Raw genomic sequence first — 230,686 nt, forward strand, 5'->3', positions numbered from 1 at the left:
ACGATTTTCTCGCAATAGATAACTATCATAATAGTTATGAGAAGAAGAAAATGAATACTACACTTTCTATATTTGTAGGTGAAAATGACACTATAGCTAATCATACTTTGTACAAATGGTCGAATCTAACAAGTGAACATGTAGAATATAAATTCTTTCAAGGAAGTCACTTATTTATTACTGATGCTTACGACCAATTAAGCGAAGAAATAAAATTAGTTTTAAATTAAACCGCTTTTAATTTCCAAAGTTTATTCATACGTTAAAAATAAAAATGAGGTAGCAAAATAAAATTTGCTACCTCATTTTTTTAGAAATTATTTTTTGTATGATTAATCATTATATCTAATGTGTTTTCACTTGTTGGTTCCCACTGGAAATTTAATTTTTCCAGTATGAAATTAGTTTTATAATCTAAAATTTCGAAATGTACTTTATTAAATAATGTATTGTCTAAGATACCTGTGTGAAGTAAGAACGCATTGACTTCATCGCTCATTACTCCAAGGTCTATACATTCCATTAAGTGATCTAAAAAGGCATCCCAATAAACAGCTTCTATATAATGGTTATTCGCATTATATACTTCCATTAATTTCTGGAGTGATAAGCGCTTGTTGTTATAAATGTGATGGATTTCATTGCTTAATTGATCATTCAATATTAATTTATTACATGCTTGTGCAGCTTGGTCAACATGAGTGAATTCTAAGTCATCATCTTCGAGCCTTGGAAACTTCTGGAACATCTTAAATGATTTTATGACACTATAAAAAGCATTGTTTTCTTCATTTTTTTGAAAAATTCCTGTTCTAGAGTCACATTGTAAATTACCTAGTCTATAAATATTTGTCTCAATACCTTCTTCACGATAAGCAATAAGTAATTTTTCAGCTTCTATCTTACCATCAATATAGATATTATTTGGTTTTTGAGAAATATCTACATCATATTCAGAAAAAGTAATACTATTTTTATCCTCTACGCTACCTGAAGCTACGCTAATTGTAGACATATGGTGAATTTCTTTTTTCTTTTTGTCTTTCGCAAAAGATATTAAATTGTGGATTGATTTAACATTTGTGTTATAAGAAGATTCTTCTGTCGCAAAATGATTTACATTTGCTGCTGCATTTATAATAATATCTATATTATTTACTAAATAATCATAATTACTATTAGAAAAACCTAAATATTTTGATTCAATATCGCCCTCTACAAAATGAATACGGTTCAAATCTTCTGTTTTTAATTGAGAATTAAAGTAATAGGACCAATTGTTATTTAATTTGCTCTCACCGCTTATTTTTTTATTATTTCTCACTAACACATGAATAATTAAATCTTTACGTTCTAATAAATCTTTTAATATATGGATACCTAAGTAACCTGTAGCGCCTGTCAATAATATTTGTTTGTTAGATTTAACGACATCTTTATCAATGAATTTATAATTTTCGTTACTTTGCACTTTGTAATCATTGATTTCTGATATAAAATCACTATTTAAATGATGTTCATTCTTAACATTCGGAAATTTTAATGCATCTAATTTTGTCATTACATTCATTTCTTCACGTTCAATCAATGCTTTACTTATAGATTCCACTGTCTGTAATTCAAAGATATCTTTAATTGATATATTATATAATTTAGATATTAACGATGTTAACTTTATGGCTTTAAGTGAATCTCCGCCCATTTCGAAGAAATTATCATGGATACTAACTTGATTTACATGTAATACTGCTTCAAATGCTTTCGCCACAGCGCTTTCCATGTCGTTTGTCGGCGCTACATATACTTTACTTTCAACTTTGATTTTTGGTAAAGCTTTTTTATTCAGCTTTCCATTTGAAGTTACTGGTAGTTTATCAAGTTGTGTCATATATGCTGGTATCATATAATCTGGTAACTTTTGACCTAAAGATGTTTTTAGAGATCTAAAATCAAGTGTGTCATCTGATACTAAATACGCACAAATAGATAATTCATTTCCAACCATCGTTGTCGCAACAACCGCTACATCAATGATATGAGCCTGTTGTCTTAAAACACTTTCAATTTCGCCCAATTCAATACGATAACCACGTATTTTAACTTGTTCATCTATACGACCTATATAACTAATATTGCCGTCGGCATTCCATTTCGCTAAATCTCCCGTACGATATAATTTACCTTCCCCAAACGGGTTATCAATAAATTTCTCTTGTGTTAATTCAGGACGGTTTAAATAACCTGCTGTGACACCCACGCCCGCAATACAGAGTTCGCCAGGCACGCCGATACCCATTATATTATTATCTTCATTTAAAATATAAGCTTGAATATTTGAGATTGGTTTACCGATTGGAATTGAGTCATATGTCTTATGGTTTTCACAGTCAAAACTTGTTACGTCAACGGTTGTCTCAGTAGGACCATATAGATTTAGTAAGGCAGTATTGTTTTTATTCCCGATAAAATGATTAAAGTCATTAGCTTGTTCAGGTTTCAATGCTTCGCCACTAGCTAAAACATATTTTAATTTCGAAATGGACTGTGAGTTGTTCGTAGATTTAATAAAATTGACGAACATATTTAACATCGAAGGCACGAAGTGAACCATCGTTACCGCGTAATCTTCTAATAATGCAGTTATTTTTTCAGGGTTACCTTCTTCTCCAGATGGTAGTAAAACAATTTGACTACCGGCCATAGCCCAGCCAAATATTTCCCAAACTGAAACGTCGAAAGTATAAGGCGTTTTAAATAATATTGTATCGTCACCATCAACATTATATTTATTTATCACCCAGTTCAAACGGTTCATAACGCCTTCACTATGTGCCATAACGCCCTTCGGTTTTCCAGTTGTACCTGAAGTATAAATCACATACATTAAGTTAGACTTATCTGAAATTTGTTTTAAATTAGAAGTTGGAAATGTTTCTGATTTTGTCTCTTTAGTTAAATCAATTACTCTATTTTCATATTTTATAGATTCATCTAATACTCGATCTGTTAGTAAAACCTTCGGTTGACTATCTTCTAAAATATAATTAATGCGGTCAATTGGGTAATTAGGATCAATTGGAACATAAGCGCCACCTGCTTTTAAAATTCCATAAATACTAATAATCGTTTCAAGTTGTCGATCCATAATTAAACCAACTAGACTGTCAGCTTCCACGCCTTCATCTCTTAATTGATAAGCAAGCTGATTCGCACGGATATTTAACTCATTATAGCTTAAATGTTTGCCTTCATACGTAATCGCTGTTTGATGAGGCGTTTTTTTCACTTGCTTTTCAAAACGTTCAACAAACGTTTCCGTATTATTTAAACTCACCTCTGTATCATTAAAGTCATCAAAAATAACTGCATTTTCTTCTTCAGTTATCATCTCAATCTCACTCAGTTTTTGAGAGGAATCCTTTGTAATTTCAACTAAAACTTCCATAAAGTGTTTCAACATACGCTCTATCGTCGCTTCACTAAATAATTCACTTGCATATTCTAATGAAACTTTATATCCTTCATCTTCTTCAATTGTCATACTCAAATCAAATTTCGCATTTGTATGTGATGCTTCTTTAACTTCAACAGACCAATCATTAATTTCAAATGCTTGATTATCATTATTTTGTAACGTGAATAATACATCGAATAAAGGATTACGAGTTAAATCACGTCTTTCTACTACTTCTTCTACTAAATCTTCGAGTGGATATTCTTGATTATCAAAAGCTTTTATAGAAAGGTTCTTTACTTCTGACAATAATTGTTCAAACGTTTTATTTCGTTCTGGATAACCTCTCATTGCTAGTGTGTTAACAAACATACCTAATATACCTTCGGTATGTTTATGTGTTCTTCCGGAGACTGGACTACCAATAACTATATCTTCTTGTCTACTATATTTATGAAGTAATACCATAAATGATGCCGATAAAATCATGTAATCCGTACTACCAGTTTTTTGCGCAAGCTGACTAATCGCGTTCTTAGTTTCATTAGGCATGTGCATTGACGTTGTTCTACCTTTAAAACTTTGCTGTTTAAGTCTAGTATAATCATAAGGTAAATCTAAAACAGGTGCTTCCTCTTCAAATTGTGATAACCAAAATGCACGTTGTTGATTTAAATCACGTTCACACATCCACTCACTATAGTCTTTATAATGTATTTTCAATGCTTCTAATGTTTCGCTTTGATACAATCTCGAAAAATCTTTAATAATAATATTGATAGATAAACCATCAGAAATGATATGGTGCATATCAAATAATAAAAGATATTTTTGTTCGTCATACTTCACTACTTTTACTCTTAATAGAGGCGCCTGTGCTAAGTCAAATGGACTTACAAATTCACTTAAGAGATTATCATAATTAATATCCATTTTCTCTTCATAGTCTATATTAATAGATACACTATCTTTGATAATTTGAACAGGTTCTCCTTCAAACACTTCAAAATGTGTCCTTAAAATTTCATGATGGTTAATTAAACTCTGGAAAGCATAACGTACACGTTCAATATCTACGTCACCTTTAATTTCAAGTATTCCCGGCATATTGTAAGCCGTTTGCCCCTCCGTCATTTCATTTAAAACATATAATCTCTTCTGTTGTGAAGATACATAATAAGAGGGTTTATCTTCAGCTTGTGGAATATCTTGAATATTCTTATGGTCTTTACTATTTTTTATAAACTCAGCTAATTGAGCAACCGTTGGTTTCTCAAAGATAATTTTTAATGGTAATCTGATCCCAATACAATGTTCAATTTCATTGATTACACTAATGGCTTTAAGTGAGTGCCCTCCCATTTCGAAGAAATTATCATGGATACTAACTTGATTCACATGTAATACTGCTTCAAATGCTTTCGCCACAGCGCTTTCTATGTCGTTTGTCGGCGCTACATATACTTTACTTTCAACTTTGATTTTTGGTAAAGCTTTTTTATTCAGCTTTCCATTTGAAGTTACTGGCAGTTTATCAAGTTGTGTCATATATGCTGGTATCATATAATCTGGTAACTTTTGACCTAAAGATGTTTTTAGAGATCCAAAATCAAGTGCGTCATCTGATACTAAATACGCACAAATAGATAATTCATTTTCAACCATCGTTGTCGCAACAACCGCTACATCAATGATATGAGCCTGTTGTCTTAAAACACTTTCAATTTCGCCCAATTCAATACGATAACCACGTATTTTAACTTGTTCATCTATACGACCTATATAACTAATATTGCCGTCGGCATTCCATTTCGCTAAATCTCCCGTACGATATAATTTACCTTTCCCAAACGGATTATCAATAAATTTCTCTTGTGTTAATTCAGGACGGTTTAAATACCCTGCTGTGACACCCACGCCCGCAATACAGAGTTCGCCAGGCACGCCGATACCCATTATATTATTATCTTCATTTAGAATATAAGCTTGAATATTTGAGATTGGTTTACCGATTGGAATTGAGTCATATGTCTTATGGTTTTCACAGTCAAAACTTGTTACGTCAACGGTTGTCTCAGTAGGACCATATAGATTTAATAAGGCAGTATTGTTTTTATTCCCGATAAAATGATTAAAGTCATTAGCTTGTTCAGGTTTCAATGCTTCGCCACTAGCTAAAACATATTTTAATTTCGAAATGGACTGTGAGTTGTTCGTAGATTTAATAAAATTGACGAACATATTTAACATCGAAGGTACGAAGTGAACCATCGTTACTGCGTAATCTTCTAATAATGCAGTTATTTTTTCAGGATTACCTTCTTCTCCAGATGGTAGTAAAACAATTTGACTACCGGCCATAGCCCAGCCAAATATTTCCCAAACTGAAACGTCGAAAGTATAAGGTGTTTTAAATAATATTGTATCGTCACCATCAACATTATATTTATTTATCACCCAGTTCAAACGGTTCATAACGCCTTCACTATGTGCCATAACGCCCTTCGGTTTTCCAGTTGTACCTGAAGTATAAATCACATACATTAAGTTAGACTTATCTGAAATTTGTTTTAAATTAGAAGTTGGAAATGTTTCTGATTTTATCTCTTTAGTTAAATCAATTACTTTATTTTCATATTTTATAGATTCATCTAATACTCGATCTGTTAGTAAAACCTTCGGTTGACTATCTTCTAAAATATAATTAATACGGTCAATTGGATAATTAGGATCAATTGGAACATAAGCGCCACCTGCTTTTAAAATTCCATAAATACTAATAATCGTTTCAAGTTGTCGATCCATAATTAAACCAACTAGACTGTCAGCTTTCACACCTTCATCTCTTAATTGATAAGCAAGCTGATTCGCACGGATATTTAACTCATTATAGCTTAAACGTTTGCCTTCATACGTAATCGCTGTTTGATATGGCGTTTTTTTCACTTGCTTTTCAAAACGTTCAACAAACGTTTCCGTATTATTTAAACTAACCTCTGTATCATTAAAGTCGTTTAAGATGGTATCTTTTTCGTTTTCATCCAATAACTCTATATTTTTAATCTTTTTACTTGGATTTTCTATTATTTCTTCTATGACTTTTAATATTATCTTATGCAGGTCTATAATTTCTTTCTCATTCACAACAGCACTTTGATAATCATAATCTACAATTAAAGTATCTTCCCTATTCCTATTACTAATATTTACAGTTAATGGCGCGTTATTTGAGCCATTTTCTATCCATTCATCTGAATAACCATTTTTTATAATTTCATAATTGTGTTGAGTGTTTTGATAGGAAATCAAACAGTCTAATAGTCCTTTTTGCCCACCACTATCTTCTACTATATTTCTATACGGATATTTTCTATGTTTTAGTATATTGAAACTTTCATATTTTGTTTGGGTTAATAAATCAAATATAGAATAATCACTAGAGACATCAATTATAATTGGCAATGCCCTTGAAAACACGCCAGTAAGCCCTTTTTCTGCTTTTTTATTTCTATTATGCATTACTGACCCGACTGAAATTTTTTTCGATGCTGTTTTTTTATATTTTATAATAATCATAATGGAAGAGAATAAATTATTAATACTTATATTATTTTTTTCACAAAAGTCGTGTATTCTATGGGTTTCTATATCAGAGAAACTATAACTTTTTCTATTACTCAGACCATTATTTTCACTATTATTTTCGAATAATTCATTATCTTCTAAATTTTCAACCTTTTTTAACCAGAAATTTTTATCTTTTTCAAACCTTTTAGAATTTTTATATTCTAATTCTTCTTTGATGTAATTAAAATATGTAGACTCTATTTGCTTGTTATTAGTTCCATCAATTAAATATTTACATATTGTATTGATAGCTACTGTCACACTCCACGCATCTGAAATAACATGATGTTCCAGCAAAAGTATTCCGGTTTTCCCAGTAGGTAACCTCATTATTTTAAAGTCAAATAAGTCCTTATTTTCAAAAAATAGGTTTTTACGTGCCTGTTCATTAATCCATTCATCATACCCTACTTGATTATTCATAAAGTCAATAAAATCAAAATTTCTATCTTTGTGTTCAGTAATATATTGTTTATATTCACCTTTCACTTTTTTCATTTTAATTCTATAGCTCTCATGTGTTTTTATTAGATTATTTAATGCCTTTTCTATTTTTTCTATTTTAACTTCAGGTTTAATATAAATAATCCCCGGTATATTATTAATGCTATTATTTTCATAATATTCTTGTAACTGAATAATTTCGGTCTGTGCATCTGATAAAGTACTTGTTTCCATAATTAAACCCCCTTTTTTTATATCTTAAGATTAACATATTTTTTAAAAAAATAACCTTTTATAACTCTTATTATTATAATAATAAAAGTTATAAAAGGTTATAAATTGTAAATATTTTGTAATTTTTTTATTAAATCATAAATTATTATTAACTTATAGTAAATGAATGTAAAATTATTCCAAAACAGCTCTCCCACGATGATTTTATAAGTGTTTTTCTATATTTTTATACGTTACAAACTCAATTTTAGGTGTAACTATATTTTCACAACAAACAGCTAATTTATAATTTTCTATTACATCTAATAATAAAAAATGGTTTGTAATTATTTCGTTATTATATACCAACTCAATATTGTGTTTGATGTTAAAATCAAAAGATAATTGTTTAATATCAAAAGATAAGCCTTTTCCTATAAATTTGGTATAACTTTCTTTTAAACACCAAAAAGAAAAGAAATTCTCTTTATTATTGCTCATCATAGCGCGTTCATTAGCATGTGTAATATCACAAAACAGTTTCTTATCTATATCATCTATTTGCTCTATATCGACGCCTACTGGCGAATCAGAGATATAGCAAGCCGCCCATTCATTTGAATGAGATAAATTAAAATGTACGTTCTGTGATTTTAGTAAATATGGCTTGCCATACTCATTTTCCTCAAAAATGAGTCCTTCTAGAGAAAAACCATAATCTTTGATCAGCGCATAATATAATAACAATTCACTGATCAAAGTAAGCACCTTATCATTTGCAGCATGTAAGTTATGAATTCTATTCTGCTTGTCACATCTGATATGATTTAAAAACCGATTTTGTATAGCATCATAGTTTAAGTCACTTACATTTATTAAATATAACTTCATCTATTTGCTCCATTCTATATAGGTTCACGATATATCATTATAAAAAACTTTACTAATACATGGAAATTATTAAAAACATTATATTATTAGTGTTATGGTAACATATTAAAATATTTTTAATGTTAAAGTTTTTAATGATTTTTAAAAATCTAAGCCACTTATTATATTAGATATATTTGTTATTCAAGTCTAAATAGTCAAAACATTATGTATACCACCATTTATATTGTATAGTGCCTATAAAAGGTTCAGGAGATGGTTTAATGAAAGTTAACAAAATAATTTATATGCTATTAGCCTTCTTTCTAGGTGGATTAGGCGTCCATAAATTTTATTCAAACAAAAGAAAATTAGGGATATTATATTTTGTATTTTGTTGGACTGGTATTCCTGAAATCATTGGTATCGTAGAAGCGATTTTAACTGTTTTTAAAAAGTCGGATAGTAATGGAGATATAGCAGTATAAAGCAATTTGAAATTTAAGATACTGGATAATCTACTCATATAAAATAGCAGTGAAGGCCTCTATCATTATAGATTTCTTCACTGCTATTTTAGTATATTTTCTTATCTTCAGAAATTTTATATATTATCGTGCCGTATTATTTATCTATACGCTTTATTTTGATATTTTCGATAATATGAACGTTTCTCCTCTTTCATATATTTCTAAAAGTTTTTTAGTTAGCCTTATATGAGGAACGATCCAGAAAGAAAATACTGCCGAAAACGTACCTAAAATTGCGCCTACCAGTATATCTGCCGGATAATGTACACCAACCCAAATCCGTGAAATTCCTACAAGAAAAGCTAATACTAGCCAAAAATACCTTAAGTTTTTTTTGAAAAGCAGAAACATGATACATATAGCAAAATATTGTAGTGCATGATCACTTGGAAATGAATTATCTATTTCATGTCCAATAAGTTGATTAACATTTGATAATTCTGCAAATGGTTGGTTATTTGAATATACTTTCCCTATAATATCTCCTAATAACTCTGCGACTACAAAAGCAATGATTGCACTAATGACCATCATTCTATTTTGTTGTTTTCGAGTAAACCAATATATGATAATACTTAAAATTAAAAAATACTCCATGTATTTAGCTAAAAAAATCATTACTGGATTTAAAAACACCAGTTGTTTACTTAATTCGTTAAACACCCTAAATAGTTCAACATTTAATTCTGATAAATTGATTCAAATCATTCCTTAATTATTTAATTTTATTAAATATAGTTTATACTGACCTTCAACTATACCAAAATAAAATATTAAAACAATATCTATAAAATATTGTTGAAAATTACTTTAAAATATAAAGAAACGATTTTTGAATATATTCAAAAATATATAACAGACCTTTGGCTTGAGGCATTACAATATTTTAATTTTATAGCAATTTAAGCATTTATATTGTTAGGAATTCCGAGCGTTGTTTCTCACGCTTATCAATTACAATTTGTGATGTTTTCATACCTAACTCAAATAATTTTTCAATATTTTGAGTTACGAATTCATCGCTACCTACTATATAAAATAAAGCATTTTTATCCATTGCAATATTTTCTAATTGCTCATAATATGATGCTCTGCTATCCACAAATTGTGATGTGAATTTTTTATCTGGTACAGATTTAAATATATCTGTAAATAAGAATTCTTTAGATGAATCAACATTTATAGAATGTATTTTATTAACATTTTCAGCGTTCTCTAAATATTTAAGCACTATTGGTCTATATGTCGCTAAGCCAACACCCGAAGATAGTAAATACACATTTTTACTTTCTCTTTTTAGTGGAATATTTGAATGTGTTTTAAAAATCGCTACTTCTTGTCCAACTTCTAACTTATTTAAAATATTTTTAAATTCAGAACATTGTTTTCTTATTCTTGTAGTAATTCCAATTATATTCTCGTTAGGAACAGTAGAAATCGACATATGGCGAACTAAGCTTTTATTTGGTTTTTCGCCTTCATTAAAACCTTTTAATCCCATGTGCGTGTGAGAGCCCTCTTCCCAAGTAAAACCCTCTGGGCGATCAAGTAAATACGTTTTAATTTCAGACGTCTCATTAATAATCTTATTTATTTTAGTCCAATATATCTGCATTTATATATTCTCCTCATCATTTACAATTAAATCTATTTATATAATATACTTCAAATGATAATAATTATCAATTAAAGGATATTACTGTTTATTGAAAATCATTTTGCAGAAGTAATTTTCGCTATATTTAAAGCGTGAACAGAAAATAAATGTTTTCTGCTCACGCTTTTCCATTAATTAAGAGAATTTTTCAACCTCTTTTAATGTTTCTATACAATGATATTTTTCGTTACAGTTTGGACATTTTAATTTTCTAGTCTTCGATGTATGCGCAGCTAACATCCATTTTAATTTTTTAGGTTTGAATTTAAAATGGCAATTCGGGCACATGTATAATACTGAATTAAAGTATTTATTTGTTATTGTAATCGCACAAATAATAGCTAAAACAAAAGATATTACAAATGGTAAATAACTTTTTATAGCAAAACTTATTGATATACCTATTAACTGGACTAATGTCCCTAATCCACCCACCAAAAATAGTTTTCGATATAACTTACTAATATTTTCATTTTTATTCATAACATCTTCTATGTCTAATAATTTTTGTATCGGTGAGTTAGATGTTTCAGAAATCATACTTTTAACACGTTTCAAGTTATTAAGTCTTTGCTGATCTTCTTTTATGCGTTGTTCATCACCCTCTATCTTTTGATCTAATAATAAATATATTGACCTCAAATCTTCATCACTATTAATTAGTTTATTAATATCTTTTAAATTGAATTGCATATTTCTTAAAGTTATGACAATTTGTAATTTTTTTACTTCTTTTTCTGTATAAACTCTGTAGTTATTATCCTTAACATAGGATGGTTTGAGTATTCCTTTTTTATCATAATATTGAATGGTTCTAGTTGTGATAGAAAAAAGGGCAGCTAACTCTCCTGTTGAATATATAGACATATTTTTCACCTCCTACTTTATTTAATAAACTATTACCCTGAGTAACAGTCAATATAAATAAACACTCTCATTATGTTTTCTACCAAATTATTTATGAAAAGTCGAAATATTTATACCTCTATAGGGTATGTGTTATACTAAAATCATCTTATTACCAATTCTATAAATATAGGGGGTTTTATTATGGAACATAATGATCAACACCATAATCATGATGCTCATAGTCATCACGAACATGAGCATCATGACAGCCATAATGGTCATGCGCATCATCACGGCAATTTTAAAAATAAATTTTTTATTTCTTTAATTTTTGCAATACCTATTATTATTCTATCACCAATGATGGGTGTTACATTGCCATTCCAATTTTCATTTCCAGGTTCTGATTGGATTGTTTTAATCCTTGCTACAATTTTATTCTTTTACGGTGGCAAACCATTTTTAACAGGTGCTAAGGATGAGATTTCAACTAAAAAACCTGGCATGATGACGCTAGTTGCTTTAGGCATTTCAGTGGCTTATTTTTATAGTTTATATGCTTTTTACATGAATAATTTCACCGATTCCTCAACGCATACAATGGATTTTTTCTGGGAATTAGCGACTTTAATTTTAATTATGTTGTTAGGTCATTGGATTGAAATGAATGCTGTAGGTAAAGCAGGCAATGCATTGAAAAAAATGGCAGAACTGTTACCGAATACTGCAATTAAAGTGACAGAAGATGACCAACGTCATGAAGTTAAAATTGATAACATCAATATTGATGATATTGTTGAAGTTAAAGCTGGGGAAAGCATACCTACAGATGGCACAATCACTCAGGGCGAGACATCAATTGATGAATCATTAGTTACTGGTGAATCAAAAAAAGTTGCCAAAAAGTATAATGATGACGTTATTGGCGGCTCTATCAATGGTTCAGGCACAATACAAGTTAAAGTTACAGCCACTGGTGAAAATGGCTACCTATCTCAAGTTATGGGATTAGTTAATCAGGCGCAAAATGATAAGTCAAAAGCCGAGCTTCTCTCAGATCAAGTAGCAGGTTATTTATTTTATTTTGCAGTGAGCGTAGGGTTAATTTCATTTATTGTATGGATGCTTATTCAAAATGATATCGACTTCGCACTTGAAAGACTTGTTACTGTATTAGTTATTGCTTGTCCACACGCATTAGGACTGGCCATTCCATTAGTTACAGCACGCTCTACTTCTATAGGTGCACATAATGGCTTAATCATAAAAAACAGAGAATCTGTAGAAATTGCCCAACATATTGATTACGTTATGATGGATAAAACAGGAACACTTACTGAAGGTGATTTTACAGTAAATCACTATGAAAGTTTTACTGATGAATTCCATGAGGAGATAATATTGAGTCTATTTGCTTCATTAGAAAGTAGTTCTAATCATCCACTTGCTACTGGAATCGTTGATTTTACTAAAGGTAAAAATATCTCGTATGCTAATCCTAAAGAAGTTAATAATTTACCAGGCGTAGGATTAGAAGGCACAGTTGATAATAAAATACTCAAAATAACGAATGCTTCTTATCTCGATAATAACAATCTTAAGTATAATAAAGAACAATTCACTCATCTTGCTCAACAAGGTAATTCTATTAGTTATTTAATTCATAACCAACAAGTTATTGGCATGATTGCACAAGGCGATAAAATCAAAGAAAGCTCACAACAAATGATTTCAGACTTATTATCAAGAAACATTACACCAGTGATGCTTACTGGTGATAATAAAGAAGTTGCAGAAACAGTTGCTAAACAATTAGGAATTAACGATGTCCATGCACAATTAATGCCCGAAGATAAAGAAAGTATTATTAAAGCATATCAAAGCAGAGGTAGTAAAATTATGATGGTTGGCGATGGAATCAATGATGCTCCCAGTCTTATAAGAGCAGATATTGGAATGGCGATAGGCGCTGGAACAGATGTAGCAGTCGAATCAGGCGATGTCATACTTGTTAAAAGCAATCCATCCGATATTATCAATTTCTTTACACTTTCTAAAAACACTATGAGAAAAACAATTCAAAATTTATGGTGGGGTGCTGGATATAACGTTGTAGCCGTTCCTCTTGCAGCTGGTATATTAGCTTTTATAGGTTTAATATTATCGCCTGCTGTAGGTGCAATACTCATGTCCTTAAGTACAGTTATCGTAGCAATTAACGCTTTTACTTTAAAATTAAAATAAATGATAGGGGTTAAAATTATGATTAAAAAATTAAGCTTTATTATATTAGCATCAGGCCTCGTATTATCAGCTTGCTCAAATGGCAGTGGAGAGGAAAAAGATTCTAAAGATCAAAAACACGAGGAACATATGGAACATAAAAGTGAAAATAAAGTTCCAGAGGATATGGAGAGCACAGAAGAAAGTAAATTTAAAAAAGATGATGAAGTTACTATTACAGCAGGACACATGCCAGGTATGAAAAATGCGGAAGCTACTGTAAAAGGTGCTTATGAGACTTATGCTTATGTCGTAAGCTATACACCCACAAATGGGGATGAAAAGGTAAGTAATCATAAATGGGTTGTTAATGAAGAAGTTGCCGATGCCCCTGAAAATGGCTTTAAGAAAGGTGATACAGTTAAATTAGAAGCTGACCATATGCCAGGTATGAAGGGGGCAGAAGCAAAAATAGATGATGTAAATAAGACAACTGTTTATGTAGTTGATTATAGATCAACTGAAAATGACAAAATGGTTAAAAATCATAAATGGATGACAAGTAACGAACTAAAATCGAGATAAATTAAATTATCCTTTTAGACTTTTTAAAATCTAACCGCATTTAGCATTCCCATTACTTTCGATATTATAATACAGATGATATGACGTAATAAAAAGAGCAAACACTTTTCAATAAAAAAATAAACCTGGCACTATCATTAAAATTACTCAATGATATTGCCAGGTTTTTGTGTACTAAGCATTTTTAAGTTTAATCAATTACGATTGTTTCTTTTTCTCAGCGTCTCTTAATTCGATACGTCTAATTTTACCTGAGTTGGTCTTAGGTAAGTCTTCGACAAACTCGATGGCTCTTGGATATTTATATGGCGCAACGTCATGTTTGACGTAGTTTTGTAATTCTTTGATTGTGTCTTCATTACCAGTTACATCATCTTGTAAAATAATAAATGCTTTAACGATGTTCCCTCTAATTTCATGTGGGCTTGCAACAACAGCACATTCTTTTACGTAAGGATGTTTCGTAAGTGAATCTTCAACCTCGAATGGTCCTATTGTATAGCCAGAACTAATAATGATGTCATCTTTACGACCTTCAAACCAGAAATAACCATCTTCGTCTATTTTAGCTAAATCACCCGTCATAAAATAGTCACCATTTTGTGGTTCTGCTGTGCGTTCTGGGTCTTTATAATAACCTTTGAATAATGCAGGTAAGTCTAACGGCACTGCGATATTACCTACTTCGCCTACTTTAGAAAGTTCACCATCATCATTAATAACTGTTACATGACTACCAGGGATTGCTTTACCCATTGAACCGGGACGGCTCTCTGTATCTTTTAAAAATCCAATCAACAGTGTACTTTCTGTTTGGCCGTATCCATCTCTTACCATAAGATCAAAGTTTTCTTGGAATTTTTCAACGACTTCTCTATTTAATGGTTCGCCTGCAGACACTGCACTATGCAAATGTTCTAAATTATAATCTGTTAAATTAGACAGTTTTGCCATCAAGCGATACTCAGTCGGTGTACAACAAAGCGCATTAATTTTATTATCTTGTAATAACTGTAAATATTTTTCAGCATCAAATCTTCCATTATATACAAAGGCAGTTGCACCTGATCCCATAATTGATAACAATGGGCTCCATACCCATTTTTGCCACCCTGGTGCAGCAGTTGCCCAAACAATATCGTCTTCTTTAATACTCAACCAATGTTTTGGCGCCATCTGCATATGTGCATAGCCCCAACCGTGTGAATGGACAACAGCTTTAGGATTACCAGTTGTACCAGACGTATAAGATAATAAAGCAATATCTTCACGAGAAGTTTCAACAATCTCTAATTGATCCGTTGAATTTGCTTTTTCATCTTCAACTGACATCCATCCATCTTCTTGACCGCCAACAATAAATTTAGTTAAAGTGTCGTATTCTTTGACTGCTTTAAACTCATCAAGCGCATCTGAAATAACTACAATTCCTTTTACTTCACCATGTGTAATTCTGTATTGTAAATCTTTCGTACGTAACATTTCAGAACTAGGGATAATAATGATACCTAATTTTAAGGCAGCAAGATAAACCTCATATGTCTCAATACAACGTGGCATCATGACGAGCACTTTGTCACCTTTTTTAAAACCATATTTTAAAAACATATTACCAACTTTATTCGCATTTTTGATAAGGTTGGTATATGTAATTTCTCTATTTTCTCCTGTTTCATTTTCAAATATTACAGCTTTTTTAGATTGATCTACTGTAAATTTTTCGATTTCGCTCACTATGTTATAAGTTTCTGGAGCGATCAAATCTTGTTTATTCATTATTTACTCTCCTTTTATTTGAACATCTATAATCTGTACAATTGTACTTTAAATGTATAGATTACTGATTACTTATCCAAATACTTTCCAATAATTTAATGATAATTTTAAACTTATTACATGTAAATAGATACGATTATGACTTAAATGATTTATTTACTTATTTATTATAGCAAAAGTGACCCATAGATAGATATATTTTAAATTCAGAATAATTAAAATATTTTTGCAAAATCATTTTTTTATACACTTATTAATTCCACAAAAAGCTCTAGCAATCACTTTATAGAGTTCTGAAATTAATCTAAATAATTTATGTTAACTCCTGATTTTTCAACTTCATTTATATTTCCCTTCATATAAATAGAGTTTATTTTGACATTAGCTATAATAAAAGTGTAGTATTTCATACGTAGCATTATAAATGTGTAAATCACTACGAAAATTATACGCACCATTTCAAAATTATTAAAATAGATTGAGAAATGGTCCCTGTTCATCAATTATCGGATGTATTATTTATTTTTAAGCTCAATCACTAGATTGAAAATGAGCTTAGTGTTAAACTGTTTAGATGTGCAATTTTTATGAAAGAAGTGAGTCTATTGACTGAAACAGGAGCATTCCATGTAGAAAAAAGAATCCCCTTATTTATCGTATTATTATCAGGGGCCTTTATTACAATTTTAAACCAAACATTACTTGGTACAGCTTTACCCCCTATTATGAAAGACCTACAAGTATCTGAAAGTACGGTACAGTGGTTACAATCTATATTTATGTTAGTAAACGGTATAATGATACCTGTTACTGCATTTTTAATTCAACGTTATACATCGAGGCAGTTATTCTTAACCGCCATGAGCATTTTTGCATTAGGTACTTTAATCTGTGCTGTCGGACTAGATTTTTCAATGCTATTAATTGGACGTGTCTTACAAGCAGCAGGCGCAGGTATTATGATGCCATTAATGCAAACAATCTTATTCTTACTTTTCCCTGTAGAAAAACGTGGTACCGCAATGGGCTTATTCGGCTTAGTCATTGCATTCGCGCCAGCGATTGGACCTACGCTATCAGGTATTTTAGTAGAGCATCTCTCATGGAGAAGTGTCTTCTACGTCGTATTCCCAATTGCAGTTGTTATCATCGTTGCTTCAATTTTCCTATTGAAAAACGTTACAGAAACTTCAAACCCAAAACTAGATATCGCATCAGTAATTCTATCTACACTAGGTTTTGGTGGACTCTTATACAGTTTCAGTTCTGTTGGAGAAGCAGGATGGGGCAGTGTACAATTTATCTTACCACTTATCGTTGGTATCATTGCATTAGTTATATTTATTCGTCGCCAGTTAAACCTCAAAGAACCTATGCTTGAATTTAGAGTGTTTAGCTACAGCATTTATACGTTAGGTACAGCATTAAGCATGTTCGTATTTGGTGTATTAATCGCATCAAACATTATTTTACCATTATATATGCAAAATATGATTGGATTCTCTGCATTAGAATCTGGTTTAGTATTATTACCAGGCGCTGTTGTTATGGGAATAATGAACCCAATTACAGGTTATTTATTTGATAAATTTGGCGGTAAATGGCTCGCTCGTATTGGCTTGCTCGTATTAGTTGCTTCAACAATACCATTTACAATGCTCACAGCTGATACAACCTTTACTTATCTTGCCACGGCTAACGCAGTACGTATGGTATCACTAGCAATGGTTATGATGCCTATGACAACGCTAGCGATTAATCAATTACCGAATAGTCTCATTGCTCATGGTACTGCTATGAACAACACATTTAGACAAATGGCCGGTGCAATCGGTACAGCGTTATTCATTACGTTAATGTCTGTTTCAGCTATTCCTAGTGAAGGTCTAGAAGGTATGATTCATGGTGTGAATGTAACATTCATGGTCGCTACTGGTATATCAGTCATCGCATTATTATTATCAGCTAAACTTAAAGATGATAGTAAACCATCACGCAGAACAATTTAATTAGACAATCGATCAAAAAGCTTCATTATAATAGATAATAAAAAAACACTTTCGTTACATTCATATAAATAGAATGTTTTCGAAAGTGTTTTTTATATTTTAATATATTAACTTTGGTTGATAAAAATGCTTTATTAACTGTTCGATTTGTTAGCGTGCAGTGTTTTCATTGCAAATCTCGCTATTGGTTGAGCTATGAGTAGTTCAATCCAAAATGCAATAAAAAGTTACGAGGCCAATTATAAAAGAATATTTCAAAGATTAGTCTGTAGCAGAAAGTCTGTTAATTGCAATTTCACCCACTGCTTTCGCTGCAACTAATAATGCATCTTCATTCACTTCAAACTTAGGATGATGATTCATATATGGCGCTTCTATGTCTTCTGGTTTACAGCCAACGATGAAAAAGGCACCTGGTATTTCTTTTAAATAATACGCAAAATCTTCAGAACCTGAAACTGACGGTATTTCTACAAGATGTTCAAAATAATCACCCTTACTTGCTGTTAAAATATCTACCACTTGTTCTGTTTGTGCGGGATGATTGTATAGCACAGGATAACCAAATTGGTAATCTAAATCATACGTAACATCAAAACCGACCGCTACGCTTTTTGCGACTTTCTCAATCTCTTCATACATAAATTGCTCTAAGTCATCATTAAGATAACGTGCTGTTCCTTTGATTGTAACTTTGTCTTGTATAACATTGGCTCCACCAGGTGCATCAAACGCACCAACAGTAATCACACCCATTTCTGAAGGATCGATACGTCTAGACACTATTGTTTGGAGGGTGTTTACAAAGTTGGTACCTGCAATCAAAGCATCGTGTGTTTTATGAGGACTCGCAGCATGACCACCTAAACCATTAATCGTTAAAGTAAATGTAGAACTACCAGCGAAAGCATTGCCTTTATTATATCCAATCACGTCTGTACCAGCGACGGGTACTACATGAATACCATATATTTCATCTAAATCATTTAATGCACCTGATTGCATCACTTGTTGTGCACCACCTGGAGGCATTTCTTCAGCATGTTGATGAATAATTTTAACTGTACCTGAAAGTTCATCTTTTATTTCAATTAATGCGTCTGCTAATCCTAACAAATACGCGGTATGTGCATCATGGCCACACGCATGCATCACCCCTTCATTTGTTGACTTAAAGGGCACATCTATCTCTTCTTGTATTGGCAACGCATCAAAATCAGCGCGTAATCCTATTGTTTTACCAGGTTGTCCCCCTTTGATTTCTACAATAATTGCGTTACTACCTAGAACAGGTTGCGTAACTGTCACTTCTTTCGATTTGTAAAAATCTTTAATATATTGCGCCGTAGCATCCTCTTGGAATGACAACTCCGGATGTTGATGTAAATAACGACGATGCTGAATCATCTCAGATTCCTTCTCTTCCAACTTTTCAAATAATATCTCTTTTGTATTCATAACTGTTCACTTCTTTCGATTTGTTTATAAATAATTTAACCATTTTAAAATTTTAAATCTAAAAGAAGATTAATACAAAAATAAATTACTGTTTTATGGAATTTTACATTTTTAAATATTTAATGAAGTAATGTTAATCTCTCTTATTATGAAATTTTTATAGTATATCTACTTGTACTTCTGTCTCATTTTTATAAACGATATACATCATAATGCTAGCAATCACCACCATAATAAAGCCAAAATATGGTGTCATTGAAAGAGAAAAATGATTGAGCACATATCCTCCGATGACCGCTCCCAATGTGATGCCGATATTGAAGGCAGCAATGTTTAAACTAGAAGCAAAGTTAGTCGTTGCCTTATTTTTACGTTCTGCAAAAAGCACCACAATCAATTGCAGACCCGGAACGTTCATAAATGCGAACAACCCCATAATAAGTATGGCTATCGTACCTAAGAAATAATGTGTCACAGATAAGCCTAGAAGTAATAAAACAATAGCTTGAATTAAAAATATCCATATCAGTACTTTTGTTGGCTTATTGTTTGTTAATTTCCCACCAAGTGTATTGCCAATAGCAACCATTACACCATATATCACAAGTAGTAGTACCACCGCTTCGTCACTATAATTCAAAATATCTGTAAGTATACTAGTCAGGTATGTGTAGACTACAAAAGTGCCACCGTAACCGAGTGCAGTAATCAAATAAACCATCATTAATGACTTGTTTTTAAACACTTCTAATTGTTCCTTTATCGATGCCTGAGCATATTCTTTCAAATTACTTGGCACTGCAAATATATTAATGATTAAACTGATCAATCCAATCATAGCAATCGTAATAAACGACGCTTCCCAACCAAAGTGCTGACCAATCCACGTTCCTAATGGTACGCCTGTAATTGTAGCAACGGTTAAACCTGTAAACATCATTGCAATCGCGCTTGCACGCTTATCAGGCGTTACCAAATCACTTGCGATTGCTGTGGCTATAGACATAAACACTCCGTGCATTAATGCCGATAATACACGCATTGCTAGCAACATACTAAACGTGGTAGCAAAGGCAGCAAGTGTATTCGCAACAATGAAAATAAGCATAATCATTAATAGTAAATGCTTCCGTTTCATTTTATTTGTCAGTGGTGTTAGTACAGGTGCTCCTATTGTTACCCCCACAGCATACAAAGATACAGTTAATCCTGCTAATGAAATCGTAGTATCAAAATCATCTTTAATGAGTGGTAAGAGACCTACACTAATAAATTCAGTCATTCCAATTGCAAAGGCAGACATTGCTAACGCTAATATAGCGAATTTGTTTTTTCTCATAATGTTTTTTGACTCCTTCTTGTTTTATGTATGTGTTAATATAAACTACACATATCAAAAGCGGAAGTACGCACTTTAAAGTACTATAGGTACCTTTGAGTACCTATCAGGAGGTAATTAAATGAGCAAATCTTATAATATCGGCGTCGAAGCAACCATTGATGTCATCGGTGGAAAATGGAAACCTGTCATCTTATGTCATTTACAAAACAACGGGTTGATGCGTACATCTGCATTAAAACGTGCCATTCCAACGATTACTCAAAAAATGTTAACACAGCAATTACGCGAACTAGAAAAAGACGGTATTATCAACCGTATCGTATATGATCAAATCCCCCCTAAAGTTGAATACGAATTATCAAATTATGGTCAAACACTAGGAGATTTACTTTCTTCACTTTGTTATTGGGGAGAGTTCCATATTGAAAAAATGCATCAACAAGGGGAAACAGTATCATTAGCACAACAAGATTTTGTCGATATACCCAAACCGAGTTAATAACAAAAACGCCCTATTCTATAACTTTAGAATAGGGCGTTTTGTATACCAAATTGTTATGATTATTTCTGTTCTTAAATCTTGTTTTTTTGGATTCCTAAATCTTTAGGAACCATCGTTTCAAGTTGTAGTTCTTCATCTTCATAATACAGTTTCTTCAAATCAACATCGAAGAATTGTTTCATTCTTTGTTCGGTCATTACTTCAGTTGTTTCTCCAAAAACGATACCTTTTTCTTTTCCAGTAATAATCACATTATCTGAAAGATAAAACGCATGGTTTGGATAATGCGTATTAATAATGCATGATATCCCCTGTTCTTTTGACAGCTTACGTATCGTTTTTAAAATCGTAATTTGTTTTTGAATATCTAAATGAGATTCTGGTTCATCCAGTATTAATAATTCAGGGCCCGATACAAGTGTTCTTGCGATGAGTGCTAATTGTAATTCTCCGCCACTGACCTCGTTACATGACTGATTGGCCAAATGGCTAACACCCACTGTTTCCAGCGCTTCAATTGCAGCCGCTTCATCCTTTTTTGAAGGTTGTGCTAAAGTACTGATAAATGGCGCTCTTCCCATGATCACAAGTTCTAAGAGCGTGTAACCAAAAGTCATTTTTTGAGCTTGAGGCACATAACCAATCTTTTTCCACAATTCCTTTTTCTTCAGGTCATTTAACGGGACATCATCGATAAACGTTTCGCCATCCGTCCAATCTAGCAACCCAATAACACATTTTAACAATGTTGTTTTTCCAGCACCATTAGGCCCTAAAATCGATAAGACCTCGCCAGGAGCCAATTTAAAATTCACATCTTCTTTATATAAATAAGGTTTGTTTTTATAATGAAAGTTGCCTTCTTTTACTTCTAAGTGCATTACCACGAACCTCCCATACGGCGTAATAAGTATGCAAAAAATGGTGCGCCAATAATTGCAGTTAAGATAGATAATGGAATTTCAGTAGCTGTTAAACTTCTAGCCAAGTTATCAATGATTAACAAATATGTACTACCGATAGCAAGTGATACAGGTAACACATATTGATTATTGTTACCTACAAACATACGTGCAATATGTGGGATGATTAAACCAACCCATCCTACGATACCCGCTACCGCAACCGTAGCTGCTGTGATAATCGTTGCACCTGCAATGATTGCCCATTTTAAAGCTACAACAGGAATACCCATAGACTTAGCTTCATCTTCTGGTAATGTGAGTAAATTAAGTCTCCATCTTAGTGTATACAATATGAGCACGCCTATGATGATAATCGGTGCCGCAACATATAAATCTTTATAAGTTGCTGTTCCTAGACTTCCCATTAACCAATACGTGATTGCGGGTAATTTCTCTTCTGGATCAGCTACGAACTTCATTAATGAAATAAGTGCATTAAACAATGCTGATGTAATGACACCTGCGAGCACAAACATAAAGATTGGAGAATTTTTTTGATTTCCTGCTACAAAAAATGTGAACAGTATCGCCAATAGTCCAAATGCTAAAGCTAATATTTGTGCCCCAAAAGTGTTACCAAAAAACAATATACCTAGAGATGCTCCAAATCCAGCTCCTGCTGAAACACCCAGTATGTCTGGCGAAACTAAAGGGTTGCCAAACATGCCTTGAAAACTCGCACCAGAAATAGATAATCCACCCCCTATTAATAGGGCTAATAATATTCTTGGAAAACGAACATTCATCACTACCGTTTCTTGTACTGGTGCCCATGTTTCTTCTATAGGAATAATTTGTGATGTTAAAATTTTAATAATCGTAATAGGATCTATAAAAACTCTTCCTACTCCGAGTGAAATAATTGCTACCACAAGTGGTAAAACAATTAATAATAATATTTTTGATTTCTTCATTAGTTAACTCCTTAATACTTCGCAGCATCAGATGAAGGATGTAAAATAGACTCAACATCTTCGTCTGATAATTTATAGTCGTAAAAATCTTGGTAATATGATTTGATTTCATCTTTCATATCATAGTTGAATTTATCTGGGTGATTATGTTGTGCCATCCATTTAAGCATTAACGGTGCATCTCCGTTTGGTGGGAACCAACGATAGATACCTAAAGGCACCTTATAGACCGCTTTGTCTTTAACTGCTTTTACCTGACTCCAATCTTGACCAGACACTTTGTTTTTCAATAAATCATTAGGTTGGGTCTCAGTGAAGTTTGTAATATAGATTTTATCTGGATTCCATTTATAAATTTGCTCCATATTAACTTCTTTTTGACCATCGACACCATCATCGCCAACAACATCGATACCACCAGTTGCTTCTGTCCATTTTTCACTAAAGAAATTACCGCCACCAACAACAATAGAGTTGTCTGTATGTTGATGTAAGAATAGAACTTTGGGTTTGTCTGATTTTTTCGTGTCTTTTAGGCCATCATCAATCATTTTTTGAGATTTTTCTCCCTCTTTCATAAATTTCTCAGTTCTATCGCTCGTCTTGCCACCTTTAACATCTGAAGTAACTTTTAACCAGCTATTAAATGTAGCTAAAGGATCAGCGTCTTCAACCTTGATTGTTTCTAGTCCCATGGTTGGTATGCCACTCTCTGCAACTTTATCTAAGGTTTTCTCTTCAGTAGCATTTTCAAAGTAGACATCTGGGTTTATTTTAGATAGTTCTTCTATATTCACATCGCCATTTTTCACAAACTCTGTAGACGCTTTTTTTATATCAGGTGATATTTTAGAAAGTATAGAATTTTCTGCAGCGTTATACGCGTTAGGATGTATTCCTTTAATTTCTTTCGTAGAGTTCGTCCCTACAAACCAAGTAGAAAAATATGGCAAGATGCCTCCTACTACAATACTGTCTGGATCTTTTTTAATTTTCACTTCTCGATTTGTTTGATCTTTCACTATTTTTTCTTCTTTCGTTACTTCTTTATCTTCTGAATTCGTAGCTGTCGTATTTGAATTACATGCTGTAAGTAATGTAGCTGATAATACAATCCCAGCTAGGACACTATATTTTTTCTTCATTGATTATCTCCTGTTCTTAGCCATTGTCCTAAACCATGTAAAAATGGCTTAGCTTGATTAATAAATCCAAGTCCAATATGAAACATTGGGTCTAACGAAGTTACGATTAACTCGCCATTGAAATTGACATCATCAATATAAAAAATCGACCGTCCATCTGGTGTATTTAATAATGATTTCGCACCATTTGGTGGATCGAACGTGCCGTGATAATGCCACTTCATATCATCCACTTTTAAGTATTCATATAGACTATGCGTTTGATAATCAGGATTTAACGGTAGGTCACCGTTGGGTCGGACCCACCAACTGAAATTCACTTCAGAATCTTCCCAATGTACGTGAGGAAACCACTGATCCAATACTTCTCCAAAAATCACTAGCCGCTTACCTAGTTTTAAAAATTTTAAAAATAATTGTCTATGTTGTTTCAATAATTGAATATCTAAGCGACACGATAATAAAATCGTGTCATAGCAACTTAAGTCGTATGAACTTAATGTTCTAATATGTATTACGTCATTATATAAATACTTAAATTCCTGTTCTTCTAAAAATCTATTTTGGTATGGTGTCCCATTAACAATCAAAGCAATATTCAATGTTGATATTCCCCCCTAATGTTCGATGCTTCTGTGCGTATAGCATTCAACATCTGTAGCCCTACTTGATTTGAAGTGTTGTCTTCATGTGTATAGATACGGTACATATCAGTGCCTGCACCTGCATATATCGTGCCTTTATGTGTTCGATCTACATAAACAATAGGTTGTTGTTCTTGATCCGTAATTAATACTTTTGCTTGCTCTGGAACCGTTTCAAAATAACCTCTTGAAAAGAAACCACGCACACCTCGTCTATATTCCAAATCTTTTACTTTAATATTTTCAAAAAGCCCATTATCGGTTGCTTTCATTTCTAACGCTCGATCTTTTAATGGAATGGGAGACCTTTTCCAAGTCGATACACAATTCAACCAAGGTAAAGATTTCTCCACTAATGTGAAAATCACTCCACCTTGGTTGATATAGTCATTTAATATGTCGTCTTGTGCCAATAGATAAGGTTCATCGATATGGTTTGAAATAATCACGCCATCAAATGTATTTAAATTGGTGTTTGGTAAGTCATATACATTTAAAAACACGAGTCCTCTTTGACGATCTAATTCTGTAAGTCTCGAAAATTGGATGTCTATTGCTAAATATGCGATTTCATTCATTTTTCTACTTCCCTTGCTAAATTTTATATTTATGCGTATTTTATAATATATAAACCATTTTACCGATAATGATTCTCAATTTCAATTAAAACTTTGAAATTGAATTTAAATTTAAAAATTAATTATCATCAAAATGTTATTTCAAAAAACAAATTAATTATAAAAGGATGTTTTTAATGACTTATTTAATCGGTCACATCGACCCTGAGCATGCATTTGGCATTAACAAAGAAAGTGATATAGACAAAGAAATCATTGTAGAGTATATACCTCAATACGAATTTCATAAATTAGACATTTTTAAATTTGACGCAATTATCATTCCTAATTTTGTAGATCAAGAATATTTGTATCGTCATAAAGGTTTGATAAACGATTATTTGAACACTAAAAAAATCATTGTCTTTTTTGGACACTTATTTAAACCTTGTTTGCCGAAAACTGCTTTGTTTATGCCTGAGCACATTCATCATTTCAGTGATTATTCGCTAACTCCAAAGCATGACTCTTCTATATATGCCAATGTCAAAACTGACGATATGACATTTAATAAAGGGGTAGCTGGTTTCTTTGCAAGAGGCCATTACCAAACGCAACCTGAACATGAAATACACCTAACCTTTCAAAACGGACATGTTGTAACCTACGTAGATAGAATATCAACAGAAGGGACACTCTTTATGCACGCGGGCCGTTCACTTTTAGGATACAAAGCGCAAAATAAAACAACCGATTATATTTCTGGTCAATTTATAACTTGGTTAAAACAAGAAATAATATCATTACAAGGAGGAAAAATTAATGAATAAAATAGGTGTTATATACTCTGGAAATGAGTCACATTATCGTACATTTCATGAACCTAAGTTTCATCAATTTATAGACCAATTAATTTACCATCCAGGTTTTTTAGAAACAGACATTAGTCAGCTTGATATATTAATCGTGCCTTCACAGCTAAACCAGCCCTTATTATTAAAAAGTGTCGACAAAATTCATGATTTCGCACAATCTGGAGGCACTGTTGTCGCATTTGGACCACAACCCCACGACTGGTTACCAAATCAAAACTGGGAATTTAGACCTACTAATTTTTGGTGGTGGTTAGAAGAGAATGCTGATAGTGGTTTGCTTTTATCCGCACCGAATCATTCATTATTCGCACGTTACCTTACGCTAAATGATTGCACGTGGCATCAACATGGTGTGTTTTGGCCACCAGAAGATGCTGAAATATTAATTGCCTCAAAAAATGGCGGTGCTGTAATGTACGAACAAAAATCCAAGCAATATGGTCATTGGATTATTACAACGCTAGATCCGGATTATCATTTTGGCTCATATTTCATGCCAGCTACAGAAAAATTTCTTGAAGGCTTTTTTCCATACTTAGCTTATGAATAAATTTTTATAAATAAGAAATAAAACCATAATATTAATGACAATCACTTAGTTTATACAAAAATGATGGCTTCTACTTTATTTCACGTAGAAGCCATCATTTTTTTAGTTACAGTTGTTTTATATTTCCCAAGAAATAATGATGATAATGCTATGCATATTTATTCTAGAATGCTGCGGTCCATCCACCATCTGCTGTGACGATTGTCCCATTGATAAAACTCGAATCATCAGAAGCTAAAAATAATGCTACTTTAGCAATTTCCTCTGCTTGCCCTGTTTTAGGTATCGCACTTTGTGCAATTTTTGTACGTTCAGCTCCAAAATGGTTAATATTTTTCATTGAATCAGATATATTTGTTTCAATTGCTCCTGGCGCAATTCCATTACAACGTATACCTTTTTTAGCATACATAAATCCAGTGTTTTTGGTAAGTCCTACGAGTGCATGTTTAGAAGCACTATAAATAGCGCCCGCATGTGCACCATTTAATCCTCCTGTAGAAGTCGTATTGATTATAATACCTTTTCCTTTTTCCAAGAATATTGGTATCGCCTTGCGCATTGCTCTCATTGCACCTTTAGTATTAATATCAAATATTAAATCCCAACGTTCATCCAAAATATCTCCCACAGGTTCAAAACCATCCATAACACCCGCATTATTGACTAGTATATCTAAAGTACCATAGGATTCTATGGTTGTATCAATCATATTATCGATATCTTCTTGCTCAACTATGTTTACCTCAATGGCTTGAGCAACGCCATTATTTTCATTAATTTCTTTTGACACTGCTTCTGCTTTTTCTAAATTAAGATCAGCTACAATAACTTTAGCGCCTTCTTTAGCATATAATTCGGCAATTGCTTTACCCATGCCAGATGCTGCACCTGTGACAATCGCTACTTTATCTTTTAATTTCATAATATTCAGCCCCTTTATTCAAATGATTTCTTAATTTTATTGGTTTTTTAATCCAATAAGATAGAATTAAACTAATAACGACTATGATGATACGTATATGAATTGCATCAACTAGTGTAAATATACCATTTAAAAACCCTTTTAGCTCCAAAAATGAATCTGTTGCTTTCAATTGTCTTATAACAAATAGAACCAGTGACATGATGGTACGAATCTTCCGCCATAATTGATACAATTATATATTAGTTAGTTGAAAAAACAGCTAAACTTCATTTCAATAAATTTTAATTTTTCATATTACTCAGTACAATAGAAATATGAATCATTTAACACATTAAAGGAGAATACAATCATGAAACTAGATGAATTTCACATTGGCGAAACATTTACGACTAAGCCATATAAAATAAGCGAAGAAGCAATTACGGATTTTGCTAGTGAATTTGATCCACAATATATGCACCTAGATAAAGAAAAAGCACAACAAGGCAGATTTAATGGTGTCATCGCTTCCGGTATCCAGACACTAGCCATTTCTTTTAAACTATGGATTGAAACAGGCAAATACGGAGAAGATGTCATTGCAGGTACACATATGAATAATATTAAATTTATCAAACCAGTATTTCCGGATGATGAATTACATACTGTGATAAAAGTTATTGATAAAAAGGCTGGTAAAAGAGACCAAGGTTTACTTACGGTATTAATGACAACATTTAATCATGAAGATGTTAAAGTATTTGAAGGCGAACTCACGGCACTTATCAAACGTTAAAACGCTCTTGTTAATAAATTATTCTATTTCATCTCAATTGATACACAAGTACTTCGTTATGCTTGTAACATCATCAGTATAATTTAATACTACCGCCATCTACCATAACCGTTTGTCCCGTGATATATTGCGCGTCTTCACTCCCTAAAAATACTGCTACTGGACCAATATCTTTTTCAACATCTCCAAATTTTTGCAATGGAATGCCTTGGACCACCTTTTCATAATATTCAGGGTTATCTTTACGCCATTGATCAACGCCTTCAGAATAAGCGATTGGAGATATGATATTAGCATTAATGCCAAATTCGCCAAATTCATTAGCTATTACACGTGTAATACCACGTATCGCCTCTTTGGCTACAACATATGCACCTTGATGCTTATCCCCTTTTACAGCGGCGCCCGAACCAAAGTTTATAATATTACCTTTTGTTTCTTTCAAATAAGGTATAACCATTTGGCATAAATAAAATGTCGCATAAAATCCAGTATTCAATGATAAGTTCAAATCTTCTTCTGTAATATCTAAAAAAGACTTCATGCGAGATGCGTGTGCATTATTAACTAATATATCAATTTTTCCATAGTTTTCTAGCGTAGTATCTACACATGCTTGCAATGAATCTTTATCTGTTAAGTCTGTCTTAATAAATAACGTTTCATAACCCTGACTGTTTAGTGTTTCACTCAATAATCCCCCTTTTTCTTCAGCGATATCAGCGATAACCACTTTCGCATTTTCTTTAACATATGCCTTCACAATTCCAGAGCCAATACCTCCTGCGCCACCAGTCACAATTGCTACTTTACCATCTAATCTAGTCATTAAAATCACCTTTTCATTTTTTAATATTAGAATATTTTCGCTCTTTCTTTTGTACGTATAAAATCTTATTTATTCAATTGTTTGACATGACTATAAAGTTTTTTCTGAATGTTAAGTAATTCCGTCACTTCTTCATCATTTAATACTGAATAAATTTCATTTCTCATTTTTTGACCTTGTTTTTGAGCTTCTTCTAATAAATCCAGTCCTTTTGCAGTAATCGTAATTAAAATGGAACGTCTATCCTCTTCTTGATGTGCCCTTACTACGTAGCCTTCTTTAACGAGTCTGTTTGTTAAACCGGTAATTGCACCTGAAGTATAACCAAGCGACTGCGCAAGCGCGGATGGCTTCTGCGCACCATGCTCTTTAAGTTTAGATAAGGCAATAATTTGTGAAATATTAACATTCATATTAAATTGTTTCATAAAAAGTGTCATTGTCGCGTCATTAAATAACTCAGCATTATGAATCAGTTCGAAAAAGTTATTCTTTTCCATGATATGCCTCCTTAAATACGTTGATATAATAATAGTATATACAAAATTAGTTTAGCAGTAAAATACTTAATGCTAAACAGTTAACTTTTAATGTATTTACTGTTAAATTATATAATAATAGTGAATTGATCATGGGAGGAAGTTAAATTATGAAAAGATTAGACAATAAAGTTGTAATTATTACTGGCGCAGCACAAGGTATGGGGAAAATGCACGCTGAAAAAGTATTGCATGAAGGTGCAAAAGTTGTGATTACTGACATCAATGAAACACTCGGTCAAGAAGTTGCACAAGAACTTGGGGAAAATGCACTTTTTATTAAACATGATGTTTCTAATGAAGCAGATTGGCAAAATGTAGTAGATACAGTAATCAAAAAATGGGACAAAATAGACGTCTTAGTAAATAATGCTGGCATTACTTATAACACGCCTATAGAAGAACTCAGTTTAGAAAGTTATATGAAAATTGTAAACATCAATCAAGTGTCTGTATTTTTAGGTATGAAATCAGTTGCTTCAACTATGAAAGCGCAACAGCACGGTTCAATTATAAACATATCTTCTATGAATGGACTTGTTGGTGGTGCAATTGGCTACACAGATACGAAATTTGCAGTTCGCGGCATGACTAAGGCTGCTTCAAGAGATCTTTCACCCTATAATATACGTGTGAATTCAGTACATCCCGGTGTAATTCAGACACCTATGATTGAACAAGAAGGTGTTAAAGAAGCAGTCGAACAATTCGCGAAGACCATTCCAATGCGTCGTGTAGCTCTAACTGAAGAAGTATCTAATATGGTCATCTTTTTAGCTTCAGATGACGCCAGTTACTCTACAGGTTCTGAATTCGTCATCGATGGCGGTCTTACTGCGTTATAAACAACTTAAGCAAACCAAATATTTCAAACAACAAAACCCCCTTCGCAATACCATTTAAATGGTTGTGAAGGGGGTTTATAATAATTCATACTATCTATTGAAATCAAATTACTAATTATATTTTTTTAGGTTCTACGTAAGCGACAAAGTTTTCAGCATCTTCTTTATTTAAATCTGTTAAAGAAAATGTGCCAATGCTAAAGCGCATCGTTAATACATTACCGTCTAATTCGATATTTTCAATTTCGTCATATCTAATGTTTCTATAGTAAAACTGGCCGCCCATATCAACATTTAATATAAGACGTTCATTTGTTGCGACATAAGCCGCTTCGTATACTTTTATTTCTCCTTGAACAGGGTATTCCATATTTCCTAAAACGGAAGGCCCTTGTTTCTCAGTTGGAAATAAATCTTCTGGATTAATATTATCTAATATCATTCGATTACCTACCTTTTCAATTAGTCTGCAACTTCTAAGTCTACAGTATTAATATCAATACCTAAAGCATCTGCTACACCTTGACCGTAAGCTGGATCCGCTTTATAACAATGTCTAATATGACGGTGTTTTAGTGGGTCAGTAACTGGGCCCATTTCATTAGCCGTATTATTAAATAATATTTGTTGTTTATCAGGTGACATTCTACGGAACAATTCACCTGGTTGTTCAAAGTAATTATCATCATCTTCACGATAATCATATTCGAACGCTTGGCCTTGAATGTCTAAGCCTGGTTTTTTGTGTTGCGGTTGGTCTTCAAGCGCACCGTTACTATTTGGATAGTAGTGTGTTTTTGAACCTTGGTTATCATCTAAAATACGCATTTGTCCATCTCTACTAAATGGACAGATATTTTCTACACCTACACCTTTAGGTTGGTTAACAGGAATCTGCCAATGGTTTACACCTAAACGATATCTTTGTGTATCGCCATATGAGAATAGACGCCCTTGTAACATTTTATCTGGTGAAAAGTCTAGACCTGGAACGATGTTTGTTGGTGCAAATGCTGCTTGTTCAACATCTTGGAAATAGTTTTCAGGGTTTCTATTTAATTCAAACTCTCCTACTTCGATTAATGGGTATTCGTCTTTATACCAAACTTTTGTTAAATCAAATGGATTATCTTTATGATTGCGTGCTTGTTCTTCAGTCATTACTTGGATGTACATTTTCCATTTAGGGAAGTTACCTTCTTCAATGTTTCCAAATAAATCTCTTTGAGAAGACTCTCTGTCATTTGCTATAACTTGTGCTGCTTCTTCAGGTGAATAGTTTTCTATACCTTGTTGTGTTCTGTGGTGGAATTTAACCCAAACACGCTCACCTTTATCATTGTACATAGAGTATGTGTGAGAACCAAAGCCATGCATATTTCTGAAACCTTTAGGAATACCACGATCTGACATCACTATCGTAATTTGATGTAACGCTTCTGGTAATAATGTCCAGAAATCCCAGTTTGCTTGAGGGTCTCTCATGTTTGTTTTTGGATTACGTTTAACAACATGGTTTAAACTTGCGAATAATTTAGGGTCTCTGAAGAAGAATACTGGTGTATTGTTACCAACTAGATCCCAGTTACCTTCGTCTGTATAAAATTTCAATGCAAACCCACGAATATCACGTTCTGCATCAGCTGCACCACGTTCACCTGCTACTGTTGAAAAGCGAGCGAACATTTCTGTTTCTTTGCCAACTTCAGAAAAAATACTTGCACAAGTGTACTGTGTAATATCATTTGTTACTTTAAATGTACCAAACGCACCAGATCCTTTTGCATGCATACGACGTTCCGGAATAACTTCTCTATCGAAGTGTGCCATTTGTTCTAAGAAATATATATCTTGCATTAAAAGCGGACCTCTAGGGCCTGCCGTCATACTATTTTCTCTATCTCCTACTGGTGCACCAAATAATCCTGTTAGTTTTTTACTCATTATATTATCTCCTTTAATTTACCGCAGTTAAGTGATTCTTTTCTTTATAATTATTGATGACTGCATTTGCAATGCTTTCAATAAACAGTTGATTTGAGCCAGGCATTTCAGCTCTATAATAATTACAACCTAAATCATCGCAAACTTTTTTACATTCATAATCGTTATCATATAAGACTTCTAAGTGTTCACATGTAAAACCTAATGGAACGTATATAAAGTTTTGATAATCATATTGTTCATGTAATGTTTGAGTCAAATCTTGCACATCTGGTCCAATCCAAGGTTCCCCAGTGTTACCTTCAGATTGCCAACCGTTAAAAACATGGTTATGTCCAATTCGTGATTGGATTAACTGTGCTGTTTCTTCAAGTTGACTTGGATAAGGATCATTATGTTCCAATATTTTTTCTGGAAGACTATGCGCCGAAACGATAATTGCTGTTTTTTGATGCGCTTCCTCAGGTATTAAATTCAATTGTGTATTTACTGAATCAACCCAATACTGAATGAATTTCTCTTCTTTATAAAATTGATCCAATGTCGTTACTTTAATATTTTTCTCATTTGCATATTGAGATGCGCGCTGGTTATACATTTCTACTGAAAATGAAGAATAATGCGGCGTTAAAACTACGCTGACGATTTCGTCTATGCCTGCCGCACTAATGTCATCTATCGCATCTTCAATAAATGGATGTATATGTTTCAAACCTATATATAATTCATAGCTTATGTCACTCGTCATTGAGTTAAGTGTATGACATAATGTTTCAGCTTGTTTTTCAGTCGTTGTTGCTAAAGGTGATACGCCACCAATATATTCATATCTATCTTTCAAATCTATGTATGCTTCATGGCTTGGTTCGTGTCCATGTCTGATATGCGTATAGTAAGGTAAAATATCTTCTTCCTTATATGGCGTACCATAAGACATACATAATAATGCTACACGTTTCATGTTAAGTGCACCTCCACTAACTTGCTCTTCTTTACAATAATTATCTATTTGTAATTATTATAATCTATTATAACGTAAAAATGATTAAAGTCTATATTTAAATATTTAATATATCATTTGAATTGATAATACATACTTATAAGTGATAATGAATTATGCGTTTTCATTATTTTTTATTACTATTAAATAGTAAAATAACACTTCACTTTCTTGCAATAATCTATATTTTATATATTGGTAGTGTACATAATAAAGGCCTGCCTCACACCAAACAATTTAACACGAGTTGAACATCTGAAGACCGTGGCTATACCCTTGGCAAGCGAGTGTGAAATAGTATTTAATATGGCAAAAAAAGAGCTGCCAACAATTTGGCAACTCTTTTTAGTGATTATATTCAATTCACATCACGATTCATCATTATACAAAATCATTTTTATTATAGTCATTATATATCTTTTTCGTTAAATCCGACCGCACCTATGACACATAGTATAATAAAAATAAGCATAAGGCTGATTATCGGCCCACTTGTAAAATCATCTATAGGCAAACTTGGTATATGCTCAAATGGTGTGATATCTTTCATCCAATCTTTCACATTCAGTAAAGTACCTAAATAATTCACTAAAAAAGTATAAGCGAGATAAGCATAGACTAAAGTCGTTAACTTTATGCCCCATCCAATTACGACAGTTCCTATACCAACAAAACTCAGTATGGCTGGTATATAGACAATAGCCGATTGAATGACCATGTTAAAGTCGAGTGGTGTATCCATTGAATAGAATTGGCCAACATACAAACCGAGTCCTGCGACAAAAATCATCACTACCGCATTCACCACACTGATAATTAGAAAACTCAGTAAGTACTTGATACGCGAAAGCGGATTGGCTAATACAAGCATCGCGTACCCTCTATCTATCGCTTTCTTTATTTTAAATAAACCTAACAGCGTAGGCACCGTACTGATTATTGCCATCACCAACATTAATTGCGGTAAAAATTGTTTGACGTAATCTCCATTTGGATTTTCTAACATAGACAGTAATAATGGATTATCTTTAAAAAAGTCGTCTAAATTTCCAAAAATAGAGCCATATGATAATCCAAGTATAAATAATCCAATAGCAAAATATATAAAACTCATTTTTTGTAATCTGATTTGTAAACCTAGTGGAGACTTCATGTACCACTTCGCATGTTGGCTCCCTTTTTTCTGTGGTAATAATTTAGCATCGATATCACGCAAACCATTTAACACAAAGGCAAATATAGCAATGATAACTGTAAGGCCTAAAATGCACCACACCGGCCACCAATGATCTTCTGAAAATGCATACGTTCTAGACAACCAGCCCATCGGTGAAAACATAGATAGCGTCTCATTGGCTACATCTCCAAACGCTCTAATCAAATACATAATGAGCAATAAAGCGATACTCACACCAGTCGTCTCACTACTAGATGATACAAATTGGGCAACGAACATGGGCAACGCAGCAAACATCATACCAAATACACCTAAAGCTGAACTATATAAAAATGCACCTACTAAATCTATACCCTCAACGTTTAACGACGCTAGCCCTAAAGTGAGTAATATGATTAGGCTGACATTAAGTAATAAAGTCTGAATTAGATGCCCCATCAAAGGTGCTTGTTTACCAATTGGCAATGCAGTTAAAATGATTATTCTACCGTCTTCTTCATCGCCTCGTGTGTCTCGAGATACTATTAAAATATTCATAATTGCTACCATTATTGCTGTGAATAAAGTCATTTCATGCGTAAAAAGCACGCCAATATTTACATCATCAAAATCAGCCGGACCAAGCATCGCTTGCATCGCAGGATTTTTTGACATCTCGATGATAGGACTCATCTTAGATTGACTCGGGTACATCGACTCAAAAGCAGGTGGAATCATTAACGTTAAAGCAGTTAATAAAACCACCCATAAAATCATTTTTTTACTATTTCTTTTTACATAAAAATAAAATAACTTTGAGGTTTGGTAAAATGATTGCTTCATATCATTCACCTACTTCATCTGTGGTTTCATAATATCGTTTAAATATTGCTTCTAGTGTTGGTGGCGTAGATTCTAATTTTTTAATTTCAAAGCGGCTTAGATATTCAATGACAGCAGAAATTTTATCTGAATCAACTTCAAAATAATATGTGTTGTCTTCTTGCCTCACATTATGCACACCTGTCACTTGTGTTAACGCGCCTAATTGCTGTCCACTTTCTACGGTGAATTGCATGCGTGTAAGATGGCGCATCTCATCTAAAGTCCCAGAAGTTATCATCTTCCCTTTACGGATAATACCTACGCGATCGCACAATTTTTCTACTTCACTTAAAATATGACTTGAGAGTAATACACTTTTGTTATTATTTTTAATGTCTCTTATACATTCTTGAAAAACCTCTTCCATTAGAGGATCAAGACCAGAAGTAGGTTCATCTAAGATATATAATTTTGCATCAATACTAAACGCAGTAATTAACGCTACTTTCTGACGATTTCCTGTAGAATAAGCACTACATTTTTTAGTAGTATCTAATTCAAAGCGTTTAATTAATTCATTTTTTCTATCGTAATTTGCTTTAGGATGAAGACTAAGAAAGAAATCTATAATTTCTCCACCAGTTAAATTTGGCCAAAAATTGACATCGCCAGGCACAAAAGCAAGATCTTTATGCACGGCTACTGCATCTTTCAGCGCATTTTTGTCAAAAATTTCAATAGTACCTTGCGTTGGTTTCAACATACCTAATATTGCTTTGATTGTCGTTGATTTCCCAGCCCCGTTTGGTCCAATAAACCCATAAACTTCACCCTCATTGAGTTCTAAATCCACACCATCTAAAGCATAGAATTTACCAAAGCGTTTTGTTAAATTATGAATTTTAAGTAGGGTCATACACACCACCCTTTACATGATTTATAACAGTCCTTTAACTCTAAAATCAGTAACAATTAAAATGATATTGCCTTCTTTCATTTCTGCCTCACAATGATCTGCATCACTAGAAGGCACACCTAATATGCTAAGCTTTTCTCTTAATTCTTCAGCTTTCGAATCAAAATCTTCATCTATATCAACTTTATTGTAATCAACTGCTGTAACTTTTATATTTTCAGTGACCTCTGCAGTTCGATCTTTATCATCTGATAGCACGTATATATCTTGGCTACCAATACCTCGATCTTTTAAAGCCTTCACATCCGCTACTAAAGCCGCGTCATTTGTATAAGGTTTTACAACCGGTGCCATAAGAATCCTCCCTTTCCAATACTTCAACTTATTAATATATTAATTTTTTGTCTTAATCATTAAACTGTTATATCGATTTTCAGTTATATAAAAATAAGTATCCTCTAACATTAAATCGAACAATTCATCTCTGACCATGTCATCTGTCATTTCAAATTGCGTTTCAACCTTTTCTTGCGCTTCATCTTCAACAAAAATAACTTGATCTTTTCTTACATCTACTGTCTTACGTTTATAAATGAGTTCGAGATGCGCACGCCCTTGATGTATTGCTTCTAAGTTATCTATCTTATAGGCACTTTGTACAAATTCTTCAATTCGTCTTTCTCTGTGACGCTTATCTTTTGAAGCTTTAAAATCCTTTGTATACTTTAGCTTAACAAGTAAGTAAATGACTAATATGAAAAGTATCGTTACAAGAAATAGTAGCGTAGCCATACATACTCCCCCTTTATTCGTGTGAATTTTCAATTCAAGTTATCTTTTTCCAATATTATAGTTAATTTTCCCTTTGAAAACGCTTTTAAACACTTTTAAAATCTAAAAATTAACTTTTATTGTTGTAAAAAATTATTATTAAGATTTTATATTTATTTACTAATACGATCTGATAATATATCTAAAGTTTAACTTCTATAAAAAAGGCAAAATATATAGTATGTAAGAATTATGAAGGGTGATATATAATGCTTTTACAAGAAGAAATTAATAACTTGGAACAATTCGATGGTAAGTCACAAAATCAAAAAGTATTCTCAATTTATTTAGATACCAGTCCCGAACAAGGAACAAAGTGGAAAATTGAATTAAAAAATGCCTTGAAAGACTTATCAGACAAAACAAAAAGCAGTGACAATCACGAAGAAAAAAACCAAGCAAAAGATATTATCAATAAAGTAGAAACTGAAATACAAGGCGCTGAACCTAATTTAAAAAGAGGTCTTATTTTATTTATGACTGCCGACGAGTCATTAAGGTTCGAAAAACACGTTAACATTTCTATAAAAACAGAATTTAAATGGGACACAAAACCCAAATTAGATCAGCTCAAATCATTACAACAAAGCTATCCTTACACTGGTATTTTAGTTTTACAACAAGACAAAGCACGTGTGATTGAAACTGAAATTGGTACAATTGTAGACGAAGATTATTACACTCTAGATTTAGATACTAATGATTGGAGAGAACATTCCGGACCACAAGGCGATGATTTAACTCAAGGTGGCGCGCAAAGAGATGAATATAAAGAACGTGTGAAAGCTAATCAAGAGCGTTGGTTCAAAAGTTTAGTCGCTACTATTGAGAAAAATGCTAAGAAGAAAGGCTGGCACCAACTCTATTTAGCTGGTGAAAAAGAAGAAGTAGAAAAATTAAAAACGATGTTCAATCGTAACATTGACCAAGTCACACCAAGTAATATATTAAATTTAAATGCAACAGAAATTATAAACAAAGTAATGGAAGAATAAATTTCAAATCATGCTAGTCACAATATATCAAAACACCTGAATATGTACTGAATTTTAAAAGCTGTACTTTGCTTTAGCATATAATTTTAAAGGCTTGTTTCCTAATTTTTGTAGGAGACAAGCCTTTAAATTTTGTTTTGATTTGTTCATTGTTATTGCAAATTTATTAAATTAAAAATAGCAGTGATTTGAGCCGACTTCTAACTCGTTAATAAAGCACTAACCGAAGACTACAAGCTGAGACTGTGTCCGCGGAAAGCGTGCACAAAAGAACTGCTAACAAAGTAGAAGTCGTTGTCGACAACCTGATAAAGAGGTGTTTTTACACATGGCTAGTAATGTCACCTATCATTTTTAGTTGTAGTTGAAGTTGCATTACCCAATTTCAAAGCTTGAAGCATAATCCCTATAATGAGTATGCTACCTATTGTATCTGTAAAAAAGTGTGCACGTAGATATATTCTAGAAACGATAATCGAAATGATCAATAATACGCATATGAGCGTTAGCCATTGATTATTTTTCAACAATAATATGAGACTCACCAGTAGACAGACACTTAACACGTGCATACTTGGAAAACTATAGCCATCTATACTGATATCAGGTCTTGGTCGTTGAATAATATATTTAAAAAATGTACCTATCAACAAAACACTGAAACACCAAAATCCATACCACCAAAACTTAAATTGATTATAAAAAAATACGAGTGTTAAAATCATCAATATCATGATTAAACAGTGCAACGGCTCAAATATATTAGAAATTATTTCAAGATATACAACGACACTATTAGAGTTAATCGTTCCATGTAACCATTGATAAATAAAATTATCTAATGGATCAGTTAAATCTATATGTATACATATCATGAGTATCAATAAGCACAAACTTATTAAAATCATTTTCAAATAGTCTCTCACTTAGTTTAATTTCCTTTCATTATTAATTCTTCTAGCTACTGCTAATAGCGTTCCATAGGCAATGCTTATGCTCAATATAGATGATCCGCCATAGCTTAATAGCGGTAATGTTACCCCCGTTAAAGGAATGATGCCAGAGACTCCTGCTAAATTAATGAACACTTGCATAAATAAATAACTTACGACACCGACGCAAATTAATTTATAAAATTGATTTGTGGTTTTATTTGCATATATAAGTCCTTTAACTAATATAAAGCCATAAATCAGTAATATAAATAATACACCTAGTAAACCTAATTCCTCTGAAATAACCGTGAAAATAAAATCAGTATGCGGTTCTGGTAAATACCCTAATTTAGCAATACCATTACCTAGACCTTTGCCAGTAAATCCGCCATTTCCAATTGCTGTTAAAGCACTCGTAAGTTGATACCCATCATCTTTTTCGTATTTAAATGGGTCGATCATGACTTGAATACGTCTTAATCTGTAAAGGTTTTTAGCATCAAAAATCAATGTATAAATACTATAAAATACAATTGGAATCACTGCGATTGCCATGATTTGAATTTTTACCTTATTTTTTAAATCTGAATAAATCAGTATGCAAGCAATAATCGCTACTGTTAATAAAGTACCGCCCAAGTCCCCTTGCATTAAGACAAGTAATAAACTTATCCCGATGATGCCTAGTGGTGGAATGAGATGTTTCAACTGATAATCCCTTCGACTCGATACACGTTGGTTAATCACATAGGAAAGGTAAAAAATTGAGGTTAGCTTTAAAAATTCTGAAGATTGAATACTAAACAAACCTAAATTAATCCAGTTTTTGGAACCGTTGATTTCCTTACCAATTAACACAGTAATTAGCAATAGCAACAATGTACCTAACACCATCATTTTCTGTACATTGTTCTCTTTAAAAGCGTTAATGTTAACGAAACTACCAATAAATATAATAATAACTACACCCAATACCAAAAAGAGCAATTGTCTTTTCATAAAATAATTACTTTCGATAGGCACACCGCCTGTTAATGCGCCTTTAGATGCAGATACCATACTCGCACTGTAAACCATCATTACACCTATAATACCAAGTATGATAAAACAGAGAATCATACTAAAATCCAAACCTTCTAAACGCCTGCGCGCCAGTGTTAAAAATCGCTTCATGACTTCACCTCATTATGACTGATAGACTCCAGTAAAACATATTTTTAACATGTCCTCAATCATACTTTAGGCTCACCTAATACTTATTTGAACACATGTATTTTCATATTATTAAATATACTGTTTTAAATAATATACATTGTGCTACTTTTCATCTTGTGATAAACTCTATTAACGACTTAACATGTCTATAATAACCATTATATAAATGAATGATTTTTTTATAATAATTTCACTCAACAAAGGAGTTTTAACTTGAATAAAGACCGTTTTGATCAAATTGCTCAAAAGTACGATGGCCCGAGTAGAATATATCTTGCCGATACAATTGCAGCCGAAGTGAAAAAGGTGTTCGAAAACACTTCATATCAGTCACTATTAGATTATGGTGGCGGCACTGGTCTAGTAACATTAAATATAGAGCGTCATTTTGACGAAGTCACAATGATGGATGCTGCACCTCAAATGATCAAGGTGTTTGAAAGCAAAATTGCTGAACTAGGCAAAACACAGATTCACGCATATGTAGGTGATATTCTTTCAGATGAAACACAGATTAACGCTACCTATGATGTAGTTTTCCTTTCATTAGTACTACTTCACAGCGGTGATTACAAAGCATTATTAACAGCGTTACGTGCGAAATTAAATCCTGGTGGTCTGCTCGTTCTTGTTGATTTTAATAAGAATGAAAATGTATATCATCCAAAAGTCTATAATGGCTTTGAACAAACGGATATCCAGCAACTATTTACTGAATTAGGTTTAACACATGTCCAATCACACACATTTTATGAAGGTGAAAATATATTTATGAATAAAGATGCGAGTTTATTTATTGCAACTGGCCGTTCATAATTTGTTATACAAAAAAGAGAACTTCCAGCTATTGGAAGTTCTCTCAGAACGTAGACCATCTTTGTTGATTCATTTCTTTATTTAACACTTATTAGAAACGGAAGTTCTCTTTTTGTTAATTCAGTTATATCTTCGTTTTAGAAAATGGCAGTGATTTGGGCTGACTCCTGCGGGGAAAGCACTAGTCGAAGACTACAGGCTGAGGCTGTGCCCGCGGAAAGCATGTACAAAAACTGCCAATAAAGTCAGAGACTTTAAGAGCACTTCCAACTATTGGAAGTTCGTTTTTTTATGATTGCATCACTGCTTTTAAATTTTCTTTTTCAATATCTGACAAAAAGGCATATTCGATTGCTCTTAAGTTGATAAATTCAATCTGTTCGACTGAAATCAATTGATGTTTCATTAATAACGCATACTCTTCATTTAGTGAAGTTTGAGTGACCGTACGATTATCCGTGTTAATAATAAAAGGTATATCCTGCTCTAGCAAATAAGGTATGTTTAATTCTGTTAAATCTTTTATCGCTTTCGTTTGAACATTACTTTTCGGACACATTTCTAACATCACATTGTTTCGCTTTATTTCTTGTAACGCAGCTTCATTTTCATTAATGGCAACACCATGACCCACACGTTTTGCGCCTAATTTAATAGACTCCATAACATTATGCATACATCCACATTCACCGGCGTGTAAAGTGAGATTAAACCCTTTATCTAAACCGTATTGAATTGTGGTACGAATATCTTCCGGTGGAAATGCTGCTTCCGGACCTGCAAAATCAATCCCACGCACCACTTCACTATCTCTCTGCTCAAGATAATCGAAAAGCGCTTCATTCACTGTAGCTTCATGCTGTCTCATTGCACAAACCAATAAATTAATTTTGATATCCATCGTTTCTGTTGCAAGTTGGACGCCCGCTTCGACTGCTTTCAATACATCTGCTAACGACAAGTCGTGTTCAGTATGCAATAACGGTGCAAAGCGAATTTCTATATACTTTATATTATCTTTACTCGCTTGTTGCGCAACATCTAAGACAGCTCTTTTGAGACTATCTTTTGTCTGTAGCACTTTTAATATTTCATCAAAACACTGCAAATATTCATCTAGGCTTTCACAATTTTCACTTACGAGCAAACGGGGTTCTTTTAAAACTATATTTTGTTCAGAAGCAAGTTGCTTGATTAACGCTATACTTGTAGAACCATCGAGATGACAATGAAGTTCTACTTTAGATATATCTTGTATGGTTTTATTCATGTCCGAAACCTTCCTTACTTCCAATATGTCACTATAATTATATTTTACTGTAGACACAAAGAAAGATTTTATTAGAAATTAATTCATATACTATAACATGATTATTTTAACATGACCATAAAACCCTCTACATTAAAGACAGATGCTAATCAATTATAAATCGCTTATGCCCTTTAATTTATTATAGTTTTCCAAAATAACCCAAAATTGTTAATGTTATACCTAAGCCTATAAAGCATGTGAACAATATAACTACAATCACTTTGAACTCTAGCATAAAATAACTTCTATCTTGTCCTTTATTTACTAGGAAAACACCACAAAACACTACTAAGATCAATATAATAAGCAAACTATAAGCAATTATATTTAAGATTTCCATCCATATTCCCCTTTCGTGTTTTATCTTTATTTAATACTTAAATCAACACACCACAAGATTTAACTCATCTATCTAAATATATTGATACACTTTCAAATAGTTAACAATTTTATTTACAGATTGCTCGATACTATCTTTTTCTGTATCTATGACTATTTCTGGCGTTTCTGGTGTTTCATAAGGTGCACTAATACCTGTAAATCCAGCAATTTCTCCACTTCTAGCTTTCTGATACAATCCCTTAGGATCTCTCGCTTCACATTCCTCGAGACTGCATAATGTATGCACTTCTATAAATTCGTCCTTTTGTAATAAGCTACGTACCGTGTCACGATCCGCTTGATAAGGTGAAATAAATGCAGAAACAGTGATTAACCCTGCATCTACCATTAACTTTCCTACTTCGCCAATCCGTCTAATATTTTCTGTACGGTCTTCTGGACTAAACCCAAGATTATTGTTAAGTCCATGTCTGATATTATCTCCATCTAATCTATACGTATGTATCTGGCGTTGAAACAATGCTTTTTCTAACGCAACAGACACCGTCGATTTACCAGACCCTGATAATCCAGTAAACCAAATCAATACACTTTTGTGGTCGTTACGGCGTTGTCTTTCTTCTTTTTTAACTTCGGATTCATGCCATGTAATATGTTGAGATGTGTTCATTCACTTCACTCCTTTAAATTATTGCTCTTGCAAGCCTTTAATCAATACTTCTGCTACTTCTGGTCTTGAAAATGCCTTAGGTAGTGATTCTCCATTTTTAAGCTTTTCACGAACTTTTGTACCACTCAAATGTAAATGTGAGGAAGCGTCATGTGGACATGTTTTTGCAGTCGCCATATTTTCACAAGTTTTGCAGTAAAACGCATGTTCGAATTTCAAAATTTGTATTCCTAACTCTGCTTCATATTTAGAAATAAGCTCTTGTGCTTCATAAGTACCATAGTAGTTACCTACACCAGCATGATCGCGTCCAACAATAAAATGTGTACAGCCATAATTTTTTCTTACTGTCGCATGTAATATTGCCTCTCGTGGACCAGCATAGCGCATTGCCGCAGGATAAATGACTAAGCGTGCTTTATTTTCCGGGTAATAATTATTAAGAATGACTTCATAACTCTCCATGCGTACAGCAGCTGGAATATCGTCAGATTTTGTCTCTCCAACTAATGGATTCAATAATAGTCCATCAACAGATTCTAAAGCTGCTTTTTGTATGTACTCGTGTGCTCTATGTACTGGATTTCTTGTTTGGAATCCTACAACTGTCTTCCAATTCAAGTCATTAAATAATTGTCTCGTTTCAGCGGGATCTAAATGATAATCTACAAAATCGTCATGCTTTGGTCGATCTAGTAAATAGATTGGTCCAGCAAGATAGACATTCCCTTTTTCATATACTTTCTTCACACCAGGGTGGTCAATGTCTGTAGTACCATATACACGTTGTGCTTCTTTCTCTTTGTCGTACGTATATTTTTCCTCTAATTCAAGTACGCCATATAAATGCTCGTCTTCACCATATAATGCGACACGTGTTCCTATCTCTAGTTGCTTTGCTTTATCTTCAGTTACAGGTAAAGTGATGGGAATACTCCACACTAAGCCATTACTTAAATGTAAGTCTTCTACTACATTTGTATAGTCTGCTTCATTCATAAATCCTGTTAACGGACTGAACCCACCAATACCAATAAGCTCTAAATCTGACAAACTCCATGGATTCAGTGTAATAGTAGATAATGATTTCGACTCGGCCAATAATTCCTTTTTTAGTAAGTCACTCACTTCTCTGTTAATGAGTTTCCCACCATGTGCTTCAATCGTATTTGCAATTGATTCTGTTGTTAATGTCATACTTATACACTTCCTTTATGTTTTAATCTAGTTCATTCGTGTTTGCTTTATTTTTAGAAATTGAAAATGATAATTTTTTATTTTGATATAACGCATAAGTAATTAAAATAATCCAAATGACAATAAGCGATACTTTAATTGTTATGGATATTACTGGTGTTGGGTCAAAAACGCTGATTAAAGAACTACTATTAGTAAAGATAATCAAACCACTTACGCAAACCGCTAAGATATTCACCGGTAAAATTTTAACAAGCCAAGCTGCGAAAGGTGCTGCAATCAACCCTCCAATACTCAATGAAACCACTAAACCTAAATTAATCTGACTCCAACCTAAAAAGATAATAAAGCTAATTGATGCTGAGAGTGCCACGAAAAATTCACTCGCAGACACGGTACCAATTGCATATCTTGGCTCTAACTTTTTTTGAGCTAATAACAATGGTGTGTTGACTGGCCCCCAGCCCCCGCCACCAATTGAATCAAGGAAACCTGCAATTGCGCCTTGTGGAATCATAGCGTAACGCCCTATTTTACTTGCATCTTTTTGTACTTGGTTGTCTTTTTTAAATAAAAATTGGTATAAAATGTAAAAACCCATAGTTAATAAAAACACAGCAATAAAAGGCTTAATTAAATTACTATGTATATGACTTAAAAACGCCGCTCCAATAAATGCTGTAATTGCGCCTGGAATTGCTAATTTAATCATTGTCGGCTTGTGCACATTTTCAAACTTCCAGTGTGCTGTGCCAGAAGCAGCAGTTGTTGCAACTTCAGCAAAATGAATCGTTGCAGATGCGATTGCTGGCGCTATACCGAAAGTTAATAATATTGAGGAAGAAGATGCACCGAATCCCATACCAAGGGAACCATCTATCAATTGTGCGAGAAATCCTGCAAGTGCGAAGATAAATAACTTATACATGTGTCATACTCCTTCCGAATTGTGTTTAATTCAGTGAATCAAGCCATTTAACCACATCTCTTTGGTTATCTTTTTCCAAATAACGATCTGCTAAAATTGATTTCAAAAATCTTTGCTTTTCTAATGAAGATAACGAACTCCGTTTAACGCGTTGTCTACATTCATATAAGAAATCTACATACACTTCATAACGACTCGTAAACTGTTGTTGAAATTCAGCGAGAATTTGTGCTGTAAGCGCTGGGCTTGCACCGTTTGTAGAAATACTTAATGTCAACTTGCCACGTCGTAATATGCTTGGAAATACCACATCACCTGAGGTCGATGCTCCAGCCATATTTATCATTGCGTGACTTGGTTTATGTTGCAATACACATTGATTTGTAGATGCGCTATTTGTCGCTACAACAATGAAATCTGCCTGCTGGATATCGTTAATTTCAAATAATTTTTCACTCCATTTTATTGCTGAGTGTTGAACCATATCTTTCAAATTTTCAGTAATAGTGGGGCTAATCACATGAATGTCTTTGGCATAATTGACTAAAGTATTCACTCTTCGTTCTGCAACTTTACCCCCGCCAATTACAAAGACTTTCTTATTTGAAATATCAATCATGAGTGGAATCAATGGCATTATGTCACTCCTTACTATCTTGAGTACTTAAGACTGTTACTGGTTTACAGTTTCAAATGTTGCTTCTACACGTTCTTTTAATGCAATTTGTAAATGACTATGGTTGCCAAGTCGGTCACACAGTACAATGCCATGCTCTACTTGATAGTCATCTATAGTTGTTGCTATGTGACGTTCTAAAATACCTGTAAACCACAAATATGGAACTACAAATATTTGTGAATGTGCTTTATTGACTGCATCTTGAAGCGCTTCTTCAAATGAAGGCCCACACGCAGCCAAATAACACACTTCGATGTCTAAATGAATATTTTTATCTTGTAACTGCGCTTTGATTGTCGAGAGGTCTTTTTGTGTTTGAGGATTATAACTCCCCCTGCCCACGATCAATACTTTCGCATCCATATTAGGTGTCATATGTGTTTCTTCAATTCTTTGATGTAGTATTTCAGTTAACCGGCGTTGTACCCCTAATGGTTTTCCATAAGAAACTTTGACATGTGGGTACATTTGCTGATTTCGTTGAATTTCTGTCGGTATATCTTTGAAATAATGTCCTGCGCTTAGTAAAAGTACGGGTATCACAGAAATTTCAGTTGCTCCTTTATTAACTAATCGCTGAAAACCTTGTGACACATTAGGCAGTGTTAATTCTAAGAAGCATGTTTCTTGTAATGGCACATCGATTTGATTTTTAACTGATTCAATAAAGTTCACAGCTTCTGTAACAGCTTCATCTACCCTACTACCGTGACTGACATATAAGACGCCTCGCATACTAAGACCTCCCTCTATTGATATGTTAAATTCGCAAGTGACGCTTCTGATTGTCCCGCTTCAAACCAACTGATATGTTCTCTTAATTTGACCACTTCGCCTACGACAATCATTGCTGGGTTTTCAATATCTTTGGCAACTTCCACAATGTTCATCAAGTTACCAACCACTGTCTTTTGATTCTCTGATGTACCAAGCTGAACCAAAGCAACCGGTGTATCAATGGGACGTCCATGTTTAATCAATAGTTCACTAATTTCTGGTAATTTTTTGACACCCATATAAATGCACAGTGTTTCTGGACCGAGAGCAAGATGTTTCCAATACGAATCTTTATCTATATTCTTATTAATCACACCTGTAACAAAGGCAACAGATGAACTATAATCTCTATGTGTAACGGGGATACCTGCATATGCAGGTGCTGCGATACCTGATGTAATACCTGGCACAATTTCAAATGGAATTTGATGTTCTGCTAAAATTTCTGCTTCTTCTCCACCTCTTCCAAAAATAAAAGGATCTCCACCTTTTAATCTTGTAATGGTTTGACCTTTTTTCGCAAAATTCACTAACAACTTATTCGTATCTTCTTGTGATAAAGAATGACGATAAGGGTCTTTCCCACAATACATAAACTTCGCTTGCGGCGATGCATGACTTAATAACTTTTTGTTTACTAGTCGATCATATAAAATGATGTCTGCTTGTTGAATCGCTTTTAATCCCTTTACTGTGATTAAATCAGGATCGCCTGGACCCGCGCCTACTAAAAATACTTTGCCCATCTTGACACCACCTTCTCAATTTATTAGCTATGAAATACTTGACCGTCCTTAACCTCGGCTACGATGCCTGCACGTATGACGAAATCACCAAAATGTTCACCCTCGTTTCTTTCTTTCGCATATTGGATTAATATAGGTCTCAAGCTTTCTAAAATCTCAGCTTCTGCTATATTTTCTTTGAAAATTTTATTTAATCTATCGCCTGTAAAGCCGCCACCCAAGTACATGTTATATTTTCCTGGGCCCTTACCTATAAATGCAATTTCTGCTAATGCAGGTCTGGCACATCCGTTAGGGCAACCTGTCATTCGAATCGTAATTTCTTCGTCGTTTAATCCTGCTTCATCTAATAATTCTTCGATTTTTCCAATAAGTGATGGTAAATAACGTTCGGATTCAGCCATCGCTAAACCACAAGTCGGAAAAGCAACACACGCCATAGAGTTTCGTCTTAAGCCTGTATAATGTTCGCCATCTGTCAGACTATATTCTGAGATGATTTTTTCTATCTTTGGCTTTTCACTGTCAGAAACATGCGCAATAACTAAATTTTGGTTAGGGGTTAGTCTAAAATCACCTTTATGGATTTGAGCAATTTCTCTTAACGCTGTTTTTAATTTATAGTCATCCGTATCTTTGACTCGTCCATTTTGTATAAATAGCGTGAAGTGCCATTTACCGCTGCCTTCTGTCCAACCATAGCGATCTCCATTATGGTCAAAATGATATGGTCGTTCACTTTCTAATTGCCATCCAAGACGTGCGTTTAATTCATTTTTAACCCACTCTACGCCTTTGCGATCTACTGTATATTTAAAACGTGCGTTCGTACGGTCTTCACGATTACCATGGTCTCGTTGAATTGTTAATATTTTTTCACAAACGTCCACAACTTCTGCTTTAGGAAAATAGCCAATCAGCCGACCTACTTGAGGATAGGTAGCTGTATTGCCATGTTTCATTCCCATGCCACCACCAATCGTTACATTGAAACCGACGAGTTCGTCTTGTTCTATAATGGCAATCAAACCAACATCTTGTGAATAAACATCGATATCATTCGAAGGTGGCACTGCAATACCAATCTTAAATTTACGTGGAAGATATGTTTTACCGTACATTGGCTCAGGTTCTGCATCACTCGTATCTAATACTTTCTCACCATCTAACCAAATTTCGTGATAGGCTTGCGTCTTCGGTGACAAGTGTCGACTGATGTCATTCGCAATTTGATTAATTTCACCATGTACATGAGACTGATAAGGATTCGGATTACACATCACATTACGATTCACGTCACCACAGGCTGCTAAAGAATCTAGTAATGCCTGATTTATACTTTGCATAGAACTTTTTAAATTTTTCTTTAAAATGCCATGAAATTGAAATGCTTGTCTTGTCGTAAGTTTGATTGTTCCATTGGCATAAGTATTCGCAATATCGTCCATCGCAATCCACTGTTCAGCCGTTGAAGCACCGCCTGGCGCACGTACTCTGATCATGAAACTGTATGCCGGTTCTAATTTTTGCTTACGACGTTCATCTCTAATATCTCGGTCGTCCTGCATATAACTGCCATGAAACTTTAAAAGTTTTGTATCATCTTCTGTAATCGAACCAGTAATTCTATCTGCTAAACCTTCAACAATCGTGCCACGGAGATAATTACTATGCTCTTTGATACGTTCTAATTCATCGAGTTTGTCAGAAAAACTCACATTCGTTTCAGCCATACATCATCCCTACCTCTCTTTTAATAAACATCTCTTTGATAACGTTTTTCTTTTTTCATTTGTGTAAGATACGCTTCGGCATCTGTTTCAGACATGCCGCCTTCTTGTTCTAATACGTAGCGAATCGTTTCATGCACATCTTTAGCCATTTGTTTTTCATCACCACATATATATAATGCAGCGCCATTCATTATCCATTCGTAAAATGTTGCACTTTGTTCAGCAATACGATGTTGCACATAAATTTTTTCTTCTGAATCGCGTGAAAATGCTACATCTAATTTGCTTAATACATCATCTTTTAACCAAGTTTGCCATTCTGTTTGATATAAAAAATCTGTAGTAAAGTACTGTTCTCCGAAAAACAGCCATGTATTACCAGTTAATCCAAGTTCCTCTCGCTCTTGAAGATATGATCTAAATGGTGCAACTCCGGTACCTGGGCCAATCATTATTACAGGTATTTCTTCGTTAAATGGAAATTTAAAATTAGGATTCTTCTTCAAATAAATTGGTATACTATCTCCGGGTTGTAAGCGTTCGGCTAATTGTACGGAACAAACACCATCACGTTCACGTTCGTGAGCCTCATACCTTACTGCACCGACTGTAATATGCACTTCATCTGGATTTGCTTGAAAACTACTTGCGATAGAATACTCTCGCGGTGGTAACTTTCTTAACAATTGATGTAATGACTGTGAATTAAATTGACTCGGTGGAAAATCTGTTAATAAATCGATTAAATCTCGACCTTCTATGTAACTTTGTATCCATAACGTATCCTCTACTTGCTCGGTTAATGTCGTATTTTCAAATAACGTTGAGGCTTTTAGCACTAAGTTCTTTGTTAATTTAGTAATTTCAAAATGATCTCGTAATGCTTCTTCGAGCGTGAGCTTGTCACCATTCGAATTAATAGCAATTTCGTCTTGAGCATGCCAACCTAAAGTTTCAATAAGTAATGCCACAATATTCGGATTATTTTGTGGCACTACGACTAAGCAATCACCTGGTTCATATGTCTCACCATAGTCATCTAGTAAAAACTCAATATGCCTTACTTCCTTGTTAGATCCTCGGCCATTCAAATTAATGTTCTCCAATACTTCTGCTTCATATGGATTCGACTTGGAATAACGCTTTTCTTTTGTAGCCTGTGCTGTTTCTGCTAGTATTACTGATTCTTTGTGACTCGATGATTGGTTGAGTTGTTGAATATTTTCATTCATCCAGGCTTCAGCTTGCTCATCAAAATCTAAATCACAATCACGTCTTGCTACTAAACGTTCGCCGCCTAATTCTAAAAATCTAGCATCAAAGTCTTTCCCTGTTTGGCAAAAGAACTCATATGATTCATCTCCAAGAGCAAGTACTGAATAACGTACACCTTCTAATTTAGGCGCTTTTCTGCCATGTAAAAATTCATGAAATGTAAGTGCATTATCTGGTGGATCACCTTCACCATGCGTAGCTGAAATCACAAATAAATCTTCTACTTTTTTCAAGTCTTTAGGTTTAAACTCGTCCATTGCAGTCAATTTCACAGTGTAGTTATGTTCTACTAATCGATCTGCAAAAATTTCTGCCAAACTTTGCGCATTACCAGTTTCTGAGCCATAAAGTATTGTTATATTTCTATCAACATTGTCTTCTGACTCACTGTTTAATACATATTCTGCTACTTGCTGTGGGGCTTCAGCATCACTGACTAAAGTGTTTTGATATGCTGAAAGATAACCACTCAACCAAACTTTTTGTTCTGTGGTTAAAATGCTAACGACCTGATTGAGTTGGTCTGCTTGATGCTCATTAAATGGACTATTTGATACAGATAAATTCACCGCAAGTTCACCTCTTTTTTGTTTTTATGGGAGTGGGACAGAAATCTAATTTTTCTAATAAGATTTCGTTGTATGAGCCCAGACCGACAAGGATGACTAGAAAATGAAATACAAGGGCTGAAGCTCCTGCATAAGCATATTTTCAATTCAGTCAGCTATTGCCAATTTAATAATTGAGTTTGATATATATATTCATGTCCTAAGCTCATGTCTGAAAAACAGCTCTATATCTTACTCATAATATATTTATTGAATAAATAATGCTTTCATTCTATACATATCCGATGTGTATACTAAGGATTAATAGTAAAAAAAAGAATCTTAATCTAAATTATGGTTTTTCAGTAGTATGAAGACCACATTCTGTCTTGTTAGAATTACTCCATCTACCTTCCCTTGAGTCTCCGGAAGTTGAAACTGCTGATGTACAAGGTATGCAGCCAATACTCGGAAAATTAAAATCATGTAGTTCGTTATAATGTAAATCATGTTTTTTAATATAATGCCATACATCATCCCAGGTCCAATGAATAAGCGGGCACACTTTTACTGATTTAAATCTTTCATCTTTGTTTACATAATTTGTAAATTGACGACTTGGCGATTGTTCTCTACGCAATCCTGAAACCCAAGCTGTAGCACCTGATAGCACTTCTTCCAGTGGCTTAATTTTACGTATGTAACAACATTGATTAGGATCATTTTTCCAAAGTGCAGAATTGAATTGCTCTGACTGTTCATCTAGTGTTAATTCTGGCTTTTTAAGCTTGATATTCAGTTCTGGATAACGCGTTTTGACTCTATCGATTAAATCATAGGTTTGTTGAAAATGAAGATCTGTATCTAAAAATACGATTTCAGCATTTTTTCTAACACTATAAATCAAATCAATTAAAATCATGCCTTCCGCACCAAAGCTACATGCATAAACAATCGAATCACCATACGTTTCATATGCCCATGCGATAACCTGACGTGCACCTTTAGTTTCATCTGAAATATCTAAGTCACTAAAAGCGTCGGTTTTAAAGTGCTCATATGTTATTTTTTCCTCTGACATTAATGGGTTCATCCCCTTTTCTTTAATGTGCTGTGTTTAAAATTCATATCATTTTTAGTCTTTAGAATTATTCGAAAATAATTATGATACATACTTTACTCATTGTAATTTTTTATGTCAAGCGTACTTTTAAACTATAGTTTCTATTAAAAACAGTATAATTTCGTGAAATGTAAGCGCTTAACATAGCGTGTTCAAAATGTTTTTGATAATTATTTTTAAATAATAATTATAATAATGTAATTTTCATTAACAACGTTGTAAAACACGTTACATCAACATTTCTTATTTTTTAAAAATATTTTTCTTATTTTAATTTTTATAAGATCATAATTTATTTTTAATCAAATGACAAAAACGCCAATAACAATTAAATGTCATTGGCGCTAGTTCATAAAATAAATTCAATTTTATCTAATAATTATGCTGAAAAACTAAGTCTTGGAATAAATGTTTCGAAATGAATATTATCCATTGGCACGCCAATTGTTTGTAATTCAGAAATCATTGCTTTTAAGAATGAATCGCCACCACAAATATAAATTTCTGTTTCATTATCTACATATTGTTGTAGTTGTGCTACTTCAATAAAGCCGTCTTCATCACGGAAATGTGTGTCAAAACGTGCAAATGAAGCGCGATCAGAAATATCGTTTAATTTGTTTTCAAAAGCGACATTTTGCGCATTAGATGTTGATTGTAAGAATGTTGACTCTAAACCTGCGTCGACCGCTTCTTTATACATAGAGACAAGTGGCGTAACGCCCACACCTGAACCTAAGAATAATTGTTTATTTTCTTTATTCGCTAAAGCAAAACCACCTACTGGCGCAGATAAGCTTAACGTATCTCCAACTGACACTTCATCGTGTAGAATTGTTGATACTTCACCTTCATGCGCTTCAGTAACATCTTTTCTAACTCCAAATGTTAAGAAGTCTTTACCACCATCAACGATAGAGTAATGTCTCTTAGCTTGGTAAGGTAGTTTTTCACTCGTAATATCTACAGTAATATATTGACCAGGAACAAATTGACTTAAATCAATATCCTCTGATTGAATTGTAAATGCTTTAATAATCTCAGTTTCTTCAGTGATTTCAGTAACTTCAAATGGTTTGAAACCATCCCAAGCCATATTGCTGTAAACTTCTTTTTCTAAACCGATAAACGCATCAGCAATTTCTCCATAAGCTTTAATCCATGTTTGGATAATTGGATCTTCATCTTCAAGACCAGTCACTTCTTCAATCGCCCATATTAAATTTTCACCAACAATTGGGTAATGTTCGGGTTTAACTTGTAATGCACAGTGTTTGTATACAACAGGCATAATCGCTGGAACAATCGGTGACAAATCTTCGATGTTTTCAGCTGCTGCTAATACAGCCATTGCAAGTGCTGAAGATTGTAATCCTCTTTTTTGGTTAGTTTGATTAAATACATTTTTTAATTCTGGATGTTGTTCAAAGAGTCTCTTATAAAAAATTGATGTAATCGTTTGTCCTTTATCTTTTAGTAATGGCACTGTTTCTTTAATTGTTTGTATCTCTTCTTGAGTTAACATATTGGCCCTCCTAATATTTTGTATATATCCATTATTATACGAACTTCAATTACTTACAATAAATTGAAACTTATTTCACACAACATTCACATTCTATATTCATAAATTTGTAATTATTTTCCGTTTTTTAAAAATAAACAAATGCGCATAACATGAATTTAAAACTTATACTACTCAAAGACTTATATTTTAAACTAATAAATTCTCCTTTAAAATATGTTATTAATTGAATTTACTTTTTTTCAAGATTAGTATATGTAATGGATACAAAAGACAAGTAGGAGGCTTTACTTTGAAATTTTCAAAAATAGTAAATGCAATGATTTTGGATATGGAAGATAATGAACCATTTTTAGGCACGCTAATATTAAATGACGGTGTCATCTCTGACATTGTGCCACAAGAAGATATCGTAGAAGATGACAGTGCGCTAGACTTGGAACAACAATGGATTACACCTGGTTTTATAGATACGCACAGTCATCCGACAGGCTATGGTTCAACAAAATTAATGGTAGATTGTGCTGCTTCTGACATTCTAAACATCACAGACTTAATTAATAAATTTAATGACAATAAGCATAGCTTAACTAACAGCGGTTGGTTGATAGGTTACGGTTATAATGAAAAAGCTTTAACCGAACAACGTCATCCTAATCGCTTTGACTTAGACCAAATTTCTCAGGATACTGCAATTGCGATTATGCATTACTCTGGTCATATGGCTACTGTAAATACCAAGGCACTTGAAGTTATGGGTGTTAACCTAACAGACGATAATCCAGAAGGTGGTTATTACCAACGAGATTCAGAAGGCTATGTCAACGGTGTGCTTATTGAATTGCCAGCTACTGTTAAATTAAGAGCAGCACTACCTAAATCTACAGCAGATAGTTTCGCTTATAGTATGAATTTAGCAATTGATGATTATGTAAAAAATGGTATAACGAATACGTCTGATTTACTCATCGGCGGTAATGGCTACACAGACTATGAAGGCATATTAACATTTTTAAACGCACCTCAACGTATCCGCACACGCTGGGTGATTACGCATGAATTATTGGAAAAACATCCTGAATTTAAAGACGTCCATGCCGAAACACTTGATCGTACTTTTCAACAGCAAAGTGATCGTATGAGTCATTTAGGCGGCGTAAAATTCTTTAATGACGGATCTATTCAATTACAAACTGCTTCTATAAGAGGTACTTACTTAGATGGCGCAACACCACCTGAACCTTTAATGTCACAAGATGTGATGACAGAAAAATTCAAACATTTTCAGCAATTAGGCTTTAATATTATTACCCACGCAAATGGTGATTATGCAGCCCAAACTGTGATAGAAGCTTATAAGGATACAGCAGCGTATAAAACAAACGCTTTGCGCAATAGAGTTGAACATTTACAAACAGTAACGCGTTCAGATATTAAAGAAATGGCAGCGCATGATATTGGAGGTTCTTTCTTTATTAATCATGTGTATTATTTTGGTGACTTACACCGTGATGTCTTTTTAGGCAGCGATAAAGCGCAAAATTTAGACCCAGTTAAATGGGCAGAAGATGAAAACATGGTGTTTACTTTGCATACGGATGCGCCAGTGACACCAATTTCTCCTTTAGAATCTATTCAGATTGCTGTTGAAAGAAAAACTAAAAACGGTGAGATACTTGGTGCCCACCAACGTTTATCTCGCAGCTCCACATATAAAAAGATGACTGCAGATGCAGCGCGTTTAAATCATACAGAAGACTACGAAGGTACAATTAAAGTTGGACATGTTGCAGACTTTGTCATACTGAATCGTAATCCTCTCGAGGAAGATGTAACACTCGATAACAACTTAATTGAAGCAACGATTTGTAACGGTAAATTAGTCTATAAAAAATAGCAGCGCCCTATGGATGATGTGTATTGTTTGAAAGACTCCTTATGAGAATGGCATCCATCTCAATACCACAGTCTCAAACCATATCCACGGAAAGCGCGCACTACAATACGAAACATTGATATAAAAAAGGGCATGTTGAACTCAAAATTCAACATGTCCTTTTTTAGTGATGCTATATTTAACATTTATCAAAATGTTGACGAGTCGCATGAGGAACCAGCACGAGCCAAAGACTGCAAGCTGAGTCAGTGTCCTAGGCAAATCAGTCTAAAATTACAGTGTTTTATTCCTCACATATGAAGTAAGTTAATCATTATTATATTTCTCATTTAATTGATGGATTAATCTTTTAAATTCAGCTTCTGATTTAAATTCAAAAGTGATGTTTCCTTTTTTATTATGTGTAGAAATAGAAACGGTTGAACCATATTGTTCTTTAAGTTGTCTTTCTTGTTGTTGAATAAACTTAGGTTTTGAAGCTGCTTTCTGTGTTTTCGTCTTTGTATTTTTTTCATTATAATTCTCATTTACGTATTGCTCTAAATAACGAACACTCCAAGACTCCCGGGAGACTTGCTTGGCGATTTGACGCATTTTTTGTACATCTTTTACAATTAATAAGGTACGTCCATGCGCACCAGATAGTGTACCTTCTCTTATCATATTCGATACGTCTTTAGGTAATTGTAGTAAGCGTAGCATGTTCGCAATATAAGGTCTAGATTTACTTAAACGCTCTGCAACTTCTTGTTGGGTTAGCTTTAAATCATCCATTAATTGACGATAGCTTTCTGCTTCTTCAATGACATTGAGATCTTCGCGTTGTAAATTCTCAATAATGGCAAGTTCCATCATATCTTCATCAGTTAGTGCTTTAACAATTGCGGGCACTTCTGTTAACCCTGCTATTTTTGCCGCTCGGTAACGTCGTTCACCTACTACAATGTGATAACCCGTAATAGTCTTTCTTAATACGATAGGTTGTAAAATACCGTGAAGTTTAATCGATTTTGCTAAGTCATTTAAACGTTCCTCATCAAATGTTTTACGTGGTTGATAAGGGTTCGCTTTAATAGTCGTTACTTTAACTTGTTGAATTTGAGCATCTTCTTCTAATTGTAATCTATGATCTTTTGAATTTTCGATTATCATACACCTACTTTCCTCATCCAATATCTCTTTACGTATTTAATATATTCACAGTATATCATCACTCTCATGACAGTAAATATACATGGAAAATAATTTGTTTAATCTAAATTTTCAGATAAGTTGTTGACAAAAAGTATTTTGGTGTGTAATCTAAGGTATATCAAATACGAATTGCACATACGAAACACAGTAATAGGGAAAGTAAAACTTACACTGCTGACACAGAGAGTCTTTGTTCGCTGAAAGAAGACACGGAAAGAAAGTTTGAAAATGGCCTTTGAGTGTTGATACCAATATGAGGTGTCAACGGGATCGCCCGTTATAGCGATACAGTATTAACATTTTGTTAAATGGCGTACTGGATTAAATCCACGCGTCGTATATTTCGTTAATACTCATTTTATTCATATAAGATGAGTTTTTTAATTTCAACGAAGATACGATGTCACTATTCAGTCTCTGTTGCCTATTCAACAATTTGGCGTACTGGATAAGGTTACTTTAGTGATAGAGTAACAAACAAAGGTGGTACCGCGAGCTAAGCTTTCGTCCTTTATATCCGATTATTCGGGTGTAAAGGACGGAAGCTTTTTTTATTTTTAAAAGGAGGTTATCTATTATGAAAAATACTGAACTGGCACAAATTGCTTTGTCACAAGATCATACAGGCGCAGTTGCAAATCCAATATATTTATCAACAGCATACCAACACCCTCACTTAGGCGAATCAACTGGTTACGACTATACAAGAACGAAAAATCCAACTCGTTCAGCATTTGAGGAAGCTTTTGCAAAACTAGAACGAGGTACTGCTTCATTTGCAACTTCAAGTGGTATGTCAGCCATTCAACTTATTTGTAACTTATTCAAAACTGGTGACGAAATATTAGTATCTTTCGATTTATATGGTGGCACATTTAGACTTTTTGATTTTTACGAGCAACAGTATGGTATTCATTTCAAATATGTAGACTTCCTTAATTATGAAGAAGTAGAACAAAGTATTACTGAAAATACAAAAGCACTATTTATAGAACCAATTTCTAATCCACAAATGATAGATGTTGATATTGATCCGTACTATATCTTAAGTAAAAAATTCAATTTACTAACAATTATAGATAATACATTTTTAACACCTTATCTTTCAACGCCACTCGAGGATGGTGCAGACATCGTCTTACATTCTGCTACAAAATATATAGGTGGTCATAACGATGTACTTGCTGGTGTTGTTACAGTGAATGACGATGCGCTAGCAGAACAATTAGCACAGTTACACAATATGATTGGTGCTACACTATCACCTTTCGATAGTTATTTACTACAACGTGGTTTAAAAACACTACACATCAGAATGGATCGTTCAGAATATAACGCTAAACTACTCGCAGAACGATGTAGTAACTTAGACGCAATTGATAAAGTACTTTATAGCGGACGCACTGGCATGTTGAGCTTACGTTTAAACAAAGCTTATAAAGCTGATAAATTCTTAGAACATTTAAAAGTTTGTTTATTCGCCGAAAGTCTCGGCGGTACTGAAACATTCATAACATTTCCATATACCCAAACCCATGTAGATATGCCAGATGAGGAAAAAGACAAACGCGGCATTGATGAACATTTACTTAGACTATCTATCGGAATTGAAAATTATGAAGATATTGAGAAAGATATCATACAAGCATTACAAAAATCTAACCAAGGAGTGATTTCATGAGTTTATCAAAAGAGACAGAAGTAATATTCGATGCACATAGAGGTACTGATTATGATTCGGCGAACCCTCCTTTATATGATTCTTCTACGTTTCATCAAAAAGTGTTAGGTGGTAATGCAAAATACGACTACGCACGAAGTGGTAATCCTAATAGAGCATTATTAGAAGAAAAATTAGCCAAACTAGAAGGTGGTAGTCATGCATTTGCTTATGCTTCAGGTATCGCCGCAATTTCAGCAGTATTGCTTACGTTAAATGCTGGTGATCACGTTGTCCTACCTGATGATGTTTATGGTGGCACATTCAGACTAACTGAACAGATATTAACACGTTTTAACATTCAATTTTCAACAGTAGATACGACAAACTTAAATGAGATAGAAGATGCGATACAAGACAACACAAAACTAATTTATGTGGAAACACCATCTAATCCATTATTCAAAATTACAGATATTAAAGGTGTAGCGCACATCGCCAAGCAACATCAACTCTTACTCGCAGTGGATAACACATTTATGACACCACTTGGTCAATCACCATTAGCACTTGGTGCAGATATCGTTGTTCATAGTGCAACGAAGTTCTTAAGTGGTCATAGCGACATTATTGCCGGTGTAGCGATTACCAATAATCAAAACGTAGCAGATGCACTTTATTTATTACAAAATGGCACAGGCACAGCATTATCCGCCCACGATAGCTGGACTTTAGCCAAACATTTAAAAACGTTGCCAGTGAGATTCAATCAATCTGTGGAAAATGCGCAACAACTTTATGAATTCTTAGCTCAGCGCGATGAAATTGCTGAAGTATATTACCCGGGAAATGACGACTTACATTTATCACAAGCACGTCATGGCGGTGCAGTATTAGGATTTAGATTGAAAGACGAAACCAAAGCACAAGCATTTGTAGACGCATTATCATTACCACTCGTATCTGTAAGTTTAGGTGGCGTAGAAACAATCCTTTCGCACCCAGCTACAATGTCACACGCAGCAGTACCTAAAGAAGTACGCGAAGAACGTAACATTACATTTGGATTATTTAGATTAAGTGTTGGTTTAGAATCTGCAGATGAATTAATTTCAGATTTAAATTACGCAATTAAGGAGGCTTTCAATGAGTCAACTCATCGACAAACTGAAGAACAACATATTAGTAGCTGACGGCGCTATCGGCACAATTCTTTACTCTGAAGGCCTAGATACTTGTCCCGAAGCTTACAACTTAACACATCCTGAGAAAGTAGCACATATCCATCGTTCTTATATTGAAGCTGGCGCTGATATTATACAGACCAATACGTATGGCGCAAATTTTGAAAAGTTAAAAGACTTTGGCTTAGAACATAAAGTGAAAGAAATTCATCAATCTGCTGTAAAAATCGCAAAAGAAGCTGCAAAAGATGACACATTCATATTAGGTACTGTTGGAGGATTTAGAGGCGTTAAACAAGAAGATTTAGGTCTATCTGCGATTCAATATCACACAGAAATTCAAGTGGATACTTTAGTAGAATCTGGCGTAGATGGTTTACTCTTTGAAACTTATTACGACTTAGAAGAACTTACAAATATTATAAAAGCGACAAAACGTAAACACGATATACCGATTATTGCGCAACTCACTGCTTTGAATACAAATTATTTAAGAGATGGTACAAAGATTAATACCGCGTTACAACAAGTAGCAGCAAGTGGCGCTGATATTGTGGGGTTGAATTGTCATCATGGCCCCCACCATATGCAACAGTCATTCTCACATATTGAGTTACCAGAAGGCGCATACTTATCGTGCTATCCGAACGCAAGTTTGCTTGATATCGAAAATAGCCAATTCAAATACAGCGATAACGCCGAGTATTTTGGCAATGTAGCACAGAAACTTATTAACGAAGGTGTTCGCGTCATTGGTGGTTGTTGTGGTACAACACCTGAGCATATTCAATTCATTAAATCATCCATAGCTAATTTAAAACCCGTAACAGATAAAAATGTCATACCAATCACAAAATATACAAGTACTTCATCTAAAAAAACACAATCTCAGAGCCTAACATCAAAGGTAAAGCAACGACCGACGATTATAGTTGAATTAGATACACCGAAGCACTTAGACACAGACACATTTTTCAGAAATATCAAAAAACTTGATGATGCCCATATCGATGCGGTCACATTAGCAGACAATTCTTTAGCAACCGTAAGAATTAGTAATGTCGCTGCAGCAAGCATTATTAAACAACAATACGATATCGAACCATTAGTGCACATCACTTGTCGCGACCGCAACCTTATCGGATTGCAATCACACTTATTAGGGCTATCACTACTAGACATCAATGAAATATTAACTATTACAGGTGACCCCTCTAAGATAGGCAACTTACCAGGTGCCACGAACGTATACGATGTAAACTCCAAAGGTTTAACCGAAATTGCATTACGTTTCAACCAAGGTATCAACACAGATGGTGATGCGCTGAAGACAAAGACAAACTTCAACATCGCAGGTGCCTTTGATCCAAATGTAAGAAAATTAGACGGTGCAGTAAAACGCTTAGAGAAAAAATTAGAAAGCGGTACGCACTACTTTATTACACAACCAGTTTATAGCACTGAAAAAATTAAAGAAGTCTATGAAGCAACCAAACATTTAGATGTTCCCTTCTTTATCGGGGTTATGCCAGTGACAAGTTATAATAACGCAATATTTTTACACAACGAAGTGCCTGGCATTAAATTATCAGAAGAAGTGTTAGAACAATTTGAAGCCGTTAAAGATGATAAAACAAAAACAAAAGAATTAAGCTTGAAACTATCCAAAGAACTGATTGACACAGTACATGAATATTTTAATGGCTTGTATTTAATTACACCATTCCAAAAAGTAGATTACACATTAGAACTTGCAGCTTATTCAAAATCAATTACTTCAACTAAACAGGAGGCAATATTATGACTATTAAAACATCAAACTTAGGTTTTCCAAGATTAGGTAGAAAAAGAGAGTGGAAAAAAGCAATCGAAGGTTACTGGTCTAAAAAATTAGATTTAGATACATTACACCAGCAATTAACAGATTTGCATAAAGAAAATTTATTACTACAAAAAAATTACAATTTATCAAGTATTCCTGTCGGTGATTTTTCACTTTATGATCATATTCTTGATACGTCTTTACTCTTCAATATTATTCCTGAACGTTTCCAAGGTAGAGACATAGATGATGATTTATTATTCGATATTGCTAGAGGTAATAAAGAACATGTTGCAAGTGCCCTAATCAAATGGTTCAACACAAACTATCACTATATCGTTCCAGAATGGGATCATGCAGAACCGAAACTTAATCACAATGTATTATTAGAACGCTTTAACTATGCAAAATCTTTAAACGTAAATGCACATCCAGTCATTGTAGGTCCAATTACATTTGTTAAATTATCTAAAGGCGGCGACCAATCTTTCGAAGAAAAAGTAAACACACTACTACCTTTATATAAAGAAGTTCTACAATCATTAAAAGATGCTGGGGCTGAATATATTCAAATCGACGAACCTGCATTAGTGACAGATGATAGTGCAGATTATGAAAGTATTACACAAGCAGCATATGCGTATTTCGCTGATGCTGGTTTAGAAAATCATATCGTGATACAAACTTATTTCGAACGCGTTAATTTAAAGTTTTTAAACAGCCTACCAGTTAAAGGGCTCGGCCTAGATTTCGTTCATGACCATAACTTTAACCTTGAACAAATTAAAGCTGGCGATTTTGATAAAAACAAAACACTTTATGCAGGTATTATCGATGGCCGTAATGTTTGGGCTGCCGACATTGAAGCTAAAAAAGAACTCATCGACACTTTACAAAATTACACAAATGACCTTGTTATTCAACCATCAGCGTCGCTATTACACGTTCCTGTATCATTAGATGATGAAACACTTGAAGATTCAATTGCCGAGGGTTTAAGCTTCGCTACTGAAAAATTAGACGAATTAGATGCTTTGAGACGCCTATTTAATGACAATGATGCTGAAAAATATGATGAATTAAAAGCACGCTATAATCGTTTCCAAAACCAATCATTTAAAAATCTTGAATATGATTTTGATAGCGTGCGCACTTCAAGACAATCTGCTTTTAAAGTACGTAAACAAGCACAAGACAAACGTCTTAATTTACCAGATTTACCAACGACAACAATCGGTTCATTTCCACAATCTCAAGAAGTACGTAAATACCGTGCAGATTGGAAAAATGACCGCATCTCAGATGAAGATTACCAATCATTCTTAAAAAATGAGATTTCACGTTGGATTAAAATTCAAGAAGATATTGGTTTAGACGTCTTAGTCCATGGTGAATTTGAACGTAATGATATGGTTGAATTCTTTGGTGAAAAACTACAAGGTTTCTTAGTAACTAAATTCGGATGGGTACAATCATACGGATCACGTGCGGTGAAACCACCTATCATTTATGGCGATGTGAAATGGGCTGAACCACTTACAGTGAAAGAAACGCTATATGCACAAAGTTTAACAGACAAGCCTGTAAAAGGTATGCTCACTGGACCTGTCACAATTCTGAACTGGTCATTTGAACGCGTAGACTTACCGCGTGAAGAAGTACAAAATCAAATTGCACTCGCGATTAATGAAGAAGTATTGGCGCTTGAAAATGAAGGCATTCAAATTATTCAAGTAGACGAACCTGCTTTAAGAGAAGGTTTACCGCTTCGTTCAGAATATCACGAAGACTATTTAAACAAATCTGTACATTCGTTTAAACTTGCAACATCTTCCGTGGCTGATGAAACGCAAATTCATACGCATATGTGCTATTCGCAATTTGGACAAATCATACATGCAATCTACGACTTAGATGCAGACGTGATTTCTATTGAAACATCTCGTAGCCATGGTGACTTGATTAAAGACTTCGAAGATATTACTTACGATTTAGGTATTGGTTTAGGGGTATATGATATTCATAGTCCGCGTATTCCGACTGAATCAGAAGTTACAGAAGCAATCCATCGTGCCTTACAAGAAATTGACCGTTCGCTATTCTGGGTCAATCCAGATTGCGGCTTGAAGACACGTAAAGAAGATGAAGTAAAAGAAGCATTAAGTGTCTTAGTAAATGCCGTTGATAAGTTACGAAAATCAACAAACACAGCAATAGTATAACGATTAAAAATGGTGGTGATACACATGAGTTATCCATTATGGGAACAATTAGAGCAATTAAAATCATCAAAGTGGGTCGATTTGACTCACACATTTGATGAAACCATTCCATGTTTCAGTGAATTTGAACGCGCTAAAGTTTCTACCCTGTTTAACGTAGCAGACGATGGCTTTTATGTTCAAAATTGGAATATAGTAAGTCAGTACGGCACACATATCGATGCACCTATTCATTTTGTGGAAAACACACGCTATTTACATGAATTAGATTTAAAAGAACTCGCTCTACCACTTGTAGTTTTAGATTTTTCACAAGAAGTAGCAGCGCATGCAGATTTTATCTTAACTCGCACACATATCAAACAATGGGAAGCAACGCATGGAACAATAGAACCTGGTACATTTGTCGCTTTACGCAGTGATTGGTCGAAACGTTGGCCAGACATCGAACAGTTCGAGAATAAAGACAGCAATGGCGACCTTCATTTACCTGGTTGGGGCCTCGATGCTTTAAAATACTTACTCGAAGAACGACAAGTCAAAGCCATTGGTCACGAAACATTTGATACAGATGCTTCGATAGATGTAGCCAAAAATGGTGATATTGTTGGTGAACGTTACGTCCTAGCACAAGATACATTTCAAGTTGAATTGTTGACGAATTTAGATCAACTACCCACACGAGGCGCCATTATTTACACGATTAGCCCTAAACCTAAAGACGCGCCAGGATTTCCTGTACGCGCATTCGCTATTACACCCTAATGGCTAAATCTTTAAAATATCATTAGATATACACGAGCACCCCAAACTTAAAAGCCTAGCTATTATAATGTACAAAGATATTAAGAAATTGAGCCCTTCTGATATCTCAACATCTCCTTTTAAAACATATAAATTATACCCCCAAATCATTGCCTACCAAAAATGATTTGGGGGTATTTATATGTGCACCTTTAAAGTTCATCCGCTTAATGTGCATTTGTCACCACTTAGTTAGCAATACTGACCACTTAATTAAACTATATAGTATTTAATGCTCATATTTGTTTTACTTAACTTAACAGGAGGCGTTGCATATGAAGGTGAGAGTTAAATACAACAATGAATTATCAGAAGATGAAGTTATCATACAAGCTAACGAAAATGCAGAAAATTTGCCGGATATCGTGCAATACATCAAACAATTATCCAACCGAAAAACATTTACTGGGAAATATAATGATGAAATTCACTTTATAAAACAGCGAGATATTATATGTTTCAGGATGGAAAATAAAATACTAACTATATATACATCGAATCAACAATTTACGCTGAACGAAAGACTATATACCATCAAAAAACAATTAAGTTCAAACTTCCTACAAATATCTAAATCAGAAATCATCAATATCGATTATATCGACCATTTGAAACTCAATAAAAATGGAACTATAGAAATTCGTTTTTCAAATGATGACTTCACATATTCTTCCAGAAGATACTTATCTATAATAAAGGAGGCTTTAAAACTATGAAAAGGATAATACATGGGGCAACTATAGGCGTTTCCATAGGCACAATGATTTCGTTATTATTTTCTTTTATTTTTTCACATACGCAATTTATGCCCGTTTCTCCAATATCGACGATGGGACGATTTTACTATGAACACTTCACTGAGTTACAGATTATGCTGATATCCGTTCTAATTTGGGCATTCATCGGTGTCACATTTAGTTTTGGTGAACTAATATTTTCACATACCCGCCTCTCAATTTTTAAAAAGACGGTGATTCACTTTAGTGTCATGTTGATAGTCATGTTTCCTTTAGGCATATTAGCAGGTTGGTTTCCACTCCGAATCTCGGTCATCATCGTATTTATTCTCATATATACAATGATTTACTTTATTATTTGGTTTATTGAAAGTAGGAGAGCGCAAAGAGATGTAAATGAAATAAACCAAATCATTTCAGAGAATCAAAAACATTAATCCTATTTCAATTAATTAATAAAGTAATTCAATGATGTTATGATTTAAGGACATGATGTTTACGCAAACCTCATACAATAAAAAAACGAGGTGAATGATTTGCAACTTAATGAAAACAATACCCCTTTTAATAGAGAACAATTGGAACTTATAAATCAACTTCTGCCAACATTATCTTCAAGCCAGCAACAGTGGTTGGGTAGTTATTTGGTAAATCCTGAAGAACAAGATGATCATACGACGTCATCAGGAGCAACTGCTGATTCAATACCTGAATCAACAACGACGGCTGAACCTTTAGAAGTAAATATTCTATTTGGCACTGAAACAGGTAATGCTGAAGAAGTTGCCGAGCAATTTGAAGCAAAATTAAAGGAACACAATTTAAATGTTCATTTGTCGGAGATGGATGATTTTCCGCTAGATGAACTGACAAATATAGATTACTTGTTTATCATATGCTCTACACAAGGCGTGGGTGAGCCCCCAATCAATGCGATAGATTTCCATGAGTTTATGCACAGTGATAAAGCCCCACAATTAGATGGATTAAACTTCTCTGTACTCGCATTAGGAGATGAAAGCTACCCCGATTTTTGTCAGGCAGGAAGAGACTTTGATGAAATCTTTGGTAAACTTGGTGGCCATCGATTAGCTGAAAGGGTAGATTGTGATTTTGATTTTGAAGAAGTAGCAGAACAATGGATCGCAGATATGCTAGAGCTATTGACCAACGTTTCGCCAAACACAGATTCAAATGATGTGATAGACGACGAAGTCACAATTGAAGAACCTCATGGTCAGTATTCCAAATCAAACCCATTTCAAGCTGAAGTGATACAAAATAATGTACTGACTGAAGCCAATGCAACACGCGAAGTCAGACATCTTGAATTGTCTCTTGAGGGTTATAACGAATCATATGAGCCTGGAGATAGTTTAGTAGTGATCCCTGAAAATGATCCTGCCCTTGTTGAACACTTTATCGATACTTTAGGCTGGGACGCTGAAACACTTGTTTATGTTGATAAAGATGAACAGCAACTAACATTAAAAGATGCATTGACACATCACTTTGAAATTTCAAAAATAACACCTGCATTAATGAGCAGTGCCGCTGAATTATTCAGTAACCCAATGTTAAATGCAAATGTTCAAAATAGTGATTGGATTCAAGATTATATTTATGGTCGAGATGTCATCGATTTGATTAAAGACTTTTCACCCGTATCACTTCAACCAAAAATGTTACCGCAATTATTAAGAAAGTTACCACCTAGAGAATATTCAATCGCAAGCAGTAACAACGTTAATCCAAATCGTGTACAAATCACAGTACGTGTCGTGAAATATGAAGCACATCGCCGTGAACGTCTAGGCGTTTGTTCCGTTCAACTTGCTGAACGTATACAACCTGGTGATCATATACCTGTTTATCTTAAAAAGAATCCAAACTTCAAATTTCCTTATGAAGAAACAACACCTGTCATTATGATTGGTGCTGGCACAGGCATTGCACCTTACAGAGCCTATCTACAAGAACGTGCACATTTAGATCTTAAAGGCTCACAATGGCTTATTTTTGGCAACCAAAATTATGATACAGACTTCCTTTATCAGAGTGATCTAGAGGGCTGGCTGAGTGACGGTGTACTCAGTAAATTAGATTTAGCTTTTTCAAGAGATACTGAAACTAAAATTTATGTCCAACATCGTATTGAAGATAATAGTGCTGAATTTTATAAATGGATGACAGCGGGCGCTACGATTTATCTATGTGGAAATAAAGATGAGATGGCTTCAGGTGTCCATCAAGCATTAGTGAATGTACTGATTAAACATGGTAATTACAGTCAAGATAGTGCAGAAGACTATTTAAGAGATTTAATTAAAAATCAACGTTATCAACGAGACGTTTATTAGTATGTATCAAGTATAACTAAGCACAGAATAATGATTTGATTCATATCAAAACCCCTTAAGCATTTATCTTACGCTTAAGGGGTTATTTATTACATATTCAAACTGCGATTATCTTACATATTCAAAGATACCAGCAGCGCCCATGCCAACGCCAATACACATCGTAACCATGCCGTATTTCGTATCTGGCTGTTTCTTCATTTCAGAAAGTAATCTTCCTACTAACATCGCGCCTGTTGCGCCAAGCGGATGCCCTAGCGAAATTGCACCGCCGTTAACATTCGTTTTCTCAATATCTAAACCTGTTTCTCTAATAGAGGCTAACGTTTGAGATGCAAATGCTTCGTTTAACTCAACTAAATCAATATCTTTAACATCCAAGTTTGCTAATTTCAATGCTTCTGGAATTGCATAAGCTGGACCAATACCCATTAATTTAGGATCTACGCCCACGGCTTTAAAGCCAACGAAGCGTGCAATTGGTTTCACGCCTAATTCTTTCACTTTTTCACCAGACATGACCACGACAAATCCCGAGCCATCTGTCAAGGGGGCCGAGGAGCCTGCGGTCACTGTACCGTCAGCCTTAAACACTGTAGGTAATTTAGCTAAAGTTTCCTTATTTGTATCTGGTCTGATTAATTCATCGTCTTTAAATACTTCTTTCGAAACGACTGGACCATTTTGATCATAAGTGACTTTATTCACTTCAATCGGTATAATTTCGTCATCAAATTTACCTTCTTGTTGTGCTCTTGTAGCACGTTGATGACTCTGTACTGCATATGCATCCTGGTCTTCTCTAGATACATTATAAGTTTCTGCTACCATTTCTGCAGTCAGTCCCATTGGATAAGAAACACCTGAATCTTCGTCCTGTAGAATCGGATTGTTCGTTGGTTCATTACCACCCATTGGTACTGCACTCATTAATTCAATACCGCCTGCTACAAGGATGTCTGCTTGATTCGCGTTAATCTGGTTTGCTGCATGCGCAATCGTTTGAAGTCCTGATGAACAGTAACGGTTGACCGTTTGTCCTGGTACTTCGTTTGGCATGCCTGCAAGTAATGCAATCGTTCTTGCAATGTTCTGTCCTTGCAAACCTTCTGGGAACGAATTGCCGACGATAACGTCTTCTACCATGCTAGGGTCAAATGAACCTCCAACTCTTTCTAATACACCTTTTAATACTTTTGCTGCCACTTCATCTGGTCTTTCGTGAGCCATCGCTCCATTCTTTGCCTTACCAGCTGCTGAACGTCCATAAGCTACAATATATGCATCTCGCATTTAAGTTCACCCTTTCTTTTTACTCTCAATTATTAATTGCGTAGTGGTTTTCCTTTTTCTAACATGTGTGAAATTCTGTCATACGTTTTTTTATTTTGTAAAAGTTCTAAAAATCTTTCTTTTTCAAGCGTCTGTAAATATCTTTGATTCACGTATGTGTTACGAGGAATGTCACCGCCTGCTAAAACTTCTGCCACTTTTAACGTAATTTCATAATCGTAGTCACTGATAAAGTTACCCATACGTTGTGCATCTAACTGACCTTCAGCTAATGCCTTAAAGTCTTTGCCTAAAGCAATGTATTGTGATTTTGGTGTAGGTACGTAATTTGTTTCTGATTCGTAACGTGCTCTATTTAATGCAACTTCGACACGTCTTTCAGCATTCAAGATCACAGTATCTGTCTCTCTTAAATAACCATATTTCACTGCTTCATATGCATTTGTTGAGACTTTTGCAAAACCAACTTGCATTAATATTTTAGTAATTGAATCTTGTTTATCATTATTTTTATGATTTGTGCGCAATACTCTATCCGTTAATTCTGCGAGTCCACCACCAGCTGGTAGTAACCCTACGCCTGTCTCGACAAGACCAATATAAGATTCACTTGCAGCAACCACAAATGGTGAATGAAGTACAAGTTCACAACCGCCACCTAACGCTCTGCCTTGAACTGCAGTAACAACTGGTTTCAACGCATGTTTCAGTCTAGTGAAAATATAATGTAGTTTTCCGACCATGTCACCTACTTCAGAGACAACTTTATTTTCTTCGTGTGCTTTTTTCATTTGATACAAATTCGCACCGACACTAAAGTTGTTGCCGCCTGCATAGATGACCATGCTACTGTAGTCTTCATCTTCTAATTTGTTAATAGATTCTAATAAATCATCAAGGAATCCGCCAGTAATCACATTGTTTTTACTTTGTAATTTTAATAGTAATTGATCTTTATGCGCTACTGATAAGTTAGAATCTGCTCTTTCCCAAATCTCTTGGTCAATATACTCTGCTACTGGTGTAACACGTTCAATCGATTCACCTTCACTATAGAATGCTTCATTGCGTTGCTCTATCCAATCTGGAAGTGATCCTAATTCTTCTTTCATGCGTGACTTCACACGTTCAAAGCCCATTAAGTCCCACAATTGGAATGGCCCTTGTTTCCAGTTAAAGCCCCATACTAAGGCGCGATCAATATCTTTAAAATCTGTTGCCGCTTTAGGTACATTAATCGCTGAATAATAGAAGTTATTTCTCAATGTTTCCCATAAAAATACGCCGGCATCATCTTGTGCATTAAAGATAACGTCTAAGTTAGAAGCCAAGTCTTTACTAAACTTACCTAAAATCTCTAATTGTGGTGGTTGCGGTGGCACATAATCATTTTGTTCTGAATCAAAGACGAAACGTTTTTTATCTACTTTTTTATAAAACCCTTGTTTCGTTTTATTACCTAATGCACCTTTTGCTGCTAATTTTTCCGAAAGTTTTACATCGTGGAAAAATGGTTGTTCATCTGGTACGTTTTGCATGCCTTTAATTACTGTCATAGCAATATCAAGACCAACTAAATCTGATAAACCATACGTTCCCATTTTTGGTCGTCCAATACTACGCCCAGTCAAAGCATCCACTTCTGTAATAGAAAAGTCTTGGTTTTCTGCTCTGTACATAATGTCATTCATCGTTTGTGTACCAACGCGGTTTGCCACAAACCCTGGGACATCATTTGCAACGATGACACCTTTACCTAATACGTCTTCTGCAAATGCTTGTACGCATTCCACTACTGCTTCAGACGTTTTTTCATTTGGAATCACTTCGACTAACTTCATAATGCGTGGTGGATTAAAGAAATGCATTCCGAAAAATCGTGCTTTATCTTTTTCTTCAAATACATCTGCAATCGATTCAATTGGAATTCCTGATGTATTCGTTGCAAATATAGCGTCAGCTTTTGCTACTTTTTTTACTTTATCCCAAACTTGATGCTTAATATCTACTTCTTCTTTTACTGCTTCAATATAAATGTCCGCATCATCTTGCTCAACCAAATCTTCATTAAAGTTGCCATAAGATAAATTTGAGGCAAAGGCTAAATCAAATAGCTGTGGGCGCTTTGGATTTGTTATGATTTCATATGCTTTTTTGGAAATTTTATTAGGTTCATGCTCATCAATCACAATGTCTAATAATTTTACTTTTAAACCTGCGTTGACAAGGAGCGCAGCGATTTGACTACCCATCGTACCTGCACCTAACACAGTTGCTTTTCTAATCGTCATACTAAAACCTCCAAATTGTTTTTTCTATAGTTTCAATCGTTCATGCTTTATATTAAATAAATGCTGAGTCTCCTGTGATTGCTCTGCCAATTACGAGCGCATTGACTTCATGTGTACCTTCATATGTGTAAACCGCTTCAGCATCTGCAAAGAATCTTGCAATGTCATACTCTCCAGCTAAAATACCGTTACCACCATGTACGCCACGGCCCATTGCTACTGTTTCTCTTAATCTTAATGCATTCATCATCTTAGCTGTTGAAGTTGCCACTTCATCATATTCACCTTTCGCTTGCATGCGTGCAAGTTGCGCACATGTCGCCATTGCTTGCGCAAGATTGCCTTGCATCATGGCTAATTTCTCTTGAATTAATTGGAACTTACTAATTTCTTTACCAAACTGTTTACGTTGCGTTACGTAGTCTGTCGTAGCTTTTAATGCACCTGCCATCGCTCCTGTTGCCATATACGCCACGCCTGCACGAGTAGAATATAATACTTTCGCAATATCTTTAAAGCTATTAATATTTTGCAGCCTTTGTTCTTCTTTAACGACCACATTTTTCAAACGAATATTAGCATTCGGTATGATACGCAATGCGATTTTATTTTCAATAAGATCGATTTCCACGCCTTCTTGGTCTGGTTCGATAATAAACCCTTTAGGTTTTCCAGTATCCACGTCCACTGCATACAGTGGTATCACATCAGCGACATTCGCTCCACCGATCCATTTTTTCGTACCATTAATAATCCACTCATCGCCTTCTCTTTTAGCAGTTGTTTCTAAACCACCTGCGACATCAGAGCCATGTTCTGGTTCTGTTAAAGCAAAACACGTACGTAATTCGTGTGACTGTAATTTTGGTAAATAATAAGCTTGTTGCTCCTTACTACCACCAAACCAAAACGAATTATGACCTAAGCCTTGATGTACACCTAGCAGTGTCGCTAAAGATACATCAAATTTAGCTATTGTATATGACATGAAGAATTGGAACATCTGACTTGGCGTATGTTCACCTTCACGTCCTTCATATAATAATGGATTGTTGAAATAATCTAACTTTCCTAATTCATCAAAGTAGTCTTCGGGCTGTGTCGCGTTTATCCAATGCTCATTAATAGAGTCGCGGTACTTTTCTTCTAACATATCATTAAGCTGTTTTAATAATTTAACTTCTCCTTCAGTTAAATCTTTCGCAATACTTAAAATATCCTCTGGATATAATGCTTTGATTACTTCTTCTTTTGTTGGCATAATTAAAACCTCCACTTTAATGTTAACGCTTACAAAGATTGTCAAAAAATTTTATAGTTACTATTTTAAAATATTTATAAAAGCATAAGTTATTTAGGCTAATTCATCATCTTGTTGACGTGCTTTGTCAGCTTTACTATTCATCTTCTTCTGTAACTCTAACTTATCTGGTTTTGAAGTTGAGTTCAGCGGAATATTTGTTAATTTTAAATACATTCTCGGAATTTTATATCCAGCTATGTTTTCTCTCATGTGCGCGTCCAGTTTTTGTTCAAAGTCTGGATCATCTTCAGTCAATACCACTGCTGCTGAGACAGATTCTCCATATTTGGGACTTTCATAGCTCACTACCACACCTTGTGCTACTAAAGGATGTGTTGCTAAGACCGCTTCTACTTCTGAAGGCAACACATTTTCACCACCAGTGATAATCATTTCTTTACGTCTATCAACAATATAGATATCACCGTCTTCATCTATTTTTGCTAAATCTCCTGTTAAGAAATATCCATCTTTGAAGTTTTTCGCTGTTTCTTCAGGCTTCTTCCAATAACCCGGTGTGACATTATTACCTCTTACAGCTAATTCACCAATTTCTCCAGTTTGTATATCTTCAAATTCATCATTTAAAATACGGTAATCTACGAACATGACGGGTTGTCCAATACTACCAGGTTTTTCAGCACCATTTTCTGGCGTGTTAACCATTGTAAGTGGTGCTTCCGTTAAACCGTAACCATTAATGATAGATAAGCCCATGCTGTTAAATTTCTTTTGCACAGCTGGTAGCGGTGCTGACCCACCTTGAAGTAAGAATTCAATGTTATCGAAGTTTTTAAGGTCAAAATTCTCTGCAACTAACATTGCATAGTACATCGTTGGTATCTGTATTAAATAATCAGGCTTGTAATGTGCCATGAGATCATTCAATGCTTCACCATTGAAGTAACGTTGTATAATCAATGTGCCGCCTGCCATTAACAATGGTAACGTCAAATCATTAAAACCTAATACATGAAACATGGGTGTTGAAACAATGGTCTTATACGTAGAATTTATTTTATAAGTGAGTGCCGTGTTTATTGGATTACTGACGAAAGTTTCATACGTAAACATAACGCCCTTAGGTAATCCTGTGGTACCACTCGTGTACATTAACGCTGCTAAATCATCTTTTTCTACATTTACCGTTTTGAATGGACGGTGATTGTTAGGATTCACCATATCATCATATTGCTCGGAATCAACATCCATATGAATGAGTCCGTCTGCAATGCCTTCTAAACTTGATAAATGCTTTTGTGAATAAAAAATTAATTTCACATCAGAATCTTGGATCACACTTTCAATTTCCTGTGGTTTTAAACGCCAATTCATCGGTAAATATACTGCACCTATCTTGAATGTAGCGAATAGTAAATCTAGAATAGCTACATCGTTTGGTGAAAAAATACCAACGACGTCCCCACGTTCTATACCTTGATCTTGTAAATGGTTTGCTAAATTCTCTGCACGTTTATTTAAATCTTGATAAGTCCATTCAGTACCTTTAAATGGATCGATAACTGCTGGCTTTTCCTCATCAAATACTGCTCTCGTTTTAATCCAGTCGTAATTCATATTTTTCTCCCCCTTAATTTAAATACGATCTTCCGACTTAATTACCTGAGACAGACCTCCCCATGTGTTTTGATAAATATCACTCTGTATTACCTTAATCTCTTCAGAAATGATTGGTTGAAACTCCATATTTGCTAAAATATCTCGTTCTAAATCTAAGCCAGGTGCAATTTCAATTAATTTAATACCTTTGTCCGTTAGTTCAAATACTGCGCGTTCGGTAACAAAATAAACTTCCTGTGCTAATTTTTGTGCATTTTCAACATTAAAATCTATGTTGCCCACTTGTTTTACAAATTTAGGTGACTTACCTTGGGTTTCCACTTGAGCTTCACCATTAGCGAAATTTAGTTGACCCCCAACAACCATTGAAGCTGAAAAAACAATTTTTTTAACTGATTGGCTAATATCAATAAAACCGCCACAACCATTCATTTTGTCTCCAAACTTAGACACATTAACATTGCCATATTGGTCAACTTCAGCAAAGCTTAGAAATGCAACATCTATACCACCGTTATAGATAAAATCCCATGTTAACTCATGTCTGATACGTGCACTGAGATTATAGTTCATACCAAAGTAATTACCACTACTAATCAATCCACCAAAAACGCCTGTATCTATATTCGTTTGAACTAAATGATTGGCTTGCTCCTCTTCTAAAACATTCGACAATTCATTATTAATGCCAAAACCAATACTGATTACGTCTCCCTCAAGTAAAAATTGAGCTGCACGTCTCAAAATCACTTTACGGCTACCTAATGCTATATATGGCTCTCGCATCTCAGTAATCTGATAATGTCCTGAAAGTGCTGGGTCATATTGTGTTTGGACAACCTGTCTATGATATTTTGGGTTACTATTAACTACAACATAATCTACAAGTTTACCCGGAATAAATACATCACTCGGATTGAAACGCCCACTTTGGATGACTACTTTCACTTGCACAATCACTTTACCTTTATTCTTATGTGTAGCTGCTGCAACACTGTAACCCTCTCCAAGGTGTGCTTCATGCGTCATATAAATATTACCTTCTGTATCGGCATATGTACCTCGTAACAATGCGACATCAATTTCTGGAAAATCATAATTTAAATATGTTTCTCCGTTGATTTCAATTAAAGATACTAAATCCTCTGTCGTACGTGTATTTACTTTGCCACCAGAATATCTAGGATCGACATTAGTATTCAGCCCAATCTTAGTAATTGTCCCTGGTGAAGCAGGTGTTTGACTACGATAATGTGTCGTAATTACACCTTGAGGCACGTAATAGGCTTCAATATCATTATTGCGCATTGCATTGATTGTCTTAGGTGAACCAGTAATAATACTTGTGATTAATCGTTTGATCATACCCCTTGATACAAAAGAATCTAAATCATAACTGTCACCACGATAATCACTAATATCGTTTGCCAACATAAAGGTGAAGGCTTTAGGTGTTTGATGCTCATCATATTGATCGACTAATGTTTTGAGAATCTCAGCTGGTAAGTTAGCCGTTGATAATGCTGCTAGGGCTATCACATCACCTTCATTAATGATGTCTTTCAAATCTGAAAACGGAATAATTTTCATACTTGCGACTCCTATCTTTGTTTAATCCGGCTATTTTATCTATCATTTTCCCCTTGAATAATCTCTCCCCTTTATATAAATGTAAGCCCTTACATGTAATATACCATCATTATTGAAAATTATGCAAAAATTTTTTATTTTACATAGTAAATTAATAAACAAACGGGATAATGGCGGGCAGATATGAGTGAATTAAAAATCCCTTCAAAATCCACACTTTTTCAGCGGACACCTTGAAGGGAATATATCATTATAAGATTGTAGTACTTTTCAGGTCAGTATATATTAAAAATATTAGACATGATGGTTAGTTCAATAGAATTTCTATACTTTTTATCTTTATTTAACAATTAATACTGGGACAGAACTCCTTTTAGCAATCTTATGCGTAACATCTCCTAAAACGTGTTTAATATTCAAACTCACTCTATGATTACTCATAATTACTAAATCGTATTCACCTTTATCTGTATCGCCAGAAGTAATTTTGTCTAAGATTGTATCATTAACAGGTCCAAAATCAATATCTACTTTGTATTGAACCTTTTTTTCATCTAATTCATGTAAAAATGGAGCAAGATCGCTTTCTGTTTCTCTAATAATATCACTCTTATGTTCAATATAATTTTCTAAATTAGTTGCAAAATTAGCTTCTTCAACCACATGATAAACTGTAACAATTGAATCTGTATCAACCATTTTTGCTAAATGGTCAGGAATTGCACTAAAATCATTTTCAAAATCATAGGGTAATAATATATTTTTAAACATATACACTAACCTCCTAGTGGCAAGTATTTAGATACCTATTATTTATATAATACCCTCAAAAATATTTTTTAATTTAGCGACAACAGATGCCAACCAATTGGAGAGACAAATTCAAAGTAGTTGAAGTTAGAAACTTTATAATAACAGAGATGTGTCTAAAATCATTTTGCATTATGAAAGGATACAAGATTGTTTATCTCAAATATTCTAATTAATAAACTATAAAGGATTAAATTTAGTTGTTTAGCAATTTGGATTTTAGTATTTTTCTATTTTCTTCTAATGAGTATGGGTCATTATACCAATAGTTTTCAGCTTTAACGTGAAATACATGACCTTGTTTTACTGCCGGAATATTCTTCCAAACATTAGTTTTTTCAAATTCTGGAGAGGATTTTCCCTCACTCATTGTAATAATATAATCTCCAGCGTATTTAGGCATTGATTCTAATGATAAAGCTTTATACCCATCTTTTTTCACTACCTTTTCTAAAGGTTCTGGCATTTTTAAATTAAATGCCTGATACAAAATTTCTCCTCCTCTACCCCAATCTTTACCAAAAGCATAATATTCTTTATTAAAGTCATCAAAAATTGAAACTGTGGCATGAGTGCCAATGTGCTTTTTGATTTCATTAGCATCTTTAGCTGTCTGTTTCTTCCAATTATTCACCCATTGCTTTGCTTTTTCTTCTTTTCCTAATAATTTTCCTAATTGAAGCTGAGTATCTAAATAATTTCTTTTACCATATTCCATCGGGATTGTTTTTGTGATTTTTTGGAACTTCTTCAAGTTTTTGTCATCAGTATCTGCAACAATAAGATCTGGTTTTAGTTCAGCTATTTCTTCTACATTTTCAGCGTTTATTTTTTTAACCTTTTTGAATTTTTCATTTAATACATCACTTTGCTTTATGTCTTTGTTCACACCAACTACATGTCCGCCTAGTTGCTTTATACCTCCTGCGTATGTATCAGCTACAACAACTATACGTTGGGGATTTTTGGGTATACTTATCTTTTTACCAGAGTCTAAAGTATACTTTTTTTCATCTTTCGTCTTTTCATTATAATCATTATTGCTACATGCAGTCAGTAGCAATAATACTATTAAAAATGGTACTGTTAATTTTTTCATCTATGTTCCCCCATATATAATTGATATTGATATTCATTATCAATTATATAATTTTTTGTTACTTTAGCAACTACTATTTAAAAATAATTTAATTAATTTAAAAGAACAAAACATGTAATATAAGGGCGTCTTAATTCATAAAACGAAAATTTTCATAAGCTTATGAGTGTTACAAAAACGTATTAACTGAGGCAATAGAAAATAATAAAAATACCTCCGTATAAATTCATTTGGAAATGAACTTATACGGAGGTGTTTTATGAAAAGTGTAGCTTATTCTGTAAAGTAAGGTACTTTATTTATAATGGTACCTACATGAAACAACTAAACTTGCATCATCTCTTTCAAGTCCTTTCATAGTCCCTTTATCTCTACACGATATCATTTGATAACTCATTAATGGTTACAATCTTACCTTTTCCACGTTCTAAATTCTCAATAGCACTTGCAAGTCGTTTCGCATTGGCAGGATTCTGTTGAAGGTATAATGTTTCCATGATTGCCTCATAATCATCTTCTGACATCAAGACAGCATTATATTCTTTCGTTGTAATAGTGATCGTATCCCTATCCTCATTCACTTTATTAATCATATCTCGAAAATTATCTCGGACAAACTTATAGTTTTTTACTATCATAATCTCATTCCTCCTAAATCAACCATTCAAAAAATACAATTTTAATTTATTCTTTCTTGATGAAATTATATAATTTATACATGACAATGCCTATCATGGATTTATAAGTAATATCGGCTTCTCACCTGCTTCAAATGGTGCTTCAAATGGAACACCCAAGTTCTTAAATTAATTTCCTCTTTTTATCGAAATCAACAGTCATACCAATCATTGCGCCTATTGCAATGCTAGGTCCGATACCAAAAGGAAAACCTAATGTATAACACATTCCAATAGATATAATTGCCATATATGGAATCCAGCTAATAAATCTTTTTCATAACTATATCTCCTTTAAAATGACATAATTATTTCATTCGAATTCCTTTTCCTCATTTTACAATATTCAGCTGTTGTATATTTCTCTATTCGCCTTTTAATTTTTTAGATTTTTTCACCTTATCCAAAGAAGAAAAGCCTAAAATAAAAGCAATAAACCCTAGTATAAGTCCTAATACAATCATTCCGTTCAATTCTTTATCTTTAAAGATATTAATTAATTCCAAATTACCTAAACTACTCCAAACTCTATTATGACCCATATTCAAACCTGTTACATTTAAAATTATAGCAATGATAACGACACCTATAAATACGAAAAAGCCATCTTTCAGACCGCTCACAACTCTCTTTTTCACACTTAAAACTTCCTTTTCTTTTCTGAATATAAAACGATATTGGAGTATGAACGTTAACATCAGAACACTTAGCTATTACAAATCTTATCTAAATTATATATTCAACGTTTTTTATCACGATTATTCCAAAATAAAAAGAGAATAAAAAACAACAGATAAAAAGAAAACCAAGTGTCTAAGTGATTTTGATTCATTTGCTGATATGCAAAAACAGCTAATAAAATTGTCAAAATTGTTTGAATTAAAAATAAAAACCACTTCACAATATCACCTCTATACAGACAAAATTCAATGCAATGGTAATTGCTTTATATTTTGTTCTTCGTTGTGTCAATCTAACTCAATCCTTTTTATTCAAAAGCGTTTGTTTGGATATCATACTTGTTCAGAAATTGTTCTACTTCTTTTTGTTTCTTACCATTAACTTGCTTTTTATATTGAGCATTTATCTCTTTTATTTCGCCTACATTTTTTAATTTTGTTTGGTCCGTATTAGCATCGTCCGTTGTTGCATCTACTTTATCGTTGATTTGATTCATTAATTCATTTACTGAAGTTACATAATTACTTACTTTTAAACTTCCTTTTTCGTATTGCTTCGGTAGCTGGTTATTTTCTATAAACTGTTTAAAATTTTTATCATTTTTATTTGTAAGCTTAGTAAGTTTATTTAATTTATCCTGGTCTTTTTCATTTAATTCATCTTTATCTCTAATTTTCGAAGTATTTTCATCTAATGCATCAAATGTGTCTAAATACTTTTTGATACTTGAACCCATTTCATCTTCACTAATCTTTTCGTCACTTTTTTGACTTGAAAAGACCTTTTTGGGAATTTCTGTTGCTTTCGCTTCTTGATCAGAACTTTTGTTTTCGGATTCTCCATTGCTACAAGCAGCTAATAACAACGCTAATGTTATTAATGATATGTATTTTATAATTTTCATAATAGCCTCCTCTTTACTTTAGAATACCATTTTTATAAATATTATAAATACTTTTAATTAAAATTATATTCAATTGTTTTATTAAACCCAAAATTGTTTAAACGAATAAGGCATTTTTTTATAAAGAAGTATCATTAGTCTGACCGACTCTTGCAGGAGAATTACTAGTTGAAGACTACAAGCTGAGGCGGTACAAGTAGAAAATACACATAAAAAACCGCCAACAAAGTCGGAGAAAATGTCGATACGAGAAGACTTTATTTCAATAAAAATATTTTAATCTACTCATAATTAAATTCGAATGAATCAATTATGTTTCTTTAAATGTTGAACTTTGATATAGTCGGATATTGAATATAAAATATCAGAATTATATTAAAAAGAAGCGATTTTTATTTCTTTTAAATATTATTTCTATTCAAAAAAATATCGGCTTTAGCACTTCACATTTTAATGTGGGGTGTTTTTCTATGTTTTTAAATCAACGTTTAATAATAGATGTTGTGAAGACTATCTATTATATAAGCAAAAATTTTATAAGGAGCGTAATGTATGATTGTAAAGGATAGTATTACCAATCCATTTAATATAATTTGTAAAAATAAATATGAAGAAACAAATGCCTTCACATACAATAGATTAATCGATTATGGAAGTTCTTATTATTATTTGAAAAATACTTCATTTGATTACATTGCAACAAGTGTGATTAGTAGATGTGATGGTGAAGAAAATGAGGAATTCGAGTCCAGGTTCAAGCATTTTGGGGAAACCGAAAAATTTTGTATTGAAAAACTAGAAGTAACCTCTACATTTGAAAATAAAGGCGTCATGACCATCATGTTTTGTGACGTGATGCTGGCAATGTTAACTAGAGAATTATCACATCAACATCATATAGAGGTTAAATTTATAAATACATCAGATTTAATAAAAGATGGCAAAATAGTAAACGTGTATCATAGTGTGATACCTAATTATGAATTATCAACAACTAAACCTGATAGTACAAGAATATCTTTAGAAGGCCAACGTAATAAATCAAGTATTGAATTTTATCAAGATATTTATAACATATTTCCTTTAGAAACTAGAGAAGAAGATATAGAATATTATACAAATTTAAGAGCTGAAAAAATAAAAAACTTTAATGAAAAGTTAAAAGCTATTTAGATAGCTAACAATAACTATCCGTATGCTTTGTTATTAAAAGTAAATTTGATAATGAAACAATTAAGAGACTCCCTTTTTGAAAGGAAGTCTCTTTTAATATATATGCTTAGACTATTAGTCATTTTAGTGAGAATAACATTCAAAATTTTGTTGTTCTTCTATTGAAAAGTATTTGTGTATTGACATTTCGAATATTCTCGAATAGTATGTGTGTTATGAAAAATTTAGTTGAAACTTTTAAAGTATTAAGTAACTATGCCCGTGTTGATATCTTAGTTTGGCTGAAACATCCTAGTGAACATTTTGGACATATTTATACAGGTGAATATTTAAAAGAAAAAGGAGGCGTATGTGTAGGAGATATACAAGAAAAAGCCAATATGTCCCCCTCTACTGTCTCGCATTATTTAAAAATGATGCAGCAAGTAGGGCTATTAGAATCTGAAAGACATGGTCAATGGACTTATTATAGAAGAAACGAAGAAAGTATTAATGAATTAGCCAATCTAATAAAAGAAGATCTTTAAAGGTCTTTTTTTATTGATTATAATTCGATAATTCGCGAAATGAGGAAAAGAGGTAAATCATGAATAAATTTATATTTTATATCCTTGCTATAGTAGCAGGTATATTTTTGAGTATCGAAGGTGCCATGTATGCAGTATTAGGTGATTCTATTGGAGAATTAGAAAGTAGTTTATACAATTTTGCCATAGGAACAATCATATTAGGCATTGCATTATTGTTTTTAGGCAAAGGCAAACTATCTTACGCAATTAAAGCACCTAAATGGCAATTAACTGGCGGCATATTAGGTGTTATTTACTTAACTGTTTTAGTCTTCATCATTCCTATGATAGGTGTTGGCCTAGCAATGGGAAGCGTTGTGGTTGGCCAAATGATTATGAGTGCATTAATAGAACATTACGGCATACTAGGCAGTGAAAAACGACCATTAAGAATTGAAAAAGTAGTGGCAATTATACTAATGATAGTTGCATTAACACTTATTTATTAGGAGGAGTATAAAATGCAAGTAGCTTTAGTAGTCATAGCTTTAATAGCTGGTATCACTTTAAGTACACAATCATCAGTAAACGGGTCTTTTAGCAAAAAAGCAGGAACGTTAGAAAGTGCATTTTTAACATTTATAACAGGTGGTATGATTTTATTCATTATTACTTTGTTTTTTGGAGAAGGTAACTTCTTAGATTTCTTTAGTGCCCCTAAATGGCAATTGAGTGCCGTTTGGTTTGGTGTTGGTTATCTATTTTTAACAATTGTAGCAATTCCCAAAATAGGCGTTATAGCAACAAATATCTCTGCTGTTATCGGACAACTAACCATGGGTATGATCATCGACCATTTTGGTTTATTTGAAGGCATGGTCATTCACTTTGATGCAAAAAGAATTATCGCATTAATTTTAATGGTTATCGCACTAAGATTGATTTATAAAGCTGATATTAAAAATAGCTTACATGAAAAGTTAACTTAAACTATTTTTAATATGTTCAAAATCGCAATCAGCAATATCTATCACTTAATTACGACTTATTTATATTTTTCAAACTAAAAAACGCCCTTCAAAGATTTCACATTTTAAGTGTCACTTTGAAGGGCGTTTATCATGTAAATAGAACTGTAGAGCTCTATTTTATAATATCAATCAATTCTTTCTTAGCTGCGGATCTGGCTGGAATCCAACCGAATACGATGCCGATTAACATAGATACACCAACTGCTGTTAAAACGGAACCTAGACTGACAACACTCTTAATGTAGTCTGGCGTTAACGCATCGACGCCTGACGCTATTAAGATACCTATAATCAGACCGATGATGCCACCAATCACACAAAGCACGACACTTTCCACTAAGAATTGTATTTCGATATCTCGGGACTTCGCACCAAATGCGCGTCGAATCGCAATTTCCTCTGTACGTTCTGAAACAGAAATGTACATCACATTCATTACGCCAATTCCAGCAATAAACAATGAGATACCCGCGACAGCTGCCACAAAGTAAGTAATTGCATCAAAGACTTGATTGATGCCTTTCATCATTTCTTCAGTGTCATTGTAACTATAGCTACCGTCACTCATGCCAGAACCTTTTTTATTTAATTCATCTACGACCTTATTTGCTGTATCTTTTTTATCAGCTCCGTCTTCCAATGAAAGTTTTAATGACGGAAAATCTTGACTTAAACCACTCATATATTGCTCAAATGTTTTTGAAGGCATATTCACAGCTGATGGATTCATCGCGTCATTGGCAATACCCACGACTTCAAAACCTTGATCATCAATATATAATGTTTTACCAATGGCATCTTTATTAAAAACATCTTTGGCAATTTTATCATCAACGGTTACGACTTTCTTCCGTAATTCATTATCATCTTTATCAAAGCCTTGGCCCTTTTCAGGACTATCCATAGCTTCTTTTTTCACAATACTGATGTCGCCTTTTTTCTGCGCATTAGTCATTTTTGCAGAAAAACCTTGGTCATCCGTTTCTTTAATTTCAGCATCTGCTACGCCGTCAACTTGTTTTATAATACTCAAGTCTTGCTGGCTGAAAGGGTTCGTTTTCGCGCCTTCCATATCATTACTCATGAAATTAATATTTGCAGAATTTTTTCCAGCACCCGTATCTTCAAATTCTTCAGAAGCCGTTTTTTTAAAGCCGTTTCCTAAAGACATAATTGTAATAACAGCTGCAATACCAATAATAATACCAATCATCGTAAAAATATTACGTCGCTTATTTTTTAAAATAGATTTGAACGAAATGGCGATGATATTAGACAAATTCTTCATCCAACCACCTCTTCTCGTTGAACACGACCATCAAGAACATGAATAATACGATCTGCTTGATCTGCAACTTTACGATCATGCGTGACTAATATCATCGTCGTATTATGTTCTTTATTCAATTTTATAAATAATTCAATAATATCTTTAGACGTTTTCGAATCAAGTGCCCCCGTAGGCTCATCAGCAATAATAAACTTGGGTTGATTGATAATGGCACGTGCGATAGCAACACGTTGTTGTTGGCCCCCCGACAATTTGTTGGGCACTAAATTTTCTTTATCAAACAAACCTACATCATGTAATGTACGTGTTACACGTGATTTACGCGCTTGAGTGCCTAACCCTGCATAAACGAGCGGAATGCTGACATTTTCTAAAATTGTATTATTTTGAATTAATTTAAAGTTTTGAAAGACAAAGCCAACTGTTTTATTTCTGATATCTGCAAGTTGGTTATCTGAACTTTCTTGATAATTTTTACGATTAAAAAGGTAATCACCTTCATAACCACGATCAATAAATCCTAAAATGTTAATTAACGTACTTTTACCAGAACCTGAAGGACCCATAATCGCAATGAATTCACCTTCATTGATGTTGATATTAATGTCTTTCAAAATATGGTTTTGTTCATCCCCATTTTTGAAATATCGATTGATATCTACCAGTTCTATCATGATGACACCTCAACTTCATCTCCATCATTCATCGTTTTTTTAGGATTTTTAATGAGTTTATCCCCTTTTTCCAGACCTTCTTTTACGAAAATTTCACCGTTGATTTCGTCTGTTTTAATATCTCGTTTTTTAACTTTTCCTTCCTCATTTACCACAAAAACATTATTATCTTTTGTAAGGACTGATTTAGGCAATTTAATAGAATCTAATGGTACTTCCACTTCCATAGAATAACCCGCACGCACTGGGATATCTATATCGTCAATAACTACGGTATATTTGGATGATTCTGAATCATTTCCACCACTAGGATCACCTTCAACTGGGTTCGAGGCTTGCGGCGTAGCACCTCCATCCTCACTACCCGATACAGCCGAAGCACCACCAGCAGCCGATTCATTTAAATTTTCTTCATAACTCTTAGGTAATTCTGAAATTTTTTGGATTTTACCTTCACCCGTTTCACCCGTGCTTGTCACTTTCACATCTACTTTATTGCCTTCTTTGATTTTATTCAGGTCAAATTCAGAAACTGTCGTCTTAATCTGTGGTTCATTGGATACTAATTGAAGAATCTTTTCACCATCTGTTACATTATCTTCATTTTTAATATCCACTTTTCCATCAAAATCTGCATAGACACTGTCATTGACTTGTTTATCATGTGAATTCAGTTGTTGTTGTGCTTCACTTAATGCATTTTGATCTTGTGATAATCGCTTTTGCAAATCATTGTTGTTAGGACTTTGATTAATATTTTGATAATCTTTATTCACAGCATTTTGCGCTTCATCTACTTTATCTGCTAATTGTTCACGCTTACTATTATTAATATCGTAGTTAATTAACGGGTCTCCTTGTTTAACTGATTGACCATCATCAACTTGTGTACTGATATATGCCCCTAATTGACTGTTGTTGTTATATGTTTTAACTGAATTGGGTGATGCTTTTCCCTCTAAATTGAGTGGACTTTCTTTCTCCACTGTATATGTATCATAACCATCTTTCTCCGCCGAACTACTGTTGGTCTGTTTCAAAACCAATGCCACGACGACTAATCCAATTATCGCGACTATCCCTATAAGCCACATCCACTTTTTCTTCAATTGATAAACACTCCTTATATTTATTCACTTTACAAGACTACCATAGCCACACAATTAAAAATATATCTAATAACATATTTTTGAATGATTATTACTATTTGAATGTCATAAATACTTATTATTTACTCTATATATCTTTAAGTATTATAAATACTTATTATTTTTTTAATTTCTATAAAACTATTTTAATATTTTATGTGTAGTGTTATGCTTTGGTCATTATACATACAGGAGGAAAAATTCATATGGAAACATCAAAATTACCCTTAGTTTCACACTTTTCAGAACTACGTAATAAGCCTAAATGGGTTTTAAAATTAATTCTCGCAATTGTAGTCATGACATTATCAGCTGTTATTGGGTCGCTTGCAATTGACTATAACGAACTGTATAAAGATGCAGGTATGACAGGAGCGGAATTAGAACAAGCTAAAATGTTCGGACAAATCGGTGGTGCAATTGCTGGCATATTCGGTGCTATTGTTAGTATTGGTATTACATTTGTCATCTTTTTACTGATTTCCAAGATCATGAAATCTGATGCAAGTGGAAAATCAATTTTCTCTGCTACTTTAAGTTATACATTGATTACCGGAATTATTGCTTTAATCGTTATACTCATTCAGTGGATCGCTGGCTTATCACCAACAGATTATTCTATTACAAGTCTTAATATTTTTGATAAAGGAAATAACATATTAGGTGCATTTAATTTACAAACATTTATAGCTGCATATGTATTTGGCGTTATGCTATTCGCTACAAATCGTTTTTCAAAAAAATCAGCAATTATTTGGGCGATTGCATATCTTGTAGTGAATATAGGTTTTGTATTGTTAGGCGCATCTTTCTCATAAAAGAATTATGCGAAAGATTTAGGAGTTTGCTAAGCGCGCACAAAGAACAAGTAAAAATTGATTGTTTAATACATATACTTTCTAGATACCAGAGAAATTGTTATTAAGATGAAATTCTATATAAGAATACAATAAGGTTGGGACATATCACATGTGTCAGCCTTTTTTATATTGGCAGTGGCTGACTGAATTAGACTACTCATTTTAAAAATAACTTTGTTTTATCTGAATAAAAAGTTGTGTCTGTTATTTAGTTATTGTAAAGTTTAGTAATGTTAACAAATTATATAATAATAAATTATGAATATGATATTTATTTGGTTTTTTGCAAAAGTATCGTTACATTTAGAAAGAGTGATATGTTCAAATGAATTCAATATGGTTTGTATTAAAAGAACAACTAAAAAATTTATATTTAATAAGAAGATTAGCGGAATTTCAATTAAGAATTTCTAACAAAAAGAATTATCTAGGAATGGCGTGGGAGTTAATTAATCCTACTATGCAAATTGCAGTTTTTTGGTTTGTGTTTGGTTTAGCTCTAAGAAGCAATAAGGTTATGGAGGGCGTTCCATTTATATATTGGCTCATTGTTGGGATCAGTATGTGGTTTTTCGTAAATGAAGGTGTTCTAGAAGGTAGTAAGTCTATTACTTCTAAATTTAATCAAGTAGCTAAAATGAATTTCCCACTTTCTATTATTCCTAGTTATGTCGTTTTTAGTAAATTCTACGGTCATATTTTTCTACTAGTAATTATTATGGGTGTTTGTTTCATTGGAGGATACAAGCCCTCTATATATACTTTACAATTATTTATATATTTGTTTTATGCGTTAGTTTTAACCAACGCTATAGCACTATTAGCTTCAACATTAAGTATGTTAATTAGAGACATACATTTAATTCTACAAGCTTTAATGAGAATGATATTTTTCGTCTCTTCTATACTCTATTTACCAAATAATCAAATAGTTGGAACAGTCATGCAATTTAACCCGATATACTTTCTAGCTGGAGGATATAGGGCAGCTATATTACACCATGAATGGTATTTTATTACGCATTGGGAACTCGCAGTGTATAATATCTTACTTTGTCTTCTAATCTTTAGCTTAGGATCCATTTTGCATATGCGTTTTAGAGATAGATTTGCCGATTATATGTAATAAAAGGATTGAAAATTAATGTATTGATTCGAATTAGTGAAGTGAAAATTTAGAAATTAAATTTAAATAAAGTAAGTTGGTTAAATTATGAAAAACAAATATCTAAAAATAGTATCAACACTTGTCGTAGTTTCTTCAGCGGCATATTTAACGACGATGAATCCAGAGGCTCAAGTAGCAGAACAAGTTCAAAAATGGGGTCATGGTGAAAGTTGAGCTAGTGGTGCCAACACTGAAAGTAGTGCAAGTTTAAAAGCTGAAGCACCATGGTATAACCACGAAGGTTATACTACGTATGATCCCTCGTTTACACAAGATTATTATTTTTACGTGCATTAAAATATGACAATGCTTCAATCAACGGCTATAAAGTAGATCCCAAAGCTTATAAAAATTATGACCATACTAAAAACATTTATGATACATCAGTAGACTTTAACTATAATAATGAAATTATTCAAATTAGTTTTAATACAAAACCAGACACAGTATCTAAAGAAGCATTCAAAAAAGCACATGCACCTATCGACACGGACGATGAATCTAAACCAGATAGTAATGGTGTTACAATGATTCCTTATAATACAAATGATGGTTCATATAAAGCTTTCTTTGATATAAATGATAATTGCTCAATAGATTGAAATAACAACTATAATAAGTAGTAACCTTAAAAGTAAAGTGCGGATTTAAAAATTTGAGACATAACTCTTAAGGTAAAATAGTAAGCACATCACTCTACTGACTAAAATCAGGACGCAAAGTGATGTGCTTATTTTATATTATGCAATTTTCGATTTCAGATGTTCATGCTTATCTAGGAATATGATTCGAGTATGTAGTCTCTCATAAATATGATTCTTTCAGACGTCTGCACTTTTTAAAAAGCTATAAGTCCTTTTAAAGATTTGTGTATTAAACTTTCCAAATTCAAATAATATCTTAATAACGATTGTTTAGAAAAAAGTTCATCAACAATTATATAAAATTGTTTTTCTAATTTAAATGCTAAAGCGAAATCCTATTTATTATTTTCTGTCTTCCTTAAGTTTTTCATTATTTCACTCTTCAAGTGCTATTATTAATATTTAGTATTTAAAAAATCTTAATGAACTTTTCATTTAAATTATCCATAAAAATTTAATTTTACATTTTTTTGTTTATAAAAGTATATTATTACAAAAAAATTACATTTAAAACAAATTTCTTTTGTGGTAACGTAAAACTTATATCTTAGAAAGGAGCCAAATTTAATGACTTATAATAAATTAGATACCAATACTTTGAAATCAGTTAATGGCGGAGTAAAAGATTTTTTTGCAGATGCTTTCTATACTGCTTCAGGATGGGTAACCAAAGGTTTAGTAGCCCAAGGAAAAGCAACTGATGATACAGGAAAAGCAATGTACGGTAGAAAGTAACTGGAAATGAAGTATAAATTGGGTAATACTTATTAATTTAGGAGGAATTTATTATGACTTTTAGAAAACTTAGTGAAAATGAATTACATTCAACTAATGGTGGCGTATGGCCAATAGTAGCAGCGATAGGTTCAGCAGGTGTTGCTGTTTATAATTATCAAGACGAGATCAAAAAAGGATATAAAGATGCAATGAAAGAAACAGGCGGAGGAAAGAGATTATAATAATTAGTTGATACATAACTATTAGCACAAAACAATAAATACATATTGTTTTGTGCTTCCTTTATGCAAATTAAACTGTTTTCTTAATTTTTCTATTACCAACTTGAACAATATGAAAGTAATTGATATAGAAAAAAAGCAAGCGAAATCCTTATTATTATAAGAACTTCATCTGCTTTTAAAGTTAGTAAAACCTAATATTTTCCTTTTTTTATAGAGTCAAAGAATATGATTAATACCTTTAAAATAGTACATAACTTTATTGTGACTAGCTTGTAAATTAATTATCCTCATTTTAATAAAACAATGATAAAACGAGGATAATTAATCCGAAGATTACACAGACATAACCAATTTTTTCTTTGTTTAATAAATTAGGAATGAATGCAACAGTTACAGCTAACACACATAAGAAAGTAGAAAATTCTTTGTAGCTCATTAATAAAAATACAATACCTAAGGCCAATAAAACCCCTGATATAATTGAAAATAATTTGTATAAAGGCTTTTGATCCCTCATGTTTTCACCTCTAGTTTTATAAATATAAAATATTTTATATTTATAATATAACATATTAATCTTTATTATGCTAAAAATAATTCTCTAAAAAACATTACTATTATAGTTATTTTACAAAATATTGCGCGAGGGGATAAAATGAAATTTATTAATCAATATGATGAAAGTGATTGTGGTCCAGCTTGTTTAGCAATGCTAGCCCAACACTACGGAAAGAAACCGATGCTCTCAAGAATTAGAGAATGGTCAAAAACAGATAAAGAAGGTACATCACTATATGGTCTCATAAAGGCCGGAGGGCATTTAGGCATTGAATTAACAGGGGTCAGAGGAGAGAAAATAGAAGATATTGAAAATGACGATTTACCTGTAATCGCACATGTAGTAAATGAAGAAGGCTTTATGCATTTTATAATAATAGAAAAAAAGAAGAACAACAAATTACATATTTTGGATCCAGCAAGAGGAAAAAGAAAGTGCAATTTTTCTGAATTCGAAGAAAAATGGACAGGTATCCTATTGCTCGTAAAAAATAACCCTTCTTTTGAGCAATCCTATAGTATTCCTAAGAAGTCTCAATTATTTAGAAAAATATTAAAAAACAATAAGTTTGCTATCATGAATATTCTTATACTCTCAATAATTATAAATTTATTAGGAATTATTGGAGCTTTTTACTTTAAATACCTTATTGACACTATTATACCTTCGAGAATTTTAGGGAATTTACATATAATTTCTATAGCAGTCCTTTTTTTATATTTAATAAATTCATTTATTTCTTTAATTAGGTACCAAGCTTCTCTAAATTTAAGTTTGAAAATTGATATAAACTTTATGAAGGACTATTATTATCATGTTCTACATTTACCTGTTAAGTTTTATGAAACAAGAAAAAGTGGTGAAATTTTATCGAGATTTTCTGATCTGTCTCACATACGAGAAGCCCTTTCTTCAGTTACAATCACACTGATTGTAGATACATTAATGGTTGTAGTTGGAGGAACTATTTTATTTACTCAAAGTTCAACATTGTTCTACATTACTTTAGTTCTTGTACCATTATATTTAATAATAGGTTTATCATTCAGAAAAAGTTTAAAAAAATATAATAGACTCGTAATGGAACAAGATGCAACTTTAAGTGCATATCTTATTGAAAGCTTTTCTGGTTATCCTGTTATAAAAAGTTTTGGAGCAGAAAATGAAGTTTTTACAAAAGGTGTTCATTATTTTGAAAATTTAATAAAAAGACTTTATAAATTAAGTTTTTTTACAAACATTCAACTTACTATTAATGCCTTTATGAAAATGGTAGCAACCATAGTAATTCTATGGATCGGGTCTTCACTTATTATGAAAGATGAGTTGTCATTAGGTGCACTTTTAACATTTAATGCCCTAGTCATATACTACATTGATCCTATAGAACGTTTAATAAACCTACAGCCACAGATACAGTCAGCTCTTGTAGCCACTCAAAGATACTTAGACATTATGGATATCAAAACTGAAAATGAACAAAGAAATGATAACAAAACATCAGATTTGGCCACTAAGTTTAATAGTCAGTTAGAAATAAATAATCTTAATTTTCAATATACTTTCAAAGAAATGACTTTAAAAAATATAAATATGATAGTACCAAAAGGGCATAAAATAGCCATTATTGGTGAAAGTGGATCTGGTAAGTCAACTGTTGCTAAATTAATAGATAATTTTCACACGGATTATGAAGGAGTTATTAAAATAAATAATATTTCTATAAAATATATTCCTAAGACTTCATTAAGAAATATGATTAGTTATGTCACACAGCAAAATTTTATTTTCGGTGCTACAATCAAAGAAAATTTAAAAATTGGATTAAATAGAAATATTAGTGAGGAGGAAATATATAAAGTATGTAAAATAGTTTGCGCATACGATTTTATAAATGACCTCCCACTAAAATTAGACACTCAATTACACAATGGTGGATCTAATTTATCAGGTGGACAACTACAAAGAATAGCATTAGCAAGAGCTATTCTTAAAGACTCAGATATATTATTATTAGATGAAGCCACTAGTTCATTAGATGCCTCAACTGAAAAAAACATATTAAACAACATAGAAAATCATTGTATAAATAAAACTATTATATTAATTACACATAAATTGAATAACGTTAAAAATGCCGATAATATTTATTTACTTAAGCATGGTAAAATCATTGAACAAGGAAAGCATGAATCTTTAATAGATAATAAAGGTGAATATTACGAATTATGGTCAAATCAATTTTAAATTAATTACCATATGACTTTTCTTCACAAAATTTTTATAACATGTCTCACAATATTGATGCTTAAAACTCTAGATATCTTACAGTATAGTAAATATAAGTTCATCAATATCTGCTTAACATAATCCATGGTTATCAGAAGCCATAATTAAAAGGGACTCCTTATTCAATAGGGAGTTCCTTTAATTGTTGTTTCTTATTAGGAAACTTTGTTTATGTAAGTTGTCATATGGGAAATATACCCTCTATGGTTTTTCTAGTATCATTAAATACAAGAGGTGTTATGAATGATCCAAATAGCAAAGACAATTAAAAAAGAACGATTGAGACGCGGAATGACGCAGGAAGCATTAGCTGAATATCTTAATACGACGAAAACGACCATTTCAAAATGGGAAAATAGATCCCTTTATCCTGATATTACAATGCTCCCTAAATTAGCAAAAGTATTTAATATTTCAGTTGATGATTTACTCAATTATAGTACTACAATGACTGATGAAGAAATTAAAAAAATATCTATATCACTATCTAAAATGATTAATTACACAAGTTATCCTGAATATTTAGCTACTGTGAGAGAATATTATATTACGCATTGTAACGAATTTAAATTTCTAAATTCGTTATTAGGTATTTTATTAAACAATATTTTATATTGCGAAAACGAATTACAACTAAAGGAAACAGCCTCACTAACACATGAACTTATTAAGACTACAGAGGATAATTCAGACTCAATTCATTTGAAAAAACATGCACAAGGATACAAAACATTGCTATATATGTTTGAAGGTGATTACTCTTCTGTTATAGAAAACACACCAGATTTTGATTTGAAAATCGGAGAAAATGCGACATTAGCGATGGCTTATTTACAAAAAGATAATATTTCAAAAGCTAAAAATGTAATCCAAACGGATATGTATCAATCTTTAATGATTTTCATGCATGATTTTGCTTTGATGCTTTCACGTGACTTACATTCTGTTTCGATAGAATCATTAGAATCAAAGCTTTACCATTTAAATAAAGCTTTTAACGTGGATTACTTATACCCACATCTAAGTATTAATTGTTATTATCAATTTGCCTTATATTACGTCGAGAAGTCTGATAGTTGTGCTATTGATTATTTAAAAAATTACTGCAAATGCTTTGATTATTTAGTCAGTGATTTTGTATATCAAAAAGATGATTTCTTTAATGAAATTGATGAATGGTTAGATACACTACCCCTAGGAGAACGATTACCAGCTAATTACGAAAATACTTTGAGTGTTATGTATTCACGAGTTTCGGAAAACGAGAACTTTAATACTTTAGAAAATTTTAAATATATAAAGAAAGATTTGCTTAGAATTTATAACAAAAAGGATGAATCTAATTGATACAAAAGAAAAAGATAATGCTATTACTATTAACGTCATTAATTACTTTATCCGGTTGTGATTATTCAAAATCAGAAAATAAAGATGGGTTTTTCTATAATACATTTGCAGTACCCATGGATAACCTTTTACATTGGTTAGATTTCAATATTTGATAATAACTATGGTTTAGCAATTATTGCAATCGTATTGATTGTTAGACTCATCATGTTGCCATTTATGTTAGCACAATCTAAAAATGAGCATTTCATGCGCAAAAAAATGGATATAGTTAAACCAGAAATGACTAAAATACAAGAAAAAATTAAAAATGCCAACACTCAAGAAGACAAAATGGCTGCCAATCAAGAAATGATGGAAAAATATAAAGCTTATGGCATGAATCCTATGAAAACTATGCTTGGATGCCTACCTTTACTTATACAAATGCCCGTCTTATTTGGGCTATATGTTTCACTAAAATGGCCCTCAAGTGGTGGTTTAACCGAACATGCCGATTTTCTTTGATTTAATTTAACACAGCCTGATATTTGGATTACTATAATCGCTGGCATCCTATACATCATCCAACCATTAATAAATCTTGAAAATATGCCAAAAGAGCAATGTTCTATGGGTTATATGATGGCAATCATTTCTCCAATATTTATCATGTATATATCAATCACATCAGCTTCCGCCTTGGGATTGTATTGGACCATTAATGCTGCATTTTTAATCGTTCAAATGTTCTTTTCGAATAAGTATTATTCAAAATTAGCGAGAGAAGAAGCTGATCAGTTAGAGAAAAAAATTCAAAGTAATCATAGTCAAAAGAATGAAAGTAAGCAAACTTTGTTTGAAAATACGTAGTTTGTTAAACGATCGTTATTAAGACGATATTAGATTTTGAAACGATTAAGGCAGTAATTTGTGCCGACTCCTGCGGGAAAAGCACTAGCCGAAGAATACAGGCTGAGGCTGTGCCCGCGGAAAGCGTGCACAAAAAAAAGTGCCAACAAAGTCGGAGACTTTGTCGACACTTTGTCGACACTCTGAGACTTCCTTTTGAAAGGAAGTCTCTTTTATTACATATACTTAGAGTGTTATTTATTTTAGAGAGAAGAATATTAAAAAATTTGCCACTCTTCTCTTAAAATCCCCATCTGTATGGCATCATAGAATTCACCTTCAACTACGCGCCCTTTACGTATACGTGCCTCTTCTATCATTCCAGTTTTATTTGCTACTTTCATCATTCTAATATTGCCAGACCATGTTGAAATACCTATTCTATTAGCATCAGTTTCTTTAAATAGATAATTAATCCATTCTTTGAATACTTGAGAACCTAATCCCTTTTCCCATTTATTATTTTTATATATAACAATACCACATTCTAACCATCTGGATTTCTTATCTTTCCAATATGATGTGACAACACCTAAAAAATCATTTTCATATTTTATTGCTAAAGTTGATAATGTATTTTTATAAAGATATTTACTTTCTCTATATTTCTTTTCGAATTCAGTAAATGTAAAATACTCTTCTTCGATATATGGACCGTTCCATTCCTTAGCTTTTTGTAATGGATCTAAATATTTCCAATAATAATAATCGTTTAAATCATCTTCATTTAGTTCTTCTAGAAGTGTCTTCTTATTTGTGTTTTCCAACTTTAATCTACTCCTACATTGTTCAGAATTTATTGATAGTATATACTTTTTACTGAATTAATTATACATAATAAATTCTATCACTCCCAAAACTTAAAACGTTCGTTATTTACACAAATCCTCTTAACTTAATAGTAAGAGATTTTCTTGGATATTTAAGTCTATAAACTTGTCTTATAATCAAAATGTATCACAAGCAACAAAAACATGAGTTTTAGATGATGAGAGACACGTTTATTTGCATCAAGAATTAGACTTCATTTACGAGGAATAAGTGTCCATAAACGATTAAATGAGATGATGTCCAAATAGTTAAAATTGTCACATGTATCGTTGGGATAGAAACTTTACTTTTTCAAACATTTAAATTTTTATCTAGTGGTTCTTAGTTTATTTTACATTCCCTATCCTATCATGGTAAAATATATGTAACGAAAATAAGTATTCACTTATACACCAATCCCCTCACTACTCGCAATAGTGAGGGGATTTTTGTTGGTGTGGCTTAATGTCACCTATTTTTTATTGCGCTTACTTAGCCAATAAGTAAAATACGCTATGGCACAGCCACTGATGATTGGCGCTAGGATGTGAACGAAAATAAGCGTCACTTTATACACCTCCTCTCTACGTCAACTTGACGCCTGAGAGATAGGCGACACCACTATTATACCACCTGAGAATCTGCAAACATATTGGCTTTCGATTAGTTGAAATGCATTAATTTAGTAATTATTATCTTACTATAAAAGTGGCTTAAATCTTGAACCTGGTGAGTACAAACTCATATACATTTATTTTTGATATTAACCTCCTAGATAAAGAATTGATGCCTCTTACCAGTTCATCAAAAGCTTTAGTTCCTTTCCTAAACTAAATAATAATGTTTACTATAAAATCATTCACGTTGTTATATATGTTAGCGTGAATACCTATCCTATTGCATTTTGTACAAAACAGTTTAATCTATATAATTTTGCTTCTTCAAATAGTTTTTGTTCAACATCTACTTTTGATTCCTTACTTCCAACTTATTTACTTAAAACTTAATAACGATGAATTAAATGTCTATCGTTTGAAAATGTTCAACAATTGGAAAGGGATCATAATAGTTATGCAATAAATCTTTCCAATTCTCATATTCAGGAGATTTCCGAAAACCAATCGTATGATCTTCTAATGTCTCCCACTTAACTAATAATAAATATTTTCCTGTTTCTTCGAAGCATTTATTCAAAGTATGACTTATATAACCGTCCATTGAACGAATAATTTTTGAAGCTTCTTTAAAAGACTGTTCAAAATCGTTTTCCAAACCTTTTTTAACTTGCAACATAGCGCCTTCAAGTATCATAGTTACAACACTCCCTTAATCTTTATTTAAAAGCATTAGTATTTATTTCATTATCATTTAATACGTCAAATATATCTAAATACTTTTTATACTTATATACATTAATTGTAAAATACTAGACGAAACTACTTATAAAACAGGGTATAAAGAACATAAAATGACTTGAACAAAATAACTATATCTGAACGTTCATTCAAATAAATAACTAAGTAATGTTGGTTTCACCTTTTTCCTTATCCTTTATCATTTCTGAAGGAACCGCAAAAACAAACATCAAAATAAACAATATAAGAGCCATATATGGAATATCCTCTAGAAAATACCATTTCAAATTCCAATCAAACACCATATTAGCCGAAATAACAGCATATTTTAAAAATAGCAAAGCGACACAAACATAAGCTAACCCATCCAAAATTTTAGTTAAAATTTTCAATACTACACCTCTTTTTCAAAAATACTATAACATATTTATCATAAGTTTTTTAAAAATAATGATATATATATAATATTAAAATATTAATTATTCTAAAAGTTCTATCAACAACCCATAATGTATTAAATAAAATCAAAAAATAAAACAATCATAATCAAAATAAATATCAAATCCCAAATAATACGTTTAATATTCTTTTCTAAAAAGTCTGGTACAGCATCAATAAACAAGCTAAGTATAAATCCACATTTTAAAATATTGGCGATATATTCCAAAAAAGACCATTCAAATATAATTTTTAATATTAGAGTAATAAACAAAAGAAACATAGATGTTACCATAACGATTCTAGATGATTTTTCATATTTTTCGTATTCTTTATCTTTTTGTATAAACAATTTAATTCCTCCTAAAAGCTATGTTAAAAACATAAATTAATATTGTCAAAAAACAATTTCAAAAGCAAATTGATTTTTGTTCTCTTTTATATTAAATTGCAAATATATCTTCTAAAAACTCTAAAAATAGATGGATAAACTATACATTGCCACTGTCTATAGCACTTAATTACGTTAAGTAAAAGAAGAGTTACCAATACCTCCAACAACAATTGGACGTGTAACAATTGTTGTTGAAGGTATTGGTATTAGCGTATTCATAAATGTTACATTAATGAATGCTATAAATTACTTCAGATAACATAATGTTATCTGAAAATACATATATGATCTATTTTGGTTCTATTTTGTTAATAGCATTTCTAATACAATTATTAAAAGAAAGGGTGCAAAAATATGATATTAGGAGAACAAATAAAAAAACACAGAGTATTGCTAGGAATGACTCAAGAAGATTTATCTCAACATTTACATACTACAAGACAGACTGTCTCAAAGTGGGAAAAGGACACAGTTGAACCAGATATAAATATGCTATTAAAATTATCTGGGTTATTCAAAATTTCATTGGACACATTGATAATAGGCGAAACAGTAAAAAAGGTTGAAGAAAAGCCAAACGTGATGAATGTGTGGGCATTTTTATCTGAAAAATGGTGGTTAGTCATTATTATAGTAGTTATCATTTGTGGTTCTGTAGCTCAAGTATTCTCTTAATGTAAAGGAGCCTTACTTACAAATAAGTTGCTTTGTTTTAGGATCAGTAGGAATAAGTACCCGTAAACAATTAAATGAGATGATATCCAAATAGTTAAAATGTCACATGTCTCGTAGGGCTAGGAACTTTACTTTTAAAAACATTTAAATTTAATCTAGTGGTTCTTAGTCTATTAATTCATTTTGTATATATATACACCAACCCCCTCACTATTTGCGGTAGCGAGGGGGTTGGTGTCTCTTATTGCCATCTATTTTTTATAAAATTTATACATTATACTAAATCCAATGCTAGCTAAAATTAATCCTCCAAGTATCATGAAAAACACACCCATAGTACCCCTCCTTTTTACCATCAATTTCTATAAGCCATTAAATTTTCACTTACCCTTGTTTATCGATAGCATTTGTTGTTTTTTACAACGCAGAGCATTATACTTTTCTTCAGAATTCATATCTGAGTTTAAAATATCAAACGACTCCTCGTATATTTTCTTTGCTTCCTTTATAAATTCTTTATCTTCCTTTTTAGAAAAATTCGAATAGATTAACCTTATTTCTTCAAATATATCTTCACTTTTTTGTAAATATATTAACTTATCTTTGCTAGCTTCACATTCAATGATAGCGTCTCTTATTGCGTACCTTAAAGAAAGATATAGTACTACGCCTGAAGCAACTATGTATAAGAAAACCATGTAGACCTCCTTTCTTGTAAGCCTATTCTAAATATAAAGTTACTCAAAAAATTCTATATAACTATATGCATTACTCCAATGGTTTGGTTGCAATTCTACAAGTAATTTATATTTAACTTCATTATTATCGTTAGTAATCATTAATACTAACGTTTTTTACTTATTCATACTATGTCATTAATTTAAATAAAAAGTCAGCAACATAAGTCTCAGTAAATGCTGCAATAATAAATACAGGTAACGCTATACATACAAAGATCTTACAAAAGTTCAGCACTACATTTCTGAAAGATATATCAATTTTCTTTTCTTTTCTAAATATATTTGTGATTTTTCTTCTAATGCATTTATTTATCATATAAAGTCCTGAAAGAACTAAACAGTGACCACCAACTTCAAGTGTATAATGCGGGATATACGAAATAATTCCTATAAACCCTTTATATGTATCAAAATTCACTATAAATCCTAACATCAAACCAGGTATTATAGAAGTAGCGAGTATATGGATGCTATACAAATAAGGAATAGGAATAATGGATAAAATAACTGCTTTATACGTAACAGAAAAAGCGTTACTGACTATAAATCCCCAAACCTTTTCTAAACCTTCAGTTCCTGAGACTCTATCTGGAGATTTTTCCCCCGCTTGTTTAATCGTTTCAATAGATGGGCTAAAGAAATAAGCTAAAACGATAGTGATAACTAATATGACTGTGGCAAATATAAAAAAATTAAAAGCTCGTTTATAATACGATGAATCTGTTAAATTTAGCATATACATCCTTCCATACTTACAATTTATTGCGTTTTTAAATATATACTTTATTCAAAAACTTTCGTGTTAACATCAATTTTTTTAAAACCACTAACCTCTATTCTTTTTTGATATTTAAAATTATCTTTTTTTAATGGTTTTTAACTTTTAATATTATTTATTGAAATTTTTTAAAATCATCAGAATCAAGTTCATTATTTAATTCATCTAATTTTTCTTCAGAACTTGGCATAGATATTTCTTCTGTAGTGTCGTCTTTAACAAGTCTATTGTCTTCTAATTTATAATTTTCATAACCTTCATAACTGTATTTAACGTTTGGTTCTGAATATTTACCTGTTTTTGTAACCTTAATAGCTGTAACAAGTATTATGTTTGTAGGTTCTATTTCTGAAACAGGTGACACCTTTTCACTTTGTTTTTCTTCGTCTTCATTAGTAAATCCACTATATTCTGATGTGCCATACTGTACTTTGTAGTAATTATTTAAGTTCTCAGTAGTGTACTTAGTATATTTATCGCTATCATACGCTTTCTTAATTAACTTATTATTTCTTTCTAATGTTTCAGTAATGTTATCTAATTTGCTAATGTCCTTTAAATCTTTCACTTTCACTTTATAAGATTTAGACCCACTAAATGTATTTGATCCACTCTTATTTATATCATCAACTAAACTTTGAGGGATTTTAAGCTCTAGCTCATCACCATTATTTAAATCACCATTATTTGTCACCGTAAATTCATAATTAGAAAGCGGTAAGTCTTTCATTGCTTTAGGCGCATCCTTGCTGATTAAATTTAAGGATCCTGATCCATTTATTCCTGTAAAAGTGGGCTTTAAACCTTCAAATAAGTCTTTAGCCTTTAAATTTTTAGGTTCTTTTAACCCTTTCACTTTAAATTCTTTTGTGAACTCTTTAGCTTTCAACTTATATTCCTTTGAAATACCCTTTTCAATATTTAATTTTACTTTTACTTTATCTCCATTTTTCAAATCATTTTCATTATGTATATCAAAATCTACGTTATCCATAATCTGTGCTGCTTGTCTTGCTTGTTGTTGCTCTTCATAATTTAAGTCTTCTTCTTCAATCTCTTCTCCATTGTTGTCCTCAATCATCTCAATGACTTCTTTATTTTTGAAGTTAGCTTGTTTTAACGCACGTACAGTGAGTTGATTGATTACTTTTTCGTAAGAATCGTCTGTAATCTCGGCTGATCCAGACTTATTGTAACCACTAAAATCAACCTTTACGTCATCTTCAACATCCACCTTATGATTTTTCACTATCAAAGTTGCTATAAAAATGATAATGATAATCGAAACTACCAAAGCAATAATAATCCATTTAAATTTATTTAAATAGTTTTTAAACATTCCCATAATAAACCTCCAACATATTTTATATTAAGTTTATACTTTATCATCTAAATTATAAATTATTTTATTAATAAATTGTAAAGTAAATTGTTACTCATTATAAATACTCTTTTAATATATGCTTCACTATTTTTATAACAATTATTTTCATCACTGTTTTTATAAACATGTAAATCATTGTCCGTATATAGTTTTTTCAACTTCATTTCTTTCCAAAAAAGATGGATATAAAATTGTTTTAAACAATTTTTAAAATATAAATCTTACTATTCCAATAAAAATAGTATTTCATTGAAATATTAATTTTGTTAAGATTAATTAGTGTGAAAAATTAGGAGGTTACATATTGGAACTTTTAGCTATGGAGAATATTAATAAGAAAATCAAGCGAAAACATGTTTTGAAAGACATCACATTTTCACTTGAAGAAGGCCACATTATAGGCCTAGTCGGGGGCAATGGTGCAGGTAAAACCACACTCATGAAAGTAATTTTGGGGCTTTCCAGTTATCAATCAGGTCAATTTAAAAAACATCCAAGTTCGAACCATAATGACATAGGTGCATTGATTGAAAGTCCTGGTTTATATCCGTTTTTAACAGGTTATGACAACATGAAACTCATCGACGAAGACCCAGACAATAAGAATATAAACTTGATTATTAAAGAATTAAAAATGGAGAAATTTATACATACGAAAGTCAAAACTTATTCTTTAGGGATGAAACAAAAACTAGGTATCGCACTTGCCTTCTTAAATCATCCACAACTTGTGATTTTAGATGAGCCTATGAATGGTTTAGATCCAAAAGCTGTAAAAAATGTTAGAGAAGCAATCATCAGCTTAAGAGAACAAGGCGTTACTTTCCTTATATCAAGTCACATATTAAGTGAACTCGTTAAAGTTACAGATTCAATACTGATCATCGATGACGGAGAAATCATTAAAGAAACGACGATGGATGAATTAAATCAATCAGGTGAAAGTGACCTTGAAAATGTTCTCCTTAATATTATTGATCGCAAGGAGGAAGCGTAAATATGGTAACACTCGTCAAACAAGAACTATTTAAAATGTTCAAGAAAAAATCATCAATCATCATACCTATTCTCATTTTTATACTAATGATTGGTTTAGCTATATTAAGTAAAAGTTATCCTGATATCATGGGTTCAAAATCGTTGTTTAAACAAGGTTTTAGTTCCTTCTCATGGATCTTTTTCCTCATGATTATACAAGCCAGCACGATTATAGCGATGGAATTTCATTATGGAACAATTAAAAACTTATTATACAGAAATTATTCTAGAACAAGCATTGTTATCAGTAAGTTCATTGCTTTATTTATCTACTCTGTCATTATATTTGCGCTTAGCATGATTATTACTGTCATAATCAATTTAGCAATGTTCTCTGATGTAAATATCCTAAAACAAACGGGTGATAATCTTTCACTTTTACAAGAAATGTTGCTAACAGGCTTAGGTAACTATGTAGGTATGTGGTTATTATTAAGCTTAACGCTCCTCATCTCTTGTATCTTCAAAAGTCCTGGCGTTTCTATCGCAATCGGCATCATCTTTTATTTCGCTATTTCTATTGTTTCAGGCATATTATTCGCATTGATTGATCAATGGGAATGGCTAAAATGGTTACCGATTAATATGTTGAATTTAAGTTCTCAAATTATCGATAACGACATGATGAAACCTTTCACTAAATTGGAATTACATGAACTCTTTATCGGTAACATTGTTTATATTGTGATTTTCTTAGTACTCGTTATTTTTGTTTTCAAAAAGAAAAACGTTTAAGATTAACCCCAAAAATTCGTAACAAGTGATTTAACTAAACACGCGTTTATAATGTTAAGCGCGTGTTTTTAAATAGGAAAGTTAGAAAATGAATATGATGGAGAGAGCTTCTAATGTATTTATTTAAATATTTTATACTCATGCTAGCCATATTTTTTATACTAGAAAGCATAGTTTTATGGATTTTCAAAAGCGATTTCGCCATTATCAAAATAGTATTATTGTCATTTATATTTGCAGCTATAATGACCGTTTTCAATTACTTTACTAACGGATTTATAAAGAGGTGAAATTACGTTATAGAGAAAGTTCCATTGAAATATGGCAACAACTCAATTAAGTAGAAAAGTATCAAAATAAGTAGTTTTATAAAGGGGCACTTTAAATGATTACTTTATGTATCACAATAATCGCCACATGGCTGATTATAAGCATGTGTTATTTTGTTGTATTTTTAAACAAAAACAGCAATAAATAAACGATATTTTATGAGAAGAAAGGAATACATATATATGTTAACTAAAAACATTCAATATCCTTATACTAAATTAGCTTTTGATTTACTGGGCATTATTGCTTTTATAGGAGCAATAATCATTGTAATTTTGAATTTTTATTTAAATGCAGACGCTAATGGTAATTTCGAAATGGGCTTTACTGTCAGTGGTACGAGTTCAATTATCATGAGTGTATTAATTTTAATTACTTTTCTAAGTGCTTTGATGTCAGCTGTTCTAAAAAAATGGAATAAAAAATACTAAATATGTATAAAAACGAGGTATGAAGTATGAAGCATAGATTTTTAGACGCAATAAAAGATTTCATTTTCATTGTTATGTTCACTTTTATATTAGCGACTTTATTAAATTATATAAATCCTAATCTAAGTCTTAATAAATATTGGAATAAGTTAGGTCATCTGGATTGGGTTAATATATACGATAGTCAAAATTTAAATGGATTAATTGTTCTTGGCTTTATACTTGGCGTTATTTCATTTATTTACGATATGTTTTTCAATACTGAAAAAGAAACTGATTCTAACTAGCCAATTATTAAATTTTCACTATACGTTTGATTTAATTCTAACCTTATGTATTTTGATGCGCTTGCTTCTTAGTTATGTAATGAAATATTTAATAATAAAAGGATGATAATATGAAATTTTCATGGATTTTTTGGTGGATTGTCAGCGTACTCGAATTTTCAGCGTTTTTAATCCTATCATTTATGGTTTGGTTCAGAGAAGTCGATGCTACTGGTGCTATTCAAACAATTGAACTTAAATGGATTAACATAGCAATATTAGCTGTTTTTTTCTTGCTACCTTTCGTAATGCAACTCATATGGTTAATCATAAATTTAATTTATTCAAAAAACAAAAATGTAGTTCATTAACAATAACGAAGTCACTCCAAAATCAATAAAAACAAGATAAATCATATCGAAATTCGTTAAAAGATGTGTAACGTTTATTAAATTCAAAAAGAATTAGGAGAATACCCATATGAATATATTTATATTAATTACAATTGCTACCATAATTGGACTTGTAGTATTTGGAGGTCTAATTTGGTACCTATACATGAAAGCAAGATTTAAGACAGTTCCATCAAATGAAGCTTTAATCATTACAGGACCTAACATCGGCGATCCAAAATCTGAGTCCAATGTTTATCAAGATGATGAAGGACGTCACATGAGAGTAGTACGTGGTGGTGGTTATAGAATGAAAATGTTCCAATCATCAACGCGAGTTTCACTAAAATCATTTCAGTTAGAAATCAAAACACCTGTTGTTTGGACTAAAGCTGGTGTTGGCATCGAAGCTGAGGCGGTGGCTACAGTTAAAGTTGCCGATCAATTACAAGGTATTGTTAAATATGCTGAACAATTCTTAGGCAAGTCAAAAGATGAAGTATCTGATGAAATATCGCAAGTTTTGAATACAAATTTACGAGCTATCTTATCTAAAATGACAGTTGAAGAAATCAACTCAGACAGAGAAGCATTCAATAATAAAGTAACCGAGGTTGCTCAAGGGCAACTCAACAATATGGGCTTTAGTATTACTTCATTAGGACTATCTGACATTAGTGACAACGAAGGCTACTTAGAAAACTTAGGTAAACCTGAGATTGCTAAGATTAAGAAAAAGGCAGATATTGCTGAAAGTGATGCTTCACGAGAAACTGAAATGAAAATAGCAGAAAATACGGAATTAACCGAGAAGGAAAAGATTTCTCGCCAAATGAACGTAGCTGATTCTCGTAGAGAGAAAGATTTAAAAGAACAATCAATCTTGAGTGAAACAAATAAAGCTCAAGCGCAAGCCGAAGCTTCTGGTCAATTAGAGAAAGAATCTAGAGCTTTAGAAATTAAAGAAAAACAATTGCATGTTGAACGTACTGAGAAAGAAAACGAATTACACTTAATCCAAATGGAGCGTGAGAATGACGTTCATATTCAACGTCAAAAAGATGACGTACGCCGCCAACAATCCGAAACAGATGCAGCAATTATGATTAAACAATCCGAAGCATCTTACGAATCACGTATCAAGGAAGGTAAAGCTGAAGCTGAAGTTATTAGAGAACAAGAAAAAGCAAAAGCAGATGGCTTAAGAGAAAGAGCAAATGCGCTTGCGAAAAATAAAGACGTTATGTTAGCTGAATTGATGATTAAAACAATGCCTGAGTTTGCTAGAGCAATTGCTGAACCATTATCTAACGTTGAGAATATCCGTATTCTTGATGGGGGAAACGGTGATGGTGTTAATTCTTTATCAAACGGTATTATTGCTCAAATGGCTAACGCTGAAGAAGGTTTAAACCAAATGACTGGTTTTAATTTAACTAAGATGCTTGAGAACGTCTCAGATCAAAAGAAAACTTATGCTTTTGAACAAAATGAGATGTCTAAGAATAATGATCTAGAAAATGAAGAAGCTGCGCTTAAAAATGATATCGATCAAACACAAGATGTAAGTAGCAACGAAAAACAATAATTGAACTTATAAGTGCAAATGGAGGATTATTATGAAACTTTCTTGGATATTGTGGTCGGTAGCAACTTTATTTTGGCTTCTAGTGATATTGGGATTGTCACTATATTCTTGGTCCAACGGATTATCCGACGCTAATAACAAAGAAGTGTACTCATTTTTCTGGCTACTTATTGGATTATTAGTAATACCATTTATTGTACAATTCATATGGCTGTTAATTAATGTATCTTTAAAATTAGTTAAATAGAAAACCATTTAATACACACGATCAAAACACATACATATTTTGTATGTGTTTTTGTTTTTCATAAAAACATGATATATAAAAAGTAAATAACCTTTTACTTAACTATCTCTAAAATACAATGACTTTTAAGATACATATGCAGGTAATATTAGCACTTATTAAATGATCAGAATGTTTACTATAAAATCATTATTTTTAAATTCACAACTTTGATAGCTTAGTCAGAATACATAATCCCATGCCCCTGCCCTGTAGCAATCGCTTGCGTATAAACACGAGAAGCAAAATTACTTACCTCTTAATTCGACTTTTTCGAACTCTATTCTTTTATCAATAACATCTATTATTTTCATTTTATCCTGAGACGGGATATTAACTTTATATTCTCACTTCAAACGCTTTTCATGTTCATTCCATGCATAGCCGTTTATATCCATCTTTTCCCGCTTCAATCACACGTATAGCTCCAACTAACCACTGCCGGTTCACCTTACATAGACTGCTTTACGATCCCAATAGTTCCTACAGTCACAATATTATAGAAATGCTGAACAAATTCTTCTTTTGTAATTCTGTGCTCATCTTCAACCCAATGTTTTAATATTGAAATTCCTGCGCCTGACACATAACTCATAAAATAATCAAATGGCATATTACCAATTTTGTTGTCTTCCCCTTTATATGCACTTAAATGATTATAAATAAGTCTATATATTTTTTCTTGCAGCATAGACGCTTTACCAATCGCAAACATCGTTTGATAGAAATTTATATTGTCATCTATGTGCTCAACGAGATAAGACATAATACTTTCAACCACACTTGATGGTGCCTCTTCTGCACCCTTTTTGTGTTGATTTTCAATAAATGTTTGAAGGGCATCTATTTTTTCATTTTCCATACTTTCTAATAAATCATATTTATCTACATAATACGCATAAAATGTGCCACGGTTAATATCTGCTAAATCTGCAAGTTGTTGCACCGTGATAGCTTCAAAACGTACTTCTTTCAATAATTGTAAAAATGATGATTTTATCGCTTGCTGTGATTTTCTTACTCTACGATCTTGAGTCATTTACGTATCACACCTCCATTTGTTTCTCTTTAATAGACAATCCTACAAAGACTGTTGAGTTTCGTACACAAAGCACATCCCTGCTTGTTGTTTATCGATTATTTTAAGTTTAGGGTAAGCGTGTATTCAAAAACAAGTATTACCTTATACAAGAAAGGATATGATGATTTATGACTAAACAAATGTTAGGTAATCCAAAATTAACAGCTACACCTATGGAAGATATTACAGAAGGTACAAACCATATCGTAGTCGATAGCATCCAATATGGTAATCAAGAAATGATTATGGAAAAAGATATCATCGTTCCAATGTCAGACGGTGCAGAGCTATATGTTAATGTCATCCGTCCTAATAAATCAGGTCAATTTCCTGTAGTAATGTCCGCAGACACATACGGTAAAGATAACAAACCTAAAATTACGAACATGGGTGCATTATGGCCAACACTAGGTCCCATTCCAACTTCAAGTATAACGCCGGAAGAGTCCCCTGACCCTGGTTTCTGGGTACCAAATGATTACGTCGTGGTGAAAGTTGCATTACGTGGCAGTGCGAAATCTAAGGGTGCTTTATATCCTTGGGGTCTAGCAGAAGCAAAAGACTATGCCGAAGTAATCGAATGGGCTGGCCGACAATCATGGAGTAATGGCAATGTAGGTACAAATGGTGTTTCTTATTTAGCTGTTACACAATGGTGGGTCGCTTCATTAAATCCAACACATTTAAAAGCGATGATTCCTTGGGAGGGCTTAAACGATATGTATCGTGAAATAGCGTTCCATGGTGGTATGCCTGATACTGGTTTTTATAGATTTTGGTATGAAGGTATTATCGCAAGATGGCCAGACACAGATATTGAAGATTTAAAAACTGTACAGCAAGACCATCCATGGTTTGATGATTATTGGAAAGGAAAGCAAGCCAATTTATCAGCGATTCAAGTACCTATGTTTGTTTGTGCAAGTTGGTCTACACAAGGATTGCATAACAGAGGTACATTCGAAGGATTTAAACAAGCAAGTTCCAAAGACAAATGGCTTAAAATTCATGGACGTAAAGAATGGGAAACATATTATGCACGTGAATCACTTGAACAACAAAAAGACTTCTTTGATTACTATTTAAAAGGTATTAAAAATGATTGGCAAGATACACCAACTGTATCTTATGAAGTCAGAGATAAATTTTATCAAGGCCAAATCAAATCAGCATCCAACTACCCGCTTCCAAATACAGAAGCAACGCCTTTATATTTAGATGGACATAATATGACATTAAATACGTCAAAAGTTAAAGACGTTGCAAAAATTTCATATAATAGTGAAGTAGCAGACAACGACGAAGTAAGATTCAGCAAAATATTTGAAGAAGATACTGAACTTACAGGTAATATGAAATTAAAATTATGGGTATCTGCAGATAACGCAGATGATATGGATCTATTTGCTAGGATTAAAAAAGTGAATCGTCAAGGCGAAGAAGTTAACTTCCCAGACTTTAATCATATCGAACATGGTCAAGTCGCAACGGGTTGGCTACGTGTTTCTCATCGTGAACGAGATAATACCAAATCTACACCACTACAACCTTGGCATACACATGAAAGCGAACGTAAACTTAATGGCGATGAAATTGTGTCAGTAGAAATTGAAATATTGCCATCCGGTACATTGTTCAAAAAAGGCGAAAGTATTCAAGTTGTCATCAAAGCAAGTGAAGTCGTTAAAGGGAATAGCACACCTGGCCTTAAAACACGTTATGAACATACCGAAACAGTCAATCAAGGTACACACAACATTTATACAGGTGGCGACTATGATTCACATCTACTTGTACCAATAATACCAAATCACTAATATTTCATTTCAATGTTAGTAACGCTCATTTTTCTATGCTCTTGAGTCTATAAACTTACATTGATATCACTGGGTCATAAACACGTACTATTAAGCTTTTTATATGGAACTATATTTCAATTTACAAGTCCATAAAGTTTAGTCATATAGGCGACGGGAATATATTGAAAGAAACAGATTATATTTATGCCACTTGATCACGAGAAATTCTATAAAAATTGTGAGGCGTTATTTATGAAAGCTGTTACTTTTCAAGGTCAAAAACAAATGGAAGTTAAGCAAGTCAGCGACCCAAAGATTGAAGATTCAACAGACGCTATTATTAAAATAACGGCATCCGGCATCTGTGGTTCTGATTTACACTTATATCATCAAGGTGATTTAATGATGGACCCAGGATTTGTCATTGGTCATGAACCTATGGGTATCGTTGAAGAAGTTGGTAAAGACGTTAAAAAACTCAAAAAAGGTGATCGTGTAGTGATTCCTTTTAATATAGGCTGTGGTGATTGTTACTATTGCAATCACGAAATGGAATCGCAGTGTGATAATTCAAATCAAGAGCAAGCCAATTGGCAAATGGATAATGGTGGTTTGTTTGGTTTCGGCAGTATGCATGGTAACCATTGGGGCGGCCAAGCTGAGTATTTAAGAGTCCCTTACGCAGACTTTTCTTCTTTTATTGTTCCAGACAATGATATGAAAGATGAAGATGTTTTATTTTTATCTGATGTCGCACCTACTGCATATTGGAGTGTAGAGCATTCTGGCGTTAAATCAGGTGATACAGTTGTCATCTTAGGTTGTGGTCCAATTGGCCTTATGGCACAAAAATTCGCAAAACTTAAAGGTGCAAAACGTGTCATCGCTGTAGATAATATTGAGCACAGACTGCAACATGCCAAGGAATATAACCAAGTCGAAACCTATAATTTTGATAAAGAAAAAGAAATCGGTAAATTACTGCGTGATACTACACATGGTGGTGCGGATATTGTGATCGATTGCGTAGGCATGGATGGCCAAGTCAAAGCATCTGAACGTGACTTGAGTCCAGATTCTGCACAACGCGGCACAATCAGTCCCATTGATACTGCGGCAGAAGCTGTAAGTAAATTCGGTACAATTCAATTAACAGGTATCTACGCAACACCAGCCGATGATTTCCCACTAAATCTGATTTTTAACCGTAATGTCCAAGTTAAGACCGGTCAAGCACCTGTGATTCACCTTATGCCGAAATTATATGAGATGATTCGTGAAGGTACATTTGATCCAACTGACATTCTTACACATACGATGCCATTAGATAAAGCGGCAGAAGCTTATGAAATATTCGACCAGAAAAAAGATAATAATATTAAAGTGATTTTAAAACCTTAAACAAAATAAAAAATTAATACGACTATGAATGTCTCCTCAATTCAAATAGAATTGGGGAGATATTTTTATTTGTTACACAAAACAATAAATATAATACATAATTATTGTAAAAAGTTTAATATATTAATTTTGTGGAATATATACACCATAGCAGTAATTTTTCTCAATCTTCAATATAACTTTTTAAATTCATGTCTAATACACAAACGACTTAATATATTATTTTGTATAAACGCCCTTTTTTAACCTTTTTAACAATTTCCATTACAGTTTTAAATTTTCAATTCCAAAGCTAAGATATAAAATTCAAAGTTTAGGTGTGATAATTATGAAAATAGAACAATGTATAGAAGATTTTATAAAAAGTATTATTAAAAAAGACCCAGAGTTATTTTGTAGTTTATTATGCCCTAAAGATTTATCTCTTTTAAGAAAAAAACTATATATAAAAACAGGTCACCTTGGTGTAAATCGTTATATAAAAGATAAATACTTAAAAAAACTCACACGTTTAGTAACTACTTTTTACAAATACGAGTATTTTAAAGATGGCGATAAATATATAGTGAAATATTCTTTTGCTCAAAATAATTCTTATCTTAAGACAGAATTCAAAATTGTTGGTAATCAAACTACGCCATTATTTAATTTGAATATAAATAAAATGCAAGTGAAATTTTTCAACCACCCTTCTACTGTAGGTGATGTACATGCCACTTAATTCAGATTTACATTCCGAAACACAACGTCTACCACGCATTGGAGAAAAAGCCCCATTTTTTAAAGGTCAATCCACACAAGGGGAAATAACTTTAGATGATTATAAAAATGACTGGGTGCTTTTATTTGCTCATCCAGCTGATTTTACGCCAGTTTGTACTTCGGAGTTTGTAGCGTTACAAAATCAATATTCGGAATTTCAAGATTTAGGTGTGAAACTGGTTGGTTTAAGTGTAGATAGTCTTGCGTCACATGTGGCATGGTTAAACAGTATCGAAGAGTCTTTTGATGTGCAAATTGAGTTCCCACTTATTTCAGATTCCAACAAGGTAATATCAGAAACCTATGGTATGTTGGCGCCTGAATCGCATAATACCGAAAGCTCAAGAGCAGTATTTATTATCGATGACGATGCTGTGGTCCGTGCTATGATTTACTATCCAATGACTACCGGTCGTAATATCGATGAACTCTTACGTGTTACTAGAGCGATTAAGATTTCTGATGAAACAGGAGATAACACACCTGCTAATTGGAAAAAGGGAGATAATTTATTAGCTGCCCCACCAGAAACGCTTGAAGATGCTAAAAAACGAATGAAAGATTCCAATTATGACTGTAAAAATTGGTATTATTGTGAAAAAGATGCTGAACAAAGCTCTAAAAAATTTTATAACCCATTTTTATATAACAATTAGTCCTACTCCAAGAAAATGTGTTATTACTTCTAGCTCATGTTCAAGACGAAAATATAAAAATGGAGGCTAAGTTATGACCTTGAAAGCAATTATTTTAAATGCATCTCTAAAACATGGTGATGAACTATCCAATACAGAAGGGTTAGCGCAAGAAGTCACTGACATCTATCATAAAGAAAATGTAACGAGTGAGATGATTCGATTAAGTGATTATAATATTTCTTATGGCATTTCTGATGATATGGGCAACGGAGACGAATGGCCTCTCATTTTAGAAAAAATTAAAAATGCAGATATTTTAATTATTGGTACGCCTTTATGGCTAGGTGAAAAAAGTAGTATCGCAACGCTTGCCATTGAACGCCTTTATGGTAGCACAAGTTTAACCAACGAGCGTGGTCAATCCTTTTTTTATAATAAAGTGGGTGGTGCCATTGTTACTGGTAACGAAGATGGCGCAAAAAATGCAGCTGCCTCAATCCTATACGCCCTATCTCATATTGGCTTAACAGTACCTCCAAATGTTGACGCTTATTGGGTTGGCGAAGCTGGTCCAGGCCCTTCTTATTTAGACATCGAGCACGTAAATGAATTTACCAAAAAACACGTTGAAATGCTCGCCTATAATACAATGCACTTAGCCAAAATTTTCAAGGATTACCCTATTCCTAATGAAGGTAACCAATTATAAAATACAATGTCAAAAGCCAGTTGCATAGCAGCAACTGGCTTTTTCTCGTAGTGTTTAAGCTTTTATATTTTTTGGTATAATGATCTGCGCTAAAATCACACCAATAATCATTAACATGATACTAGCCATGAAAGACCAAGTCGCTGCCACGCTTGCACTATGTGTCACTTGTACCGCAGCAAATATTGTCGTATTCATTGCAATGCCAAACGCCCCACCAAGTGAAGAAGTCATTTTATACAGACCTGAAGCTAGGCCAATTTTTTCATCTGGAATCGTTAAAATAGCTACAGTTAAACCAGGTGTCGCACATAAACCGTTGCCAATAGCAAAAATAACAAAACCAAATGTTACAGATGCAATATACCAGTCAGATGGCAATACGGTTAAACTGGCGAAAATAATGCCTATTGCAGGAAATAATGGTCCTACAAGTAACATTGGTTTACCGCCATGACGCAGTGATATTTTTTCCCCTAAGCGAACCATTAACACTGCCATGATGACATACGGCACTGTCACTAAACCTGATTGAAACGGCGTTAAGCCCAATTCTGTCTGAGCATACATATTAAATACTGTTGTTACCCCTATACCTGTATTAAGTACAAAGTTAACCAAAGAAGACCCAACGAGCCCACGGTTACGGAATAATGCAAAATCAATAAATGGGGCGCGCTTTCGACGTTCAAAAAAGTAAAATACAATTATAGAAATAATAAATACACTACCACAAATAATTGAAAAAGGACTCGTCCAGCCTTGTTCAAAGCCTTGCGTTGCAAATAAGGTGATACTTCCTATTAAAACAGCAAAGATTAACATACCTATATAGTCGAATGGTCGATTATCGATAACTTCCTTAGCTTCTTCTTTCGTGCCAAGTAATAGCACAAATGCTAGGATAGCGATGATAATAGACAAGATGAAGTTAGACTGCCAATTGATATATGTAGCGATAAATCCACCAACCAATGAAGCAATACCTACGCCTCCAACAGTCCCGATCATTAAGTAACTAATCGCTTTACGTAAATCCTTGCCTTCAAATTGATCTTTCAGCACACCTACTGTTGCAGGTAAGAGTATGGCTGCTGATATACCTTGAATGATTCTTCCTATAATAAGTAGTGCCGTAATATCCGAAATAATGATTAATAACGAGGCGATAATACTTAAAATGATACCCAAATAGGTCATTTTGAGTCTTCCTATTTTGTCTGACACATCACCTGCGCCTACCATAAAGATACCAGTTGCGAAAGATGTAATACTCACTGACAAATTAATAATACCAGACGTTGTTTGATATGTTTGTTGCACTGGGGTAGATATATTTATAAACGATTGAGCAAACAGCCAATACGTTAATACACTTAATACAATAGCTAAAATTAATTTGTTGCCCGATTGTTGCTTCGTACTCATGATGTTCTATGCCTCCATCTTATATAATTCATATGTTTAAAAAAACATATGCACTAGATAGATAATATCACAGAATTAACTACTTAATGTTAAAAACTATTATATATTTTTATTATTTAAAATTTAATAATAAATTCAATGTTTGTACTACGCCATCAGCATTATTATTTATTGCTATTAAATTGGCCTCTGCTTTCAACTCTGGGTAAGCATTATCCATGGCCACTTTATATTTCGCTGCTTTAAATAAATCAATATCATTTAATCCATCGCCAAATGCAATAGTTTCTGAAGGGCTGATTTGCAGTAAACTTTGAATTCGGTTAATTGTCGTTCCCTTGTTAACTCCCAAATCTGCAATATCAATCCATTCTTCATCAGATGCGATGATATAAACCTCCGACTCATAGTGTTTAATTTGATTAGCAGTCTCTTTACACTTACCTGTTGCATCATGCACAGAAATTTTTAAAATATCTTCTTCAATTTCGTCATAATTATTAATATAAATTACATTTTGGAACGATCCATGTACCAATTTCTTCTCTGATTCTAGTGTGTCTTGTAAGACATACGCGCCTGATGCGGTGCATGCAAGTACCGTTTGCGTTGGATCAATATCTTTGATCACTTGTATAATTTCTTTAGCTTTCTTATTTTCAATCGTGGCATTATAAATAAAATCACCGTTAAATTTAATTCTTGTTGCGCTATCTCCTACGATAAACGTATTTTGTGCTAAATCCCCAATAATACTCTCGACACGCTCACACTGTTTCCCCGTACAAAATACAAACCGAATATTGTGTTTCTCGCAATTCTCTTTTAATAATTGGAACGATTCACTATTAAATTGACTATCATTATTTAAAAATGTGCCATCCATGTCCGCAACAACCAGTTTAATATCCATTATAAATTCCCCTTTAACCATAATTAAGATAATTGTATCGGTTTATAAATGAAAACGATAATATTTATATCGACTTGTTCATATTTTTCGTGGGTAGAATCTTTTTCGTCACATTAAAACTTTATTTTTTAGATATATATTCAAAATAAAGTATAAAGTTGAAATAATATGTGTTAATTTAAATATAAAGTGTTTTAAACAGTCATTTACTGGGATACTAAATTACATAGCATATTGTGGAGAGGTTTTAACATATGAATAAAAATAAATTAAGGTTTTACATACATATAGGGCTAATTATATACGCCATCGTTTACGGCATATTATTACTGTCGACTGACTGGATTTCTTCTGGTTGGTCACTAGCATTCGTATTAAGCTTTGCTGCTATCGGTATCTTAAGTGATATCGTCGCTCCAAAAAAGCGTAATAATTCGGAGAATAGTTAAAAGCGTCAAAGATATTATATAAAATGAAAATAGTAACTATTACTGTGCCCAAATTTATTACTGATAAAGACTATATAATACTTATATTTGTAAGTATTTCCTGGGTAATTTCTGTCTATAATTGCTTTGTCTTTTTAAAAACAAAAAAGAATGATGATGGATAACATAATAAATGTAGCTAAGGAGATTAAAAATATGATAGCAATACTTTCACTGGTTTATGGTATTGCCATAAGTTTGTGGTTTTTATTCATAGATCGTAACGAGTCAGAAGGATTAAAGAAGAAAATAACTGCTATGTTTTTAATGTTAAATAGTGTTTTATTAATTATATTTGCAGTCATAGGGCTTTTAAAAATTATTGAACTGTCAAATTTTGAAGGAACTTTAATATTATTAGGAATAGCAATGATTCAACTTTCTCTATTAGGTAAAAATAAAGTTAAACCGATTTATATTTACTTTGGTCTAGCTATGCTTATCATAAATGTATTTATTAGTTAAGAATTTTTGTATATTACATGAAATCAAAGGAGGAAGTCACACATGTTACCTAAAATGTTAGTCATTTTTTTATTACTTTTTTATCCTATTTTTGTTAAAGCTATGAATAAGAAAAAGAAAGATAACTATGAATCATTAAAATAAAAAAGTTAAAAGCGCCTAACAGAGAACAAACTGTTAAGCGCTTTTTATTGGGTATTGTTATGAAAATATGTTTTTTATCACAGTAATTATACCTCTAATTATTGAGAGTAATACATCTAAGATAATAGTCATAATGCTAAATTTATCTTCTTTATCAAATTTTCTTTTTTTGTCTTTATTAGTCATATAAATGCATACCCTCCGTCTTTAACCTTATTAAATTTAAAGTTGGTTATATATGCTGCAAACACCACTTCAAAACAAAAGAAACATATCATTTAGCATAAATATTTTTAAATACATAAAATGCAATTAAATATCTGTATAACTTTTTATTTCAAAATCAGATATATCATCATCATAATCTAAAACGTATTGAGATTTAATATTTTTTCCATTCTTATCTTGTTTTTCAACTTCAATCGTTACAGTATTACCATCCTTATTATATTTTGTAACTTTAGGATCAGAATATTCTGCCTCACTTCCTGATGTTACAACTTCTTCCATGTGGTCAGCTGTATCACTGTCACTTTTAATATAACTAGATATATACATATACTCTTCTTCTTCATAAGCTTCGTTTAAGGCATCTGTGTAATCTTCTATAAATGTTTGTACTTCTTCTTTAACTTCTGCATTTTCTTGTCGTTCTTTTATTTCGTTATCATCAAATACTAAATCTATATTAATTGGATCAGTAGTATCTTTCATTTTTGGTACTTTAACTACATTTGATTTGAATTTTTTATTATCTACCTCAGCTTGAGCATATACTTCTTGTTTTTTATCCGGTAAAAGTGGACCAAATAAATATTCATTTACCTCATCATAAGATGCTTTTTTCTCATCATTAACATAAACTTCAATAGTTGAAGTATCATCAACATCTTCGGCATCAATACTCACATCTAAATATTTTGCGTTAAAATCTTCAGTAACTTCATTATCATCAGACATATTGATAATGAGGTGGCCCTCAAACTTTTTATCATCGATATTTTTATCTGCTTTTAGCTTATAATTACCAATTGGTAGTGTAGCAAATACTTTTTCATTTTCTTCAGACAGTTTGATTTTATGCTTTTTATCATTATACTGATATGCAATAGTACCATCAGAATCAGGATAAATGGAAACCGTTTCTTTAGCTACTTCAAAATCATAATTATCAAAAATGCCATATTTTTTGCCATTTTTTTTAACATGTATTACTTCAGAATCATTAATGTCAATAGAAGTATATTCCGTATTATTTTTTTGCATCTCTTTAACATTACTTTCAATTTCGTTTGCAACTCTATCTGGGCTATCAGATTCTACAATATAATCATAAAAAGCTTTGGACTCTTCTTTACTTAAATTGCGATCATTAAACACTAAATTATTAGATAAATTTTTATGTTTTCCTTTTTTGATATCTTCAGAAATTGTCTTAGCTTCATTTACAGGCGATATAGTTGATTCAATTATTTTGTATAATGTAAATAACAGAATAAATATTATTACAATAATACTTATAATCATTATTAACTTTTTATTATTTTTTGGTGTTTTTGTTTCCTGTTTAATTTGTTCTCCACACTTTGTACAGTTCTTTTGATTTTCATTTAAAGGAGCTCCACATTTTTTACAATACTTCATATATTACCCTCCTACCAATGTTTGAATAAGATTTAAAGAGCCTGATATACTACTTTCAACGATTATTCGAGTTATTATAGCTAATATAATAAAATAAACAATAATACCATAAATTGTAGGTATACGAAGTTTATTATAATTACTATATTTACTAATCAAATAAATTGGCGAAACAACAAATAATAGTATTCCAATTACAATTAGGAATGCTGCAAAACTTGCCACTTTTATAAGGATAAATAAAAGTCCTAAAAGTATAAATATTACAGCGTATGTATTAAAAGCTATAAAATCTGAGAGTATTTTATGTACATCTTCTTTTATATTTAAAATCTTCATAATTCCAATAGTAATTCCAAACAGTATTAATAAAGCAATCAATGAATAGATTAGAATTTTAAATATAATACTACTTTTAGTTATCCCCAAATATGCTACTTCACCAGGTACTAGAAAAAGTGAAAATAACAATAGTATAATCAATCCTCCACCAACTAATGACATTAAGAGCTTATAAGAATAAACATATTTAGAAGCTATTTCGTTATCTAAACCAGTGAAAACATTCCCAAAAAATCTTTTACTTTCGCTTAAAGTGTCACTCGTATAATCATTCATACTTTTTTTGAAATTTTGAATTTTGTCATCATTATCATTTTGACTAGAATTTTTATTTGTAGGTTCAGTGAAATCATTTTGTAATTTTGTTCCACATTCTCCACAAAATAAGTCTTCATTTTGAGCAGTTGCACCACAATTAGGACAATTCATATCAAACACCCCTTATTTATGTATTTAAATTAAATTTTATCATATTTCTATATATAATTTCTGTTTATTTTTGAAAAATATTTTAATTTATGTACGAAATTAAATTAATCTAAAAATTTTAAAATAAAAATAATGATTATGAACTATTTAAAAAAATTATAGAAGTGTTTTTGAGGTTTTGTCTAAATAAAGTTTAAACATGTAAGGTAAAACTAAGTTAATTCGTCACTCTATATGTTTTTTACTTTTACTTATAGATTATCTATTTCTGCACAAAAATAACTCCGAATCTAATCATCTAGATCCGGAGTCTTTTCATTAAAAGTAATTTTTAAACTATAAGCTATCTATTTCTGCTGACCATTCATCTTAATGGCATAAAATAAATAATATACAATACCAATAATAAACCAAATCAATGTATAGAATTTAGCTTGTCCGCTTAATCCCCAAAACACTGCAAATACACAGATAAATATAAAAATCGGCATAACAGGGTAAAATGGTAATTTAAATGCTGGTTCTGGTAAATCTTTACCTTCTCTTTTGCGTAATGCATAAATTCCAATTGTCACAAACATGAATGCGACGAGCGCACCTGCTGAAATCAATTCCGCTAAAAATCCAAATGGAAATACAGATCCGATAATGACTGCCACAATTGTTAGTATGACTAAAGAACGATTAGGTTGATTCTTGGTATTTAACTTCCCTAACCAAGACGGAAGAATGCCATCACGGCCAAATGAATAAAGTAAACGTGAACCGGCAAGCATCATACCAATAAGTGCCGTAAACATACCTATAACTGAGACAGCCTGTACGATAACAGCAACTGTGCCGTGTCCACTCATACGTAATGCCCAACCTACTGGTTCTGCGTTATCTTTGTATGCTGAGTAATCAAACATACCTACTAATACGAGTGATACAGCAACAAATAATCCAACTGCAATAAGTAGTGATCCTAAGATACCTCGAGGCATTGTTTTCTGTGGGTTAATTGCTTCTCCAGAATTAGCTGCAATAGAATCAAAACCGATATAAGCAATGAAAATAACCGAACTTCCTGCGTAAATACCTTGCCAACCACCAAAGGCACCTGCTGCTGTTTCTTTATATTCAGGAATAAACGGTATGTAGTTTCCAAGATTAATAACTGATAAACCTACAATAAGAAATAAGAAAATCGCTAATATTTTTAACACAACAAGTATATTTTGTACGCGTGCTGTTTCTGATGCACCTCTCGCTAACAAGAGTGCTGTGATAATAATTACAATTGCTGCAATAATATCCATTATGCCACCGTTAGTTCCAAGTGAATTGGATAATGCGTTTGGCAATGATATATCGAAGGGGTCTAAAAGCCCTCTTAAATTGGCTGAAAAACCTGACGCTACAAAAGAAACTGCAATAATATACTCTGCAATGAGCGCCCATCCTACTATCCAACCAAAAAACTCTCCGAATAATATACTAATCCAAGTATAAGCCGAACCTGCAAATGGCATCACTGAAGCCATCTCTGCATATACAAAAGCAACGAGTGCCGCTACTATTGCTGATACTAAAAATGAAAGTGTTACAGCTGGTCCTGTATGATCTGCAGCAACAACACCTGGTAATGTAAAAATAGCAGTCGATACAATCGTTCCGACACCTAATGCTAAAAAGTCTCTCACACGAAGTGTACGTTCTAAATTTGAATCTTTATTTTGATAACGGGATAAATCTTCTTTCCGAAATACTCTTTTAATGATACTCATTTTGTCTAACTCCTTGTTGTTTTAAAAATAAACATGTTCTTAAGTATAATGATTTTCGAATACAATGTACATGTTGTTTTAAGAAGAAATTAAATAAATTGATAATGATATTTGTGGTAATTTGTATAATTGAGGAAATATTTGAAGATAAAGTGACAAGCTCAAACATATGATAAAAGCACAGCATTTCTAGTATATAATATGGATGTCGCCTATCTCTCAGGCGTCAATTTAGACGTTGAGAGGAGGTGAGCTGAATAATGGTAGCATTTTTTATAAATGTCTTAGCCACAATCATCAGTGGTTGCATCATTGCCATGTTTACGCAATGGCTTCGTAATCGTGGCGAAAAACAATAGGCGATAACGTAAGCCACACCATAAAAAGCCCTCACTATTATAGGCAATAGTGAGGGCTTGGTGAACTAAATGGTAACATTTTTTATACCTATATTATAATCACAGCAATCTTAAAAATCAATTAAAAATATGATTATTCATAAAATAGATACCTAGGTTACTTTAAAGTGCGTACTTACATTTTTACTTAATCATCGGTAATATAACTAATATAAACATTGTTTGAAAATATTTTGAAATCAAACACAGTAAAAGGAGAATAACTATGCAATATATTGATTTTCATAATGGTAATACTATGCCTCAACTTGGTTTAGGTGTTTTTAGAGTAGAAAATGATGACACTGCAAAAGATGCAGTGAAGCATGCAATTATCAACGGTTATCGCAGTATTGATGCCGCATTAGTTTACGGAAACGAAGAAATGGTCGGCCGTGGTATACAAGAAGGTATGGCTGCAGCCGGTATTCAAAGAAAAGATTTATTTATTACATCAAAACTTTGGTTTGATAACTTTGGCAAAGACAATGTAGAACAAGGATATCAAACTTCTATAGATAACTTAGGTCTAGACTACTTAGATCTTTACCTTATTCATTGGCCGGGTACAGATGAGTCTGTCATGATTGAAACTTGGAAAGGTATGGAAGCTCTATACGAATCAGGCAAAGTTAAAAATATTGGTGTAAGTAACTTCAATATGGAGCATTTAGAAGTGTTAAAATCACAAACTTCTATTAAACCTGTCATCAATCAAGTCGAATTTCATCCCTACTTCACACAACAAGAATTGAGAACTTACTTAGATACTGAATCTATATACATGGAGTCATGGTCTCCACTAATGAACGCGGAGATTTTAACAGATGAAACAATCAATGCGATTGCAGAAGAAATTGGAAAATCTCCAGCACAAGTTGTTATTAGATGGAATATTGAACATGGTGTCGTAACAATTCCAAAATCAATTACACCTCATAGAATAGAAGAAAACATTAATATCTTTGATTTCTCATTATCAACTAATCAAATGGAACGTATTGATGCATTAAACGAAAATAAGAGAATTGGACCTAATCCATTAGAATTAAATGGTTAACAAAAATACAAATATATGATGTTGTAACAGAACGTAAACAAACCCAATGTGTAAAGAACTCAAAAAGTTGTACTTTGGGTTACTATATAACTTTAAATGTTTGTTCATTGTTTTAAAATGCCAGTGATTTGGACCGCCTCCTGTGAGGAAAGCATCAGCCGAAGACTACAGGCTAAGGCTGTGCCCTCGGAAAGCGTGCACAAAAAGTACCAACTAACAATTACACAGTAGCAGTCTGATAGGAGCGATAATACGAAATCAAATTTCAACTTTTGATTTCGTATTCCCGTTCCTTTTTTATGTTCTCATTGGTATTTCTAATCATTTTTAATATTCTAGACGTACTTTAGACAGCCTAACATACTAAAAAGGCTACTGATATAGTTCTAATTACCCCCTATCAATAGCCTTCATATGCTCATTTTATTATTCAATTGTATGAATTTAATCACTATTTCATGCGATCCAGTATCTCTTCTTGAATTACTTGCAACGCTTCATTATAATCTGTATTTGTATTTTCTTTTGCATTTACAACTAATAAATCTATAAGTTCAATGTCACTCTTTTCACGAACTTCATTTTCAAATTGGTGTAAATGCTCTTCTGAAGTTTCCGTGTTTTGCTTTTCTATTTGATAATATTGATCGGCTCCCAATCCGCCTTCCTCAATCATCACAGAAATACCACTAGAACGTGTTTCATTCAATCTTTTGACTTTGATACGTTTATTTTCACGAATAACCATTTGAATCCCTCCTACATTATGCGCATTTTACAAACCCTTAATGCATATAAACTATTTACATATTGCTACTGATGGATTGAAAACAAATCGTCTTGGTGTCTTTATTTTTATGTATTAAAAACTATATTTACAAATCAAAATATCTAAAAAACTGGACCGCTTCATTTCAAGTTTGATTCGAGTGTAATACCTATCGTGTAAATATACAATATTTTTGCTCACTTATCTATACCCTTAATTCAAGGTTAATATATATTTCAGATAGATTTTATTACAAGTTTAATGAAATCTATGAGCATTGCAATGTCTTTTAACAAAATGTCCACAAAATTAATATTTAAAACGCTTTTATCGTACAAAACTTAGTTGTATAATTGACAATGATTATTATTTACAATTAAGAAAGAGTGATGACTATGCTAAATATCGAGACAGCCACTTTGGAAAAACGTTATAAAATTAAAGCTCTACATATTAAAAACCAACATATGTTACAACGTTTAAATGCGCTAGGCTTAAATAACGGAACGAACGTGAAAATTAAGCAAAAATGTTTATTCAAAGGGCCTTGTATTTTAGAAGTTAATGACCAATGTTTAAGTATACGTGGTTGTGATGCATGTCAGATTTTTTTAGAGGAAGCACATGAATAATAGCTATTGTATCCTAGGAAATCCTAATGTAGGTAAGACCTCATTATTTAATGCATTAACTGGCACTTACGAATATGTAGGCAACTGGAGCGGCGTTACCGTTGAGAAGAAGGTCGGCCGTCTAAAAGAGAACGCTGGAAGCCTTATAGATTTACCTGGTATATACGAACTGTCACCTATTTCTAAAGATGAAACTGTAGTGACCGACTACTTATTAAACAATGACTTCTCAGGTATGATCAATATCATAGATGCAAGCCAACTCAAACGAAATTTACAATTAACAGTTCAATTAATGGAATTAGGGGCACCCATTATTATCGGCTTAAATATGATAGATGTAGCCACAAAACGTGGTATTCGTATTAATCAGACTGCTCTAATGAAGAAATTAAAACTACCCTTATTACCTATCCTAGCGAGAAGTGGTAAAGGTACGACTCATTTATTACATGCGCTTAAAGACCATTCATTATCAAAATCTAGACCTTTACGAATAAATTATGGCGAAAAATTTGAAGATACAATATCTTGTATTGAAAAATATTTATCTGAACACACTTCTTTCGATAAACAGCTTTTCAGATTTATCGCTATACAATTCCTTTAGACAATCCTAAAATTCATGAATTACTCGATGAAGTCGTGTTAGAAAAAATCATCCCTTTACGTGAAACATTATCTGATTTACTAGACTGTTCTATTCGTGAATTAGTACAACGTAAACGTAGCGACTACATAGCTCAATTATTAGACGGGGTGATTGAATATCCTGATGAAGAACAACAATATCTTTCTAATCGTATAGATAAATTGCTAACACATAGAATATTAGGTATCCCTATCTTTTTAGGTATCATGTGGCTCATATTCCACATTACATTTACATGGGTAGGTACACCATTATCTGATCAGCTTGATGAATTTCTTGGTGGCACATTTACCGATACCGTTAAGTCAGTCATGGATAACCTTGGTGTTGTAGCTTTCTTACAAGATTTAATTACTGACGGAGTGATTGCAGGTGTTGGGGGTGTATTAGTATTCGTCCCTCAGATTATCGTACTCTTCTTCTTTATTTCTTTACTAGAAGATTCAGGTTACATGGCACGTATAGCTATATTGATGGATAGAATTATGGAAACCTTTGGCTTAAGTGGTAAATCCTTTATTCCTATGATTATTGGTTTCGGGTGTAACGTGCCTAGTATTATGGCTGCACGTAGTATTGAAAGTGAGAAAGAACGTCTTACAACAATTTTAATTGCACCGTTTATGTCATGTTCTGCAAGACTACCTGTGTATGCATTATTTGTTGGTGTTTTCTTCGAGCAAAATCAAGCGCTCATTGTGTTAAGTCTTTATGTGCTTGGCATTGTCATCGCATTATTAACAAGTGTCTTACTGACTAAAACTGTGCTGAAAAATGATGATTCAGTATTTATCGTGGAATTACCGACATATCGTTTACCTTCTATCAAAACACTTTGGAGAAGTACTTGGGAAAAAGCAAAAGGATTTGTTAAAAAAGCAGGAACTTTCATCTTTGCAGGTTCAGTAGTTATTTGGCTTTTAAATTATACAGGACCAGGTGGTTTCAACGTAGATGTAAACGACAGCTTTTTACATTTTATAGGAAGTTTCTTTGCAGTTTTAGTTGCACCTTTAGGATTCGGAACTTGGCAAGCAGGCGCAACGCTTGTTCCAGGGTTCTTAGCTAAAGAAGTCATAGTTAGTTCGATGGCTATTATTTACGCTTCAGATGAAGCCGGATTAGTAAATATCGTTCAAGATCAATTTACGCCATTATCAGCCTATGCCTTTATGATATTTATCCTATTGTACATACCTTGTTTATCGACTGTAGCAACCATTCGTAAGGAAACCTATGCCTTAAAATGGACAATATTCGCAGTAGCCTATCCTTTAATTGCTGCCTATATACTGACATTCATCTTCTACCAAGTTAGCCAATTTTTTATTTGAGGACGTGATTTTATGTCGATTATCATTAACATCGTTATCTTTTTAGCAATTTTTGGCTACACTATATTTACATTAACTAAATTTATGAAAAAATCTAAAGAAGGAAAATGCAGCTCTTGCGGTTCTAAAGAAGGTTGTAATACAAAAGAATAACAGTGAACTAAATAGATCTTATCAATTCAATCACTAAAATAGATAAAATGAGAGGCTGAGACACATATTTTGTCTCAGCCTCTCATTTAAATTTTACGCTTTAGCATTCAAAATGTTCTTACATATCTATTTACTTATTTTCTCTATTTGTAGATGGATAAGTCTGTCGTCCTGAAAGCTTGTTCTTTCTAATACCTTAATGCTCATATTACAGCTTCACTATGTCTTCTCATTTCGTACACGCTTATTAATAATAGTTTTTTTAGCTGGAATCGGTACAATATAACTTGAAAAAGGCAATTTACTTATTAAATAAATGGATATTACAGAAAGACATAATATAACGATATAAGAAATAACAAATGTAGATGGATTATTAACAATATCTGCATAAGGGTACTGTCTATATATCATAATTAATAAAACATGAATCAAGTATATCCCCATAGAATAATTTCCTATAACTGTTAAAGATTTCATTAAATACTTATAATTTTTAACATGATTATAAAATATAATTAATAGCGCAAGAAAGAATGGTATATAAATGATGTTAGCTATACTGCTTGAACCATATAAATTTGTAATATCAATGCTGATTATTAAATCAACAAATAATATCATCCCTATTATTTTGAAATAAATTTTATATTCTAATATTGTTCTATTAATTTCTTTATAAAACTTCGCATAACAAATGCCAAGGAAAAAGAAAGAAAGCCAATTCAATATAAATGCTTTACTATTAACAAAAGCGTTTAATAAGTCACTTTGGAATGTGATTTCACCTCTACCATAATTCAACCAAATTACATTTATTATTGTCGCAATGATATATGCTACTATTAATGGTAACCCCTTTTTAAGTTTGTGTACGAATGGAAATAGTAAATAAAATTGAATTACTACTAAAATGAAATATAAATGTATTTCAGCTGTACCAAGTATATAGTATTTTATTAAAGGCGTCCCTGGAGGATAATATGTATTAGTAAAAAGATACCTCAATACTATATATAAAGTTGTCCATAGTATATAAGGTATAAAGATTTTAGTGAATCTTGATTTGATAAAGTATAATAAACTAAATTTTCTATTCAAAGTCGAACTTGTAAGCAAAAATGCACTGATTACGGCGAAAATTGGTGTTCCTAATCTCGCTATTTGATTAAAATATGACAAAATAGGATCTGTTATGACGCCATTTGAATTATACAATTGAGCTGTTAAATGTATACATAGAACTAACATCGTGGCTATAGCTCTTATAACAGGTATTTCTTCATAATATTTCATAAACTAATATCTCCTATGGTTTTAATAAAAAGTTTTTAAATAAATTAAATAAAAAAACAATTATTCTATATTATCATAAATCAACCGTTAAAGCACATTGCTTCTGTATGAAACAATAATAAAAATAGATTGATAGTATTTTGACATAAAAAAACATCCCTAAAAGTTGAATTTTTATGTCCAACTTTTGGGATGCACCTCAATTTTTAAAAATTGAGGCTGTTTTTCATTTGTGAATGTTATAGCGGTCTAATTATTTTGTGCATTTTATCTGTATAATAATGACTTAGTCCTACAGATAGTCACCGTTTTCATTGTGTTTCCAAATTAGCACTTTATTTTCACCAGCTTGTAAATTTTCAATCGGTCCTAATAGAGTAGTATCCGTTCTCATATTTTCTACTAAATCAGTATTAATACTGATTGGCTTTTCATTTGGACTTTCAAAGTCTGCATCTGCTAGTCTTACTTTAGGTAAAGTATCACTTGATTGGGTTTCTCCTTTAATTTCAAAAAATGATGCTGGTAATGAAATGTTAAGATATAAACCTTCTGATTCTTCTTCTAAAGATAACGCAGGATTGAAGTTCTCATCTATTAAATTATTTTCTTCTTTTTCAAAGTGTTTGGCTTTATTGAAATAAGCATTATTGTTAATAAAAACAGGTTGTTTTATTTTATGATAAGCTTGGTGATCTCCTTCTTCTTGAGAGACCAAATACTTATATTCTTCTAAAGATGTTGTATAACCATTATACAGTTCAGTTCCAATATTATTTACAGCATTTTTCCCTATAAATATATTATTGTAGAATCTATCGTCTCCTCCATAAACTGGAGCAAATCCAGCGACTAATGTACTATGTGGCACATGGTAAGGCGTTGATCTATCTAGCATCAATCTATGAACCATTTCACCGTTAATAATATTATTAACATAAGCGCCACCTTGAGCATGATTATCTAAAGCGTAATCAGCAGTTAGTATATTATTATCGACGAGATAAGGTCCGCTTGTCACTTCTACAAAAAGATCCCTTGTATTTTCATTGAATATATTTTTACTAATTCTTGTTCCTTGAGTTTGCCAATCAAACCACATACCTAAAGAGCAGTTATGAACGTAATTATTATAAACTTGTGTATCTAAAGCCGCATGTAGTTTAATACCAGCAATTTCATATCCAAAAAACGCTCTTCTATTACCAATATTAAAGATATGGTTATTATATATTTCACTAAAAGCGCACCCTAAATGACCCACAATAGCATTTTGTCCACAATCGCTAATTTTATTATTTCTAATAATGTGTGATCCTATCGTTTCTTTATTCCAATCAGCATTAACAGCACTAAAAACTGTTTCTATTTGGTATTGATAACCAGGTTTATCTTTTCTAATTGAACTAAAGTTTTGTCCGGTAGATATCTCTTTACCAATTGAAACACCACTACACATCGAATCATGTATATAATTATTTTCTACGATCCATTTTTTACTCCAATTCGTATCAATCAAACCAGTCTGTTTAGCTGTAGGTGGAGACCATTGTGTTGCCGCATGCGCTAATTCAAAATTACGAATTGTTATATAATTAGTATGTGTTTGACTTGGCGAAAATACGTGTTCTCTGACATTGATTTCTATTAATTCTTCATTTGGATTATAGTTTTGAAAATTAGCGTAAATCGTAGTACTATTTTCATCTACTTCCGCATACCATAAAAATGTCGATAAATCAGCGTAATCAAAATCAACTTCTTTTTCAGTCCAATGATCAAATACTTTTTCGACGCTTTGTGGATTTTTCAATCTATCAAAAGCATTTACTTCAAATAGTGCATGACCATTTAAATATACTTGCCCTAAAGTCTGATCATTATCAACCTCAAGCCAATCACCAAATAATTTCACTGAAAAAGGATTAAATGTTTTGAATAATTGATTAGGAACTTCTACTTTCCATATATTTCCTTCTACAAGATGCCAATCATTTATTTCTTCAGAGCCTTTTACAGTCACTTTTTCATTTTTTGCACTTTCAAATGTAATTCTGCGAGACTCGCTTAATCCTGAATTTATGTCGTTTATTTCTTCTCTATATATGCCTTCATGAACGATTACAGTGTCCCCAGGTAACGCAAGCGAAGCTGCTTTATTAATTGTTAATAACGGCTCATCCTCAGACCCCTTAGCAAAATCTGATCCTGTTTTAGCTACATATAATTTTTTTGACATAATATAACCTCCGCTTATTTATATATTTGTTTATTTCTCAGTTCTCCCACTTCATTATTTCTTATTTGGTCCTTAACCTTACCTATGAATTTTTCATAATTTAAAAAGAACGTAACAATCATTATCATTATAACCATTAAAAACGGAAAGTATATTTGCATCGATTTTATGGCAAATATAGTACTTTCAGATTGTATTGAAGCTCCTGCGACATAACCACCGATGGACAATGACCACCCTACAATAGCTGACTGTAGACCTGATCCAATTTTCATTCCAGCACTAGCCAAACTAAACACTGACCCTTGTACTGGTACCCCTGTTTTCCAATATATAATATCGCCAATATCTGCAACAATACCACTGAGTGCAGCAGTAAATGGTACGATTCCTATACCATGTATAACTAAACCTATAACTAACATAGTTAAGTTTTCCGAAAACAAACTCATAATGATATAAGAAATTATTGATATTACTAAACCAATAATGATACTTTTCTTAATTCCAACCTTTTCTGAAAATTTAGCTGCAAGTAGTAAACCTAAAATTGTTGGGATTAAAGTAGCAAAACTTAAAAGCGCCATAACATTTTCATCGTTAAAAATATACGTAGCATAATATATTCTCATGCTATTATCTGTTTGACGTAAATACCATAGTAAATATAAAACAATAGTAATAAGAAAGTATTTTTCTGTCATTAATGTTTTTATAATTAATGTAAAAGGTATGCGGTTTTTTTGTTTTTTGACACCTTTTTTATCAATGTGGTCATATTTCTTAGTTGCAACGTTTCTTTCTTTTACAAAATATCCTGCAATCATTAACGGTATAGCACATAATGCGCCATAAATAATAGATGTAACAGTCCAACCTTGCTGATTACCACCAAATCCATTAACTAAAAATGTGGTAAATGTCGTAATACACAAAACACTTAAGTTAGCAAAAATAAAACGGATACTTCCCAATGAAACACGGTCAGTTTCATTTTTAGTCATAAATGAAATAAGAGAAGAATATGCAACATTATTGGCAGTATAAAACACTACTGATATCAAAAAGTATATTGAAAAGATATAAATAATCTTTTCAGTATCACCAAAAGATTGTGGCACATTAAATAATAAAATAGTTAAGATTCCCAAAATAGGAGCGGTCCAAAAGACCCATGGCTTAGCCTTGCCCATCTTTGTATTTGTATTATCAATGATACTTCCCATAAACAAATCCGAAAAACCATCTGCAAACCGACAAATCAATATAATAGTACCTATTACTGAACCAGCAACACCCACTACATCAGTCATATAAATTATTATAAAAGATGCAATAAAGGTCCAACTATAATTCGCTCCAAAATCCCCGATACCAAAAGTAATCTTCTCTGGCATACCTAATCGTTCATTCTTATCACTTTGTTTAGAATCATAACTAACGGACATAATCCCCACCCCATTAATTTTTAATGTATGCCTGCTCATAGATGATTAACAAAACAACTATTCATAAATTAGAATGTCCAAACCAGTAATATGTATAGTTATCTTTACGCGTTAACTTTTAGCGATGCCCCCTTATTTTTGGTTGGTTTGTTAATTTAACTAACCAAATTAACGTTAATATATCACCTTATTTCTTATTTGTAAACGCTTTCTTATATTGGAGTAGTTTTTTACTCCTTAAAATTAAATACAATTTAAGGATAATAATTCACTTAATATTAGCTATATTCTTTATTTTTTTATTTTGAAATGAATGCCGATGAGCATGCACGTGTCTTGATTTTTAAGGTATTTCATTATCTACATTATCTACAAATAAATTTATTAAATTGTAGGGAGTTGATTACTACTAAACTGCTTGCTCAAACATTTACTGTGATATTTTTTAATAAAAGTTTTAAAAATAATAAAAAGTTCATTCAGTCCCATTTACATAAAAAAGCATCTTTCAAAATTTGAAAGATGCTTTTTACTATATTTTCTATTTGAAAAAATACATACTTAATAGCAAAATGATTAAAAAACCGCCTACGATTAATATGAAGCTATATATAAATGTCAGGGTATTTCTTAGTTTTGTAGTATTAACCTCATTAGGATCTTCACCCTTCATAAATGCTACGATTCGATCGTAAGTTTGCATATTATTAGACTTCTTAATTAAATCTACTTTAATAGAAGCGTACATCGCAATAATAAATAGTACAACCTCAATGACAATGCCAACCGTTCCCCAATAATAAAGCGCTGGACCAAATAAAATTGCTACTAATAACATCGGCCACACCATTAAATGTGACCACAAGTTAAAGTTTGTTTGCTTTAATTTCTGTTCCATAATCTCCACATCTCCTTTGACTAAATCGTCTAAAGAAACATCGAACAATGAACTGAGCATAAGTAAATTATGAACATCTGGATAACTCTTATCATTCTCCCAATTAGAAATTGTTTGACGTGAAACATATAATTTCTCTGCTAAATCTTCTTGAGATAAATAATCGAGTTGTCTGAAATACTTAATTTGAGAACCTAAATTCATTTGTCGTGCTCCTTTGACTAGAGATTAATATGGAAATCATTATTAGACTACCAAAGTTCTTTGACATATGCACCTTTTCAATTGTCAAAATGCTTTTACACCCTATGATACCAACGTTTTTTAGACTGCCTTTAGACAGCACAAAAAAGGGCAAGATAGAAATCATAATTTGATTTCATATCCACCCCACAAGTTTAACTAGCTATCGGCCAAGTACTGCCAATATAAAAACTTAAGTCGTTTGTTGCTGATATTGAATTTGGTGATCTAATTCAAACTCTTCACCTTCAGTGATTTTCTTATATTGATAACCAAAGTACAGAACCCATAGTATTGTCAGACCAAATGCTATCACATAGCTTAATGTAAGATCTAATCCTAAACCGATTGGCTGACTGAGAATGTATGTAAATATATTCCATGTCATGAACACGGCTGGTATTGCTGCCACCCAGAAATTCTTTTTAGCCATGAGTAAGTACATAGCCCCGACCCACAAAGCAACAGTTGCAGTGGTTTGGTTAGCCCAAGAGAAATAACGCCAAAGTATTGTGAAGTCTACTTGAGTCAAAGCGAAACTAATTACAAATAATGGTGCAGCTACGATAATTCTTTTTACAACACTACGTTGACCATAATTTAAGTAATCAGCAATAATCATTCTGGCACTACGGAAAGATGTATCCCCGCTCGTAATCGGTAAGACGATTACGCCTAACACTGCGATGGTCCCTAAGACAGAACCTAATAATAAATGAGAAGCTTCACTTACCACTAAAGCTGCTTCGCCACGCGCTAATACATCACTAAGTCCATTGTAACCATTAAATAGACTCATACCTGCTGCTGCCCAAATCATAGCTATAATTCCTTCAGCAATCATCATACCGTAAAAGATAAAACGACCATTATTTTCTTTTTTCGTTGTTCTAGAAATAATTGGCGTTTGTGTCGCATGGAAACCAGATAACGCCCCACAAGTAATCGTGAAGAATAATAATGGGAAAATAGATGCCCCATCAGGATGCATATTTTTTAAATTAATCTCTGGAATCGGTGCGCCTGTTTGAATAAGACGGAAACCAATACCAACCGCACTAATTAATAATAATGCCCCAAATATTGGATAAATACGGCCAATAATTTTATCAATAGGTAAAATCGTAGAAAGAATGTAATAAATAAAGATAACAAGAATAATGATGCCTAATGCAATACGTCCGTCTAATAAATCATGTAATAATAATGCCGGACTTGTCACAAATACTGTTCCTGTTAAGAGTAATAATAAAATAGAGAAAATATTAACAAAGTGTTTCATCACTTTTCCTAAAAACTTACCAGCAAGCTCAGGTAAATGAGCCCCTTTATTTCTGATTGAAATCATCCCAGTTAAATAGTCATGAACCGCCCCTGCAAAAATACAACCCACAACAATCCAAATAAATGCGACAGGTCCATAAAGTGCTCCCATAATTGGTCCGAAAATTGGACCAACACCTGCAATATTTAATAATTGAATCAGTGAATTAGATGATGTCTTCATCGGTAAGTAATCGACATCGTCCCTCTGATGAAATGCTGGCGTCGGACGTTCCTCTTTCGTTCCAAACATCTTATCGATATATTTACCATAAGTGAAATAACCTACAACTAATAAAATAATAGACACGATAAACGTAATCATATTATCATCCCCCCTTTAGATAATGTGTAAGCGTTTTCTTAATTTAATCACAGTTTTTGATTTATCACAATATTACAATGGAATTTTTATATTAACTTAATAAAATTTAAACATTAAAAAAGACTGTTAGATTTCCAATGAGGATTCTAACAGTCAGTGATTTAATCTAGGATCTATTTCCCAGATTGTTTCATTTTGGTTATATTAACGTTTGTATAATTTAATCTTTATTTCATAATAGTCGTCATGATCTTTAGCTTGATGTTCATATTTAATGCCGCTTTTTTCAATGCTTTCAAGACTTTTACCAACTGCATCACGTGCGTCAGTTAAGTCTTTTTCAAAGCCAAATGTTTGAGCCGTCACCTTTTCAGGGCCAACTTTTTGTTTCACTCGTGCTTCTGTTTGTTTTACATTTAGCTTCTGGCTAATAACAGTTTCAACCATTATTTCTTGATCTTCTTCTGATAAACTTAACATTGCACGAGCGTGACGTTCAGTAATCTTACCTTCACGTAAACGTTCGATGACTTTAGGTGCTAATTTTAATAAACGCAATTTATTAGCTATGAAACTTTGGCTTTTACCAACACTTTTAGCTAATTCACTTTGTGTGGTATCCCCGATTTCCAATAACTTTTTATATGCTTCCGCTTCTTCAACGACGGATAGGTTTTCACGTTGAATGTTTTCAATAAGTGCAACCACAGCAGTCTCTTCATCATCTAAATATCTAATAATGACTTCTGCGTGTGTTTTACCAAGTGATTGAAACGCTCTAAATCTACGTTCACCTGCAATGATTTCAAACATATCTTCTTCAATTGGACGTACGACGATAGGCTGTAACAAACCATGTTCTTCTATTGATTCTGCGAGTTCTTTTATCTTATTTGGCTCAAATACTTGTCTTGGTTGATAACGGTTTGGCACAATACGTTCGATATGAATAGATTCAACGCTATTATTATGATCTTCTTCAATATAACCAACAATGTCATCTTTGTTCTTTAAACCAAATAATTTAGAAAAAGGTTTCTTCATTTTCCATGCGCTCCCTCTAAATTAATTGTATTGATTTGCATTTACTTGTTAAGCAATGGAGACTTATTCGGTGTTCCTGGTTTTCTAGGATACTTCTTAGGTGTCTGACTTCTCTTGTCTATAATCATCATTTGTCTCTCGCCTGCTTCTTCTGGCAATTCATATGAAATTGTTTCTCGCACTTTACCACCCAAAATACCTAAACCGAAACGTGCTTCTTCTAATTCTTCTTCACCTTTAGAAGATTTTAAAGCAATGAATTGACCGCCTTTTTTAACTAAAGGCAGACACAATTCACTTAATACTGAAAGTCTAGCAACAGCACGTGCAGTTACGATATCATAAGACTCCCTGTAGACTCCTTTGCCAAACGTTTCGGCACGATCGTGCACGAAATTTACGTTTTCAAGGTCTAGCGCCTCTGCTAATTGATTTAAAAAGTTTATACGTTTATTTAACGAATCTACAATTGTAACTTTTAAATTCGGAAAAATAATTTTTAAAGGAATGCTTGGGAAACCAGCACCAGCACCTACATCACAAATTGTTAATTCTTTAGTCAAATCCGTATAAAAACTTGGCGCAATTGAATCATAAAAATGTTTCAAATACACTTCATGTTCTTCAGTGATACTTGTTAAATTTATTTTTTCATTCCATTCAACAAGCATTTGATAATACGTTTGAAATTGTCGTTGTTGTTCTTCAGAAAGTTCTATACCTTGTGTACTGAGTTGCTTAGTTAACCATTCTACACTCATCTTAATTTTTCACCCTTTGGATTTTTCCTTGTTCAAGAAAAACAAGTAAAATTGAGATATCAGCTGGATTCACACCAGAAATACGAGAAGCTTGCGCAATGTTTAATGGCTTAACTTCTGCTAATTTTTCACGCGCTTCAGTCGCTAAACTATCTACCTTACTATAATCTAAGTCTTCTGGAATTTTTTTCTCTTCCATACGTTTTACTTTTTCAACTTGTTGTAATGACTTGTTGATGTAGCCTTCGTATTTCGTTTGAATTTCCACTTGTTCTTCAACATCAGATGGAAGTACATGTGATTCATCCAGAATTTCAAGAATTAAATCGTAAGTCATTTCAGGACGACGTAACAGCTCTAATGCTAAAATACCATCTTTCAAGCGAGAACCGCCTTGGGCTTCAATAATTTCTTGAACGCGATCATGTGGTTTCACTCGGATACTACCTAATCGTTCTTGTTCTGATTTTATCATGTCTCGTTTTGCATTAAAACGTGCATAACGCTCTTCAGAAATCATTCCTAATTCGTGACCTAAATCAGTGAGACGTAAATCAGCGTTATCATGTCTTATCAATAGACGATACTCTGCACGAGATGTTAATAAACGGTAAGGTTCATTTGTGCCTTTCGTAACAAGATCATCAATTAATACACCGATATATGCATCAGAACGACTTAAGACAACTTCATCTTTATCTTGTACTCTAGCTGCTGCATTAATACCAGCCATAATACCTTGTCCAGCCGCTTCTTCATAACCTGATGTACCGTTGATTTGACCAGCAGTATATAAGTTTTTGATTTTTTTAGTTTCAAGTGTTGGCCATAATTGTGTAGGTACGAGTGCATCGTATTCAATTGCATAACCTGCACGCATCATGTCTGCTTTTTCTAGACCAGGAATTGTTTCTACCATTTGTCTTTGTACATGTTCTGGAAGACTTGTAGATAATCCTTGTACGTATACTTCATTCGTATTACGTCCTTCTGGTTCTAAGAATAATTGGTGACGTGGTTTATCGTTGAAACGCACAAATTTATCTTCAATTGATGGACAATATCTTGGACCTGTACCTTTAATCATCCCTGAATACATTGCTGAAAGATGTAAATTATCATCAATTACTTGGTGTGTATCAGCATTTGTATATGTTAACCAACATGGTAATTGATCTAAGATATATTCAGTAGTTTCAAAACTAAACGCTCTACCTACCTCATCACCTGGTTGGATTTCAGTTTTAGAATAATCAATTGTTTTCGCATTTACACGAGGTGGTGTACCTGTCTTAAATCTAACAACTTCAAAGCCAAGATTTCTTAAATTATCGGCTAATGAAATAGATGGTAATTGGTGGTTAGGGCCACTTGAATATTTCATGTTTCCTAAGATAATCTCACCGCGTAAAAATGTACCTGTTGTAATAATAACTGCCTCTGCCCAGTATTCTGTTCCAATGTTAGTACGTACGCCTTTAATCACATCATCTTCAATCATTAAGTCGTCTACCATGCCTTGCATAATATCAAGGTTATCTTCATCTTCAATTACTTTTTTCATTTCTTGTTGATACAATACTTTATCTGCTTGTGCACGTAATGCTCTCACTGCTGGGCCTTTGCCCGTATTCAACATACGCATTTGAATGTGGGTCTTATCAATCGTTTTGGCCATTTGTCCACCTAAAGCATCAATTTCACGCACGACGATTCCTTTTGCCGGTCCACCAACTGATGGATTACATGGCATAAACGCAATATTATCTAAGTTAATTGTTAACATAAGCGTTTTTGCACCACGTCGAGCTGAAGCAAGTCCTGCTTCAATACCAGCATGCCCGGCTCCTATTACTATTACATCATATTCTTGAGCCATACTATTTTCCTCCTTATTATTTTCCTAAACAGAACTGACTAAATAATTGATCTATCAATTCGTCGCTTGCGGATTCTCCGATGATTTCACCTAATATTTCCCAAGTTCTCGTCAAGTCAATTTGAATCATATCCATTGGTATATCTGATTTTGCAGCATCTATTGCGTCTTGAATTGTATTTCTAGCCTCTTTTAATAATGAAATATGCCTTGAATTAGATACATACGTCATATCTTGATTTTGAACATCGCCACCAAAGAATAAATCTCTAATTTGTATTTCTAATTGATCTATTCCTTCTTGCTTCAACATAGAAGTTTGGATTAACGGCATATCTCCAATCATTGCTTTAACTTCATCTATATCTAATTGTTTATCTAAATCCATTTTATTTACAATAACAATCGCATCTTCGTTTTTAATCACTTCATAAAGTTTACGGTCTTCTTCAGAAAGTGCTTCGTTATAATTTAGTACAAATAAGATTAAGTCTGCTTCGCCTAATGCTTTTCGGGAACGTTCAACACCTATGCGCTCTACAATATCTTCAGTTTCACGAATACCTGCTGTGTCTACTAATCTTAGTGGTACGCCTCGAACGTTAACGTATTCTTCTAATGTATCTCGTGTCGTTCCTGGCACTTCTGTAACAATAGCTTTATTATCTTGGATCAGATTATTGAGCATTGATGATTTACCAACATTCGGTCTACCGACAATTACTGTAGATAAGCCTTCCCTCATAATCTTACCTTGCGTACCAGTTTCTAATAATTTATTAATCTCTTCTTTAATTTCATTTGATTTACCTAATAAAAATTCTGTAGTAGCGTCCTCTACGTCATCATATTCTGGGTAATCTATATTAACTTCGACTTGTGCAAGGATTTCGAGAATGGATTGTCGCTGTCGTTTAATCATATCACTCAAACGGCCTTCTATTTGATTCATTGCAACTTTTGATGCACGATCGGTTTTAGAACGAATAAAATCCATCACTGCTTCTGCTTGGGACAAATCAATACGTCCATTTAAGAATGCACGTTTTGTAAATTCTCCCGGTTCAGCCATACGTGCGCCATTACTCATTGTTAATTCAAGCACTCTATTAATTGTTAAAATACCACCGTGACAGTTGATTTCAACAATATCTTCACGCGTAAACGTCTTCGGTGCACGTAGCACAGAAACCATTACTTCTTCTATAACTTCTTCTGATTCTGGATCAATAATATGACCATAATTAATTGTATGAGATGTTACATCTGCAAGTTTTTGTTTTCCTTTAAATAACTTGTCAGCAACGTTAACTGCATCAGCACCAGATAAACGTACAATACCTATCGCACCTTCGCCCATTGGCGTGGATATACTCGTTATTGTATCTAAATCCATCATCCATCTCGCCTCCTTTATTGTCTAAATTTTATCATTATAATATTGTAAAGAGTTTCCTATCAAAAAGCGAATATCTTGATCGAAAAAATACACAGTAAGTCTTAGGGTTGTCTGAAGTTAGACTAACGGTAGTCTAATCAACCACTTCCCCTACCCTACTTAGATGCGCTTATTAAAAGCCTTTGCTATTTTAAGTACATGTTCAAGGCTCGCTTGAATTTGTAGCGTATCCATATCTTTAGCTGGCTGCCTCGCTATTACCACAATATCTAATGGTAGCATATCTTCTTTGTGTATCTTGAAGTTTTCACGAATAGCTCTTTTAATACGGGTTCTAACCACAGCATTACCTATTTTTTTAGAAACACTTATTCCTAAGCGGAAATGCTCTAAATTTTTGTTGGGTTTTGTGTATACTACAAATTGTCTGTTAGCGACTGATTTCCCTTTTTTATAAATAAATTGAAAATCACCATTCTTTTTAATTCGATACGCTTTTTCCACCAACCATCACTCACTTATCTCTTCATTAGATGTATTATGTTATATATATGTTTAATCTATATCATTAATTTTCTTAAATTACTAACGAAAATTAACGTAATTTCCTGTCATTTTCCTTCATTAAAACCAAAAAAAGACCACTGATGAGTCAGTGATCTTATGCTGATAGTACTTTACGGCCTTTACGACGACGACGCGCCAAAACTTTACGACCATTTTTTGTGCTCATGCGTTTTCTGAAACCATGAACTTTACTATGTTTACGTTTATTTGGTTGATAAGTACGTTTTACCATGCAAAAACACCTCCATCTTTATTCGGTTATCTAACTATTATAATAGATAAATTAATATACGCTTCTGCTCTTAAGTCTTGATTTAACTGTTATTAATTTCTAGTCATAATTCAAGCAACTTCTACAATATAACAAAATATATTTTATAAAGCAAGCATCAATTTGAGTCTTTGCAATTTTATAGGCAATTTAAAAATACTTCCCAATTTAATTACATATAAGGAAGTGTTGGATTATAAATTGCCTAACCTCCCCTATTATAGTAGAAACATTACTATCTAAAAAACAATCCGCATTATCCTTCATTTTTCATTATACATTTTCCATACAATCTTTATAAATTATTTCCCAAGCTCACAAATGGTTCGATTTTTGTTATACTGTTTATTCCTCAAAGTTATCCACTTATGCACAGTTACGGTTTCTATTTTTGTGGATAATATATATGTTATTAACAAGTTCATCTACGTTTTAACAACATATTCACAGTCATTTGACATTGGTCATTGTTAAAAAGTATAATTGTGTGGATAAGTCATGTAAATATTGATAGATACAGGGTTTACTTTATTGAATTATATACTAAACAGCTGTGTATAAATCATAGCGAGTAAATAGTTATCCACCGATTGTGTGTAACTTGTGGATAATTATCAACATGCTGTGATTAGTCTCATTTATACCTGTTGTTTTTGTGTATAACTTTTAAAATTTATGAAAGTTGGAGTTTATTCATATGTCAGAAAAAGAAATTTGGGAAAAAGTCCTAACCTTGGCTCAAGAGAAAGTAAGTTATCCTAGCTATCAAACTTTCCTTAAAGATACTAAGCTTTACTCATTGCAAAATGATGAAGCCATTGTTGTTATCGATGATCCATTTGTTGCCAATTGGTTAAAAACGCATTATGTTGAAATTATTCAAACTGCATTATATGAGGCAATCGGTCATGAAATTATGCCAGTTTTCTATTCTGAAGATCAATTAGAGAGTTTAAAATCAGGTGAGAATCAACACACGAATCCAGACGTTCCACAAAAGAAAAAGTATACACCGGGTGTAGATGAAGCTGTCATTGGCGGCGAACAATTCAATACACACAACACTTTTGATACATTTGTGATCGGACCTGGCAATAGATTTCCTCATGCAGCAAGTCTCGCTGTTGCCGAAGCACCTGCTCAAGCCTATAACCCGCTTTTCATTTATGGTGGCGTTGGTTTAGGAAAAACGCATCTAATGCATGCGATTGGTCATTATGTATTAGAAAACAATCCTGATGCTAAAGTTATTTACACGTCTAGTGAAAAATTTACTAATGAATTTATTAAATCTATTCGTGATAATAAAACTGAGCGTTTTAGAGAAAAATACCGTAATATTGACGTTTTATTAATAGATGATATTCAATTCATCCAAAATAAAGAGCAAACACAAGAAGAATTCTTCCATACTTTTAATGAATTACATCAAGCAAACAAACAAATTGTTATTTCGAGTGATAGACCGCCGAAAGAAATTGCTAAATTAGAAGATCGTTTGCGTTCTCGCTTTGAATGGGGATTAATCGTTGATATTACGCCTCCTGATTACGAAACAAGAATGGCTATTTTGCAGAAAAAAATTGGAGAAGAAAATTTAAATATTCCAACTGAAGCATTAACTTATATTGCTAATCAAATCCAGTCTAATATTCGTGAACTTGAAGGTGCACTCACTCGTGTATTAGCATTTTCTAAACTTCAAGGCCAACCGATTACAACTGAATTAACTGCTGCAGCGTTAAAAGATATTATCCAAGCGCCAAAATCGAAAAAAATTACGATTCAGGATATTCAAAAGATAGTTGGACAATACTATAACGTGAGAATTGAAGATTTTAGTGCTAAAAAACGTACAAAATCCATTGCCTATCCGCGCCAAATTGCAATGTACTTATCACGTGAGCTAACTGATTTCTCATTACCTAAAATTGGTGAAGAGTTTGGTGGCCGTGATCATACTACTGTTATTCATGCGCATGAGAAAATAGCTAAAGAAGTAAGTAGTGATTCAACTTTTAAACAAGAACTTGAAAACTTGGAAAAAGAAATTAGAAATCAATAAAAAACTGTACTATAACAGATTAATTGTAGGAAAATTGAGGAATAACGTAGTAACGATAAATTTTGGAGAATTGTGGATAATGTGTAAAAGTCATACACACTGTGCACAAGTTATCCACAGTCGTTAAATAATGCCATACCTGAATTCATATAAGTTATCCCGTAATCCACAAGCCCTACTACTATTACTACTGATTTAAAACCTATATAATTTATATATAAACGACTGGAAGGAGTTTGAAAATTAGATGGAATTCACAATAAGAAGAGATTATTTTATTGCTCAATTAAATGACACATTAAAAGCCATCTCACCAAGAACTACATTACCAATATTAACTGGTATAAAAATTGAAGTTAAAAATAACGAAGTGATACTTACTGGTTCTGACTCAGAAATATCTATCGAAATCACTATACCTAAACAAGTTGATGGTGAAGACATTATAGAAGTTGCAGAAACTGGATCAGTCGTACTCCCTGGTCGTTTCTTCGTAGACATCATTAAAAAGTTACCTGGTAAAGAAGTAAAACTTTCTACAAATGAACAATTTCAAACATTAATTACTTCAGGTCATTCTGAATTTAACTTAAGTGGTTTAGATCCAGATCAATACCCATTGTTACCACAAGTTTCTCGCGATGATGCAATTCAATTATCTGTAAAAGTACTTAAAAACGTGATAGCACAGACGAATTTCGCAGTGTCCACCTCAGAAACACGCCCAGTACTCACTGGTGTTAACTGGCTTATACAAGATAGTGAATTAATATGCACGGCTACTGATTCACACCGCTTGGCTGTAAGAAAAGTGGCATTAGAAGACGAGTCTGAAAATAAAAATGTCATCATTCCAGGCAAGGCATTATCAGAGTTAAATAAAATAATGACAGATAGTGAAGAAGAGATTGATATCTTCTTTGCATCAAACCAAGTACTATTCAAAGTTGGCAATGTGAACTTTATTTCACGTTTATTAGAAGGTCATTATCCTGATACATCTCGTTTATTCCCAGAGAATTACGAAATTAAATTAGGCATTAATAACGGTGAATTCTATCATGCAATCGATCGTGCATCATTATTAGCACGTGAAGGCGGCAATAACGTTATTAAATTAAGTACTGGTAATGAATTAGTAGAATTATCTTCAACATCTCCTGAAATTGGTACCGTAAATGAAGACGTTAAAGCAAGTAACGTTGATGGTGGTAACTTGAAGATTTCATTCAACTCGAAATATATGATGGATGCATTAAAAGCAATCGATAATGACGAAGTCGAAATAGAATTCTTTGGCACAATGAAACCATTTATTTTAAAACCCAAAGACGATGATTCAGTAACACAATTAATTCTGCCAATCAGAACATATTAGAACTTAATAACTTATCCCTAGACAATTTATTTTGTCTGGGGTTTTTTCTTTTAATTTTTAAATTCAAAAGTAATCGCTTGTCTATATACGTGTATATAAATAAAGCAGGGGACACTTTTTACGAAAAAAATAAATTTCAGAAGTATTTTAAGAGGTATATTTCATTTTTAAAGGCACTGAGCGATTAAATATAAGCATTTATTGTTAATTGTTAGGGTATTTCAATAAAATTTTATAACGCGTCTAAAACACGCTTTAAATGTCATTTTAAATCGCACATATTAAAAATGCTGCTCTAATTTCATATTAAATTTGGAACTTATTGATAGAGAATCAAAAAAACAGAATAAAATCACTCGAAATTTGATATAATATTACATGTAAAACAACCGCTATAACGGGCTTTGTACATAATTATTAAAAAGAAGTGAAAATTAGTTATAAGAATACGCTTACATGCTGTATTTTACATGAAATTTTTCGTGAAAAAAGGTATAATATATTAGTGAGCTTAAAAGAAACGGAGTGATTGATTTGGTTGAAGAGGTAATCGTTGATGGAGACATTACTTTAGGGCAATTTCTAAAGACAGAAGGTATTATCGAATCTGGCGGACAAGCAAAATGGTTCTTACAAGATTTTGATGTCTTGATAAATGACGAACGTGAAACACGTCGCGGTAAAAAGTTAAACCATCAAGATAGCATTGTCATACCAGAAGTCGGTTCATTTGTTATTTTACATCAAGGTGAAGAATGAGATTAAAGACACTCCAGATAGAAAATTATCGTAACTATGATTCAGTTACCCTTGATTGTCATCCAGAGGTCAATATATTGATTGGCGAGAATGCACAAGGGAAGACAAACCTCCTTGAATCTATTTATACATTAGCATTGGCTAAAAGTCATAGAACGTCCAATGACAAGGAACTTATACGTTTCGGTATGGACTATGCTAAAATAGAAGGTGAACTTAGTTATAGATACGGTGAAATGCCTTTAACGATGTTTATAACCAAAAAAGGTAAGCAAGTTAAAATTAATCACTTGGAACAAAGTAGACTGACTCAATATATTGGTCACTTGAACGTCGTATTGTTTGCGCCTGAAGATTTAAATATTGTCAAAGGATCACCACAAATTAGACGCAGATTTATAGATATGGAGCTTGGACAAATTTCTGCAGTATACTTAAATGATTTGTCCCAGTACCAGCGAATTTTAAAACAAAAAAATAATTATTTGAAGCAACTGCAATATGGTCAAAAGACAGACAGCACAATGCTAGATGTCTTAAATCAACAATTTGCAGCGTATGCACTCAAAATTACGCTCAGACGTGAACATTTTATTAAAGAACTTGAATCACTAGCTAAGCCTATCCATTCTGGAATAACGGACGAGCGTGAGACGTTGTCATTAAAATATTTGCCTAGTATAAAACTCGACAATGAAGAGAAAAGTGAGACGGAACGCTTAGAAGAAGTCTTAACTTTACTCAATGACAATATGGAACGTGAGAAAGATAGAGGCGTTTGTTTATACGGCCCTCACAGAGATGATTTAGGTTTCAATGTAAATGATATGGATGCTCAGACGTATGGCTCTCAAGGCCAACAACGGACTACTGCTTTATCGATAAAACTCGCAGAAATCGAGTTAATGAATATCGAAGTAGGAGAGTACCCTATCTTATTGCTAGATGATGTATTAAGTGAATTAGATGATTCACGTCAATCGCATTTATTAAGCACAATTCAACATAAAGTGCAGACTTTTGTAACTACAACATCAGTCGACGGTATAGAGCATGAAATTATGAAGAACGCTAAACTTTATCGCATTAACCAAGGCGAAATTATAAAGTAATAGAAAGTGAAGGTGGAAGCATTGTCAGATGTGAACAACACGGAAGATTATGGTGCTGGTCAGATTCAAGTATTAGAAGGTCTAGAAGCGGTTCGTAAACGACCAGGTATGTATATAGGTTCAACTTCAGCAAGAGGTTTGCATCATCTTGTATGGGAAATCGTCGATAATAGTATCGATGAGGCACTTGCTGGATATGCCGACGAAGTTGAAATTGTTATAGAAAAAGATAATTGGATAAAAGTTACTGATAACGGACGAGGCATTCCAGTAGGTATTCAAGAAAAAATGGGACGTCCTGCTGTAGAAGTTATTTTGACAGTGCTTCATGCCGGCGGTAAATTTGGCGGCGGCGGATACAAAGTATCTGGTGGCTTACATGGTGTAGGTTCATCAGTAGTTAACGCGTTGTCTGAAGATCTTGAAGTGTACGTTTACAAAGATAACCAAATTTATCATCAGGCCTATAAAAAAGGGATACCGCAATTCGATTTGAAAGTTATCGGAGAAACTGATGAGGCTTCTGGTACGGTAATTCGTTTTAAAGCGGATTCTGAAATATTCACTGAAACTACAGAATATCACTATGAAACGTTACAACAACGTACAAGAGAGCTTGCTTTCTTGAATAAAGGTATTTCAATTACGTTAAGAGATGAACGTGAAGAGGAAGTTAGAGAAGACTCTTATCGCTATGAAGGTGGTATTAAATCTTACGTAGAAATGTTGAATGAAACGAAAGAACCACTTCATGATGAACCGATTTATGTACATGAATCAAAAGATGATATTGAGGTTGAAATCGCATTACAGTATAACAAAGGTTATGCAACTAACTTATTAACATATGCGAATAACATCCACACATACGAAGGTGGTACACATGAAGAAGGATTCAAACGTGCCCTTTCTCGTGTGCTAAACAGCTATGGTATAAACAGTAAAATAATCAAAGAAGATAAAGAGCGACTTTCAGGTGAGGATACACGTGAAGGTTTAACAGCGGTCGTGTCTATCAAACATAGTGATCCACAATTTGAGGGACAAACTAAGACGAAACTTGGTAACTCAGAAGTGCGTCAAGTCGTTGATAAATTATTCTCTGAACTATTTGAAAGATTCTTATACGAAAATCCACAAGTCGGACGTATTGTCGTTGAGAAAAGTATTATGGCATCACATGCACGTCTTGCAGCTAAAAAAGCACGTGAAGTGACACGTCGTAAATCTGCTTTGGAAATCTCAAGTCTACCTGGTAAACTTGCAGACTGTTCTAGTAAAGATCCGTCTCGAAGTGAAATTTTTATCGTCGAGGGTGACTCTGCCGGAGGGTCTACAAAATCAGGCCGTGATTCAGAAACACAAGCGATTTTACCGTTACGTGGTAAGATTTTAAACGTTGAGAAAGCACGATTAGATAGAATACTAAATAACAATGAAATTCGTTCAATGATTACTGCTTTTGGTACAGGAATTGGCGGAGAATTTGATTTAAGTAAAGCACGTTATCACAAGATTGTCCTTATGACAGATGCCGATGTCGATGGCGCGCACATTAGAACATTGCTTTTAACATTCTTCTATCGCTTTATGAGACCGTTATTAGAAGCGGGATACGTGTATATTGCGCAACCACCACTTTTCAAATTGACGCAAGGTAAACAAAAATATTACGTGTTTAACGAACGTGAATTAGATAAGCTTAAAGAAGAACTAGACCCAAGTCCAAAATGGTCGATTTCACGTTACAAAGGTCTCGGTGAAATGAATGCGGATCAATTGTGGGAAACTACAATGAATCCTGAACACAGAGCGTTACTACAAGTATCACTAGATGATGCGATAGAAGCAGACCAAGTATTTGAAATGTTGATGGGCGATGTTGTTGAGAATCGTAGACAGTTTATTGAAGATAACGCAGTCTATGCGAACTTAGATTTCTAATACAATGAACTGAATTTTTGAAGGAGGATATCTTGATGGCTGAACTACCTGAATCAAGAATTAATGAACGAAATATAACCAATGAAATGCGCGAATCGTTCTTAGATTATGCGATGAGCGTTATTGTCTCACGTGCTTTGCCAGACGTTAGAGATGGATTAAAACCAGTACATCGACGTATATTATACGGATTACATGAACAAGGTATGACACCTGACAAATCATATAAAAAATCTGCACGTATCGTTGGGGACGTAATGGGTAAATATCACCCACACGGTGACTCATCGATTTATGAAGCAATGGTAAGAATGGCGCAGGACTTCAGCTATCGATATCCTTTAATTGATGGTCAAGGTAACTTTGGTTCAATGGATGGTGATGGTGCTGCTGCGATGCGTTATACAGAAGCACGTATGTCTAAAATCACGCTTGAAATGTTGAGAGACCTTAACAAAAATACAATTGATTTCATAGATAACTATGATGGTAATGAAAGAGAGCCGTCAGTCTTACCATCAAGGTTCCCGAACTTATTAGTTAACGGTGCTTCGGGTATTGCTGTTGGTATGGCTACTAATATTCCACCGCATAACTTAACAGAAGTTATTAACGGCGTATTAAGTTTAAGTTATAACCCTGACATCACTATTTCTGAATTAATGGAAGATGTCCAAGGTCCTGATTTCCCTACAGGCGCTTTAATTCTTGGTAAAAGTGGCATCCGTCGTGCATTTGAAACTGGACGTGGTTCAGTTATAATGCGTTCTCGTGCTGAAATAGAAGAGCGCGGTGGCGGACGTCAACGTATCGTAGTGACTGAAGTACCTTATCAAGTCAATAAAGCGCGTATGATAGAAAAAATCGCTGAATTAGCTCGAGATAAAAAGATAGAAGGTATTACAGATTTACGTGATGAAACAAGTTTACGTACAGGTGTACGTGTCGTAATTGATGTTCGTAAAGACGCAAACGCAAGTGTTGTTCTAAATAACTTGTATAAACAAACGCCATTACAAACATCATTTGGTGTAAACATGATTGCATTGGTAAATGGTAGACCGAGACTTATCACGCTTAAAGAAGCATTGGTTGAATACTTAGATCATCAAAAAATAGTTGTAAGAAGACGTACTGAATACAACTTGAAAAAAGCATTAGACCGTGCACATATTTTAGAAGGTTTAAGAATTGCACTGGATCATATTGATGAAATCATTAGAGTAATACGTGAATCAGATAACGACAAAATTGCGATGGCAAGCTTGCAAGAGCAATTTAAGTTAACTGAACGCCAAGCGCAAGCAATATTAGATATGCGTTTAAGACGTTTAACTGGTTTAGAACGCGATAAGATTGAATCAGAATACAATGATTTAATTGCTTATATTGAAGAGTTAAAAGCAATTCTTGCAGATGAAGAAAAGCTTTTACAAATCGTGCGTGATGAACTCATTGATGTTCGTGATCGTTTTGGTGACGAACGTAAAACTGAAATTCAACTTGGTGGCCTTGATAATATTGAGGATGAAGACTTAATCCCTGAAGAACAAATTGTTATTACATTAAGTCATAATAACTATATTAAACGTCTACCTGTTTCAACATATAGATCACAACACCGTGGTGGTCGTGGTGTACAAGGTATGAATACGCTCGAAGAAGACTTCGTTAGCCAACTTGTAACGTTAAGCACGCATGATCACGTTTTATTCTTTACGAATAAAGGTCGTGTTTATAAACTTAAAGGTTATGAAGTACCAGAACTCTCACGTCAGTCTAAAGGTATTCCAGTAGTCAATGCCATAGAGTTAGATAGTGATGAATCTATCAGTACAATGATTGCCGTTAAAGATTTAGAAAGTGAAGAAGATTACCTTGTATTTGCAACACTGAAAGGTAGAGTTAAACGTTCTGCGTTAAGCAACTTCTCACGCATAAACAGAAACGGTAAGATTGCTATCAACTTTAAAGATGATGATGAATTGATTGCAGTACGTCTTACAGACGGTGAAACTGATATTCTTATCGGTACTGCGCATGCGTCATTAATTCGCTTCCACGAAACTGCATTACGTCCACTTGGTCGTACAGCAGCAGGTGTGAAAGGTATTACGCTTAGAGAAGGCGATAAAGTTGTCGGCTTAGATGTTACTAAAGCGGAACAAGATGATGAAATCCTAGTCGTTACTGAAAATGGTTACGGTAAACGTACACCTGTAGGAGATTACAGATTATCAAACCGTGGTGGTAAAGGTATTAAGACTGCTACGATTACTGAGCGTAATGGTAATATTGTTTGTATAACATCAGTCACAGGAGAAGAAGACTTGATGGTTGTCACAAACTCTGGTGTTATTATTCGTATTGATGTAAATGACATTTCACAAAATGGTCGTGCAGCCCAAGGTGTGAGATTAATCAAATTAGATGATAATCAATTTGTATCTACTGTAGCTATAGTAAACGAAGAAGATGAAGAAGAAGTTGAAGCAACTGAAGAATCTGGAACAACTGAATCAGGTTTAACAAATGCCCAAACAACGGATTCTGAATCACAAGATGCGTCATCAAGTGATGAAGCGGTTGTAGAAGATAACACACCAGGTAATGGTATCCATACAGAAGTTGAAGATGACAACTCTGAAGAAGATGGCCGTAAAGAAGTAAGAGAAGACTTTATGGATCGTGTTAACGAAGATATCGATAATGCAGATAGCGACGACAACGAAGAAGAATAATCTTTGATTAAAGATAAATACACATATAAAAAGACCTACCTCACTAAGGTAGGTCTTTTTTCGTTATAAGTTAACTTTCTAATGATTTCATTGCATGTGGAATCTCGCTTATAAGTCTTGATGGTGGAACGACATACATTTTCTCTGCTAACTGTTCACCAATGAAGCTATGTGCGTATGTTGCACTTGTGACAGCTTCCTGAGTGTCATCAAATTGCCCGACGAAACTCGTAATCATTCCAGCTAGGGTGTCACCCATGCCTCCAGTCGCCATAGCAGGCGTACCGATTGGTAATTTATAATCTTTATCTTTGAAATAAATCTCCGTACCATGCATTTTCAGGACAATAGTTGCTCCGATACGATCTACCGCTTCACGATTGCGTTCATATGTTTGTTCCTCAATAGGAATACCACTTAAACGTTCCCATTCTTTTTGATGTGGTGTGAAAATGACATGACAAGCAGGTATTTCAGGTTTCAATTTACTGAAAATCGTTATAGCATCTCCATCTACGATTAGCGTTTGATGCGGTTGGATATTTTGTAGTAAGAATGTAATTGCGTTATTACCTTTGAAATCACAACCTAAGCCAGGACCGATTAAGATACAATCTGTGTTTTCAATCATTTTTGTTAACATTTTTGTATCATTAATATCAATAACCATTGCTTCAGGACAACGAGAATATAGTGCAGCATGGTTCGTTGGATGTGTAGCTACTGTTATTAGTCCACTGCCACTATAAACACATGCACGCGCTGCAAGCATAATCGCGCCACCTAAGTTAGCATTACCTCCAATTAAAAGGATTCTGCCATAATCACCTTTATGTGTATCATCTTCACGTTTAGGAATGCTTACCGATGATAAAGTTTCCATATTGAAACCTCCTTTTAAAATTCATGATAATTTAACGCTATTGATTTTTGAATAATATGCGTAAAAGTCAGAGTTTAAAATTACCAAAGTAATTATAAATCTACTTTAAAATCTTCAATTATGTGTGCAAAATATTGCTATCTATTGAAGTGTTTTTATTTTCGAAATTTTTAAACTGTTTTTTAATACAATAGAAAATAATAAACCCGCATTGCATTTAAGTCAATAGGTAAACCTGTTAAGAAATTATTAACTTTTCTAAAATGAAGATTAATGCTCCTTTACCCTATTAAAACAGTGATTTGATACCATGTTACGGATGTGTCAAAAGCTATTGTTCTGCTGAAAATGTAAGCGTATACTCGAATTAATCGAATTAAATTCATAAGTAGGGAGATGGAGAAATGACATTACAATTAAATGGAGAAATGCTTACAATTGAAGATATCAAGAAATTTTTATACGAGAAAGATACGGTGGAAGTGACTGAAGAAGCTTTTGAACGTGTAAAGCAGAGCCGTCAAACAGTAGAGAATATTATAGCGAATAAAGAGACAGTCTATGGTATTACAACAGGTTTTGGTTTGTTCAGTGATGTGCGTATTGATGAAGGGGAATATAATCAATTACAAGTGAATCTTATCCGTTCTCATGCGTGTGGTATGGGGGACCCATTTTCAGAGGAAGTGTCATTAGTGATGATGGTATTAAGATTAAATACCCTACTTAAAGGACATTCTGGTACTACAGTAGATTTAGTAGAACAGCTCGTATACTTCATTAATAATAGAATTGTGCCAGTAGTTCCTCAACAAGGCTCACTTGGTGCTTCTGGAGATTTAGCACCATTATCTCACTTAGCATTGGCCTTGATTGGAGAAGGTAACGTGTTTTACCAAGGTGAAGAGGTAGACAGTCGGTATGTCTTAAATAACTTGAAACGTAAACCACTAGAATTACAAGCAAAAGAAGGGCTAGCACTAATTAACGGTACACAGGCGATGACTGCCCAGGGTGTAATTAACTATATAGAAGCAGAGAGTCTAGGCTATCAAGCAGAATGGATTGCTTCACTTACACATCAAGCACTCAATGGTATTACAGATGCTTACAATGAAAAGGTACATAAAGCACGTAACTTCCAAGAACAAATTGATGTAGCTGCGCGTATGCTAGATTGGTTAGAAGGTTCTGAGTTAACAACGACACAAGGTGAAGTACGCGTGCAAGATGCTTATACTTTACGCTGTATCCCACAAATTCATGGGGCAAGTTTCCAAGTGTTCAATTATGTTAAAGAAAAACTAGAATTTGAAATGAATGCTGCAAATGATAATCCACTTATATTTGATGAAGATGATGAAACACTAGTGATATCAGGTGGTAATTTCCACGGACAACCGATTGCTTTTGCCTTAGATTTCTTAAAATTAGGAGTCAGCGAACTGGCTAATGTTTCAGAACGTCGACTAGAAAGACTTGTGAATCCACAATTGAATAATGGCTTACCTGCATTTTTAAGTCCACAACCAGGTTTACAAAGTGGTGCAATGATTATGCAATATGCGGCAGCAAGTTTAGTTTCAGAAAATAAAACACTTGCACATCCAGCCAGTGTCGATTCTATACCGTCGTCAGCGAATCAAGAAGATCATGTATCTATGGGAACGATCGCTTCTCGTCACGGTTATATGATGGTTGAGAATGCACGACGTGTCTTAGCGATAGAGACGATTATTGCATTACAAGCTGTAGAATATAAAGATATTGATAAGCTATCACCAAAAACGTATGAAAAATATCAAACGTTACGCCAAATCATACCTTCAATCACAGAAGATAGACAATTTCATAAAGATATCGCAGCGGTATCGCAATATTTACACGATACTGCGTATATGAATGAGATATAATAGACGTCAGCACTGTCACTCTTGAAAAATATAAGGTTATTTGCTATATTTAAAACAAGTTAATAAGTTATTGTTCGTAGGCTAAGTAGTATTAATTGTTTGGTTTCAGAGAACTTGTGGTTGGTGTGAACAAGTAATCAACGTTAGTGTGAATCTACCTACTATTAGAAGAACAATCGGCTTTGGCCGTTATTTATGGAGAGTGCAGCCTCATTAGGCTGTTAAATAGGGTGGCAACACGTAGACCACGTCCCTTGTAGAGGGGATGTGGTCTTTTTTGTGTTATTATCCAAACATTTTTAAAAATTGAAAGGATGAATGCGATATGTTAGACATTAAATTATTCCGTAACGAACCTGATTTAGTTAGAGAAAAAGTAACAAAGCGTGGTATGGATGTCCAAGTAGTTGACGATATTTTAGCATTAGATGAAAAACGTCGCCAATTAATTAGCCAAGCTGAAGAAATGAAAGCGCAACGTAACAAAGTAAGTGGAGAGATTGCTCAGAAAAAACGTAATAAAGAAAATGCAGATGACGTTATTGCAGAGATGCGTAAACTTGGAGATGAAATTAAAGTCTTAGATGACGATTTAAACCAAACAGACAGAGATCTTAATGATAAATTATCTCGTATTCCGAATATAATTCAAGATGATGTTCCTGTAGGCGCGTCAGATGAAGAAAACGTAGAACTTAAACGTTGGGGCACACCAAGAAACTTTGATTTTGAAGAAAAAGCACATTGGGATCTTGTAGAAGATTTAAAAATGGCTAACTTTGAACGTGGTGCTAAAGTATCAGGTGCTAGATTTGTCTTCTTAACTGGTGAAGGTGCACAATTAGAAAGAGCGTTAATGAACTATATGGTAACGAAACATACAACACAGCATGGTTATACAGAAATGATGGTACCACAATTAGTAAACGCTGATTCAATGTATGGAACAGGTCAATTACCTAAATTTGAAGAAGATTTATTCAAAATTGAAAAAGAAGGGCTGTACACAATTCCAACAGCTGAAGTACCGTTAACGAATTATTACCGTAATGAAATTATAGGTCCTGATGTCTTACCAGCTAAATTCACAGCACAATCAGCATGTTATCGTAGTGAAGCGGGTTCAGCCGGACGTGATACAAGAGGTCTGATTCGATTACATCAATTCGATAAAGTTGAAATGGTTCGTTTTGAAAAACCAGAAGATTCTTGGGATGCGCTTGAAGAAATGACAAATCATGCAGAAGCGATTTTAGAAGAACTTGTGCTACCTTATCGTCGTGTGAATCTGTGTACAGGTGACATTGGATTTGGAGCTAGTAAAACATATGACTTAGAAGTTTGGTTACCAAGCTATAATGATTATAAGGAAATTAGTTCATGTTCAAATATAACTGACTTCCAAGCGCGTCGTGCGAATATCCGTTTCAAACGTGATAAAAATGCTAAACCAGAATTAGTGCATACACTAAATGGTAGTGGGTTAGCAGTGGGACGTACATTTGCAGCAATCGTTGAAAACTATCAAAACGCAGATGGTTCTATTACAATACCTGATGCTTTAGTTCCATTTATGGGCGGTAAAACAGAGATCCGTCCTGTAAAATAAAATTAAATAAGTATGGCTAAAAGAGCGTAGCAAAGACCTTTGTTGCGCTCTTTATTTATATCGAGGTGGGGTAGGGGAGGGGTAAAATTAAGTGGATTTATAAAATTATGTAAGTAACATCAATGGTTTTTCATGTGAAAAATAACAGGTAAGTCTAAAATATTTCATAAGATTCAGAAAAGTTTAAAACGTTGATAAATAAGATTTTTAAAACAGAGGGTTGTCTTCCGTCACACAAACGGAATGCTAAAGTGATTGAATATAACGCCTAATTTATATTAAACTTAAGCTATTGTTTTTTAAAATTAAAAATGAAAGGAGTGAGGTAATGGAAGCGCATGTAACTTTTAAGCAAGGTGTGAAAGAATGTGTTCCTACATTATTAGGATACGCTGGGGTAGGGCTGTCTTTTGGAATTGTTGCTGTAGCCTCAGGATTTAGTTTGCTTGAAATTATCTTACTCTGCTTACTTGTATATGCTGGTGCTGCACAATTCATCATTTGTGCATTAGTCATCGCAGGTACACCGATTTCTGCGATTGTGTTAACAGCATTTATCGTAAATTCCAGAATGTTTCTACTAAGTATGACGCTTGCACCGAGTTACCAATCATACGGCTTATTAAATCGAATAGGACTTTCAACGCTTATTACAGATGAAACGTTTGGTGTAGCAATTACGCCACATCTTAAAGGAGAAAAAATTAACGATCGTTGGTTATATGGTTTAAATATCACAGCTTATTTGTTTTGGACATTTGCATGTGTTATTGGTGCTATATTTGGAAAATACATAAACAACCCAGAGACGTTAGGTTTAGATTTCGCTATTGCTGCGATGTTTATCTTTTTAGCTGTGTCACAGTTTGAATCAGTTCAACGCTCTCGCATCAAGACGTATTTTGTATTGATCATTACTGTAATTGTGATGATGCTTCTTCTAAGTCTCTTTATGCCGTCTTACGTGGCAATTATTCTTGCTTCTACGGTAGCAGCTGGACTCGGGGTGGTGATGGAACGATGACAACAACGACGCATATGCTTATTATTATTTTGCTTTGTGGTATTGTGACATGGTTTACACGGATTATACCGTTTTTACTTATATCTAAAATTAAACTATCTGAAAGAGTTGTAAAATGGTTGTCGTTTATACCAATCACGTTATTTACTGCTTTAGTTATTGATGGTTTGATTGAACAACAAGATGGCATGATGGGTTATAGCATTAATGTGCCGTTTCTAATTACGATGGTCCCGACAATAGTGATTGCAGTTATCACACGTAGTTTAACAATTACAATCATAGGTGGCATTATTATTATGGCTGCATTAAGATGGGTATTTTAATTATTTCATTGATGTAAATCATTTTATCCGTTAGAATGACAATAATTAGAAAATTCCGACATTTTTTAAAAATGAATGGATTGTTGGAACATCAATAGTAGTAATGTAGTGCAATACAATTAAAATAAATCTTATTTCGAGAAGCTAAGGGATTTGGCCCAATGATGCTTCAGCAACCGGCTAAATAAAGTACGGTGCTAAAACCAACGATATAGTCGAATGATAAGTAATTTTCAACTTCTTACTTATTGAATAGTGAGGAGTTTTTTTACTAAGTAGGAGGTAAGTCATGACGAATTATACGGTTGATACATTAGAATTAGGACCATTTACAACAGAGTCAGGAGAAACGATCTCAAACTTAAAATTACGTTACGAACATGTTGGATTGAAAGGTCAACCTCTTGTGGTCGTGTGTCATGCTTTGACAGGAAATCACTTAACATATGGCACAAATGAACAACCTGGATGGTGGAGAGGTATTATTGATGGTGGTTATATGCCGATTAATGATTATCAGTTTTTAACTTTCAATGTAATTGGTAGTCCATTTGGCTCTAGTTCTGCGCTTACGGATGAAGACTTCCCAGAACAACTGACTTTGCGTGATATTGTGCGTGCAATTGAATTAGGTATTGAGCATTTAGGCTTTGAACGTATTAATATACTTATAGGTGGCTCTTTAGGTGGCATGCAAGCAGTAGAGTTATTATATAACCGTAAATTTGAGGTTGATAAAGCAGTTATACTTGCTGCTACACAGAGAACATCTTCATATAGTCGTGCATTTAATGAAATTGCGAGACAAGCGATTCATTTAGACCATGAACAAGGTATGAGTATCGCAAGACAACTCGGCTTCTTAACATACCGTTCGTCTAAAAGTTATGAACAACGCTTCTCGCCAGATCAAGTGGTTGCATATCAAAGGCACCAAGGCGATAAGTTTATGAAACACTTTAGTTATGCATGTTATTTAACACTGCTTGACGTCTTAGACAGCCACGATGTGGATAGAGGGCGTGATGACGTGGACGAAGTGTTCAGCAGACTGGATACTAAGATTATGACAATGGGCTTTGCGGATGACTTACTTTATCCTGATGATCTTGTTTATGCAGTTGGCCAACGATTCAAATACCATAAACATTTCTTTGTACCTGACAATGTAGGGCATGATGGGTTTTTAGTTAATTTTAATGATTGGGCACCTAATTTATACCATTTCTTAAAGGTTTATAAAATCAAGCGTAAATGAGCGTGACTGTACTATAGAATGTTAAATTTAGGACGACACAGCAGAATCAGAATAACCAATAGGACCTACAAAGTAGACTGACTGCTTTGTAGGTCCTATTTTTTCTGGGAAAACACATGGAAATAGCTGTGATCTTGTGAAGTAATAGGGGATTTAGCTGTCTCAATATCAACTGAAAGGATGAATATTAGTTTATCTTCGAATAGTTGAATGTGTAGCGTATGTTTAACTTCTATAGAAATGAGTTGGCAATAATTGTATAAAAGTTTTAAAGAGGTTAAAATAAAAGTTATAGTCAAAAATAGTATGGGAGTGGCGAATTTGTTTTCAAAAATATATCCTAAGGCAACTATACTTAGTATAATCACGCTAGTCGTAGTAGCTTTAGCTTTACATATATTACCACCGCTTGGGCTTGTATTGAGTTTGTTTGCGACAATTCCAGGCATTATTTTATGGCATAAGTCTGTAGAATCATTTGGTTTAACAGCAGTCGTAACAGTTGTTTTAACAACTTTATTAGGTAATATATTCGTATTAAGTATCATGGTCCTCGTACTCTTAGTGAGTTTCGTTGTTGGCCAATTATTAAAAGAACGTACATCTAAAGAGCGTATACTTTATATTACAACTACATACGTGAGTATGATCTCGTTAATTGCATTTATGGCATTACAAACATTTGATAAAATACCAACATCAACAACATTAATGAAACCTGTGAAAGATCAAATACATTATTATATTTCTAATGCAGGTGTTGGTGCAGATTATAAACAAATGTTTGAAGAAACATTCCGTCAATTATCAGTTCAATTACCAAGTTATGTAATCATTGCAGTATTTATACTTATATTAATCAATTTACTAGTTACTTTTCCAATTTTACGTAAATTCAAAATTGCTACACCAATATTCAAACCATTATATGCGTGGCAAATGAAGCGTTCATTGCTATGGATGTATATGATTGTCCTACTTTGTGTTATGTTTACTGCCGAACCGAGTGCGTTCCAAAGTATCGTATTAAACTTCGAAATTGTGTTATCATTATGTATGTATATTCAGGGGTTAAGTGTGATTCACTTTTTCGGAAAGGCAAAATCAATGCCGCTCACACTTACTGTGATTTTAATGGCAATAGGGACAATTCTAATGCCACTTACACATATTGTAAGCCTCCTGGGTGTTATAGATTTATGTATTAACTTAAAACGTATCATTAAAAAATGATTTGAGGTGGAAAAATGAATCGTCAATCCACTAAAAAAGCCTTGCTCTTGCCATTTATCATAATGGCGCTCACAGCAATTGCGCTTGTTGTAATATGGTTCGTTTTCAACCAAATTATGGCAGGCATCGCTGCGATTGTCTTAGTGGTTATAATTATAGGGACAGTATTTTTGGTAAGACAAGCTTTACAAAAACTAGATAGCTATGTAGATGATCTGAGTGGTCATATTTCTGAAGGTAGCAACATCGCAATTAAGAATTTACCTATTGGGATGATTATCTTAGACGAAAATGAAAACATAGAGTGGATGAACCATTTTATGTCGGAACGATTAGATCGTAATGTCATTTCCGACCCAGTAAACGAAGTATATCCTAATATCTTAAAGCAATTAGAAAAAACACAAGAAATTGAAATTAAAGAAAATGAATACCATTATCGTGTTCGCTATTCTGAAAAAGAACATGTTTTATACTTCTTTGATATTACAGAAGAAATTCAGACGCAAGAATTATATGAAGAATCTAAACCGATTATCATGACACTATTCTTAGATAACTACGATGAAATCACTCAAAATATGAACGATACACAAAAATCAGAAATCAACTCTATGGTTACACGTGTAATCAGTAGATGGGCAACAGAATATAACATTTATTTCAAACGTTATAGTTCTGATCAATTTGTGGCGTACTTGAATCAACGTATTTTAAGTCAGCTCCGTGAAAAGAGTGTTGGTTACCGTGCCCAACTTACATTAAGTGTTGGTGTCGGTGAAGGTTCTGAAAATCTCGTCGACCTGGGTGAACTTTCTCAGTCAGGCTTAGATTTAGCGCTCGGTCGTGGTGGCGACCAAGTAGCGATTAAGAGCATGAATGGTAATGTACGCTTCTATGGCGGTAAGACTGACCCAATGGAGAAACGCACACGTGTAAGAGCACGAGTGATTTCACATGCTTTAAAAGATATCTTGATGGAAGGCGACAAAGTAATCATTATGGGACATACACGTCCTGATTTAGATGCAATCGGTGCAGCAATTGGTGTATCCCGTTTTGCAATGATGAATAATTTAGATGCCTACATTGTATTAAATGAATCAGATATCGATCCAACGTTACGTCGTGTCATGGATGCAGTAAATGAAAAGCCAGAACTAAAAGATCGTTTCATTACTTCAGATGAAGCATGGGATATTATGACATCTAAGACTACATTAGTCATCGTAGATACGCATAAACCTGAAATGGTCATTGATGAAAATATTTTAAATAAAGCAAACCGTAAAGTCGTGATTGATCATCATAGACGTGGTGAAAGCTTTATCTCTAGTCCATTGCTTATATATATGGAACCTTATGCAAGTTCGACAGCTGAACTTGTTACAGAATTACTAGAGTATCAACCGACAGAACAACGTCTGACACGTTTAGAATCAACAGTTATGTTTGCTGGTATCATCGTAGATACACGTAACTTTACATTGCGTACAGGGTCTAGAACATTTGATGCCGCAAGTTATTTACGTGCACATGGTGCCGATACGATATTGACTCAGCATTTCTTGAAAGATGATCTTGATACGTATATCAATCGTACTGAGTTGATTCAAACGGTGAAACTGCAAGAGAATGGGGTAGCAATTGCCCATGGCTCTAATGACAAAATCTATCATCCTGTTACAGTTGCACAAGCTGCCGATGAACTGTTAAGTTTAGATGGTGTAGAGGCTTCATATGTAATAGCGAGACGAGAAGATAATCTCATAGGTATGTCTGCCCGCTCACTTGGTGCAGTTAATGTGCAATTAACGATGGAAGCACTTGGCGGTGGCGGTCATTTAACAAATGCAGCTACACAAATGAAAGATGTGACTGTCGATGAAGCAATCGAAAAATTACAACAAGCTATAACAGAACAAATGAGTAGGAGTGAAAATTCATGAAAGTAATATTCACACAAGATGTAAAAGGTAAAGGTAAAAAAGGCGAAGTTAAAGATGTACCAGTAGGTTATGCAAATAACTTCTTAATAAAGAAAAATTATGCGGTGGAAGCAACACCAGGTAACTTAAAACAATTAGAACAAAAAAATAAAGCAGTTGAAGCTGAGCGTCAACAACAAATTGAAGACGCTAAACAATTGAAAGAACAATTAAGTAATATTGAAGTCGAAGTATCTGCTAAAACAGGTGAAGGCGGCAAATTATTTGGTTCAGTAAGTACAAAGCAAATCACGCAAGCATTACAAAAACAACACGACATCAAGATTGATAAACGTAAAATGGACTTACCAAATGGTATCCATGCATTGGGTTACACAAACGTGCCAGTTAAATTAGACAAAGAAGTCGAAGGTACTATTCGTGTACACACAGTTGAACAATAATAACGGATTGAGATATGAGGTGTAATCGTAATGGATGGAATGTATGAACAAAATCAAATGCCACACAGTAATGAGGCTGAGCAGTCTGTCTTAGGTGCCATTATCATAGATCCAGAATTGATCAACACAACTCAGGAAGTATTACTTCCTGAGTCCTTTTATAGAGGTGCACATCAACACATCTTTAGAGCCATGATGAACCTCAACGAAGACAACAAAGATATTGACGTGGTAACAATCATGGATCAATTGTCACAAGAAGGACGATTGAATGAAGCGGGTGGTCCACAATATCTAGCTGAACTATCTAGTAATGTGCCAACCACACGTAATATTCAGTACTATACAGAAATCGTGTTTAAACACGCAACCAAGCGTAAATTAATACAAACAGCTGATAGTATTGCGAATGATGGTTACAATGATGAACTGGAACTAGATGTAATACTAAACGACGCGGAACGTCGCATATTAGAATTATCATCCACACGTGAAAGTGATGGATTCAAAGACATTAGAGACGTACTTGGTGAAGTATACGAGACGGCAGAATTATTAGATCAAAACAGTGGTCAGACACCAGGTATTCCTTCAGGTTATCGTGATTTAGACCAGATGACAGCAGGGTTTAACCGTAATGATTTGATTATTTTAGCTGCTCGTCCTTCTGTAGGTAAGACTGCCTTCGCGCTTAATATTGCGCAGAAAGTAGCTACAAATGAACGTAATTATTCAGTTGGTATCTTCTCGCTTGAGATGGGTGCTGACCAATTAGCGACACGTATGATTTGTAGTTCGGGCAACGTCGATTCCAACCGATTAAGAACAGGTGCAATGACTGAAGAAGACTGGAATCGTTTTACAATTGCAGTAGGTAAATTATCGCGTACGAAGATATTTATTGATGATACACCAGGTATCCGTATTACAGATATTCGTTCGAAATGTCGCCGCTTGAAACAAGAGCACGGCCTAGACATGATAGTGATCGACTATCTACAATTAATTTCAGGTAGTGGTTCACGTTTTTCAGACAACAGACAACAAGAAGTTTCTGAGATTTCTCGTACATTAAAAGCAATTGCCAGAGAACTTGAGTGTCCCGTAATCGCACTAAGTCAGCTATCACGTGGCGTTGAACAACGTCAGGACAAACGACCAATGATGAGTGATATACGTGAATCTGGTTCGATTGAGCAAGATGCCGATATCGTTGCCTTCCTTTATCGTGATGATTATTACAATCAAGGCGAAGATGAAGAAGACGATGATGACACGAACTATGAACCACAAACGAATGATGATAATGGTGATATCGAAATTATTATTGCCAAACAACGTAACGGTCCTACAGGAACTGTGAAGCTTCACTTTATGAAACAATATAATAAGTTTACAGATATAGATTATGCCCATGCAGATATGATGGGTTAGAAAAAAGATAAAATTAATTTTTCCGTACAATAATACAAACTTTTGTTTTATTGTACGGTTTTTGTTTGTATTTTATTCTTGAATCATAATGTAAGTATGTATCTTTTTTTAATGTAAAATACAATGAAAACATTGGTGTTACTATGTTTATCACATTTATTGGAGCGTTTGAATATTGATGAGAATTAGAAAAATGACGAAAAATCAATGTTCGATTTTTGTTTGCAATATCGTTGTGGTATTGGTAGAATACTCATTGGTTAATTGAGAAAAACTTGGAGGTGCTCATATGTCATCAATAGTAGTCGTTGGGACACAATGGGGAGACGAAGGTAAAGGTAAAATTACGGATTTTCTAGCAGAACAAGCAGATGTTATTGCACGTTTTTCAGGCGGTAATAATGCGGGCCACACAATTATATTTGGTGGAGAAACTTATAAATTGCACTTAGTACCATCTGGTATTTTTTATAAAGAAAAATTATCAGTGATTGGTAATGGTGTAGTCGTAGATCCAGTTGCACTATTAAAAGAATTAGATGCTTTAAATGAACGAGGTATTTCAACAGATAATTTACGTATTTCTAATCGTGCACAAGTTATTTTACCTTATCACTTAAAACAAGATGAATATGAAGAAGAACGCCGTGGAGACAATAAAATTGGCACAACGAAAAAAGGTATCGGCCCAGCTTATGTAGATAAAGCGCAACGTATCGGTATCCGTGTGGCAGATTTATTGGACAAAGAAACATTTGCACAATTATTAAAAAATAACATTGAATATAAAAATGATTACTTCAAAGGTATGTTTGGTAAAGCATGCCCAACTTTTGATGAAATCTTTGAAACATATTACGCTGCAGGGCAACGTATCGCACCTTTCGTAGTAGACACTGCTAAAGTATTAGATGATGCCTTTGTAGCAGAAGAAAAAGTATTATTTGAAGGTGCTCAAGGCGTTATGTTAGACCTTGATCACGGTACATACCCATATGTAACTTCAAGTAACCCAGTAGCAGGTAACGTTACTGTAGGTGGCGGTGTTGGTCCAACATTCGTATCTAAAGTTATCGGTGTATGTAAAGCATATACATCTCGTGTAGGTGATGGTCCTTTCCCAACAGAACTATTCGATGAAGATGGTCACCATATCCGTGAAGTTGGCCGTGAATACGGTACAACAACTGGTCGTCCACGCCGCATCGGTTGGTTTGACTCAGTCGTATTACGTCATTCTCGTCGTGCAAGTGGTATCACAGACTTATCAATCAACTCTATTGATGTATTGACTGGTCTTAAAGAAGTGAAAATTTGTACAGCTTATGAATTAGACGGCGTAGAAATTACTGAATACCCAGCAAACTTGAAAGACTTAAATCGTTGTAAACCAATCTTTGAAACACTACCAGGTTGGACTGAAGATATTACAGGTTGTCGTTCATTAGAAGAATTACCTTCAAATGCACGTAGATATTTAGAACGTATTTCTGAGCTATGTGATGTGAAGATTTCAATCTTCTCAGTAGGTCCAGACCGTAATCAAACAAACTTATTAAAATCTTTATGGTAGGAAAGTAATACCAAGTTAGGCTGCTAATCTAATGATGAAAAAATACCTTGTAGCGTTCACCATTAAGGGTGCGTCTACAAGGTATTTTTATTTATAAATAATTGTTATTTAATTGAATTGGCAAACTTTATTGCGAAAAGCGAGTATTTGATCTACTGCATATGCATAACCCGCTTCATCGACAGATTGCACGTTTTTTACTTTTTCGATATGTCTTTGATAATACATTTGATTTTCTAACATTTCTGATACAGCACAGTTTAATTGTTCAGGCGTAATGGTCTCAGCATCAATGTGATGACCTAAATTTAAGTCTGCAATCTGTTTAGCTACCATAGGTTGGTCTGCGCTCTGTGGGAAGGCTAGCATTGGCACATTCATCATCATAGCCTCGTTCGTGCTATTCATGCCCGCATGTGTTAAGAATAACGCTGTATGCTGTAATAACTCAGTTTGTGGTACATAATTTTTAATTATAAAATTATCCGGTACTTCATCGAAATCGTTGAGATGGTTTGTTTCACCGATAGAAACAACGACTGATGCGTTGATGTCTGCTAATGCTTTAAAACATTTATTGAAAAAAGCGATATTTTGATTAAAAATAGTTCCTAAAGAAATGTAAATGATTGGTCGTGTTTGATCAATGTCATCCATAAATCCAGAGGGTTGCGGTTGAATGACTGAAGGACCAGTAAAGACATAACGTTGCGCATCAAACAGGTCATAATTCATTTGGAAACCTTTCATTACATAACATAAGTTAAAATCTCCAGGATTATTCATCACTTCAAAGCGTGAGGGCACCTCAACGTTATATGTAGATTCAAGATGTTGTTTCAATTCATTAAATGTTTCATCTGCTTGTTTAATTTCATTGGCATCAACCATTGTTGTTAATTTTTCTGTAAATGCATTAAAACTTTGTTTACTATGTGCAAATGATGTAATAGAAGATATTGAAGGGATATTTAATTTTTGCGCAATGATATGACCACAACTAAACATAGAATCGTGAATCATATAATCATAATGCTCATCTTTCGTTTCTTCTAAAATTTGAGGCACAATGATATCCGCAGTTTTCAATAAACCGTTCATTACATTATATAAATGATGTTGACCATAAGATCTAAAACGATCGAGTATAGCATCAGTAGGTAACGTGCGTACTTCTACACCTGTACCAGCTAATTTCTCTTTATATTTATCGCATATATAATAAACGACGTTTTCACCGCGTTCAACGAGTTCTTTACATACTGCAATAGTTGGATTAAAATGTCCGGGTGATCCTGAGTTGATAAATAATACGTTTGCCAAGGATAAGCCTCCTAATATATTTTATTACACAAGTTTAGCAAAAAGTTTTGAAAACAAAAAAGATTTTAAGTTGAATAGTTTTGTTTTAAAATATAAATTATTTACATGGCATTGAATCAATTTGAAGTTTTTTGCATTTTCATTAATGGCTTTATAGCAGTTTTTTCAAAATAAATCTTTAAATACTAACTTTATACAATTAATATAGAAAATTATACTAATAAAATTAAAAAAAGAGCTTGTCTTCCTTCTAGAGACTTGGTATAATTTAACTTGTGCTTAAGACAGGCTCCTTGGTCAAGCGGTTAAGACACCGCCCTTTCACGGCGGTAACACGGGTTCGAGTCCCGTAGGAGTCACCATTTTTTAGGTCTCGTAGTGTAGCGGTTAACACGCCTGCCTGTCACGCAGGAGATCGCGGGTTCGATTCCCGTCGAGACCGTATAATGCCCATCCAATAGGATGGGCATTTTTTGTTATCATTATCATTTGATTATACTAGTGTTATTACATATAGAAGCTATAAAATGAGCTTAATTTGAATTTGATAAAAAAATTGCTTATGATAAATGAGCATATGGTAGACCAATATCAATATTCAGCATAAACATAACGAGATGTCCCAGTGACGATGAGCATTTATTGGCATAGCATCATATGAAATTAATGTGAGGAGTGTAAGTATGGCAAATGATAAAAGTATAGAGGGATTGGATCTCATAGATTTAATTAGTGAACGTCACAGTGCGCTTAGACAAACCTTGGAATCCACAACTTCAGAGCAAATACAAGATGTTCACTTCAGCAGCTCAGAATGGTATCTGATTGATAAAATCAATTATGAGAAACCAACTTTTGCCGAACTTACTAGAAAAATTCATCTTACACGCCAAGCTATTCATAAAGCGATTAAACAATTAGAGCACAAAGGTGTCGTTCAAGTTGAAGCTGTGCCCAACAATAAAAAAGAAAAATGCGTAAACTTAACTACATTAGGTCTGCAGTGTTTTGAACAGTATGTAGAACATAAATTACAACTCGTTGCGCATATAGAAACAATGATTGGTAGTACACAGTTAGAGCAACTTAAACAAGTACTAAAGCAAGATTGGCGTTTAGAAGATATTGAATAAATAGATACTTAGGTGTCAGACAACAGAAGCAATTGTTTGATGCTTAATTTTTTCGAAAATAAATTTGTCAACTGGGTTGACATTTTTTCAGAAAATTTGGTACAGTAAGTAAGTTCATATTGAGCGGACGTTGTTTGTTGTCATCATGATTTAAATTATTTCCTGGGTGATACTAAACCGATGTTCAATTTATATAGACTAAAATGAAATGGAAATATAGGAATAAGTAGTAAAGCGTGGAGATGAATTTAATAAAATGAGCGACAAAGCACGATTGCTATACACTTGAATATGTACTTCAAGGTAACACTCACTTTATTATCTCTTAATTATACTTATACTTCGTTTACCATAAAAAGGAGTATATCAAATGGCAACACAAGTAATAGTGAAAAATCCAAAAATGTACGCACTCGTATTAATGATTGGTGGATTTATGGGTCTGTTTAGTGAAACAGCATTAAATATGGCTTTAACAGATATCATGGCTGATTTTCAAGTTTCAGCAGCAACTGTACAATGGTTAACAACAGGTTATTTACTCGTCATGGCTTGTTTAGTTCCTGCATCTTCGTATTTAATCAAATGGTTTAATACAAAGTCTCTAGTCATTACAGGCATATTATTATCTTTATTAGGCGTCATCGTAGGCGCACTTGCACCTAACTTTGGTTTGTTATTATTAGGACGTATTATACAAGCATTAGGTACAGGTATTTTGTTACCGATTATGATGACCGTACTGATGTTAATCTTCCCAATTGAAAAACGTGGTGCAGTGATGGGTATTATGGGACTTGTTATCACAGCAGGTCCAGCACTTGGGCCGACGTTATCAGGTATTATTATTTCAGCATCAAGTTGGCACTTCATCTTCTGGATTAGCGCAATTTTATATATTGTCGTATTATTGATGGCATTTTCACATGTTGAAAATGTTGGTGAAATTACGAAACCTAGAATTGATATTTTATCGATTTTCTTATCGACGATTGGTTTTGCAGGTCTTGTATTCTCACTAAGTTCAATGGCAGAAGCGGCGTTTACAGATGTAATCGTTTGGTTACCATTATTGATTGGTCTCATTGGATTAGCAATCTTCATCGTGCGTCAGTTTAAAATCGATTCACCGATGCTTAACCTAAGCGTATTTAAGTACCCAATGTTTATATTAGGTGCGGCAATGGTGTTCATAACGATTTTATGTATATTATCTACAGGTATTTTATTACCACTCTATCTAAAAGGTGCGCTATTATTTAGTTCTGCTGTCGCTGGTTTAATCTTATTACCAGGTAACGCCGTGAACTTAGTATTGTCACCAGTTATAGGCTCGTTATTTGATCGCTTCGGCGCGAGATACTTTGGTATTATAGGCTTCGTACTTATGTTTATCTCAGCAATCTCATTTGCGTTCATGATTTCAGCGTCTACACCTGTATGGGCAATCATTCTCGCATTCATGGTGCTATTCTTTGGTATATCCATGGTTATGATGCCAGCACAAACCAACGCTTTAAATCAGTTGCCACATCAACTTTATGCAGATGGTTCAGCAACGATTACGACATTAATTCAAGTAGGCGGTTCTGCTGGTACAGCGATTGCCATTACAATTTATACAACGGCAATGAAGTCATTCGGTTCAACTAACCCAAATGCTGCACAAGAAGTTGTACTAGCACATGGTGTCCAATATACCTTCTTCTTTATAGTAGGTTTAACGATAATTGGATTTATACTGTCTCTATTTGTTAAAAAAACGAAAACAATCTAAAAATAATAAGTGATACATATAAATAAGCGACGCATACATGTAGAAATTAGAGCGAATGAATCATTATTCGCTGTAATCTGAATACATGACCCGTTACTTCATATATGTATCACTTTTTTTGATTTTGGTATGGATGATGTATGCGTATTACATGCTTCTTAAAATGGAGCTTAAATGTAGGCTGTATATGGGTTATAGGCAAGAAGTTCGATTGATACGCTGATATTGTTTACACTTGATGCATCTATGATTTATCGATAAGTACCCATTTAATACGAACAATGTTATAATTTTACAATATACAAATATAATTTTCTATTTAGAAAAATAGAATTAATAGGTTATAAATGGTAAATTATACTAGAGAGAAAGACGTAGAATTTTTAAAAATGAACGTACTACAATTTAGAAATGAGGTTTATAAATATGGCTAGAAAAGTTGTTGTAGTCGATGATGAAAAACCAATTGCTGATATTTTAGAATTTAACCTAAAAAAAGAAGGTTACGAAGTATTTTGTGCTTACGACGGTGACGATGCAGTTGATTTAATATATGAAGAAGAACCCGACATCGTGTTATTAGACATTATGTTACCAGGACGTGACGGCATGGAAGTATGTCGTGAAGTACGTAAAAAATTCGAAATGCCGATTATTATGCTTACAGCAAAAGACTCAGAAATTGATAAAGTATTAGGTCTTGAGCTTGGCGCAGATGATTATGTAACAAAACCGTTTAGTACACGCGAATTAATTGCACGTGTGAAAGCAAACTTACGTCGTCATTATTCACAACCAGCACAAGAAGTAGATAATGCATCCAATGAAATTTCTATTAAAGACATTGTTATTTATCCAGATGCATACTCTATCAAAAAACGTGGTGGGGAAATTGACTTAACACACCGTGAATTCGAATTATTCCATTACTTATCTAAACATATGGGTCAAGTAATGACACGTGAACATTTATTGCAAACTGTTTGGGGTTATGACTATTTTGGTGACGTGCGTACAGTAGACGTAACAATTCGACGCTTACGTGAAAAAATCGAAGATGATCCATCTCATCCAGAATATATAGTAACTCGTCGTGGCGTTGGATATTTCCTCCAACAACATGACTAGGGGACGCTTATAAATGAAATGGCTTAAATATTTTCAGTCTTTACACACGAAACTTGTTATTGTCTATGTGTTGCTCATTGTAATCGGTATGCAAATTATCGGTTTATATTTTACCAATAGTCTAGAAAAAGAATTAACACAAACATTTAAAAATAATATTTCGCAATACGCGAAACAAATCGAAATTAATATAGAAAAAGTCTATGACGAAGACAATTCGGTTAATGCTCAAAAAGAAGTTCAAAACTTATTAAATGAGTATGCGAATAGACAAGAAATAGAAGAAATCCGCTTTATTGATAAAGATCAGATTATTATGGCCACTTCAAAGCAGTCTACGCGTAGTCTAATAAATCAAAAAGCAAACGATAACTCTATCCAAAAAGCTTTATCTTTAGGCGAAATTAATAGCCATACCGTGTTAAAAGATTACGGTAACGGCAAACAACGTGTATGGGTATATAACTTACCAGTTAAAACATCGAACGACGGAACAATAGGTAACGTCTATATCGAAGCGGATATTAACGATGTATTTAAACAACTTAGCAGCATCAACCAAATCTTTATCGTGGGTACAGGGATTTCCTTATTAATTACTGTCATCCTTGGTTTCTTCATTGCGCGTACGATTACGAAACCTATTACAGATATGCGTAACCAAGCCGCAGAGATGTCTAAAGGTAACTATACGCAACGCGTAAAAATATACGGTAACGATGAGATTGGTGAGCTGGCACTTGCCTTTAATAATCTATCGAAACGTGTACAAGAAGCACAAGCGAATACCGAAAGTGAGAAACGTCGTTTAGACTCAGTTATCACACATATGAGTGATGGTATTATTGCGACCGATCGCCGTGGTCGTGTACGTATTGTTAACGATATGGCATTGACGATGATGGGCTCACTAAAAGAAGATATTATCGGAGACTACATGTTAAACGTCCTTAAATTAGAGGAAGAATTCTCTTTAGATGAAATTCAAGAGAATAATGATAGTTTCTTATTAGATATTAATGAAAACGAAGGTATTATTGCACGTGTGAACTTTAGTACAATCGTTCAAGAAACAGGATTTGTGACAGGTTACATTGCCGTACTACATGACGTTACAGAGCAACAACAAGTAGAACGTGAACGTCGTGAGTTCGTAGCAAATGTTTCACATGAATTACGTACACCACTGACATCTATGAACAGCTACATCGAAGCGTTAGAAAGCGGTGCTTGGGAAGATAAAGAACTTGCACCACAATTCCTATCCGTAACACGTGAAGAAACAGAACGTATGATACGTCTCGTAAATGACCTCTTACAATTATCTAAAATGGATAACGAATCCGATCAAATTACGAAAGAAATCATAGACTTTAATATGTTTATTAACAAAATTATTAACCGTCACGAAATGTCCGATAAAGAAACGACATTTGTCCGTGAAATTCCTAATAATACGATTTTCACAGAAATCGATCCAGACAAAATGACACAAGTATTTGATAATGTCATTACCAATGCGATGAAGTATTCTCGCGGCGATAAACGTGTAGAGTTTCACGTGAAACAGAACGCGTTATACAATCGTATGACGATACGTGTGAAAGATAATGGTATTGGTATTCCAATCAATAAAGTAGATAAAATCTTTGACCGTTTCTACCGTGTGGATAAAGCACGTACGCGTAAAATGGGTGGTACAGGTTTAGGCTTAGCCATTTCCAAAGAAATTGTTGAAGCACATAATGGTCGCATTTGGGCAAACAGTGTAGAAGGACAAGGCACATCAATCTTCATTACACTGCCATGTGAAGTACTAGAAGATGGTGATTGGGATGCGGAGTAAAGAGTTAATCAAATCCATCATCCTATACCTTTTAGTATTAATGAGTGTTGTGCTGACATACATGACGTGGAACTTTTCACCAGACTTAGCGAGCGTAGATCAACAAGATAGTAGCAATAAAGATGCAAAAGCAAATACGATAGGTAAACCGCTCGAGCAAGGCATGAGTAAAGTTGTTGCCCCTTATCAAGTCATTCACTCTAATGGTGAAGATACAGAAGGTATGGAAGCAACACGTGGCAACGTCGAAGAGACGATTAGTCCCTTGAAAAACCAACGTGTATTACATGCCGAACAAATGCATAGTAATCATAATTTGATTATTCCAGACTTAAGCGATGAATTTTTAGTACTGGATTTCAGTTATGACATGCCACTAGCAACCTATTTAGGCCAAGTATTAAACATCGATGCCAAAGTACCAAATAACTTTAAATTCGACCGTTTATTAATTGATGACAATCAAGATGGCAAAGTTAAACTCTATGCTGTTAGTAAAGATCGTCATAATGTCGTACGTATGACGACGACGGCGAAGATCAGTTCATTGGCTAAACAAATGAAAGAACAACAGAAAAGTATGAAGCCATATACAGAGATTATTACCAATAAAGATACCATCGATAAGGCTACGCATATCTTTGCACCGAAGGCACCTAAAGGTTTAAAATCATACCACACGATTTATAATCGCATTAGTGTCGATACGATGAATTCTATACTCTTCAATGACTCTGTAGTCGTACGTAGCACGAAAAGCGGTACAGCGACATACAATAACAACACCGGCGTCGCCAACTACAGTGAAGATAATGAAAAATATCGTTACACGAATCTCTCAGAAGATGAGGATCGTTCAACAAACATGCAAGACAGTATTCCAAGTACTTATGATTACATCAACAATCATGGTGGCTTTACAGACGATTACAGACTGTTCAGCACAGATAATAAAGGCGGCGAACTAACATATCAAATGTTCTTAAACGGCCGTCCAACCTTCAATGATGACGACTTGAATAATATTAAAGTCTCATGGAGCGACAAAGGCGTCTTCAGCTATGCACGTGCATTGTTAAAATCAAATGTCACGATAGATAGCGGGGAAGATGAAATAGATTTACCAGGTGCTGAAACAGTCCGTTCAGAACTGGCAAATAATCCTGAAATCGACTTTGAAGAAGTAACAAACATGACGATTGGATACAACATGGAACATAAAGATGATGGTAGCGACATCGAAATTCAACGTAATAGTGAATTCAAACCACAATGGCATGTAGAGTATAAAGGCGAATGGCATGCATACAACGATGGGGGGCTAGAATAAATGAACTGGAAACGCGCAAAAACATTATTTATTATCGTATTTATTCTAGTCAACATTAGCCTGATTATTATCTACGTGGATAAAGTGAATAAATCACAAATTAGCGATAGTGAAGACGAAAATGCAGTGAATTTTAAACAAGAAGAAATTAAAATTCCAGAAAACCTCCCAAGTGTGAATGGTTTGAAAATGCAATTACTGACAGCAAGATCGAATGACTTCTCATCTTATGCGAAGACACGTCCAAGTATTACGAGCGAGCATTCAGGCGCAGTAGCCAAAGGCGATATTAGTGACCCAATTAACATCAGTAATGATCAATTCACCGACCTTAAATCGTATGTCAAAGGCAGCGTCTATAAAGGTGAAGACTACGAAATGAGCCATATTGATGATGAAAAAGTTACATTTGAACAAACATATAATGATTATCCAATTATGAATAATAGTAGAGCGAAATTGGAATTTAACGTTGAAAATGGCAAAGCTTCAAGTTATGAACAAACTGCTATGAAATCTATCGAGCCTTCAGAAGGTACGAATAACGATAAAAAGCAAGTGAACACAGCGCGAAGTGCCATCGAGGACCTTTACTATAATCGTTATCTCAAACGCAATGACGAAGTAACCAATGCAAGACTGGGCTACTATACTGTTGTTAAAGAGCCGAACGTTCAAGTGCTTGAAGCCAATTGGGAAATCAAAGTAAAACACGGCGACAAGATTAAAACATATTATGTCGAAGCCGTAGCAGACAGTCCGAAAATTATTGAAGAATAATCTTGTGGATAACTGTGGATAAGTTGAGAATGAAATTAAAACGCACACCCTTTTGAGTAAGGTGTGCTCAAACTGCCAACAAAGTCTCCGACTTTGTTGGCAGTTTTTTTATGCACGCTTTCCGCGGAAACTGCCTTAGCCTGTAGCTTCGACTCGTGTTGTTTCCTCAGGTGTCTCGCCAAAAATTTTTACAAGTCACGCATCATTATTAAATAACTTTTTAGAACGTGATTAATGGAATTTAAAAGATAGATTAGTATCTAAATAAACAATTTGGACATGCTGAAAGCTAAAAGTATGTTAAAATTAAATACTGTTAATGAGAGTTATTAAAGAAGTATGAAATGGTTCATAAGCGTATCATATACTTAGAATTTTGCAGATAGCTTAAGCTAATTTTTGAAAAAGAGCTCGTTTCATATTCTCAAAAACTTAAATAAATTAGTTTATTATAATAAATAATTAGACAGAGGGCATGTTGATGGCACATAAACCGGAGACTGCCCCATAAGTAATAGAAGCAATAGATTAGAAAGGGTGAATCGCTTGATACGTATGAGCGCATTGGCGAGTGGCAGTACAGGGAACGCCACTTATGTGGAAAGTGATAAAGGTAGTATTCTTGTCGACGCGGGTTTGACAGGGAAAAAAATGGAAGAGCTATTTGGACAAATAGACAAACAAATTAAAGATTTAAACGGCATCTTAGTTACACATGAACACACAGATCATATTAAAGGTCTAGGTGTGTTAGCACGTAAATATGGTTTGCCGATTTATGCGAATGAGAAAACGTGGACAGCCATTGAAAAGAAAGATAGTAAGATTCCAATGGATCAGAAATTCATTTTTAATCCATATGAAACGAAATCAATTGCTGGATTTGATATCGAATCGTTTAATGTTTCACATGATGCGATAGATCCGCAATTCTACATTTTCCATAATAATTATAAGAAATTTACGATTTTAACAGATACAGGTTACGTTTCGGACCGCATGAAAGGTATGATTCAAGGTAGTGATGCTTTTATCTTCGAAAGTAATCACGATGTGGATATGTTACGCATGTGCGGTTATCCATGGAAGACGAAACAACGAATACTTAGTGATATGGGACACGTTTCAAACGAAGATGCAGGCTTAGCAATGACAGACGTCATCACAGGCAGCACAAAACGCATTTACCTGTCTCACTTATCACAAGACAACAACATGAAAGACTTGGCACGCATGAGCGTTGGACAAGTGCTCAATGATCATGACATCGACACAGAAAAAGAAGTATTGCTATGCGATACCGATAAAGCCAAAGCAACACCGATATATACATTATAGAAAATCTTAACTTCTTTGAAATTTAGATTTTCTTAATGCAGTAGTGGAAGCTACTGTAATCCATGATCAATATCAAAGCGAATTAGCCGACATCTCAATAGGAGGTATCGGTTTTTTTTTTACATTTTTCTAGCATACATGTTAGATGAAAAACATTTAATGAGAGTATTTTTATAGGAAAATTTACTCGATAAAAGAAGGAATATATGGGCATACAACCCTATGTCTTAACTGAAAATAACTATATGCAATTGACGGATAATTATAACAATTGGTGGAATGGTTATGTAGTAAGGATTCAGCAAAGATAGTATGAAGATAATGTAAATCCTGTGAATAAGTATGTAAGACAACCTCGAACTTATCCACGGAATTATACATAGTTATCCAGAGATGTGCACAATTCACAGGGAAGTACCCACATTGTACACAGAGTTATCCACAAATAAACAGGTTATTCACTCATTTTTGTGTAGAAACCGTAAACATTATTAAAAAACAGTATGCATTCCTGTTATAATAAGAGGGAATAGTGTGAATAAGTGTATAACTTGTGGATAAGTATAATAACTATCAACTACTACACAATTTTTTGGAGGATAACTATGAAGATTACGATACTCACAGTAGGTAAACTAAAAGAGAAATACTGGAAACAAGCTATAGCAGAATATGAAAAAAGATTAGGAGCTTATTCTAAAATAGAAATCATTGAAGTACCTGATGAAAAAGCACCCGAAAATATGAGTGATAAAGAGATAGAGCAAGTTAAAGAGAAAGAAGGTCAGCGCTTACTAGCAAAAGTAAAACCACAATCCACAGTGATTACTTTAGAGATTAAAGGAAACATGCTGACGTCAGAAGGATTAGCCAAAGAAATAGAAAGCCGCATGACGCGTGGCCAAAGCGACTTTACATTTATTATAGGTGGATCAAACGGTCTACACCAAGAGGTTTTAGACCGCAGCAACTACGCCCTGTCATTCAGTAAAATGACTTTTCCACATCAAATGATGCGTGTCATTCTAATCGAGCAAGTCTACCGCGCGTTTAAGATCATGAGGGGAGAAGCGTATCACAAATAAAACTAAAAAATAGATTGTGTAATATTTAAAAAGGAGATGCTTACTATTAAACCATTTAATCTTAAGTACTTTAGTACTATTTATGAAACAGAAAATGAAAATTTATTAAAGTCATTTCTTAAAATGTATCACTATTGTTACTATACAAAAAATGGAATTAGTAGAGATGATAGAGAGCTAAAAGCTTTGTATAATTTAGTTGAAATATTAAAAGGGAAAAATGAGTACCTTAAATTATCTGGTTTCTTTTTAGGTTACAAAATTAACAATAATATTGATGAAGAATTTGATTTGCTAAGATTTAATGAAAGGTCTGTATTGAATATAGAATTAAAAAGTGAAATACCAAAAAATGGAATGAAAAAAGTTGAGGAGCAACTTAAAAGACATAGGTATGTATTAAAAGCTTTAGGCAAGGAAATATTCTCTTTTGTTTACATATTGGATTGTAACGAAATTTATAAATTAAGCAGTAAAGGGATTTTAGAAATAACTAACGAAAATGAAATATCAAGTTTATTAGATGAGAGTTTTTGTCAGTCTAATGAATTAGAAAATATAGATTTATCAAAGTTAATAATTTCTCCATACAGTCAACCAGATGAATTTTCTAATCATAAATACTATTTAAATCAATTACAATCAAAAGTTAAAGAGGATATATTAAATTCTGCATTTAATAAGATATGTATTGAAGGAGAATCAGGAACAGGTAAATCATTACTTCTATTTGATATTGCAAAACATTATAATACAAATAAAAAAGTTATATTGTTTATATGTGCTAAATTAAGTAATTCTAAAATCTTATCTGATATTATAGGTTTTGAAATTAGGTCAATAAGGGATTTTTATAATGTAAGTTTAGATGATTATGATGTTGTATTAATAGATGAAGCACAAAGGCTATATCAGAAGCAATACATTGAAGTGTTAGAAAAAGATGATATTAATGTAATATTTGCTATAGATAAAAAGCAAGTATTATCCCTTTTTTTAGACAATTGTGATAATTTCGTAGAGTTATTTCATAATTCGTGCTAATAAAGATTGAAAAGTTTTAAAAAGGGTACAACATTAAGTAAGAGACTTGGAGCTCTTGTCAATTAAGATAATGAGCAAGTGAGCTCGTTACGTAAAAGATGAGCTGAGGTAAAGTTTACCTGCTCATCTTTTTCTATTTGGAGGCTAAATATATGAAAAAAATATTATTAACAGGCGCTTCGGGATATATCGGTAGTCACTTAATGAATAAATTAAAAGATAACTATGAAATTATAGCTATTTCTAGAAATATAGAAAATAAATCAAATGAACACAATGTTACTTGGAAGGCAGCTGACTTGTTTGATTTAAATGAAATCACTGGGGTAATGGAGGACATTGATATCGCTATATATCTTGTCCATTCTATGATGCCTTCAGCTAAGTTGACGCAGGCGAGCTTTGAAGATATGGATGCATTATTAGCTGATAATTTTGCTAAAGCCGCAAGTTATAACAAAGTTCAGCATATTGTATTTATGAGTGGTTTGATACCTAATACAAGTGAATTATCACCACATTTAAGAAGCCGTTTAGAGTGCGAACAGATTTTAGGATCATATGGTGTACCAGTAAGTACTTTAAGAGCTGGTTTGATTATAGGATCTAAAGGAAGTTCTTACCCTATATTAAAAAAATTAGTAGAAAGATTACCTGGCCTGTTGTTGCCAAAATGGGCTTATAATACAACATTGCCAGTTGCAATAGACGACGTGATTGACGGTTTATATAAAATTGTAGAGCGTAATCCAAATGAGAACGAATCGATAGATATTGGTGGACCTAGTCATATGACTTATAAAGATTTATTCAAGCAAACTGCAGAGGTACTAGATAAACGATTACCTACGATAGATTTGCCTATTATTCCCATTTGGTTAAGTAAATATTGGGTGAAACTTATTTCTGGGGTACCAAAAGAAATGGTTTATCCGTTAATGGATAGCTTAATTCATGATATGATTAGAAATGATGAAAATATTGTGAAAGACATTTCTATAGGCAAGATTGATTATAAGGAAAGTGTGCGTAATGCCTTGGAAGAAGAAACTAAGACACAAAAGAAAGGGAAGCCATCACGTAAGGGCGATATTAAAGATGTTAGAGCAATATCGAGGGTAGTCTTACCTAAAGATGTAAATATGATTCAATTGGCAGAATCCTATGCAAATTTTTTAAATAAAATCACATTAAATGTCGTTAATAGTGATTTTAATGAAGATAACTTTACGATTAGTGTGCCGTGTTTAAATAAGGACTTACTATTATTAATTAAAGATTTTAAAGCTTCTGATAATGAGAGAATTTTATATCGAATTGTTGGTGGAGATTTCGCTTTAGATTCAGATGGTGGTAATGCGAGATTAGAGTTTAGAAGATTACCTAATAGTGACGCATGTATCATAGCGTTACAAGAATATGAACCGACGTTACCTTGGTGGGTATATAAGTATACCCAAGCAAAAGTTCATAAAAGTGTAATGAATCTTTTTAAATTCAAGATTAATAGCCAAAAAACTAATAAAGGAGAATACTTTAATATGAAGAAGTTTATTTTGCCAATTGTTATTACAGGTGCAATTGTTTTGAAAGTATATGGATTGAAAAAGTATTTAGCTAGAAAAAATAACATGTCCAATGCCGAATTGTAAAGGCTAAAATAAAGGCTAGTTACTTTTACAAAAAGAGGAGATTGACTATGAAAACAAATGAAATAATTAAATCAATCATAAAAGTTATAACACCAATTACAGGCGGTAAATTTATAGGGAAATTTGCAGTGAAAAACGCGAGAAAAGATTATAAAAATAATGTTAAACCACCTTTTTCACCACCCGGCTATGTCTTTCCAATTGTGTGGCCAATACTTTATACAACGATGGGCGTAGCTTATGCATTAGTGACTAATAAATCTACTAGTAAGGATTTGAAAGGTGCTTATTACACGCAATTAAGCCTGAATTATCTATGGTCGATATTATACTTCAAATATAAATTACGCTTTAGTGCGTTGATAGAGAGTGTTGTATTACTGGGCGCGGTAGTTACAACAACTGTAAAATTTTTCAATGTAAAAAAAGTTGCTGGCATTTTACTAGTTCCATATATGCTTTGGAGCGCTTTTGCTACTTATTTAACAGCTGGTAATTGGTATTTAAATAAAGATAACCCAAGCTATACAGCGAAATCTGAGCATTAAATTGATGAAAAAGATTATATATATTGCGCTATATTGGTTTATAGTTCAAATGATTATTGCTCAACTTGGTACTCGTATTAGTTATAAGTTCTTAGAAAAAGATAATAAGTATTTTCGAAGTTGGAATATTGAGCAAGAGGGTCAATTATGGCAACAATTAGTTAAAGTGCAATATTGGAAAGATCATTTGCCAGACGGTCAAAATCTTAACCCTAATATCAGTAGTAAAGCGATTTTCGATTTATCTAAAAATATGAATGATATACAGCGATTTATATTAGAAACTAGACGTGCAGAGGTGGTTCATCTGCTATCCATATTTCCTGTTATTGCGTTTTTTAAAGCGTCAAAAAGCGTTAAAATAATTAATTTTATATATGTCATTATAGCTAATGTGCCTTGTATGATTGTTCAGCGCTATAATCGCCCTAAGTTAATACGTATTTATAATAAATTACAAAAAAGAAAAGGTGATTAAATGGGAAATAAGAAAGTGGTTGTCATAGGGGGTGGCTTGGGAGGGATTGCTAGCGCAATTTGTATGGCTCAAGCAGGCTATCAAGTGGATTTATATGAACAAAATAAGCATATCGGTGGAAAGGTAAATAGGTTAGACATAGATGACTATGGATTTGATCTCGGTCCATCAATTTTAACCATGCCTAAAGTATTTCAACGCCTATTTCAACGATGTGATGAAAGGCTAGAAGATTATGTTAGCATTCGTAAGTTAAGTTTACAGATTAGAAACGTTTATCCAGATGGCCAAATTTTAGATTTATATGAATCCATGGAAGATATGTTAACAAATAATGAATCGTTAACAAATAAAGATATAGAGCAACTTTCTTCGTTTTTTAGTTACGCACAAAAGATACATCAAGTTGCTGAAAAAAGCTACTTTGGTAAGGGATTAGATACGATGTTTGCAATTATTCGTTATCATGGTCCGTTTTCAGCTTTAAAGCAATTCGATTATTTTCGTACAATGCAACAAGCCATTAATAAAAGGGTGGATAACCCATATTTAAGAGAAATGCTAGGTTATTTCATAAAATATGTAGGCTCCTCATCTTATGATGCTCCGGCTGTATTGAGTTTATTACCTCAAATGCAACATGAGGAAGGTTTGTGGTACGTAGATGGTGGCATTCATAAGTTAGCGGAAGCGATGGAACAATTAGCGAGAAAATTAGGTGTGGGCATACATTTTAACACCCCCGTAAAACATATCAATTATAATAGTCAAAATAAGGTGACAGGGATAACAATAGAAAGTAATGAGGAAATATATGCAGATTACATTATATCTAATATGGAAGTAATCCCTGTTTATAAATATTTATTGAATTTTGATGCAAAGCAAATAAACAAATTGGAACGTAAATTTGAGCCAGCTAGTTCAGGTTATGTCATGCATCTTGGTGTGGACAAAAGTTATCCAGAGCTTCAACATCATAACTTTTTCTTTTCAAGTAATTCTAAAGTTAATTATGATCAAGTTTTTCACCAGTATGTTTTGCCTGAAGATCCGACTATTTATGTAGTGAATACAAATAAAACAGATAAGACACAGGCGCCAGAAGGACACGAGAATATAAAAATATTGCCACACATACCATACATTCAGAATAAGTCATTTAGTGAAGCAGAATATCTGCAATTCCGAGAACGTATATTGAATAAATTAGAGTCTATGGGCTTAAAAGATTTGAGAAGGCACATTGTATATGAAGATATATGGACGCCACTTGACATTGAAAATACATACAATTCTAATAAAGGAGCTATATATGGCGTAGTTTCTAATAAGAAGAAAAATAAAGGTTTCAAGTTTCCTAAAAAAAGTCAGTACTTCAAAAATTTGTACTTTGTAGGTGGTTCTGTAAATCCTGGCGCTGGTATGCCTATGGTCACTTTGAGTGGTATGCAAGTAGCAGAAGCTATTATTAATGGAGAAAGTAGTTGAGGCTGAATGATACTTTATATAATAGCAATAGTATTGACGATACTATCACTAATAAGTGGAATGTGTATGTATGCGCGTCGAGCGATTATAAATAACTCCGGAAAAGAAAGAGGTCAGACAGCCGTCAGTGTTATTGTACCTGCTAGAAATGAAGCGGAGAACTTACCTAAATTACTTAACAGTATAAGTAAAGAGCAAGAAATAGAAGTAATTGTTATGGATGATGGTTCAACTGATGAGACACAAGTTGTTGCTAGATATTATGGTGCGAGCGTATATACTGTTGAAAATGATACTACATGGCAAGGTAAGTCACATGCTTGTTGGCAAGGTAGCAAATATGCAACGCATGATTTATTGATGTTTGTTGATGCTGATGTTCAGTTTGCTTGTGATGATAGTATTCAAAATATAGCCAATCAATATGATTTACAAGGTGGTAAAGGTTTGTTATCAATACAACCTTATCACAAGATAAAAAAGCTATATGAAAATATATCGGCGATTTTTAATTTAATGACAATCGTAGGTATGAATCAATTTTCAATCACGAAATCAGCAAATAATGAGCAAGGCGCGTTTGGACCAGTCCTTGTGACAAATAAGCAAGATTATAAATTGACACAAGGACATTTGAAAGCTAAAAATCAAATCATTGAAGGCTTTGCAATAAGTAAAGCATATAATCAGCAAGGTTTGCCAGTTAGTTTGCATGAAGGCCAAGGTGTAGTGAATTTTAGAATGTATTCTCAAGGATATAAAGCGCTATTAGAGGGTTGGAGTAAACACTTTGCACTTGGCTCTCAAGTAACTAAAAAGTCTACGCTTACGTTTGTATTTTTATGGCTATTTGGTTCACTTACAACAGTTTTAGCGATAATTTTTTCAATTAATTTAGGCTCGTTATATATATTATTAGCTATTACTCTATATTTTATATATGCGATACAATTTCATATATTTATTCGAAGAACAGGAAATTTTAATATCGTTGCGAGTTTATGTCATCCACTGCTCTTCATATGCTTTGTCGTGATATTTTTTAAATCATGGTTAGATATCAATGTATTCAAACGTATATATTGGAAAGGCCGTAGAATAGATTTATAGCTTAGTTTTTTATACAAATGTCAAGAAGTTCTAGGCTTACTGAGGAGGCCAATAAATGAATCAATTAGAGAGAGATTATAACCATTGTCACAATATAATGAAAGAACATTCAAAAACGTTCTCATATGCCTTTGATTTTTTGGATTTAAAAAGGAAAAAAGCAATTTGGGCTATTTATGCAGTTTGCAGAATTATAGATGACAGTATTGATAAATACAAAGACCTTGAGCAATTAAACGGCATAGCTAGAGATTTAGATGTGATTTATAGCGATTGTGATTATATTCAAGCGTATCAAAGTGATGCAGCTATTATGAATGCTTTAAGTAATACATTGAATACATATTCAATACCTAAAAAACCTTTTGAATCTTTAATTCAATATGTGAAGGAAGATTTAGTTTTAAAAGAAATGAAAACTGATTCAGATTTATATGAGTATTGCTATGGTGTGGCAGGTACTGTCGGTGAATTGTTAACTCCTATATTAACTTCATCAAATGAAAATAATTTCGAGCAAGCTGAAGAAGCTGCGATTGCTTTAGGCAAGGCAATGCAAATAACTAATATTTTAAGAGATGTCGGCGAAGATTTTCAAAATGGAAGAATTTATCTAAGTGTAGAAAAATTAGCTCAATATCGAGTTAATCTATATTCTATATATTATGAAGGAGTTACGCCAAATTATATAGAACTGTGGGAAAGTTACGCTACAGAGGCAGTTAGGTTATATGATATTGCATTAAACGGTATTAATTATTTTGACGAAGAGGTACGTTACATTATCGAATTAGCTGCGATAGCTTATCATGAAATACTTGTGGAAGTAAGGAAGGCAAACTATACGTTGCATAAGAAAGTATATGTAAGCAAATTGAAAAAAATGAAAATTTATCGTGAACTTAGTGCGAAATATAATAGGAGTGAAACATTATGAAGATTGCAGTTATAGGCGGCGGTGTTTCAGGTTTAGCTGCAGCTTCAAGATTAGCAGCAAACGGTCACCAAGTAGATTTATATGAAAAGAACCAACAAATAGGTGGCAGGATGAATCAGATCAAGCAAGATGGATTTACATTTGATATGGGACCAACCATCGTAATGATGCCTGAGATTTATCGAGACGTTTTTAATTACGCTCAAAAAAATATGAATGATTACTTGGAAATTAAACAATTATCACATATATATGATGTTTATTTTAGTGAAACAGATCAAATTCGCGTTCCTACAGATCTTGCTCAATTAAGAGATATGCTTGAAAGTATTGAACCTAACTCTACACATGGTTTTATGTCCTTTTTAACAGATATATACGAAAGATACGAAATAGCACGAAAATATTTTCTAGAACGTACGTTTAGGAAACCTACGGATTTTTATAATCCTTTTACTATATATCAAGGTATGAAACTCAAAACATTTGATAAAGCAGATAATTTAATTGAAAAATATGTTGATAATGAAAAAATCCAAAAGATTTTAGCGTTTCAAACATTATATATAGGTATCGACCCTAAACGAAGCCCGTCATTGTATTCAATTATACCCATGATAGAGTTAATGTTTGGCGTTCACTTTATAAAAGGTGGTATGTATAGCTTTGTCAGAGCGCTTCAAACGCTAAATGAAGAATTAGGTACTCAAATTTATACCAACGCAAACGTTGAAGAAATTATCATTGATAGTAGGTATAAGCGTGCGGAGGGACTAAAAGTAAACGGACATATAGAAAAGTATGACAAAATGATTTGTACTGCTGATTTTCCATAAGCTACTTCATCTTTAATTAAAAATGAACATCATCCTAAGAAGTATACGACACAGAAAATTGATAATATGGACTATTCTTGTTCTGCCTTTTTAATGTATATAGGGGTTGATAAAGATTTATCCGAAGAAATTTTGTTACATAATGTTATATTTTCAAAGGATTTTGATAGTAATATCAATGAAATATTTTCCGGGGAAATATCCCAAGATCCATCAATATATGTATACGCTCCTAGTGTGGAAGATCAGTCGTTAGCGCCAGAAGGTCAAACAGGTATTTATGTGCTGATGCCCGTTTCAGAATTGAAAACAGGTGATACGGATTGGTCTGATGAGTCAACAATCACACAAGTGAAAGATATTATTTACAATAAGCTTTCTACGATTAAAGCGTTAAAAGATTTGAAAAAGCAAGTTGTGACAGAAATTATTTATACGCCTAAGGATTTTGAAGGAGATTATAATGCTAAATTTGGAGCAGCCTTTGGTTTAATGCCTACTTTAGCGCAAAGTAACTATTACAGACCGCCTAATGTGAGCAGAGATTACAAAAATTTGTATTTTGCTGGAGCTAGTGTTCATCCAGGGGCAGGAGTGCCAATTGTACTGACGAGTGCTAAAATTACAGTTGATGCTATGTTAGAAGATATTAATAATGGTATATAAAAAACGCTTAAAATTACTTTTTGATAAAGTGATTTTAAGCGCCTTTTTAACTAATCGAACGTAATGGTTTGTGGTGTGTCTATTTTTTTATCGTTCATAATTTTTATGGATTTTGGTATTACTTTAATTACACACAAGTTTGGATCATCCTTAGAGTCAAAAAAGGACTTATCTTGTTTGTTCCAAATCCAATCAATAGTCTCTTGATCTTTCAGTATTTCAACATTAGCATCAATTTCTAGAAAACTACGATTATTCGTTTCATCGTAACCTATAAGTACATGAGCTTTGGGATTATCTTTAAATTCAGCAATTTTTTTAGACTCAATGCTTGTCTTAGTATAAAGTGTGTGTCCATCATTATAAAATACCATGTATCTACTATTAGGTGTATTGTTATGTGCAGTAGATAGGACACCTATTTTTGATGTATTTAATATATTTTCAATTTCATTTTGTAATTGTTCGTTATTCATAATTTAATCACCTCTGATAATAATATACCCTGAAGTTGCCTATAATATGTAAGGTATTAAAATTTATTTTATTTTTTAGTGAATTATACAAAAGTTAAAACGGGTATATGATTGAAAACACAATCTTAAGTTAAAGGACAATTATAAAGTGAATTTGTATGAAACAAGCTGGGAGGCAATAAAATGCATTTAGGAGTCATACTTAACAGAGTTTTTAGAACGAAAGATAATCCACTTTTTCAATATATAGTGAAGCATCAAAATGAGATAAATAAATTGTATTTTATCTTACCTTTAGAAGATTTAACTGACGCATCAGAAGTAAAACGTGACTATTACCATAAAGTTGTAAAAGGATTTGTAAATGCTTTAGATAAGCATGATATACAACCTTATATTGTCACATATGAAAAGCTAGGTGAATTAGCAGAAACATTGGCGTTATCTCACGTATTAGTAGCAAAAGATATTATGAGTTATCACAAAGAAATATATGACTATCCTCATGTAAAAAAGGCTTTTGAAAATCACCAAGTTACAGTAATTGGACAGCGCGTGAATCATTATTTTGAGCCAACAAAGACTTTTAATAAACAGCAACAGCCTTATAAAGTATTTACTAGTTTTTATAAAGCAAATCGTCAGGACTTAGTACACACCCCTAAAAAAAGTTATCAATTTAAGCAGTTGTCTCAAATTGCGGAAAAGGGTTCAAATCAAAGTGACTTAAAATTTGAAAATAATAAAGATATAGAAAAGTTAGCGCGTAAAGCTTGGGATGATTTTTTAAATGGTGACATAGCTCATTATGATAAATTGACTGACGATGTGTCTCAGGATTTTGTAAGTGGATTAGGTAAAAATTTAGCATATGGACTACTCGATATTCGTGAAATTATAAATGATTTACTTGAAGATTATGAGAGCGATGAAAAAAATTATGAAGCTTTTATAAGAGAGGTTCTATTCCGTGAATTTTATTATGTGTTAATGACACAGTATCCAGAAACGGCAACTAAATCTTTTTCTGAAAAATATCGAAACATGCAATGGTCGTATAATAAAACACATTTTGAAGTATGGAAAAAAGGTCAAACTGGTTACCCAATCGTTGATGCTGCAATGAAGAAGCTGAATCGTACAGGATATATGCATAATCGCTTACGAATGGTCGTATCACAATTTTTAACGAAAAATTTATTTATTGATTGGACTTGGGGGGAGGAGTACTTTAGACAGTATTTGATAGATTATGATAATGCATCTAATGTACATGGATGGCAGTGGTCAGCATCAACTGGAACAGATGCAGTGCCTTATTTCAGAATGTTTAATCCTATACGTCAAAGTGAGCGTTTTGATGCGCAAGGGTATTTTATTAAAACACAGCTAGAAATATTTAATGATGTGAGCAGTAAATACATTCATGATCCAACTAAATATAAAGACAAGTTACAAGAAATTTATCATATTGAAATTGGAAAAGATTATCCACAGACTATCGTGAATCATAAAAATAGTAGAGATTATGTTATGGATAAATTTAAGCAATTTTGACATATCATCCAATAAAAAGGAGTGATTCATTTGTTGAAAAATGAAATACATCGTATTTATTTAGACAAAAATAATAATGAGGTAACTATTAATAGATTTAATGTGACATATCACTATACTATATTAGAACAAATTAATGATTTGCCACAATATGGTTATGCAGTTTTAAACCATTTATATGCTAATCCTGGTTTAGAGGCAGACTTCGAGCGTGTGTTCTTAAATAGAGATAAACATCTAGAGAATACTGAAGGGTTTGAAAATCTATTATTTCTAAAGCCACATAGTACACATGAACATCATGTTATCATTACGTTTTGGCAAGACGAAGCAGCTTACAAACATTGGCAAGAGTCTCAGGAATATAAAGCATCCCATAAAAATAGAGGAACCAAGCAAGGTGCTGATAAATCTATTGTAAACAGAAACCTATCATTTAATATTAGTTTAGAATTTAAATAACATAATTTTTGAATTAAATGATATTTCTGCAAACATATAGGCGAGTTATTTAAATACTAACTTGCCTATTTTTTAAGCGATATAAAAATTTTAGCAAAATCACTGATAAGGGGAAGCGTATCATAAGTGATGCAGTTTATTAAGTCGGACCATTATATTTAGTTGAGGTTTTTATCATAAAAGGTTTAATTAATATTACATTCTCTGTGTATTTATATTACAAAGTCTATTATCATAATGATATATATTAAAATTCGATGTATGGAGAGATAACATAAGTACAAACATATTAGATGAAATCAATAAGATACTAAATGGAATGGAAGATTTACAAAATAAATACGAGGAAGTTTATTTAATACGTAATGAACGTAAAATTAAGTATAGAGAAATAGATGGTGTAAGAGGCTTTATGCCAGACTTTTTATTGTACTTAAAAGACAATGAAAATACTTACCAAGTGTTTTTAGAACCTAAAGGTAAACATTTATTATCAAATGATAAATTGAAAGAGCAATTTATGTTATCAATCAATGAAAGAAATGATATTGGAGTACTTGCTGAAAATGAAGATGTTAGATTAGTAGGATTATGTTTCTATTCAGATGATTCGGCGAAAAGAAAAGAATTCAAAAATCATTTTAATGACAAGTTATTAAAATTATAAAAGGGTGAAATTTATGGTCAATAAACCAAAAATCTTTGAAGAATTTTTTTATAATGTAGATAATGAAACAGTTGATATTGAAGAATTAAATACATATATTGAAAAAAATAATAGGAATATAAATAAATATAGAGGGAAGATGTTCTGCCCAGAATGTAAAGTTGCTAAATTGACTTATGTTAGTAAAACAACTACTAGGCGAGCACATTTAAAAAAAATTCCATCAGCAAATCATTATGAAAATTGTACTTATAATTATGAATACGCAAATCAAAAATTACTAATAAAATATATTGAAAGCTTAAACTATAATCAAGTTCAAGATAAATTAAATGCTATTATGAATATGTTGTTTAATAATAAAGATAATGAAAATATTGAAAACAATGCTTATATTAAAAAGAATAATAAATTTTTTAATCCTAATTTAATCTCGGATATAACAAAAAAACAAAGAGATTTAAAAGCAATTAGAAGAAAGAAACTACAAGGATGGATTGATAAATCATATGAAGCAGATTTATATTTATTCTATGGTGAAGCAAAATTATCAGTTGAAGAAAAAATCAGCAAAAATAACAAAAACTACAAATTCTACATTTTAACGATTTTTACAAAAGACAAAGTTGGAGAATGGAAGTTTCGTGCAACCGTATATAGACATAATATAAAAGATAAAGTAAACGAAGATAGTATATATCAAATAGCATTAATAGGAAGATTAAACTTAGATTTCAAATATCCAGGGATTAACTTGTTAAATAAAAATGCCATAAAGTATGAATTGATTTAGCTATAATGTGGAATATATTATAGGCTAGTTAATATATAATATAATTCAAAATCACCTATATTTCATAGATAACACTTTTGAATAGTTCTATATATTCCATTCAAAGTAGACGCAAGATTGCGGAACTTTGAATGGATGTTTTTGAATACTTACTTCAATGAGGTGAGAAAAGGATAAGTATATAAAAAAACTGAGTAAGATAGAACAAAATAATAATTAAAAATATAGGGAGAAAAATATGGTGAACCAATATACAATTGATTTTCATGAGAAATATCAAAAATGCTTAAAAGATATAAATTTTCAAAATTACGTTTGTCATAAAAATAATTCAATAGAAGTACTTAATAATATTATTTCAAAAAATTCACATTTAAAAAAACCAAACAGTATATTTCTTCACTTAAAGAACTTAATTATAGAAGAGAAAGTATACTTGATTATTAATGAAAATAAAAATGTTTTTGAGTTTTTAGTAATAGATAGGAATTTTAATTCTGTTAGTCTTTTTATAGTAGTCGGAACCGGTACAGAAGAGGTTAGTAATACTTTGATAGGAAAATATGAATATTTTATTGAAATAGATCAATTACACTCCTATAAAAAAGGATATGGCAAATTATTATTAGAGTATTTAAAAGGGATTGCGGATAATTGTCAAATCCCTCTGGCTCTGTATGATGGTATAGAATATATAGAAGGATATTACGAAAAACTAGGTTTTATTCCAACAAAGCGTCTGAGTGAAATTAATGAAGTTTATAAGGTTTATTATCCCAGTAAATTGAAGTGGTGGAAGAATTTTTTAATAAATAAACTAGTACTTATACAGTTAGATAAGTAATTTGAGAATTAATTGATCAAATAAATAAATGGTATCCCATGAAAAAATCTCATCACCAGTCGATAAACAGAAACTTATCCTAGGTGGTTTGAATTATTAAAAAAGTAAAATCTAATGGATTAGCATCAAAAGTAGTTAAGTAAAGTTTCATCTTTCTAAATCGAGTAATAGCAACAGCAGCTAATTGAGACATAAAAAAACTCCTCAATATTCATCAAATATTGAGGAGAACTATTTTCATCCAATTTAAGACGCTTTTTTAAAATTTTTAGCGAGAAATTTAATTATCTATTGTGTAACTTTAAATGTAAAGTGTGTACTTTTTCTGCCAATGCTTGAACTGGACCATCGACATCAGCATTTTCAATAACGTGATGGATAGGTAAACTTTTTACTGGTGATTGTGGTGCGCCTATCTCACTTAGCCACGTATTTAATTGTTCAGTAGAACTGGCATAAACGATTCTTCCAAGACCTACCCAACCATGTGCGGCGGCACACATCGGGCAGTGTTCACCAGAAGTATAAACAGTTGCTGACTTGCGCTCTTCTGGTGTTAAATGATTAGCAGCCCATTTCGCTATTTCAAACTCAGGGTGTCTAGTGTGGTCACCACCACTAACATGGTTGTGATCTTCAAATAAAACGTTGCCATTAGAGCTCACTAATATAGATCCAAATGGTTCGTCTCCTTTATTCAGTGCCTGTTCTGCTAATTCGACACATCGTTCTAAATAAGTAATATCAGATTGACTAACCATCTAATAGCCTCCTTAGTAATTACAAATGAATATTATTCATTCAAAAATATTACATAGTACTTGTATCAATTACAAAACGATATTTAACATCTGAAGCTAAGACTCTCTTATAAGCATCATCAATTTGATCAGCTGAAATTAATTCGATTTGAGGTTCAATGTTGTGTTTTGAACAGAAATCTAACATTTCTTGAGTCTCTTTTATACCACCAATAGCTGAACCAGCAAATGATCTACGATGACCAATTAAATTTGCTACATGTAATGATATAGGCTCTGCGGGTGCCCCAACATTAACGATTGTGCCATCTAGTGTTAATAATCTAAGGTAATCATCTAATTTCAGATTAGCACTCACTGTATTAATAATTAAATCAAATGAGCTTGCAAGTGTTTCAAACGTTGCTTCATCACTTGTTGCATAATAATGTGAAGCACCTAATTTCAAACCGTCTTCTTCTTTGTTTAATGTTCTTGATAATACAGTTACTTCAGCACCCATAGCATGTGCAATTTGAACAGCCATGTGTCCAAGTCCGCCCATACCTATAACTGCTACCTTTTTATCTTCATTTGCATTCCAATGATTTAAAGGTGAATAAGTCGTAATGCCAGCACAAAGTAAAGGTGCAGCAGCATCTAAACCAATATTATCAGGAATACGTAATACAAAATCTTCATGTACTACGATATGTGTTGAGTATCCACCTTGAGTTGGTTCACCATATCTGTCTGTACCTGCATATGTACCGACGTTTCCTTTTAGACAGTATTGTTCTTCGCCATTTTGACAATGAACACATTCTCCACAAGAGTCTACCATGCAACCTACACCGACACGGTCATCTATTTGATATTTACTGACTTCAGAACCGACTTCTTTAACAATTCCTGCGATTTCATGACCTGGCACTAATGGATAATTAACAGGTCCCCATTCTCCATGTGCAGTATGAATATCAGAATGGCATATGCCTGCATATTTAATTTCTATCAAAACATCGTTTGTATCAAGATCACGTCTTTTAATTTCCGTAGCATAAAAATCAGAATCTGGACTATTTACAGCTCTAGCTTTAACATTTAACATATATTAATTCCTCCATTATTCGTACTTCAGAATATTTTTATTGATATTCTTCATTGTTCATAATAGACCTTAAAGTATACTTTAGGTCAATGAATATGACTTCCCATGTAATTAGGACTGAACAAAAACAATATCTGGAGTAAATAATATGTGCATTCATTTATAAAACAGTGAAACCATCGATAAGGTTGTTTCCAGTATTTTAAAACTATTTAATATTGATTCAAAAATTACCAAATAAAAAAAGAGCGCGTCTTATAAAACGCGTTCTCCTTTTTTATAAATGCTTTAACTTCACTACATAACTCACTCTACATATTCTAGTTCATTAACCACTTTGACCATGTCGTCGTGAATGACTAAAGTTGCGTGGTTATCATAAGGTGTAGGGTCATTATTAATGATAATTAGATTTTGTCCTTTAAAGTTCGAAATAAGCCCTGCTGCTGGTTGGACTACGAGTGACGAACCTAGGACGACTAAAGTATCAGCTTTATTTATTTTATCCAGTGCATTATATATCGTATTTTGATTTAATAATTCCCCATAAAGTACAATATCAGGTCTAATGGGGCTACCGCACACTTCACAATCACGTAAATGTTGTTCCATAATATAATTTTTGAAATATGCCTTATGGCAATCAATACAATAGAATTGATTTAACGTACCATGCAGTTCGTCAACGTTAAGACTCCCCGCATCAGAATGCAGACCGTCGATATTTTGAGTAATGACACCTAATGAACGTTTGTCTTGTTCTAGTTGAGCAATCCATTGATGAACAAGGTTCGGTTGCTTATCAGCTATAAGTAAACGTTTATGATAAAAATCTACAAAGCCTACTGGGTCATCTTGAAGATAATCCGTACTTAATAAATATTCAGGTGCGTAGCCATCTTTTGAAATTTCATCAAATAGCCCGCCCATAGAACGAAAATCTGGGACACCGCTTGCGACAGATACACCTGCCCCTGTAAAAAACGTGATTTTATTAGAATTATTAATGATGTTCTTGAATTGTTCAATCCTGTCATTCATGCATTTCACTCCATTAAAATTTTAAAAATCATACTCCTAACCTTTAAATTAATTTTAAGTTGTAAAAAGTAATTTAGCAAACAAAACATATACTTAAGCACTAACATGCGACCGTATATTATCTCTTGTTTAAGGGTATATTTACGGTCTTTTTTCAAATTGTATTATTATTCTATTAAATTTCACATTTAAAACTTATACTAATTAATTCTAAAAAGTATGATATATTTCTAATAATTATATGTATAAATTTTAATAACTAAAGGCGGTTTGGGGCTTTGAAGAAACAGAGACTAAAGTTAAGCACACTGATCATTATTGTAGTATGTATTGTAGTGTTATTTTCATTACTTATTACGAGTGTATTGATTAGTAAGACCATTAAAGATACGATACATAAAACAACTGAAGAGAAGGCCGAAGTAATTGGTAAGACCGTTGCTCAGTCTGAGATTGTTCAATCTACTTTGAAAAAAGGTGACAATGATAACAGTATACAAACGTATGTGTCTGAAATACAACAATCAACGGATGTGAGTTTTATTGTTGTGATGGATATGAACGGGATACGAAAATCGCACCCTAATGAAAAACGCATTGGTAAGCATTTTAAAGGTGGCGATGAAACAAATGCGCTGCACGGTAAAGAGAGTGCTTCGATTTCTAAAGGGACGCTCGGTGAATCATTAAGGTCATTTACCCCTGTTTATGCTGATGGTAAGCAAGTTGGAGTAGTTGCCGTTGGTGTACCGATGAAAAGTGTTTCTGAAGCACTTGCAGATGGGAATAAGCAAATTATCATTGGGTCAATTGTTGGACTTATTGTCGGTGCCATTGGTGCATATTTACTGTCTAGATATATTAAGAAAATTTTACTTGGTTTAGAACCATCGAATATCGCTAAGATACTTGGAGAAAGGAACACGATGTTGCAATCTGTTCATGAGGGTATCGTTGCTGTTGATAAAGAAGGTAAGATTAATTTAGTGAATAAATCAGCGATGGATATATTTAATAAGGCAAATTTAAAAGGCAATCCAATTGGCATGAAGATTGATGATTATATGGAGTCTACACAACTACCAAAAGTACTCGAGTTAGGTAAACCAGAATTGGACAAGGAACAAAATATTAATGGAGTGAAGATCTTGGTTAATAGAGTGCCACTGGTTGTAAATAATGAAATTGTTGGTGCAATTTCAACATTTAGAGACAAGACAGAGGTGAACAAACTTTCGGAACAGTTAGTAGGTGTGAAGACATATGCTGATACATTACGTGCGCAGTCACACGAGTTTAGTAACAGGTTGCACGTGATTTCTGGCCTGCTACAAATGGAACATTATGAGGATTTAAAACAGTATATACATGAGATTGTTGAACTAGGCAGCCAAGAGAATGGTAGTATTACGTCGAAGATTAAAGATCCTGTGTTAGCTGGATTCTTAATTGGCAAATTAAGTTTGGCGAGAGAACAGAATATTAAATTGTCTATTATCAGCCATACAATGATTCCAGAACCGAAGCATTCATATATTACTCATGAAATGATTACGATTATAGGTAATTTAATAGATAATAGTATAGATTCTTTAAGCGCATCTGCTGTTAGCGAGAAAACAATTGACGTACATTTGAAATATATAAATAACGCATTAATCATAGATATTGTAGATTCAGGCTTAGGTCTAAAAGGTGATTTAGCCCATCAAATTTTTGAAAAGGGCTACTCTTCTAAAGGGGAGCACAGAGGCTATGGGCTGCATCTTGTTCAACAAAGCGTAGAGAAACTTAACGGGGAAATAAATGTAGCTTCTAATGTAGAAGGCAATGTGACATTTTCAGTCGTTATAAATTATTCAAAAAAGGAGGGACTATAAATGTTAAATATCTTAATTGTTGAAGATGATCCAATGGTTGCACAAATAAATCAACAATTTATTAAAAAAATAGATGACCAAACCTCAGTTGATATTGCCTCAAATGTTAAAGAAGCTATAAAACATATAGAAAATAAAGAAATTGATTTACTATTGCTGGATATATACATGCCTGAGGAAAATGGACTCACATTTCTTAAATATATAAGAGAGCAAGGTTATAAAATAGACGCAATTCTCATCACAGCAGCTACGGATGTCGAGGATATTCAAACTGCATTTCGTTACGGCGCTGTAGATTATTTAATTAAGCCCTTCGACTTTGAGCGTTTTCAACAATCATTGTTGAGATATAAAAAAGGACTCACATTCTTTAATAAAACGAGTAGTATTAATCAAACTGATATTGATGCTGAGTTTCTTAACAAGGAAATTGTTGACCGTGATTCAGAGTTGAAATTACCAAAAGGTGTGACGGAAGCAACGTTACAAGTGATTATTGATAAAATGAAATACTTTGAAGAAAATGAATTCTCTACAGATGACATCTCAAAGCACGTCAATATTTCGAGAGTTTCTGTAAGAAAATATTTAAAGTTTTTAACGGATATAGAGGTTTTAGAAGAATCTTTAAATTATGGTATAGGGCGGCCCATTAATTTCTATAAGGTTAAAAAGGATAATCTTCAGTATTTAAAGGGTTATATAGAATTATAGTGAAGTGTTACCGAATCAAAAGGATTAAATTCCTTTTGATTCGGTTTTTTTAATTACAAAAAGATAATTAAAATTTCATAAGCTATAAATTTATATCGTCTATGAATAGAATAGATTTATACGTAACAAGGGGGTTAATAATGAATACGAAAGCAAATTTGAAAGCGCTTACTAATGAAGGGGTGCCAATAGAGCGCAGCTTTAAAAGTTTAGGGAAAAGGCTGATTCATATTAAAGTGGGCGTGTTACCATTACCACTTTACTTAATACTAGCTGCAATTATATTAGCTGCGTCCGTATATAATACGTTACCGGCAGACATGATCGGTGGATTCGCAGTAATCATGATTTTGGGTATCTTGCTAGGCGATCTTGGTCAAAAATTGCCGGTTTTAAAAGATATCGGTGGACCTGCTATTTTAGCATTACTTGTACCATCTGTTTTAGTGTTTTTAGATGTTATTAACACATCTTCTATGGAAGCGGTAACAAGTTTGATGAAGACATCGAACTTTTTATATTTCTATATTTCTTGTTTGGTTGTTGGAAGTATTTTAGGCATGAATAGTAAAGTGTTAATTCAAGGATTTACACGTATGTTTGTGCCTTTACTAGTGGGAACTATTCTGGCAGTATCTGCTGGTTTATTAGTCGGCCTACTATTTGGCTATGATATTAAGCATACATTGTTTTATATTGTTGTACCTATTATTGGAGGAGGTATTGGTGAAGGTATTCTCCCATTATCCATTGCATACTCAGCTATATTGGGAGGCACAGCTGAATCGTTCGTTTCTCAAATGATTCCAGCAGCAGTAATTGGTAATATATTTGCGGTTGTTACTGCAGGAGTCATGATGCGTGTAGGTGAAAAACATACAAAGCTTTCAGGAAATGGAAAATTAATTAAATCTGAAAACATAGATGAAACGAGTGAGGATAAAGAAGATAAAGAAAAAGTAATTGATTTCTCACTTATGGGAGCAGGTTTACTCATTGCTTGTAGTTTCTTTATTGTTGGTACACTTGGTCAAAAATTCATAGGTATGCCGGGGCCAGTTATTATGATTCTATTTGCAACGATTATTAAATGTTTGAAAGTAATGCCACACAAAATGGAAGATGGCGCACATAATTTATATAAATTTGTATCTACAAGTTTAACTTGGCCATTAATGGTAGGTCTTGGAATGTTGTACATACCTTTAGAAGATGTCGTTAAAATTGTTACACCAGCATATGTTGTCATATGTGCATCAGTCGTATTAACCATGATTCTTTCTGGTTATTTTGTAGGTAAATTGATGAAAATGTATCCAGTAGATGCCGCTATCGTGACGGGATGTCATAGTGGCTTAGGTGGTACAGGAGATGTAGCTATATTGTCAGCATCTAAACGTATGGCACTTATGCCATTTGCACAAGTTGCTACCAGAATAGGCGGCGTATCAACAGTCATCATGGCAACATTTTTGTTGAAAATGCTAAGTTAAATCACAATACTAAATAAGGGGTAATAAATATGTCAGTAAGAAATGAAACTACAGATTCAATCAGTTTACACCATGAACGTTCAGGAAAAATAGAAATTACGAGTAAAGTAGAGGTTAAGGATGAACAGGATTTGAGTGTCGTATACACGCCTGGTGTATCTGAAGTATGTAAGGCGATTACAGAAGATGAATCAAAAGTAAATTCGTTAACAGCGCGAGGTAATATGATTGCTGTAGTTACGGATGGTACGGCTGTACTTGGACTAGGTGATATTGGACCCAAAGCGGCTATACCAGTTATGGAAGGGAAAAGTATTTTATTTAAAAAACTGGCAAATGTAGATGCATTTCCAATTTCATTAAATACAAAAGATACTGAAGAAATTATATCTATTATAAAAGCGTTAGAACCTAATTTTTCTGGAATTAATCTAGAAGATATATCTGCACCACGTTGTTTTGAAATTGAGAAAAGATTAATTGAAGAACTTGATATTCCAGTATTTCATGATGATCAACATGGAACGGCAATAGTTGTGCTTGCAGCATTAATCAATGCACTTAAATTTGTTCGAAAAGAAAACTATTCTACAAAAATCATTATTAATGGTGCAGGCTCTGCAGGTATTGCGATTGCTAAGTTATTATTAGAAGCAGGATATAATAATATTACGCTGGTCAGTCTAGAAGGTGTCTTAAATAAATCAGAAACGTGGATGAACGGCGCTCAACAAGACATTGCAACATATACAAATCCTGAAGAATCTAGAGGCACATTGGATGATGTCATTCAAAATGCAGATGTATTTATTGGTGTATCAGGTCCCAAAGCGTTAACAAAAGATCATGTACAGTCAATGAATGATAACCCAGTTGTTTTTGCATTAGCCAATCCTACCCCAGAAATATACCCAGAAGAAGCAATAGAAGCTGGAGCTACCATCATTGGCACAGGACGTTCGGACTATCCTAATCAAATCAATAATTTATTAGCGTTTCCTGGAATATTTAGAGGCGTGTTAGATGCACAATCAAGTGATATTACTACAGAAATGAAAATAACGGCAGCTAAAGCAATTGCTAGCTCAATAAGAGAAGATCAGTTAGCAGCGGATTTCATTATTCCCAATGCGCTAGATAAAAACGTCGCTCATCAAGTCGCCGAAGCGGTTAAGCATATTGCGAAAAAAGAAGGGGAAATATTAGTTTAGAGTGAAAAAAGGAACAATAAATGAAACAGTTAATAGATTTATAATGCTACGATTTTAATAAGTAACTAAGATGCTAAATATATATTAAAAGTGCTGACAACAAAATGTAATGTTGTCAGCACTTTTAATTTTATACTTTTATTCTGGTTCTCCATCTTCATCATATTTCGTTACATTACCGTCTTGATCAACAATGTAGGAGCCAGCTAAGTTATCATCTTTATCAATAAAGGAGAAGCCCCAATCCCCATTATTACTTTGTTCAGGCTCTTTGTACGTATATTGAGAAGTGTCTAAACTATGACCCTCGTATGACTCAACCTTATCTATTACATTTTCTCGTGTTACTTCGCCAGTACTATCATCACTACTTTCGCTACTATCATTAGAATCATTAGATTCAGAAATGACAGGTGTCCAATTATCTATTTCACTTTGAGAAAAATCTTTTAGTTTTACAGTTTTAGGATTATTAAGTATGCGTGTAGATTCATTTTGCGAATAATCATCTTCGTCCCAACGTTTATCTTGGAAATGACTAGGCACATCATAAACATCTACTGTACCATCATGATTGTCTTTATAAATAACTTGTCCCGCAGCAGTTGGTGTACCGTATAATGCTTGCGTGCCATTTGGGAATGTCGCGGAAGCACTCTTGTTATATGGATTTAAGACCTCATCCGAAACATCTGCATGCGTGATTTCAGTACTTGAAGGATCTACATTGCCGCCATTATCTTCAAGTACAGAAATCCATACTTTGGCATAGTGTTCAGGTGAATTTGTATTTTCATCATTGTTGTTACTGTCAGATGATGAATTATCATTTTGGTTTTCGTTTTCATCGTTGCTATTATTACTACTGTTTTGATCTTGTTTGTTTGAGTCATTAGAATCTCCACCAGATCCTGTATTAATGTTGATATCACAAGCCGATAAACCAATAGAAGCTACAATAATACCAGTAGCTATATATTTAAATTTCATAAAAATCCCCCTTATATCATAAATAAGTATGCTTAATATTTATTATACCCAATAAGTTGTCGAAAATCTTTTCCAAGATAGAGTGATTAACACGTCTTAAAAATATAATATTGACTTTACTTATAATTCACGTTACATTATAAAACGTAATTATTACGATTTATAAAAGGGGAGTTAATCTAATGAGTAAAATTCCGGTAACTGTTTTAAGTGGCTATTTAGGTTCAGGGAAGACTACGTTGCTCAATCACATTTTAAAAAATCGAGAGGGACGTAAAATAGCAGTTATTGTAAATGATATGAGTGAAGTCAATATTGATAAAGATTTAGTTGCAGAAGGTGGCGGCTTATCCAGAACTGATGAGAAACTAGTTGAATTATCGAATGGCTGTATCTGTTGTACATTGAGAGATGATTTATTAAAAGAAGTAGAACGTCTCGTACACAAAGGAAATATAGATTACATTGTTATTGAATCAACAGGTATTTCAGAACCTGTACCAGTTGCCCAAACATTTTCATACATAGATGACGAACTCGACATTGATTTAACGTCAATATGCCAATTAGACACAATGGTGACAGTAGTAGACGCGAATCGATTCACCAATGATATTAACTCGGAAGATTTATTAGTCGATCGAGACCAAGGTGCTGATGTTACGGATGAACGCACGCTTGCAGATTTACTAATCGATCAGGTCGAATTCTGTGATGTCCTAGTATTGAATAAAATAGATTTAGTTACTGACGATGAATTACAGAAACTTGAAAATGTACTGAGACAGTTACAACCTGAAGCGAAATTAATTAAAACAGTGAATGCAGAAGTAGAATTAAACGAAATTTTAAATACGGGGCGCTTTGATTTTGAAAAAGCGAGTGATTCTGCAGGATGGATTAAAGAATTAACTGAAGGTGGCCATGCGACACATACACCAGAAACTGAAGAATACGGTATAAGTTCCTTTGTTTATTCAAGAAGATTACCGTTTCACGCGGAACGTTTTAATACATGGTTAGAAAATATGTCGGATAACATCGTTCGTTCCAAAGGTATCGTGTGGCTCGCGCAATATAATGAAGTTGCTTGTTTATTATCACAAGCTGGGTCATCTTGTAACATTAGTCCAGTGACCTATTGGGTAGCTGCGATGTCATCAGAACAACAAAGACAGATTTTGCATGAAAGAACAGATATTGCAGAAACGTGGGATATTGAATATGGTGACCGAAATACACAATTTGTCATTATCGGAACGGATTTAGATACTGAAAAAATTGAACGTGAACTCGATGCATGTTTATTAAATCGTCATGAAATAGAGCAAGATTGGAGCAATTTACCAGACCCTTATCAATGGGAGATAAGTAAACAGCAATAAATCAAAATAGGAAGCATTTGATTATAATGCTTCCTATTTTGGTATTTAATTATTTTGCGATAGGTGAATATTATTTATTTCTCTTTTTGTTTTCTGCCAATCAATAGTAGGCAAGCGCCTAAGATTAATGATGACCATAGTGGTACTTGGCTTTGGCTTTGACCTGTATTTGGTAATTGTTGTGTTTCAGTTGAATGACTATGCTCATTTGTCATGTTTTGCTTATCGAGATGAATGTCTTCTTTATCAAGTTTAGTGTTTGTTGTACCTGTTTTAGTAATGTTTGTATTATATTGATGATTATTTTGGTTATGTGTTTCTGTAGCTAGCTGATGTATAGGCTGTTCTGATTGTGAAACTGATTTTTGATTTTTCACCGTATTATGATATTGTGCAGCGATAGGTGTTGTAGAAAGAGCAGTTGATTTAGCTGTCGAGTTGTTATTTAACTGAGTCGAGTCATTTTGAGTATTTGATGGATTTTCTGAAATTAATGCGTCAGGGTTCTCAATAACTGCATTTTGGTCGACAAGAGGACCTTCTGAATTATGTTCAATTTCAGGATTTTCGTCATTTAAATCAATCGTATCATTATCTTCACCATCGTTGACAGGCGGGTTGTCATTTTCAGTGTTGTCTTGGTCGTTAGGTGGTACTTGTTCAGTTCCACTAATCTGATTTAACTCAAATGTAGATGTAGTGCCTGACAATTCAAAGGATACGATTAACATTGCTTTGCCTGTTGGGCTGTCTTCTTCAGAGACAAAAGTAATACCCTCAGGTGAGATATCTTTATTTTGTTCATCATAAAGGTATTGCGTGAATGCAGGAGCAGTAGGATTCGTAATATTATATATCATGATGCCTCCTACACGTTCTAAGCCGACGAATGCGTATGTTTGATTGCCGACAGTACCAACTTCTATAGACTCGACTTCAGGACCTTTATCGTCACTTCTACCATCTACTTCTAGTTCATTAAAATCTTCATAATTAGCATTAAAGCGTTCTGGTAAAATATCTTTGATACGCTGTTCAATATCATTGCCACTGTCGTAAACCATAGATAGGTCAGAACCTTTTAATATTGAAAATGAACGACCACTGAACGTTACGAGTGCATTATATTTTCCATTTTCATCTCTGAATTTGTGAGAAGTTGTCACTTTTAATCTGCCTAATTGATCATCATCAAATAGCCCGTTAGCCACAAGTGCATCTAATTCTTCTTGCGTATAACCTTCATAGTATTTAGCGTCTAATTCAATATCATCTTTAATATCTTTGACACGGATTTCCTCTGAATAACCCTCATAATCTTGTGAATCACCTTCATTGGCTATTAATAAATATGTTTCTCCATTATATTCGTATGAATCAATACCATCTGGTTGTAACATACCGAGTACTGGTACAGGGCGTAATTCTTTTTTACCGTCTTTGTCTGAAGGATCAATAGCATTTTCAGGTAAGGAATGATCTTTATAAGGTAATCCTTGGACTTGTACGAATTTACCTTTTTCAATGTCTAGCTTAGCAATAGCACTTGATTCTTGAATCGTCACGTAAGCATATTTTCCACTTTCATCGGTCACGATATACTCTGGCTCTAAATTTAGATAAGCTTGCGATTTATTAGGACCTAATGCACGAATAGATTCATTCATATGATCTTGTGTTAGTGAAGTAGTGCGAACGTGTGAGTTGTTTAATTCGGTTGGTGCACCTGATGTGTCGATAATTGACACAGAACCTTCTGGATTCACTTTGTAATCGTCAGAGGGTTCACCTTCATTGGCTACAAGTAAACGAGAACCATCTTTTGTGAAAGTTACCATGTCGGGTAGACTGCCTACCGTCAAATCATTTAAGTATTTTCCTGTATCACTATAGAAGACCACGTGACCGGGCTTTGTTTTATCTTTGGCAGGTGCAGAAAGAGCAATATAATTACCATCAGGATGAACAGCTACACTAGTTAGGTCACCTGCTTCAATGCCAGCATCTTGTAGATAAATTCGATTTACGAGCTGAATTTCTTTGTTTTTAGTGTTTTTAATATCTAAAATATCTAATGCTTCTTTATCTCCATTTATTGAATAGGCATAACCATTTTTAGGGTTATATTTTACAATTTCTGTACCACCTTTATCAAAGCCAGCACCGCTATCATAACGCCCTGTGTGATTAATGTTGAGGGATGTTGAATCTTTAGAAGCATTACGTGTATTTCTAATTGTTGGATTTTGAGCAGATGCCATTTGTAAGACTGCTTGTGGCTGTTTGTCTTGTTTTTGGGTATTATGTTGAATCGCTTTTAAAAGTGTTGTGCGTTCTGCATTGGTTAAATTTTCTAAGTCTTTAGTAGATGTGCTGTTAGATGAAATAGCATCACTATGAATATGATTATTGTTCAATGGTTCTGAAGCGGATTGCGATGCCGATGATGCGTCTTCTATTTTATGTGGTGGGTTTATATTAGTCTCTGTTTTGTTGAGCGATTTGTTTGTTGAGTCATGTTGCTTCTGTGCAGTTGAGTTTGAATTATCTGATGAAGCATTTGAATGTTTTGTGGATTTGTCTGATTCATTTGGAGTGTTCGAATTATCTGTTGTTGCATCTGATTCATTTAATGGCACCTTTGAATGCCCTGTTGATGTATTTGAATCCTTTGTTTGTTCTATAGTTTGCTTGGATTCGGCGTCATTTTGAACTTGTTCTTGTGTAGCGTCACTAGATGACGGTTTTGGTAGTTGATCAGATTTTGAATTTTCAACATTTGAATCATTTTGCTTATCTTCTTCTTTAAGAAGCTCTTGTTGTTGAGATTTTTGTGTATTCTGCTCTGTTAATTCTTCTTTATTTGAAGCATTTCTTGTTAATGATTTCCTTGAATCTTTAGTGATGTTCTCAATAGTTTGTTCTTCGTTAGCATCACTTTCAGACGGCTGTTCAGGTTTTTGTGTGTCTGAAGCATCATTTAATGCACTTTGTGTGCTCGGTGACTGATTTTCTTTCTTTATGTCATTTTCGTCGATAGTTTCTTCTTTAGGTTCTTCTGTAGTGCCTTCATTTTGATTATGTATATTTGTTGCTTGATTATTGTTCGAATTATGATTATCTGTAGATGTTGATTTAGATGATGATTCTAATGTATGATCCTGACTACTAGTTTGAACTTGAGCAGTTGTAGTTTCAGTATCATTTTTAATTTGACTATGATCAGCGGCGGAAGCTTGATTACTCATCCCAAGTAATAGACATGTCCCAATTGTAACTGAAGCAGTTCCCATCATACTTTTTCTAATAGAATAAATTGTGTTTCTTTTCATATTGTTAAACATAAAATCCCCCTAGATAGATAAATACGTACTTATTAATTATCTCACTAGTATGTTTGTGTATTATTTTTAAAAAATAAAGAATTAGTAAATATGCTTTGCCATAAAATAAATAAAACTATTAATACATAGCGCTACCTATATAAATCACGCAATTTAGAAATATATTTAATTCAATCATATTTGGGAATAGAGTAATCATACATATATATTGATGTTGCTACGCTGCTTTGCGGGTTTTATTGTCAGAGATAGTGTTACTACAAAAAATAAATATTGTACACAGTTAATCTAATGTTTTAGACTGGGTAAATATTAGAAAGAGCGTCTAAAGTATTATAATAAAAAATGAAACAAGAAGAATCACTTGAGGAGGTACGCTATTGAAACAAGCTACAGAATTCGCGCAGTTATTAAGATCATTAGATGGACAGAAGTATGGTGCATATAAGCGCCTAAAGGGAGTGTATCAATTTAAGCAGTTCCGTTTTGCGATTGATCATGCGCAAGTGGACCCGTATGCGCCACCTTCAAAAATGAGGGTTATCATGAATCGTGAAACAGCAAATATTCCGGACGATATGCTAGATTCAAAAAATAAAATTATTGCAGTATCTGACTTTCTGACTCGAGCGTTTAAAGAAAACATAGAATCGTTGAAACATAGCGATAAACACGCAAAAAGTGCTAGCAATATTTTTATTGATCGTTGTGGTCAAGAGATTTTAGAGCGAACTGCTGTTGTGATCAATAAACAGGACATTGAAGTGAGACTTGAAATTAGTTTGCCAGCCGCAGGTAGAAAAATTTTAGGAAAAGTTGCAGCAAATATATTAACTGACACGTTACCAGAAATTGTAGAGCACGCATTACTTTATAAAAATATTGATCAAGCTGCATTAAAGACACAAGTTACATTAATGTTGGACCAAGCGTTTATTCGTGAAGAACTCGACCGAAGACAGCTTGTATCATTTGTGGCAAATGGTTCTATATTGCCACGTAAAAGTGGGGTTTCTGATAAACAATTATCGGGTGCTGTAGCGTTTAATAGTCCGAAAAATGTAGAAGTTGAATTGTCTTTACCGAGTGGAAAAACCATCACTGGCATGGGCGTTCCGAAAGGGATTACTTTAATCGTAGGCGGCGGTTTTCATGGTAAGTCAACGATACTTGAAGCATTAGAACGTGGTGTCTATAATCATATTGCCAGTGACGGTAGAGAATATGTGATTACTTGTCATGATGCTATGAAAATACGTGCAGAAGATGGACGAAATATAGAAAAAGTGAACATCAGTCCTTTTATAAATAATTTACCGGGAAATAAAGATACACGACAATTCTCAACTGAAAATGCGAGCGGTAGTACGTCACAAGCAACGAATGTGATGGAAGCATTAGAAGCAAATACATCGTTATTGCTGATTGACGAGGACACTTCTGCAACAAACTTCATGATTCGAGATAGCCGTATGCAACAGCTGATTGCGCCTGAGAAAGAACCTATCACACCATTTGCGAGTAAGGTAACATCACTTTATAAAGATTATGATGTTTCTACAATTTTAATTGTGGGTGGCTCGGGTGACTATTTTGAGGCAGCAGATCAAGTGTTGATGATGGATGAGTATGTATTGAAAGATGTAACAGTACAAGCTAAATCCATTGCGGCGTCAAACGATAGTATTAAAAGCATGAACATAGATAAAAAATTCGGTGACATTCCTACGCGAATTCCGTTAAAATCTAGTTTTTCTAAAAAAGGAAAGGAAAATCGTTTTAAAGTCAAAGGACGGTATTCCATTTTATATGGTAAGGAACTTATTGATATATCAGGTTTGGAACAGTTGGTAGATAACAGCCAAACACAGTGTTTAGCGGACATGATTGATTATTACCAGAACCATCTATTAAATGAGCAAGACACTTTAGCTCAAGCGGCTGACAAGCTCTATGATTTTATAGAGCAAAACGGTCTAGATGCACTCTCACAATTTCATGGACATCCAGGAAATTTAGCTTTACCGAGAAAGCAGGAATTCTGTGCAACGCTTAATCGTTACCGTGGATTAAAAGTGAAAAGCACATAAGAAGACGACAAAGTGCTTAATCAAAAGTTATATTATATAGTTTAAAAGGTTTGTTTTTTATATTTTTAGGAAACAAACCTTTTAATTTAACTATGTTTTTAAAGTAGAAATAGTCTTTTGAAAGATTTTCTAAATTTATCCCATGCTGCTATATCAAGGTAGTATTTATCACCAGTTTTTTTAATCACTTCTTTTTTTAATAAGTTTTTAAACGTCCTATTGTATTTAATATTTAAACTTTCGTAAGTCCTAGCATGTTCGGGCGAAGTGGCATGCGCTTCGATAAGTTTCTTAGCGACTTTATTCTGTTTCCATATTAAAACTTCTGATCCGTTAGTCATATTAGCCTCCTTTTTTAAATAATTATAGCATAATATAAAATAATAATTGTACTCATTATAATCTAATTAATATTGTGGTTATAATTAACGCAATTAAATAGTGGGAAATGGCAATGAGAGGATAACATTTGCTTAATAAAATACTAATTATTATGAATAAGGGAGACTGATTAAAATAAGAAAAACCCTCTTAAGGTTTTGTATATAAACGCGTTAAGAGGGTTATTGTCTTTCAATATTTATTATAGAAGTCCTGATGATACATAGTAGATAAATATGATTAAATTTAAGATAAATAATACGGTTGCTGGCATTGCCTTCTTAATAGGATCGTTTCCTAAAAAGACGAGAGATAACGCGCCTACTAACATTGTCGCACCGAGTAATATGCTGGCTAAGAAAGCGAGCATGCCATAGAAAATGCCGACAAGCATTGCTAAACCACCAAGCAACTCAAATATGCCAGTGATTTGATTGAAAATGGGCGGATAACCAAGTCGCGAAAAATCAGCTTTCATGGCTCCGGATAATATTTTAGAACCTGTCATTATGAAAAATATGCCTAAAATAATTTGTAATATAATAATTATAATTTCCATCTAAAGCGCCTCGTTTCATTTATTCTTTGTCACGAGATATTAATCCAGAAAGAATGAACGGAATTACACGATTGATATATGTTTCAGCAGGGATATCGCTATAACTTTGACACCATTTTTCAGAAGTTCGATATATACTTGCACTTAGCATCGTTGCAGCTAAGTGTCGTGTATCGTCATCCTCGAAATTCACCTCTAGCAACAATTTATAAAGTACTCTTTCAACGTGTTCTTGTATAATGTTGCCGATTGTTTCAGGATAACTCCTATGACATCTTCTATTTAACGATAATTGAAACTCTGCGATTGTTTTAAAAATATTAGAAATAGTAGCCTCATCTAATTGACGTTGTTCATAATTGGCGTAGTTCAAATTAATCAATAATTCTTCGGCAAGGACTTTATCTAGTAAATCGTAAATATCACTAAAGTGATAATAGAACGTAGCTCTATTAATGAGTGCTTCTTCCGTAATATCTTTTACAGTTATATTTTTAAAATCTTTTTCATCTGAAAGCTTAATAAATGCTTGCATAATTGACTTTCTGATTTTAATAACTCGTAAGTCTGATTTTGATTTTAGCATTCGACTCCCTCATTTTCTCCCAACACTTTGTCATTAGTGTTGAATATCCAACATTAATATATCTTTGTTGCTACTTATTATCGCTATGAATACTTATTATAAAGCTATATTAGTTATATTTAAACTTTGGAGGTTATCTCAATGGAAAAAAACATGGTATGTGATATGTATTCTGGTATATGTAAACCAAGTGAGGAAAATGAAATTGAAACGATAAATTTTGATGTGAGCGCACCGAATTTAACTTTGTATTATGTAACAGATCCTATGTGTTCACACTGCTGGGCATTTGAACCAACTCTAAATAAATTACTTGTACAATATGGTCATTTATTTAATTTCCAAATGGTTATGGGGGGATTATTAGAAGCATGGGGAGACGGCCCGATAGATCCAGCGAATGGTATCTACAAGCCTGCAGATGTTACCCCACACTGGCAAGAAGTAGGGAATTATTCACGCATGCCTATTGATGGCACAATAATGGAAATAGATCCTGTTCAATCTTCATTTCCTGCATCTAGACTCTATAAAGCAATTCAACATGTAGATTCACCTACAGCTGCAATTAAATTTACGAGATTAGTTAGAGAAGCTGTTTTTGTTTTTAATAAAAATATTTCAGATAAAGCAGTGCTTAAGCATATTGTTGAAGATTTATATAAAGGTGACAATACCATAGATGTTGACTCAATTTTAAACATCGCAGACAGCGACATAGGACAAAATCTACTTGCGGAAGATTTTAATTTAGTGAGTCAATTGGGCGTACGTGGATTCCCAACAATAGTAATCGTTAATATAGATAACCAAGGAACAAAAATTGTAGGGGCTCGCTCATTAGAAACATATATAGATGCATTAGAAAAATTAGATACTTCTATAACTATAGAGCCAAATCGATTGCCAAAATTATCATTATATTTAAATGAACAATCAAGTTTATTTTCCAAAGAAATTGAAGTAATGTACGATATCGAAGAAAAGGATGTTCCAAATTTCATAGAGAAAGACTTGGACAAATCGAAATACACTATCTCGAACATACTTGGAGAAAACTATTACGAAGTAAAATAAACTGAGATTTTATTAGTGAATTATAAAATTTAAAAAGATGAAAACACTGTGAAAAGTAGTGTTCTCATCTTTTTTATTTCCCGAGAAATAATTAAATAACAGAACCCCTTTAATTTTAATAATAAAGAATGCTATTTACATCGTTGCATTGAATATTTAGACGCTATAAACAGTAAATTATCTTTATATCGCCTGGTGTTTTATGATGGAATAAGCAGAGGATTTTTTTAATTGTGTGATGCCCATATACGTTTTAAGTATAAAAGTGTAGGCGTTATATCAAATTATAAAACCATCCATATTCAATAAGGTTTATAAAGGAGTACTAATTAAATGACAAAACATATACCATTAAGTGTCCTCGAACTTGTAGGCATTTCGGAAAATCAGACAGTCAAAGAAGCACTTGAAGCATCTATGGATAATGCAGAGCTTGTAGATCATCTTGGGTTCAAAAGACTTTGGTTTGCTGAGCATCATAATACAAAAAATCTTGCATCCAGTGCTACATCACAACTGATTGCGATGGCAGCAGCACGAACAGAAAATATTCGTGTAGGCTCGGGCGGTATTATGTTGCCAAACCATTCACCATTGCAGTTAGCTGAAAATTTCGGCACGACTGCCCAACTTTATCCAGGTAGAATTGACCTTGGACTTGGAAGAGCGCCTGGCACTGATCAAAAGACATCTCAACTCATTACACGTTCTGATAGTGATGCACAGACTTTTGCAAATTCTATTTTTGACCTCATGGGATGGTTCAGTGATGAAGGTCTCGGTAACAGTGTTCCTGTGACTTCGACAGTAGGTACAGGTACGAATATACCAATTTGGGTATTAGGCTCAAGTATAAATGGTGCATCTATTGCTGGACAGCTTGGACTGCCGTATTCTATTGCGACACATTTTGCACCTGATGACTATAAACAAAAAATTGATATGTACCGTTCTACGTTCAAGACAGATGCGCCAACTTCACAGATTGATGAGCCGTATGTCATGGCCGGAATTAATGTCATTGTGGCACCAACTGACGAAGAAGCAGAAAAAATTTGGACAACGACGATTCAAATGATGAGAGACATGCATACTGGTCAGCGCCGTAAGCTACAGCCACCTGTTGATCCTGAAGAATTAGGCTCAGAAGAACAAAGAAAAATGATGGAATCAATGTTCAGTATTAAAGCGGTTGGTTCACCTGAAACAGTCCGTAATAAATTAGAAGCATTCACAGAAGAGACTGGGGCGGATGAACTTATTATTGTGACTTATACGTATGATCCAGAAAAAAGAAAACAATCGATGGAACTGCTCGCAGACCTGTGGTTCTAAATGATTGATCTTCAAGGAAGATTTTTCATGGTTGGTCAAAGTGAAAAACAAAAATCGTCTGATTAGATTTAAGATAATAGGAACTGTATGTCATTTATGATGTACAGTTCTTTTTTGATTTTATAAAATTTTATTTTGAAATATGACATCGAAATAGCTATTTGATCAATAGCAGAAACATTCTGTATTTTACATATAAATAAAAAGTGAATAAAACTTATTTTGAAATTGAAATTAAGGATTTAATACATCTTTTTTAAAAGCTATTTGCTATATGCATCTTTAGTTTCGTATACTATTACTATTAAACTAAAGGAGAAATTATATGAACAATTCACAAAATCAAGTTATTCAAAGTTATAAAGAATTTTGGACGCGTTTTTTGGACATTAATGGCAGATCTACTCGTCCTAACTTTTGGCATCCTTTTTGGATTAACTTCGTAATATCTTCGCTTTTAGGAATAGTATCAGCAGGTTTACTAAGCAGTGTATTCGCAATTGCAATTATTATTCCTTCATTTACCGTTATGGCCAGACGTTTACATGATACAAATCGTACGATGGTTCTTGCAATCGTTTCGCACATCAGTGGTTTCATAGCGATGGTGGCAACTATTGTATTTATTGTAGGTGTTTTAGCAGTAGCAAGCTCAGGTAGTGGTGGTATGATTGGTGCTACATTATTAGCTGGTGCATTTGGTGCAGTTGTTGCTGGAGTAATAGCACTATATACTTTATATGTATTAGTTATCACTGGTAATAGAGAACTTAATAATTATGGTTCAGGGGGAAGTTGTGAAATTGACCCTCAAGCTCATACTCATTAGTTAAATAAATGCTTTACCTACAGTCTCAGAATGTAGACAAACCCTTCACTGATGTGAACCCCAAAAGTTGGACTTAAAAATCTAACTTTTAGGGGTTTCTTTTATGTCAAAATATTATCAAGACAATATCTCCTCCGCAAGTTCATATACAAAATTTAAATCTAATATCGAATCGACCTTACGTAATAAATGATTATTAGGAACTAATTCAGAGATAGAAATCATTTCATATTGATCTCTTCTATCAATTGATTTATTCAACATAATAAAGACCACCACTGTTTAATTTATATATTATAATATTTTTTGTGTAATATGAGCAGTGATTTATGCCGACTCCTGCGGGAATAGCACTAGCCGAAGACTACAGGCTAAGGCAGTGCCCGCGGAAAGCGTGCATAAAAAAATGCCAACAAAGTCGGAGACTTTGTCTACAGTCTTATTTTGTGTTTTCTTTTAAGATACTGTGAAAATTATTTATGTGCTTTTCCTTTCTTGCGTAAATACCTATCGTTCGCAAGGCATTTGGAAGTTTAATGTGCGTATACATATCACTGTTCACCTTTTCCATATATGACTGCGGACAGATGGCTACACTTTCACTTGTAGCTATAAAATTTAAAATGGATTCTCTATCTTTGACGTAGGATAAATCCATTTTTTGTGGATTAATATTATTATTTTTAAAATCAAATGTATCACCTGGTGGTTCTAATAAATAGTAATGTTGTTGAGCTAAGACTTCTTCATCAATATGAGTTATTTCATTTAATGCGTGCTGCTTAGAGAATACAATTTCATAGGGCTCTTCAAACCAATATTCATAATAAACACCTTCTTGTAACTCAATTTGTTCTCCTATGACCAAGTCTAATTTATGTTGTTGAAGCTTATTTACTAATTCCTCGGTGCTGTTGGCGGGAAACAATCTGATGCGTTCATTTTGATTGTTCATTTTATGCAATTTGTCTAATGGAAAATTTGAAATAATACCTACTTTTAAAACTTCAGTATCATGATTTTTTAAATAATCAATTTGCTGTTTTACTGATTTAAGTCCTTCATATAGCTTTAAACCTTCATTCGTTAAACTGACGCCTCTAGGGGTTGCATCGAATATTTTATAACCAAAATATTGTTCTATTTGAGCAATTCTTTTCTTAATGCCGGGTGTACTTATATTTCTTTCAAGTGCAGCTTTGTTATAACTTTTAGCTTCAACTACAGAAAACAAATCTTCTATATAATCTATTTCCATACAATCGCCTCTTTTAACTCCTAGTTTATACTCATTATACTAAGCGCTTATTCCATAAAGCACAATACCTTGCTAACATTTAGTTAATGAAGGAGTGATAATTTGTCTAAGAAATTAAACGTATTGAAAAGGATGCAACGATGAAAGCATTAATCCAGTTCATAGCATCAATGGTCATCTTTGGAACGATAGGCCTTATCATTAAACAAATAAATTTAACTTCCATAGAAATAGCGATGCTTAGCAGTTTTATTGGTTGTAGTTTTTTATTATTGTTTTACATTATGCGTAAGCAAAGACTAAATTTTACTTTTTTGAAGCATTATAAATGGCTCATCATTATTTCTAGTTTTGCATTAGCAGGTAACTGGGTATTTTTATTTCAATCATATCAATATACGAGTATTGCAAATGCAACTTTAGGCTATTATTTTGGTCCGATTATTGTATTACTGCTATCTCCATTCATTTTAAAAGAAGCATTGAGTAAAAAAAGTGTGTTATGTATTATCGCTTCACTTATAGGCTTGATATTTATTTTAAGTAATGGTTTTCTACAGCCTGGATCAAATGATGTGTTAGGAATTCTAATTAGTATGCTTGCGGGGAGTTGTTACGCCTGTTTAATGCTTACTAATAAGTTTATTAAACAGGGTAGCCGTATGGATTTAACTATTTTTCAATTAGGCATAACAGCTTTGATTTTGCTTCCTTTCGTCTTTGGCGTTGGTGGTGGATTTGAAATTCATACACAAATTTCTGCGATACCGTTCATTCTTATTTTAGGCGTTGTTAATACTGGTATTGGTTTTTGGTTATTCTTTTCTGGTATGGAAAAATTAAACGGTCAAAATATTGCATTATTAAGCTATATCGATCCATTAGTCGCAATTTTTATATCGGGCCTTATTTTACGTGAACAATTTACGATGTTACAAATAATTGGAGGAATAATACTGATTGCGTCAACATTCTTTAGTGAATTTTCATTTAATAAATTAAAAATACGACGAAAACAAGGGTTTTAAATAATAAGCATTTAAAAGGGGCGTTTAAATATGAAAATAGGAATTATTGGTGCAGGCAGTATGGGTTCAGCGATGGTAAAAGGGTTTTATAAATCAAATCACTTAAATATGAATAATATTTATATCAAATCTGGTAAAAGCAATAAAGCTAAAGTACTTGCAGAGCGTGTCAATGCTAATGTAATCGACACATATAATGACTTAGAGCAAAGTGACATGATTATTTTAATGGTTAACGAGAGTGACGCTAGAGGAATTTTGGAAAAATTGAGTGATGTAATGAGTGAAAATACGGTTATCGTTTCTGTCGTACCATCGCTTTCTATCGAAGAACTGGAAGGTATTTTACCGCAAGCACAACCTATTGTTAGTTTATTACCTAATACTGTCGTCGAAATAAATCAAGGTATTTTAGGTTATGCGCATAACCAATATGTTGATGAAGAAACGATTAATTTTGTCTTTAAACCTTTAGGTAATCTGATTAAGGTGAACGAAAGTGAATTAGATATATTTAGCACACTTTCAGGATGTGGACCGGCTATTGTCGATGTTTTCATTGAAGGCTTATCAGATGGGGCTGTATTAAATGGTATGAATAGGGCGTTGTCTTATAAAGTCATAACTGAAATGCTAATTGGTGCTGCAAAATTAGCCCAAGCGTCTGAAAAACATCCAGCTAAATTGAAAGATGATGTAACTTCTCCTGGAGGGAGTACAATTAAAGCAATCGCTACACTGGAAAAACACGCTTTTAGATATACACTTGTTGATGCAATAAATGCTGTTAATCGTAAAAATTAAGAAAACATCTGACCTGAAATTTTCGCTATCTTCTAAAAATAAACGCAATCCACTTAATAATAGTGAGATTGCGTTTTGTCATCTTAAATATAATTAATTTAAAGCATTAACAAATTTTTCATTTGCTGTTAAATAATAGCCATCAGCAGTTTTTAATCTCGGTGTAAGTTTGTCAGTGAATGCAAGATCAACAATATCTAATGTGGCTCCAACTTTTAAATTTTTAATTGGCGCGTCGTTAAAAGCAATACTTTCGTATAGTTTGCATTTTTTTATAACTTCTACTGATTTTGGAATATGAGATACATAACCTTCAATTTTATTAAGATTAATTGGTGTTACCAACGTTTTATCAGCTGTGATGTAGAAATCATCATTTGTGATTAATATAGGCATTTGATCAGTGCTTTTTCCAGTTGCTTTAATTTTAATAAGCTGACCTTTAGCAATTGAGTCTATTGGATCATTGAAATCAGTATTTTTATATCTGTTAATTTCCTGTTTCGCAACAATATGGTCAGGCGCATCCATTAGGTAATGATTTGTATTTGATGAAACATGGTCTTTTTTATCTGAAATAAATTCAATATCAAGATTCTGACGTTTTAATATGCTATGGCCATTAACATTTGGATAAGTTGCACGAACTAATACTTGGTCAAAGCCGTTATATTGAATTGAAATATTAAAATCAATAGCTTTAAATTTCAAATCGTCTGTTTTAATATAAATAGAGTCATTTTCTAATATGAAATCCAATTGTTTACTAAAACGGTCATCTTGAATTTTGACTAATTTTACTGCATCAATGGATACACTAGGTTGTTTAAACACTTCAATGACATCATAAAATGTATTGTTATTTAATTTTGTACCATTGTATACGGCAGTACATTTTGTCTTAAGTTCAAGCAAGTTACTGAATTTTTCAGGATATTTAAAATAAACCATGTGATCTTTAATATATTTGTGAGTATTTTCTTCAAAAAGCATATATTCAATATAATCTACAAAGTTTTCTTTATTATGATGGTATGTGTTATAAACATTTTTATACTTATCATTTATTAATAATTTTTCCATATCGTAGCCTGCATCTGTGATAACAGACTCAACTTTATTGAACTGTTGATAAAAGAAAGCTTTGTCATTTGAATTTAAGAATGTTTTTGTAACTAAGAAACGAGACATAAAATCCATTTCTATAATACGACATAGGATTTGCTCCTTAGCATATTTAGGTAGTTCCATTTGAATTATTTCTTTAAGTACATCAAAATTAAAATGAGATTTTTCAATCATGTCAGTGGCTTTTATTAATGAAATATTATCAGCATAACGATTTACATGATAGACAGGTTCTGGCGTCATAGAGGCGCTTTGAGATTTACTAATTAATTCAGAATAAAATAGTTTATCTTCGCCATATTTTAAATTTTTGAACTTCATATTATTATCAATAACAGTTGACCGCTTGAATACTTTACCCCAAGGGCCAACAGCTCTGAAGATATTATAAATTTCATGAGGAACGAGTCCATTATCTTCTTTATAAGAAGCGAAGTTAGCTACTTTTCTTATTTCATTATTCATATGTTTGTAACATTGACCAAACCCAATATCTGAATGGTGTGTTTGCATCTGACGAATTAATTTAGGAAAACCTTCTGCTTCCAACCAATCATCAGCGTCTAGTATAGTTATATATTCTCCATTGGCTTCTTGCATACCAACGTTACGTGGGATTGCAGGGCCGCCTGAATTTTCATCTAATTGAATAGATCGAATAAATTCATATTGTTCAGCGTAACGATTTAATATTGCGTACGAAGCATCTGTAGAAACATCATCCACAAAAATAGCTTCAATTTGAGACTTATCAATATTTAGATTAATTAAGGATTGAATACAATTTTCTAAAAAAGATTCTTTGTTATATACTGTTACCACTATTGAAATTAATTTCTGAATTATAATCGCCTCCATATTGCTTGTGATTAAAAGTATTTATCGCTGTTATATATTATTTTCATGTAATGTGCATTGAAATATTAATAAAAGGAAATTAAGTGCTTTTTTGAAAATTCATAAATGGAATACTATACTCTTATTGATTATAGTTCAAGTTTTAGTATCTTATATGTAGAAATGCATCAAACATGACGCTAAAAATAATTCGCTTAGAATGTTACTAAATTCATTTAACAGGTTAGCGTATTCGTTTCTATGTCCCTTGTAATGTTATAGTTTAAGAAACTCGATAACTTTATTAACAGCTACTGTGTTAAATATTTTAAAGACACATAATCTTGCTAAGAAATAACATAAGTATTATGATGTCAAAGCTATGGATATGAAGATAAAAAGGATTTATATAATTGGAGAAAACAGTGATGAAAAATCCTCCTTATATATCATTTCATTGGTTGTAAGTTATACGCTATAAGTATTGGAGAATGTTGTCTATGAATCGTTTTAAAAAGATATTTACGAGTAGCACGAAAACGGCAAATAAAAAAGTAATCACTATATATGTTATTTTACGCTTAATTGTTATTTTAAATCTTATGAATGAAATGATATTTATCCATAGATGGGATGTCATTTTCACTCTTGTCTTGACGCTTGTGCTATTTACCATTCCACAACTTACTGAACGCTTATTAAAAATTGAAATTCCTAACTTGCTTGAATTTATTATTATACTGTTTATTTTTAGTTCTACAATTTTAGGTGAACTTGGAGATTTTTACAGTTATTTCAGGTTATGGGACACAATGCTCCATTCGATTAATGGATTTTTAGCTGCAGGTATTGGATTTTCACTAGTATTTTTACTTAATAAAAATGTGAAAGGAATCAATTTAAATCCATTGTTTCTTGCAATCGTTACATTTTGTTTTTCTATGACGATCGGTGTGATGTGGGAGTTTTTTGAATATACTGTTGACCAGAGTATGGGTATGGATATGCAAAAAGACCATGTTGTTCAAAAAGTGAATAGTGCAACGATGGCTAATGAGCACAATACTGTACACCACATTGATAATATTGAGAAAACCGTTATAGAGAGTAGAGATGCGTCGGGAAATCATGTGGAAAATGTGGTTGATGGTGGCTATCTTGATGTCGGCATACATGACACAATGAAAGATTTATTTGTGAACTTGCTAGGCGCCGCTGCATTTAGTGTGCTAAGTTACTCATACGCGAAATACGACCGGAAAAAATATAAATTTGTGAAGAATTTTATTCTAAAAAGAGAAAAACCATAATTGTTCACTGTCGATATTACGAAGTTAACTACACCTGAAATTAAGCTCAAATAGTTAAACCTGAGGTCCTTTTTATTCAATATAATCACTTTTATAATTTAACTATTTGAGTGTTCATCTACAGAGCTACTTTTTGGTATTGAATTTTAAGTAAAATAAGTAATATAGTTAATAAAATGAATGAGGGTAACCAAACAAAATCCAAATTCAACATGCCTAGATAAATACAAACAGAAAGAATGGGTAGGCCGAGTGCATTTCCCAGGGAATAAACGCTTTTTACAGTGTGACTCGCGTATGCTGTTACGATTATTTTTCTGAATATGATTCTTGCACCACCAAAAGATAGACCAAAGCATAGCATTAATAGCAGTTTTATTATTATTGTATCCTCGAAGTAATACCATAGAAGTGATATTGATATACTTATAATTAAAAAGATATTCATCCATTTATAAGACAGATACTTACTAAGTAAAATACCAATAAGTGCCATACCAAAACCTAAGGCACTATCTAATAATGCTACTTCATGTATCTCTCTATTTTTATATGCTGTAAATGTAGGTAACATAAAATTGATAGTTCCTAATATTGGCCACATAAGCATGCCAATTAGGTAATGAACTATTTTCACTGGTTCCTTTGAAGCATTTGTATTTTCACAGGTAACTTCATGTGTCATCAATTTCACTTTTTTAATTCCTAAGTGAAGTAAGAGGTAGACTATTCCGTATATCAAAAAAATCCAAAATAAAGTAATGAATTTCATAATTACTGTAATAAACAAAGGACCTATCATTAAAGCGACTTGATTGACTGTCATTGAAAGAGAACTATATTTATTAATAAATTCTTCATTTTCATTCGCTACTAATTCAGAAAACCACAATTCTAAACTTGTTTCTAGTAGGAAAAACACAATCCATAAAACAAAATTCAAAAGTATTAATAGTAGCGTATTTTGGTAAAGCATCGTGATAGCGATAACTATAAAAAATATTCCTAAAAAAGATAACTTTGTAAGGTTACTGCCTGAATAATTTTTAAAAAATAGACTGATTAAAAATGGAGTGAATATTGCAGGAACGAATGAGAGAATAGTTGAAATCGCTAAATCACTTGTAGATTCAGGACTGGCTAATTCCCAGTTAATCGCTAGAATTAATCCACCACAGATAAATCTATATAAAGCAGTAATGAGTAAGTAATTATTCATTATTATCATCACTACTATCAAAAATTTTATTTGCTAAATCTTTGGCTTTATTTATATGTCTATATATTTTAGTAGTTGGTAGCTCAGACCAGCTAAATTGCACTAAACCATCGCGACTGCTCCAATTTTCAGGATCACTTACCATATCACCGATATTTTTTAATAAACTGATACGCTTAATTTCAGTATCTTTTGATATATCTGGGAAATTGATATTTGTTATTTTTCCTTTTTGTGCTTTCATGAAAGCTATTGCTGATGTTTTGTTTGGTCTAAATGTGAATGGAGGTTTGAGTTTGTTGTTTATATACATTGAAATATGTAGTTGATAGGGGTTAATGCTGTAAGAAGATTCAACTAAATCCATAATAGCATCTCCACCCGGTCTAGCTGCAGCTTCAATGACGTATAGATTGTTGTCTTTGATTTTTATTTCTATGTGAGCTACCCCACGATTAATGCCTAAAGATTTACATGATTGTATTGCTAGTTTTTTAATATTCTCATCTTTATATCTGTGACTAGGAACTAAATGTCCCATTTCAGTAAACCAAGGCCTTGGAGATAAATATTTTTCTGTGACAGTGATTACTTCATAGAAATTTTCACCACATAAGACTTCTACAGATACTTCTTCGTTACTATCTATAAATGCTTCAATTAAAAATGTATTTTTAGAAACTTTGAAAGAATCAGCATAAGCAGCCATAACTTTTTGAGATTTCATGTAAGCTTCCTTACATTCTGCTTCATTATGAGCTAAGTAAACGCCGCCACTACCACCAAAATCTACAGGTTTTATAATAACGGGAAATTCAAATGTTTGTATCAATTCTTTCAATTGTTCAATAGTTTCGAAAAGTTCCGACTTTGGAGTAGGGATATCAGCTTTTTCAAACAATCCCTTCATTAGGTATTTATTTCTACATGCTTCTACGACTTCATCATCAAGGTAAGGCAGCCCGTAGTCTTTATTTAATTTATTAGCTACTTTAAGTGTCCAATCATTTAAAGGAACTATAGATCTTGGTTCATAGCCTTGCGTTTTATAATAGTCGATTTCATTTTTTATATCCTCATAACTTAAGGGGTCTGCATCAATACAAAAATCAAAATAAGCATTGTACTTATACTTCGAATCTTTTATTGCTGTCCATATCTGAAAATCTCCTATTGATTTCCCGCCTGCATATGATCGTTCTCTAAGGAATTGATCAGCTCCTAATAACAGTAAATATTCTTCCATATTAGCCTCCTTAATTTTTATACATATTTTATTACATAAAAATAATACCATATTAATGTAAATTTAAACAATTGAGAAAACGATTATTTTGTTATAGTATTTTGGTTTCTTTTATATAGTGTTACCTTTGTCTTGATTAGAGGTTTTGTAAAAATTTATTGAACTGATTGGTTAAGAAGTAGCATGATCTAGTTTAACGTACAGATTTGAGGTTAATATATTAAAGAATTTTAAAGTTATAGATTGGGGTTGAAATCAAATTTCATATTTTTGATTTCAGCCCCAAGCCCATCTTTTCAAGAAAATAAAACTTACTCCTTCTTTTCTCACTACAAAATTGATAAATTATTTGATTAATGGAACATTCAATTTCCTTTCAATTCATTGTATCCAAAGTCAATTTCAAAACCTAAATCTTGAATCATTTTATAGTCTAGTTGATTAGGCTGTCCTCCAGTAATTAAATAGTCTCCTACAAATATTGAATTTGCAGCTTTCAAAGCTAAAGGTTGTAGTGACCGTAAATTAACCTCTCTACCGCCAGCAATTCTAATTTCTTTAGATGGATTAACGAGTCTAAATAAGGCGATAAGTCTTAAGCATTTTATAGGAGTCAATTTATCCATTTCCCCGAACTTTGTGCCTTGAATGGGATGTAAAAAATTAATAGGAATACTATCGGCATCGATTTCTTTTAAGGCAAACGCCATATCAATAATATCTTGATTTGATTCCCCCATACCACAAATGACACCAGAACATGGTGAAATATTGTTTGCTTTCATAATTTCTAAAGTATTGGTTCTATCCTTATAAGTATGTGTGGTTACAACTGCTTCGTGATAGTTTTCGCTCGTATTTATATTATGGTTATATCTATCAACACCAGCTGCTTTGAGTTTTTTAGCTTGTTCCTCATTGGTTAACCCAAGACACGCACATACTTTCAACTGAGGATGATTTGATTTTATTTCTTCTACAGTTCTACTTATATGGTCAATTTCTTTATTACTTGGCCCTCTGCCGCTCATAACAATACAATAAGTGCCTATATTGTTTTCATGCGCTACTTTGGCACCACTAACAATTTGTTCTTCTGGTACTAAACTATACCGCTGTTTTTGCTTCATATCCCTAGATTGACCACAATAACCACAATCTTCAGGACAAATGCCACTTTTTGCGTTTAAAATCATGTTTAATTTAACTTTTTTGCCGTAATAGTGTTTTCTTAATATATAAGCTTCGTTTAATAAATCTAATGTGTCTACGTTAGGATCTTCATAAATTTTTAGCAACGTATCTTTAGTTAATGTTTCCCCTTGTAAAATGTTTTCAGCTAATTTCATATTAATTCTCCTCATTTCATTAGGCTTTAATAGTTTCTCCTTTTTATAATAAAGCTATTTCTATATGAATGTAAACTAAAATAAATGAATGGTTTACATTAACTCCGTACTAGCTGAAAATTCTGATCAGGGAATAACGTTTTATATTCAACTGTTTAAGGAAGTCTAATGACGTCAACAAAAACTAAAAATTTAGTTTGATTCATGTAAGGAGTCACGATAAACTAAAGGCATTGTGAAAAATATATTTACGAGGGGATAATGTAGTGTTTAATAGTAGCGAACAATTAATTTTAGGATTTACGATCATTATTTATTTTATTTTTCTATTACTAATGTCTGTATACATACAACGAAAAATTAAAACTTATGATGACTATAATATGGCAAGCAGAACGGTAACACTATGGCCACTGATTTTAACATTTGTGAGTACAGGCGTAGGCGGCGCGACACTGTTAGGTTATATGGAAAATGGCTATACATTAGGTATGGGACAACAGTGGATTCATATAACTATGATGGTTGCTGTTATTGTACTTGCATTCTTTTTATTAAAACGTATTAGATTATTAGGTGAAAAGCATAATATGGTGACAATCGGTGATTATACTGCGCTTCGTTATGGCGAATCAGCACGTATTCCTACTGTTATCAGTTTCTTATTTGCTTATTGTGCGATGACAGGTATGCAATTTGTCGCGATTGCTTCTATTTTGAATTTAACAATAGGGTTAAATATGACAGCGGGTATTATTATAGGATGTATCTTACTGACTATAAAAACTTACCTAGGCGGCTTAAAAGCTGTCGTTTGGCAAGACGTTGTTCAAGGAACAATACTTACAATCGGCGTTATTGTGTTATTCTTTGTGGTTATCTATTACTCAGGTAGTTGGAGTGATATTCAAGCCAATGCAAGCAGTCAAAATCAAAGCGATATGTTAAATTACCTTAACATCACACCGAATGAAATCTTAATTTATCTGCTAACATTAGCGTTCTATCAATTTATCAGACAAGATGTGTGGCAACGTATTTGGGCTGCTAAAGATTTGAAGACTGCAAGAAATGGTTATGGTATTTCTATGATTATTGCAGTAGCGTTAGGCGCAATGACAGTGTTTATAGGTGTCTATGCTAAGTTTGGTTTGAATTTGGACATAGCAGAAACCCCATTAGTTTATTATAATGTCATACAAGAAGTGTTCCCATTTCCATTAGTACTCATAATGATTATCGTCTTATTAGCAGCGGTAATATCTAGCGCGGATTCCTTCTTTATTGCAGGGTCTTCATCTATAGCAAATGATATTATAAAACCAAATGTGAAAAGTCATAATCAACATAAAATGCTATTATATAGTAAACTTTCAGTATTAATCGTAGCTGTTATTTCTTTAGTATTAGCACTTATGATTCCAGAATTAGTAAATCTGATGGTAACAGGCACTGCGATGACAGTTTCAGGATTGCTTGCGCCAGTGATTTTCGGTCTGTTTTGGCAAAAACCTACCAAACTTGCGGGTAACATCGCAATGTGGAGTGGACTTGGCTCAGCAGTAATATGGCAAATACTAGGTCATCCGTTTGGTCTACATCCAATCTTAATTGGGTTACCACTATCAATAATTATGTTATTACTTGTAACATGCTTTGGTAAAAAAGATTACGAAACAGTTTAAGCAAACAGTTCACCAAAAACTTTATAATAAAAAATCTCACTCATCTTATTTGATGAGTGAGATTTTTATTATAAGCTAATTGTGTTTTTTATCTCATATACTTTCATATTAGATGATATCTCAAGTTATTCTTCTGATATTTTAACCACTTGTTTACCGAAGTTTTCACCAGAAAATAGTTTTCTAAATGCATTAGGCAATTGATCAAAACCTTCATCGATTGTTACTTGTGATTTTATTTTATCTTCAGCTACCCATTTGGCAAGTTGTTCGCTTGCTTCTTTAAAATGCTCTGCAAACTGTCCTACTACAAAACCTTGCATTAGGGCTTGGCTTTTAACTAGTGTTTCCTGAATTCTTGGTCCCATTTCAGTTTGCGTATTATTGTAAGTTGAGATTGCACCACAAACAGGTACACGTGCAAATGTATTTAAATGTTTGAAAACTTCATCTGATAATTTTCCACCGACGTTTTCGTAATATACATCAATACCATTTGGTACAGATGCGGCAAGTTGTGCTTCAAAATCATCACCTTTATAATCAACAGCCGCATCAAAGCCTAATGTGTCTGTTAAATATTGTGTTTTTTCTTTTCCACCGGCAATGCCAACTACTTTTGCACCTTTTATTTTAGCAATTTGTCCTACTACAGACCCCACAGCGCCTGAAGCAGCAGATACAACAACTGTTTCTCCTTCTTTTGGTTTACCTATTTCCAACAAACCAGTATATGCTGTCATACCTGGCATTCCTAAAATACTTAAGTATAAATGTAGAGGAACTTCTGTGGAAGGTATTTTAGTCACTTGATTAGCATCAGTAGTGATTATTCTTTGCCAAGGTAAGACACCCGTAACATAATCTCCTTCTTCCAAGTATTCTACTTCGGATTTTATAACTTTCGCTAAAACATGCCCATCAATTGGTTTGTCGATTCCGTAAGGTTTAACGTAACTTTTTGAATCATTCATTCTTCCACGCATATAAGGATCCACAGAAATATAAATAGATTTTAATTGTACTTCACCCGTACTAGGTTCCGCTGTTTGGATTGCTTCGTATTTAAAAGTGTCATCTTTAGGTAATCCTTCTGGTCTTTCGTTTAATACAATTTGTTCATTTTGCATAATAATCCTCCGTTTTAATGTTTTTTAATTAGTGTTTAAACTGACTTGCTTAAATAAAATGATTTCTTTTGAACTATAAAAATCAAATCTTTTTAATTGTTTTTCCTCCTCTTGCGTGGTTATATAATAAGATACCAGTTAAACCTTAGTTTAAGAGAAGGGATGTGCTTACATTGGAAAAAATTTATATTGATCAAGTAGCAAGCATATGTGATATAAGTAAAAGTAAATTAAGATTTTATGAAAAAAAGGAGATATTAAAATTTATAGAAAGAGACACTAATAATAAAAGGCTCTATAGTAAAGATGATATTGAAATGATAAAATTCATCAAATGTTTAAGTAATTTGAATATGAGTTTAAAAGAAATCAAAAAAAATACAGGTATGTTATATGATAATGAAATAGATATAAAAACAATATTAGAAGTACATTTAGGGGTTTTAAATAACCAAAAAGAAGTATTGAATAAAAGAATTGGAGTTATTGAAGGAGAGTTAATTCAAATCACTTAATTTATTACTCTCCAGTTAAAGTTGTGATATTAATATATGGAAAGTTCATTTGAAAAAGAGGTGTATTCATTTATGAGTATTGTTACAGTAATTTTAGTTTTATTAGTTGCTATTGAATTTATATATATAATGATATTACAAACAATTAAAACGACTTCCCTTAGAACTAGTAAAATATTCAATATTAAGCAGGAAGAATTAAAACAGCCCAATTTAAAGGTTCTTATGAAAAACCAAGGTATATACAATGGACTTCTTGGTGTGATGTTATTATATACGCTGTTCTTTTCCCATAATCCTAGAGAATTAATTACTTGTATTTTAATTTATATTATCTTAGTTGCCGTATATGGGGCAATTACTAGTCAAAAATCTATAATTTTGAAACAAGGCGGGCTCCCTATAATCGCACTTATTTCATTGCTTTTTTAGTTTGGATTTAATTTATTGCCGTAATGATGAACTTTAAAACCCCCCTACTTTTATAAAAGTAGGGGGGTTAATATTATTCATCGACATCTGCAACAACTGTTTGTTGGTAATCAATTAATATGACAGATCTAAGACCTGTACCTTGTTCTGAACCTTTTTTCACGGGACTCACATAATGACTGACATTAGGATCGTAAACGCCATATGACTCTAAAGGGTTCTCCATTTCAAAAACTTCTATTATATTGTTTTCATCTGTATCTTCCGGGTTATTTCCAGCAGCTTCTGGTACAGCGATAGCATTCGTTCCACCAACAATATTCTTTCTTTCAATTAAATGAGCAAAAGTAAACGGCTCTCCATCCTGGTGCAAACAGTTCGGTGAGGAAACGGCTTTATCTCCGTCATTTTCTACATACAATTTAACGAAATGCACGCCCACATGAATCGGTAAGATTTTATCCTCTTCGTTCCAAAACGTTTCATGATAATTGGCTATAATAATATCGTTTAACAATTTATTACTTCTTATATTTTCATCAATAGAGTGGAATGCTCTATATGAGCCCGAATGTTCTGGATTGAACTTTCCTTGAAAATAAGCAGAATAATCAACGCCATTTCTTTCAATTGTAGGAAGCCAAAAAACATCTTCTGTGCCAGGTAAAACGATTGCTCGAGAGTATCTTCTATATCTATTAAGGTTAGGGGCATAATCATCTTCAGGCAGATCAGCAAAGTACGCTAATATTTCATTATAATCCTGTTCAATACCCTCATAATTTAAACTTTTCATTAAATCATATCTTGAATAACCATCTTTTTGTAATTTATTCATTATTCAATACGTATCCTTTCTATTTTTAAATCTAATAATGTGTTAATATCCGTACTAATTGCGTCCAATTGTTCATGCTTCTTATATATGTGACTTAATAATCTCTTTTATATTTTATACCATTGTAAGTAGCAAACACAAATGTCGATAAATTTTTTATTTTTTAAATTAGTAAGAAAAAAGCTCATCTATCTTATTGGATGAATGAGCTTCTTTGATTAAAAAAAGGGGTGAGTAATTGCACTTTTTACACATGTTTTCAAAATCTAAGTTAATTTAACCGACGAATATTATAATTATGAATCATACTTTTTATAGGGTCTAAATTTTGGAGGTCTGTAGCTACGGATACGTAACTATCTGGACGTACTAGAAATACTGAATTTTCTTTAATGCCTTTCGCATTGATTGCTCTGTGCCAAGTTAGATCATATAGTGGGACACCAGTTTTAAAAGCGAGCTGTTTGAGTTCTTGAGTAACTTTACCATATGCATGAAGTTGCCAATCATAAGATTTTAATGGTTCAAAGTTATCAAAAGTATTTGTATACACCCATGGTAAGCGATCTCCACCTTTAATGTCACCATATTCTCCGCTACTTAATTCACTATGTCGATAATTTAAATTAGTTTGAGAAATTGTTTTAAACATTAATTGTTTTAAAGTGTTAAAACGTAATAATTTAGGAGCAAAGAAAGGAATGACAAAATTTTTTACCATCCGACTATTGGCCATAATTTGAAAAGCTTTGTCTGTTGTCTTCACTAACCTTTGAGCGAATTGGATACGTTCAGGCTCGTAAGTATCTAGTAATTTTGGTGAGGCTTTTTCTTTTAGAACTGCTCCAAGTTTCCAAGCTAAATTAAGCGCATCGCTTATGCCAGTGTTCATACCTTGACCGCCAGCAGGGCTATGAATATGACCAGCATCTCCACATAAGAAAGCACGACCTAGTCTGAATTTTTCAGCAACACGATGGTGGGAACGGTAGGATGAGTACCAGTTCACTTTATTTACTTGTATTGGTAATATACGTTCAACATGTGGAATTAGAGGAGTGAGTGATTGAGGACCCTCCCCGTCTACTACAAGGTCATCAGGTATTAAACCAATAAGACGTAGTTGTCCTGTAGTTCTAATTGGGAATCCTAAACAAAAGTAGTTATTATGGAAGCCCATGGATGCTGTTTTTAATGCAGTATCATTTTCTACATCAGCGACGAAGAACATTTGACGGTATGTTCCACCTGGAAAATCAATATTTAGTGCTTTCCTAACAACACTACTGGCACCGTCACAACCACAAATGTAGGCAAATGTTTTTGTCATTTCTCCCTCAGATGTATTTATGGTAGCTGTCACAGCGTCACCATCATCCTCAAATCTTAATAGCTCGTGATTCCAATCAATTTGACCACCTCGTTGTTCTAGTTCATCAACAAGTATGCTTTCGTGGATGTCTTGAGGTAGTGTTAAAACATAGGGATAAGGGCTGATGCCTTTACCTATTTTACCTACAGGTAATTTAGCAACATCTTTATTATCTTTATATAAAGTTATAGTATCTACTAAAATTCCTTTTTTCACAATCTTATCTGCAAAACCTAATTGCTGATAAAATTCAAGTACTCTTGCCTGGACAGCCATTGCCCGTGAAGCAGTTCCAGGACCTTCATTTTGATCAATGATTTTATATGGTACCCCTTGGTTACTTAATGAAATTGCCATAGCTAAACCACTAGGACCAGCTCCAACTATTAATACGTCACTACTCATATTTATCTAACTCCCATCCACTGTAATTGCTTATCGTAAGTTAAACATATGATAATTAAACACAATGTTCAATTACTGTAATTTATAAAATAGACACTTAGCGTCATATGTTTACTAAAATTATGAAATAGGTGAATTATCTTTTCTCTGGATTTTACTATACATATATCTATTATATTCGCATCTCATTCTTTCATACCCGAATGAATGAGTTTTACTTGGTTTTATACACTTTCATAAACTGTTTCAACTGAATAAAAGTAATTTACCAATTTAATCCGACTATTCTTATATCAATTACTGTTTTGGTGTTGACGAAGTATGTAATATTCGCTATATTAACTAGCATAGATATTATCTGAAAATTCTATATATTGAGAATTTTCGTCTTAGGAAATGAGTAAAGTAATTCAAAAAATATTAAATTAAATTTTAAAATTTCCTCAACAGTCACTATTAAGCACAACGAAACTACATTTAGGAGGAAAAACATATGCCGAAAAAGCAGATACATTTTAATGGATTTGTTCAAAATTCACCATCCCCACATTCATCTGGATTATGGAAACATGACAAAGATCAAGGTGCACATCACAATCAATTAGATTACTGGATCAATATCGCGCAGACATTAGAGAAAGGTAAGTTTGATTCTATATTTATTGCAGACGTTTTAGGAACATATAGCGTTTATAATCAATCGAGTGATGCGCAATTAAGCATGCAGTCCAACTACCTTGCGCACGATCCTATACCGATTATTTCTGCTATGGCTGCAGTCACAAAGCATATTGGTTTTGCCCCAACAATCTCTACTACATATGCACAACCGTATAGTCTAGCTAGACAATTATCTACATTAGATCATTTAACTAATGGTCGTTTAGGTTGGAATGTTGTCACTTCTTATTTAGAAAGTGAAGCGATTAACTTAGGACTGAAAGAACGATTACCAAAAGATTTAAGATACAACAGAGCAGATGAATTTCTCCAAGTCGTTTATAAACTTTGGGAAGACAGCTGGGAAGACGGCTCTGTAGTTAATGATAAAGATACTGATACATATGCAGACCCTGATAAAGTGCATGAAATTAACCACGAAGGTGAATTCTTTAGTGTGCCTGGTCCTCATTTAGTTGAACCATCACCGCAAAGAACACCTGTATTATTTCAAGCAGGCGCTTCAGAAAAAGGTAAAACGTTTGCTGCGAAACATGCAGAAGCGGTGTTTACGAAACATACTTCAGTAGAATCATTGAAAAGTTATGTAGATGATATACACACAAGAGCTGAACAGCATGGCAGAAGTAAGGATGATATTTTAGTATTTCCTATGGTACTCCCAATTATCGGAGAAACAGAAGAAGAAGCCTATCAAAAATATGAAGCATTAACAGAACATATCAGCTATGAAGGTTCCGCATCATTGTTAAGTGGACATACAGGTATTGATTTTTCAGAGTACGACCCAGACCAGTATATAGAAGATATTGAGACGGAAGCGATGCAAGGCAATCTGAATATGTATACCAAAGACCCACACCATAAATGGACACTCAGAGAAGCTGTGAAAAATCATGGTTTAGGCAATGGCACAGCTAAATTTATTGGAACGAAAGAGCAAGTCGCTGATAAATTTGAAGCATGGGCAGTTGAAGGTGGGGCAGCTGGGTTTAATATCGCTCAAAGTTATTCACCTGGTACATTTGAAGAATTTGTTGATCATGTTATCCCTGAATTACAAAAAAGAGGTCTATATAGAACAGAATACGAAGGCACAACACTTCGTGAAAATATGTTCGGTAAAGATCAAAAAACAATAAAGGAAAATCATCCAGCAAAAAACAAGAGTGCAGCGAATACTCTTATATAAATTAATAATAAAGGAGTAAAGAACAATGGATGAAATTTCTCTCTATACATGGATAGGCTTCATATTATTTATGATAGTCATGGTTATTGTCGGATACATGAGTTCACGCAAGATGAAAAATATTGCTGATTTTGCCACTGGTGGCGGCAATATCGGGCCTAGGGTGCTGGGACTATCATTTGCAGCAACATACTTAAGTGCAGCCACCTTTTTAGGCTATCCCGGTTGGTCATATGAATGGGGTCTTAACAACTTATGGTTATTTCTAGCCATGTTTATTGGTGGGCCCACGGGTGTCTTAATGGTTGCTAAAAAGGTAAGGAAATTAAATACAACACAAAAATCTTTATCCCTCCCAGATTGGTTAGGAGATTTCTACGATAGTGACATTATGCGCGTAGGTACTGGCATTATTCTCCTTTTTAATATTTTTTATATAGCCAGTCAGTTTGTTGCAGGCGCAAGGATTTTTGAATATTTACTTGGTATGTCTTATTTTAGCGGACTCGTCTTTATAGCCGTTATTGTTGTACTATACGTGTACGTTGGTGGTGCACTTGCAGATATTTATACTGATGCGATACAAGTTGTCATTATGGCCATTGCAGGTCTTGGTGTATTTATCTCAGGTATCGTTATTTTTTGGAAAGGGAGTATTACAAGTACATTTACTGGTATCGCAAATAATTTATCTAACCAAAATGAAAACTTAGTTAAAGTATTTAATCCAGAATCTGTACATTTCAACTCTTTCGCCATGGTTTTAGGTGCAATCGTTATACAGTGGGCGTTTGCTTCTGCACCGCATTTATTCAATAAAATATTAGGTTTGAAAAACGAAAAAGATTTAGGGAAAATGATCAATACTTATATTATTGTCACGGGGCTTTGTCTACTCGTGTTATTCGGTGGTATATTCGCTCGTGTCGCATTAGGTAATAGCGTTGAAACATCAGATTTAGCACTGCTTGACTATATTATTTGGGCATTTCCTGCAGTGATTGTAGCACTTTTCGGCGTGGTCATTTTAGCTGCAGCGATGTCGACAACAGATGGATTATTTGTATCTATTTCTACAGTATTTGCGAATGATATATTCTTAAAATTCTTAGTTAAACGAAAAATAATTAATATTAGTGATGAAAAAGCCAATAAAATCGCATTTCAAATAAGTAAGATTAGTGTGCCAATTGTAGGTTTATTATCATTTTTACTTGTCTTACAACCTCCAAAACATATGAGCGACATTATGTGGATTGGAATATCAGGCATCGCAGCGGGTACATTAGGCCCTATCCTACATGCCATATACGCCAAGAAGAAAGCACCAGCGAGAGCTGCAGAAATATCTATGTTTGTAGGATTGGGTTCCTATTTAGTCATTTACTTCGGTGGTATTATTCCAAGTACAATGTCAGCAGGTGCAGTAGCAACATTTATCGGTATCGCAACAATTACAATTGCTGCATTTATCATCAAGCCAAAAGATAATCAAAAATATAATGTAGAAGAAGGTAATAATTAATGTTTGTTAATGAGATGTTATCGATATGGTTATATGGTTTTCTGGGAATGTTTGTTGTAGTATTTATTTCGTTAAAAGTCGGATATTCAAATAAAGATAAATAATTAATTTTAAAAGGAGAATTTACATGCCATTAATTAAATTAGACATGATCAAAGGTAGAGAAAAAGAGGAAATTAAAAGTATTTTAGATATCACATATAACGTGATGTTAGATGCATTTCAAGCACCAAAAGGTGATAAATATTTAATTGTGAATCAACATGAAGACTATGAAATGGAAATATTAGATACAGGTTTAGGCATTGAAAGAACAGACGATGTGATAGTATTTACTATTGTTTCAAGACCGAGAACCAAAGAACAAAAAACGACATTCTACAAAAATTTAGTGAATACGCTACATGACAAAGTAGGCATTCGTAAAGAAGATATTATGATTAGTTTAGTAGAAAATACCGATGAAAACTGGAGTTTCTTTAACGGTGAAGCACAATTTTTAACAGGTGATTTATAATCTAACTAAAGGACATATTATTTTGTTAGGTGACAACACTTATATAAAGCATAAAAAATACACTTCCACTTAATAGCGGAAGTGTTTTTCTGTTTTTATTAAAAATTAGAATTTATCTTTTAAGTCTTTAGCTTTATCTGTTGCTTGGTCTTTCAATTCGTCTTTTTTCTCGTCGTCATTTTTAATTTCGTTGGCTTTATCTTTTGCTTTGTCTGTTGCTTGATCTTTATACTCGTCAAACTTACTCATAAATAAACGCCTCCTTTAAAATGTTATATTACTGTGATTCCACATATCATAGAACTTAAACATATTTATTTTTATAGTTAAGGAATAGTGAGAAAACCCTGATACACCCAATTTAACAATAAAATTTGTCTAATTAAGTGTATCCGGGTTCGCATTAATAAGCCTAGTATCTTAAAAAGTTATAGCCCTAATTTTAACCACCGTTTTTTAGCAAAAATTAAAAGCATGAAGTTGACTACAAATAATATCAGGAAGAATATAAATATAGTTAAAATTTGGTTTGCAGGTAAAAACGCTTTATTACCATTTAATACTTGCTCAACTAAAGGATATATACTGTTACTAGCTTCAAATGGAGCAATTATTCCAAAAATAGTTTTATTTACTGCAACTAGTATAATTGACCCTATCCAATAAATAATACTTATACCTATACTTATAAGTACATTGGGCGATAGTACACTTATAGTTCCAATAATCAATATATACTGTAAGAGTACTAAAGAAAATAAAGTGAGTAATAGTAAAAAGTGCGAAAAATTTGAGAAAACAACAGAAATGATTGTTAAACCAATTGTTAAAAATACAAAGCTTTCAATAAATAAAATAGCAGCTTTTTTATAAAAGAATTTAAATACATTATCTCCAAGTAACTTATAAA

General features: G+C 33.1%; 206 protein-coding genes, 2 tRNA genes, 4 pseudogenes, 1 riboswitch and 2 other annotated features (2 of these 215 only partly in view). Of the genes and pseudogenes, 111 read left to right on the forward strand and 101 right to left on the reverse strand.

Features of this window, described 5'->3' with window-relative positions:
• On the forward strand, window positions 1–230 hold the 3' portion of the coding sequence (locus tag AAA453_RS00550) for a thioesterase II family protein (RefSeq protein ID WP_427705566.1). Its footprint begins 463 nt before the window's first position; the window shows 230 of its 693 coding nt (coding positions 464–693); the start codon falls outside the window, past its left edge; its stop codon occupies window positions 228–230.
• A gap of 80 nt (window positions 231–310) precedes the next feature.
• On the opposite strand, the gene AAA453_RS00555 is transcribed toward AAA453_RS00550, so the two are convergent.
• Both AAA453_RS00555 and AAA453_RS00560 read right to left on the reverse strand, forming a co-directional pair.
• A complete protein-coding gene (locus AAA453_RS00555) occupies window positions 311–7,759 on the reverse strand; it encodes an amino acid adenylation domain-containing protein (RefSeq protein WP_427705568.1) in 7,449 nt (2,482 codons plus the stop codon).
• Between the two features lie 204 nt (window positions 7,760–7,963).
• Window positions 7,964–8,629 (reverse strand): 4'-phosphopantetheinyl transferase family protein, encoded by a 666-nt coding sequence (locus AAA453_RS00560; RefSeq protein WP_427705571.1) that lies wholly within the window; start codon window positions 8,627–8,629, stop codon window positions 7,964–7,966.
• A 263-nt stretch (window positions 8,630–8,892) separates the two neighbouring features.
• On the opposite strand from AAA453_RS00560, the gene AAA453_RS00565 reads away from it, so the two are divergent.
• Window positions 8,893–9,096, forward strand: coding sequence for a TM2 domain-containing protein (locus tag AAA453_RS00565; protein ID WP_069814824.1), 204 nt, complete (start codon window positions 8,893–8,895; stop codon window positions 9,094–9,096).
• 153 nt (window positions 9,097–9,249) lie between these two features.
• On the opposite strand, the gene AAA453_RS00570 is transcribed toward AAA453_RS00565, so the two are convergent.
• The 3 genes from AAA453_RS00570 to AAA453_RS00580 all read right to left on the reverse strand — a co-directional run bounded on the left by AAA453_RS00570 (window position 9,250) and on the right by AAA453_RS00580 (window position 11,662).
• The gene (locus AAA453_RS00570) at window positions 9,250–9,837 is read right to left on the reverse strand and encodes an undecaprenyl-diphosphatase (RefSeq protein ID WP_427707028.1); all 588 of its coding nucleotides are present in this window, start codon (window positions 9,835–9,837) and stop codon (window positions 9,250–9,252) included.
• 211 nt (window positions 9,838–10,048) lie between these two features.
• Window positions 10,049–10,753: a dihydropteridine reductase gene (locus AAA453_RS00575; RefSeq protein WP_427705573.1), complete on the reverse strand. Its 705-nt coding sequence runs from the start codon at window positions 10,751–10,753 to the stop codon at window positions 10,049–10,051.
• Window positions 10,754–10,930: 177 nt separating this feature from the next.
• Window positions 10,931–11,662, reverse strand: a complete 732-nt coding sequence (locus tag AAA453_RS00580; protein ID WP_427705576.1) for a MerR family transcriptional regulator — start codon at window positions 11,660–11,662, stop codon at window positions 10,931–10,933.
• A 183-nt stretch (window positions 11,663–11,845) separates the two neighbouring features.
• On the opposite strand from AAA453_RS00580, the gene AAA453_RS00585 reads away from it, so the two are divergent.
• Both AAA453_RS00585 and AAA453_RS00590 read left to right on the forward strand, forming a co-directional pair.
• Complete coding sequence (locus AAA453_RS00585) at window positions 11,846–13,888, forward strand: heavy metal translocating P-type ATPase (RefSeq protein ID WP_427705578.1); 2,043 nt, start codon at window positions 11,846–11,848, stop codon at window positions 13,886–13,888.
• Window positions 13,889–13,906: 18 nt separating this feature from the next.
• Window positions 13,907–14,452, forward strand: a complete 546-nt coding sequence (locus tag AAA453_RS00590) for a DUF1541 domain-containing protein (RefSeq protein ID WP_002506107.1) — start codon at window positions 13,907–13,909, stop codon at window positions 14,450–14,452.
• A gap of 198 nt (window positions 14,453–14,650) precedes the next feature.
• Here AAA453_RS00590 and mbcS read toward each other — a convergent pair whose 3' ends face one another.
• A complete protein-coding gene (gene mbcS, locus AAA453_RS00595; RefSeq protein ID WP_427705581.1) occupies window positions 14,651–16,228 on the reverse strand; it encodes an acyl-CoA synthetase MbcS in 1,578 nt (525 codons plus the stop codon).
• 587 nt (window positions 16,229–16,815) lie between these two features.
• Here mbcS and AAA453_RS00600 point away from each other — a divergent pair.
• Window positions 16,816–18,237 carry an MDR family MFS transporter gene (locus tag AAA453_RS00600; RefSeq protein ID WP_002506109.1) on the forward strand — a complete coding sequence of 474 codons (1,422 nt, stop codon included), beginning with the start codon at window positions 16,816–16,818 and terminating at the stop codon, window positions 18,235–18,237.
• A gap of 261 nt (window positions 18,238–18,498) precedes the next feature.
• On the opposite strand, the gene AAA453_RS00605 is transcribed toward AAA453_RS00600, so the two are convergent.
• Window positions 18,499–19,695, reverse strand: a complete 1,197-nt coding sequence (locus AAA453_RS00605) for an amidohydrolase (RefSeq protein WP_021339920.1) — start codon at window positions 19,693–19,695, stop codon at window positions 18,499–18,501.
• A 157-nt stretch (window positions 19,696–19,852) separates the two neighbouring features.
• Window positions 19,853–21,034, reverse strand: a complete 1,182-nt coding sequence (locus AAA453_RS00610) for an MFS transporter (RefSeq protein WP_427705583.1) — start codon at window positions 21,032–21,034, stop codon at window positions 19,853–19,855.
• Between the two features lie 121 nt (window positions 21,035–21,155).
• On the opposite strand from AAA453_RS00610, the gene AAA453_RS00615 reads away from it, so the two are divergent.
• On the forward strand, window positions 21,156–21,536 hold the full coding sequence (locus AAA453_RS00615) for a winged helix-turn-helix transcriptional regulator (RefSeq protein ID WP_069814844.1): 381 nt from the start codon (window positions 21,156–21,158) through the stop codon (window positions 21,534–21,536).
• A gap of 74 nt (window positions 21,537–21,610) precedes the next feature.
• Here AAA453_RS00615 and AAA453_RS00620 read toward each other — a convergent pair whose 3' ends face one another.
• Genes AAA453_RS00620 through AAA453_RS00640 form a run of 5 tightly spaced genes read right to left on the reverse strand, consistent with a single transcriptional unit; the run spans window position 21,611 to window position 25,785 of the window.
• Window positions 21,611–22,420, reverse strand: coding sequence for an ABC transporter ATP-binding protein (locus tag AAA453_RS00620; RefSeq protein WP_069814846.1), 810 nt, complete (start codon window positions 22,418–22,420; stop codon window positions 21,611–21,613).
• On the reverse strand, window positions 22,420–23,418 hold the full coding sequence (locus AAA453_RS00625) for a FecCD family ABC transporter permease (RefSeq protein WP_002511943.1): 999 nt from the start codon (window positions 23,416–23,418) through the stop codon (window positions 22,420–22,422). Before AAA453_RS00625 ends, AAA453_RS00620 begins: the two co-directional genes overlap by 1 nt.
• A gap of 11 nt (window positions 23,419–23,429) precedes the next feature.
• A complete protein-coding gene (locus AAA453_RS00630; protein ID WP_069814848.1) occupies window positions 23,430–24,563 on the reverse strand; it encodes an ABC transporter substrate-binding protein in 1,134 nt (377 codons plus the stop codon).
• Entirely contained in the window at window positions 24,560–25,165 is a 606-nt protein-coding gene (locus AAA453_RS00635; protein WP_069814850.1) for a hypothetical protein, read from the reverse strand. Before AAA453_RS00635 ends, AAA453_RS00630 begins: the two co-directional genes overlap by 4 nt.
• Entirely contained in the window at window positions 25,162–25,785 is a 624-nt protein-coding gene (locus AAA453_RS00640) for a hypothetical protein (RefSeq protein ID WP_069814852.1), read from the reverse strand. Before AAA453_RS00640 ends, AAA453_RS00635 begins: the two co-directional genes overlap by 4 nt.
• 176 nt (window positions 25,786–25,961) lie before the next feature.
• Between AAA453_RS00640 and AAA453_RS00645 the strand changes: the two genes are divergently transcribed.
• Window positions 25,962–26,594, forward strand: a complete 633-nt coding sequence (locus AAA453_RS00645) for a hypothetical protein (protein ID WP_069814854.1) — start codon at window positions 25,962–25,964, stop codon at window positions 26,592–26,594.
• On the forward strand, window positions 26,587–27,189 hold the full coding sequence (locus AAA453_RS00650) for a hypothetical protein (RefSeq protein WP_069814856.1): 603 nt from the start codon (window positions 26,587–26,589) through the stop codon (window positions 27,187–27,189). The genes AAA453_RS00645 and AAA453_RS00650 overlap by 8 nt, the downstream gene beginning before the upstream one ends.
• A gap of 163 nt (window positions 27,190–27,352) precedes the next feature.
• On the opposite strand, the gene AAA453_RS00655 is transcribed toward AAA453_RS00650, so the two are convergent.
• A complete protein-coding gene (locus AAA453_RS00655; protein ID WP_069814859.1) occupies window positions 27,353–28,114 on the reverse strand; it encodes an SDR family oxidoreductase in 762 nt (253 codons plus the stop codon).
• Between the two features lie 352 nt (window positions 28,115–28,466).
• On the opposite strand from AAA453_RS00655, the gene AAA453_RS00660 reads away from it, so the two are divergent.
• Window positions 28,467–28,892: a MaoC family dehydratase gene (locus AAA453_RS00660; RefSeq protein ID WP_069814863.1), complete on the forward strand. Its 426-nt coding sequence runs from the start codon at window positions 28,467–28,469 to the stop codon at window positions 28,890–28,892.
• A gap of 73 nt (window positions 28,893–28,965) precedes the next feature.
• On the opposite strand, the gene AAA453_RS00665 is transcribed toward AAA453_RS00660, so the two are convergent.
• On the reverse strand, window positions 28,966–29,721 hold the full coding sequence (locus AAA453_RS00665; RefSeq protein ID WP_069814865.1) for an SDR family NAD(P)-dependent oxidoreductase: 756 nt from the start codon (window positions 29,719–29,721) through the stop codon (window positions 28,966–28,968).
• A gap of 65 nt (window positions 29,722–29,786) precedes the next feature.
• The gene (locus AAA453_RS00670; protein WP_069814867.1) at window positions 29,787–30,221 is read right to left on the reverse strand and encodes a MarR family winged helix-turn-helix transcriptional regulator; all 435 of its coding nucleotides are present in this window, start codon (window positions 30,219–30,221) and stop codon (window positions 29,787–29,789) included.
• A gap of 149 nt (window positions 30,222–30,370) precedes the next feature.
• Here AAA453_RS00670 and AAA453_RS00675 point away from each other — a divergent pair, with 149 nt between their 5' ends.
• The gene (locus tag AAA453_RS00675) at window positions 30,371–31,105 is read left to right on the forward strand and encodes a glucose 1-dehydrogenase (protein ID WP_069814869.1); all 735 of its coding nucleotides are present in this window, start codon (window positions 30,371–30,373) and stop codon (window positions 31,103–31,105) included.
• A 115-nt stretch (window positions 31,106–31,220) separates the two neighbouring features.
• Here the strand turns inward: AAA453_RS00675 and AAA453_RS00680 are convergent, their stop codons facing one another.
• From AAA453_RS00680 to AAA453_RS00710, 7 genes are all read right to left on the reverse strand, one after another.
• On the reverse strand, window positions 31,221–31,547 hold the full coding sequence (locus AAA453_RS00680; RefSeq protein WP_069814871.1) for a PH domain-containing protein: 327 nt from the start codon (window positions 31,545–31,547) through the stop codon (window positions 31,221–31,223).
• A gap of 20 nt (window positions 31,548–31,567) precedes the next feature.
• Window positions 31,568–33,049, reverse strand: a complete 1,482-nt coding sequence (locus AAA453_RS00685) for a catalase (RefSeq protein WP_069814873.1) — start codon at window positions 33,047–33,049, stop codon at window positions 31,568–31,570.
• Between the two features lie 13 nt (window positions 33,050–33,062).
• Window positions 33,063–34,010: a ferrochelatase gene (gene hemH / locus AAA453_RS00690; RefSeq protein ID WP_069814875.1), complete on the reverse strand. Its 948-nt coding sequence runs from the start codon at window positions 34,008–34,010 to the stop codon at window positions 33,063–33,065.
• Window positions 34,011–34,458: 448 nt separating this feature from the next.
• The gene (locus tag AAA453_RS00695; RefSeq protein ID WP_069814877.1) at window positions 34,459–36,048 is read right to left on the reverse strand and encodes an ABC transporter permease; all 1,590 of its coding nucleotides are present in this window, start codon (window positions 36,046–36,048) and stop codon (window positions 34,459–34,461) included.
• 1 nt (window position 36,049) lies between these two features.
• The gene (locus AAA453_RS00700) at window positions 36,050–36,946 is read right to left on the reverse strand and encodes an ABC transporter ATP-binding protein (RefSeq protein ID WP_069814879.1); all 897 of its coding nucleotides are present in this window, start codon (window positions 36,944–36,946) and stop codon (window positions 36,050–36,052) included.
• 21 nt (window positions 36,947–36,967) lie between these two features.
• Window positions 36,968–37,300: a general stress protein gene (locus AAA453_RS00705; RefSeq protein ID WP_069814880.1), complete on the reverse strand. Its 333-nt coding sequence runs from the start codon at window positions 37,298–37,300 to the stop codon at window positions 36,968–36,970.
• 39 nt (window positions 37,301–37,339) lie between these two features.
• On the reverse strand, window positions 37,340–37,738 hold the full coding sequence (locus AAA453_RS00710; protein WP_427705586.1) for a hypothetical protein: 399 nt from the start codon (window positions 37,736–37,738) through the stop codon (window positions 37,340–37,342).
• A 248-nt stretch (window positions 37,739–37,986) separates the two neighbouring features.
• On the opposite strand from AAA453_RS00710, the gene AAA453_RS00715 reads away from it, so the two are divergent.
• The gene (locus AAA453_RS00715; protein WP_069814884.1) at window positions 37,987–38,772 is read left to right on the forward strand and encodes a VLRF1 family aeRF1-type release factor; all 786 of its coding nucleotides are present in this window, start codon (window positions 37,987–37,989) and stop codon (window positions 38,770–38,772) included.
• Between the two features lie 341 nt (window positions 38,773–39,113).
• On the opposite strand, the gene AAA453_RS00720 is transcribed toward AAA453_RS00715, so the two are convergent.
• Together AAA453_RS00720 and AAA453_RS00725 are read right to left on the reverse strand one after the other, a co-directional pair.
• The gene (locus AAA453_RS00720) at window positions 39,114–39,680 is read right to left on the reverse strand and encodes a phosphatase PAP2 family protein (protein ID WP_069814977.1); all 567 of its coding nucleotides are present in this window, start codon (window positions 39,678–39,680) and stop codon (window positions 39,114–39,116) included.
• 18 nt (window positions 39,681–39,698) lie between these two features.
• The gene (locus AAA453_RS00725) at window positions 39,699–40,880 is read right to left on the reverse strand and encodes an FtsW/RodA/SpoVE family cell cycle protein (protein ID WP_427705588.1); all 1,182 of its coding nucleotides are present in this window, start codon (window positions 40,878–40,880) and stop codon (window positions 39,699–39,701) included.
• Between the two features lie 255 nt (window positions 40,881–41,135).
• Between AAA453_RS00725 and AAA453_RS00730 the strand changes: the two genes are divergently transcribed.
• The gene (locus AAA453_RS00730; protein ID WP_427705590.1) at window positions 41,136–41,738 is read left to right on the forward strand and encodes a class I SAM-dependent methyltransferase; all 603 of its coding nucleotides are present in this window, start codon (window positions 41,136–41,138) and stop codon (window positions 41,736–41,738) included.
• A 289-nt stretch (window positions 41,739–42,027) separates the two neighbouring features.
• On the opposite strand, the gene add is transcribed toward AAA453_RS00730, so the two are convergent.
• The 12 genes from add to AAA453_RS00790 form a co-directional block, all read right to left on the reverse strand.
• On the reverse strand, window positions 42,028–43,008 hold the full coding sequence (add, locus tag AAA453_RS00735; protein WP_427705593.1) for an adenosine deaminase: 981 nt from the start codon (window positions 43,006–43,008) through the stop codon (window positions 42,028–42,030).
• Between the two features lie 181 nt (window positions 43,009–43,189).
• Window positions 43,190–43,390 (reverse strand): hypothetical protein, encoded by a 201-nt coding sequence (locus AAA453_RS00740; RefSeq protein ID WP_069832263.1) that lies wholly within the window; start codon window positions 43,388–43,390, stop codon window positions 43,190–43,192.
• A 72-nt stretch (window positions 43,391–43,462) separates the two neighbouring features.
• Window positions 43,463–44,062, reverse strand: coding sequence for an adenylyl-sulfate kinase (cysC, locus tag AAA453_RS00745; protein WP_427705596.1), 600 nt, complete (start codon window positions 44,060–44,062; stop codon window positions 43,463–43,465).
• An 18-nt stretch (window positions 44,063–44,080) separates the two neighbouring features.
• On the reverse strand, window positions 44,081–45,259 hold the full coding sequence (sat, locus tag AAA453_RS00750; RefSeq protein ID WP_069814896.1) for a sulfate adenylyltransferase: 1,179 nt from the start codon (window positions 45,257–45,259) through the stop codon (window positions 44,081–44,083).
• 22 nt (window positions 45,260–45,281) lie between these two features.
• Complete coding sequence (locus tag AAA453_RS00755; protein ID WP_069814898.1) at window positions 45,282–46,187, reverse strand: sulfite exporter TauE/SafE family protein; 906 nt, start codon at window positions 46,185–46,187, stop codon at window positions 45,282–45,284.
• Window positions 46,188–46,212: 25 nt separating this feature from the next.
• A complete protein-coding gene (locus tag AAA453_RS00760; protein WP_427705599.1) occupies window positions 46,213–46,824 on the reverse strand; it encodes an NAD(P)-binding protein in 612 nt (203 codons plus the stop codon).
• Between the two features lie 36 nt (window positions 46,825–46,860).
• Entirely contained in the window at window positions 46,861–47,601 is a 741-nt protein-coding gene (locus tag AAA453_RS00765; RefSeq protein ID WP_427705602.1) for a sirohydrochlorin chelatase, read from the reverse strand.
• Window positions 47,602–47,615: 14 nt separating this feature from the next.
• On the reverse strand, window positions 47,616–48,389 hold the full coding sequence (gene cobA, locus AAA453_RS00770) for a uroporphyrinogen-III C-methyltransferase (RefSeq protein WP_069814904.1): 774 nt from the start codon (window positions 48,387–48,389) through the stop codon (window positions 47,616–47,618).
• 23 nt (window positions 48,390–48,412) lie between these two features.
• Window positions 48,413–50,122 carry an assimilatory sulfite reductase (NADPH) hemoprotein subunit gene (gene cysI, locus AAA453_RS00775; RefSeq protein ID WP_427705605.1) on the reverse strand — a complete coding sequence of 570 codons (1,710 nt, stop codon included), beginning with the start codon at window positions 50,120–50,122 and terminating at the stop codon, window positions 48,413–48,415.
• A 20-nt stretch (window positions 50,123–50,142) separates the two neighbouring features.
• Complete coding sequence (locus AAA453_RS00780; protein WP_069814907.1) at window positions 50,143–51,966, reverse strand: assimilatory sulfite reductase (NADPH) flavoprotein subunit; 1,824 nt, start codon at window positions 51,964–51,966, stop codon at window positions 50,143–50,145.
• Between the two features lie 331 nt (window positions 51,967–52,297).
• Window positions 52,298–53,026, reverse strand: a complete 729-nt coding sequence (locus AAA453_RS00785) for a phosphoadenylyl-sulfate reductase (RefSeq protein ID WP_069814909.1) — start codon at window positions 53,024–53,026, stop codon at window positions 52,298–52,300.
• Between the two features lie 421 nt (window positions 53,027–53,447).
• A complete protein-coding gene (locus AAA453_RS00790) occupies window positions 53,448–54,593 on the reverse strand; it encodes a globin domain-containing protein (RefSeq protein WP_069814921.1) in 1,146 nt (381 codons plus the stop codon).
• A gap of 292 nt (window positions 54,594–54,885) precedes the next feature.
• Between AAA453_RS00790 and AAA453_RS00795 the strand changes: the two genes are divergently transcribed.
• The gene (locus AAA453_RS00795) at window positions 54,886–56,490 is read left to right on the forward strand and encodes an amidohydrolase (RefSeq protein WP_427705607.1); all 1,605 of its coding nucleotides are present in this window, start codon (window positions 54,886–54,888) and stop codon (window positions 56,488–56,490) included.
• A 306-nt stretch (window positions 56,491–56,796) separates the two neighbouring features.
• On the opposite strand, the gene AAA453_RS00800 is transcribed toward AAA453_RS00795, so the two are convergent.
• Entirely contained in the window at window positions 56,797–57,642 is an 846-nt protein-coding gene (locus tag AAA453_RS00800) for a ParB/RepB/Spo0J family partition protein (protein WP_069814925.1), read from the reverse strand.
• 180 nt (window positions 57,643–57,822) lie between these two features.
• Window positions 57,823–58,199 (forward strand) — a binding site (T-box leader).
• 62 nt (window positions 58,200–58,261) lie between these two features.
• Here AAA453_RS00800 and AAA453_RS00805 point away from each other — a divergent pair.
• The 8 genes from AAA453_RS00805 (at window position 58,262) to AAA453_RS00840 (ending at window position 68,473) form a co-directional block, all read left to right on the forward strand.
• Window positions 58,262–59,365, forward strand: a complete 1,104-nt coding sequence (locus AAA453_RS00805; RefSeq protein ID WP_069814927.1) for a PLP-dependent transferase — start codon at window positions 58,262–58,264, stop codon at window positions 59,363–59,365.
• Entirely contained in the window at window positions 59,362–60,537 is a 1,176-nt protein-coding gene (metC, locus tag AAA453_RS00810) for a cystathionine beta-lyase MetC (RefSeq protein WP_069814929.1), read from the forward strand. Before AAA453_RS00805 ends, metC begins: the two co-directional genes overlap by 4 nt.
• The gene (locus AAA453_RS00815; protein WP_427705609.1) at window positions 60,491–62,332 is read left to right on the forward strand and encodes a bifunctional homocysteine S-methyltransferase/methylenetetrahydrofolate reductase; all 1,842 of its coding nucleotides are present in this window, start codon (window positions 60,491–60,493) and stop codon (window positions 62,330–62,332) included. Before metC ends, AAA453_RS00815 begins: the two co-directional genes overlap by 47 nt.
• Window positions 62,326–64,572, forward strand: a complete 2,247-nt coding sequence (metE, locus tag AAA453_RS00820) for a 5-methyltetrahydropteroyltriglutamate--homocysteine S-methyltransferase (protein ID WP_427707030.1) — start codon at window positions 62,326–62,328, stop codon at window positions 64,570–64,572. The genes AAA453_RS00815 and metE overlap by 7 nt, the downstream gene beginning before the upstream one ends.
• A 24-nt stretch (window positions 64,573–64,596) precedes the next feature.
• Window positions 64,597–65,337, forward strand: coding sequence for a cyclase family protein (locus AAA453_RS00825; protein ID WP_069814934.1), 741 nt, complete (start codon window positions 64,597–64,599; stop codon window positions 65,335–65,337).
• A 314-nt stretch (window positions 65,338–65,651) separates the two neighbouring features.
• Complete coding sequence (locus tag AAA453_RS00830) at window positions 65,652–66,092, forward strand: LytTR family DNA-binding domain-containing protein (protein ID WP_069814937.1); 441 nt, start codon at window positions 65,652–65,654, stop codon at window positions 66,090–66,092.
• Window positions 66,089–66,550: a DUF3021 domain-containing protein gene (locus tag AAA453_RS00835; protein WP_069814938.1), complete on the forward strand. Its 462-nt coding sequence runs from the start codon at window positions 66,089–66,091 to the stop codon at window positions 66,548–66,550. Before AAA453_RS00830 ends, AAA453_RS00835 begins: the two co-directional genes overlap by 4 nt.
• 99 nt (window positions 66,551–66,649) lie before the next feature.
• Entirely contained in the window at window positions 66,650–68,473 is a 1,824-nt protein-coding gene (locus AAA453_RS00840) for an assimilatory sulfite reductase (NADPH) flavoprotein subunit (protein WP_427705612.1), read from the forward strand.
• 108 nt (window positions 68,474–68,581) lie between these two features.
• Here AAA453_RS00840 and AAA453_RS00845 read toward each other — a convergent pair whose 3' ends face one another.
• The 11 genes from AAA453_RS00845 to AAA453_RS00895 all read right to left on the reverse strand — a co-directional run bounded on the left by AAA453_RS00845 (window position 68,582) and on the right by AAA453_RS00895 (window position 80,702).
• Entirely contained in the window at window positions 68,582–69,766 is a 1,185-nt protein-coding gene (locus AAA453_RS00845; RefSeq protein WP_069826325.1) for a thiolase family protein, read from the reverse strand.
• A 32-nt stretch (window positions 69,767–69,798) separates the two neighbouring features.
• Window positions 69,799–72,057: a 3-hydroxyacyl-CoA dehydrogenase/enoyl-CoA hydratase family protein gene (locus AAA453_RS00850; protein ID WP_427705615.1), complete on the reverse strand. Its 2,259-nt coding sequence runs from the start codon at window positions 72,055–72,057 to the stop codon at window positions 69,799–69,801.
• A 52-nt stretch (window positions 72,058–72,109) separates the two neighbouring features.
• Window positions 72,110–73,318 (reverse strand): acyl-CoA dehydrogenase family protein, encoded by a 1,209-nt coding sequence (locus AAA453_RS00855; RefSeq protein WP_069814947.1) that lies wholly within the window; start codon window positions 73,316–73,318, stop codon window positions 72,110–72,112.
• A gap of 93 nt (window positions 73,319–73,411) precedes the next feature.
• Entirely contained in the window at window positions 73,412–74,938 is a 1,527-nt protein-coding gene (locus AAA453_RS00860; protein WP_427705618.1) for a class I adenylate-forming enzyme family protein, read from the reverse strand.
• Window positions 74,939–74,956: 18 nt separating this feature from the next.
• Window positions 74,957–76,531, reverse strand: coding sequence for a CoA-transferase (locus AAA453_RS00865; RefSeq protein WP_427705620.1), 1,575 nt, complete (start codon window positions 76,529–76,531; stop codon window positions 74,957–74,959).
• Between the two features lie 339 nt (window positions 76,532–76,870).
• Window positions 76,871–77,302, reverse strand: coding sequence for a universal stress protein (locus AAA453_RS00870; protein ID WP_427705622.1), 432 nt, complete (start codon window positions 77,300–77,302; stop codon window positions 76,871–76,873).
• A 235-nt stretch (window positions 77,303–77,537) separates the two neighbouring features.
• Entirely contained in the window at window positions 77,538–78,440 is a 903-nt protein-coding gene (locus tag AAA453_RS00875; RefSeq protein WP_427705625.1) for an ABC transporter substrate-binding protein, read from the reverse strand.
• A gap of 371 nt (window positions 78,441–78,811) precedes the next feature.
• On the reverse strand, window positions 78,812–79,078 hold the full coding sequence (locus AAA453_RS00880) for a type II toxin-antitoxin system Phd/YefM family antitoxin (protein WP_069826319.1): 267 nt from the start codon (window positions 79,076–79,078) through the stop codon (window positions 78,812–78,814).
• Window positions 79,079–79,241: 163 nt separating this feature from the next.
• Entirely contained in the window at window positions 79,242–79,367 is a 126-nt protein-coding gene (locus tag AAA453_RS00885) for a hypothetical protein (protein ID WP_427705628.1), read from the reverse strand.
• A 115-nt stretch (window positions 79,368–79,482) separates the two neighbouring features.
• Window positions 79,483–79,755, reverse strand: coding sequence for a hypothetical protein (locus AAA453_RS00890; protein WP_069826318.1), 273 nt, complete (start codon window positions 79,753–79,755; stop codon window positions 79,483–79,485).
• 350 nt (window positions 79,756–80,105) lie between these two features.
• Window positions 80,106–80,702: an NDxxF motif lipoprotein gene (locus AAA453_RS00895; RefSeq protein WP_427705631.1), complete on the reverse strand. Its 597-nt coding sequence runs from the start codon at window positions 80,700–80,702 to the stop codon at window positions 80,106–80,108.
• Between the two features lie 552 nt (window positions 80,703–81,254).
• Between AAA453_RS00895 and AAA453_RS00900 the strand changes: the two genes are divergently transcribed.
• From AAA453_RS00900 to AAA453_RS00915, 4 genes are all read left to right on the forward strand, one after another.
• Complete coding sequence (locus tag AAA453_RS00900) at window positions 81,255–81,875, forward strand: hypothetical protein (protein WP_069814956.1); 621 nt, start codon at window positions 81,255–81,257, stop codon at window positions 81,873–81,875.
• A 215-nt stretch (window positions 81,876–82,090) separates the two neighbouring features.
• Window positions 82,091–82,402 (forward strand): ArsR/SmtB family transcription factor, encoded by a 312-nt coding sequence (locus AAA453_RS00905; RefSeq protein ID WP_056935115.1) that lies wholly within the window; start codon window positions 82,091–82,093, stop codon window positions 82,400–82,402.
• A gap of 59 nt (window positions 82,403–82,461) precedes the next feature.
• Window positions 82,462–82,893, forward strand: a complete 432-nt coding sequence (locus AAA453_RS00910) for a DMT family transporter (protein WP_069814958.1) — start codon at window positions 82,462–82,464, stop codon at window positions 82,891–82,893.
• A gap of 12 nt (window positions 82,894–82,905) precedes the next feature.
• Complete coding sequence (locus AAA453_RS00915) at window positions 82,906–83,373, forward strand: DMT family transporter (RefSeq protein ID WP_427705633.1); 468 nt, start codon at window positions 82,906–82,908, stop codon at window positions 83,371–83,373.
• A gap of 154 nt (window positions 83,374–83,527) precedes the next feature.
• Here AAA453_RS00915 and AAA453_RS00920 read toward each other — a convergent pair whose 3' ends face one another.
• Genes AAA453_RS00920 through AAA453_RS00930 form a run of 3 tightly spaced genes read right to left on the reverse strand, consistent with a single transcriptional unit; the run spans window position 83,528 to window position 86,489 of the window.
• Window positions 83,528–84,703 (reverse strand): ABC transporter permease, encoded by a 1,176-nt coding sequence (locus AAA453_RS00920; protein WP_427705635.1) that lies wholly within the window; start codon window positions 84,701–84,703, stop codon window positions 83,528–83,530.
• Window positions 84,700–85,380 (reverse strand): ABC transporter ATP-binding protein, encoded by a 681-nt coding sequence (locus AAA453_RS00925; protein WP_427705638.1) that lies wholly within the window; start codon window positions 85,378–85,380, stop codon window positions 84,700–84,702. The genes AAA453_RS00920 and AAA453_RS00925 overlap by 4 nt, the downstream gene beginning before the upstream one ends.
• Complete coding sequence (locus AAA453_RS00930) at window positions 85,377–86,489, reverse strand: efflux RND transporter periplasmic adaptor subunit (protein ID WP_427705640.1); 1,113 nt, start codon at window positions 86,487–86,489, stop codon at window positions 85,377–85,379. The genes AAA453_RS00925 and AAA453_RS00930 overlap by 4 nt, the downstream gene beginning before the upstream one ends.
• 245 nt (window positions 86,490–86,734) lie before the next feature.
• On the opposite strand from AAA453_RS00930, the gene AAA453_RS00935 reads away from it, so the two are divergent.
• From AAA453_RS00935 to AAA453_RS00960, 6 genes are all read left to right on the forward strand, one after another.
• A complete protein-coding gene (locus AAA453_RS00935; RefSeq protein ID WP_427705643.1) occupies window positions 86,735–87,346 on the forward strand; it encodes a YIP1 family protein in 612 nt (203 codons plus the stop codon).
• A gap of 367 nt (window positions 87,347–87,713) precedes the next feature.
• The gene (locus AAA453_RS00940; protein ID WP_277579944.1) at window positions 87,714–88,514 is read left to right on the forward strand and encodes an ABC transporter permease; all 801 of its coding nucleotides are present in this window, start codon (window positions 87,714–87,716) and stop codon (window positions 88,512–88,514) included.
• Window positions 88,515–88,601: 87 nt separating this feature from the next.
• Window positions 88,602–88,730, forward strand: coding sequence for a hypothetical protein (locus AAA453_RS00945; RefSeq protein ID WP_256092372.1), 129 nt, complete (start codon window positions 88,602–88,604; stop codon window positions 88,728–88,730).
• Between the two features lie 140 nt (window positions 88,731–88,870).
• On the forward strand, window positions 88,871–89,158 hold the full coding sequence (gene isaB / locus AAA453_RS00950; protein ID WP_427707032.1) for an immunodominant staphylococcal antigen IsaB family protein: 288 nt from the start codon (window positions 88,871–88,873) through the stop codon (window positions 89,156–89,158).
• A gap of 609 nt (window positions 89,159–89,767) precedes the next feature.
• Window positions 89,768–89,935, forward strand: a complete 168-nt coding sequence (locus tag AAA453_RS00955; protein ID WP_157946295.1) for a hypothetical protein — start codon at window positions 89,768–89,770, stop codon at window positions 89,933–89,935.
• A 53-nt stretch (window positions 89,936–89,988) separates the two neighbouring features.
• Window positions 89,989–90,159 (forward strand): class IIb bacteriocin, lactobin A/cerein 7B family, encoded by a 171-nt coding sequence (locus AAA453_RS00960; protein ID WP_081333340.1) that lies wholly within the window; start codon window positions 89,989–89,991, stop codon window positions 90,157–90,159.
• Between the two features lie 295 nt (window positions 90,160–90,454).
• Here AAA453_RS00960 and AAA453_RS00965 read toward each other — a convergent pair whose 3' ends face one another.
• Window positions 90,455–90,679 (reverse strand): hypothetical protein, encoded by a 225-nt coding sequence (locus tag AAA453_RS00965; RefSeq protein ID WP_069814971.1) that lies wholly within the window; start codon window positions 90,677–90,679, stop codon window positions 90,455–90,457.
• Window positions 90,680–90,817: 138 nt separating this feature from the next.
• Here AAA453_RS00965 and AAA453_RS00970 point away from each other — a divergent pair, with 138 nt between their 5' ends.
• The 3 genes and pseudogenes from AAA453_RS00970 (at window position 90,818) to yidC (ending at window position 95,209) form a co-directional block, all read left to right on the forward strand.
• On the forward strand, window positions 90,818–92,968 hold the full coding sequence (locus AAA453_RS00970; protein ID WP_069814973.1) for a peptidase domain-containing ABC transporter: 2,151 nt from the start codon (window positions 90,818–90,820) through the stop codon (window positions 92,966–92,968).
• Between the two features lie 285 nt (window positions 92,969–93,253).
• On the forward strand, window positions 93,254–94,357 hold the full coding sequence (locus tag AAA453_RS00975) for a helix-turn-helix domain-containing protein (protein ID WP_069814975.1): 1,104 nt from the start codon (window positions 93,254–93,256) through the stop codon (window positions 94,355–94,357).
• Window positions 94,357–95,209 (forward strand): annotated as a pseudogene (gene yidC, locus AAA453_RS00980) (membrane protein insertase YidC). The gene AAA453_RS00975 and the pseudogene yidC overlap by 1 nt, the downstream one beginning before the upstream one ends.
• A 257-nt stretch (window positions 95,210–95,466) precedes the next feature.
• Here yidC and AAA453_RS00985 read toward each other — a convergent pair.
• From AAA453_RS00985 to AAA453_RS01005, 5 genes are all read right to left on the reverse strand, one after another.
• The gene (locus AAA453_RS00985) at window positions 95,467–96,015 is read right to left on the reverse strand and encodes a GNAT family N-acetyltransferase (protein ID WP_427705645.1); all 549 of its coding nucleotides are present in this window, start codon (window positions 96,013–96,015) and stop codon (window positions 95,467–95,469) included.
• Window positions 96,016–96,530: 515 nt separating this feature from the next.
• A complete protein-coding gene (locus tag AAA453_RS00990) occupies window positions 96,531–96,626 on the reverse strand; it encodes a type I toxin-antitoxin system Fst family toxin (RefSeq protein WP_277579947.1) in 96 nt (31 codons plus the stop codon).
• Between the two features lie 449 nt (window positions 96,627–97,075).
• A complete protein-coding gene (locus tag AAA453_RS00995; protein ID WP_277579948.1) occupies window positions 97,076–97,369 on the reverse strand; it encodes an antibiotic biosynthesis monooxygenase family protein in 294 nt (97 codons plus the stop codon).
• 205 nt (window positions 97,370–97,574) lie between these two features.
• Window positions 97,575–97,805: an epilancin biosynthesis-related protein ElxI1 gene (elxI1, locus tag AAA453_RS01000; RefSeq protein ID WP_277579949.1), complete on the reverse strand. Its 231-nt coding sequence runs from the start codon at window positions 97,803–97,805 to the stop codon at window positions 97,575–97,577.
• 122 nt (window positions 97,806–97,927) lie between these two features.
• On the reverse strand, window positions 97,928–98,203 hold the full coding sequence (locus tag AAA453_RS01005) for a hypothetical protein (RefSeq protein ID WP_427705648.1): 276 nt from the start codon (window positions 98,201–98,203) through the stop codon (window positions 97,928–97,930).
• Window positions 98,204–98,599: 396 nt separating this feature from the next.
• On the opposite strand from AAA453_RS01005, the gene AAA453_RS01010 reads away from it, so the two are divergent.
• The gene (locus tag AAA453_RS01010) at window positions 98,600–98,920 is read left to right on the forward strand and encodes a helix-turn-helix domain-containing protein (RefSeq protein WP_427705651.1); all 321 of its coding nucleotides are present in this window, start codon (window positions 98,600–98,602) and stop codon (window positions 98,918–98,920) included.
• A 380-nt stretch (window positions 98,921–99,300) separates the two neighbouring features.
• On the opposite strand, the gene AAA453_RS01015 is transcribed toward AAA453_RS01010, so the two are convergent.
• From AAA453_RS01015 to AAA453_RS01025, 3 genes are all read right to left on the reverse strand, one after another.
• Complete coding sequence (locus AAA453_RS01015; protein WP_427705653.1) at window positions 99,301–99,618, reverse strand: hypothetical protein; 318 nt, start codon at window positions 99,616–99,618, stop codon at window positions 99,301–99,303.
• Window positions 99,619–99,787: 169 nt separating this feature from the next.
• Entirely contained in the window at window positions 99,788–100,396 is a 609-nt protein-coding gene (locus AAA453_RS01020) for a stage II sporulation protein M (protein WP_427705655.1), read from the reverse strand.
• A 157-nt stretch (window positions 100,397–100,553) separates the two neighbouring features.
• Entirely contained in the window at window positions 100,554–101,783 is a 1,230-nt protein-coding gene (locus AAA453_RS01025) for a hypothetical protein (RefSeq protein WP_427705658.1), read from the reverse strand.
• Window positions 101,784–102,126: 343 nt separating this feature from the next.
• On the opposite strand from AAA453_RS01025, the gene AAA453_RS01030 reads away from it, so the two are divergent.
• The 7 genes from AAA453_RS01030 (at window position 102,127) to AAA453_RS01060 (ending at window position 106,849) form a co-directional block, all read left to right on the forward strand.
• Window positions 102,127–102,819, forward strand: coding sequence for an ABC transporter ATP-binding protein (locus AAA453_RS01030; protein ID WP_427705661.1), 693 nt, complete (start codon window positions 102,127–102,129; stop codon window positions 102,817–102,819).
• 2 nt (window positions 102,820–102,821) lie between these two features.
• Window positions 102,822–103,595: an ABC transporter permease gene (locus AAA453_RS01035; RefSeq protein ID WP_427705663.1), complete on the forward strand. Its 774-nt coding sequence runs from the start codon at window positions 102,822–102,824 to the stop codon at window positions 103,593–103,595.
• Window positions 103,596–104,107: 512 nt separating this feature from the next.
• Window positions 104,108–104,356 carry a hypothetical protein gene (locus tag AAA453_RS01040; protein ID WP_069817400.1) on the forward strand — a complete coding sequence of 83 codons (249 nt, stop codon included), beginning with the start codon at window positions 104,108–104,110 and terminating at the stop codon, window positions 104,354–104,356.
• A 26-nt stretch (window positions 104,357–104,382) separates the two neighbouring features.
• On the forward strand, window positions 104,383–104,643 hold the full coding sequence (locus AAA453_RS01045) for a hypothetical protein (RefSeq protein ID WP_069817398.1): 261 nt from the start codon (window positions 104,383–104,385) through the stop codon (window positions 104,641–104,643).
• A 110-nt stretch (window positions 104,644–104,753) separates the two neighbouring features.
• On the forward strand, window positions 104,754–104,993 hold the full coding sequence (locus tag AAA453_RS01050; protein WP_069817396.1) for a DUF3923 family protein: 240 nt from the start codon (window positions 104,754–104,756) through the stop codon (window positions 104,991–104,993).
• Between the two features lie 109 nt (window positions 104,994–105,102).
• A complete protein-coding gene (locus AAA453_RS01055; protein WP_427705665.1) occupies window positions 105,103–106,602 on the forward strand; it encodes a flotillin family protein in 1,500 nt (499 codons plus the stop codon).
• A gap of 31 nt (window positions 106,603–106,633) precedes the next feature.
• Window positions 106,634–106,849 carry a hypothetical protein gene (locus AAA453_RS01060; RefSeq protein ID WP_069817392.1) on the forward strand — a complete coding sequence of 72 codons (216 nt, stop codon included), beginning with the start codon at window positions 106,634–106,636 and terminating at the stop codon, window positions 106,847–106,849.
• Between the two features lie 490 nt (window positions 106,850–107,339).
• Here the strand turns inward: AAA453_RS01060 and AAA453_RS01065 are convergent, their stop codons facing one another.
• Window positions 107,340–107,927, reverse strand: a complete 588-nt coding sequence (locus tag AAA453_RS01065; RefSeq protein WP_427705667.1) for a TetR/AcrR family transcriptional regulator — start codon at window positions 107,925–107,927, stop codon at window positions 107,340–107,342.
• 170 nt (window positions 107,928–108,097) lie between these two features.
• On the opposite strand from AAA453_RS01065, the gene AAA453_RS01070 reads away from it, so the two are divergent.
• From AAA453_RS01070 to AAA453_RS01090, 5 genes are all read left to right on the forward strand, one after another.
• Entirely contained in the window at window positions 108,098–109,786 is a 1,689-nt protein-coding gene (locus AAA453_RS01070; protein WP_427705669.1) for a CocE/NonD family hydrolase, read from the forward strand.
• 234 nt (window positions 109,787–110,020) lie between these two features.
• A complete protein-coding gene (locus AAA453_RS01075; protein ID WP_069832307.1) occupies window positions 110,021–111,169 on the forward strand; it encodes an alcohol dehydrogenase catalytic domain-containing protein in 1,149 nt (382 codons plus the stop codon).
• A 328-nt stretch (window positions 111,170–111,497) separates the two neighbouring features.
• Window positions 111,498–111,890: a hypothetical protein gene (locus tag AAA453_RS01080; protein ID WP_069817384.1), complete on the forward strand. Its 393-nt coding sequence runs from the start codon at window positions 111,498–111,500 to the stop codon at window positions 111,888–111,890.
• Entirely contained in the window at window positions 111,880–112,587 is a 708-nt protein-coding gene (locus AAA453_RS01085) for a peroxiredoxin (RefSeq protein ID WP_069817382.1), read from the forward strand. Before AAA453_RS01080 ends, AAA453_RS01085 begins: the two co-directional genes overlap by 11 nt.
• 73 nt (window positions 112,588–112,660) lie before the next feature.
• Window positions 112,661–113,278 (forward strand): flavodoxin family protein, encoded by a 618-nt coding sequence (locus AAA453_RS01090; protein ID WP_427705671.1) that lies wholly within the window; start codon window positions 112,661–112,663, stop codon window positions 113,276–113,278.
• Between the two features lie 54 nt (window positions 113,279–113,332).
• Here the strand turns inward: AAA453_RS01090 and AAA453_RS01095 are convergent, their stop codons facing one another.
• Window positions 113,333–114,709 carry an MFS transporter gene (locus tag AAA453_RS01095; RefSeq protein ID WP_370736930.1) on the reverse strand — a complete coding sequence of 459 codons (1,377 nt, stop codon included), beginning with the start codon at window positions 114,707–114,709 and terminating at the stop codon, window positions 113,333–113,335.
• Window positions 114,710–114,818: 109 nt separating this feature from the next.
• Window positions 114,819–115,619 carry a Cof-type HAD-IIB family hydrolase gene (locus AAA453_RS01100; RefSeq protein WP_069817378.1) on the reverse strand — a complete coding sequence of 267 codons (801 nt, stop codon included), beginning with the start codon at window positions 115,617–115,619 and terminating at the stop codon, window positions 114,819–114,821.
• A gap of 254 nt (window positions 115,620–115,873) precedes the next feature.
• Here AAA453_RS01100 and AAA453_RS01105 point away from each other — a divergent pair, with 254 nt between their 5' ends.
• Both AAA453_RS01105 and AAA453_RS01110 read left to right on the forward strand, forming a co-directional pair.
• Window positions 115,874–116,068: a hypothetical protein gene (locus tag AAA453_RS01105; RefSeq protein ID WP_427705673.1), complete on the forward strand. Its 195-nt coding sequence runs from the start codon at window positions 115,874–115,876 to the stop codon at window positions 116,066–116,068.
• Between the two features lie 195 nt (window positions 116,069–116,263).
• Window positions 116,264–116,572: a hypothetical protein gene (locus AAA453_RS01110; protein WP_277595565.1), complete on the forward strand. Its 309-nt coding sequence runs from the start codon at window positions 116,264–116,266 to the stop codon at window positions 116,570–116,572.
• Window positions 116,573–117,028: 456 nt separating this feature from the next.
• On the opposite strand, the gene AAA453_RS01115 is transcribed toward AAA453_RS01110, so the two are convergent.
• From AAA453_RS01115 to AAA453_RS01125, 3 genes are all read right to left on the reverse strand, one after another.
• Entirely contained in the window at window positions 117,029–118,360 is a 1,332-nt protein-coding gene (locus AAA453_RS01115; protein WP_427705675.1) for a TcaA NTF2-like domain-containing protein, read from the reverse strand.
• Window positions 118,361–118,363: 3 nt separating this feature from the next.
• The gene (locus tag AAA453_RS01120; protein ID WP_277595563.1) at window positions 118,364–119,131 is read right to left on the reverse strand and encodes a zinc ribbon domain-containing protein; all 768 of its coding nucleotides are present in this window, start codon (window positions 119,129–119,131) and stop codon (window positions 118,364–118,366) included.
• Between the two features lie 347 nt (window positions 119,132–119,478).
• Window positions 119,479–120,900, reverse strand: coding sequence for an APC family permease (locus AAA453_RS01125; RefSeq protein ID WP_277595562.1), 1,422 nt, complete (start codon window positions 120,898–120,900; stop codon window positions 119,479–119,481).
• A 260-nt stretch (window positions 120,901–121,160) separates the two neighbouring features.
• Here AAA453_RS01125 and AAA453_RS01130 point away from each other — a divergent pair, with 260 nt between their 5' ends.
• Both AAA453_RS01130 and AAA453_RS01135 read left to right on the forward strand, forming a co-directional pair.
• Window positions 121,161–121,259 carry a type I toxin-antitoxin system Fst family toxin gene (locus tag AAA453_RS01130; protein WP_141714367.1) on the forward strand — a complete coding sequence of 33 codons (99 nt, stop codon included), beginning with the start codon at window positions 121,161–121,163 and terminating at the stop codon, window positions 121,257–121,259.
• Window positions 121,260–121,524: 265 nt separating this feature from the next.
• The gene (locus AAA453_RS01135) at window positions 121,525–122,358 is read left to right on the forward strand and encodes an aldo/keto reductase (RefSeq protein ID WP_427705677.1); all 834 of its coding nucleotides are present in this window, start codon (window positions 121,525–121,527) and stop codon (window positions 122,356–122,358) included.
• A 451-nt stretch (window positions 122,359–122,809) separates the two neighbouring features.
• On the opposite strand, the gene AAA453_RS01140 is transcribed toward AAA453_RS01135, so the two are convergent.
• Entirely contained in the window at window positions 122,810–123,106 is a 297-nt protein-coding gene (locus AAA453_RS01140; protein ID WP_069817358.1) for a hypothetical protein, read from the reverse strand.
• 416 nt (window positions 123,107–123,522) lie between these two features.
• Here AAA453_RS01140 and AAA453_RS01145 point away from each other — a divergent pair, with 416 nt between their 5' ends.
• From AAA453_RS01145 to AAA453_RS01155, 3 genes and pseudogenes are all read left to right on the forward strand, one after another.
• Window positions 123,523–123,759 carry a FeoA family protein gene (locus AAA453_RS01145; RefSeq protein WP_277579966.1) on the forward strand — a complete coding sequence of 79 codons (237 nt, stop codon included), beginning with the start codon at window positions 123,523–123,525 and terminating at the stop codon, window positions 123,757–123,759.
• A pseudogene (feoB, locus tag AAA453_RS01150) lies at window positions 123,752–125,745 on the forward strand (ferrous iron transport protein B). The gene AAA453_RS01145 and the pseudogene feoB overlap by 8 nt, the downstream one beginning before the upstream one ends.
• 12 nt (window positions 125,746–125,757) lie before the next feature.
• Window positions 125,758–125,898 (forward strand): FeoB-associated Cys-rich membrane protein, encoded by a 141-nt coding sequence (locus tag AAA453_RS01155; protein WP_081325276.1) that lies wholly within the window; start codon window positions 125,758–125,760, stop codon window positions 125,896–125,898.
• Window positions 125,899–126,117: 219 nt separating this feature from the next.
• Here AAA453_RS01155 and AAA453_RS01160 read toward each other — a convergent pair whose 3' ends face one another.
• From AAA453_RS01160 to rpmH, 11 genes are all read right to left on the reverse strand, one after another.
• A complete protein-coding gene (locus AAA453_RS01160) occupies window positions 126,118–127,194 on the reverse strand; it encodes an acyltransferase (RefSeq protein WP_427705679.1) in 1,077 nt (358 codons plus the stop codon).
• A gap of 292 nt (window positions 127,195–127,486) precedes the next feature.
• Window positions 127,487–129,433 (reverse strand): right-handed parallel beta-helix repeat-containing protein, encoded by a 1,947-nt coding sequence (locus AAA453_RS01165; RefSeq protein ID WP_069817350.1) that lies wholly within the window; start codon window positions 129,431–129,433, stop codon window positions 127,487–127,489.
• 14 nt (window positions 129,434–129,447) lie between these two features.
• A complete protein-coding gene (locus AAA453_RS01170; protein WP_277579971.1) occupies window positions 129,448–130,881 on the reverse strand; it encodes an MFS transporter in 1,434 nt (477 codons plus the stop codon).
• A 541-nt stretch (window positions 130,882–131,422) separates the two neighbouring features.
• On the reverse strand, window positions 131,423–131,983 hold the full coding sequence (locus AAA453_RS01175) for a helix-turn-helix domain-containing protein (RefSeq protein ID WP_427705681.1): 561 nt from the start codon (window positions 131,981–131,983) through the stop codon (window positions 131,423–131,425).
• Window positions 131,984–132,215: 232 nt separating this feature from the next.
• The gene (locus AAA453_RS01180; RefSeq protein ID WP_277579972.1) at window positions 132,216–133,670 is read right to left on the reverse strand and encodes a carbon starvation CstA family protein; all 1,455 of its coding nucleotides are present in this window, start codon (window positions 133,668–133,670) and stop codon (window positions 132,216–132,218) included.
• A gap of 204 nt (window positions 133,671–133,874) precedes the next feature.
• Window positions 133,875–134,714, reverse strand: coding sequence for a ParB/RepB/Spo0J family partition protein (locus AAA453_RS01185; protein ID WP_002506209.1), 840 nt, complete (start codon window positions 134,712–134,714; stop codon window positions 133,875–133,877).
• Window positions 134,715–134,755: 41 nt separating this feature from the next.
• The gene (rsmG, locus tag AAA453_RS01190; RefSeq protein ID WP_069826411.1) at window positions 134,756–135,475 is read right to left on the reverse strand and encodes a 16S rRNA (guanine(527)-N(7))-methyltransferase RsmG; all 720 of its coding nucleotides are present in this window, start codon (window positions 135,473–135,475) and stop codon (window positions 134,756–134,758) included.
• Between the two features lies 1 nt (window position 135,476).
• Window positions 135,477–137,354 carry a tRNA uridine-5-carboxymethylaminomethyl(34) synthesis enzyme MnmG gene (mnmG, locus tag AAA453_RS01195; RefSeq protein WP_069826410.1) on the reverse strand — a complete coding sequence of 626 codons (1,878 nt, stop codon included), beginning with the start codon at window positions 137,352–137,354 and terminating at the stop codon, window positions 135,477–135,479.
• Window positions 137,355–137,370: 16 nt separating this feature from the next.
• Complete coding sequence (gene mnmE, locus AAA453_RS01200) at window positions 137,371–138,750, reverse strand: tRNA uridine-5-carboxymethylaminomethyl(34) synthesis GTPase MnmE (RefSeq protein ID WP_141714387.1); 1,380 nt, start codon at window positions 138,748–138,750, stop codon at window positions 137,371–137,373.
• 162 nt (window positions 138,751–138,912) lie between these two features.
• On the reverse strand, window positions 138,913–139,257 hold the full coding sequence (gene rnpA / locus AAA453_RS01205) for a ribonuclease P protein component (protein WP_069817419.1): 345 nt from the start codon (window positions 139,255–139,257) through the stop codon (window positions 138,913–138,915).
• A gap of 157 nt (window positions 139,258–139,414) precedes the next feature.
• Window positions 139,415–139,552 carry a 50S ribosomal protein L34 gene (gene rpmH, locus AAA453_RS01210; protein WP_000240855.1) on the reverse strand — a complete coding sequence of 46 codons (138 nt, stop codon included), beginning with the start codon at window positions 139,550–139,552 and terminating at the stop codon, window positions 139,415–139,417.
• 736 nt (window positions 139,553–140,288) lie between these two features.
• On the opposite strand from rpmH, the gene dnaA reads away from it, so the two are divergent.
• The 6 genes from dnaA (at window position 140,289) to gyrA (ending at window position 149,590) form a co-directional block, all read left to right on the forward strand.
• Window positions 140,289–141,656 (forward strand): chromosomal replication initiator protein DnaA, encoded by a 1,368-nt coding sequence (dnaA, locus tag AAA453_RS01215; protein WP_069817338.1) that lies wholly within the window; start codon window positions 140,289–140,291, stop codon window positions 141,654–141,656.
• Window positions 141,657–141,903: 247 nt separating this feature from the next.
• Entirely contained in the window at window positions 141,904–143,034 is a 1,131-nt protein-coding gene (dnaN, locus tag AAA453_RS01220; protein WP_002506215.1) for a DNA polymerase III subunit beta, read from the forward strand.
• Between the two features lie 525 nt (window positions 143,035–143,559).
• Window positions 143,560–143,793, forward strand: a complete 234-nt coding sequence (gene yaaA, locus AAA453_RS01225; protein ID WP_172793137.1) for a S4 domain-containing protein YaaA — start codon at window positions 143,560–143,562, stop codon at window positions 143,791–143,793.
• Window positions 143,790–144,905, forward strand: coding sequence for a DNA replication/repair protein RecF (recF, locus tag AAA453_RS01230; RefSeq protein WP_069817336.1), 1,116 nt, complete (start codon window positions 143,790–143,792; stop codon window positions 144,903–144,905). Before yaaA ends, recF begins: the two co-directional genes overlap by 4 nt.
• A 12-nt stretch (window positions 144,906–144,917) precedes the next feature.
• The gene (gyrB, locus tag AAA453_RS01235; RefSeq protein WP_176721542.1) at window positions 144,918–146,849 is read left to right on the forward strand and encodes a DNA topoisomerase (ATP-hydrolyzing) subunit B; all 1,932 of its coding nucleotides are present in this window, start codon (window positions 144,918–144,920) and stop codon (window positions 146,847–146,849) included.
• Between the two features lie 35 nt (window positions 146,850–146,884).
• On the forward strand, window positions 146,885–149,590 hold the full coding sequence (gene gyrA, locus AAA453_RS01240) for a DNA gyrase subunit A (RefSeq protein WP_069817332.1): 2,706 nt from the start codon (window positions 146,885–146,887) through the stop codon (window positions 149,588–149,590).
• A gap of 70 nt (window positions 149,591–149,660) precedes the next feature.
• Here the strand turns inward: gyrA and AAA453_RS01245 are convergent, their stop codons facing one another.
• Window positions 149,661–150,473 carry an NAD(P)H-hydrate dehydratase gene (locus tag AAA453_RS01245; protein WP_427705683.1) on the reverse strand — a complete coding sequence of 271 codons (813 nt, stop codon included), beginning with the start codon at window positions 150,471–150,473 and terminating at the stop codon, window positions 149,661–149,663.
• A gap of 404 nt (window positions 150,474–150,877) precedes the next feature.
• Here AAA453_RS01245 and hutH point away from each other — a divergent pair, with 404 nt between their 5' ends.
• From hutH to AAA453_RS01295, 10 genes are all read left to right on the forward strand, one after another.
• Window positions 150,878–152,386 (forward strand): histidine ammonia-lyase, encoded by a 1,509-nt coding sequence (gene hutH / locus AAA453_RS01250; RefSeq protein WP_277579974.1) that lies wholly within the window; start codon window positions 150,878–150,880, stop codon window positions 152,384–152,386.
• A 63-nt stretch (window positions 152,387–152,449) separates the two neighbouring features.
• Window positions 152,450–152,644 (forward strand) — a binding site (T-box leader).
• Window positions 152,645–152,711: 67 nt separating this feature from the next.
• Window positions 152,712–153,995 carry a serine--tRNA ligase gene (gene serS, locus AAA453_RS01255; protein ID WP_069826406.1) on the forward strand — a complete coding sequence of 428 codons (1,284 nt, stop codon included), beginning with the start codon at window positions 152,712–152,714 and terminating at the stop codon, window positions 153,993–153,995.
• 328 nt (window positions 153,996–154,323) lie between these two features.
• Window positions 154,324–155,019, forward strand: coding sequence for an AzlC family ABC transporter permease (locus tag AAA453_RS01260; protein ID WP_069817322.1), 696 nt, complete (start codon window positions 154,324–154,326; stop codon window positions 155,017–155,019).
• A complete protein-coding gene (locus tag AAA453_RS01265) occupies window positions 155,016–155,345 on the forward strand; it encodes an AzlD domain-containing protein (protein WP_069832335.1) in 330 nt (109 codons plus the stop codon). Before AAA453_RS01260 ends, AAA453_RS01265 begins: the two co-directional genes overlap by 4 nt.
• A gap of 128 nt (window positions 155,346–155,473) precedes the next feature.
• Window positions 155,474–155,574: riboswitch (SAM riboswitch) on the forward strand.
• Between the two features lie 60 nt (window positions 155,575–155,634).
• A complete protein-coding gene (gene metX / locus AAA453_RS01270; RefSeq protein WP_427705685.1) occupies window positions 155,635–156,603 on the forward strand; it encodes a homoserine O-acetyltransferase MetX in 969 nt (322 codons plus the stop codon).
• A 306-nt stretch (window positions 156,604–156,909) separates the two neighbouring features.
• Window positions 156,910–157,836 (forward strand): DUF2232 domain-containing protein, encoded by a 927-nt coding sequence (locus tag AAA453_RS01275; RefSeq protein ID WP_277580018.1) that lies wholly within the window; start codon window positions 156,910–156,912, stop codon window positions 157,834–157,836.
• Between the two features lie 14 nt (window positions 157,837–157,850).
• Window positions 157,851–159,785 carry a DHH family phosphoesterase gene (locus AAA453_RS01280; RefSeq protein WP_427705687.1) on the forward strand — a complete coding sequence of 645 codons (1,935 nt, stop codon included), beginning with the start codon at window positions 157,851–157,853 and terminating at the stop codon, window positions 159,783–159,785.
• Complete coding sequence (rplI, locus tag AAA453_RS01285; RefSeq protein WP_057511524.1) at window positions 159,782–160,228, forward strand: 50S ribosomal protein L9; 447 nt, start codon at window positions 159,782–159,784, stop codon at window positions 160,226–160,228. The genes AAA453_RS01280 and rplI overlap by 4 nt, the downstream gene beginning before the upstream one ends.
• 30 nt (window positions 160,229–160,258) lie before the next feature.
• Window positions 160,259–161,662: a replicative DNA helicase gene (gene dnaB / locus AAA453_RS01290; protein ID WP_069817312.1), complete on the forward strand. Its 1,404-nt coding sequence runs from the start codon at window positions 160,259–160,261 to the stop codon at window positions 161,660–161,662.
• A gap of 289 nt (window positions 161,663–161,951) precedes the next feature.
• Window positions 161,952–163,235: an adenylosuccinate synthase gene (locus tag AAA453_RS01295; RefSeq protein ID WP_069817310.1), complete on the forward strand. Its 1,284-nt coding sequence runs from the start codon at window positions 161,952–161,954 to the stop codon at window positions 163,233–163,235.
• Window positions 163,236–163,343: 108 nt separating this feature from the next.
• Here the strand turns inward: AAA453_RS01295 and AAA453_RS01300 are convergent, their stop codons facing one another.
• Window positions 163,344–164,558, reverse strand: a complete 1,215-nt coding sequence (locus AAA453_RS01300) for a macrolide family glycosyltransferase (RefSeq protein WP_427705689.1) — start codon at window positions 164,556–164,558, stop codon at window positions 163,344–163,346.
• Between the two features lie 287 nt (window positions 164,559–164,845).
• On the opposite strand from AAA453_RS01300, the gene AAA453_RS01305 reads away from it, so the two are divergent.
• The 18 genes and pseudogenes from AAA453_RS01305 to AAA453_RS01390 all read left to right on the forward strand — a co-directional run bounded on the left by AAA453_RS01305 (window position 164,846) and on the right by AAA453_RS01390 (window position 183,737).
• Window positions 164,846–164,920: transfer RNA gene (locus AAA453_RS01305), tRNA-Glu, on the forward strand.
• Between the two features lie 7 nt (window positions 164,921–164,927).
• Window positions 164,928–165,000 (forward strand) — tRNA-Asp (locus AAA453_RS01310).
• A 241-nt stretch (window positions 165,001–165,241) separates the two neighbouring features.
• Window positions 165,242–165,691: a MarR family winged helix-turn-helix transcriptional regulator gene (locus AAA453_RS01315; protein WP_427705691.1), complete on the forward strand. Its 450-nt coding sequence runs from the start codon at window positions 165,242–165,244 to the stop codon at window positions 165,689–165,691.
• 370 nt (window positions 165,692–166,061) lie between these two features.
• Entirely contained in the window at window positions 166,062–167,468 is a 1,407-nt protein-coding gene (locus AAA453_RS01320) for a DHA2 family efflux MFS transporter permease subunit (protein ID WP_427705693.1), read from the forward strand.
• 426 nt (window positions 167,469–167,894) lie between these two features.
• The gene (gene yycF, locus AAA453_RS01325; RefSeq protein ID WP_002506236.1) at window positions 167,895–168,596 is read left to right on the forward strand and encodes a response regulator YycF; all 702 of its coding nucleotides are present in this window, start codon (window positions 167,895–167,897) and stop codon (window positions 168,594–168,596) included.
• A gap of 13 nt (window positions 168,597–168,609) precedes the next feature.
• Window positions 168,610–170,442, forward strand: coding sequence for a cell wall metabolism sensor histidine kinase WalK (gene walK / locus AAA453_RS01330; RefSeq protein ID WP_069817302.1), 1,833 nt, complete (start codon window positions 168,610–168,612; stop codon window positions 170,440–170,442).
• Window positions 170,432–171,772, forward strand: a complete 1,341-nt coding sequence (locus AAA453_RS01335) for a YycH family regulatory protein (RefSeq protein ID WP_427705695.1) — start codon at window positions 170,432–170,434, stop codon at window positions 171,770–171,772. Before walK ends, AAA453_RS01335 begins: the two co-directional genes overlap by 11 nt.
• Window positions 171,773–172,552 carry a two-component system regulatory protein YycI gene (locus AAA453_RS01340; protein ID WP_427705697.1) on the forward strand — a complete coding sequence of 260 codons (780 nt, stop codon included), beginning with the start codon at window positions 171,773–171,775 and terminating at the stop codon, window positions 172,550–172,552. It abuts the gene before it with no gap.
• A 537-nt stretch (window positions 172,553–173,089) separates the two neighbouring features.
• Window positions 173,090–173,890 carry an MBL fold metallo-hydrolase gene (locus tag AAA453_RS01345; protein WP_141714420.1) on the forward strand — a complete coding sequence of 267 codons (801 nt, stop codon included), beginning with the start codon at window positions 173,090–173,092 and terminating at the stop codon, window positions 173,888–173,890.
• Window positions 173,891–174,495: 605 nt separating this feature from the next.
• On the forward strand, window positions 174,496–174,975 hold the full coding sequence (gene rlmH / locus AAA453_RS01350) for a 23S rRNA (pseudouridine(1915)-N(3))-methyltransferase RlmH (protein WP_427705699.1): 480 nt from the start codon (window positions 174,496–174,498) through the stop codon (window positions 174,973–174,975).
• Window positions 174,976–175,161: 186 nt separating this feature from the next.
• Window positions 175,162–176,019 carry an AAA family ATPase gene (locus AAA453_RS01355; RefSeq protein WP_427705701.1) on the forward strand — a complete coding sequence of 286 codons (858 nt, stop codon included), beginning with the start codon at window positions 175,162–175,164 and terminating at the stop codon, window positions 176,017–176,019.
• Between the two features lie 152 nt (window positions 176,020–176,171).
• On the forward strand, window positions 176,172–177,671 hold the full coding sequence (locus AAA453_RS01360) for an NAD-dependent epimerase/dehydratase family protein (RefSeq protein WP_427705703.1): 1,500 nt from the start codon (window positions 176,172–176,174) through the stop codon (window positions 177,669–177,671).
• A 47-nt stretch (window positions 177,672–177,718) separates the two neighbouring features.
• A complete protein-coding gene (locus tag AAA453_RS01365; RefSeq protein ID WP_427705705.1) occupies window positions 177,719–178,219 on the forward strand; it encodes a TspO/MBR family protein in 501 nt (166 codons plus the stop codon).
• Window positions 178,220–178,223: 4 nt separating this feature from the next.
• A complete protein-coding gene (locus AAA453_RS01370; RefSeq protein WP_427705707.1) occupies window positions 178,224–178,697 on the forward strand; it encodes a glycosyl-4,4'-diaponeurosporenoate acyltransferase in 474 nt (157 codons plus the stop codon).
• Entirely contained in the window at window positions 178,698–180,188 is a 1,491-nt protein-coding gene (locus AAA453_RS01375; protein WP_427705709.1) for a phytoene desaturase family protein, read from the forward strand. It abuts the gene before it with no gap.
• 6 nt (window positions 180,189–180,194) lie between these two features.
• Window positions 180,195–181,298, forward strand: a complete 1,104-nt coding sequence (locus AAA453_RS01380; RefSeq protein ID WP_427705711.1) for a glycosyltransferase — start codon at window positions 180,195–180,197, stop codon at window positions 181,296–181,298.
• 55 nt (window positions 181,299–181,353) lie between these two features.
• Window positions 181,354–182,235, forward strand: coding sequence for a phytoene/squalene synthase family protein (locus AAA453_RS01385; RefSeq protein ID WP_427705713.1), 882 nt, complete (start codon window positions 181,354–181,356; stop codon window positions 182,233–182,235).
• A pseudogene (locus tag AAA453_RS01390) lies at window positions 182,232–183,737 on the forward strand (phytoene desaturase family protein). The gene AAA453_RS01385 and the pseudogene AAA453_RS01390 overlap by 4 nt, the downstream one beginning before the upstream one ends.
• Before the next feature lie 50 nt (window positions 183,738–183,787).
• Here the strand turns inward: AAA453_RS01390 and AAA453_RS01395 are convergent.
• Complete coding sequence (locus AAA453_RS01395; protein ID WP_427705715.1) at window positions 183,788–184,213, reverse strand: pyridoxamine 5'-phosphate oxidase family protein; 426 nt, start codon at window positions 184,211–184,213, stop codon at window positions 183,788–183,790.
• A gap of 183 nt (window positions 184,214–184,396) precedes the next feature.
• Between AAA453_RS01395 and AAA453_RS01400 the strand changes: the two genes are divergently transcribed.
• The 5 genes from AAA453_RS01400 to AAA453_RS01420 all read left to right on the forward strand — a co-directional run bounded on the left by AAA453_RS01400 (window position 184,397) and on the right by AAA453_RS01420 (window position 188,536).
• On the forward strand, window positions 184,397–185,770 hold the full coding sequence (locus AAA453_RS01400) for a cryptochrome/photolyase family protein (RefSeq protein WP_065339096.1): 1,374 nt from the start codon (window positions 184,397–184,399) through the stop codon (window positions 185,768–185,770).
• Window positions 185,771–185,791: 21 nt separating this feature from the next.
• On the forward strand, window positions 185,792–186,232 hold the full coding sequence (locus tag AAA453_RS01405; protein ID WP_230623014.1) for an antibiotic biosynthesis monooxygenase family protein: 441 nt from the start codon (window positions 185,792–185,794) through the stop codon (window positions 186,230–186,232).
• A 319-nt stretch (window positions 186,233–186,551) separates the two neighbouring features.
• The gene (locus tag AAA453_RS01410; RefSeq protein WP_427705717.1) at window positions 186,552–186,899 is read left to right on the forward strand and encodes a hypothetical protein; all 348 of its coding nucleotides are present in this window, start codon (window positions 186,552–186,554) and stop codon (window positions 186,897–186,899) included.
• 13 nt (window positions 186,900–186,912) lie between these two features.
• Window positions 186,913–187,692 carry a hypothetical protein gene (locus AAA453_RS01415; RefSeq protein WP_427705719.1) on the forward strand — a complete coding sequence of 260 codons (780 nt, stop codon included), beginning with the start codon at window positions 186,913–186,915 and terminating at the stop codon, window positions 187,690–187,692.
• A 238-nt stretch (window positions 187,693–187,930) separates the two neighbouring features.
• Window positions 187,931–188,536, forward strand: coding sequence for a hypothetical protein (locus AAA453_RS01420; protein ID WP_427705721.1), 606 nt, complete (start codon window positions 187,931–187,933; stop codon window positions 188,534–188,536).
• A 284-nt stretch (window positions 188,537–188,820) separates the two neighbouring features.
• On the opposite strand, the gene AAA453_RS01425 is transcribed toward AAA453_RS01420, so the two are convergent.
• The 3 genes from AAA453_RS01425 to AAA453_RS01435 all read right to left on the reverse strand — a co-directional run bounded on the left by AAA453_RS01425 (window position 188,821) and on the right by AAA453_RS01435 (window position 191,428).
• Window positions 188,821–189,297, reverse strand: a complete 477-nt coding sequence (locus AAA453_RS01425; protein WP_427705723.1) for a nucleoside deaminase — start codon at window positions 189,295–189,297, stop codon at window positions 188,821–188,823.
• 49 nt (window positions 189,298–189,346) lie between these two features.
• Window positions 189,347–190,387, reverse strand: coding sequence for an NAD(P)-dependent alcohol dehydrogenase (locus tag AAA453_RS01430; RefSeq protein WP_427705725.1), 1,041 nt, complete (start codon window positions 190,385–190,387; stop codon window positions 189,347–189,349).
• Between the two features lie 306 nt (window positions 190,388–190,693).
• Window positions 190,694–191,428, reverse strand: coding sequence for an NAD-dependent protein deacylase (locus AAA453_RS01435; protein ID WP_427705726.1), 735 nt, complete (start codon window positions 191,426–191,428; stop codon window positions 190,694–190,696).
• 278 nt (window positions 191,429–191,706) lie between these two features.
• Between AAA453_RS01435 and dcuS the strand changes: the two genes are divergently transcribed.
• The 4 genes from dcuS (at window position 191,707) to AAA453_RS01455 (ending at window position 196,729) form a co-directional block, all read left to right on the forward strand.
• The gene (gene dcuS, locus AAA453_RS01440; protein ID WP_427705727.1) at window positions 191,707–193,308 is read left to right on the forward strand and encodes a DcuS/MalK family sensor histidine kinase; all 1,602 of its coding nucleotides are present in this window, start codon (window positions 191,707–191,709) and stop codon (window positions 193,306–193,308) included.
• Window positions 193,309–194,025: a response regulator gene (locus tag AAA453_RS01445; protein WP_427705729.1), complete on the forward strand. Its 717-nt coding sequence runs from the start codon at window positions 193,309–193,311 to the stop codon at window positions 194,023–194,025. It begins immediately after the preceding gene.
• Between the two features lie 140 nt (window positions 194,026–194,165).
• Complete coding sequence (locus tag AAA453_RS01450) at window positions 194,166–195,518, forward strand: 2-hydroxycarboxylate transporter family protein (protein ID WP_427705731.1); 1,353 nt, start codon at window positions 194,166–194,168, stop codon at window positions 195,516–195,518.
• A 29-nt stretch (window positions 195,519–195,547) separates the two neighbouring features.
• Complete coding sequence (locus AAA453_RS01455) at window positions 195,548–196,729, forward strand: NAD(P)-dependent malic enzyme (protein ID WP_427705733.1); 1,182 nt, start codon at window positions 195,548–195,550, stop codon at window positions 196,727–196,729.
• A 138-nt stretch (window positions 196,730–196,867) separates the two neighbouring features.
• On the opposite strand, the gene AAA453_RS01460 is transcribed toward AAA453_RS01455, so the two are convergent.
• A complete protein-coding gene (locus AAA453_RS01460) occupies window positions 196,868–197,719 on the reverse strand; it encodes a hypothetical protein (protein WP_427705735.1) in 852 nt (283 codons plus the stop codon).
• A gap of 182 nt (window positions 197,720–197,901) precedes the next feature.
• Here AAA453_RS01460 and AAA453_RS01465 point away from each other — a divergent pair, with 182 nt between their 5' ends.
• Window positions 197,902–199,104, forward strand: a complete 1,203-nt coding sequence (locus AAA453_RS01465) for a GTP-binding protein (protein WP_427705736.1) — start codon at window positions 197,902–197,904, stop codon at window positions 199,102–199,104.
• Window positions 199,105–199,178: 74 nt separating this feature from the next.
• Here the strand turns inward: AAA453_RS01465 and AAA453_RS01470 are convergent, their stop codons facing one another.
• Window positions 199,179–202,448 (reverse strand): choice-of-anchor I family protein, encoded by a 3,270-nt coding sequence (locus AAA453_RS01470; RefSeq protein ID WP_427705737.1) that lies wholly within the window; start codon window positions 202,446–202,448, stop codon window positions 199,179–199,181.
• A gap of 380 nt (window positions 202,449–202,828) precedes the next feature.
• Between AAA453_RS01470 and AAA453_RS01475 the strand changes: the two genes are divergently transcribed.
• The gene (locus AAA453_RS01475) at window positions 202,829–204,538 is read left to right on the forward strand and encodes an ABC-ATPase domain-containing protein (RefSeq protein WP_427705739.1); all 1,710 of its coding nucleotides are present in this window, start codon (window positions 202,829–202,831) and stop codon (window positions 204,536–204,538) included.
• A 98-nt stretch (window positions 204,539–204,636) separates the two neighbouring features.
• Here AAA453_RS01475 and AAA453_RS01480 read toward each other — a convergent pair whose 3' ends face one another.
• From AAA453_RS01480 to AAA453_RS01490, 3 genes are all read right to left on the reverse strand, one after another.
• Window positions 204,637–204,879, reverse strand: a complete 243-nt coding sequence (locus AAA453_RS01480) for a hypothetical protein (RefSeq protein WP_427705741.1) — start codon at window positions 204,877–204,879, stop codon at window positions 204,637–204,639.
• A gap of 242 nt (window positions 204,880–205,121) precedes the next feature.
• Window positions 205,122–205,478, reverse strand: a complete 357-nt coding sequence (locus tag AAA453_RS01485) for a DoxX family protein (RefSeq protein ID WP_069832386.1) — start codon at window positions 205,476–205,478, stop codon at window positions 205,122–205,124.
• Between the two features lie 19 nt (window positions 205,479–205,497).
• Window positions 205,498–206,064, reverse strand: coding sequence for a TetR/AcrR family transcriptional regulator (locus tag AAA453_RS01490; RefSeq protein ID WP_427705743.1), 567 nt, complete (start codon window positions 206,062–206,064; stop codon window positions 205,498–205,500).
• A 141-nt stretch (window positions 206,065–206,205) separates the two neighbouring features.
• Between AAA453_RS01490 and AAA453_RS01495 the strand changes: the two genes are divergently transcribed.
• The 3 genes from AAA453_RS01495 (at window position 206,206) to AAA453_RS01505 (ending at window position 209,305) form a co-directional block, all read left to right on the forward strand.
• Entirely contained in the window at window positions 206,206–207,141 is a 936-nt protein-coding gene (locus AAA453_RS01495; RefSeq protein ID WP_427705745.1) for a DsbA family protein, read from the forward strand.
• 333 nt (window positions 207,142–207,474) lie between these two features.
• A complete protein-coding gene (locus tag AAA453_RS01500; RefSeq protein WP_427705747.1) occupies window positions 207,475–208,476 on the forward strand; it encodes an LLM class flavin-dependent oxidoreductase in 1,002 nt (333 codons plus the stop codon).
• 325 nt (window positions 208,477–208,801) lie between these two features.
• Entirely contained in the window at window positions 208,802–209,305 is a 504-nt protein-coding gene (locus AAA453_RS01505) for a DUF805 domain-containing protein (protein WP_069832388.1), read from the forward strand.
• A 113-nt stretch (window positions 209,306–209,418) separates the two neighbouring features.
• Here AAA453_RS01505 and AAA453_RS01510 read toward each other — a convergent pair.
• Together AAA453_RS01510 and AAA453_RS01515 are read right to left on the reverse strand one after the other, a co-directional pair.
• Window positions 209,419–209,569 (reverse strand): annotated as a pseudogene (locus tag AAA453_RS01510) (IS5/IS1182 family transposase); the annotation flags it as partial.
• 175 nt (window positions 209,570–209,744) lie between these two features.
• Window positions 209,745–210,563 carry a LysR family transcriptional regulator gene (locus tag AAA453_RS01515; RefSeq protein ID WP_427705749.1) on the reverse strand — a complete coding sequence of 273 codons (819 nt, stop codon included), beginning with the start codon at window positions 210,561–210,563 and terminating at the stop codon, window positions 209,745–209,747.
• A 140-nt stretch (window positions 210,564–210,703) separates the two neighbouring features.
• Between AAA453_RS01515 and AAA453_RS01520 the strand changes: the two genes are divergently transcribed.
• Both AAA453_RS01520 and proC read left to right on the forward strand, forming a co-directional pair.
• On the forward strand, window positions 210,704–211,591 hold the full coding sequence (locus tag AAA453_RS01520; protein ID WP_427705751.1) for a DMT family transporter: 888 nt from the start codon (window positions 210,704–210,706) through the stop codon (window positions 211,589–211,591).
• Window positions 211,592–211,621: 30 nt separating this feature from the next.
• Window positions 211,622–212,395, forward strand: a complete 774-nt coding sequence (gene proC, locus AAA453_RS01525) for a pyrroline-5-carboxylate reductase (RefSeq protein ID WP_427705753.1) — start codon at window positions 211,622–211,624, stop codon at window positions 212,393–212,395.
• 93 nt (window positions 212,396–212,488) lie between these two features.
• Here the strand turns inward: proC and AAA453_RS01530 are convergent, their stop codons facing one another.
• Window positions 212,489–214,345: a glycosyltransferase gene (locus AAA453_RS01530; protein WP_427705755.1), complete on the reverse strand. Its 1,857-nt coding sequence runs from the start codon at window positions 214,343–214,345 to the stop codon at window positions 212,489–212,491.
• 515 nt (window positions 214,346–214,860) lie between these two features.
• Between AAA453_RS01530 and AAA453_RS01535 the strand changes: the two genes are divergently transcribed.
• Complete coding sequence (locus AAA453_RS01535) at window positions 214,861–215,670, forward strand: hypothetical protein (RefSeq protein ID WP_427705757.1); 810 nt, start codon at window positions 214,861–214,863, stop codon at window positions 215,668–215,670.
• A 118-nt stretch (window positions 215,671–215,788) separates the two neighbouring features.
• Here AAA453_RS01535 and AAA453_RS01540 read toward each other — a convergent pair whose 3' ends face one another.
• The 3 genes from AAA453_RS01540 to bioB form a co-directional block, all read right to left on the reverse strand.
• A complete protein-coding gene (locus AAA453_RS01540) occupies window positions 215,789–216,889 on the reverse strand; it encodes a hypothetical protein (protein ID WP_427705759.1) in 1,101 nt (366 codons plus the stop codon).
• Window positions 216,882–218,135, reverse strand: a complete 1,254-nt coding sequence (locus AAA453_RS01545; protein WP_427705761.1) for an ATP-grasp domain-containing protein — start codon at window positions 218,133–218,135, stop codon at window positions 216,882–216,884. Before AAA453_RS01545 ends, AAA453_RS01540 begins: the two co-directional genes overlap by 8 nt.
• Window positions 218,136–218,500: 365 nt before the next feature.
• Window positions 218,501–219,484, reverse strand: a complete 984-nt coding sequence (gene bioB / locus AAA453_RS01550) for a biotin synthase BioB (protein WP_427705763.1) — start codon at window positions 219,482–219,484, stop codon at window positions 218,501–218,503.
• Between the two features lie 266 nt (window positions 219,485–219,750).
• Between bioB and AAA453_RS01555 the strand changes: the two genes are divergently transcribed.
• Window positions 219,751–221,169: a sodium:solute symporter family protein gene (locus tag AAA453_RS01555; protein WP_427705765.1), complete on the forward strand. Its 1,419-nt coding sequence runs from the start codon at window positions 219,751–219,753 to the stop codon at window positions 221,167–221,169.
• Between the two features lie 125 nt (window positions 221,170–221,294).
• Here AAA453_RS01555 and AAA453_RS01560 read toward each other — a convergent pair whose 3' ends face one another.
• The gene (locus tag AAA453_RS01560) at window positions 221,295–222,299 is read right to left on the reverse strand and encodes an NADP-dependent oxidoreductase (protein WP_069832396.1); all 1,005 of its coding nucleotides are present in this window, start codon (window positions 222,297–222,299) and stop codon (window positions 221,295–221,297) included.
• A 173-nt stretch (window positions 222,300–222,472) separates the two neighbouring features.
• Between AAA453_RS01560 and AAA453_RS01565 the strand changes: the two genes are divergently transcribed.
• Both AAA453_RS01565 and AAA453_RS01570 read left to right on the forward strand, forming a co-directional pair.
• Window positions 222,473–222,814 carry a MerR family transcriptional regulator gene (locus AAA453_RS01565; RefSeq protein ID WP_069832397.1) on the forward strand — a complete coding sequence of 114 codons (342 nt, stop codon included), beginning with the start codon at window positions 222,473–222,475 and terminating at the stop codon, window positions 222,812–222,814.
• 72 nt (window positions 222,815–222,886) lie between these two features.
• Window positions 222,887–223,246 carry a DUF1304 domain-containing protein gene (locus AAA453_RS01570; RefSeq protein ID WP_318755413.1) on the forward strand — a complete coding sequence of 120 codons (360 nt, stop codon included), beginning with the start codon at window positions 222,887–222,889 and terminating at the stop codon, window positions 223,244–223,246.
• 73 nt (window positions 223,247–223,319) lie between these two features.
• Here AAA453_RS01570 and AAA453_RS01575 read toward each other — a convergent pair whose 3' ends face one another.
• Window positions 223,320–224,084, reverse strand: a complete 765-nt coding sequence (locus AAA453_RS01575) for a 2OG-Fe dioxygenase family protein (protein ID WP_427705767.1) — start codon at window positions 224,082–224,084, stop codon at window positions 223,320–223,322.
• A gap of 271 nt (window positions 224,085–224,355) precedes the next feature.
• Window positions 224,356–225,861, reverse strand: a complete 1,506-nt coding sequence (locus tag AAA453_RS01580; RefSeq protein ID WP_427705769.1) for an FAD-dependent monooxygenase — start codon at window positions 225,859–225,861, stop codon at window positions 224,356–224,358.
• Window positions 225,862–226,354: 493 nt separating this feature from the next.
• Here AAA453_RS01580 and AAA453_RS01585 point away from each other — a divergent pair, with 493 nt between their 5' ends.
• The 3 genes from AAA453_RS01585 (at window position 226,355) to AAA453_RS01595 (ending at window position 229,776) form a co-directional block, all read left to right on the forward strand.
• Window positions 226,355–227,734: an LLM class flavin-dependent oxidoreductase gene (locus tag AAA453_RS01585; RefSeq protein WP_427705771.1), complete on the forward strand. Its 1,380-nt coding sequence runs from the start codon at window positions 226,355–226,357 to the stop codon at window positions 227,732–227,734.
• Window positions 227,735–227,759: 25 nt separating this feature from the next.
• The gene (locus AAA453_RS01590; protein ID WP_427705773.1) at window positions 227,760–229,259 is read left to right on the forward strand and encodes a sodium:solute symporter family protein; all 1,500 of its coding nucleotides are present in this window, start codon (window positions 227,760–227,762) and stop codon (window positions 229,257–229,259) included.
• A 127-nt stretch (window positions 229,260–229,386) separates the two neighbouring features.
• Window positions 229,387–229,776: a tautomerase family protein gene (locus AAA453_RS01595; RefSeq protein ID WP_064783334.1), complete on the forward strand. Its 390-nt coding sequence runs from the start codon at window positions 229,387–229,389 to the stop codon at window positions 229,774–229,776.
• Between the two features lie 105 nt (window positions 229,777–229,881).
• On the opposite strand, the gene AAA453_RS01600 is transcribed toward AAA453_RS01595, so the two are convergent.
• Window positions 229,882–230,025: a hypothetical protein gene (locus tag AAA453_RS01600; protein WP_277575703.1), complete on the reverse strand. Its 144-nt coding sequence runs from the start codon at window positions 230,023–230,025 to the stop codon at window positions 229,882–229,884.
• Between the two features lie 179 nt (window positions 230,026–230,204).
• Window positions 230,205–230,686: the 3' portion of a peptide ABC transporter permease gene (locus AAA453_RS01605; protein WP_427705775.1), read on the reverse strand. It continues 241 nt past the right edge of the window; only the last 482 of its 723 coding nucleotides appear in the window; its start codon lies off the right edge, out of view — the gene reads right to left on this strand; its stop codon occupies window positions 230,205–230,207.

The sequence above is a fragment of the Staphylococcus parequorum genome, from assembly GCF_039237145.1.
Taxonomy (GTDB): Bacteria; Bacillota; Bacilli; order Staphylococcales; family Staphylococcaceae; genus Staphylococcus; species Staphylococcus equorum_A.

Excerpts from the sequence above, each read along its gene's own strand:
- AAA453_RS01600 (WP_277575703.1), bottom strand. The coding sequence starts at position 230,025 with ATGAGTAAGTTTGACGAGTATAAAGATCAAGCAACAGACAAAGCAAAA.
- AAA453_RS00660 (WP_069814863.1), top strand. The coding sequence starts at position 28,467 with ATGAAACTAGATGAATTTCACATTGGCGAAACATTTACGACTAAGCCA.
- AAA453_RS00710 (WP_427705586.1), bottom strand. The coding sequence starts at position 37,738 with ATGGCTACGCTACTATTTCTTGTAACGATACTTTTCATATTAGTCATT.
- AAA453_RS01395 (WP_427705715.1), bottom strand. The coding sequence starts at position 184,213 with ATGAATAACGAACAATTACAAAATGAAATTGAAAATATATTAAATACA.
- AAA453_RS01175 (WP_427705681.1), bottom strand. The coding sequence starts at position 131,983 with ATGAATTTAGGTTCTCAAATTAAGTATTTCAGACAACTCGATTATTTA.
- AAA453_RS00555 (WP_427705568.1), bottom strand. The coding sequence starts at position 7,759 with ATGGAAACAAGTACTTTATCAGATGCACAGACCGAAATTATTCAGTTA.
- AAA453_RS01280 (WP_427705687.1), top strand. The coding sequence starts at position 157,851 with ATGAATCGTCAATCCACTAAAAAAGCCTTGCTCTTGCCATTTATCATA.
- AAA453_RS01400 (WP_065339096.1), top strand. The coding sequence starts at position 184,397 with ATGCATTTAGGAGTCATACTTAACAGAGTTTTTAGAACGAAAGATAAT.
- AAA453_RS01040 (WP_069817400.1), top strand. The coding sequence starts at position 104,108 with ATGTTAACTAAAAACATTCAATATCCTTATACTAAATTAGCTTTTGAT.
- AAA453_RS01375 (WP_427705709.1), top strand. The coding sequence starts at position 178,698 with ATGGGAAATAAGAAAGTGGTTGTCATAGGGGGTGGCTTGGGAGGGATT.
- AAA453_RS00665 (WP_069814865.1), bottom strand. The coding sequence starts at position 29,721 with ATGACTAGATTAGATGGTAAAGTAGCAATTGTGACTGGTGGCGCAGGA.
- AAA453_RS01370 (WP_427705707.1), top strand. The coding sequence starts at position 178,224 with ATGAAAAAGATTATATATATTGCGCTATATTGGTTTATAGTTCAAATG.
- AAA453_RS00830 (WP_069814937.1), top strand. The coding sequence starts at position 65,652 with ATGAAGGTGAGAGTTAAATACAACAATGAATTATCAGAAGATGAAGTT.
- AAA453_RS00970 (WP_069814973.1), top strand. The coding sequence starts at position 90,818 with ATGAAATTTATTAATCAATATGATGAAAGTGATTGTGGTCCAGCTTGT.
- AAA453_RS01110 (WP_277595565.1), top strand. The coding sequence starts at position 116,264 with ATGATAGCAATACTTTCACTGGTTTATGGTATTGCCATAAGTTTGTGG.
- AAA453_RS00625 (WP_002511943.1), bottom strand. The coding sequence starts at position 23,418 with ATGAAGAAATCAAAAATATTATTATTAATTGTTTTACCACTTGTGGTA.
- AAA453_RS01360 (WP_427705703.1), top strand. The coding sequence starts at position 176,172 with ATGAAAAAAATATTATTAACAGGCGCTTCGGGATATATCGGTAGTCAC.
- AAA453_RS01025 (WP_427705658.1), bottom strand. The coding sequence starts at position 101,783 with ATGGGAATGTTTAAAAACTATTTAAATAAATTTAAATGGATTATTATT.
- AAA453_RS00685 (WP_069814873.1), bottom strand. The coding sequence starts at position 33,049 with ATGAGTAAAAAACTAACAGGATTATTTGGTGCACCAGTAGGAGATAGA.
- AAA453_RS00615 (WP_069814844.1), top strand. The coding sequence starts at position 21,156 with ATGAGCAAATCTTATAATATCGGCGTCGAAGCAACCATTGATGTCATC.
- cobA (WP_069814904.1), bottom strand. The coding sequence starts at position 48,389 with ATGGGCAAAGTATTTTTAGTAGGCGCGGGTCCAGGCGATCCTGATTTA.
- AAA453_RS01545 (WP_427705761.1), bottom strand. The coding sequence starts at position 218,135 with ATGGAAGAATATTTACTGTTATTAGGAGCTGATCAATTCCTTAGAGAA.
- AAA453_RS00975 (WP_069814975.1), top strand. The coding sequence starts at position 93,254 with ATGATCCAAATAGCAAAGACAATTAAAAAAGAACGATTGAGACGCGGA.
- AAA453_RS00865 (WP_427705620.1), bottom strand. The coding sequence starts at position 76,531 with ATGAAAATTATTCCGTTTTCAGATTTGAAAGACATCATTAATGAAGGT.
- AAA453_RS00695 (WP_069814877.1), bottom strand. The coding sequence starts at position 36,048 with ATGAAGCAATCATTTTACCAAACCTCAAAGTTATTTTATTTTTATGTA.
- AAA453_RS01060 (WP_069817392.1), top strand. The coding sequence starts at position 106,634 with ATGAAACTTTCTTGGATATTGTGGTCGGTAGCAACTTTATTTTGGCTT.
- AAA453_RS00815 (WP_427705609.1), top strand. The coding sequence starts at position 60,491 with ATGAGTCAACTCATCGACAAACTGAAGAACAACATATTAGTAGCTGAC.
- metX (WP_427705685.1), top strand. The coding sequence starts at position 155,635 with ATGACGAATTATACGGTTGATACATTAGAATTAGGACCATTTACAACA.
- AAA453_RS00755 (WP_069814898.1), bottom strand. The coding sequence starts at position 46,187 with ATGTATAAGTTATTTATCTTCGCACTTGCAGGATTTCTCGCACAATTG.
- AAA453_RS01590 (WP_427705773.1), top strand. The coding sequence starts at position 227,760 with ATGGATGAAATTTCTCTCTATACATGGATAGGCTTCATATTATTTATG.
- AAA453_RS00590 (WP_002506107.1), top strand. The coding sequence starts at position 13,907 with ATGATTAAAAAATTAAGCTTTATTATATTAGCATCAGGCCTCGTATTA.
- AAA453_RS01540 (WP_427705759.1), bottom strand. The coding sequence starts at position 216,889 with ATGAATAATTACTTACTCATTACTGCTTTATATAGATTTATCTGTGGT.
- cysC (WP_427705596.1), bottom strand. The coding sequence starts at position 44,062 with ATGAACACATCTCAACATATTACATGGCATGAATCCGAAGTTAAAAAA.
- AAA453_RS01520 (WP_427705751.1), top strand. The coding sequence starts at position 210,704 with ATGAAAGCATTAATCCAGTTCATAGCATCAATGGTCATCTTTGGAACG.
- AAA453_RS01340 (WP_427705697.1), top strand. The coding sequence starts at position 171,773 with ATGAACTGGAAACGCGCAAAAACATTATTTATTATCGTATTTATTCTA.
- serS (WP_069826406.1), top strand. The coding sequence starts at position 152,712 with ATGTTAGACATTAAATTATTCCGTAACGAACCTGATTTAGTTAGAGAA.
- AAA453_RS00650 (WP_069814856.1), top strand. The coding sequence starts at position 26,587 with ATGAATAAAATAGGTGTTATATACTCTGGAAATGAGTCACATTATCGT.
- AAA453_RS00790 (WP_069814921.1), bottom strand. The coding sequence starts at position 54,593 with ATGTTAACTCAAGAAGAGATACAAACAATTAAAGAAACAGTGCCATTA.
- AAA453_RS00580 (WP_427705576.1), bottom strand. The coding sequence starts at position 11,662 with ATGTCTATATATTCAACAGGAGAGTTAGCTGCCCTTTTTTCTATCACA.
- AAA453_RS01050 (WP_069817396.1), top strand. The coding sequence starts at position 104,754 with ATGAAATTTTCATGGATTTTTTGGTGGATTGTCAGCGTACTCGAATTT.
- AAA453_RS01100 (WP_069817378.1), bottom strand. The coding sequence starts at position 115,619 with ATGGATATTAAACTGGTTGTTGCGGACATGGATGGCACATTTTTAAAT.
- AAA453_RS01140 (WP_069817358.1), bottom strand. The coding sequence starts at position 123,106 with ATGGTTATTCGTGAAAATAAACGTATCAAAGTCAAAAGATTGAATGAA.
- AAA453_RS01470 (WP_427705737.1), bottom strand. The coding sequence starts at position 202,448 with ATGTTTAACAATATGAAAAGAAACACAATTTATTCTATTAGAAAAAGT.
- AAA453_RS00610 (WP_427705583.1), bottom strand. The coding sequence starts at position 21,034 with ATGAGAAAAAACAAATTCGCTATATTAGCGTTAGCAATGTCTGCCTTT.
- AAA453_RS00575 (WP_427705573.1), bottom strand. The coding sequence starts at position 10,753 with ATGCAGATATATTGGACTAAAATAAATAAGATTATTAATGAGACGTCT.
- AAA453_RS00860 (WP_427705618.1), bottom strand. The coding sequence starts at position 74,938 with ATGAATTACGACTGGATTAAAACGAGAGCAGTATTTGATGAGGAAAAG.
- AAA453_RS00920 (WP_427705635.1), bottom strand. The coding sequence starts at position 84,703 with ATGAAGAATTTGTCTAATATCATCGCCATTTCGTTCAAATCTATTTTA.
- rplI (WP_057511524.1), top strand. The coding sequence starts at position 159,782 with ATGAAAGTAATATTCACACAAGATGTAAAAGGTAAAGGTAAAAAAGGC.
- dnaA (WP_069817338.1), top strand. The coding sequence starts at position 140,289 with ATGTCAGAAAAAGAAATTTGGGAAAAAGTCCTAACCTTGGCTCAAGAG.
- AAA453_RS01490 (WP_427705743.1), bottom strand. The coding sequence starts at position 206,064 with ATGCTAAAATCAAAATCAGACTTACGAGTTATTAAAATCAGAAAGTCA.
- AAA453_RS01085 (WP_069817382.1), top strand. The coding sequence starts at position 111,880 with ATGCCACTTAATTCAGATTTACATTCCGAAACACAACGTCTACCACGC.
- walK (WP_069817302.1), top strand. The coding sequence starts at position 168,610 with ATGAAATGGCTTAAATATTTTCAGTCTTTACACACGAAACTTGTTATT.
- AAA453_RS01275 (WP_277580018.1), top strand. The coding sequence starts at position 156,910 with ATGGGAGTGGCGAATTTGTTTTCAAAAATATATCCTAAGGCAACTATA.
- AAA453_RS00700 (WP_069814879.1), bottom strand. The coding sequence starts at position 36,946 with ATGACCCTACTTAAAATTCATAATTTAACAAAACGCTTTGGTAAATTC.
- AAA453_RS01260 (WP_069817322.1), top strand. The coding sequence starts at position 154,324 with ATGGAAGCGCATGTAACTTTTAAGCAAGGTGTGAAAGAATGTGTTCCT.
- AAA453_RS00765 (WP_427705602.1), bottom strand. The coding sequence starts at position 47,601 with ATGCGAGGCGTCTTATATGTCAGTCACGGTAGTAGGGTAGATGAAGCT.
- AAA453_RS01425 (WP_427705723.1), bottom strand. The coding sequence starts at position 189,297 with ATGGTTAGTCAATCTGATATTACTTATTTAGAACGATGTGTCGAATTA.
- AAA453_RS00945 (WP_256092372.1), top strand. The coding sequence starts at position 88,602 with ATGAAAAACAAATATCTAAAAATAGTATCAACACTTGTCGTAGTTTCT.
- AAA453_RS01105 (WP_427705673.1), top strand. The coding sequence starts at position 115,874 with ATGAATAAAAATAAATTAAGGTTTTACATACATATAGGGCTAATTATA.
- proC (WP_427705753.1), top strand. The coding sequence starts at position 211,622 with ATGAAAATAGGAATTATTGGTGCAGGCAGTATGGGTTCAGCGATGGTA.
- AAA453_RS00845 (WP_069826325.1), bottom strand. The coding sequence starts at position 69,766 with ATGCGAGATGCATATATTGTAGCTTATGGACGTTCAGCAGCTGGTAAG.
- AAA453_RS00800 (WP_069814925.1), bottom strand. The coding sequence starts at position 57,642 with ATGATAATCGAAAATTCAAAAGATCATAGATTACAATTAGAAGAAGAT.
- AAA453_RS01055 (WP_427705665.1), top strand. The coding sequence starts at position 105,103 with ATGAATATATTTATATTAATTACAATTGCTACCATAATTGGACTTGTA.
- AAA453_RS01385 (WP_427705713.1), top strand. The coding sequence starts at position 181,354 with ATGAATCAATTAGAGAGAGATTATAACCATTGTCACAATATAATGAAA.
- AAA453_RS01155 (WP_081325276.1), top strand. The coding sequence starts at position 125,758 with ATGTCGATTATCATTAACATCGTTATCTTTTTAGCAATTTTTGGCTAC.
- hutH (WP_277579974.1), top strand. The coding sequence starts at position 150,878 with ATGACATTACAATTAAATGGAGAAATGCTTACAATTGAAGATATCAAG.
- AAA453_RS00565 (WP_069814824.1), top strand. The coding sequence starts at position 8,893 with ATGAAAGTTAACAAAATAATTTATATGCTATTAGCCTTCTTTCTAGGT.
- AAA453_RS01500 (WP_427705747.1), top strand. The coding sequence starts at position 207,475 with ATGACAAAACATATACCATTAAGTGTCCTCGAACTTGTAGGCATTTCG.
- AAA453_RS01265 (WP_069832335.1), top strand. The coding sequence starts at position 155,016 with ATGACAACAACGACGCATATGCTTATTATTATTTTGCTTTGTGGTATT.
- AAA453_RS01575 (WP_427705767.1), bottom strand. The coding sequence starts at position 224,084 with ATGAATAAATTACAAAAAGATGGTTATTCAAGATATGATTTAATGAAA.
- rsmG (WP_069826411.1), bottom strand. The coding sequence starts at position 135,475 with ATGAGTGTAGAATGGTTAACTAAGCAACTCAGTACACAAGGTATAGAA.
- AAA453_RS01460 (WP_427705735.1), bottom strand. The coding sequence starts at position 197,719 with ATGAAATTTAAATATATAGCTACTGGTATTATTGTAGCTTCTATTGGT.
- AAA453_RS01335 (WP_427705695.1), top strand. The coding sequence starts at position 170,432 with ATGCGGAGTAAAGAGTTAATCAAATCCATCATCCTATACCTTTTAGTA.
- rlmH (WP_427705699.1), top strand. The coding sequence starts at position 174,496 with ATGAAGATTACGATACTCACAGTAGGTAAACTAAAAGAGAAATACTGG.
- AAA453_RS01010 (WP_427705651.1), top strand. The coding sequence starts at position 98,600 with ATGATATTAGGAGAACAAATAAAAAAACACAGAGTATTGCTAGGAATG.
- AAA453_RS01070 (WP_427705669.1), top strand. The coding sequence starts at position 108,098 with ATGACTAAACAAATGTTAGGTAATCCAAAATTAACAGCTACACCTATG.
- AAA453_RS01495 (WP_427705745.1), top strand. The coding sequence starts at position 206,206 with ATGGAAAAAAACATGGTATGTGATATGTATTCTGGTATATGTAAACCA.
- AAA453_RS00670 (WP_069814867.1), bottom strand. The coding sequence starts at position 30,221 with ATGGAAAAGAATAACTTTTTCGAACTGATTCATAATGCTGAGTTATTT.
- AAA453_RS00630 (WP_069814848.1), bottom strand. The coding sequence starts at position 24,563 with ATGAAGAAAAAATATAGTGTCCTAGCTGGGATTGTATTATCAGCTACA.
- AAA453_RS00620 (WP_069814846.1), bottom strand. The coding sequence starts at position 22,420 with ATGCACTTAGAAGTAAAAGAAGGCAACTTTCATTATAAAAACAAACCT.
- AAA453_RS00655 (WP_069814859.1), bottom strand. The coding sequence starts at position 28,114 with ATGAAATTAAAAGATAAAGTAGCGATTGTCACAGGTGCAGCATCTGGC.
- AAA453_RS01465 (WP_427705736.1), top strand. The coding sequence starts at position 197,902 with ATGAGTAAAATTCCGGTAACTGTTTTAAGTGGCTATTTAGGTTCAGGG.
- AAA453_RS01165 (WP_069817350.1), bottom strand. The coding sequence starts at position 129,433 with ATGTCAAAAAAATTATATGTAGCTAAAACAGGATCAGATTTTGCTAAG.
- AAA453_RS00965 (WP_069814971.1), bottom strand. The coding sequence starts at position 90,679 with ATGAGGGATCAAAAGCCTTTATACAAATTATTTTCAATTATATCAGGG.
- AAA453_RS01245 (WP_427705683.1), bottom strand. The coding sequence starts at position 150,473 with ATGGAAACTTTATCATCGGTAAGCATTCCTAAACGTGAAGATGATACA.
- AAA453_RS00705 (WP_069814880.1), bottom strand. The coding sequence starts at position 37,300 with ATGGCACCGGTTGTAAAACCTTATACAAATGACGCGGCTTTAGTAGCG.
- AAA453_RS01585 (WP_427705771.1), top strand. The coding sequence starts at position 226,355 with ATGCCGAAAAAGCAGATACATTTTAATGGATTTGTTCAAAATTCACCA.
- AAA453_RS00835 (WP_069814938.1), top strand. The coding sequence starts at position 66,089 with ATGAAAAGGATAATACATGGGGCAACTATAGGCGTTTCCATAGGCACA.
- AAA453_RS01020 (WP_427705655.1), bottom strand. The coding sequence starts at position 100,396 with ATGCTAAATTTAACAGATTCATCGTATTATAAACGAGCTTTTAATTTT.
- AAA453_RS01515 (WP_427705749.1), bottom strand. The coding sequence starts at position 210,563 with ATGGAAATAGATTATATAGAAGATTTGTTTTCTGTAGTTGAAGCTAAA.
- dnaB (WP_069817312.1), top strand. The coding sequence starts at position 160,259 with ATGGATGGAATGTATGAACAAAATCAAATGCCACACAGTAATGAGGCT.
- recF (WP_069817336.1), top strand. The coding sequence starts at position 143,790 with ATGAGATTAAAGACACTCCAGATAGAAAATTATCGTAACTATGATTCA.
- AAA453_RS01080 (WP_069817384.1), top strand. The coding sequence starts at position 111,498 with ATGAAAATAGAACAATGTATAGAAGATTTTATAAAAAGTATTATTAAA.
- AAA453_RS01455 (WP_427705733.1), top strand. The coding sequence starts at position 195,548 with ATGTCAGTAAGAAATGAAACTACAGATTCAATCAGTTTACACCATGAA.
- AAA453_RS01485 (WP_069832386.1), bottom strand. The coding sequence starts at position 205,478 with ATGGAAATTATAATTATTATATTACAAATTATTTTAGGCATATTTTTC.
- sat (WP_069814896.1), bottom strand. The coding sequence starts at position 45,259 with ATGACATTAACAACAGAATCAATTGCAAATACGATTGAAGCACATGGT.
- AAA453_RS01115 (WP_427705675.1), bottom strand. The coding sequence starts at position 118,360 with ATGAAGTATTGTAAAAAATGTGGAGCTCCTTTAAATGAAAATCAAAAG.
- AAA453_RS00880 (WP_069826319.1), bottom strand. The coding sequence starts at position 79,078 with ATGATAGTAAAAAACTATAAGTTTGTCCGAGATAATTTTCGAGATATG.
- yycF (WP_002506236.1), top strand. The coding sequence starts at position 167,895 with ATGGCTAGAAAAGTTGTTGTAGTCGATGATGAAAAACCAATTGCTGAT.
- AAA453_RS01075 (WP_069832307.1), top strand. The coding sequence starts at position 110,021 with ATGAAAGCTGTTACTTTTCAAGGTCAAAAACAAATGGAAGTTAAGCAA.
- AAA453_RS01480 (WP_427705741.1), bottom strand. The coding sequence starts at position 204,879 with ATGACTAACGGATCAGAAGTTTTAATATGGAAACAGAATAAAGTCGCT.
- AAA453_RS01130 (WP_141714367.1), top strand. The coding sequence starts at position 121,161 with ATGGTAGCATTTTTTATAAATGTCTTAGCCACAATCATCAGTGGTTGC.
- AAA453_RS00805 (WP_069814927.1), top strand. The coding sequence starts at position 58,262 with ATGAAAAATACTGAACTGGCACAAATTGCTTTGTCACAAGATCATACA.
- AAA453_RS00910 (WP_069814958.1), top strand. The coding sequence starts at position 82,462 with ATGAATAAATTTATATTTTATATCCTTGCTATAGTAGCAGGTATATTT.
- AAA453_RS01365 (WP_427705705.1), top strand. The coding sequence starts at position 177,719 with ATGAAAACAAATGAAATAATTAAATCAATCATAAAAGTTATAACACCA.
- bioB (WP_427705763.1), bottom strand. The coding sequence starts at position 219,484 with ATGAAATTAGCTGAAAACATTTTACAAGGGGAAACATTAACTAAAGAT.
- AAA453_RS01560 (WP_069832396.1), bottom strand. The coding sequence starts at position 222,299 with ATGCAAAATGAACAAATTGTATTAAACGAAAGACCAGAAGGATTACCT.
- AAA453_RS01595 (WP_064783334.1), top strand. The coding sequence starts at position 229,387 with ATGCCATTAATTAAATTAGACATGATCAAAGGTAGAGAAAAAGAGGAA.
- AAA453_RS00560 (WP_427705571.1), bottom strand. The coding sequence starts at position 8,629 with ATGAAGTTATATTTAATAAATGTAAGTGACTTAAACTATGATGCTATA.
- AAA453_RS00915 (WP_427705633.1), top strand. The coding sequence starts at position 82,906 with ATGCAAGTAGCTTTAGTAGTCATAGCTTTAATAGCTGGTATCACTTTA.
- AAA453_RS01535 (WP_427705757.1), top strand. The coding sequence starts at position 214,861 with ATGAATCGTTTTAAAAAGATATTTACGAGTAGCACGAAAACGGCAAAT.
- dnaN (WP_002506215.1), top strand. The coding sequence starts at position 141,904 with ATGGAATTCACAATAAGAAGAGATTATTTTATTGCTCAATTAAATGAC.
- AAA453_RS00935 (WP_427705643.1), top strand. The coding sequence starts at position 86,735 with ATGGAAACATCAAAATTACCCTTAGTTTCACACTTTTCAGAACTACGT.
- AAA453_RS01295 (WP_069817310.1), top strand. The coding sequence starts at position 161,952 with ATGTCATCAATAGTAGTCGTTGGGACACAATGGGGAGACGAAGGTAAA.
- AAA453_RS01320 (WP_427705693.1), top strand. The coding sequence starts at position 166,062 with ATGGCAACACAAGTAATAGTGAAAAATCCAAAAATGTACGCACTCGTA.
- AAA453_RS01380 (WP_427705711.1), top strand. The coding sequence starts at position 180,195 with ATGATACTTTATATAATAGCAATAGTATTGACGATACTATCACTAATA.
- gyrA (WP_069817332.1), top strand. The coding sequence starts at position 146,885 with ATGGCTGAACTACCTGAATCAAGAATTAATGAACGAAATATAACCAAT.
- cysI (WP_427705605.1), bottom strand. The coding sequence starts at position 50,122 with ATGGCTGAAACGAATGTGAGTTTTTCTGACAAACTCGATGAATTAGAA.
- mbcS (WP_427705581.1), bottom strand. The coding sequence starts at position 16,228 with ATGAATAAACAAGATTTGATCGCTCCAGAAACTTATAACATAGTGAGC.
- mnmE (WP_141714387.1), bottom strand. The coding sequence starts at position 138,750 with ATGGATTTAGATACAATAACGAGTATATCCACGCCAATGGGCGAAGGT.
- AAA453_RS01410 (WP_427705717.1), top strand. The coding sequence starts at position 186,552 with ATGGAAGATTTACAAAATAAATACGAGGAAGTTTATTTAATACGTAAT.
- AAA453_RS00960 (WP_081333340.1), top strand. The coding sequence starts at position 89,989 with ATGACTTTTAGAAAACTTAGTGAAAATGAATTACATTCAACTAATGGT.
- AAA453_RS00645 (WP_069814854.1), top strand. The coding sequence starts at position 25,962 with ATGACTTATTTAATCGGTCACATCGACCCTGAGCATGCATTTGGCATT.
- AAA453_RS01315 (WP_427705691.1), top strand. The coding sequence starts at position 165,242 with ATGGCAAATGATAAAAGTATAGAGGGATTGGATCTCATAGATTTAATT.
- AAA453_RS01505 (WP_069832388.1), top strand. The coding sequence starts at position 208,802 with ATGAACAATTCACAAAATCAAGTTATTCAAAGTTATAAAGAATTTTGG.
- AAA453_RS00900 (WP_069814956.1), top strand. The coding sequence starts at position 81,255 with ATGATTGTAAAGGATAGTATTACCAATCCATTTAATATAATTTGTAAA.
- rpmH (WP_000240855.1), bottom strand. The coding sequence starts at position 139,552 with ATGGTAAAACGTACTTATCAACCAAATAAACGTAAACATAGTAAAGTT.
- AAA453_RS00905 (WP_056935115.1), top strand. The coding sequence starts at position 82,091 with ATGAAAAATTTAGTTGAAACTTTTAAAGTATTAAGTAACTATGCCCGT.
- hemH (WP_069814875.1), bottom strand. The coding sequence starts at position 34,010 with ATGAAACGTGTAGCATTATTATGTATGTCTTATGGTACGCCATATAAG.
- AAA453_RS00720 (WP_069814977.1), bottom strand. The coding sequence starts at position 39,680 with ATGATTTTAATAAGTTTGTGCTTATTGATACTCATGATATGTATACAT.
- AAA453_RS01430 (WP_427705725.1), bottom strand. The coding sequence starts at position 190,387 with ATGTTAAATGTTAAAGCTAGAGCTGTAAATAGTCCAGATTCTGATTTT.
- AAA453_RS01570 (WP_318755413.1), top strand. The coding sequence starts at position 222,887 with ATGAGTATTGTTACAGTAATTTTAGTTTTATTAGTTGCTATTGAATTT.
- AAA453_RS01180 (WP_277579972.1), bottom strand. The coding sequence starts at position 133,670 with ATGATTACGTTTATCGTGTCTATTATTTTATTAGTTGTAGGTTATTTC.
- AAA453_RS00895 (WP_427705631.1), bottom strand. The coding sequence starts at position 80,702 with ATGAAAATTATAAAATACATATCATTAATAACATTAGCGTTGTTATTA.
- AAA453_RS00585 (WP_427705578.1), top strand. The coding sequence starts at position 11,846 with ATGGAACATAATGATCAACACCATAATCATGATGCTCATAGTCATCAC.
- AAA453_RS01065 (WP_427705667.1), bottom strand. The coding sequence starts at position 107,927 with ATGACTCAAGATCGTAGAGTAAGAAAATCACAGCAAGCGATAAAATCA.
- AAA453_RS00925 (WP_427705638.1), bottom strand. The coding sequence starts at position 85,380 with ATGATAGAACTGGTAGATATCAATCGATATTTCAAAAATGGGGATGAA.
- mnmG (WP_069826410.1), bottom strand. The coding sequence starts at position 137,354 with ATGGCTCAAGAATATGATGTAATAGTAATAGGAGCCGGGCATGCTGGT.
- add (WP_427705593.1), bottom strand. The coding sequence starts at position 43,008 with ATGAATAAAACCATACAAGATATATCTAAAGTAGAACTTCATTGTCAT.
- AAA453_RS01135 (WP_427705677.1), top strand. The coding sequence starts at position 121,525 with ATGCAATATATTGATTTTCATAATGGTAATACTATGCCTCAACTTGGT.
- AAA453_RS01145 (WP_277579966.1), top strand. The coding sequence starts at position 123,523 with ATGCTAAATATCGAGACAGCCACTTTGGAAAAACGTTATAAAATTAAA.
- AAA453_RS00640 (WP_069814852.1), bottom strand. The coding sequence starts at position 25,785 with ATGAATGAAATCGCATATTTAGCAATAGACATCCAATTTTCGAGACTT.
- AAA453_RS01090 (WP_427705671.1), top strand. The coding sequence starts at position 112,661 with ATGACCTTGAAAGCAATTATTTTAAATGCATCTCTAAAACATGGTGAT.
- AAA453_RS00740 (WP_069832263.1), bottom strand. The coding sequence starts at position 43,390 with ATGGAAATCTTAAATATAATTGCTTATAGTTTGCTTATTATATTGATC.
- AAA453_RS00715 (WP_069814884.1), top strand. The coding sequence starts at position 37,987 with ATGCTTTTACAAGAAGAAATTAATAACTTGGAACAATTCGATGGTAAG.
- AAA453_RS00760 (WP_427705599.1), bottom strand. The coding sequence starts at position 46,824 with ATGCCATTGATTCCACTCATGATTGATATTTCAAATAAGAAAGTCTTT.
- AAA453_RS00600 (WP_002506109.1), top strand. The coding sequence starts at position 16,816 with ATGAAAGAAGTGAGTCTATTGACTGAAACAGGAGCATTCCATGTAGAA.
- metC (WP_069814929.1), top strand. The coding sequence starts at position 59,362 with ATGAGTTTATCAAAAGAGACAGAAGTAATATTCGATGCACATAGAGGT.
- AAA453_RS00995 (WP_277579948.1), bottom strand. The coding sequence starts at position 97,369 with ATGATACTTGAAGGCGCTATGTTGCAAGTTAAAAAAGGTTTGGAAAAC.
- AAA453_RS00785 (WP_069814909.1), bottom strand. The coding sequence starts at position 53,026 with ATGTCAGAGGAAAAAATAACATATGAGCACTTTAAAACCGACGCTTTT.
- AAA453_RS01445 (WP_427705729.1), top strand. The coding sequence starts at position 193,309 with ATGTTAAATATCTTAATTGTTGAAGATGATCCAATGGTTGCACAAATA.
- AAA453_RS01435 (WP_427705726.1), bottom strand. The coding sequence starts at position 191,428 with ATGAATGACAGGATTGAACAATTCAAGAACATCATTAATAATTCTAAT.
- AAA453_RS00825 (WP_069814934.1), top strand. The coding sequence starts at position 64,597 with ATGAGTTATCCATTATGGGAACAATTAGAGCAATTAAAATCATCAAAG.
- AAA453_RS01580 (WP_427705769.1), bottom strand. The coding sequence starts at position 225,861 with ATGAGTAGTGACGTATTAATAGTTGGAGCTGGTCCTAGTGGTTTAGCT.
- AAA453_RS01015 (WP_427705653.1), bottom strand. The coding sequence starts at position 99,618 with ATGGTTTTCTTATACATAGTTGCTTCAGGCGTAGTACTATATCTTTCT.
- AAA453_RS01045 (WP_069817398.1), top strand. The coding sequence starts at position 104,383 with ATGAAGCATAGATTTTTAGACGCAATAAAAGATTTCATTTTCATTGTT.
- AAA453_RS00675 (WP_069814869.1), top strand. The coding sequence starts at position 30,371 with ATGAAAAGATTAGACAATAAAGTTGTAATTATTACTGGCGCAGCACAA.
- AAA453_RS00875 (WP_427705625.1), bottom strand. The coding sequence starts at position 78,440 with ATGAAAAAATTAACAGTACCATTTTTAATAGTATTATTGCTACTGACT.
- AAA453_RS00605 (WP_021339920.1), bottom strand. The coding sequence starts at position 19,695 with ATGAATACAAAAGAGATATTATTTGAAAAGTTGGAAGAGAAGGAATCT.
- AAA453_RS00725 (WP_427705588.1), bottom strand. The coding sequence starts at position 40,880 with ATGAAGCGATTTTTAACACTGGCGCGCAGGCGTTTAGAAGGTTTGGAT.
- AAA453_RS00680 (WP_069814871.1), bottom strand. The coding sequence starts at position 31,547 with ATGATATTAGATAATATTAATCCAGAAGATTTATTTCCAACTGAGAAA.
- AAA453_RS01415 (WP_427705719.1), top strand. The coding sequence starts at position 186,913 with ATGGTCAATAAACCAAAAATCTTTGAAGAATTTTTTTATAATGTAGAT.
- AAA453_RS01125 (WP_277595562.1), bottom strand. The coding sequence starts at position 120,900 with ATGAGTATCATTAAAAGAGTATTTCGGAAAGAAGATTTATCCCGTTAT.
- AAA453_RS00955 (WP_157946295.1), top strand. The coding sequence starts at position 89,768 with ATGACTTATAATAAATTAGATACCAATACTTTGAAATCAGTTAATGGC.
- AAA453_RS01035 (WP_427705663.1), top strand. The coding sequence starts at position 102,822 with ATGGTAACACTCGTCAAACAAGAACTATTTAAAATGTTCAAGAAAAAA.
- AAA453_RS01160 (WP_427705679.1), bottom strand. The coding sequence starts at position 127,194 with ATGAAATATTATGAAGAAATACCTGTTATAAGAGCTATAGCCACGATG.
- AAA453_RS01420 (WP_427705721.1), top strand. The coding sequence starts at position 187,931 with ATGGTGAACCAATATACAATTGATTTTCATGAGAAATATCAAAAATGC.
- AAA453_RS00855 (WP_069814947.1), bottom strand. The coding sequence starts at position 73,318 with ATGCCAACAAAAGAAGAAGTAATCAAAGCATTATATCCAGAGGATATT.
- AAA453_RS00940 (WP_277579944.1), top strand. The coding sequence starts at position 87,714 with ATGAATTCAATATGGTTTGTATTAAAAGAACAACTAAAAAATTTATAT.
- AAA453_RS01120 (WP_277595563.1), bottom strand. The coding sequence starts at position 119,131 with ATGAATTGTCCTAATTGTGGTGCAACTGCTCAAAATGAAGACTTATTT.
- AAA453_RS00885 (WP_427705628.1), bottom strand. The coding sequence starts at position 79,367 with ATGGCAATTATATCTATTGGAATGTGTTATACATTAGGTTTTCCTTTT.
- AAA453_RS01450 (WP_427705731.1), top strand. The coding sequence starts at position 194,166 with ATGAATACGAAAGCAAATTTGAAAGCGCTTACTAATGAAGGGGTGCCA.
- AAA453_RS01170 (WP_277579971.1), bottom strand. The coding sequence starts at position 130,881 with ATGTCCGTTAGTTATGATTCTAAACAAAGTGATAAGAATGAACGATTA.
- AAA453_RS00850 (WP_427705615.1), bottom strand. The coding sequence starts at position 72,057 with ATGACGATTAGAAAAGCAACTGTGTTAGGTGCAGGTACGATGGGTAGT.
- AAA453_RS01185 (WP_002506209.1), bottom strand. The coding sequence starts at position 134,714 with ATGAAGAAACCTTTTTCTAAATTATTTGGTTTAAAGAACAAAGATGAC.
- AAA453_RS00870 (WP_427705622.1), bottom strand. The coding sequence starts at position 77,302 with ATGTTTAAAAATATATTATTACCCTATGATTTTGAAAATGATTTTAGT.